This window comes from Salinisphaera sp. C84B14 (assembly GCF_040361435.1).
Classification (GTDB): domain Bacteria; phylum Pseudomonadota; class Gammaproteobacteria; order Nevskiales; family Salinisphaeraceae; genus Salinisphaera.
In genome coordinates, this window is the sequence record NZ_APNL01000001.1 from 113,274 (window position 1) to 329,987 (window position 216,714).

At 63.3% G+C, this 216,714-nt stretch carries 189 protein-coding genes, 3 tRNA genes, 1 other RNA gene and 3 pseudogenes (1 of these 196 cut by a window edge); 129 read left to right on the forward strand and 67 right to left on the reverse strand.

Annotated features, from left to right (window positions below; all coding sequences use genetic code 11):
• Positions 1-169: the start of an NAD-dependent succinate-semialdehyde dehydrogenase gene (locus C84B14_RS00505; protein ID WP_353221406.1), read on the reverse strand. It extends 1,280 nt beyond the left edge of the window; the window shows 169 of its 1,449 coding nt (coding positions 1-169); the start codon lies at positions 167-169; the stop codon falls past the left edge of the window.
• A 148-nt stretch (positions 170-317) separates the two neighbouring features.
• Positions 318-1,346 carry a D-2-hydroxyacid dehydrogenase gene (locus tag C84B14_RS00510; RefSeq protein ID WP_353221407.1) on the reverse strand — a complete coding sequence of 343 codons (1,029 nt, stop codon included), beginning with the start codon at positions 1,344-1,346 and terminating at the stop codon, positions 318-320.
• Positions 1,347-1,542: 196 nt separating this feature from the next.
• On the opposite strand from C84B14_RS00510, the gene C84B14_RS00515 reads away from it, so the two are divergent.
• The gene (locus C84B14_RS00515) at positions 1,543-2,787 is read left to right on the forward strand and encodes a pyridoxal phosphate-dependent aminotransferase (RefSeq protein WP_353221408.1); all 1,245 of its coding nucleotides are present in this window, start codon (positions 1,543-1,545) and stop codon (positions 2,785-2,787) included.
• Positions 2,788-2,854: 67 nt separating this feature from the next.
• On the opposite strand, the gene C84B14_RS00520 is transcribed toward C84B14_RS00515, so the two are convergent.
• From C84B14_RS00520 to C84B14_RS00545, 6 genes are all read right to left on the reverse strand, one after another.
• Positions 2,855-3,667 carry a hypothetical protein gene (locus C84B14_RS00520; RefSeq protein WP_353221409.1) on the reverse strand — a complete coding sequence of 271 codons (813 nt, stop codon included), beginning with the start codon at positions 3,665-3,667 and terminating at the stop codon, positions 2,855-2,857.
• Positions 3,668-3,675: 8 nt separating this feature from the next.
• Positions 3,676-4,728: an SAM-dependent methyltransferase gene (locus C84B14_RS00525; protein ID WP_353221410.1), complete on the reverse strand. Its 1,053-nt coding sequence runs from the start codon at positions 4,726-4,728 to the stop codon at positions 3,676-3,678.
• A 23-nt stretch (positions 4,729-4,751) separates the two neighbouring features.
• Positions 4,752-5,531 carry a DUF1295 domain-containing protein gene (locus tag C84B14_RS00530; RefSeq protein WP_353221411.1) on the reverse strand — a complete coding sequence of 260 codons (780 nt, stop codon included), beginning with the start codon at positions 5,529-5,531 and terminating at the stop codon, positions 4,752-4,754.
• A gap of 63 nt (positions 5,532-5,594) precedes the next feature.
• Positions 5,595-7,325, reverse strand: coding sequence for a CocE/NonD family hydrolase (locus C84B14_RS00535; RefSeq protein ID WP_353221412.1), 1,731 nt, complete (start codon positions 7,323-7,325; stop codon positions 5,595-5,597).
• 5 nt (positions 7,326-7,330) lie between these two features.
• The gene (locus C84B14_RS00540; RefSeq protein WP_353221413.1) at positions 7,331-7,780 is read right to left on the reverse strand and encodes an acyl-CoA thioesterase; all 450 of its coding nucleotides are present in this window, start codon (positions 7,778-7,780) and stop codon (positions 7,331-7,333) included.
• An 84-nt stretch (positions 7,781-7,864) separates the two neighbouring features.
• On the reverse strand, positions 7,865-8,320 hold the full coding sequence (locus C84B14_RS00545) for an RT0821/Lpp0805 family surface protein (RefSeq protein WP_348765717.1): 456 nt from the start codon (positions 8,318-8,320) through the stop codon (positions 7,865-7,867).
• Positions 8,321-8,505: 185 nt separating this feature from the next.
• Between C84B14_RS00545 and C84B14_RS00550 the strand changes: the two genes are divergently transcribed.
• The 6 genes from C84B14_RS00550 to eda all read left to right on the forward strand — a co-directional run bounded on the left by C84B14_RS00550 (position 8,506) and on the right by eda (position 14,958).
• On the forward strand, positions 8,506-8,928 hold the full coding sequence (locus tag C84B14_RS00550; protein ID WP_353221414.1) for a DMT family transporter: 423 nt from the start codon (positions 8,506-8,508) through the stop codon (positions 8,926-8,928).
• A 111-nt stretch (positions 8,929-9,039) separates the two neighbouring features.
• Complete coding sequence (locus tag C84B14_RS00555) at positions 9,040-10,041, forward strand: NAD(P)H-quinone oxidoreductase (protein ID WP_353221415.1); 1,002 nt, start codon at positions 9,040-9,042, stop codon at positions 10,039-10,041.
• Between the two features lie 202 nt (positions 10,042-10,243).
• Complete coding sequence (gene zwf, locus C84B14_RS00560) at positions 10,244-11,725, forward strand: glucose-6-phosphate dehydrogenase (protein WP_353221416.1); 1,482 nt, start codon at positions 10,244-10,246, stop codon at positions 11,723-11,725.
• Positions 11,726-11,727: 2 nt separating this feature from the next.
• Positions 11,728-12,417, forward strand: a complete 690-nt coding sequence (gene pgl, locus C84B14_RS00565) for a 6-phosphogluconolactonase (RefSeq protein ID WP_353221417.1) — start codon at positions 11,728-11,730, stop codon at positions 12,415-12,417.
• 31 nt (positions 12,418-12,448) lie between these two features.
• The gene (edd, locus tag C84B14_RS00570; protein WP_353221418.1) at positions 12,449-14,326 is read left to right on the forward strand and encodes a phosphogluconate dehydratase; all 1,878 of its coding nucleotides are present in this window, start codon (positions 12,449-12,451) and stop codon (positions 14,324-14,326) included.
• Complete coding sequence (eda, locus tag C84B14_RS00575; RefSeq protein ID WP_353221419.1) at positions 14,323-14,958, forward strand: bifunctional 4-hydroxy-2-oxoglutarate aldolase/2-dehydro-3-deoxy-phosphogluconate aldolase; 636 nt, start codon at positions 14,323-14,325, stop codon at positions 14,956-14,958. The genes edd and eda overlap by 4 nt, the downstream gene beginning before the upstream one ends.
• 694 nt (positions 14,959-15,652) lie before the next feature.
• Here eda and C84B14_RS00580 read toward each other — a convergent pair.
• Positions 15,653-16,303, reverse strand: coding sequence for a DNA-3-methyladenine glycosylase family protein (locus C84B14_RS00580; protein WP_353221420.1), 651 nt, complete (start codon positions 16,301-16,303; stop codon positions 15,653-15,655).
• Positions 16,300-16,947: an SDR family oxidoreductase gene (locus C84B14_RS00585; RefSeq protein WP_353221421.1), complete on the reverse strand. Its 648-nt coding sequence runs from the start codon at positions 16,945-16,947 to the stop codon at positions 16,300-16,302. The genes C84B14_RS00580 and C84B14_RS00585 overlap by 4 nt, the downstream gene beginning before the upstream one ends.
• Before the next feature lie 125 nt (positions 16,948-17,072).
• On the opposite strand from C84B14_RS00585, the gene C84B14_RS00590 reads away from it, so the two are divergent.
• From C84B14_RS00590 to C84B14_RS00600, 3 genes are all read left to right on the forward strand, one after another.
• A complete protein-coding gene (locus C84B14_RS00590; protein ID WP_353221422.1) occupies positions 17,073-17,768 on the forward strand; it encodes a glutathione binding-like protein in 696 nt (231 codons plus the stop codon).
• 283 nt (positions 17,769-18,051) lie between these two features.
• On the forward strand, positions 18,052-18,810 hold the full coding sequence (map, locus tag C84B14_RS00595; protein ID WP_353221423.1) for a type I methionyl aminopeptidase: 759 nt from the start codon (positions 18,052-18,054) through the stop codon (positions 18,808-18,810).
• 134 nt (positions 18,811-18,944) lie between these two features.
• The gene (locus tag C84B14_RS00600) at positions 18,945-19,688 is read left to right on the forward strand and encodes a hypothetical protein (RefSeq protein WP_353221424.1); all 744 of its coding nucleotides are present in this window, start codon (positions 18,945-18,947) and stop codon (positions 19,686-19,688) included.
• A 91-nt stretch (positions 19,689-19,779) separates the two neighbouring features.
• Here C84B14_RS00600 and C84B14_RS00605 read toward each other — a convergent pair whose 3' ends face one another.
• A complete protein-coding gene (locus tag C84B14_RS00605) occupies positions 19,780-21,288 on the reverse strand; it encodes a hypothetical protein (protein ID WP_353221425.1) in 1,509 nt (502 codons plus the stop codon).
• Positions 21,289-21,524: 236 nt separating this feature from the next.
• Complete coding sequence (locus C84B14_RS00610) at positions 21,525-22,898, reverse strand: GntP family permease (RefSeq protein WP_353221426.1); 1,374 nt, start codon at positions 22,896-22,898, stop codon at positions 21,525-21,527.
• A 421-nt stretch (positions 22,899-23,319) separates the two neighbouring features.
• Between C84B14_RS00610 and arcD the strand changes: the two genes are divergently transcribed.
• The 5 genes from arcD to C84B14_RS00635 all read left to right on the forward strand — a co-directional run bounded on the left by arcD (position 23,320) and on the right by C84B14_RS00635 (position 28,553).
• Positions 23,320-24,747 (forward strand): arginine-ornithine antiporter, encoded by a 1,428-nt coding sequence (arcD, locus tag C84B14_RS00615; RefSeq protein ID WP_353221427.1) that lies wholly within the window; start codon positions 23,320-23,322, stop codon positions 24,745-24,747.
• Between the two features lie 33 nt (positions 24,748-24,780).
• Complete coding sequence (gene arcA, locus C84B14_RS00620) at positions 24,781-26,028, forward strand: arginine deiminase (protein ID WP_353221428.1); 1,248 nt, start codon at positions 24,781-24,783, stop codon at positions 26,026-26,028.
• 47 nt (positions 26,029-26,075) lie between these two features.
• On the forward strand, positions 26,076-27,086 hold the full coding sequence (locus tag C84B14_RS00625; RefSeq protein WP_353221429.1) for an ornithine carbamoyltransferase: 1,011 nt from the start codon (positions 26,076-26,078) through the stop codon (positions 27,084-27,086).
• A 95-nt stretch (positions 27,087-27,181) separates the two neighbouring features.
• Positions 27,182-28,111: a carbamate kinase gene (arcC, locus tag C84B14_RS00630; RefSeq protein WP_353221430.1), complete on the forward strand. Its 930-nt coding sequence runs from the start codon at positions 27,182-27,184 to the stop codon at positions 28,109-28,111.
• Between the two features lie 4 nt (positions 28,112-28,115).
• The gene (locus tag C84B14_RS00635) at positions 28,116-28,553 is read left to right on the forward strand and encodes a F0F1 ATP synthase subunit epsilon (protein WP_353221431.1); all 438 of its coding nucleotides are present in this window, start codon (positions 28,116-28,118) and stop codon (positions 28,551-28,553) included.
• A gap of 149 nt (positions 28,554-28,702) precedes the next feature.
• Here the strand turns inward: C84B14_RS00635 and C84B14_RS00640 are convergent, their stop codons facing one another.
• Complete coding sequence (locus tag C84B14_RS00640; protein WP_353221432.1) at positions 28,703-29,416, reverse strand: TVP38/TMEM64 family protein; 714 nt, start codon at positions 29,414-29,416, stop codon at positions 28,703-28,705.
• Between the two features lie 276 nt (positions 29,417-29,692).
• On the opposite strand from C84B14_RS00640, the gene C84B14_RS00645 reads away from it, so the two are divergent.
• Together C84B14_RS00645 and C84B14_RS00650 are read left to right on the forward strand one after the other, a co-directional pair.
• Positions 29,693-31,297: a methyl-accepting chemotaxis protein gene (locus tag C84B14_RS00645; protein WP_353221433.1), complete on the forward strand. Its 1,605-nt coding sequence runs from the start codon at positions 29,693-29,695 to the stop codon at positions 31,295-31,297.
• 197 nt (positions 31,298-31,494) lie between these two features.
• Positions 31,495-31,932, forward strand: a complete 438-nt coding sequence (locus C84B14_RS00650; protein ID WP_353221434.1) for a hypothetical protein — start codon at positions 31,495-31,497, stop codon at positions 31,930-31,932.
• 171 nt (positions 31,933-32,103) lie between these two features.
• Here C84B14_RS00650 and ilvB read toward each other — a convergent pair whose 3' ends face one another.
• Positions 32,104-33,948, reverse strand: coding sequence for a biosynthetic-type acetolactate synthase large subunit (gene ilvB, locus C84B14_RS00655; protein ID WP_353221435.1), 1,845 nt, complete (start codon positions 33,946-33,948; stop codon positions 32,104-32,106).
• A 170-nt stretch (positions 33,949-34,118) separates the two neighbouring features.
• On the opposite strand from ilvB, the gene ilvN reads away from it, so the two are divergent.
• The 9 genes from ilvN to C84B14_RS00700 all read left to right on the forward strand — a co-directional run bounded on the left by ilvN (position 34,119) and on the right by C84B14_RS00700 (position 41,714).
• Positions 34,119-34,643 carry an acetolactate synthase small subunit gene (gene ilvN / locus C84B14_RS00660; RefSeq protein ID WP_348765745.1) on the forward strand — a complete coding sequence of 175 codons (525 nt, stop codon included), beginning with the start codon at positions 34,119-34,121 and terminating at the stop codon, positions 34,641-34,643.
• 67 nt (positions 34,644-34,710) lie between these two features.
• Complete coding sequence (gene ilvC / locus C84B14_RS00665; protein ID WP_348765755.1) at positions 34,711-35,727, forward strand: ketol-acid reductoisomerase; 1,017 nt, start codon at positions 34,711-34,713, stop codon at positions 35,725-35,727.
• Between the two features lie 46 nt (positions 35,728-35,773).
• A complete protein-coding gene (locus C84B14_RS00670) occupies positions 35,774-36,430 on the forward strand; it encodes a phosphatidylserine decarboxylase (protein ID WP_353221436.1) in 657 nt (218 codons plus the stop codon).
• A 92-nt stretch (positions 36,431-36,522) separates the two neighbouring features.
• Positions 36,523-37,290 carry a CDP-alcohol phosphatidyltransferase family protein gene (locus C84B14_RS00675; protein WP_348765747.1) on the forward strand — a complete coding sequence of 256 codons (768 nt, stop codon included), beginning with the start codon at positions 36,523-36,525 and terminating at the stop codon, positions 37,288-37,290.
• A 62-nt stretch (positions 37,291-37,352) separates the two neighbouring features.
• Positions 37,353-38,240, forward strand: a complete 888-nt coding sequence (locus C84B14_RS00680) for a uracil-DNA glycosylase (protein WP_353221437.1) — start codon at positions 37,353-37,355, stop codon at positions 38,238-38,240.
• Entirely contained in the window at positions 38,237-38,704 is a 468-nt protein-coding gene (rimI, locus tag C84B14_RS00685) for a ribosomal protein S18-alanine N-acetyltransferase (RefSeq protein ID WP_348765749.1), read from the forward strand. Before C84B14_RS00680 ends, rimI begins: the two co-directional genes overlap by 4 nt.
• A 21-nt stretch (positions 38,705-38,725) precedes the next feature.
• Positions 38,726-39,991 carry an MFS transporter gene (locus tag C84B14_RS00690; protein WP_353221438.1) on the forward strand — a complete coding sequence of 422 codons (1,266 nt, stop codon included), beginning with the start codon at positions 38,726-38,728 and terminating at the stop codon, positions 39,989-39,991.
• Positions 39,992-40,111: 120 nt separating this feature from the next.
• Positions 40,112-41,059 (forward strand): tetratricopeptide repeat protein, encoded by a 948-nt coding sequence (locus tag C84B14_RS00695; RefSeq protein ID WP_353221439.1) that lies wholly within the window; start codon positions 40,112-40,114, stop codon positions 41,057-41,059.
• A gap of 262 nt (positions 41,060-41,321) precedes the next feature.
• The gene (locus tag C84B14_RS00700) at positions 41,322-41,714 is read left to right on the forward strand and encodes a RidA family protein (protein ID WP_353221440.1); all 393 of its coding nucleotides are present in this window, start codon (positions 41,322-41,324) and stop codon (positions 41,712-41,714) included.
• 54 nt (positions 41,715-41,768) lie between these two features.
• On the opposite strand, the gene C84B14_RS00705 is transcribed toward C84B14_RS00700, so the two are convergent.
• The 8 genes from C84B14_RS00705 to C84B14_RS00740 all read right to left on the reverse strand — a co-directional run bounded on the left by C84B14_RS00705 (position 41,769) and on the right by C84B14_RS00740 (position 52,492).
• On the reverse strand, positions 41,769-42,329 hold the full coding sequence (locus tag C84B14_RS00705; RefSeq protein WP_353221441.1) for an NUDIX domain-containing protein: 561 nt from the start codon (positions 42,327-42,329) through the stop codon (positions 41,769-41,771).
• Positions 42,326-44,356 carry a transglutaminase TgpA family protein gene (locus C84B14_RS00710; RefSeq protein ID WP_353221442.1) on the reverse strand — a complete coding sequence of 677 codons (2,031 nt, stop codon included), beginning with the start codon at positions 44,354-44,356 and terminating at the stop codon, positions 42,326-42,328. Before C84B14_RS00710 ends, C84B14_RS00705 begins: the two co-directional genes overlap by 4 nt.
• Positions 44,353-45,309, reverse strand: a complete 957-nt coding sequence (locus C84B14_RS00715; RefSeq protein WP_353221443.1) for a DUF58 domain-containing protein — start codon at positions 45,307-45,309, stop codon at positions 44,353-44,355. The genes C84B14_RS00710 and C84B14_RS00715 overlap by 4 nt, the downstream gene beginning before the upstream one ends.
• A gap of 56 nt (positions 45,310-45,365) precedes the next feature.
• Positions 45,366-46,265, reverse strand: a complete 900-nt coding sequence (locus C84B14_RS00720) for an AAA family ATPase (RefSeq protein WP_353221549.1) — start codon at positions 46,263-46,265, stop codon at positions 45,366-45,368.
• A 576-nt stretch (positions 46,266-46,841) separates the two neighbouring features.
• Positions 46,842-47,348, reverse strand: coding sequence for an FxsA family protein (locus C84B14_RS00725; RefSeq protein WP_353221444.1), 507 nt, complete (start codon positions 47,346-47,348; stop codon positions 46,842-46,844).
• 20 nt (positions 47,349-47,368) lie between these two features.
• Positions 47,369-50,320: a valine--tRNA ligase gene (locus C84B14_RS00730; RefSeq protein WP_353221445.1), complete on the reverse strand. Its 2,952-nt coding sequence runs from the start codon at positions 50,318-50,320 to the stop codon at positions 47,369-47,371.
• A gap of 55 nt (positions 50,321-50,375) precedes the next feature.
• A complete protein-coding gene (locus tag C84B14_RS00735) occupies positions 50,376-50,810 on the reverse strand; it encodes a DNA polymerase III subunit chi (protein WP_348766952.1) in 435 nt (144 codons plus the stop codon).
• Between the two features lie 170 nt (positions 50,811-50,980).
• Entirely contained in the window at positions 50,981-52,492 is a 1,512-nt protein-coding gene (locus C84B14_RS00740; protein WP_353221446.1) for a leucyl aminopeptidase, read from the reverse strand.
• A gap of 204 nt (positions 52,493-52,696) precedes the next feature.
• Between C84B14_RS00740 and lptF the strand changes: the two genes are divergently transcribed.
• Complete coding sequence (lptF, locus tag C84B14_RS00745) at positions 52,697-53,803, forward strand: LPS export ABC transporter permease LptF (RefSeq protein WP_353221447.1); 1,107 nt, start codon at positions 52,697-52,699, stop codon at positions 53,801-53,803.
• Positions 53,800-54,864, forward strand: a complete 1,065-nt coding sequence (gene lptG / locus C84B14_RS00750; RefSeq protein WP_353221448.1) for an LPS export ABC transporter permease LptG — start codon at positions 53,800-53,802, stop codon at positions 54,862-54,864. The genes lptF and lptG overlap by 4 nt, the downstream gene beginning before the upstream one ends.
• 235 nt (positions 54,865-55,099) lie before the next feature.
• On the opposite strand, the gene C84B14_RS00755 is transcribed toward lptG, so the two are convergent.
• Positions 55,100-55,525: an RDD family protein gene (locus tag C84B14_RS00755; RefSeq protein ID WP_353221449.1), complete on the reverse strand. Its 426-nt coding sequence runs from the start codon at positions 55,523-55,525 to the stop codon at positions 55,100-55,102.
• Positions 55,525-57,018, reverse strand: a complete 1,494-nt coding sequence (locus tag C84B14_RS00760) for an amidase (RefSeq protein WP_353221450.1) — start codon at positions 57,016-57,018, stop codon at positions 55,525-55,527. The genes C84B14_RS00755 and C84B14_RS00760 overlap by 1 nt, the downstream gene beginning before the upstream one ends.
• A 188-nt stretch (positions 57,019-57,206) precedes the next feature.
• Between C84B14_RS00760 and pcnB the strand changes: the two genes are divergently transcribed.
• The 12 genes from pcnB (at position 57,207) to C84B14_RS00820 (ending at position 69,453) form a co-directional block, all read left to right on the forward strand.
• Entirely contained in the window at positions 57,207-58,487 is a 1,281-nt protein-coding gene (gene pcnB / locus C84B14_RS00765) for a polynucleotide adenylyltransferase PcnB (RefSeq protein ID WP_353221550.1), read from the forward strand.
• A gap of 37 nt (positions 58,488-58,524) precedes the next feature.
• Entirely contained in the window at positions 58,525-59,022 is a 498-nt protein-coding gene (folK, locus tag C84B14_RS00770; RefSeq protein ID WP_353221451.1) for a 2-amino-4-hydroxy-6-hydroxymethyldihydropteridine diphosphokinase, read from the forward strand.
• Positions 59,019-59,660 (forward strand): deoxynucleoside kinase, encoded by a 642-nt coding sequence (locus C84B14_RS00775; protein ID WP_353221452.1) that lies wholly within the window; start codon positions 59,019-59,021, stop codon positions 59,658-59,660. The genes folK and C84B14_RS00775 overlap by 4 nt, the downstream gene beginning before the upstream one ends.
• Positions 59,661-59,711: 51 nt before the next feature.
• Positions 59,712-60,545: a 3-methyl-2-oxobutanoate hydroxymethyltransferase gene (gene panB / locus C84B14_RS00780; protein ID WP_293627084.1), complete on the forward strand. Its 834-nt coding sequence runs from the start codon at positions 59,712-59,714 to the stop codon at positions 60,543-60,545.
• Between the two features lie 12 nt (positions 60,546-60,557).
• Positions 60,558-61,406, forward strand: a complete 849-nt coding sequence (gene panC / locus C84B14_RS00785; protein ID WP_353221453.1) for a pantoate--beta-alanine ligase — start codon at positions 60,558-60,560, stop codon at positions 61,404-61,406.
• Between the two features lie 66 nt (positions 61,407-61,472).
• On the forward strand, positions 61,473-61,853 hold the full coding sequence (panD, locus tag C84B14_RS00790) for an aspartate 1-decarboxylase (protein ID WP_293627088.1): 381 nt from the start codon (positions 61,473-61,475) through the stop codon (positions 61,851-61,853).
• 32 nt (positions 61,854-61,885) lie between these two features.
• On the forward strand, positions 61,886-63,508 hold the full coding sequence (gene pgi, locus C84B14_RS00795) for a glucose-6-phosphate isomerase (protein ID WP_353221454.1): 1,623 nt from the start codon (positions 61,886-61,888) through the stop codon (positions 63,506-63,508).
• A 56-nt stretch (positions 63,509-63,564) separates the two neighbouring features.
• A complete protein-coding gene (locus C84B14_RS00800; RefSeq protein ID WP_353221455.1) occupies positions 63,565-65,070 on the forward strand; it encodes an NAD(P)H-hydrate dehydratase in 1,506 nt (501 codons plus the stop codon).
• Positions 65,067-65,531 (forward strand): tRNA (adenosine(37)-N6)-threonylcarbamoyltransferase complex ATPase subunit type 1 TsaE, encoded by a 465-nt coding sequence (gene tsaE, locus C84B14_RS00805; RefSeq protein ID WP_353221456.1) that lies wholly within the window; start codon positions 65,067-65,069, stop codon positions 65,529-65,531. Before C84B14_RS00800 ends, tsaE begins: the two co-directional genes overlap by 4 nt.
• 139 nt (positions 65,532-65,670) lie before the next feature.
• On the forward strand, positions 65,671-67,116 hold the full coding sequence (locus C84B14_RS00810; RefSeq protein ID WP_353221457.1) for an N-acetylmuramoyl-L-alanine amidase: 1,446 nt from the start codon (positions 65,671-65,673) through the stop codon (positions 67,114-67,116).
• A gap of 409 nt (positions 67,117-67,525) precedes the next feature.
• On the forward strand, positions 67,526-68,350 hold the full coding sequence (locus C84B14_RS00815) for a TSUP family transporter (protein WP_353221458.1): 825 nt from the start codon (positions 67,526-67,528) through the stop codon (positions 68,348-68,350).
• Complete coding sequence (locus C84B14_RS00820; protein ID WP_353221459.1) at positions 68,347-69,453, forward strand: NAD(P)/FAD-dependent oxidoreductase; 1,107 nt, start codon at positions 68,347-68,349, stop codon at positions 69,451-69,453. The genes C84B14_RS00815 and C84B14_RS00820 overlap by 4 nt, the downstream gene beginning before the upstream one ends.
• A 102-nt stretch (positions 69,454-69,555) precedes the next feature.
• Here the strand turns inward: C84B14_RS00820 and C84B14_RS00825 are convergent, their stop codons facing one another.
• Together C84B14_RS00825 and C84B14_RS00830 are read right to left on the reverse strand one after the other, a co-directional pair.
• Positions 69,556-71,022 carry a catalase gene (locus tag C84B14_RS00825; protein ID WP_348766731.1) on the reverse strand — a complete coding sequence of 489 codons (1,467 nt, stop codon included), beginning with the start codon at positions 71,020-71,022 and terminating at the stop codon, positions 69,556-69,558.
• A gap of 48 nt (positions 71,023-71,070) precedes the next feature.
• Entirely contained in the window at positions 71,071-71,532 is a 462-nt protein-coding gene (locus C84B14_RS00830) for a Fur family transcriptional regulator (RefSeq protein WP_353221460.1), read from the reverse strand.
• A gap of 191 nt (positions 71,533-71,723) precedes the next feature.
• On the opposite strand from C84B14_RS00830, the gene mutL reads away from it, so the two are divergent.
• The 9 genes from mutL (at position 71,724) to C84B14_RS00875 (ending at position 81,487) form a co-directional block, all read left to right on the forward strand.
• Positions 71,724-73,550 carry a DNA mismatch repair endonuclease MutL gene (gene mutL, locus C84B14_RS00835; protein WP_353221461.1) on the forward strand — a complete coding sequence of 609 codons (1,827 nt, stop codon included), beginning with the start codon at positions 71,724-71,726 and terminating at the stop codon, positions 73,548-73,550.
• Between the two features lie 2 nt (positions 73,551-73,552).
• A complete protein-coding gene (gene miaA, locus C84B14_RS00840) occupies positions 73,553-74,521 on the forward strand; it encodes a tRNA (adenosine(37)-N6)-dimethylallyltransferase MiaA (protein ID WP_353221462.1) in 969 nt (322 codons plus the stop codon).
• 49 nt (positions 74,522-74,570) lie between these two features.
• Positions 74,571-74,834 carry an RNA chaperone Hfq gene (gene hfq / locus C84B14_RS00845; RefSeq protein ID WP_348766727.1) on the forward strand — a complete coding sequence of 88 codons (264 nt, stop codon included), beginning with the start codon at positions 74,571-74,573 and terminating at the stop codon, positions 74,832-74,834.
• 23 nt (positions 74,835-74,857) lie between these two features.
• Entirely contained in the window at positions 74,858-76,210 is a 1,353-nt protein-coding gene (hflX, locus tag C84B14_RS00850; protein WP_353221463.1) for a ribosome rescue GTPase HflX, read from the forward strand.
• A gap of 326 nt (positions 76,211-76,536) precedes the next feature.
• The gene (gene hflK, locus C84B14_RS00855) at positions 76,537-77,892 is read left to right on the forward strand and encodes a protease modulator HflK (RefSeq protein ID WP_353221464.1); all 1,356 of its coding nucleotides are present in this window, start codon (positions 76,537-76,539) and stop codon (positions 77,890-77,892) included.
• The gene (gene hflC / locus C84B14_RS00860) at positions 77,889-78,770 is read left to right on the forward strand and encodes a protease modulator HflC (RefSeq protein WP_348766724.1); all 882 of its coding nucleotides are present in this window, start codon (positions 77,889-77,891) and stop codon (positions 78,768-78,770) included. Before hflK ends, hflC begins: the two co-directional genes overlap by 4 nt.
• A 7-nt stretch (positions 78,771-78,777) precedes the next feature.
• On the forward strand, positions 78,778-78,963 hold the full coding sequence (locus C84B14_RS00865) for a DUF2065 domain-containing protein (RefSeq protein WP_348766723.1): 186 nt from the start codon (positions 78,778-78,780) through the stop codon (positions 78,961-78,963).
• Between the two features lie 20 nt (positions 78,964-78,983).
• Entirely contained in the window at positions 78,984-80,189 is a 1,206-nt protein-coding gene (locus tag C84B14_RS00870; protein WP_353221465.1) for an ATP phosphoribosyltransferase regulatory subunit, read from the forward strand.
• A gap of 2 nt (positions 80,190-80,191) precedes the next feature.
• Entirely contained in the window at positions 80,192-81,487 is a 1,296-nt protein-coding gene (locus C84B14_RS00875; protein ID WP_353221466.1) for an adenylosuccinate synthase, read from the forward strand.
• 182 nt (positions 81,488-81,669) lie between these two features.
• On the opposite strand, the gene C84B14_RS00880 is transcribed toward C84B14_RS00875, so the two are convergent.
• Positions 81,670-81,756: transfer RNA gene (locus C84B14_RS00880), tRNA-Leu, on the reverse strand.
• Positions 81,757-81,867: 111 nt separating this feature from the next.
• Here C84B14_RS00880 and rnr point away from each other — a divergent pair.
• The 8 genes and pseudogenes from rnr to alr all read left to right on the forward strand — a co-directional run bounded on the left by rnr (position 81,868) and on the right by alr (position 89,701).
• Entirely contained in the window at positions 81,868-84,159 is a 2,292-nt protein-coding gene (gene rnr, locus C84B14_RS00885; RefSeq protein WP_348766720.1) for a ribonuclease R, read from the forward strand.
• Positions 84,159-84,878, forward strand: coding sequence for a YiaD family glycine zipper/OmpA-like lipoprotein (locus C84B14_RS00890; RefSeq protein ID WP_348766719.1), 720 nt, complete (start codon positions 84,159-84,161; stop codon positions 84,876-84,878). The genes rnr and C84B14_RS00890 overlap by 1 nt, the downstream gene beginning before the upstream one ends.
• 102 nt (positions 84,879-84,980) lie before the next feature.
• Complete coding sequence (rlmB, locus tag C84B14_RS00895) at positions 84,981-85,739, forward strand: 23S rRNA (guanosine(2251)-2'-O)-methyltransferase RlmB (RefSeq protein ID WP_353221467.1); 759 nt, start codon at positions 84,981-84,983, stop codon at positions 85,737-85,739.
• Positions 85,740-85,876: 137 nt separating this feature from the next.
• Positions 85,877-86,236 (forward strand): 30S ribosomal protein S6, encoded by a 360-nt coding sequence (gene rpsF / locus C84B14_RS00900; RefSeq protein ID WP_348766717.1) that lies wholly within the window; start codon positions 85,877-85,879, stop codon positions 86,234-86,236.
• A 12-nt stretch (positions 86,237-86,248) separates the two neighbouring features.
• Positions 86,249-86,479, forward strand: coding sequence for a 30S ribosomal protein S18 (rpsR, locus tag C84B14_RS00905; RefSeq protein ID WP_006914321.1), 231 nt, complete (start codon positions 86,249-86,251; stop codon positions 86,477-86,479).
• Positions 86,480-86,488: 9 nt separating this feature from the next.
• Positions 86,489-86,923 (forward strand): annotated as a pseudogene (gene rplI, locus C84B14_RS00910) (50S ribosomal protein L9); the annotation flags it as partial.
• A gap of 323 nt (positions 86,924-87,246) precedes the next feature.
• Positions 87,247-88,602, forward strand: a complete 1,356-nt coding sequence (gene dnaB / locus C84B14_RS00915; RefSeq protein ID WP_348766716.1) for a replicative DNA helicase — start codon at positions 87,247-87,249, stop codon at positions 88,600-88,602.
• 31 nt (positions 88,603-88,633) lie between these two features.
• Positions 88,634-89,701, forward strand: coding sequence for an alanine racemase (alr, locus tag C84B14_RS00920; RefSeq protein WP_348766715.1), 1,068 nt, complete (start codon positions 88,634-88,636; stop codon positions 89,699-89,701).
• A 261-nt stretch (positions 89,702-89,962) separates the two neighbouring features.
• Here the strand turns inward: alr and C84B14_RS00925 are convergent, their stop codons facing one another.
• Entirely contained in the window at positions 89,963-90,952 is a 990-nt protein-coding gene (locus C84B14_RS00925; RefSeq protein ID WP_353221468.1) for an alpha/beta hydrolase, read from the reverse strand.
• Positions 90,953-91,172: 220 nt separating this feature from the next.
• On the opposite strand from C84B14_RS00925, the gene radA reads away from it, so the two are divergent.
• The gene (gene radA / locus C84B14_RS00930; protein WP_353221469.1) at positions 91,173-92,540 is read left to right on the forward strand and encodes a DNA repair protein RadA; all 1,368 of its coding nucleotides are present in this window, start codon (positions 91,173-91,175) and stop codon (positions 92,538-92,540) included.
• Between the two features lie 297 nt (positions 92,541-92,837).
• On the opposite strand, the gene C84B14_RS00935 is transcribed toward radA, so the two are convergent.
• Positions 92,838-94,175 carry an HlyC/CorC family transporter gene (locus C84B14_RS00935; RefSeq protein WP_353221470.1) on the reverse strand — a complete coding sequence of 446 codons (1,338 nt, stop codon included), beginning with the start codon at positions 94,173-94,175 and terminating at the stop codon, positions 92,838-92,840.
• 68 nt (positions 94,176-94,243) lie between these two features.
• A complete protein-coding gene (locus tag C84B14_RS00940; RefSeq protein WP_348767059.1) occupies positions 94,244-95,047 on the reverse strand; it encodes a cytochrome C assembly family protein in 804 nt (267 codons plus the stop codon).
• 158 nt (positions 95,048-95,205) lie between these two features.
• Between C84B14_RS00940 and ffh the strand changes: the two genes are divergently transcribed.
• The 5 genes and pseudogenes from ffh to rplS all read left to right on the forward strand — a co-directional run bounded on the left by ffh (position 95,206) and on the right by rplS (position 98,957).
• Positions 95,206-96,612, forward strand: coding sequence for a signal recognition particle protein (gene ffh / locus C84B14_RS00945; protein ID WP_353221471.1), 1,407 nt, complete (start codon positions 95,206-95,208; stop codon positions 96,610-96,612).
• Positions 96,613-96,773: 161 nt separating this feature from the next.
• A pseudogene (gene rpsP / locus C84B14_RS00950) lies at positions 96,774-97,010 on the forward strand (30S ribosomal protein S16); the annotation flags it as partial.
• A gap of 174 nt (positions 97,011-97,184) precedes the next feature.
• Complete coding sequence (rimM, locus tag C84B14_RS00955; protein WP_353221472.1) at positions 97,185-97,703, forward strand: ribosome maturation factor RimM; 519 nt, start codon at positions 97,185-97,187, stop codon at positions 97,701-97,703.
• 25 nt (positions 97,704-97,728) lie between these two features.
• Positions 97,729-98,499, forward strand: coding sequence for a tRNA (guanosine(37)-N1)-methyltransferase TrmD (trmD, locus tag C84B14_RS00960; protein WP_353221473.1), 771 nt, complete (start codon positions 97,729-97,731; stop codon positions 98,497-98,499).
• Between the two features lie 110 nt (positions 98,500-98,609).
• A complete protein-coding gene (gene rplS, locus C84B14_RS00965) occupies positions 98,610-98,957 on the forward strand; it encodes a 50S ribosomal protein L19 (protein ID WP_348767055.1) in 348 nt (115 codons plus the stop codon).
• A gap of 662 nt (positions 98,958-99,619) precedes the next feature.
• Here the strand turns inward: rplS and C84B14_RS00970 are convergent.
• A complete protein-coding gene (locus C84B14_RS00970) occupies positions 99,620-100,138 on the reverse strand; it encodes a C40 family peptidase (protein WP_353221474.1) in 519 nt (172 codons plus the stop codon).
• A gap of 63 nt (positions 100,139-100,201) precedes the next feature.
• A complete protein-coding gene (gene trxB, locus C84B14_RS00975; RefSeq protein ID WP_353221475.1) occupies positions 100,202-101,227 on the reverse strand; it encodes a thioredoxin-disulfide reductase in 1,026 nt (341 codons plus the stop codon).
• Positions 101,228-101,411: 184 nt separating this feature from the next.
• Here trxB and sppA point away from each other — a divergent pair, with 184 nt between their 5' ends.
• Both sppA and C84B14_RS00985 read left to right on the forward strand, forming a co-directional pair.
• Positions 101,412-103,289, forward strand: a complete 1,878-nt coding sequence (gene sppA / locus C84B14_RS00980; RefSeq protein WP_353221476.1) for a signal peptide peptidase SppA — start codon at positions 101,412-101,414, stop codon at positions 103,287-103,289.
• Between the two features lie 3 nt (positions 103,290-103,292).
• On the forward strand, positions 103,293-104,267 hold the full coding sequence (locus C84B14_RS00985) for a glutathione S-transferase family protein (protein WP_353221477.1): 975 nt from the start codon (positions 103,293-103,295) through the stop codon (positions 104,265-104,267).
• 18 nt (positions 104,268-104,285) lie between these two features.
• Here C84B14_RS00985 and C84B14_RS00990 read toward each other — a convergent pair whose 3' ends face one another.
• The gene (locus tag C84B14_RS00990) at positions 104,286-105,080 is read right to left on the reverse strand and encodes a glycerophosphodiester phosphodiesterase (RefSeq protein ID WP_353221478.1); all 795 of its coding nucleotides are present in this window, start codon (positions 105,078-105,080) and stop codon (positions 104,286-104,288) included.
• A 95-nt stretch (positions 105,081-105,175) separates the two neighbouring features.
• Between C84B14_RS00990 and metC the strand changes: the two genes are divergently transcribed.
• Together metC and C84B14_RS01000 are read left to right on the forward strand one after the other, a co-directional pair.
• Positions 105,176-106,339 carry a cystathionine beta-lyase gene (metC, locus tag C84B14_RS00995; RefSeq protein WP_353221479.1) on the forward strand — a complete coding sequence of 388 codons (1,164 nt, stop codon included), beginning with the start codon at positions 105,176-105,178 and terminating at the stop codon, positions 106,337-106,339.
• 57 nt (positions 106,340-106,396) lie between these two features.
• On the forward strand, positions 106,397-107,065 hold the full coding sequence (locus C84B14_RS01000; RefSeq protein ID WP_353221480.1) for a hypothetical protein: 669 nt from the start codon (positions 106,397-106,399) through the stop codon (positions 107,063-107,065).
• Between the two features lie 91 nt (positions 107,066-107,156).
• Here the strand turns inward: C84B14_RS01000 and nadC are convergent, their stop codons facing one another.
• The 3 genes from nadC to C84B14_RS01015 all read right to left on the reverse strand — a co-directional run bounded on the left by nadC (position 107,157) and on the right by C84B14_RS01015 (position 110,159).
• Positions 107,157-108,026 carry a carboxylating nicotinate-nucleotide diphosphorylase gene (gene nadC, locus C84B14_RS01005; protein WP_348767047.1) on the reverse strand — a complete coding sequence of 290 codons (870 nt, stop codon included), beginning with the start codon at positions 108,024-108,026 and terminating at the stop codon, positions 107,157-107,159.
• A 238-nt stretch (positions 108,027-108,264) separates the two neighbouring features.
• Positions 108,265-109,395 (reverse strand): SUMF1/EgtB/PvdO family nonheme iron enzyme, encoded by a 1,131-nt coding sequence (locus tag C84B14_RS01010; protein ID WP_353221481.1) that lies wholly within the window; start codon positions 109,393-109,395, stop codon positions 108,265-108,267.
• Positions 109,392-110,159 carry a class II glutamine amidotransferase gene (locus C84B14_RS01015; RefSeq protein ID WP_353221482.1) on the reverse strand — a complete coding sequence of 256 codons (768 nt, stop codon included), beginning with the start codon at positions 110,157-110,159 and terminating at the stop codon, positions 109,392-109,394. Before C84B14_RS01015 ends, C84B14_RS01010 begins: the two co-directional genes overlap by 4 nt.
• Before the next feature lie 90 nt (positions 110,160-110,249).
• Between C84B14_RS01015 and egtD the strand changes: the two genes are divergently transcribed.
• Positions 110,250-111,242: an L-histidine N(alpha)-methyltransferase gene (gene egtD / locus C84B14_RS01020; protein WP_353221483.1), complete on the forward strand. Its 993-nt coding sequence runs from the start codon at positions 110,250-110,252 to the stop codon at positions 111,240-111,242.
• Between the two features lie 27 nt (positions 111,243-111,269).
• On the opposite strand, the gene argF is transcribed toward egtD, so the two are convergent.
• The 3 genes from argF to C84B14_RS01035 form a co-directional block, all read right to left on the reverse strand.
• The gene (gene argF / locus C84B14_RS01025) at positions 111,270-112,169 is read right to left on the reverse strand and encodes an ornithine carbamoyltransferase (protein ID WP_348767043.1); all 900 of its coding nucleotides are present in this window, start codon (positions 112,167-112,169) and stop codon (positions 111,270-111,272) included.
• A 2-nt stretch (positions 112,170-112,171) separates the two neighbouring features.
• Positions 112,172-113,377 carry an acetylornithine transaminase gene (locus tag C84B14_RS01030; RefSeq protein ID WP_353221484.1) on the reverse strand — a complete coding sequence of 402 codons (1,206 nt, stop codon included), beginning with the start codon at positions 113,375-113,377 and terminating at the stop codon, positions 112,172-112,174.
• Positions 113,378-113,501: 124 nt separating this feature from the next.
• The gene (locus C84B14_RS01035; protein ID WP_353221485.1) at positions 113,502-114,110 is read right to left on the reverse strand and encodes a superoxide dismutase; all 609 of its coding nucleotides are present in this window, start codon (positions 114,108-114,110) and stop codon (positions 113,502-113,504) included.
• Between the two features lie 333 nt (positions 114,111-114,443).
• Here C84B14_RS01035 and C84B14_RS01040 point away from each other — a divergent pair, with 333 nt between their 5' ends.
• From C84B14_RS01040 to C84B14_RS01060, 5 genes are all read left to right on the forward strand, one after another.
• Entirely contained in the window at positions 114,444-116,018 is a 1,575-nt protein-coding gene (locus tag C84B14_RS01040; RefSeq protein ID WP_353221486.1) for a hydantoinase B/oxoprolinase family protein, read from the forward strand.
• Positions 116,019-116,083: 65 nt separating this feature from the next.
• Positions 116,084-116,413 carry a Grx4 family monothiol glutaredoxin gene (gene grxD / locus C84B14_RS01045; RefSeq protein ID WP_293627168.1) on the forward strand — a complete coding sequence of 110 codons (330 nt, stop codon included), beginning with the start codon at positions 116,084-116,086 and terminating at the stop codon, positions 116,411-116,413.
• A 72-nt stretch (positions 116,414-116,485) separates the two neighbouring features.
• Positions 116,486-118,255, forward strand: coding sequence for an isocitrate dehydrogenase (NADP(+)) (icd, locus tag C84B14_RS01050; RefSeq protein WP_353221487.1), 1,770 nt, complete (start codon positions 116,486-116,488; stop codon positions 118,253-118,255).
• A 136-nt stretch (positions 118,256-118,391) separates the two neighbouring features.
• Positions 118,392-119,117 carry a competence/damage-inducible protein A gene (locus C84B14_RS01055; protein WP_353221488.1) on the forward strand — a complete coding sequence of 242 codons (726 nt, stop codon included), beginning with the start codon at positions 118,392-118,394 and terminating at the stop codon, positions 119,115-119,117.
• A gap of 156 nt (positions 119,118-119,273) precedes the next feature.
• On the forward strand, positions 119,274-120,893 hold the full coding sequence (locus C84B14_RS01060) for a putative bifunctional diguanylate cyclase/phosphodiesterase (RefSeq protein ID WP_353221489.1): 1,620 nt from the start codon (positions 119,274-119,276) through the stop codon (positions 120,891-120,893).
• 198 nt (positions 120,894-121,091) lie between these two features.
• Here C84B14_RS01060 and C84B14_RS01065 read toward each other — a convergent pair whose 3' ends face one another.
• The 4 genes from C84B14_RS01065 to ppsA form a co-directional block, all read right to left on the reverse strand.
• Positions 121,092-122,009 carry an MBL fold metallo-hydrolase gene (locus C84B14_RS01065; protein ID WP_353221490.1) on the reverse strand — a complete coding sequence of 306 codons (918 nt, stop codon included), beginning with the start codon at positions 122,007-122,009 and terminating at the stop codon, positions 121,092-121,094.
• 126 nt (positions 122,010-122,135) lie between these two features.
• Complete coding sequence (locus C84B14_RS01070; protein ID WP_353221491.1) at positions 122,136-123,005, reverse strand: DMT family transporter; 870 nt, start codon at positions 123,003-123,005, stop codon at positions 122,136-122,138.
• Between the two features lie 130 nt (positions 123,006-123,135).
• Positions 123,136-123,960 (reverse strand): sulfurtransferase, encoded by an 825-nt coding sequence (locus C84B14_RS01075; RefSeq protein ID WP_353221492.1) that lies wholly within the window; start codon positions 123,958-123,960, stop codon positions 123,136-123,138.
• 31 nt (positions 123,961-123,991) lie between these two features.
• Positions 123,992-126,364 carry a phosphoenolpyruvate synthase gene (gene ppsA / locus C84B14_RS01080; RefSeq protein WP_353221493.1) on the reverse strand — a complete coding sequence of 791 codons (2,373 nt, stop codon included), beginning with the start codon at positions 126,362-126,364 and terminating at the stop codon, positions 123,992-123,994.
• Positions 126,365-126,510: 146 nt separating this feature from the next.
• On the opposite strand from ppsA, the gene ppsR reads away from it, so the two are divergent.
• Together ppsR and C84B14_RS01090 are read left to right on the forward strand one after the other, a co-directional pair.
• Positions 126,511-127,347 carry a posphoenolpyruvate synthetase regulatory kinase/phosphorylase PpsR gene (gene ppsR / locus C84B14_RS01085; protein WP_353221494.1) on the forward strand — a complete coding sequence of 279 codons (837 nt, stop codon included), beginning with the start codon at positions 126,511-126,513 and terminating at the stop codon, positions 127,345-127,347.
• Positions 127,348-127,437: 90 nt separating this feature from the next.
• Positions 127,438-127,914 carry a DUF1249 domain-containing protein gene (locus C84B14_RS01090; RefSeq protein ID WP_353221495.1) on the forward strand — a complete coding sequence of 159 codons (477 nt, stop codon included), beginning with the start codon at positions 127,438-127,440 and terminating at the stop codon, positions 127,912-127,914.
• 237 nt (positions 127,915-128,151) lie between these two features.
• Here the strand turns inward: C84B14_RS01090 and C84B14_RS01095 are convergent, their stop codons facing one another.
• The 3 genes from C84B14_RS01095 to smpB all read right to left on the reverse strand — a co-directional run bounded on the left by C84B14_RS01095 (position 128,152) and on the right by smpB (position 131,114).
• Entirely contained in the window at positions 128,152-129,933 is a 1,782-nt protein-coding gene (locus C84B14_RS01095) for a potassium/proton antiporter (RefSeq protein ID WP_353221496.1), read from the reverse strand.
• 274 nt (positions 129,934-130,207) lie between these two features.
• Positions 130,208-130,570: a transfer-messenger RNA gene (gene ssrA, locus C84B14_RS01100) on the reverse strand.
• Positions 130,571-130,640: 70 nt separating this feature from the next.
• Entirely contained in the window at positions 130,641-131,114 is a 474-nt protein-coding gene (gene smpB, locus C84B14_RS01105) for an SsrA-binding protein SmpB (RefSeq protein WP_006913421.1), read from the reverse strand.
• A gap of 167 nt (positions 131,115-131,281) precedes the next feature.
• Between smpB and C84B14_RS01110 the strand changes: the two genes are divergently transcribed.
• Both C84B14_RS01110 and C84B14_RS01115 read left to right on the forward strand, forming a co-directional pair.
• Positions 131,282-132,697, forward strand: coding sequence for a sodium-dependent transporter (locus C84B14_RS01110; RefSeq protein WP_353221497.1), 1,416 nt, complete (start codon positions 131,282-131,284; stop codon positions 132,695-132,697).
• A gap of 20 nt (positions 132,698-132,717) precedes the next feature.
• Positions 132,718-132,951, forward strand: a pseudogene (locus C84B14_RS01115) (RnfH family protein); the annotation flags it as partial.
• Between the two features lie 54 nt (positions 132,952-133,005).
• Here C84B14_RS01115 and C84B14_RS01120 read toward each other — a convergent pair.
• The 3 genes from C84B14_RS01120 to C84B14_RS01130 all read right to left on the reverse strand — a co-directional run bounded on the left by C84B14_RS01120 (position 133,006) and on the right by C84B14_RS01130 (position 136,127).
• Positions 133,006-133,446: an outer membrane protein assembly factor BamE gene (locus C84B14_RS01120; protein ID WP_348766891.1), complete on the reverse strand. Its 441-nt coding sequence runs from the start codon at positions 133,444-133,446 to the stop codon at positions 133,006-133,008.
• 114 nt (positions 133,447-133,560) lie between these two features.
• Positions 133,561-135,234, reverse strand: coding sequence for a DNA repair protein RecN (gene recN / locus C84B14_RS01125; RefSeq protein WP_353221498.1), 1,674 nt, complete (start codon positions 135,232-135,234; stop codon positions 133,561-133,563).
• Positions 135,234-136,127 (reverse strand): NAD(+) kinase, encoded by an 894-nt coding sequence (locus C84B14_RS01130; RefSeq protein ID WP_353221499.1) that lies wholly within the window; start codon positions 136,125-136,127, stop codon positions 135,234-135,236. The genes recN and C84B14_RS01130 overlap by 1 nt, the downstream gene beginning before the upstream one ends.
• A gap of 184 nt (positions 136,128-136,311) precedes the next feature.
• Here C84B14_RS01130 and grpE point away from each other — a divergent pair, with 184 nt between their 5' ends.
• The 9 genes from grpE (at position 136,312) to C84B14_RS01175 (ending at position 148,164) form a co-directional block, all read left to right on the forward strand.
• Positions 136,312-136,941, forward strand: a complete 630-nt coding sequence (gene grpE / locus C84B14_RS01135) for a nucleotide exchange factor GrpE (protein ID WP_348767749.1) — start codon at positions 136,312-136,314, stop codon at positions 136,939-136,941.
• A gap of 123 nt (positions 136,942-137,064) precedes the next feature.
• Entirely contained in the window at positions 137,065-139,011 is a 1,947-nt protein-coding gene (gene dnaK, locus C84B14_RS01140; RefSeq protein WP_353221500.1) for a molecular chaperone DnaK, read from the forward strand.
• A gap of 79 nt (positions 139,012-139,090) precedes the next feature.
• Entirely contained in the window at positions 139,091-140,230 is a 1,140-nt protein-coding gene (dnaJ, locus tag C84B14_RS01145; RefSeq protein ID WP_353221501.1) for a molecular chaperone DnaJ, read from the forward strand.
• A 26-nt stretch (positions 140,231-140,256) separates the two neighbouring features.
• A complete protein-coding gene (gene dapB, locus C84B14_RS01150; RefSeq protein WP_353221502.1) occupies positions 140,257-141,069 on the forward strand; it encodes a 4-hydroxy-tetrahydrodipicolinate reductase in 813 nt (270 codons plus the stop codon).
• A gap of 110 nt (positions 141,070-141,179) precedes the next feature.
• Positions 141,180-142,310: a glutamine-hydrolyzing carbamoyl-phosphate synthase small subunit gene (gene carA / locus C84B14_RS01155; RefSeq protein ID WP_353221503.1), complete on the forward strand. Its 1,131-nt coding sequence runs from the start codon at positions 141,180-141,182 to the stop codon at positions 142,308-142,310.
• A gap of 102 nt (positions 142,311-142,412) precedes the next feature.
• Positions 142,413-145,637, forward strand: a complete 3,225-nt coding sequence (gene carB, locus C84B14_RS01160) for a carbamoyl-phosphate synthase large subunit (RefSeq protein ID WP_353221504.1) — start codon at positions 142,413-142,415, stop codon at positions 145,635-145,637.
• Positions 145,638-145,806: 169 nt separating this feature from the next.
• Positions 145,807-146,349 (forward strand): diaminobutyrate acetyltransferase, encoded by a 543-nt coding sequence (gene ectA, locus C84B14_RS01165; protein ID WP_348767207.1) that lies wholly within the window; start codon positions 145,807-145,809, stop codon positions 146,347-146,349.
• A gap of 67 nt (positions 146,350-146,416) precedes the next feature.
• A complete protein-coding gene (gene ectB / locus C84B14_RS01170) occupies positions 146,417-147,694 on the forward strand; it encodes a diaminobutyrate--2-oxoglutarate transaminase (RefSeq protein WP_353221505.1) in 1,278 nt (425 codons plus the stop codon).
• Between the two features lie 80 nt (positions 147,695-147,774).
• Positions 147,775-148,164: an ectoine synthase gene (locus tag C84B14_RS01175; RefSeq protein ID WP_293627212.1), complete on the forward strand. Its 390-nt coding sequence runs from the start codon at positions 147,775-147,777 to the stop codon at positions 148,162-148,164.
• A gap of 373 nt (positions 148,165-148,537) precedes the next feature.
• On the opposite strand, the gene C84B14_RS01180 is transcribed toward C84B14_RS01175, so the two are convergent.
• Entirely contained in the window at positions 148,538-148,849 is a 312-nt protein-coding gene (locus tag C84B14_RS01180; RefSeq protein WP_348767203.1) for a hypothetical protein, read from the reverse strand.
• Positions 148,850-148,932: 83 nt separating this feature from the next.
• On the opposite strand from C84B14_RS01180, the gene C84B14_RS01185 reads away from it, so the two are divergent.
• Both C84B14_RS01185 and C84B14_RS01190 read left to right on the forward strand, forming a co-directional pair.
• Positions 148,933-149,661 carry an epoxyqueuosine reductase QueH gene (locus tag C84B14_RS01185; protein ID WP_353221506.1) on the forward strand — a complete coding sequence of 243 codons (729 nt, stop codon included), beginning with the start codon at positions 148,933-148,935 and terminating at the stop codon, positions 149,659-149,661.
• A gap of 65 nt (positions 149,662-149,726) precedes the next feature.
• Entirely contained in the window at positions 149,727-150,920 is a 1,194-nt protein-coding gene (locus C84B14_RS01190) for a cation diffusion facilitator family transporter (protein ID WP_353221507.1), read from the forward strand.
• 387 nt (positions 150,921-151,307) lie between these two features.
• Here the strand turns inward: C84B14_RS01190 and C84B14_RS01195 are convergent, their stop codons facing one another.
• Positions 151,308-152,672 (reverse strand): glutamate--cysteine ligase, encoded by a 1,365-nt coding sequence (locus tag C84B14_RS01195; RefSeq protein ID WP_353221508.1) that lies wholly within the window; start codon positions 152,670-152,672, stop codon positions 151,308-151,310.
• Positions 152,673-152,875: 203 nt separating this feature from the next.
• Between C84B14_RS01195 and ubiA the strand changes: the two genes are divergently transcribed.
• From ubiA to greA, 3 genes are all read left to right on the forward strand, one after another.
• Entirely contained in the window at positions 152,876-153,751 is an 876-nt protein-coding gene (gene ubiA, locus C84B14_RS01200) for a 4-hydroxybenzoate octaprenyltransferase (RefSeq protein WP_353221509.1), read from the forward strand.
• 86 nt (positions 153,752-153,837) lie between these two features.
• Positions 153,838-155,196 (forward strand): adenosylmethionine--8-amino-7-oxononanoate transaminase, encoded by a 1,359-nt coding sequence (locus C84B14_RS01205; protein WP_353221510.1) that lies wholly within the window; start codon positions 153,838-153,840, stop codon positions 155,194-155,196.
• Positions 155,197-155,335: 139 nt separating this feature from the next.
• Positions 155,336-155,818, forward strand: coding sequence for a transcription elongation factor GreA (gene greA, locus C84B14_RS01210; RefSeq protein ID WP_293627226.1), 483 nt, complete (start codon positions 155,336-155,338; stop codon positions 155,816-155,818).
• A 44-nt stretch (positions 155,819-155,862) separates the two neighbouring features.
• Here the strand turns inward: greA and yhbY are convergent, their stop codons facing one another.
• Positions 155,863-156,198, reverse strand: a complete 336-nt coding sequence (yhbY, locus tag C84B14_RS01215) for a ribosome assembly RNA-binding protein YhbY (RefSeq protein ID WP_353221511.1) — start codon at positions 156,196-156,198, stop codon at positions 155,863-155,865.
• Between yhbY and C84B14_RS01220 the strand changes: the two genes are divergently transcribed.
• The 25 genes from C84B14_RS01220 to tssA all read left to right on the forward strand — a co-directional run bounded on the left by C84B14_RS01220 (position 156,197) and on the right by tssA (position 181,424).
• The gene (locus C84B14_RS01220; protein ID WP_353221512.1) at positions 156,197-156,814 is read left to right on the forward strand and encodes an RlmE family RNA methyltransferase; all 618 of its coding nucleotides are present in this window, start codon (positions 156,197-156,199) and stop codon (positions 156,812-156,814) included. The genes yhbY and C84B14_RS01220 overlap by 2 nt on opposite strands.
• A 106-nt stretch (positions 156,815-156,920) precedes the next feature.
• Positions 156,921-158,882 (forward strand): ATP-dependent zinc metalloprotease FtsH, encoded by a 1,962-nt coding sequence (ftsH, locus tag C84B14_RS01225; RefSeq protein ID WP_353221513.1) that lies wholly within the window; start codon positions 156,921-156,923, stop codon positions 158,880-158,882.
• A 153-nt stretch (positions 158,883-159,035) separates the two neighbouring features.
• Positions 159,036-159,815, forward strand: a complete 780-nt coding sequence (gene folP / locus C84B14_RS01230) for a dihydropteroate synthase (protein WP_348767206.1) — start codon at positions 159,036-159,038, stop codon at positions 159,813-159,815.
• Positions 159,816-159,844: 29 nt separating this feature from the next.
• A complete protein-coding gene (glmM, locus tag C84B14_RS01235; protein WP_348767194.1) occupies positions 159,845-161,227 on the forward strand; it encodes a phosphoglucosamine mutase in 1,383 nt (460 codons plus the stop codon).
• 34 nt (positions 161,228-161,261) lie between these two features.
• Positions 161,262-162,017 carry a triose-phosphate isomerase gene (gene tpiA / locus C84B14_RS01240; protein ID WP_353221514.1) on the forward strand — a complete coding sequence of 252 codons (756 nt, stop codon included), beginning with the start codon at positions 161,262-161,264 and terminating at the stop codon, positions 162,015-162,017.
• 26 nt (positions 162,018-162,043) lie between these two features.
• Positions 162,044-162,526 (forward strand): preprotein translocase subunit SecG, encoded by a 483-nt coding sequence (secG, locus tag C84B14_RS17990; protein WP_502949878.1) that lies wholly within the window; start codon positions 162,044-162,046, stop codon positions 162,524-162,526.
• Positions 162,527-162,549: 23 nt separating this feature from the next.
• Positions 162,550-162,634: transfer RNA gene (locus C84B14_RS01250), tRNA-Leu, on the forward strand.
• 40 nt (positions 162,635-162,674) lie between these two features.
• On the forward strand, positions 162,675-164,033 hold the full coding sequence (locus C84B14_RS01255) for a Na(+)-translocating NADH-quinone reductase subunit A (RefSeq protein ID WP_353221515.1): 1,359 nt from the start codon (positions 162,675-162,677) through the stop codon (positions 164,031-164,033).
• A 4-nt stretch (positions 164,034-164,037) separates the two neighbouring features.
• Positions 164,038-165,297, forward strand: a complete 1,260-nt coding sequence (locus C84B14_RS01260; RefSeq protein ID WP_353221516.1) for an NADH:ubiquinone reductase (Na(+)-transporting) subunit B — start codon at positions 164,038-164,040, stop codon at positions 165,295-165,297.
• A 3-nt stretch (positions 165,298-165,300) separates the two neighbouring features.
• A complete protein-coding gene (locus C84B14_RS01265; protein ID WP_353221517.1) occupies positions 165,301-166,110 on the forward strand; it encodes a Na(+)-translocating NADH-quinone reductase subunit C in 810 nt (269 codons plus the stop codon).
• A 2-nt stretch (positions 166,111-166,112) separates the two neighbouring features.
• Complete coding sequence (locus C84B14_RS01270; RefSeq protein WP_293627246.1) at positions 166,113-166,778, forward strand: NADH:ubiquinone reductase (Na(+)-transporting) subunit D; 666 nt, start codon at positions 166,113-166,115, stop codon at positions 166,776-166,778.
• Positions 166,779-166,802: 24 nt separating this feature from the next.
• On the forward strand, positions 166,803-167,411 hold the full coding sequence (gene nqrE / locus C84B14_RS01275; RefSeq protein ID WP_293627248.1) for an NADH:ubiquinone reductase (Na(+)-transporting) subunit E: 609 nt from the start codon (positions 166,803-166,805) through the stop codon (positions 167,409-167,411).
• 29 nt (positions 167,412-167,440) lie between these two features.
• Positions 167,441-168,670: an NADH:ubiquinone reductase (Na(+)-transporting) subunit F gene (gene nqrF, locus C84B14_RS01280; protein ID WP_348766582.1), complete on the forward strand. Its 1,230-nt coding sequence runs from the start codon at positions 167,441-167,443 to the stop codon at positions 168,668-168,670.
• A 131-nt stretch (positions 168,671-168,801) separates the two neighbouring features.
• Positions 168,802-169,887, forward strand: coding sequence for an FAD:protein FMN transferase (locus C84B14_RS01285; protein ID WP_353221518.1), 1,086 nt, complete (start codon positions 168,802-168,804; stop codon positions 169,885-169,887).
• Complete coding sequence (locus C84B14_RS01290; RefSeq protein WP_348766580.1) at positions 169,884-170,072, forward strand: DUF539 domain-containing protein; 189 nt, start codon at positions 169,884-169,886, stop codon at positions 170,070-170,072. The genes C84B14_RS01285 and C84B14_RS01290 overlap by 4 nt, the downstream gene beginning before the upstream one ends.
• Positions 170,072-170,470 carry a CBS domain-containing protein gene (locus tag C84B14_RS01295; protein WP_348766579.1) on the forward strand — a complete coding sequence of 133 codons (399 nt, stop codon included), beginning with the start codon at positions 170,072-170,074 and terminating at the stop codon, positions 170,468-170,470. Before C84B14_RS01290 ends, C84B14_RS01295 begins: the two co-directional genes overlap by 1 nt.
• Before the next feature lie 110 nt (positions 170,471-170,580).
• A tRNA-Met gene (locus C84B14_RS01300) sits at positions 170,581-170,657 on the forward strand.
• Positions 170,658-170,710: 53 nt separating this feature from the next.
• Positions 170,711-171,163, forward strand: coding sequence for a ribosome maturation factor RimP (rimP, locus tag C84B14_RS01305; RefSeq protein ID WP_353221519.1), 453 nt, complete (start codon positions 170,711-170,713; stop codon positions 171,161-171,163).
• Between the two features lie 60 nt (positions 171,164-171,223).
• A complete protein-coding gene (gene nusA / locus C84B14_RS01310; RefSeq protein ID WP_353221520.1) occupies positions 171,224-172,747 on the forward strand; it encodes a transcription termination factor NusA in 1,524 nt (507 codons plus the stop codon).
• 69 nt (positions 172,748-172,816) lie between these two features.
• Positions 172,817-175,456, forward strand: a complete 2,640-nt coding sequence (gene infB, locus C84B14_RS01315) for a translation initiation factor IF-2 (RefSeq protein ID WP_348766576.1) — start codon at positions 172,817-172,819, stop codon at positions 175,454-175,456.
• A gap of 23 nt (positions 175,457-175,479) precedes the next feature.
• A complete protein-coding gene (gene rbfA / locus C84B14_RS01320) occupies positions 175,480-175,911 on the forward strand; it encodes a 30S ribosome-binding factor RbfA (protein ID WP_353221521.1) in 432 nt (143 codons plus the stop codon).
• Positions 175,898-176,821 carry a tRNA pseudouridine(55) synthase TruB gene (gene truB, locus C84B14_RS01325; RefSeq protein WP_353221522.1) on the forward strand — a complete coding sequence of 308 codons (924 nt, stop codon included), beginning with the start codon at positions 175,898-175,900 and terminating at the stop codon, positions 176,819-176,821. Before rbfA ends, truB begins: the two co-directional genes overlap by 14 nt.
• A gap of 264 nt (positions 176,822-177,085) precedes the next feature.
• The gene (gene rpsO / locus C84B14_RS01330) at positions 177,086-177,355 is read left to right on the forward strand and encodes a 30S ribosomal protein S15 (protein WP_293627266.1); all 270 of its coding nucleotides are present in this window, start codon (positions 177,086-177,088) and stop codon (positions 177,353-177,355) included.
• An 88-nt stretch (positions 177,356-177,443) separates the two neighbouring features.
• Positions 177,444-179,576 carry a polyribonucleotide nucleotidyltransferase gene (pnp, locus tag C84B14_RS01335; RefSeq protein ID WP_348766573.1) on the forward strand — a complete coding sequence of 711 codons (2,133 nt, stop codon included), beginning with the start codon at positions 177,444-177,446 and terminating at the stop codon, positions 179,574-179,576.
• A 729-nt stretch (positions 179,577-180,305) separates the two neighbouring features.
• Positions 180,306-181,424 (forward strand): type VI secretion system protein TssA, encoded by a 1,119-nt coding sequence (gene tssA, locus C84B14_RS01340; protein WP_353221523.1) that lies wholly within the window; start codon positions 180,306-180,308, stop codon positions 181,422-181,424.
• Positions 181,425-181,579: 155 nt separating this feature from the next.
• Here the strand turns inward: tssA and C84B14_RS01345 are convergent, their stop codons facing one another.
• The 5 genes from C84B14_RS01345 to C84B14_RS01365 form a co-directional block, all read right to left on the reverse strand.
• Positions 181,580-182,428 carry an OmpA family protein gene (locus C84B14_RS01345; protein ID WP_353221524.1) on the reverse strand — a complete coding sequence of 283 codons (849 nt, stop codon included), beginning with the start codon at positions 182,426-182,428 and terminating at the stop codon, positions 181,580-181,582.
• Positions 182,429-182,431: 3 nt separating this feature from the next.
• A complete protein-coding gene (tagF, locus tag C84B14_RS01350) occupies positions 182,432-183,415 on the reverse strand; it encodes a type VI secretion system-associated protein TagF (RefSeq protein WP_353221525.1) in 984 nt (327 codons plus the stop codon).
• Positions 183,412-187,326, reverse strand: a complete 3,915-nt coding sequence (gene tssM / locus C84B14_RS01355) for a type VI secretion system membrane subunit TssM (RefSeq protein WP_353221526.1) — start codon at positions 187,324-187,326, stop codon at positions 183,412-183,414. Before tssM ends, tagF begins: the two co-directional genes overlap by 4 nt.
• Before the next feature lie 30 nt (positions 187,327-187,356).
• Entirely contained in the window at positions 187,357-188,856 is a 1,500-nt protein-coding gene (locus C84B14_RS01360) for a hypothetical protein (protein WP_353221527.1), read from the reverse strand.
• A 251-nt stretch (positions 188,857-189,107) separates the two neighbouring features.
• Positions 189,108-189,854, reverse strand: coding sequence for a hypothetical protein (locus C84B14_RS01365; RefSeq protein ID WP_353221528.1), 747 nt, complete (start codon positions 189,852-189,854; stop codon positions 189,108-189,110).
• A 316-nt stretch (positions 189,855-190,170) separates the two neighbouring features.
• Here C84B14_RS01365 and C84B14_RS01370 point away from each other — a divergent pair, with 316 nt between their 5' ends.
• Entirely contained in the window at positions 190,171-190,839 is a 669-nt protein-coding gene (locus C84B14_RS01370) for a M15 family metallopeptidase (protein WP_353221529.1), read from the forward strand.
• 37 nt (positions 190,840-190,876) lie between these two features.
• Positions 190,877-191,158, forward strand: a complete 282-nt coding sequence (locus C84B14_RS01375) for a PAAR domain-containing protein (protein ID WP_353221530.1) — start codon at positions 190,877-190,879, stop codon at positions 191,156-191,158.
• 388 nt (positions 191,159-191,546) lie between these two features.
• Here C84B14_RS01375 and C84B14_RS01380 read toward each other — a convergent pair whose 3' ends face one another.
• From C84B14_RS01380 to tssJ, 10 genes are all read right to left on the reverse strand, one after another.
• Complete coding sequence (locus C84B14_RS01380) at positions 191,547-192,200, reverse strand: hypothetical protein (protein WP_353221531.1); 654 nt, start codon at positions 192,198-192,200, stop codon at positions 191,547-191,549.
• A 261-nt stretch (positions 192,201-192,461) separates the two neighbouring features.
• On the reverse strand, positions 192,462-193,061 hold the full coding sequence (locus C84B14_RS01385; RefSeq protein ID WP_353221532.1) for an IS3 family transposase: 600 nt from the start codon (positions 193,059-193,061) through the stop codon (positions 192,462-192,464).
• Positions 193,062-193,165: 104 nt separating this feature from the next.
• Positions 193,166-193,468: a transposase gene (locus C84B14_RS01390; protein WP_353221533.1), complete on the reverse strand. Its 303-nt coding sequence runs from the start codon at positions 193,466-193,468 to the stop codon at positions 193,166-193,168.
• A gap of 619 nt (positions 193,469-194,087) precedes the next feature.
• Positions 194,088-195,239: a DUF2345 domain-containing protein gene (locus tag C84B14_RS01395; RefSeq protein WP_353221551.1), complete on the reverse strand. Its 1,152-nt coding sequence runs from the start codon at positions 195,237-195,239 to the stop codon at positions 194,088-194,090.
• Between the two features lie 52 nt (positions 195,240-195,291).
• Positions 195,292-195,792 carry a hypothetical protein gene (locus C84B14_RS01400; protein WP_353221534.1) on the reverse strand — a complete coding sequence of 167 codons (501 nt, stop codon included), beginning with the start codon at positions 195,790-195,792 and terminating at the stop codon, positions 195,292-195,294.
• Between the two features lie 341 nt (positions 195,793-196,133).
• A protein-coding gene (locus C84B14_RS01405; protein WP_502949879.1) for an IS3 family transposase occupies positions 196,134-197,263 on the reverse strand; the annotation gives its coding sequence in 2 pieces (ribosomal slippage) (positions 196,134-197,002 and positions 197,002-197,263; 1,131 coding nt in all).
• 729 nt (positions 197,264-197,992) lie between these two features.
• Positions 197,993-201,124 carry a type VI secretion system tip protein TssI/VgrG gene (gene tssI / locus C84B14_RS01410; RefSeq protein WP_353221536.1) on the reverse strand — a complete coding sequence of 1,044 codons (3,132 nt, stop codon included), beginning with the start codon at positions 201,122-201,124 and terminating at the stop codon, positions 197,993-197,995.
• A gap of 18 nt (positions 201,125-201,142) precedes the next feature.
• Entirely contained in the window at positions 201,143-201,937 is a 795-nt protein-coding gene (gene icmH, locus C84B14_RS01415; RefSeq protein ID WP_348766510.1) for a type IVB secretion system protein IcmH/DotU, read from the reverse strand.
• Positions 201,934-203,274, reverse strand: coding sequence for a type VI secretion system baseplate subunit TssK (gene tssK, locus C84B14_RS01420; RefSeq protein WP_353221537.1), 1,341 nt, complete (start codon positions 203,272-203,274; stop codon positions 201,934-201,936). The genes icmH and tssK overlap by 4 nt, the downstream gene beginning before the upstream one ends.
• Positions 203,275-203,425: 151 nt before the next feature.
• Positions 203,426-204,130 carry a type VI secretion system lipoprotein TssJ gene (gene tssJ, locus C84B14_RS01425; RefSeq protein WP_353221538.1) on the reverse strand — a complete coding sequence of 235 codons (705 nt, stop codon included), beginning with the start codon at positions 204,128-204,130 and terminating at the stop codon, positions 203,426-203,428.
• Positions 204,131-204,166: 36 nt separating this feature from the next.
• Between tssJ and C84B14_RS01430 the strand changes: the two genes are divergently transcribed.
• The 11 genes from C84B14_RS01430 to C84B14_RS01480 all read left to right on the forward strand — a co-directional run.
• Positions 204,167-204,874, forward strand: coding sequence for a hypothetical protein (locus tag C84B14_RS01430; protein WP_353221539.1), 708 nt, complete (start codon positions 204,167-204,169; stop codon positions 204,872-204,874).
• Between the two features lie 10 nt (positions 204,875-204,884).
• A complete protein-coding gene (gene tssB / locus C84B14_RS01435; protein ID WP_348766506.1) occupies positions 204,885-205,421 on the forward strand; it encodes a type VI secretion system contractile sheath small subunit in 537 nt (178 codons plus the stop codon).
• Between the two features lie 2 nt (positions 205,422-205,423).
• A complete protein-coding gene (gene tssC / locus C84B14_RS01440; protein WP_353221540.1) occupies positions 205,424-206,917 on the forward strand; it encodes a type VI secretion system contractile sheath large subunit in 1,494 nt (497 codons plus the stop codon).
• A 57-nt stretch (positions 206,918-206,974) separates the two neighbouring features.
• The gene (locus C84B14_RS01445) at positions 206,975-207,478 is read left to right on the forward strand and encodes an Hcp family type VI secretion system effector (protein WP_293627297.1); all 504 of its coding nucleotides are present in this window, start codon (positions 206,975-206,977) and stop codon (positions 207,476-207,478) included.
• A gap of 204 nt (positions 207,479-207,682) precedes the next feature.
• A complete protein-coding gene (gene tssE / locus C84B14_RS01450) occupies positions 207,683-208,165 on the forward strand; it encodes a type VI secretion system baseplate subunit TssE (protein ID WP_348766504.1) in 483 nt (160 codons plus the stop codon).
• A 77-nt stretch (positions 208,166-208,242) separates the two neighbouring features.
• Complete coding sequence (tssF, locus tag C84B14_RS01455) at positions 208,243-210,087, forward strand: type VI secretion system baseplate subunit TssF (protein ID WP_353221541.1); 1,845 nt, start codon at positions 208,243-208,245, stop codon at positions 210,085-210,087.
• Entirely contained in the window at positions 210,051-211,130 is a 1,080-nt protein-coding gene (gene tssG / locus C84B14_RS01460) for a type VI secretion system baseplate subunit TssG (protein ID WP_353221542.1), read from the forward strand. Before tssF ends, tssG begins: the two co-directional genes overlap by 37 nt.
• Positions 211,131-211,209: 79 nt before the next feature.
• Positions 211,210-213,960 (forward strand): type VI secretion system ATPase TssH, encoded by a 2,751-nt coding sequence (tssH, locus tag C84B14_RS01465; RefSeq protein WP_353221543.1) that lies wholly within the window; start codon positions 211,210-211,212, stop codon positions 213,958-213,960.
• A 460-nt stretch (positions 213,961-214,420) separates the two neighbouring features.
• A complete protein-coding gene (locus C84B14_RS01470; RefSeq protein ID WP_353221544.1) occupies positions 214,421-214,882 on the forward strand; it encodes a hypothetical protein in 462 nt (153 codons plus the stop codon).
• Between the two features lie 18 nt (positions 214,883-214,900).
• Positions 214,901-215,305, forward strand: coding sequence for a hypothetical protein (locus C84B14_RS01475; RefSeq protein WP_353221545.1), 405 nt, complete (start codon positions 214,901-214,903; stop codon positions 215,303-215,305).
• 106 nt (positions 215,306-215,411) lie between these two features.
• Positions 215,412-216,714: type VI secretion system Vgr family protein (locus C84B14_RS01480; protein WP_353221546.1), on the forward strand; the 1,303-nt coding region annotated here is incomplete at its 3' end.

The window sequence follows — 216,714 nt, forward strand, 5'->3', positions numbered from 1 at the left end:
TGGCGGCTTCGATGGCGCGCCGGGTTTCGGCCTGGCCCATCTTGGGCATCTCGGCCAATACCTTGCCGTTGGCAGGATTGAGGACTTCGACGCTTTCGCCGGAGTCGGCCTCGACCCACTGGCCGTCGATATAACCGGAAATATGTTTCAGCAGATACGATTCGATCATGGGTGTCCTCGGTCCTGTCTTGACGACTTGAAGCTATGAATCGGGTCACGAACCGGCGCTGCGGTTCGATGGGAATGTCTGTTTCGACGCGCTATCAGTGATCGGGGCGTCGGTGCCGCTTTTAAAGCCTGTGCCACGGGTCCTTTATTCACGCGGCGCCTGGCGCATAGCCGTGATGCTTGCTGACCTGGTTGAAAAGCGCATCGCCGCGCTGCCAGCGGGCGAGATTGTCCAGGAACTGGTCGACAAGCGCATCGCGCCAGCCCACGAAATCGCCGGCCATATGGGCGGACATGAGCACATTGTCCAACCCCCAGAGCGGGTGGTCGGCCGGCAGTGGCTCCTGTTCGAATACGTCGAGTGCGGCGCCGGCGATCTGTCGGTTGACCAGGGCATCCACCAGGTCGTCGGTGACCACGATCGGCCCGCGGCCGATGTTGATGAAGCGCGCATGCGCGGCCATCGCCGCGAAACGGCGGGCGTCGAACCAGTGTTCCGTGGCCTCGGTGAGCGGCGCGGCCACCACCACGTAGTCGGCATGCGGCAGGTGCCTATCGATATCGTCGGCCGCATGCACGGCCGAAAATACCTCGTCGGCCTCGCGGGCACGCCGGGCGATGCCGGTGACGTCCATGCCTACGGCCTTGCACAGACGCCCGATTTCGCGGCCGATGGAGCCGGCGCCGGCCACGAGCACACGTTTGCCGTGAATGCTCTCGGTATCGCGATGCACCCAGCGGCGCTGCTGCTGATAGGCAATGTTGGCGCGGGTGTCCTTGGCGAACATGAGAATCGCACCGAGCACGTATTCGGCGATATTGCGATCGAATATGCCCTGCGCGTTGGTGACCGGAATATCGGAATCGACCAGGGCGTCGAACATGAGCTGATCGACGCCGGCGCTTGCCGCATGCACCCAGCGCAGGCTGTCGGCCGCGGGCCAAGCGGCCTCCAGGGCCTCGGTGCGAAAATCGGTGACCAGCAGGATCTCGCTGCCGGGCAGGGCATCGCGCAGGCTGGCTTCGTCGTGGGCGATACGAATATCGCCATGCTCGTGCAGCCGGCCGACCGATGGCGGGCCGTCGGGCGTATCGGTCAGAACGGTAATCCGAGGTCGCGGCTCGTCGGGGTCGACGGCGTGCTCGGCTGACATTTTGACGGCGTTGTCGTGGCTCATGCAGGAGTGCGCGCCTGCGGGTTCATGAAGCGCGGGATTCCATGGATCATGCAGCACGGTACCCAGAGGCCGAGCCGAGCGTCAATAGCTGCTTCGAATCCCCGTGGCGACTTGTCTTGACCGGACTTGCAAGACCTGCCTACGCTCGCGCTGATGGCCCTGTCCGGCCATTGCCATCCTGCGTCACGAGGCACCCATGGTCGCGAACCTGAAAAAGAGCAAAGAGATCCTGTCCGCCGATCCGGATGAGCGTTACGTGCGCGACCGGCTGGTGTGGAATCCGGCCATGCACGCGATCCCGATTTCGGGCATTCGCCGCATGGTCAATCGGGCCGCCGAGCTCGACGACGTCGTTCATCTGTCGATCGGCCAGCCCGACTTCGCCACGCCGCGCCATATCATCGATGCGCATATCCATGCGCTGGAAGCCGGCCAGACCGGTTACACCATGGATGCGGGGTTGCCGGAGCTTCTGACCGCGCTCAAGGAATACTACAACGCGCGCTATCGCAGCACGCTCACCGAAGACAACTTCCTGGTCACCACCGGGGCCACGGAAGGCATCTATCTGCTGATTACGGCCATGGCCGCGCCGGGGCGCGAGTTCATCATCGCCGACCCGACCTTCCTGCTGTATGCGCCGTTGATTCGCATGAACGGGGGCCAGGTGCGCACCGTGCCGACCAAGGCCAGCGAAGGCCATCAGATCGACCCCGAGCGCATCATCAACATGATCGGGCCCAATACGCACGCGATCATTCTGAACTCGCCAAGCAACCCCACCGGGACCGTCTATCCGCGCGAAACCGTGGAATGGCTTTGCCAGGAAGCCGCCTACCGCGGCGTCGAGATCGTCTCCGACGAGGTTTACGACAACCTCATTCTCGACGATATCGACTATCCGAGCGTGCTCTCCTGTGCCACCGACCTGGACGGCGTGGCCGTGGTGTCGAGTTTTTCCAAGACCTATGCCATGCCGGGGCTGCGCGTGGGCTGGATCGTGGCCGATCAGAACACCATCCGCACCCTGCGTCGTTACCACATGTTCACGACCACGGTCGCGAGTACGCCCGCCCAGTGGGCGGGGGTGGCCGCGCTGCTCGGCGATCAGAGCTGCGTGGATGAGATGGTGCGCGAATATTCGCGCCGGCGTGACCGGGTGGTGGATCTGGTGGCCGATACGCCGGGGCTGACCGGCTACTGGCCGCAGGGCGCGTTCTATATCGCACCCTCGCTGCCGCACGGCGTGGACGGCGGCAACCTGTGCATGCGCATGCTCGAGGAAACGGGTGTGTGCGTGATTCCGGGCGATGCCTTCGGTGAGGATTCGAACAGCCTGATGCGCATCAGCTACTCGACCTCGATGGAAAAGATCGAGGAGGCCTTCGAGCGGCTACAGCCCTGGATGGCGCGTCAGCCGGAGCTGCGCGGCTATAGCTGACGGCACCGTATCGGCTCGCACGAAAAGCCCGGGGTTGTTGTTCCAACCCCGGGCTTTTTTGTGGGCGTCAGCCGTCCAGGGCGCCGCACTGTGCCGAAGGCGCACCCGCGTAACGGGCCTCGGACGGCATCTCGCTGGCATAGGTCACGCGTACGGGGTATACCTCGCCAGCGTCGTTGTGCATGTTGCCGATGCCCCGGTATTCGAGCAGCCGCTTACTTTCGGGGTCGTAGGTGAGCTTGAGCGAATCCACGAAGAAATTCACGAGGAACATATCCAGCTCGGCGTCGAAAACGACCGCCTCGCTGCCCTCGAACGTCGTGGTGCCGGTCTGTTTGGCGCGTAGTTTGACCACGGCCTGCCGGCCCGCGGCCGCGAAGTTGAACGCGATGGTCTTGCCAGCCGTCAGCGCGTCGAAGCGCTCGCGCACCAGCGGGTCGAAGCCGGAGTCGGCCGCCATCGGCGGCTCGATCGTGAAGGTCTTGGTCTGTTCCTGCGCATCGCTCGACTCGCGTCGGAACATGGTCCACTGGCCATTGGCGTGGCGAATGCCTTCCTGATAGCCGCTGGCGGGAATCTCGAGGGTATAGGTGGGCACCGTATCGCTGTCGGCAAACTCGAGTTGTTTGGTGGCGATCGTCTGGCCGTTACGGCCGACGTAGGTCACATCCCAATGGTTGATCTTGCCGTCGACAAAGCGTTGTTCGTGGTGCTCGGTGTAACGATAGTCGCCGCCCTCGAGGGTATAGCCGTAGCCGTTGAAACAGCGCATGTCGCCGTCGCTCGTGCTTTGCTGGGCCATGCCCGCGGTCGCGCCGAGGGCGATGCCGGTGCCGGCCAGTACCACCGCGGTGGAGCGCATCAGATGCTGTGTATGCATGGTTTTCCTCAGCTGGAGCGTTGGCGTTGCGGTACGAACAGGTAGTGGGCAATACCCCACTCGTTGCCGGCGTTGTAGCCGAACAATTCGGCAACGGCCATGAAGAACATCCGCCAGCGTTGAAACCAGCGTTCGGCTTCAGCGTCGCCGTAGGTTTCGCGAAATATCGCCATGATCGGTTTCTCGGCGGCATCCATGCGCTCGAGCCAGCTGTTGGCGGTATCGCGATAGTGAGTGCCGGACAGCCACCAGTGCTTGCGCAGGCGCATGTCTTCCTGAAAGTGTGCGAACAGATGCTCGCTGGGCATGATGCCGCCGGTAAAGAAATAACGCGCCATCCAGTCGTAGTCGCCGTCGTTTTCGAACGTGTAGGCGAGCAGCTTATGGGCGAAGACGTGTACGAACAGACGGCCGTCGTCGACCAGCCAGCGGCTGATGCGCGCGAACAATTCGCGGTAGTTGCGCATGTGTTCGAACATCTCGACCGAAACGATGCGGTCAAAGCATCGCTCGCCCGGGTCGAACTCGTTGATGTCGCAGGTTTGAACCTGCAGGTTATGCAGCCCGAGCCGGCTCGCGTTTGCCTCGATCGCCTCGCGCTGGGCATTGGAATTGGACACGGCGACGATATCGGCGCTGGGGAAGCGCTTGGCCGCCCATAGCGCAAACGAACCCCAGCCGCAGCCCAAATCGAGAATACGCTGGCCATCGTGCAGCCGCGCGCGCTCGGCATAGAGCGCGAGCATGGCGTGCTCGGCCTGATCGAGCGTCTTGATGCCGGGCTCGAACAGGCAGCCGCTGTATTTGCGATGCGCACCGAGAACGTATTCGAAGAAGGCGGGCGGCAGCTCGTAGTGCTGGGCGTTAGCGTCCTCGGTGTGCTGGGCGATGGGCCCGGTCGAGGCGCGCTCGAGAAAACGGCGCATATGATTGCTGCGCCATTCCGGATCGCGCGCCTCACGGCTGGTCAGCCGGCTGCCGATGAGCCGACGCATGCCGACGCGGGCAATCGGGTCCGGCACGAGGCCACGTTCACACCAATCTATCGCCAGACTACTCAACAACGTTCTCCTTGATCGTGCGATTATTTTTTTGGTGGCCAGGGAATGAACGCACTTGTACGACGAACGTATTCGTCATGGCCTTCGCGTTTTTCCGACGCCTGCTTGTTTTCGATTGTGGGAATCCCCGAGACCCGCAGCAAAAGCCAGGCCATGATCACCGGGCTGGCCAGTGTCGCCCACCAGTATGGCGCGCCGATGGCAAGCACCACGTAGGTCACCCAGTGCAGCGATTCGAAAAAATAGTTTGGGTGTCGAGAATAGCGCCAAAGCCCCTCGGCGCACACCTTGCCGCGGTTTTCCGGCTTTTGCTTGAAGCGGTGCAGCTGGGCATCTGCCGTGCCTTCCCCCACCACGGAAACGAACCATACCGCGACGGCGGCCAGCGCTACCGTAAGCGACGGCGCCTCGGGCATATAGGCCACGACCAGAAACGGTATCGAAAGAATCGAGGCTGCCACCGCCTGAAACAGAAAGAAGCCGAGCATGTAGAGGTCGGCTTTCTTGCCCCAGGCCTCACGGGCCGCGGCATAGCGCGAATCCTCGGGGGCACCGCGCATGCGTTTGGCCAGATAGCCGGCCAGGCGCAGCGCCCAGGTCAGTGCCAGCGCGGCCAGCAGAATGCGTGCGGATGCCGGCGCATCGCCGAGCAGGGCATATTCGGCAGCGATCAGGCCGACCGCCGCCGACCATACGACATCCACCAGCCCTGCATTGCGGGTGAACAGCTGGATGATCCATACCAGGGTTAGCAGTATCGCGGCCGTTGCCAGCCCTATGCCAAACGCCGCAAGCGCACTCATGCGGACTCCTTTTCGATGGTTAAACGCATGAACGATTCCTTGCGCGATCGTGGGGCGGGCGGGTCAAACTACGTCGACGATCGGCAGTGCGATGCGTCCTTTAACGTCAATTCGGCCCGGAATCGCAGAAAAACTTGCCAGATACTGGGGATGATAGCCGTACACCAGCAGACCCAGTCTATCCCCGGCATGCAGGCGATGGCTTACGCCGTTGAGATCGAGTTCGCGCCGGCCGCCGCCGCGGATCGGACGCACCTGCTTATTGAGCAGCACCGTGGTGGCATGGCCGGCCCGCTTCACTCCGAGTCCGACGAATGCGATCGGATTGCGGTCGCTGCCGCTGATATCGATATCGATCTGCGGGATCCCGGCGATCGCCTGATTTTCGGCATCGACGGTCATCAGCTCGATGAAGCTGCCGCCGCTGGCCAGTTCGTCGAGATGATCGGAGGGCAGCGCGTTGACGAGCCGTGCGACCAGCGCGGTTTCGTCGCCGCTTGCAGGCTTGTCGCGGTCGAACACGCGCTTGATGGCCGTCCAGGCGTTGCCGGCCGTGCCCGTGGTGAGCGACCACAGCCGCGATACGCTCTGGCGGCGCACGATGCCCAGCAGCAGGTCGAGCCCGCCGGTCGTGGCCTGACCGGCGAATTCCACCGTGGGGCCGGCTTCACCGGTGCCCACGGGCAGCGTATCGAAGAACAGGCTCGTTTCGTCGTCGAGCACGATCATGTTGCGGGGCACGTCGCGGGCCGGCGTCTTGCCTTTGAGCTTCCAGTCCAGATAGGCCAGTTCGAGTTCGCTGGTGTCGATATAGTCGTCGTCGATACGCAGGCTGGCATCGGTCTGGTAGGCGATACGATCGATATCCTGCAGAAACGGCAGGCTATGGCCGTACTGCATGGCGATCAGATGCACGTCGTTGCCGGCCGCGCGCAGGGCAGCGGTATTGGCTGCGGCTTCGTTGAGGTTGAACAGGGTGTCGCCCACGCCCTGGACCAGCAGCACGTCGACGTTCGGCGTGCGGCGGGTTTGGCAGGGTTCGCGTTGGCCGTCGCGGGCGATATGCCCGTCATAGAACGAGGCCGGGCTGCTGTTGTAGAGCCGGTCGATCACGGTCTGGGACAGGCCACGGCCGGTCAGCGTCGAGGCCAGACCCTCGGCCAGCGCCCGATAGAGCAGCGGATCCAGGCGTACGCCTGAGGTGGGTATGCCCAGGGCCACCAGGGCCGCGCCCCAGGCGGTCTTGACCACGTTATCCGGTGCCAGGCTGTAGCTCAGGTCGTACCAGGTCGCGGTGGGTACGAGCGCGTCGAAGCGGTCATCGATACAGGCGCCGATGAGCTGGAAACCGCCGCCATAGGACAGGCCCAGGCCACCGATGATCGGAGCGCCGTTGCGATAGGCCAGGCGCTCGCGCTCGGGCATGTCGTTTTCGGCCCAGTCGAGAATGGCGCTGATATCCACGCCCTCGACCTCGGGGTTCATGATTTCCACGCAGCCGCCGGAATCGCCGAAGCCGCGCTGGTCGAAACTGATCACGAAATAGCCGTCGTTCGCGGCGCGCCGTGCGGCCTCGGTCGAGGGCAGGATGCCGCCGGAGAGCACTTCATAGACCGAGCGCTCGTGGCGATTGGTCAGTCGTGCGCCGCCAAAACCGTGGCCGTGCAGGATCAGCGGCGCGGTTGCGCCGGCGGCCAGCGCCGGCTGCATCACCGTGATCGCGATTTCCACGCCGTCATCGGGATTCGTGACGATCGCGCTGTAGTCGCGGGCTTCGAGTGTCGCCGAGCTCATGGCGTTTATCCGGCCGTGTCGCCGGGCAAATGGATAGCCGCCAGCGCGTCGCGCAGGGCCGACGGAATGGCCTCGGCACGATTGGTTTCGCGATTGACGAACACATGCACGAAATCGCCGTGCGCGCTCGCGGTATCGGCACCGGCCTGAAAAATGCCGATGCCGTAGGTCGTGGATCGGCTCCCCAGATGCTTGACCACCAGCCCGGCCTCGAGCTTTTCGGGGAAGGCGACCGGGGCGTGGTACTGGCAGCGCGATTCGACCACGAAACCCACCACCGGGGCGTTGTGTATGTCCAGACCGCCGACTTCGATCAGGTAGCGGTTGGCTGCGGTGTCGAAGTAGGAGTAATAAGTCACGTTGTTGACGTGGCCATACACGTCGTTATCCATCCAGCGGGTGGGCATGTCGCAGAACCAGGGATAGTCCTGTCGAGTGGGGCGATCTTGCGGCATGGGTATCGGGCTCTTGGCTCAAAAACGCCAGCTTACAAAAAAGAAGCCGGGCAGTGCCCGGCTTCGATCCGCTGCGGCCGTGGTTTACGACTGCACTTTCCAGGTGCCGTCGGCCTGACGGCAGGCGGTACCGTTAACCTTTTCCGGCTGGCCGTCGACGTTGGCGTTCATGGTGAACTCGCGACAGGGCTGGTTGCCGCTGTTGTAGGTGCGGGTCGGGGTCACCGAATAGTTGGAGTTGGTATCCGGGTTGTTCCAGCTCGACGTGTTGCCGGTCTGGTTGGTTTCCAGGGCGCTGCCGAACTGCTGACGGTCGCGCTGGCCGAAGTTGTCGCCAATGCGACGGCCAAGTGCTGCGCCCGCGAGGGTGCCCACGACGGTGGCAATGGTGGTGCCACGGCCGCTGCCGATCTGCGAACCGGCTGCGCCGCCGGCAATGCCGCCGAGCACGGTGCCGGTATCGCCGGAGCTCCAATTGGCACAGCCGCTCATGGCCACGGTAAGCGCCAGGGCACTGATAAAACTCAAGGTCTTGGTCATGCTTTCTCTCCCGAGGGGGCCCGCGCTGTACGAGCCGGTCTATCCGAAAATCTCGATATTCAGTGTAACCAAAACAGGCGACGACGGTCGTCGGCGCAGCGCGATCGACGTTGGCGACAGCCTCATGGCCCCGGTACTCTGACGCAGCGTTTACGAATCGCGGCTGAATCCGTGCCGGGTTTTCGATGTTCACCACCACGCGGCAATGCGCGGCGCGGCGTGTCTTTAAGCCACGCGCGTATCGTCGCCGGCGCCCTCGTTATTTCGGTCAAGGACAATCCGATATGAGCCAAGGCGCGCTGCTGCTGGCATTCGCCATTCTGTTCGAGGTGATCGGCACCACCTGCATGAAGCTATCCGAAGGGTTTACGCGGCTGTGGCCGTCGCTTGGCATCGTGGTGTTTTATGTCGCTTCCTTCACTTGTCTGACGCTGGCGCTGCGCCATCTGCAGGTCAGCGTCGCCTATGCGATATGGGCCGGGCTGGGCACGGTGCTGATCACGCTCATCGGCGTGATGTTGTTCCACGAGCCGATGAGCGCATGGCGCGCGGGCTGCATCGCGCTGGTGCTTGTCGGCGTGATTGGCTTGAACCTGTCGCACGGCTAAGCGATACGGGATGGCCGCCCCGGCGTCGGGGTAGACGCGTCGGGTTCATCAACGCGCGGAATTATCTATATCCTGTGGCCGGTAAATAAAACTCGATTTCAGGAGATCCCCATGCGGGCATGGTTGGTACAAGAACCGGGCGCCCCGGAAGCGCTCGAACTCAAGACGATAGACGCCCCCGAGCCGGGGCCGGACGAGATTCTGGTCGACGTGCGCGCGGTCGGCATCAATCAGGCCGACGTACTCCAGCGCAAGGGCGGCTACCCGCCGCCGAACGGTTTCGACGTACGTCGTCCCGGCCTGGAATATGCCGGCGAGGTCATTGCCGTCGGCGATCGCGTGACCGCGCGCAAGGTCGGCGAACGGGTGATGGGTTTGATCGGCGGCGGCTCCTATGCCGAACAGCTGGTGGTGCACGAACGCGAAGCGCTCACCATTCCGCCGCACTACGATTTCGAGCAGGCCGCGGCCATGCCGGAGGCCTTTCTCACCGCCTATCGCGGCCTGTTCCTGGTGGGCGAACTGGCCCCGGGCCAGTGGGCGCTGGTACGCGGCGCAACCTCGGGCGTGGGCCAGGCCGGCCTGCAGCTCATTCAGGCCATGGGCGCGCGCAGCATCGCCACCAGCCGCAAGCAGGCGCGCCTCGATGAAATGGAGCAGCGCTTCAAGTCGCTCGGCTTTGACAGGGCCTACGACCTCGGCCTGGAAGACGGCAGCGACGGTGTGGCCAAGGCCGTACAGGAACAGACCGGCGGCGCCCACGTGGTGCTGGATTTCGTGGGTGGCCCGGCCCTGGCCGATAACCTCGATGCGTTGCGCCCGGAAGGTCGTCAGGTTCAGATTGGCCTGATCGGCGGGCGCAAGAGCGATATCGATATGGGCAAGCTGCTCATGCGTCGCCTGAGTCTCGTGGCCATGACCATGCGTAGCCTGCCGCTGGAGCGCAAGATCATGCTCGCGCAGATGTTCGACGACCGCCTGCTGCCGCTGTTCGAAGCGGGCAAGCTCAAGCCGATCGTCGATCGCGCCTTTGCCTTCGAAGAAGCGGTGGAAGCACATCGGCTGATGGAATCCGGCGAGCACGCCGGCAAGCTGGTGCTCGTGCGCAGCTAGGCACGTCACTGCGAGCGGCGGGGCTGTTCGGCCTCGCCGCCGACCACCGGCGCGGCTGCTCGGCGCGCGCTCGATGCGTTGCCGCCACTCACTCGCGCGCCCACTCGCCGGGCGCAAACAACGATAGCTCAACGATTGGATCAATCGTTGCATACGTTAAATGCCATGATGACCCAGTGCTCATGGCAGGCGGTGTGCTTCGATGGCTGAATTCGTCCCGGTCGATCCCTTCGACCTCGTAATCTTTGGCGGCACCGGCGATCTGGCGCAGCGCAAACTCTTGCCCGCGCTGTTTCATCGCGACGGCGACGGTCAGTTCAGCGACGACAGCCGGATCGTTGCCGTATCGCGCGGTGATATCGATAGCGACGCCTATCGGAACTGGGTGCGCGAAACGCTGGAATCACAGCTGTCCGCCAAGGAACTCAAGGACGAGGTCTGGCAGCGCTTTTCGGCCCGTCTGCATCATGTCGGTCTGGATATGCAGGCCGATACCGGCTGGGACGACCTGGGTGCGGCACTCGATGCCGACAACAAACGCAGCCGCGTGTTCTATCTGGCCACGGCACCCGCGCTGTTCGGCACCGTCGCCCAACAGCTCCAGCATGCCGGTCTGACCGACGCCCGCTCGCGTATCGTGCTGGAAAAACCGGTGGGCCACGATTTCGACTCGGCCCGCGACATCAACGATGCCGTGGGTACGGTATTCGCGGAATCCCAGATCTATCGTATCGACCATTATCTGGGCAAGGAAACCGTCCAGAACGTGCTTGCGCTGCGCTTCGGCAATTCCCTGTTCGAGCCGCTCTGGGCACGCGGCGCGGTCGATCATGTGCAGATCACGGTGGCCGAAAATCTGGGCGTGGGCCAGCGCTTCGACTTCTACAACCGCACCGGCGCGCTGCGCGACATGGTGCAGAACCATATGCTGCAGCTGTTGTGCATGGTGGCCATGGAGCCGCCGGCGAGCATGCACCACGACGATATCCGCAACGAAAAGATCAAGGTGCTGCGGGCACTCAAGCCCATCACCCGCGAGGTGGTCAATCGTGTGACCGTACGCGGGCGCTATACCGCCGGCATCGTTGGCGGCGAGCCGGTGCCGGGCTACCGCGAAGAGGGCGAAAACCCCGACAACAACACCGCCGAGCAGGACACGGAAACGTTTGTTGCCATCAAGGCCGAAATCGATAACTGGCGCTGGAACGGCACCCCGTTCTATCTGCGTACCGGCAAGCGCATGGCCCGCAAGCTTTCCGAGATCGTGTTCCAATTCAAGCCGGTGCCGCATTCCATTTTCGGCGAGCAGCCGCTTACGCCCAATCGGCTCGTACTCAGCCTGCAGCCGGAAGAGGGCGTACAGCTCACGCTGATGACCAAGGAGCCGGGTCCGGGCGGTTTTCGTATGCGCTCGTTGCCGCTGAACCTGAATTTCCCCGATGCGTTTTCCGTCACTTATCCGGACGCCTACGAGCGATTGTTGATGGAAGTGCTGCGCGGCAACCCGGCGCTGTTCATGCGTCGCGACGAAATCGAAACCGCCTGGCGCTGGATCGATCGCATTATCGACAGCTGGCATACGCGCGGTGTGCGCACCCACGAATACATGGCCGGCAGCTGGGGGCCGACCGATTCCTTCGTACTGCTCGATCGCGACGACCGCCGTTGGGCCCAACCGGAATAGCCATGCCTCGCTTCAACACATTTCCCGATCGCGGTGCCTGTGCCCAGGCCCTGGCCGATGCGCTGGCGGCACAGCTGCGCGAGGGTATTGCCAATAACGGCCGGGCCACTCTCGTGCTCAGTGGTGGGTCTTCGCCGATCGATCTGTTCGAACGGCTTGCACTCATCGAACTCGACTGGTCGCGGGTGACCGTACTGCCCAGCGATGAACGCTGGGTCGCGCCCGATCAGCCCGAGAGCAACGAGGCCGCGCTGCGCGAGCATCTGCTCTATGGGCCGGGCAACGCGGCCCGGCTGTTTGGCCTGTATCGCGACAAACCGGCGCCGGCGGCTGCGCAATCCGAACTCGATGCCGAGCTGGCACAGCTGCCGCGCCCGTTCGATGCCGTGGTGCTCGGCATGGGCGAGGATGGGCATACCGCCTCGCTGTTTCCGGACGCCGTGAATATCGAAGCCTGCATGACAAGCGACGCCGAATGCGTGGTGCCCGAACGCGAGGGCGATGGCCCGGCACGCATCAGCCTGAGCCTGAATCGGCTGCTGGCCACGCGCTCGCTGTATCTGCTGTTTTTTGGCGCGGCCAAGCGGCGCGTGTACGACGCGGCCTGCGAGGCAGGCCCGGCGATCGAATACCCCGTTCGCGGCGTGATCCATCAGGGCCACGTACCCGTCGACGTGTACTGGTCCGACTAGATGCGGGCATCGCCCGCTGGAGCGACAAGCCATGAGTCTGCATCCTGTTATCGACGAAGTAACCCGGCGCGTGATCAAACGCAGTGCCGAAACGCGTGCGGCCTATCTGGCCAAGATCGACCATGCCCAGAGCGTGGGCCCGCATCGCGGCAAGCTCTCCTGCGGCAACCTTGCCCACGGTTTTGCAGTAGAGGACAAGCCAGGCAAGGACGCGCTCGCTGGTGCGCAGCGGCCGAACGTGGCGATCGTCTCGGCCTATAACGAAATGCTCTCGGCGCATCAGCCGCTGGGCGATTTTCCACCGATTATCAAAAAGGCCGCCTGGGCTGCCGGCGGCGTGGCCCAGTTCGCGGGCGGCGTACCGGCGATGTGCGATGGTGTGACCCAGGGCCAGCCCGGCATGGAGCTGTCGCTGTTCTCGCGCGATACCATCGCCATGGCCACCGCGATTGCACTCACACACAACATGTTCGACGGCGCGCTCTGTCTGGGCGTATGCGACAAGATCGTGCCGGGCCTGATGATCGGCGCGCTGTCGTTTGGTCACCTGCCGGTGATCTTCGTACCGGGCGGGCCGATGACCTCGGGGCTGTCGAACAAGATCAAGTCGGAAGTGCGCCAGCGCTTTGCAGCCGGTGAAATCGACCGCGACGAGCTGCTCAAGGCCGAGTCCATGTCCTACCACTCGCCGGGCACCTGTACGTTCTATGGCACCGCCAATTCCAATCAGCTGCTCATGGAATTCATGGGTCTGCATCTGCCGGGTGCGTCGTTCATCAACCCGAACACGCCGCTGCGCGAGGCGCTCACCGCGGCGGCCGCGAAGCGCGTAGTGGGCATCACCGAACTCTCCGAAGACTATCGCCCGATCGGGCGCATCGTGGATGAAAGATCGGTGATCAACGGCATCGTCGGGCTGCTCGCCTCGGGCGGCTCGACCAACCACACCATGCATATCGTGGCCATGGCACGGGCTGCGGGCGTCAAGATCGACTGGACCGATTTTGCCGAGATATCGGCGGTGGTTCCGCTGCTGGCCCGGGTGTACCCGAACGGCGTGGCCGACGTGAACCACTTCGCCGCGGCCGGCGGCATTCAGTTCATGATCCGCGAACTGCTGGCTGCCGGTTTGCTGCACGACGATGTCTCGACCGTGGTCGGCGACGGCCTGCATCGCTATACGCAGGAGCCGTTTCTCGACGGCGACGAGCTGGTCTGGCGCGAGGGCGCAGAACAAAGCCACGATACCGACGTGCTGCGCGGTGTGGCCGAGCCGTTCGCGGCCACTGGCGGGCTGCGTGTGCTCACCGGCAATCTCGGGCGCGGCATCATCAAGATATCGGCGGTCGAGAAACAGCACCGCACCATCCATGCACCGGCGCGGGTCTTCCCCAGTCAGGAGCACGTGCTCGAGGCCTACCAGGCCGGCGAGCTCGAACAGGACACGGCCATCGTCGTCATCAATCAGGGCCCGCGCGGCAACGGCATGCCCGAGCTGCACAAGCTCACGCCTTCGCTCGGCGTACTGCAGGACAAGGGCTACCAGGTCGCGCTCATCACCGACGGACGTATGTCCGGCGCCTCCGGCAAGATTCCGGCCGCGATCCAGATCACGCCGGAAGCGCGCCTCGGCGGTCTGATTGGCCGCATTCGCGATGGCGACATGATCGCGCTGGACGCCGAAGCCGGCGAACTGCGTGTGGAAGTGGACGACGCCGAACTCGAGGCGCGCGAGCCCACCACGTTCGATGACAAACCCGAAACCGAATTCGGCTTCGGCCGTGAGCTGTTCGCGGTATTTCGTCGCAACGTCGGCTCCGCCGAGGAGGGCGCCTGTGCGCTGCTCGATGCCCAGCCGGCACAGACCGAAACGCGAACCACGGTCGCCGAGCAGGCGCCGGCCGAATGAAGTACGACCAGACACGCCAGGTGATGGCGATCGCGCCGGTGATTCCGGTCGTGGTGGTGTCCGATGCCGCATCGGCGGTCGAAATCGCACGCGCGCTCGTGGCTGGCGGTATCCGCGTGATCGAGGTCACGCTACGAACCGAAGCAGGCCTGGCCGCGATCGAGGCGATCGCCCAACAGGTCGATGATATTTGTGTCGGCGCCGGCACGGTCTGGACTGCCGCCCAGGCCGAACAGGCCATCGCCGCCGGCGCTGAATTCATGGTTTCGCCCGGCATTGCCGACGACGTGAACGCAGTCGCGCAGGCCCGCGATATCGCCTATCTGCCCGGCGCGCAGACGGTCAGCGAGATCGCCTATCTCAAGCGTCAGGGCGTGACCGCTACGAAGCTGTTTCCCGCGTCGGTCGTCGGCGGGCCGGCCGCGATCAAGGCGTTTGCCAGCGTATTCCCCGAACTGGTGTTCTGCCCGACCGGGGGGATCAAGGAAGACACCGCCGGGGATTATCTGGCGTTGGATTGTGTGCCCTGTGTGGGCGGGAGCTGGCTGGTGTCGGCTGACGCTGTGGCGGCCGGTGATTGGGCGGCTGTTCGGGCTGCGGCCGAGCGGGCTTCTTTATTGTCTGGCGCTTGAGTGTTGAAAGCTGGGTCTTTTGTATCGCTAGTTTTTGGGATCAACTGGGCAGGTAAATTTGGACTTGGGGTTTCGCACTGCTGTGCGAGTTACTTCTCTTGCTTGCCCAAGAGAAGTAACCAAGAGAAGGGCACCCTGTCTTGCGTCGGCGCTGCGCGCCGATGCCCTCCCATCGCGAAGCGCGAGCGGGACGGCCGGAAACTCGCTGGCGCTCAAACATCCGGCCGTCTTTTCCGCTCGCGCTCCGCGCTGCTCGGCGCTACGCCCAAGGGACCCGAATACAGACAAGCGTCGCTACCGCTCGCTCAAAGTAACGATTCTCGTAGGTCGACTTAACGAAGCGTAAGCCGACAAGAACGCAGCTGCCGGCTCTGATTGCCGTTAATAGCCGTATCGACTGACCACTATAGGCGACGTCCCGTATTAATTCCGTTTGCGCAGCGACGTCGACGCTGCGCATCGGAGTGAACCGGCGTTAGCCGGCGCTGTGCCGGGTGTCTTTTGTGTTGGTTACTTAGTATTTGGACAAGCAAATATAAGTGACTCGCACAGCAGTGCGAAACAAAAGGTCCGCAAACTCGTAAGCATCGTAGGCCCGGCTGCTCGAAGCCATCGGTTTCAATGAGCGGCGTAGATAATTCGCAGTTCAGGGCTTCGCTCGAAGCAGGCCCGCAACAGCCCAATCACCCCAAAGCTACAACTCCAGCGCGCGCCACATGAACCAGCTTCCCACCGACCGATACGGCCGCCAGACCTCGCATTCGCGTTCCAGCTGCTTGGGTTTGGGCAGTTCCTCGCGCCCGTAGGTGATCGCGTAGCCCTTGCGTACGCCCAGGTCGTGAATGGGCATCACGTCCGGGCGGCCGAGGTGGAACAGCAACAGCATTTCCACCGTCCAGCGGCCGATGCCGCGAATGGCGGAATAGCGCTCGATCAACTCGGCGTCGTCGTAGTCTTCCAGACGGGACTCATCCGGCAGTTCGCCGGCCAGCTGGGCTGCGGCGAGCGCCTGCAGGCTGAGCATCTTGTTCTGCGACAGGCCCGCACCGCGCAGGGTGGCCTCGTCGGCCGCTGCGATGCGCAGTGCGCCGGGCGCATCGCCGCCGCCCAGCGCGTCGAGCAGGCGGCGGTGGATGGTGCCGGCCGCCTTGCCTGAAAGCTGCTGGTAGACGATCGCCCGCACCAGCGAATGAAAGACATCCGGCGCTGCCGTGGTCGACGGGGCGAACGGTTCGCAGCGGTCCATCAAGGCGCCCAGGGTGGGATCGACCGCGCGCAGATGCGCGACGGCCGTGTCTGCATCGAACATCAGCCGGGTGGGGCGTTCGTTCGACGTCTCGCTCATAGCCCTTGCAGCGATTCGATGGCGTCGGTGATCGGCGTATCGCCGGCCAGCACTTCGAGCGTGCGGTTATAGGAGGCCGGCGCATCCACCAGCGCGAGCAGCAGGGTGGCTACGTCGTCACGGGTAATCTCGCCGGTCCGGCCCAGCGACTCGGCCAGCTCGATCTTGCCCGTGCCGGCGTCGTTGGTCAGCTTGCCCGGCCGGACGATGGTGTAATCCAGGCCGGCCGCACGCAGCCGGTCATCCGCGGCTTTCTTGGCCTCGAAGTAGTGCCGCATCGATTCCGGGCCTTTCTCCGGCGTATCGGCATTCATGGCGGACACCATGATGAAACGCTGCACGCCGTTGGCCACCGCCTGGTCGATCAACGAAATCGCGCCGTGACGATCCACGTCCTCGGTTTTCTCGGGCGGCGTATGACCGCCGGAACCGGCGGTGAAGACCACGGTATCGACGTTCGCCAGCGCCTCGCTGCAATCGTCCTCCAGATCGGCAATGACGGTTTCGTGTGCGCCCAGGCCCGTCATCTCCGGCGCCTGGCCGGCGCTGCGGATCATGGCCACGGAGGTATGGTCGCTCTGGGCGATGGCCTGGATGAGGCGTTGGCCGATCTGCCCGTGCGAACCTGCAACAAGTATCTTCATGCAATGCTCCTGTGCGGTGCGGCGCCACCGATCGGCGGCGCCCGCCTTGAATAATCGCCTATGCCCTGCAACATCAGGCTGTATATAGCGAATACAAGCATACGTCGAAAGACGAAGGACCGTTCATGATCGATCTCTATACCTGGACCACCCCCAACGGGCACAAGATTCATATCGCGCTCGAGGAAATGGGCCTCGAATACACCGCCCACCCGATCAACATCGGCAAGGGCGACCAGTTCGGCGAAGAATTTCTCAAGATCAGCCCGAACAACAAAATCCCGGCGATGGTCGATCAGGACGGCCCCAATGGTAAGCCGTACGCCCTGTTCGAATCCGGCGCCATGTTGATCTATCTGGCCGAGAAAACAGGTCGCCTGTTGCCGACCGACACGGTCAAGCGTAACGACGTCATGCAGTGGCTCATGTTCCAGATGGCCAGCGTCGGCCCCATGCTCGGCCAGGCGCACCACTTCAACAAGTACGCGCCGGAGAAGATCGAATACGCCATCAAGCGCTACAAAAACGAGGCCAACCGTATCTACGGCGTCATGGATCGCCGCCTGGCCGACTTCAAGTTCCTGGCCGGTAACGACTATTCCATTGCCGATATCGCGACCTGGCCGTGGCTACGCAGCGCCGAGACCCAGGGCGTGAATATCGACGACTACCCGAACGTGCGTCGCTGGTTCGAAATGATTGGTGATCGCGAGAACGTCAAGAAAGGGCTGCAGGTCCTGGCCGACCATCACACCGACCTGAGCAAGGACAAGGATGCGATGGAGAATATGTTCGGTAACAAGCAGTACGAGAAGCGTTGATTGAGTACGCCTTCGGACGCCGTGGTTTCTGTCCGGTCGCTTGAGCGGTGACCGATCAGCAATTCTTGAATCGAGCCGGTTGTCGTCGGGCAACCGGCTCTTCGTAATTGTGGGTTCGCGTGTTGGCTCGTGGCCGATGTAGCCAGTCCTGTGCGAGGGCGGTCCGAATTTTCGCGCTTTAGGCTGAGCTCGCACTCTCGGCGGCGCCTCCCATAGGCTACGCACGGCGCCCGGCCGGCACCGGCGGGTATCATGGGCGCTCAATCAGCGCTTCAAGACGCCCATGACCATCGAAAACCAGAAAGATCTCGACGGTATTCTCGCCATCGGCCGTATCGTGGCCGAGATTCGCGACGCCATGCTGGCAGCGGTCCAGCCGGGGATGACAACGCTCGAGCTGGATGCAATCGGCGGGCAGATGTTGGCGCGGCTGGGGGCCACCTCGGCGCCGATTAAGTGCTACGACTTTCCGGGGTTTACCTGCATCAGCGTGAATGAAGAGGCCGCCCACGGGGTGCCGGGCGAACGGGTGATTGCTGCGGGCGATATCGTGAACGTGGATGTTTCGGCCGAGCGCGACGGTTATTTTGCCGATACCGGCGGTACGACGGTGGTCGCGCCGGTGGCGGACGAGCAGGCGACGCTGTGTCGGGCTACCGAGTTGGCGCTGGAGCGCGCGTTGGCGGAGGTGCGCACGGGTGCGCCCATCAACAGGATCGGCAAGGCGATCGAGGCGGTGGCAAAAAAACACCGGCTGAAGATCATCAAGAATCTGGCCGGGCACGGGCTGGGCCGCTCGTTGCACGAAGAGCCGGAAGGAATTCTCGGCTTCTACGACCGCAGTGATCGGCGGCGCTTGGAATACGGCCAGGTGATTGCGGTCGAACCTTTTTTATCCACGCGCAGCACTTTCGTATCGGAAACCGACGATGGCTGGACACTGGTGGGCGATCCGGCCAGCCGCTCGGCGCAGTTCGAGCATACGGTGGTCGTGACCGACGGTGCGCCCATTATCGCCACCCTTTCCCAGCACGCGGCGTAGCGCTCGCCTGTGCCTGCGGTGGAGCGGCGCCCATAGCGAGAGGCGAGCCCTTGTTGCAGTTTTGTTGCTGCGTGCAGGAGTTTGGCGGGGTATAGTCGCTGGCTTTCGTAGATCTGAAGCGAGAGCCCATACGAATGAAGGACTTGCGTGATAGCGATGTGCCGGCCTGGTTCTGGGTCGGCGTGCCGACGGTACTGTATTTCGGCCACTACGTCCTGCGGGCGTTGATGCCGTTCGAGTTTTTCGACCGCTACATACTGCATGAATCAGGTGCCACGGAGCAGGGTACGGTACTGGTGCTGGTACTGGCCTTGGTTACCGGTCTGCTGGTGTTGAGCAAGCTGCGTTCACTGGGCGACAAGCGCTTGCTGCTGTTCTTCGGTCTGTTCTGTCTGGGCTGTATTTATTTCGGCGGCGAAGAAGCCAGCTGGGGGCAGCACTGGATGGGCTGGGATGCGCCGGAGCAGTGGGCCGCACTCAACAACCAGAATGAAACCAATCTCCACAACTCGAACGGGGTGGTCGGCTCGTTGCTGGATCAGTTGCCGCGCAACCTGCTCACGCTGGCGGCGCTGATCGGTGGTGCCATCATCCCGCTGGTACGCCGGGCCCGCGGCAAGACCTATGAAAGCGGCAGTTTCGCTTACTGGATCATGCCGGGCATGGCCTGTGTGCCGGCGGGCCTTATTGCGGCGTTTTCGTCCATCCCGCAGAAAATCAGCGAATCCATCGCGGGCGAGGTGGTCTGGCCGATGGATATCAACGCCGGCGAGGTCAAGGAACTGATGATTGCGACGTTCCTGTTCGTTTATATCGCAACGGTGTGGGTTCGCCTGCGCCATCGCGGCGACGGCTCCGCGCGGCCCGTGACGGAATGATTAGACGGCCCGCAGTGGCGCGTTACGGCCGTCGCGGGCCTGTACATGGCGCCGCATCCGTGGTCGACGCTGCCAAGCGGCGGTGACCGCGTCAGTCTTCGGCCAGGCGATCGACCTGGATCGATTTGTCCTCGTAGGAGCCGCCCTTGTGCCAGAACAGCCGATCGGTGGCGGCGTCGAACCCGAGGACGCCCTGGTAGCCGGGGATCGCCAATCGGTCCCATGAGCGGCCATCGTCGACGCTGTAGAAAACGGCGTTGCCGGAGATATGGGCCTCGTCGCCGGAGAGCCATTCGCCGACGTTGATCCATGTCGGTACCCGGTAGCTGCTGCCGACGTTGACCACCATGCTGTGCTTGCCCACCCAGAAGCCGCGAACATATTCGCTGGAGGTGAGCGGCGCAAAAGCCCCGGGCAGTTTGGCCGCCGTGTTTATTTCGAGGCTGGCCGGATCGATACGGGCGATATGGCTGCCGGTTTCGCCGGCCATGCGCACCACGGCACGCACGCGCCCGTCCGGGCCCTGGCCCATGGCCTGAATTTCCATGTCCTTGTTTTGTTCGACGTCGCCCATACGCCATTCGTCGCCGCTGCGGCTGAGCTTGGCGTAGCGCAGCAGGTGCAAGGCGCCGGCGTTGTAGGGCGACGTATCCGTTGGGTCGCTATAACCGATCTGCTGGGACACCCAAACGGCGGCGCGATCGACGCCCAGGCGCATGACGTGGGGGGTGACCTCGCCCACCACCGCTTCGCCGTTGAGTTTCATACCGGCGGGCTTGAGTGCCTCCAGTTCCTGGCGGCTGGCGACCAGGGGCGAGGTTTGTACGACTTCGGTCGTGCTGCGGCCTTCGTCGGTGGAGTAGTACAGGCCGCTGCCGTCGCCGTCGACAATGGGTTTGCCGTTCGTGACCTGCGTACGCGGCAGGCGCGCCCACGCCCAAACGGTATCGTAGGCATCCCGGTAGGGGCGTACGCCCCAGGCGGTGATCGACGAAGGCACCATGAAACCCTCGCGCTGCCATTGCCAGCTCTCGCCGTGATCGGCCGTGGCGAACACGGCGTCTTGGCGGCTGGCCGGGCCGTCGTTATCGTAAGCGTTATCCGGGCGCTCCATGCCGGACAGAACGTAAACCCGTCGTCCGTCAGGCCCGCCCGCGGCCATGCAGGCCGACGAGTTGAGGCGGGCCACCAGGTCGAATTGCCCGTTGTCGTTCAAGCGCGAGATATAGCCATACTTGGCCCGCGCGCCCGTCGCCGCGCCGAATACGCCATAGGCAGCGCCGCCGTTGTCGCCATCGTGGCCGCGTATCAGTTCGGCCAGATCGGTACTCCCGCCCAGGTCCATACTGGAATCAGGGCTGTCTACCACGCCAACCAGCCAGGTGGCTTTAGCGGTCACGAAAATCCGATCGCACAGGCCATCGTCGCGGCGCTGGAAGTAGGATTGTAAGGTCGCGAATTCACGCGTATCGACATGGCCGCCGGCGAAATCGCCGTGGCCCTTGGCCAGTGTCCATATGAACCAGGACGCCGGCAGGCCGGCGGCCAGGGCCACGATCAGCAGGGGCAGGGCAACGGCACGACGGCGCGATCGGGTCATGGCAGGGGTATCCGCACGGCTGTGGTTCGAGCGCCGGGGCGTGGCGTGCATCGCCCGGCCCTGCGTGGCGCCCGGCTGGGGGGCTGGGCATTGCGCTCGGCAAAGATGAGGCGCGCAGTATATTGAACCGATGAGATATCAGCGAGTTACGTAAGCGTGCGGTTATCTTGCGCGCAAGGTTGTGGTGGCAGCGGGCGGCCGTCACCCGGCGCCAGCCGGTCGCCCGCGCGGGCCGATCAGATCGATGCGCCGAGAATGACCAGCAGAGTCAGCGCGAACGGAATCAGCACGGCCACCACGAAGATATCGGCATAGCTTTGTCGATGGGTGAGGCCGGTGATCGCCAGCAAGGTGATGACCGCGCCGTTGTGCGGCAGGGCATCGAAGCCGCCGGAAGAGAGTGCGACCACGCGGTGCATGATCTCCGGGTCGATGCCGGCGGCCTGGGCCCGGCTCATGAACTCGCTGCCCAGCGTTTCCAGGGCGATCGACATGCCGCCGGAGGCCGAGCCGGTGATGCCGGCCAGTACGTTGGTCGCAATCGCCGAGGACAACAGCGGATTGTTGGAAATGCCCAGTACCGCATCGCGAATGACGAGGAACGCCGGCAGCGAGGCGATCACCGCGCCGTAACCGACTTCCGATGCCGTGTTGAACACCGGCAGTAGCGAGCCAAAAGTGCCGCGGTTGAAGCTCTCCTTGAGATCTTCGAAGCGCGACCAGTTGAGCGCGGTGACCAGCCCGATGGCAATCACCAGCGACGCGATGATTGCCCAGATGCCGCGGACGTCGCCGATCTCGGCGCTGCCATAGTCTTGCTGGCCGAGATAGCCCGTATCCATCCACGGGATCACCAGATAAGTGAACAGCGCGTTGAGGGTGATGACCGCCAGCACCGGCACCATCGCGAGCCACATGGTGGGCCGCTTGGCGTTTTCGTCCTGTGCATCGGCGTCGGTGGCGGCGTGCGAGCCGTAGCCTTCGCCAGCGGCTGCCGCGCGAGCCCGGCGGCGGTTGAGCCACAGCGTACCGAACATGAGCATGCCCAGACCTGCCAGCGTGCCGAATATCGGTGCAGCAAACGGGGTGGTATTGAAGTAGGGCATGGGGATCGCGTTCTGGATCGCCGGCGTGCCGGGAAACGCGGTCATGGTGAAGGTGAACGAGCCCAGCGCGAGTGCGGCCGGCAACAGACGTTTGGGCGTCTCCGAGCGCCGGAACAGTTCGTTGCCGATCGGGTAGACCGCAAACGCCACTACGAACAACGACACACCGCCGTAGGTCAGCACGCCGCAGGCGAACACCACCGCGGCAATGGCATGGCGTGCGCCCATGGTATCGGTGAACCACTCGGCGATCGTACGCGCGGAGCCCGAGTCGGCCATGAGCTTGCCGAAGATCGCGCCCAGCAGAAACAACGGGAAGAACTTGACCAGATAGTCGCCCAGCGCCGGCATGAACACCTGCGTATAGGTGGCCAGTATCGGTAGCCCGCCGGCGAACACGGTCGCCAGCAGGGCCAGCAACGGCGCCAGGATCAACACGTTGATCCCGCGATAAGCCAGATACATGAGTAATGCGAGCGAAACAAAAATGCCGATCAGGCCCATCGTGTCGTTCCTTTCTGGTTAGCAGTGTCGGCCCGTTCCCAGTCGACAGTGCGGTACGCCGGGTGAGCCCTCGTACGGGGCTTGACGCTATTCACGGGGCGACGCTCATGACGCTCGCAGAGCCTGCGGGAAAACAGCTTTGCTGTCTCGCATTTACGACTAGAGTCGAATAGTCGAAGGCCTCGGGCTGCTGCGGCGTCTTTCGTCGGGCTGGGTCGCGAACCTGTGACAGCGGCAGCCGGCCGTTCGAATAGCCGTCTTGGCGATGCGCACTGAGTCGCCATGCCAAGAAGATCCGAAAAAAATATATAAATCAATAAATTATGTCTTTAAATTAGATCGCGCACACTTTGATTTATGTCAACGCCGGCCGTCCGGAAGAGGCCTACGCTACGGCGAACCTCTCCTGGAAACGCAGTTCATGGCCGACGACAAACCGAAGCTTCGATTGGGCGCCCTGGTGTCTCTGGTTGCCGGTTCGATGATCGGCGCCGGCATATTCAGCCTGCCCCAGAACATGGCCGCCAGCGCCAGTGCCGGCGTGGTACTCGTCGGCTGGCTGATTACTGCCGCCGGCATGCTCATGCTGGCGTTCGTGTTTCAGACCCTGTCCAACCGTCGGCCCGATCTGGATGCAGGCATCTATGCCTACGCCAAGGCCGGTTTTGGCGACTATATGGGCTTTTCGTCGGCCTGGGGCTACTGGATCAGCGCTTGGCTGGGCAATGTCAGCTATCTGGTGCTGGTGTTCAGCACCCTGGGTTACTACTTCCCGATGTTCGGCGAGGGCAACACGGTTGCGGCCGTGCTGTGTGCGTCGGTTCTGCTGTGGCTGCTGCATTTTCTGGTGCTGCGCGGCATTCAGCAGGCTGCGTTCATCAATACGGTGGCCACGATCGCCAAGGTCGTGCCCATTGTGTTGTTCATCGTCATCGTGGCGTTCGCGTTCAAGCCATCGGTGTTCTTCGACGATTTCTGGGGCACCGGCAATACGGATCTGGGCAGCTTCATGACCCAGCTGCGCGGCATGATGCTGGTCACCGTCTGGGTGTTCATCGGTATCGAAGGCGCGAGCATCTACTCCGCGCGTGCCCAGAAACGCAGCGATGTCGGCAAGGCCACGGTGATCGGTTTTCTCGGCGTGCTGCTGTTGCTGGTGGCGGTCAGCGTGCTCTCGATGGGCGTACTCAGCCAGTCGGAACTGGCCAACCTGCAGGATCCGTCGATGGCGGGGGTGCTCGAGCATCTGGTGGGCCACTGGGGCTCGCTTGCCATCAGCATCGGTCTGCTGATTTCGCTGGGCGGTGCGCTGCTGGCGTGGACGCTGCTCTGCGGCGAGATTCTGTTCGCCGCGGCCAGCGATCACACCATGCCGGGCTTTCTCAAGCACGAGAACGACAACCATGTGCCCAGCAACGCGCTGTGGCTGTCGAACGGCTTCATCCAGCTGTTTCTGGTCATCACGCTGTTCAGCGAGTCGACCTACCTGAGCCTGCTGTATCTGGCCACGTCGATGATCCTGGTGCCCTACCTGTGGTCGGCCGCCTATGCGCTGCTGATGAGCTGGCGCGGTGAAACCTACGAAGGCGAGCCGGGGCGTCGGCGCAAGGATATGACGATTGCCGCCGTCGCGCTGGCCTACAGCCTGTGGTTGCTCTATGCCGGTGGCATCCAGTACGTGCTGCTGTCGGCGCTGCTCTACGCACCGGGCGCGGCCTTGTTTGCCAAGGCTCGGCACGAGCAATCCAAGCCGGTGTTCCAGCCGTTCGAGTGGGCGATCTTCGCCGTCGTGCTGGCCGGGGCGGTGCTCGCCGGTTACGGCCTGTATGCCGGTTTTCTCTCGCTATAGCCCTTTCATCCTATCTGTCTGACAGGAGCTCTCATGTCGCAACCTCTCGGCGTTTATTCGGAAATCGGCAAGCTGCGCAAGGTGATGGTGTGCGCACCGGGCCTGGCGCACCAGCGCCTGACGCCATCGAACTGCGACGATCTGCTGTTCGATGACGTGATCTGGGTGAACGAAGCCAAGCGCGATCACTTCGATTTCGTCAACAAGCTCGAAGAACGCGGCGTGGACGTGCTGGAAATGCGCGATCTGCTCACCGACGTGCTCGATAACACCGAGGCCCGCGCCTGGATTCTGGATCACAAGATCACGGCCGATCAGGTGGGTATCAGCCTCATGGGCGAGATTCGCGCCTGGCTCGAAGAGCAGCCGTCACGCCAGCTTGCCGAGTATCTGCTGGGTGGCGTTTCGGCGCGCGATGTGCCGGAAAGCCTGGGCAGTTCGCTGGTGCGCATGTTCGGCGAATATCTCGGCTATGCGAGCTTCATCGTGCCGCCGTTGCCGAATGCATTGTTCACCCGTGACACCACCTGCTGGATCTACAACGGCGTCACCCTCAACCCCATGTACTGGGAAGTGCGTCGCCAGGAAACACTGCTGACCGCCGCCGTCTACAAATTCCACCCGACCTTCGCCAACGCCGATTTCAATATCTGGTACGGCGATCCGACCGTCGGCCATGGCATGGCCACGCTCGAGGGCGGCGACGTCATGCCGGTTGGCAACGGCGTCGTTCTCATCGGCATGGGCGAGCGCAGTTCGCACCAGGCCATCGGTCAGCTGGCGCGGTCGCTGTTCGACCACGGCGCCGCCGAGCAAGTGATCGTCGCCGGTTTGCCGAAGGCCCGTTCGGCCATGCATCTGGACACGGTGTTCAGTTTCTGCAACCACGATCTGGTCACGATCTATCCGGAAGCGGTGAATGCGATCACCCCGTTCAGTATCCGGCCCGACGATTCGAAACCGGCCGGTCTGGACGTACGCCGCGAAGACAAGTCCTTCGTGGATACGGTCGCCGATGCCTTGAACCTCAATCAGCTGCGCACGATTGCGACCGGCGGCGACAGCTACGAAGCGGAACGCGAACAGTGGGACGACGGCAACAACGTGGTGGCCGTCGAGCCGGGCGTGGTCATCGGCTACGACCGTAATACCCACACCAACACGCTGCTGCGCAAGGCCGGCGTGGAAGTCATCACCATCGATGCCAGCGAGCTCGGTCGCGGTCGCGGCGGTGGTCATTGCATGACCTGCCCGATCGCGCGCGACGCGGTCGATTACTAATCGGCCGTCTGGCCTGTCTCGAACCCTTTCAATCGGGAGTGCCGCTCATGGCCTTCAACATGCATAACCGCCACCTGCTCAGCCTGATGCATCACAGCACCCGCGAGCTGATCTATCTGCTCGACCTGTCGCGTGATCTCAAGCGCGCACGCTATACCGGCAGCGAGCAGAAGCACCTGCGCGACAAGAACATCGCGCTCATCTTCGAAAAGACCTCCACGCGCACACGCTGTGCGTTCGAGGTGGCAGCCTATCAGCAGGGCGCCAACGTCACCTATATCGACCCGAGCTCGTCGCAGATCGGGCACAAGGAAACGATCAAGGACACCGCGCGTGTACTCGGGCGCATGTACGACGCCATCGAATACCGCGGCGCGGATCAGCACACCGTCGAGCAGCTTGCCGAATTTGCCGGCGTGCCGATTTTCAACGGTCTGACCGCCGAATATCCCCCCACCCAGATGCTGGCCGACGTGCTCACCATGCGCGAGCACAGCGACAAGCCGTTGCACGACATCAGCTATGCCTACCTCGGCGATGCCCGCTACAACATGGGCAAGTCGTTGCTGATGATCGGCGCGAAGCTCGGCATGGACGTGCGTATCGCAGCGCCCAAGGCGCTCTGGCCGGAGCAGGCGCATATCGATGCCTGCGAGCAGTTCGCGGCCGAGTCCGGGGCACGGCTCACGCTCACCGAAGACCCGGCCGAAGCGGTCGCGGACGTCGACTTCATCCATACCGACGTCTGGGTGTCGATGGGCGAACCGATCGAGGCCTGGGCCGAGCGTATCGACATGCTCATGCCGTATCAGGTCAACCGGGCGCTGATGGACAAGGCCAACAACCCACGGGTGAAGTTCATGCATTGCCTGCCGGCGTTTCATAACGCCGAGACCAAGGTCGGCAAGCAGACGATCGAGCAGTATCCGCAGCTCAAGGACGGTATCGAAGTCACCGAGGAGGTGTTCGAATCGCCGGCCTGTATCGCCTTCGATCAGGCCGAGAACCGCATGCACACCATCAAGGCCGTGCTCGTGGCCACTCTCGGCGATATCTAGCCCACCGACGCCCCATTGCCTTTCCGCGCAGGGGCGGGCTTACCGCCCCGGGCACCACTCGCGATCGGCACGGGCCGATCCTACGGAGTATCTGTATGCGTATCGTCACCGCTCTGGGCGGCAACGCGCTACTACGCCGCGGCCAGCCGTTGACCGCCGAAAATCAACGCGCCAATGTGCGGGTAGCCTGTGAACAGCTCGCCCGCATCATGCCCGAACATGAAGTCGTGATCGCGCACGGCAACGGCCCGCAGGTGGGTCTGCTGGCATTGCAGGGCGCGGCCTACGAAGAAGTCGAGCCCTATCCGCTGGATGTGCTCGGCGCCCAGACCGAGGGCATGATCGGCTATGTAATCGAACAGGAGCTGGGCAATCTGTTGCCGGCCGAAGCATCTTTCGCCACCGTGCTAACGCAAGTCGAAGTCGACGCCGACGATCCGGCCTTCAAGCATCCAAGCAAGCCGATCGGCCCGGTCTATACGCGCGAACAGGCCGACCGCATGGCCACCGACAAGGGCTGGGCGATCGCGGCCGATGGCGACATGTTTCGACGCGTGGTCGCCAGTCCGCGTCCGCAGCGCGTGTTCGAGATCCGCCCCATCAAGTGGCTGCTGGAAAAAGGCTGCGTGGTGATCTGTGCAGGCGGCGGCGGGATTCCCACGGTGTATGACGACAACGGTCAGCTGCGTGGCGTGGAAGCGGTCATCGACAAGGATTATTGTGCCGCGCTGCTCGCCGAGCAGGTCGAGGCCGACCTGCTGCTTATCGCGACCGATGTGGACGGCGTTTATGTAAACTGGGGCAAGCCCGATCAACAGGTTATCGCCGAAGCAGCCCCCGATGCGCTGGACGCCTCCCAGTTTGCGGCCGGCTCGATGGGGCCGAAGGTGGGGGCGGCGTGCCGCTATGCCATGCGCACGGGCGGCACCGCCGTCATCGGTTCGCTGGCCGATATAGAAGCCATTGTGGCCGGGGATGCCGGCACTCGTGTGAGTACGCAATATGCCGGCGTGAGGTATCGCTGACACCATGGCGACAGAAGAGTACAGAAAGCAGATGCCGGTGGAGATCGTGTGCCCGGTTCAGGGGCCGATCTTTTCCGGCAGGGCCGATATGATCGTGGTGCCGGCCGCGTACGGCGACGTCGGTATTACGCCGGGCCATGCCCGGATGCTGACCCGCATCGAGCCGGGCGTGGTGCGCCTGGTCAATGCTGGCGAGGAATCGACCAATTATTTCGTGTCCGGTGGTTTTCTCGAAGTGCTGCCGCATCTTGCGACGATCCTCGCCGATACCATCGAGCGCGCAGCCGATATCGACGAAGCCGCGGCGGAAAAAGCACGCGAAAAGGCACGGACGACCCTGCGCCAGGCACATGATCGGATCGATCGCGAACGTGCCGAGTACGAGCTGGCGCTGGCCGCCGCACGCATCAAGGCGCTCGAAAAAGGACGAAAAGGCTACTGACGTAACGTAACCCGTCCGCAATCGCTAGACACAGGGCTATCGGCCGCGGTTATCGCTGCTGGCCTGGGCCATTGATGGCTCGTCGATATGTCGTTGCGCGTTGACCGAACAGCGTCGGCGACAACCAACGATAGCGGCGTAGTCGTGGCTTAGTCGTCGCGCTGTTGCTCGGCCTCGCGCAGCACGCGCCGGCTGGTGCGTGCCACGGTCCAGCCGATAAGCACGACAACGACAAGGGTCGCCACGAGGCCGCCGCCGTAAAGCAGCCATTCGTTGGTGCCCCATTCGGTGGGATTGGTCGCGCCAAGCAGTTTCTGGCCGCTCGCGCCCAGCCAGATCAGAAACAGTTTGATCGGCAGCATGCCGAGCACGGTCGCCACTAGAAACGTGGTCCAGCGAATCGTGCTGGCACCCAGCACATAACTGGTGAGATTGAACGGTACCGCGGGCGACAGGCGAATCAGCACCGTGATCCCGAAGCCGCGTTGCTCCACGGCGGCTTCGATCTGCTGGGCGAGGCGGTTGCTGTTCACCTTGCTCGATACCCAGTCCCGTGCCAGCCAGCGCCCGCATACAAAGCCCACGTTGGCCGCGATGAGGGCGCCGGCCATAACCGCAGCGCTGCCGGTCCAGAACCCGAATATGGCGCCCGCGATCAACTCCACCAGGCCAGTAGGCGCGGCGAGGGCGCCAAGCGCGCCGTAGATCAGCGCGAAGATCACCGGGCCTGCCCAGCCAAGCGACTCGAACTGGCTGCGCGTATCGCGAAACAGTTGTCCGAGGTCGAATACGGTCGAGCCGAGTACGAAGACGAGCACGGTGAGCGCGAGCAGGGCTACACGCAGGATGGTTTTATTCGACAAGGCGAGACCCTGCGGCATTTGAATGGGGTGACGCGGTGCCAGACGGCAGTGTCCACACGGCGGCGTATGCGGGTGAAACCCGTCGGGCCCGGGTTCCGACGCCATTGTGGCATCAATGCCGGATCGTTGGCTGAGGCCGCGGATCGCTTTTATACGACTAAAGGTTTAGTACGGGCGGCCGATACTCACTGTGCAACTTGTATTGCGCGCAACTTAAATGCGCAAAAGGTAATCATGAAAACTGTCGCATCCGATCCGAGTTTTGCGCCTGCGCTTATGACTGAAGACTCTCCGACCGAGACGGTCGGCTCGAGCGCGCCGACAAAGAAGCCCAAACGCTATACGCCGCTCAAGCACAAGATTGGCTGGGTTGCGGCTGCGCTGGTGCTCGGCCTCGCGGCGGTTGTGGCGGACGTGGCCTGGGAGTCGCGGGGTCAGCTGTACGACTCCCGCCAACAGGGCCTGCGCGACACCGTGGATATGGCAGTGCATATCGTGGAGCGGTTCAAGACCGCCGCGGATAGCGGCGCAATAAGCGTGGACGAGGCCAAGAGCCGCGCCGCGGCCGCGTTGTCGAGTATGCACTTCGGTAAAGATGGCACGAACTACGTCTTTGCCTTCGACTCCAACCTGCAGGCCGTTGCTCATCCGCGTTTGGATGCCGGCGAGGACCTATCGAACGTCAAGGATCAGGACGGCATATTCGTGTATCGCCGCATGAACGAAGTCGCGAACACCGATGGTGCGGGCTTTGTCTACTATTCGACCCAGCGCGTCGCCGGCGGGCCCGAGCTGCCGAAGATGAGTCTTGTCGAGCGTTTCGAAGCCTGGAACTGGACCATCGCGGCAGGCGTCTATATCGACGACATCTCTGCGACGTTCCGCCACCAGCTGCTCAAGTATGCGCTGGTGCTGGGTGCGTTCGGCCTGTTGATGATCCTCATGCTGGTCTACCTTGCTCGCTCGATCTATCGTGATCTGGGCGGCGAAACCTATGAAGCGCGCGCCCAGCTCGAGAACGTGGCCCGCGGCGATCTGGCGACCTCGTTCGACCTGGACGCATCGCGTGAGAACAGCCTGCTGGGCAGCGTCGAGAAGATGCGCCGGGATCTTGCCCAGCTGATCGCAGGCATCGGTGATGGCAGTGCCTCCATCGAAGGTGCAGCACGCGAGATTGCGCAGGCAAACTCGGATCTGTCCTCGCGCACCCAACAGCAGGCGGCGGCGCTGGAGCAGAGCGCAGCCAGTCTGGAAGAATTGACGGCGACCGTCGCCAACAACGCCGAAACGACGCGTCATGCCAGCTCCATCGCCACCGAAAGCGGCACGGCGCTGCATAACAGCCGGCAGCTGGTCGGCGACGTGGTCGATTCGATGGATCATATTCGTAGCAATGCCGACGAGATCGCCCAGATCACCACCGTGATCGACGGCATCGCCTTTCAGACCAACCTGTTGGCCCTCAACGCCTCGGTAGAAGCCGCGCGCGCGGGCGAGCACGGACGTGGCTTCGCCGTGGTGGCCGAGGAAGTTCGCAAGCTCGCGGCCCGTTCGGCCGAGGCGGCAAAGAACATCACCAGTCTCACGGAGCGCTCGGTCAAACAGGCACGCGATGGTTCGGAGCGGGTAGAGCAGGCACGCAGCTCCATGGCAACGCTGGGCGAACACGTCGAGCAGACCCAGGGCCTGATGACCGATATCTCGAATGCCACGAGCGAACAGTCCGACGGCATCGGCCAGGTGAACCAGGCCGTCGCCCAGATGGACGAAATGACCCAGCAGAACGCGGCCATGGTGGAACAGGCCGCTGCGGCCTCGCAGTCGCTACGCGAGCAGGCCGAAGCGCTGCGCCGCAGCATTCTGCGCTTTCGGATCGACTAGCCGTCCGATCGGCCCGGCAGGCACACAGTTTTCATGCCGGGCCGAACGTAGCGGTCGGCGCGGCGGCGACCCGGTAACGATCGGGCCGCCGCCTTTTTCGTGTTCCGAGCGGCATACGCCTTGCCTGTGTACCCTGCCTGTCGACAGCCGTCCATACGGGCGGCACAACTCGATACGACAAGGAACAGGCGGTCGCCATGTACAATCTTTCCAAAGCCGCCGCAGTGGTCGGCGGGCTAGTTATCCTGGTCGCCCTCGGGCTGATCGGCTATGTCGTCGCCCCTTATTTCGTGGACGACTCGGCCGCGGATCGCACGGCATTTCTCGACAAGGTGTCCGAGCAGATCAACGTCGATTTGCCGAGTCAGGTGGATGAAAGCACGCGGCTGGAAAGCACCACGGTTAACGGCGACATGCTGCAGTTCAACTACACCTTGATGCCGCCGCTGTCGGACACCCTCGATGCCGATAATTTCATGGCGCGCTATGGCGACGGTATTCAGCAGATCATCTGTGAGAAAGGTCGGTTGCGGCGCATGCTGCAGAACGATTTCCGCGTGGCCTACCAATACCGGCTGGCCGACGGGTCGGAGCTGGGTACGATCAAGGTCGAACGCGCCGACTGTGGTGTTTGACCTGCAAGCGAGTCCGGCCCCGGCGCCTGGCGCGCAACGCAGCGCTAGGCCGGGGGCGCAATCGAAGCATCGGCGAGGGTACTGGCCGCTGCCGCTTTTCCACCACGCACGCACAAGAAGGCGGGGCCTATACGGCCCCGCCCGGATCGTCGCTTGGGCGTGCGCTAAGCTTTAGAACATCTCCGAAGCGCCGATTTCGCGCTCGCCGCCCGACGGATCGTAGCGGTTGTTGATGTGGTCGCCGGTGATCATTTCCTTATAGCCCTTGCCGGGGCCGACCATCGGGTAGACGCCGGCATCGGGGTCGACCACGACCTCCAGGAAGGCTGGGCCCTGGAATTCCAGGAACTCCTTGACCACGCGTTCCATGTCGGCCGGGTCGCTCAGGCGTACGGCATATTCGAAACCGTCCGCTTCGGCAGCCTTGATGAAGTCCTTTTTGTGCAGCGATTTGTCCGAGGCGGACAGGCGGCCCTTGAAGAACAGCTTCTGCCACTGCTTGACCATGCCGTCGCCGTTGTTGTTGAGCACAACGACTTTCACCGGCAGGTTGTAGGTGGTCACCGTCTCCATTTCGCCGATGTTCATGCGAATGGAGGCATCGCCGTCGATATCGATGACGAGCTTGTCGCGGCGCGCGAAGGCAGCGCCGATCGCGGCCGGCAGGCCGAAGCCCATCGTGCCCATCGAACCCGAGGTCAGCCAGAGGCGTGGTTCGCGAAAATCGAAATACTGGGCGGCCCACATCTGATGCTGGCCCACGCCGGTGGCGATGACCGCCCGGCCGCCGGTATTGCGATTGATTTCTTCGATAACCGCATAGGGCTGAATGAGGGCGGTGTCGCGGTCGTAGTTCATGGCGAAATCGCGCTTGAGTGCGGCCACTTCTTCGTGCCAGGTGGAATAGTCGGCCGAAAAGCCGTGCTCGCGGCCATAGGCCAGAACGCGCGACAGGCTGGGCGCGAACAGGCCGACATGATGCCAGTCCACGGCCTTGACCTTGTTGATCTCGGAGGCGTCGGCATCGAAATGCACCAGCGACTTGGCGTTGGGCGCGAACTTGTCCGGCACGCCGGCCACGCGGTCGTCGAAGCGTGCGCCCACGGCGATGAGCATGTCGCAGTCTTCGACCGCATAGTTGGCAAACGCCGTGCCGTGCATGCCGAGCATGTGCAGCGACAGCGCGTCGGTGGTGTCGAAGGCGCCGATACCCATCAGCGTGGTGACCACCGGAATACCGAATGCCTGGGCGAAGGCGGACAGCTCGCTGGCGGCATCGGCATTGATGACGCCGCCGCCGGCATAGATGAGCGGGCGCTCGGCCTGGGCGAGCAGCTCGAAGAGCTTGGCGCATTTGTCGTCGGTGAGCTGGCTTTCGCGCAGCGCGCGCATGCGCTGCCGATAGCCGGGCACCGCCAGCACGCCGCTTCCGCGATAGGCGCCTTCCCAGTTCTGTACGTCCTTGGGCACGTCGATCACCACCGGGCCGGGGCGGCCCGAGCGCGCGATCTCGAAGGCGGTACGCACGGTGGCTTCCAGCTTGTCCGGGTCGGTGACCATGAACACGTGCTTGGCCGCGCTGGAAAAGATGTTGGAGACCGGGGCTTCCTGGAAGGCATCGGTGCCGACCGCCGCGCGGGCGACCTGGCCACAGATCAGCACGATCGGCACCGAATCGGCCATGCAGTCGCGTACCGGGGTGACGCAGTTGGTCGCGCCCGGCCCGGAGGTGACCATGGCCACGCCCACCTTGCCGGAAGCGCGCGCATAGCCGGCAGCCATGAAGCCCGCGCCCTGTTCGTTGGCGGGCACGATCAGCGGCATCTGGTCGTGGTTGTCGGCGTTGTAGCGAAAGATCGCGTCGTAGGTCGGCAGGATCGCGCCGCCGGAATAGCCGAAGATCGTATCCACGCCTTCGTCGGCCAGTACCTGTACGATCATCTCCGCACCGGAGAGCTGGGCCCCCGACAGCGGATGAGAATCGGACGGCGTGGCGGCAGACTGGGCGTTGCGCATGGGTGCACCCTATGACGGCGTGGAAAACAGGCGATTATAGCGCACAACAGGCACGCATCGGCGCCTGGTTTACGCAAACCCGGGCGACTCGGTTGCTTCGCCGGGGTATTGGGCGTATTTTGCGCCGTTTGCACGCGCGCGAAGCCGCCTGAAATCAAGGCTGGGATGGGATGAGACACGTCATATCGGTTCTGATGGCCAACGAAGCCGGCGCGCTCGTGCGCGTGGCGGGCATGTTCTCGCAGCGCGGCTTCAATATCGAAAGCCTCAACGTCGCGCCCACCGAAGACAGCACCGTATCGCGCCTGACCCTGGCCACGACCGGCACCGAAGACGTGGTCGAACAGATCAACCGCCAGCTGCTCAAGCTCGTGGACGTCATCGACGTGCTGGATATGACCGGCGACGCCCATCTCGAACTCGAACTCGCTTTGATCAAGGTCCGCGTCAAAGACAGCGGCACGTCGATCGAGGCGCTGGCCGATCCCTACGACGTGGCCGAGATCAGCCGCCACGGCGATCTTGCGACGCTGCGCTATCTCGGCGACGGCGCGGGCCTGAACACGTTCGTGGCCACGCTCGAAGAGGCCGACGTGCTCGTCGAGCTGGCGCGTAGCGGCGCAGTTACCATGACCCCGGGCGCCGAAGGGCTGCATTATCAGGAGCCGACGGACGATTCCGTCGAGTATTTCTAACTCATTCAAGACATTGCGGCATTCAATTCGCCGTATTCCTTAAGAAAGCAGGAGAAAGACCTTGAGCATGAACGCGTATTACGACAAGGACGGCGACCTGTCCCTGATTCAGAGCAAGAAGGTAGCCATCATCGGCTATGGCTCGCAGGGCCACGCCCACGCCAACAATCTCAAGGACTCCGGCGTCGATGTCGTGGTCGGCCTGCGCGAAGGCTCGTCTTCGGCCAAGAAGGCCGAAAACGCCGGCCTGAAGGTCGCCAGCATCGAAGACGCGACCGCCAGCGCCGACGTGGTCATGATCCTGACCCCGGACGAGCATCAGGTCGCGCTCTATAACGAGCAGATCGAGCCCAACATCAAGCAGGGTGCAGCTCTTGGCTTCGCGCACGGCTTCAACGTGCACTTCGAGCTCATCGAGCCGCGTGCCGATCTGGACGTAATCATGATCGCGCCCAAGGGCCCGGGTCATCTCGTGCGTGCCACCTACGAAAAGGGCGGCGGCGTGCCGAGCCTGATCGCCGTGGCCCAGGACGCCTCCGGCCAGGCCAAGGACGTGGCCCTGGCCTATGCCGTGGCCAACGGCGGCGGTCGTGCCGGCATCATCGAAACCAGCTTCCGTGCCGAAACCGAAACCGATCTGTTCGGCGAGCAGGCCGTGCTGTGTGGCGGCACCATCGCCCTGATCCAGGCCGGTTTCGAAACGCTGGTGGAAGCCGGCTACGAGCCGGAAATGGCCTATTTCGAGTGCCTGCACGAAGTCAAGCTCATCGTGGATCTGATCTACGAAGGCGGCATCGCCAACATGCGCTACTCGATCTCGAACACGGCCGAATACGGTGACATCACCCGTGGCCCGCGTCTGATCACCGAAGAAACCAAGGCCGAGATGCGCAAGATCCTGTCGGAAATCCAGACCGGCAAGTTCGCGCGCGAGTTCATCGGCGAGCATCAGGCCGGCAACCCGACGCTCAAGGCGAGCCGTCGTCTGGCCTCCGAGCACGAAATCGAACGTGTGGGCGACAAGCTGCGCGGCATGATGCCGTGGATCGCCAAGGACAAGATCGTCGACAAGTCGCGTAACTGATTCCGGCGATTTTCTGACTCGGCCACACTGAAACGGATTCCGCCGCATGCGGCGCAAGACGCTTTTTCATCTCGTGCCGGAAGGCTGGGCCGTCCTCGTGGGACTGGCTGTGGCGTTCTTTATTTTGAACGCCGCAGCCGGCTTCTGGGCGGCCTCGCCTGTTCTTGTGTTGATGCTCGTGGCCGTTCTTTACTTTCGGGATTCGCCGCGCAACGTGCCGGCCGAGCCGCTCGCGATCATCGCGCCGGTCGACGGCAAGGTGATACACCGGCGTGAATGCTATGACCCGTTTCTCGACCGCGAAGCCATCAAGCTGTCGCTGCGGGTCGGCCTGCTTGCCAACTATCTGATCCGCTCGCCGGTCGAGGGCACGGTAGTCGAGCTTTCCGGCGAGGCGGTAGAGAATCTCGACGGCTGTGCGTCGTATATCCGTACCGACGAAGGCGATCACGTCGTCATGGTCATTCGCGAGGGGCGGCTGTTCGGCCTGCGCCCCTGTCGCGGCGGTTACGGCGAGCGCGTGGGCCAGGGCCGCTGCTGCGGGATGCGCCGGCTCGCGCGGCGGGTCGATCTGTACCTGCCGGTCAATTCCCGCGTTGAAGTCGAGCTCGGCGATTCCGTCCGCGGCGGCGCCCGCGTGCTGGCCAAGCTGGTACACAAGCCCAACGCGCGCCGCGATCCCGAAGAAAATGGGCCCTCCTAGTAACCGTGGATGGGGCGATCGCAGTCCAAACGCTGCTATTGCCGACGCCATCGACTATAGGTCTGCACGCCCCGGTGCTTTAGACTTGCGTCATGAGTGATATCGAATCCGAGCGGGACAGCCGCCGCAAGCGGGGCATCTATCTACTGCCCAATCTGTTTACCACTGGCACTTTGTTTGCCGGCTTCTATTCGATCATTGCGGCGACCCAGGGCCGCTTCGTCGTCGCGGGGGTGGCGATCTTCGTGGCCATGCTCACCGACATGCTGGACGGGCGTGTCGCGCGTATGACCCATACCGAAAGCGATTTCGGTATCCAGTACGACAGCCTCGCCGATCTGGTGTCGTTCGGGCTGGCCTCGGGTTTTCTGGCCTACGTATACAGCCTGGAAAGCCTGGCCTACTACAGCAACGTCGCGGGCAAGCTCGGCTGGCTGGCGGCGTTCTTCTATACCGCGGCTGCCGCGCTGCGCCTGGCGCGCTTCAATATCACCCGCGGCGGCGCCACGGAGAAGAAGATTTTCCTCGGCCTGCCGAGCCCGGCCGCGGCCGGCTTGCTGGTGGGCTTCATCTGGGCGAGCGCGGATTTCGGTATCGACGGCAGCAGCCTGGTGATACCGGTGCTGGCTCTGACCATCGCCGCCGGGGCGTTGATGGTGTCGAACGTGCGCTATGCCAGCTTCAAGGATCTGGATTTCGGCGAGCGGGTGCCGTTTCGCTACATTCTGATCATGCTGGTCGTGTTCGTGGCCATTGTGATCGATCCGGCGCGTATTCTCTTTCTCGGGTTTCTGATCTATGCGCTGTCCGGGCCGGTACAGGCGCTGCGCCGTCACCGGCGGCGCAAGAAGCCGGCCTGAACGCGGCGGCGACGATGAGCGGTCGAGTCGAATAATCACTGGGTTGAAGCCAGGAGCGCGCCATGACGCCCGGCGATCGTAAACGCATGCTGGATGCTCTGGGGCTGGTCGATTGGCAGCCCCGCGCGGACCGGATGGCCGCCGGCACCGGTGCAACGCAGGCCGCAGTTGCAGACCGCCAGGAGCCTGCGCCCGACCGGGCGCCGGGCACGGTCCAGCCCGACCTGGCTACACCGGGCCCGGCAGAAGAAGCCGCGGTCGAACAGTCGACGGCGAGCACGCCAGCCGAGGCTGCGGCGGCCCCAGACATGGCGCGCCACGACGGTCACGACGAGCGCGCCAGTACGGTGGATGCGTCGCCTGTCGATACCGAGACGACGAGCGCCGCTGGCGAGGTGGCCCGGCTGGACTGGGACGAACTCGAGGCCTGGCTGGCCGGGCGCGATCACCGCGGTGCAACGCGCCCGGTGTTCGGTATCGGCGCCCGCGATGCGGATGTTCTGATCGTGGGTGAGGCCCCGGGCGCGAACGAAGACGCGCAGGGCGTGCCTTTCGTGGGCCGTGCCGGCAAGCTGCTGGACCGCATGCTCGCCGCGATCGGCTGCTCGCGGGACACCAACGTCTATATCACCAATATCTGCAAGTTTCGTCCGCCCAATAATCGCGACCCGAACGCCGACGAAGTGGCCGCGGACTGGCCGGTGCTCGAACGCCAGATCGAACTGATGGATCCCAAACTGGTGGTGGCGGTCGGGCGCGTGGCCGCACAGACGTTGCTCGACAGCAAGCAAAGCCTCGGCAAACTGCGCGGCACGCTGCATCGGTATCCGCGCCGGGAACTGGACGTGCTGGTGACCTATCACCCGGCATTTCTATTGCGCAGCCCGGGGCAGAAAGCCAAGGCCTGGGTCGATCTCAAGCAGATCGCCAGACGGATCGCCGCGCAATGAGCGTCGAACCGCGCCAGCTCGTCGAGGTGCGCGCCATGCGCGCGCGCGACGTGCCCGCAGTGCTGGAAATCGAGCAGTTGTCGTATGGCTATCCCTGGAGCGAACGTATCTTCCACGACTGCCTGCGGGTGGGCTATCGCGGCTGGGTGGCCACCGACCTGAACGCGCGGGTGCTGGGCTATACCCTGCTGTCGGTCGCGGTGGATGAAGCCCACGTGCTCAATCTCTGCGTGGCCCCCGATGCACGCGGCCACGGCGTGGCCGACCGGCTGCTGGACGCGTTGATCGCCCAGGCGGCACGCGAGAACGCCGAGCGCGTTCTGCTGGAAGTCAGGCCCTCCAACAAGGCCGCACGGCGACTGTATAAACGCCGCGGTTTTCAACGCATTGCCACCCGACCGGGCTACTATCCCTCGCCGGAGGGGCGTGAAGACGCCTTGTTGCTCGAACTGGCACTCGTCTAACCGCAACCGGACTTTCAAGTAATGATCGACTCGCGCGAGCGCCGGGCCCAGCTCGGCTGGGCCTTCTACGACTGGGCCAATTCCGCGTTCGCGACCACCGTCGTGGCCGGTTTCTTTCCTATCTTCTTCAAAAGCTACTGGAGCTCGGGGCACCCGGCGGAAACCAGCACGCTGCAGCTGGGCGTGGGCAGTGCCCTGGCCAGCCTGGTCGTGTTGTTCCTGGCGCCGTTGCTCGGCGCGGTGGCCGATCGCAGCCGGCGCAAGAAACCCTGGCTCGCCTTGGCTACGGCCATCGCAGTTGCCGCGACCGCGGGCCTGTTCTTCGTCGGCGAGGGGCAGTGGCTGTTTGCGCTCACGCTGTTCGTGATCGCCTCGGCCGCCTTCTTTCTGGCCATGGTGTTCTACGACAGTCTGATCGTCGATGTCGCCAGTCCCGCAGACTACGACCGCGTGTCGGCGCTGGGCTACGGCCTGGGGTATCTCGGCGGCGGGCTGTTGCTGGCGGTGAACGTGGCAATGACGCTTTGGCCGGAGATGTTCGGTCTCGCCGACCGGGCCGCAGCGGTGCGCTGGGCGTTTCTGAGCGTGGCCGTATGGTGGGCGCTATTTTCCCTGCCGGTGTTCCTGTGGGTGGCCGAGACGCGCGAGCACGATACCCCCGGCGCCGGCCAGGCCATGCGCGAAGGCCTGGCCGAGCTGCGTCGTACCGCGCGGCGGATCTTTTCAGAAAAGCCGGTGTTCACCTTCCTGATCGCCTACTGGCTGTATATCGACGGCGTGCACACCATCATCCGTATGGCGGTGGATTTCGGCCTCAACCTCGGCTTCGGCGAAACGAGCCTGATCACCGCGCTGCTGCTCGTGCAGTTCATCGGCTTCCCGGCGGCGGTCGCGTTCGGGTGGCTGGCCTCGCGCTGGGATACCAAGAAGGCGATCTATCTCGGCTTGGCCGTGTATGCGGCAGTCACCGCATGGGGCTATTTCCTTGCCCACGAATGGCAGTTTTATGTCATGGCCATGGTGATCGGCCTGGTGCAGGGTGGGGTGCAGTCGCTCTCGCGCTCGTATTTCGCGCGCCTGATTCCCGAAGGCAGGGCGGGCGAGTACTTCGGCATCTACAACATGATGGGCAAGTTCGCCGCCGTGATCGGCCCGCTGCTGGTCGGGGTGACGGCCGCGGCGACCGGCAGTGCGCGCCTGTCGATTCTGTCGGTATTGGTACTGTTCGTCGCCGGCGGTTGGTTGCTCACCCGAGTGGATGCGCGCGAGGCACCGAGCGCGGGTTGATATGGACGTCCAGCCCGCGCCCGACTGGGCCCACAGCGATAGCGTTGCAGGCCACGTCTGAATCGATAACTGCGCTATGCTCGGCTTGGGGGAGTGCAGGGCAATTCAGGGGAGAGGTCGATGTCGTGCCGCCGGCTGATAGCCAGTGTCTTTTTATGGGGCGGGCTGTGTCTCGTTGCGTTGTCGAGCCCGGCTCAACCGCAACAGATACGCTTTGATGCGCTGCGTGCGCGTATCGACCACTGTCATTTCCGCCATATCGACGACGCACTGGATTACCAGAGCCAGGTGTTGATGATCTCGTTGGAGCTGCAGGACATGACGGCCATGAACGACCGTCGGCGTCTGGCGAATCTCACGCACGACTTGATGGTCGCCTACCAGCGTCTGGACATGTATGTGCTCGCGTTGCCCATGTCCGAGCTGCTGACGGTCATGGCGCCCGACAACAGTCATTATTGGCAAGACCATGCTTTTGGACTGGCAGAGGTCGGCAGGATCGATGAATCGTTCGAAGCCCTGCGGCGTTCGCTCGCGCTCGCCCCCGATGATCGTTTTTCGCTGATGATGTTGGGCGATCTCAAACTGCGCATCGGCGAGGACGAACTCGCGTTACCCGCCTACCAGCGCGCCTACGAAAAAAGTGCGACCGACGCCGATCGACTGTATGCGCTGCTTTCACTCTACCCGCTCTGGCGCAGCACGGAGCCAGCGAGCGCCGACGACAAGCTCGCCGCTGCACTCGACGAGATCGACTCCGACGTATGGCCGCGTTCATTGGTCGAGGTGCTGGGTGGGCAACGCGCCAGCGCGGGCCTGGCCGAGGAGCTGTTCGATGACGAATTGCTGGAGAGCTGTCGTTTCAGCCGAAACAGGCTGTTCGAAACCTTTTATCACGCGGCCAATCTTGCCTTGTCCAACGACGATCCCGCGACCGCTGTCACCCTGTATGGTCAGGCAGCCGAGCTGATTCCGGTCGGCGCCAATCGTGAATTGTTGCTCTTGGACAAACGCCTGTTCGACCTGGGCGCCGGCCCGCCCCCTGTGGCTATCGACGAAACCGAGTAACCCTCGTCAAGTCGGGTGCGGTCAACGATGCCGCCACCACCGTGGCGTCGTTCGGAGCGTAGATGCTTCCCGAGTTGTGGTGGTGGCACGGCGAACTCGGCCGCAGCACATTGGGTAAAAGTCTGCGCGCACGACGGTGTCGTACGGGGTTGACGTGGGCGATCCGTGCGCGCCTTTACAGCGACTGACGGCCGGGCTTGACCTCAAGTGAGGTTGAGCCGTTAATTTTCGCGCTCTTAAAGCCACGAGCGAGATTCAGTTGATGGACAAACAATACAGCCCCTGGAACCGTGACCTGTTCGCCGATTGCGCCGTCTGCAACATCGGCGCCGCCGACATGATCTTCGTGTCCGGCATGGGGTCGGAAGATGTCGACACCGGGGAAACCCTTTACCCCGGCGATATCGAGGCCCAGGCACGCTATGCCTACGATCGGATCGTGACCATTCTGGAAAACAATGATTCCGGGCTTGGCGAAGTGGCGCGGGTGGTGGCCTACCTCACCGACATGCGCCACAAGGACGTCTACGAACACGTGCAGGGTGAATACTTCGCGGGCCTGAAGATGCCGGTGCATTCGCTGGTTCAAGTCAGCGCGCTGGCCTGGCCCGAGATGCTCGTCGAGGTGGAAGTCACCGCCGTGCATCCGCACTGAGCGGCCCATGCCGTATTGCCCGCGCCGAACATCGCATCGGCGCGGCGCAGCACGTCAGGGCTGATCGGGTGGTCTGTTCATCCAGGCTTTCACCGCCGCGGGTAACTCGCGCGGCTGGGGATCGTAGCCCTGCGACCGCAGCCAGTCGCGTACCGCCAGGCCCGTGCCGCCCGGCCAGAACTCGGCCTCGGCTTTTTCTACATGGAAATAGTCGACCAGTTCCGGATCGAGGGTGATTTCGCCCTCGCCGATCAGGTGGTAGGCCAGCAGCAGCTGGTTCTTGCGGGCAAAGCCGTAGGCGCCGACGAAGCTCGTAATCCGTGTCTGAATGCCGAGTTCTTCGGCCACTTCGCGCACGATGCCTTCTGCCGGCGTTTCGCGCGGTTCCAGAAAACCCGTGACCAGTCCATACATGCCCTCAGGCCAGAGGGCGTTGCGGGCAAAGACGAGCTTGCCTTCGTGCTCGACGATGCCGGCGACAACGGGTACGGGGTTATCCCAGAACACATAGCCGCAGCGATCGTCGGAACAGACCAGACGCTCGAAATCGTTGACTTCGCGGCATACGAGCGGGCTTGCACAGACAGGGCAGAAGCGGCGGGGATCGGTCATCATGGATTCCTTGCAAGACGGCTTTGTCGCCCCGGTTTACCCGGCCGGAATGACCGCGCGGCAGCGATGAAGGCCGCACGATCGGCCGGCTGGCTCGCATGTTCCGGCGCATAGCGCAGCCGCGTGTACTGAGCCGCGAGCGATTGCAGATCATCGGCCAGGTCGGTGCGTAACGCGGCGATGCGATCGGCATAGGCCCGCGCGCCTTCATCGCCGCGACGCGGGTAGCCGATACGCGTGAGCCGGGCACAGACATCGCGCCAGGCCGCAACCACCGCATCCGTATCTGTAACACGCCGCCCGCGCCAGGCGATACCGACCGACACCAGCGCCAGCAGTGCGACCACGCCGGCAGTCAACGCCAGCAGCGGTTTGCCCCAGCCGCCGCCCAGGCCGAGCAGATCCAGCATGCGCTGCTGCAGCTGGGGGCCATAGGCCAGAAACCAGCGGTTCCAGCCGGCATTGATGCCGTCCCATAGCATCTGTACGCGATACCAGGCATCGCCGCTGGCGCGGGCCATATAGGGCAGCGACGCGCGATCGTCGATGGAAGCCGCCACGCCTGCTTCGATACGCCCCGGTGCGACCGCGGCGGTGGGGTCGACCCGAACCCAGCCGCGCCCGGCCAGCCAGACTTCGGCCCAGGCATGCGCATCGGAATTGCGTACCAGCCAGTAATCGCCGACCGTCGCTCTTTCGGCGCCCTGATAGCCGGTAACCACCCGGGCCGGCACGCCGGCGGCGCGCATCAGAAACGTAAACGCGCCGGCGTAGTGTTCGCAGAAGCCGGCCAGGGTGTCGAACAGGAAATCGTCCACGCTGGCGTTATCGCGGGTCGCCGGCGGTCTGAGCGTATAGCGATAGGGCTGCTGACGAAAACGTCGCAGCGCGGCATCGACAATCGCGGCCGGCTCGCGATACTCGGCATGCCAGCGGGTGGCAAGCGCCCGAGCCTGCGGGTTGCCTTCGACCGGCAGCAGCAGCGCGCGGCGGCGCGTGCGCGCATCCAGGTCGGGATCGAGCACGCCACCGACGATGGAGGTCGTGCGATAGCGCATACGCTCGTTGACGTCGTCCTTCGCGGTAAGCGTTGCCCCGGCGTCGAGCCGGCTTGCCGTGTCGGCTGCCAGCGGTACATCGAGGGCGATCAGCCAGTCGTGGCGGGTCGGTTCCAGGGTTATATCCACGGCCTGGCGGCTGCCGCTGCCGGGCGCTAGCCGGGCCGGGGGCAGGCGCCGGTCGGCATCGTTACGCGACCAGGTACGCCCGTCGAAGTCCCAGAGCACCGGCCCGCGCCAGTAGCGCTGTGCAGGCGGCACGGGCCCGTCGACAAACCGAACGCGCAGCGCCACCCCGCCATCCAGCGCAAGGTTGGTGAGGCTGCCCGGCGGCATGCTTTCGGACAGGCCGGTACGGGCCTGGGCGCCGGCATCCGAGGGCAGCCCCCAGATAGGCCCCGGAATACGCGGAAACAACACGAACAGAAGCACCGCGACGGGCAGCGCCTGGGCCAGCAGCTTTGCGCTTTCGCCCAGGGTCGAACGCGGCGTGCCGGCACTGGCCACGTCGACGAAAGCGGCGATCAGCACCCAGCTGCCCACCACCAGATACAGAGCCATCGCCAGGCTCTGGGAAAACAGAAACTGGGTCGCCAGCAGAAAACAGGTCAACGACAGAAACACCATCGCATCGCGATGGGTTCGGATCTCGCAAAGCTTGAGGGCGAGTAGCAGTACCAGCAGCGACACGCCGGCTTCCTGGCCGTTCACCCGTCCGAAGCCGGCGAACACGGCACCGAAGGCGGCCGCGGCAAGCACGAACCGCAGCCAGCGGCCGGGCAGCGGCCATTCGCGCAGAGCGCCCACGAACTGCCAGGCCATGATCGGCACGGCCAGCGCGAGTACCCAGATCGGCAGATGCAGGGCGTGTGGAATCGCCACCAGGCTCAAGCAGACCACCAGCCGCAGCCGCTGGCCGGCATCCGGTGCGTTGGAAAATTCGCCCGCAGCGGTCTGGGTCGATGCGTTCATGCCAGGGCCAATGCACGCAGGCAGGCCAGGCGATGGGCCGGGCCTTGATCGGGGCCGAGCCGTTGTGCGTTCACCTGCAGGCCATAGGCAATGCCGCTGCGCTCGGCGACCACCACCCAGCGGGCAAGCTGGGATAGCCGCGCCTCGCGATCGTTCGTGCCGAGGCGGTCTTCATCGAGCCAAACGGCTTCACTCTGGCGGTCGGCGTATTCCCGCATGCGTAGATCGTCGCTGCGTGCGCTGGCCTTCCAGTCGATATGACGCGGTGAATCGCCGGGCACGTAGTCGCGATGGCCCAGGAACTCGTCCGTGCCCCTGCGGGCCAACTGTCGAGTCGAGCGGGTGTCGCCCGCGCCGCGCGGCAGCCGGTCGTGGCCGGCGCAGCGCGGATAGACCAGCACCTGGGTATTCGGCTGCAGCCAGGTCCAGGCGCGAAAAAGCCCGACCGGATAGATGCTTTCGATACGCAGGCGCGGACAGGGGCAGCGCCCGCGTGCGTCGGTGACCTGTTCGATCGTCACCATCCGGCTTTCGCCGGGGCCGATATCGATCTGGCCGGTCGCGCCGCGACCGTCGGCGCTGACCCGCAACGCCCGGCGGCGGCGCCCGCCGGTGGCTTCAAGGCTGAGCTCGAATGCCAGCGTATCGCCGGCGAACACCGGTGAGGCATGGATAGCCTGCAGACGCAGGCCCACCAGATTGGCATGGGCATGGTGCATCGACACCAGGGCCACGGCGGCCAGCCAGAACGTCAGCGCAAAGGCGAGGCTGTTGCTGTAGTTGGTCGCGCCCAGCAGCATGACCAGCAGCAGCACGGCGAACACCACGCCGTTGCGCGTGGGCAGGATATACACCCGCCGTCGCGACACCCGCAGCGGCAGGCTGCGCGGTGGATTGCGTCGCTCTATGAAGCGCGTGCGTAGCGTGCGCGCATGACGGCGAAGCGCGGCCATGTTCAGTTCTTGCCGCGCCAGGTCCAAGCCGAAAAGTCTGCGACGCCCGTCACGCGCTAGATGACCCCGACCTGTTCGCGCATCAGCGTGGAGGCACGCCCTTCGCCGGCATCGCGGCGGGTCAGGCGATGATCGACCACCGCGGGCAATACCGCCTGAATATCTTCCGGTATGACGTAATCGCGGGCGTCCTGCAGCGCCCAGGCCTGGGCGGCACGCCGCAGTGCGAGCCCCGCGCGCGGCGACAGGCCCTGTTCGAACACCCCGCGGCGGCGGCTGAACTCGATCAGCTCGAGCAGATAGTCGAGAACCGCGTCGCGAGTATGCACCGCACGGACCGCGGCCTGCCAGACGCCCAGCTGGGTGGCATCGGCTACGGGCGCGATCGCGGCGGTGCTGTCGCGCTCGCCCGCGAGCAGACGGCGTTCGGCGGTGCGCGGCGGGTAGCCCACTTCGATACGCATCAAAAAGCGGTCGAGCTGGCTGTCCGGCAGGGCGAACGTGCCGCTCTGGTCGAGCGGGTTCTGGGTGGCGATGACGTTGAACGGCTGCGGCAAGGCCCGGGTACGCCCTTCGATGGTGACCTGGCGTTCGGCCATGGCCTCGAGCAGCGCGCTTTGCGTACGCGGACTGGCACGATTGATTTCGTCGGCCAGCACGAGCTGGGCAAAGATCGGCCCGGCGTTGAACGTGAAGGCCGCCTCGCCGCGGTCGTAGACCGAGACACCCAGAATATCGCTGGGCATCAGATCGCTGGTGAACTGGATACGCGCAAAGCGCAGCCCCAGCGCGTCGGCCAGGCCATGAGCGAGGGTGGTCTTGCCTACGCCCGGCACGTCTTCGATGAGCAGATGGCCGTCGGCCAGCAGGCAGGCCAGGGCCAGGCGAATACGATCGTCCTTGCCAAATACCCGGGTGGCGACCGCGCTGCGCACGTCGGCGAGCCGGCGGGCGATATCGGCGCTCTGGAGCGGAGCGGGCGCAGGTTGGGCGGCGTCGGCTGGTGCAGTCGGCGGCATGGGCGAACCGGGCTCGGAAAAAGGCGCGATGGAACCAGATTACCGAATAAGCGTGCATCGCGACACGTTCGGCACGCACCGTGGCGCGCTTCTATCGGTTACGCGGCTGCCCCCTGCCGCGATGCGGGCCATGCCGGCAAACTCGAAATGCCCGGCGTCCGCAAACGAACGCGAACACACGCAAATCGGGCAAGAGGGCGATCGCTCGAAGGCCGGCTAGCCTGCGGTTCAGGTCGCACTCCCAACGCGGTCGGCACGAAATGTATGCGGATTTCGGTCGTTGACCGTCAGATGGCGATGTTTTTCGAGTGCCACCAGGATTTCGCAAACTACATATGAACGAGCGGGGCACATGCGCCCGACGACAGCGAACGATCACGATGATCTGTGTGATCTGCGGACAGTCTTGCCTTGCGAGAGTGAAGCCCGGCGCCCGACCCAGGCGCTCAGCCGGCCGGGTCGCGCTAAACGCAGGGTCACGACGCCTGCGGCTTGCGGTTTCGTAACGCGGTCTTACTCGTGTCGGTCGTTATCGTCGCTGCGGGCATCGGCGTTTTTGCGTTCGTAGTCGCCTTCGATCACCGATTGCGGCGAACGCCCGCTCGACGACGTGCCGCTGCCACGCCCGGCATAGCGCTCGTTCGAGCCTGCGCCGGCCGGGGTCATGATCACCACCCGGGAGACCAGGCGTCGTGCGATCTGCTGGCGCAGGCCGGGCACGAGCAGCACGAAACCCAGCGCATCGGAGATGAATCCGGGCGTGAGCAGCATGAAACCGGCCAGCAACAGGGCAGCGCCGTCGAGCATGGGCAGGGCCGGCATTTCGCCGCGTGCCTGCGATTCGCGAATACGCGCGAGTACGGTCAGGCCCTGGCGACGCACCAGCTGGCTGCCGATCACCGCGGTAAGAATAACCAGCGCGATCGTCGGGAAGAAGCCAATCACGCCGCCGATCTTGATGAGCAGGAACAGCTCGATGATCGGCAGCGCTATAAACAGGATCAGAAGTCGCAAAGCCATGGAATATCTCCGTTAGGCGGCTAGAGCGCCGCGATGCGCGCGCGTTGTTCGGCGAGCTCGCTGGCCTCGCGTTCGATATTGGCCTGTTGTTCCCGTGCCTTGGCCACGACATCGGCCGGTGCCTTGGCCACGAACGATTCGCTGGCCAGGCGGCCACGAATGCCGGCGAGGTCTTTTTCCAGCTTGGCGAGACGCTTGTCCAGACGGGCCAGTTCCGCCTCCTTGTCGATCAGACCGGCGAGCGGCACGCGAAGTTGCATGTCGCCGACCAGCGCGGTGGCGGCATCGGGCGCGTCGTCTACCGCGATTTCGTCGATGGATTCGACCCGGGCCAGGAAATCGATTGCCGCGCGATGGGTGGCCAGACGCTGGCGATCGCTGTCGCTGGCATTGGCGACCATCACCGGCATGGGCTGGCTGGGCGCGATATCCATCTCGCCGCGAATGGTGCGCAGGCCGGCGATCACGTCGCGCAGCCAGTCGATTTCGGCTTCGGCGACGGCGTCGATACGGGCGTCGTCGGCACGCGGGAACGGCTGTACGGAAATGCTCTCGCCGTCGCTCGCGATCGCATGGCCACGGGCCAGCGGAGCCACGCGCTGCCAGATCTCTTCGGTGATGAACGGCATGAGCGGATGCGCCAGACGCAGCGTGGCTTCCAGCGTGCGCAGCAGGGTACGGCGCGTGCCGGCCTTGGCCGCATCGCTGGCATCGCCGGACAGAACCGGCTTGATCAGCTCGAGATACCAGTCACAGAAGTAGTGCCAGATGAAATCGTGGATCGCCTTGGCGGCGAGATCGAAACGATACTGGTCGAACTGGGTCGCGACTTCGCGCTCGACGCGCTGCAGGCGCGATACGATCCAACGGTCGGCCTGGGAGAGTTCCACGGCGTCGTCGGCCGCCGGCGTGTAGTCCTCCGGAATCTGCATCAGCGTGAAGCGCGCGGCGTTCCAGAGCTTGTTGCAGAAGTTGCGATAGCCCTCGACCCGGCCCAGGTCGAAACGGATATCGCGGCCGGGCGAGGCCAGGGCAGCAAAGGTAAAGCGCAGTGCGTCCGTGCCGTGGGCAGCGATGCCGTCGGGAAAGGCCTTGCGGGTGGCTTTTTCGATCGCTCGCGCTTTCTGCGGCTGCATCATGTTCGCGGTGCGCTTGGTCACCAGCGATTCCAGATCGATGCCGTCGATCAGATCGATCGGGTCGAGCACGTTGCCCTTGGACTTGGACATCTTGGCGCCGTCCGAATCGCGCACGAGCCCGTGCACATAGACTTCGCGGAACGGCACGTCGTCCATGAATTCCAGGCCCATCATGATCATCCGGGCGACCCAGAAGAAGATGATGTCGAAGCCGGTGACCAGCACGGAGGTCGGGTAGAACGTCTCCAGTGCCTTCGTCTTCTCGGGCCAGCCGAGGGTGGAAAACGGCCATAGGCCGGAGGAGAACCAGGTGTCGAGCACGTCCTCGTCCTGGGTCAGCGTCACCTCGGAACCCAGACCGTGCTTTTCGCGCACCTCGGCTTCGGATTTGCCGACATAGATATGGCCGTCGGCGTCATACCAGGCCGGGATGCGGTGCCCCCACCAAAGCTGACGCGAGATGCACCAGTCCTGGATATTGCGCATCCATTCGTAGTAGGTCTTGTCCCAGTTGGACGGCACGAACTTGATGCGCCCGGTTTCGACGGCTTCGATCGCTGGCTTGGCCAGCGTCTTGGCGTCCACAAACCACTGGTTGGTGAGCATCGGCTCGATCACGTCGCCGGAGCGATCGCCGTAGGGCTGCATGATGGCCTTGTCCTCGACCGCGATCATCAGGCCTTCGCTGTCGATGGCCTCGACGATCTGGCGGCGCGCTTCATAGCGATCGAGCCCGCGATAGTCGTCCGGCACGAGGTTGATCGCATCCACGTCCACCGCGTTCGGCGTCTCGCCGCGGACCACGATCTCGGCCGCGCGGGCGGCCGCCTGCTCGTAGGCTTCGCCGTCGACGCGCAGCGCCGCCTTGCTGTCCATCAACCGATACATCGGGATGTTGTTGCGCTTGGCGACTTCATAGTCGTTGAAGTCGTGTGCGCCGGTGATCTTGACCGCGCCGGAGCCGAAGTCCGGGTCGGGATATTCGTCGGTGATGATCGGAATCAGACGCCGCTGGGCTTTCGGGCCGACCGGAATCTCGCAGCGCAGGCCGACGATGGGCGCATAGCGCGAATCGTCCGGGTGGACGGCGATTGCGCCGTCGCCGAGCATGGTTTCCGGGCGGGTGGTGGCGATCGAAATATAGTCGCGGGTCTCGCGGAAGGTTTCGTTGCCGTCCTCGTCGGTTTCGATGTATTCGTAGGTGGCGCCGTTTTCGAGCGGATACTTGAAGTGCCACATATGCCCGGCGACTTCGGCGTTCTCCACTTCGAGATCGGACACGGCCGTGTCCAGAACCGGGTCCCAGTTTACCAGCCGCTGGCCGCGATAGATCAGGCCCTTGTCGTAGAGCGCGACAAAGGTATCGCGCACCGCCTCGGACAGCCCGTCGTCCATGGTGAAGCGTTCGCGCGACCAGTCCACCGAGGTGCCCAGCCGGCGCATCTGGCGGGTGATATGCCCGCCGGATTCGGCTTTCCAGTCCCAGATACGGTCGGTAAAGGCCTCGCGGCCCAGCTCGTGGCGCGATTCGCCCTGCGCCTCGACCTTGCGCTCGACGAGCATCTGCGTGGCAATACCGGCATGGTCGGTGCCCGGCTGCCAGAGCGTGGGGTCGCCGAGCATGCGGTGATAGCGGGTCAGCGCATCCATGAGCGTATGCTGGAAAGCATGGCCCATATGCAGGCTGCCGGTGACGTTCGGCGGCGGCAGCATGATGCAGTAGGGATCGCCCGAGGCATCGTAATCGGGCGCGAAATAGCCGCGCTCTTCCCAGACGGGGTACCAGCGTGCCTCGATGGTATGGGGGTCGAAGGTCTTGTCCAGCTCTGCCATCCCAAAAGCCTTTAGCCCGCTATCCGGGCCGGTCGTTCGTTAGTTTAAAAAATCGCTAGCCCGCGGCGATCTTGTGCGTGGTCAGGGCGTAGCCGCGATCCTTGTAGAAACGATACCGCGTGCGCGCGCTATCTACATCGGTCGGCGCCACGATTTCGTTGTGGCGGGCAAAGCGCGAGAAGAAACGGCCGACGTCGCCGCCGAGATTGATCAGCATATCGTCGAAGCCCGGTGGCGGCTCGCCGCAGCCGATGACCACCGGCGTCAGATCGTCGTCGGCTTCCAGCGCGGCCATTTTTGCATGCGGCACGAAGCTGCCTTGACGAAAGACCCAGAGCAGGGCGTCGAGCGTGTCGGCGGCGGCCTCGTCGGCGACATGCAGATACACCCGGTGCCCGTTTTCGTGCGCCTTTTCGGTCAGGCGGCAGGCAAAACGTGCACTGGCATCCTCTGCCTCGTCTTCCAGAATATAGAAGAAGACCTCGGTCACTGAACAACCTCTGCTGGCGTCAACCCGGCCTCGCGCGGCCGGCGCTGCCCCGCAACGCGGGGACAGGCCGGTTTACGGCGGCCCGGGCGCGCATGGCTGCCGTTCGTGTGCGCTCACACGCACCCGTCAGCCGCTTTGCGCCCGGGCTCGTCGTGGGCAAGGCGCCGCGATCAGGCGTTGCCCGCGTTGGCGCGCTCGATGAGATATTGCACGAGCAGGCCCACCGGACGGCCGGTCGCACCTTTCTCCTTGCCCGATTTCCAGGCTACGCCCGCAATGTCGAGATGCGCCCAGCGCAGCTTGCGCGCAAAGCGGTGCAGAAAGCTCGCGGCGGTGATGGAGCCGGCCTGCTTGCCGCCCACGTTGGCCATGTCGGCAAAGTTGGAATCCAGCTGCGACTGGTAGTCCTCCCATAGCGGCATCGGCCAGGCGCGATCGCCGACCAGTTCGCCGGCATCGCGCAGACTGCGCCGCAGCGGGCTGTTGTTGGACCACAGGCCGGCAGCGTGGGCGCCCAGAGCGATCACACAGGCGCCGGTAAGGGTGGCCATATCCACCACGGCGTCCGGCTGGTAGTTGCGCTCGACGTAGGTCAGCGCGTCGGCCAGAGCCAGACGGCCTTCGGCGTCGGTGTTGAGAATCTCGATGGTCTGGCCGGACATGCTGGTGAGGATGTCGCCGGGCTTGTAGGCATTGCCATCGGGCAGGTTTTCAGTGGCCGGAACCACGCCCACCACATTGATCGGCAGGCCCAGTTCGGCCGCGGCCTGAACCGCGCCGAATACGCTCGCCGCGCCGCCCATGTCGTATTTCATCTCGTCCATGGCGGCGCCGGGCTTGAGGCTGATGCCGCCGGCATCGAACGTCACGCCCTTGCCCACCAGCACAATCGGCTTGCTGTTCTTGGGCCCGGCCATGTATTCCATGACGATGAGCTTGGCCGGCTGGCGCGAACCGCGAGATACGCCCAGCAGCGCGCCCATGCCCAGCGATTCCATATCGGATTCTTCGAGCACGTTGGTTTTGATCGTGCTCTGCGCGTCGGCCAGGGCCACGGCCTGTTCGGCCAGATAGGTCGGCGTACAGATATTGCCCGGCATGTTGCCGAGATCCTTGGCGAACTTGACGCCGTTGGCGGTCGCCACGCCTTCGTCGACGCCGCGTTCGGCGGCCGGCAGATCCGAGCGTCGTGGCACCTGGAAGACGATGCGCGCCAGCTTGCGGCTGTGTTTTTCGTAATCCGGGCCGCGGCAGGCTTCAAAGCGATAGAACACGTCTTCGAAGGTGAGCAGGGCCTGTTTGACCTGCCAGCCAAAATCGTCGCGGCCCTTGACGTTGAGTTCGGTCAGATAGATCGCGGCGTCGACGCCGCCCATCGTATCGAGCTCCTTGGCCGCGGCCTCGCAGGCCTGGCGGTAGGCGCGGGCATTGAAGTCGCGTTCCTTGCCGCAGCCGACCAACAGGATACGATCGCAGAACAGATCGTCCAGGCCGTGCAGCAACGTGGTCTGGCCGAGCTTGCCGTCCATGTCGCCACGACGCATCACGGATGCGATCAATCCGCCGCTGGCCTCGTCGAGGGCCTCGGCTTGCGTTGAAGGCTTGCGGCGATCGAAGATACCGACGACCACGCAGCCGACACGCTGCTTTTCCGGGCTGCCACTTTTGACGAGATATTCCATGCACTACTCCTGCAAAGCTGTTGATTCAGGCTGCGCAAAGCGTCTGCGGCGCATGCTCTTTACAGGCATGTGCGACCGCCGCGCTCTATCGCTCGGTAATCGGATGGCCGCGCAGTTTACAGAAAGCGGCGAAAATATCATCCCCACGCGAGTGACGACCTCTAATACTAAACTATTCGGCGTGTCGAGCTGTTCCAGTTTGTCATGATAGGCATTATCTTTCGTTATTTGTTCGCCGAGGTCGGCCGTACTTGGCTGGTGGTGGCCGGCGTGCTGGTATTTCTGACCCTCGGCCTGGGTTTTGCTCGCTTTATCGCCGACGCCGCCGCGGGCGAATTGCCCGTGAACACGGTGCTAGAGCTGGCGGTTTTCAAACTCGTCGAAAATCTCGAAATCGTCTTGCCGGTGTCGATGTTGCTCGGCGTGTTGCTGACCTTCGGGCGGCTTTGTCGGGATAACGAACTGGCCGCGCTGTTCGCGGGCGGGGCAGGTTTGAGCACGGTCTACAAGCCGTTCGTAGCGCTCGCGCTTGCTGTGGCCACTTTCTCGGGCGTGATGTCGGTTATTGCCGCGCCGCATGCCGAGCGCGCGCTGGCGCGGGTAGGGGCCGAAGGGGCGACCACCGTGCTCCAGATGCTCGAGCCGGGGCGTTTTCGAACCTTTCTCGACGGCGACGCGGTGTTCTACGCGGAAAGCCGGGACGCAGACGACAACCTGCGCGACGTATTCATTCGCGTCGTGCGCGAATCCAGCCAGGGCACGTCTACGCAGACCATCGTCACTGCCGATCGCGCGCGTCAGCAGGTCGACGACGACAGCGGCGCGATCACCCTGATCCTGGATAACGGCTGGCGCTACGAAGGCAATCCCGGCGAGGCAAGCTATCGGGTAATCCAGTTCGCCGAACACGGCGTGCAACTGTCGCCGCCGACCGGCGGCGCGAGCGACAAAGTAGCGACTCGATCGACGCTATCGCTGATCGAAAGCGATGACCCGGAAGCGGCTGCGGAATGGCAGAAGCGCCTGTCTGTACCCCTGTCGGTGCTCATTCTCACGCTGATCGCGATGCCGCTGGGCCGGGTACCGCCGCGTGCCGGACGCTATGGCCGTGTGATCGCCGGCGTGCTGGTCTATGTGATTTACATCAATGCCGTGCATCTGGCCGCGGTCGCGATCGAGGACCGCACCATACCCGCGGTGATCGGCGTCTGGTGGGTGCACTTGATCGCGCTGGCGGTAGCCCTGGCCATGCTTGCGCGCGAGCAGGGCGTTTTCGCTCGGCGTCGTGCCGCGAGGGGAGCAAGCGCATGAAGCTGATAGACCGCTATATCAGCCGTACCATCCTGGTTGCGACCGCTGTGGTTGCCATCGTGGTAAGCGCGCTGGTGGCGCTGTCCACGTTCATCGGCGAAGCCGACAATATCGGCGAGGGCGATTTCGGGATCGTTCAGGTTATCGTCTATACGTTGCTCAAGATGCCTGGCCATCTATACCTGGTCATGCCGGTAGTGGCGCTGTTGGGATCGCTGTTGGCACTGGGCGCGCTGGCGGCCGGCAGCGAGCTGATCGTGGTGCGGGCATCGGGCGTATCCATGCGTCGGCTGGCGGTATCGGTATCGATTGCCGGCATCGTGCTCGCCCTGTTGTCGCTGACCATCGGCGAGTACGCCGGGCCGGGCGGGGCGCGGGCAGCCGATGCCCTGCGCGAGCAGGCCCGGCACGGACGTGCCGCTGATACGATCAGCGACGGTCTGTGGCTGCGTCAGGGCAATATCGTGGTGCGTATCGATGCCACCCTGCCGGGCGGCGGCATCGACGGCATCGACGTGTTTCGCATGAGCGGCGACGGACGTCTCGAGCAGGCTCTGTCGGCGCCCAGCGCAACGCTGCGTGATGGCCACCTGGTGCTCGATAAGCCGCGATTTACCAGGCTGCAAGAAGACTCGGCCGAAATCGGCAATCCCGAGACGCTGGATATCGATATCGATATCGACGCCGACGTGCTCGATCTGGCCGTCATCGAGCCCAGCGAGCTGTCCAGTACCGGCCTCTGGCGCTATATCGACTATCTCGATCGCAATCAGATCAATGCCGAAGATTATCGCCTTGCCCTGTGGCGCAATATCGTCAACCCGATCACGGTGTGGGTGCTGGTGGTATTCGCTTTGCCGTTCGCTTTCGGTTCGCTGCGCAGCGCGAGCGCCGGCCAGCGGCTGTTTCTCGGCGGTCTGGTGGGTCTGATCTTCTTTCTGGTCAACGAAATCGTGGCGGCCACTGGTCCCGTCTACGGCGTGGCGCCGTGGCTTGCGGCCAGTCTGCCCACGGCCCTGCTGGCGGTGGGCACGTTCATATGGATGCGAAGGCTGGATTAGGCGGGATTAACCGGGTGCCCAGTCGCGCCCGGCGTGTGCCGTCGCCGCCGAAAACGCTCTGGCGTTTGTCGTCCTGGCGCGGCGTCTGTGAGGCGAATCGGCTTAGCGGGCGGTGTTTCGCGCGCTTGATCGGCGTCAGTGCTCGCGACCGTGCGCCGAGCACGCTGCGCTTTCAATTGCGTGCCAATCCGCGCAAGGCACACGGCGCGACCATCACCGGTTGCGCCACGCTTTTCTAGCGCTCCTTGGGCCGTACGACGAGTTCGGTGCGGCTGACGACGTCCTGCAGGCTTCGTCGCTGCGAATCCACCAGGCACCAGAGCATGCCGACGATGGAGAGCCAGGACACCCACGCGCTCAGATAGCGCAGTATGGCCTGGTGCCACTGTACCGGGCCGCCGTCATGGTTGCGCAGCTGCATGCGCCAGGCCTTCATGCCCAGCGTCTGGCCGCCGTGCATCCAGAACCAGGAAAAGAACAGATAGGGCACGAACAGGAAATACAGCCGTACCCATGGATTGTGGCCGTCCACGGCATGGCCGTGATTGAACGGCAGCAGCGCCAGTCCGGCGAGCAGCAGCAGCCCGACCAGCAGGAACAGATCGTATACGCCGGCCGCGATACGGCGAACGAGACCGGCAGGATAGGCCGACAGTGCCATCAGCGGTTGTCGATGGTGGGCAGACGCTGGAACCACGGCGCGGCTTCTTCGAGCTGGGCACCCAGGCGCAGCAGCAGTGCCTCGCTCGATGGCGCGCCAACGAACTGGCTGCCCATCGGCAGACCGTCCGGGGTCATATGTAGCGGCACCGACATCGCCGGTACGCCGGTGAGGTTGGCCAGCTGGGTAAACGGCACGTGCTTGAGGTTGTCGCGCGCGATCTGGTCGACGATCCCGGAGCGGATCAGCACGCGACCGCTGGGCAGGCTCAGCAGCGGTCGCAGTGCGATCTGCTGCCAGCGCGGCGTGGCCGATTCGCCAATACGCGAAGGCGGGTTCGCTAGCGTGGGCGTGAGCAGCAGATCGTATTCGGCATGAAATTCGGCCAGGGCATGGCGATAACCGCGCCAGCGCTCGAAGGCGGTCACGTATTCGGTGGCCGAGAACGCCCGGCCGACATGCGCCATGGCACGGGTATCGAGTTCGAACTCATCGGCCGCCGCGCCCGTACGCGCGCGCACGGCGTCGACCTGCATGGCCATCTGTACGAACCACATCGACAGAAAATCGCGCCCCAGCTGCAGGCCGTCGATGGCGGGGGCGGCACGCTCCACGCCGTGACCGAGCGATTCGAGCAGTCGGGTCGTCGTATCGAGGGCGGCGTGCGCCTGCTCATGCAGCGGGATACCGAGCGGCGAGGTATCGAGTACGCCGATGCGTAGCTTCGGCGGGGGCGTGTCCAGGCCGGCCAGATAGCCGGACTCGGGCTCGGTCAGGCGTACGATCGCACCTTGTTCATAGCCGGCGACGGCATCCAGCATGGCCGCGCTGTCGCGCACCGAACGGGTGACGACATGATCAACCGCCGCGCCGTGCATGAGGTCGCTGCGAGCGGGGCCGCCGGGCACACGGGCACGCCCGGGCTTGAGTCCGAACAGCCCGCAACAGGCGGCCGGGATACGAATCGAGCCGCCGCCGTCGTTCGCGCCGGCCATGGGAACGACGCCGGCGGCAACTGCAGCCGCCGAGCCGCCCGAAGAGCCGCCCGGGGTATGGCTGGTGTTCCAGGGATTGCGGGTGGCGCCGAACGCCTGCGGCTCGGTCACGCCCTTGCTGCCGAACTCGGGGGTGTTGGTCTTGCCGAAAATATTCACGCCGCTGGCGATGAACCGACGCGTGATCTCGGCGTGGGCCTGTGGCGTGTCGCCTGTGCGTTTGAGCGCGGCGTTGCCGTTGCTGCTGGGCACGCCCGCATAATCCTGGAACAGATCCTTGATCAAGAACGGCACGCCCGCGAATGCGCCGTCGACATGCTCGGCGGCGCGGGCGTCGGCGATCGTGTCCATGCGACGAATGACCGCGTTCAGCGACGGGTTTACCTCGTCGAGTCGCCCGCGCGCAAGCGCGAGAAGTTCCGACGGCTGAATCTGGCGTTCGGCCACCAGACGGGCAAGGCCCAGGGCGTCGTGCCGGACGTATTCGCTGTATTCCATGGCAACCCCGCTGTTGCTTGACAGACCCCGTTCGCAGGCGAGCTTAACAGCCGTGGAGCAGCCGGGCGCTCAACCGTTGTAAACTAGGGGCCGTCGATGTTTCGTCCGCGCGAAAATTCGACCGGCCCTCGGGGCAAAAATCAATTCCAGTCTTTCAATGGGGCGACACCATCAACGAGTTACGCGTTATCGAAGCGCACGAGCACGGCATCGCGCGTGAACAGATCAGTCGGGCCGCGCTCGACACGCTCGAAGGTTTGCATGCTGCGGGGTTTCGTGCCTGCCTGGTTGGCGGCGCGGTACGCGACCTGCTACTGGGCGTACCGCCCAAGGACTTCGACGTCGCCACCGACGCCGAGCCGGAGCAGGTGGTCGAGGTCTTTGGCCGCAAGGCCCGCCTCATCGGGCGTCGTTTTCGTATTGCCCACGTACGATTTGGCCGTGAAATCGTCGAGGTGTCGACGTTTCGTGCCGACCCCGGCACCGCCGAGCCGGACGCCGATACCCGCGAGCTCGACGACGCCGGGCGCGTGCTGCGCGACAACGTGTTTGGCTCGATCGCCGAAGATGCGCGCCGACGCGACTTCGCGATCAACGGCCTGTACTACGATATTGCCGACGACTGCGTACACGACTACGTGGGCGGCATGGACGACGTGGCCGCCTGCCGGCTGCGGCTGATCGGTGACCCTGCCGTGCGCTACCGCGAAGACCCGGTACGCATGATCCGGGCGGTGCGTATCGCCGCCAAGCTGGGCCTGACCATCGACGAGCCGGCACGCCCGCCGCGCGAGCTGGTGGGGCTGCTGGCCGATGTGCCGGCCGCGCGCATGTTCGACGAAGTGCTCAAGCTGCTCATGAACCCGGCCGGGGGGCGCGTATTCCGCATGCTGCGCCAATACGGCCTGTTCGCGCCGATGTTCGCGCAGACGTCGGCGGTGTTGGATTCGCCCTCGGGCGCGGCCAGCGAAGCGCTTATCGAGCAGGCGATCACCAATACGGCGGCGCGAATCGAAGCCGGCAAGCCGGTCACGCCGGCCTTTTTGTTCGCCGCTTTGCTGTGGCCCGCGGTACGCGAGCATGCGGCCATGCTCGAACGCGATGGCATGGCGCCGGCACCCGCGCTTGCCAGCGCCCAGAGCGCGGTAGTGGGCGATCAGATCCAGCGGGTATCTATTCCGAAGCGGTTTTCGATTCCGATGCGCGAGATCTGGCACCTGCAGCCGCGCTTTCATCGGCGCCGCGGCAAGCAGCCCGCGCGGCTGATCGCGCATCCGCGTTTTCGTGCCGCCTACGACTTCTTGCTGCTGCGGGCTGCGGTCGGCGAAGTCGAGCATGAGTTGGCCGACTGGTGGACTCAGGCGCAGGACGATCCGTCCACGCCGGCGCCGGGCTCCGGCGCCGAGGCCCCCGGCAAAACCCGCAAGCGTCGGCGCGGTGGCCGTCGTCGTCGTAGTGAAACCGCCTGAGGCAGGTCGCCAAAGGCAGGTGAATTCCGGTCGGGCCATGGCGTCGGCCCACGTCGCCTGGATCGGCCTCGGCAGCAATCTGGAATCGCCGGCAGCACAGCTCGCCAGCGCGTTGGAGGCGCTGGCGCGCTGCGAAGCTATTCGAGTTCTTGCGGCATCATCCTTTTATCGCACCGTGCCGGTGGGTGGCCCGCCCGGCCAGCCGATGTTCTGCAATGCCTGTGCCGCCGTGGCCACGCCGCTGTCCGCGCGGGCCCTGCTTGCGGTGATGCACGGCATCGAACGCGCCCACGGGCGCATACGCGATGTGCGCTGGGGGCCGCGAACCCTCGATCTCGATCTGCTCGCCGTCGATGCGCTGCGCTGCGACGAGCCGACGTTGCAGCTGCCGCATCCACGCGCCTTCGAGCGCGCGTTCGTGCTGGTGCCGCTGGCCGAGATCGCGCCGGCGCTCGTACTCGCCGGTTACGGGCGAGTCGCGGACCTGGCCGCCGCGATCGACCGCCAGGGCATCGAACGCTGGGACGGGGCATGAAGTCCGGCGCCTATATCGCCATAGAAGGGCCCATCGGCGTAGGCAAGAGCACGCTCGCCACACGGCTGGCCGCGACCCTCGGCGCGCGCGAGCTGCGCGAAGCGCCGGAAGACAACCCGTTTCTGGCGGCGTTCTACGATAACCCCACGGCGAACGCGCTGGCCGCGCAGCTGTCTTTTCTGCTCCAGCGCGCCCGCCAGATCGACACACTGCGCCAGGTCGACCTGTTCGACGGCGGCTGTATTGCCGATTTCATGTTCGACAAGGACCCGCTGTTTGCGCGCCTGACGTTGTCCGGCCCCGAGCTCGCGCTCTATGAAGAGATCTATGCCCGCCTGTCCTGGGCCGCGCCGACGCCGGACTGCGTGATTTATCTCGATGCGCCGGTGGATGTGCTCATGGCCCGTATCGCCCGTCGCGATCGGCTGGCCGAGCGTCCGCTCGGCGCCGACTATCTGGGCAGGGTGGTCGCGGCCTATCGCGACTTCTTTGGCCGCTATGACGACACTCGACTTATTCGCGTCGATGCCTGCGCGCTCGACCTGGTAGCCAACGAGCACGACTATCGCGCGGTCGTCGATGCGCTGGCCGGCCAAGCGCGTCATGTCGTGCTCGATCGGCCGGCCGGGCGTGTCTGAACCAATCCGGGCTCGACCCATGTCAACACGTCTTTGGTATAGTCCCGCGCCATGAAGACCAGCCCCTATCCGCATCTGCAAAAGCGTGACGCCCAGCCGGTCACGGTTTCCGATTTGTCGCGCATGAAGGCCGAAGGCGAGAAGATCGCCTGCCTGACCGCCTACGACGCCAGCTTCGCCGCGCTGGAAGACCGCGCCGGCGTGGACGTGGTGCTGGTGGGCGACTCGTTGGGCATGGTGGTCCAGGGTAATTCCACCACTGTGCCGGTCACCGTCGACGATATGGTTTATCACAGCCGTATCACGGCAGCGGGGCTGTCGCGGGCGTTCTTGATGACCGATCTGCCGTTTTTGTCCTATGGCACCAAGCACGACGCGCTGGAAACCTCGCGCCGGCTGATGGGCGAGGGCATGGCCCAGATGGTCAAGTTCGAAGGCGGCGAGATTCAGGCCGACACCATCGAGCATCTGTCGATGCGCGGCGTGCCGGTGTGCGCGCATATCGGCCTGCAGCCGCAGCTGGTGCACAAGATGGGCGGCTTCAAGGTGCAGGGCCGCGGCGACGCCGCCGAAACCATGATTCGCGACGCCAAGCTGCTCGAGGAATCGGGCGCCGACGTGATCCTGCTGGAATGCGTGCCGTCGTCACTGGGCGCGGAAATCACCGCCAACGCCAAGGTGCCGGTCATCGGTATCGGCGCCGGTCCGGATACCGACGGCCAGATTCTGGTCATCTACGACATCCTGGGCCTGTCGCCGGGGCGCAAGCCGCGGTTCGTGAAGAACTATATGGACAGCGCGGATACGCTGGATGCGGCGGTCACCGACTATGTGGCCGAAGTGAAGAACGGCCGCTATCCGGGCGCCGAACACGCCTTTTCCTGATACGCGGTCGACATGCAACGACTCGACACGGCGCAACAGCTGCGCGCATGGCGCGCCGAGGCCAGCGGGAACGTGGGCCTCGTACCCACCATGGGCAACCTGCACGCAGGTCATCTGGCCCTGGTGGCCGCGGCCCGCGCACGTTGCAAACGCGTGGTGGTGAGTATTTTCGTCAACCCGCTGCAGTTCGGCCCGAACGAGGATCTCGACAGCTATCCGCGTACGCTCGATGCCGACCTGCAGGCGCTAGAGCAGGCCGGTGCAGACGCGGTCTTCGCTCCGGCGGTGGAGCAGATGTACCCGCACGGCGGCACGACAGCGACCACGGTTCGGGTTGAAGGCATTACCGACATGCTCTGTGGCAGCCGCCGGCCCGGGCATTTCGAAGGGGTGGCCACGGTGGTCACCAAACTGTTGAACCTGGTGGACCCGGACGAGGCGTTTTTCGGCGAGAAGGATTTTCAGCAGCTGGCGGTCATTCGTCGGTTGGTGGCGGATCTGTGCATGCAGGTCGATATCGTCGGCGTGCCGACGGTGCGCGAAGCCGATGGGCTGGCGCTGTCGTCGCGCAATCAGTACCTGCAGGCCGACGAGCGCAAGCGCGCACCGGCATTGGCCGCCGCGCTCGCCGATTGCAGGGCGCGTCTGAGCGAAGGCGAGCGGGACTTCGTCGCGCTGGAGGCCCGGGGGCGCGCCATGATCGACGCCGCAGGCCTTAAAACCGATTATTTCGAAATACGTTCGCCTGAACTCACCGCACCGCGTGCCGATATGAAGGCATTCCGCGTGCTGGCTGCGGCCTTTCTTGGCCGTGCCCGCCTGATCGACAACATGGCGGTCGAGCCCGCGCCCGGACAGTAGTCGAGCGCACTTTTTTTCGTTACGCTTTAGTCATATTCTTCCCGTTTCGGATCTCAGGAGACAGTCATGCAAGTGACGCTTCTCAAAGCAAAACTTCATCGTGCCTGCACGACGCACGCCGAGCTTGATTATGAAGGCTCCTGCGCGATCGATTCCGACCTGCTCGATGCAGCCGGGATTTTTCCGTATGAACAGATCGAGATCTACAACGTCACCAATGGTGAGCGTTTCTCGACCTATGCGATCAGCGCGGAATCCGGCTCGCGGGTGATTTCGGTCAACGGTGCGGCCGCGCACAAGGCCTCGCCGGGCGATCGACTGATCATCTGTGCCTATGCACGCATGCCGGAAGGCGAAGCGAGGGCACACAAGCCGCGCCTGATCTATCTCGACGAGAGCAATCAGGTCACGCACACGCGCAACGCGATCCCGGTACAGGCGGCGTAAGCCGGACGGACCCGCCGGGGTCGACAGCGCAGGTGGACGATATTCGCGATCTGCCGGCCTGGCGCGAGCTGGGTCGACTCGCTGCACAGCTGCGGTCTACGCGGGTGGACGCGATGTTCGATCGCGATCCGCGCCGGGCAGAGCGCTTTACGCTGTCTGCGGCCGGCATCGCGCTCGACTTCTCCAAGCAGCGCGTGGATTGCTCGGTTATGGCGGCGCTGGGCCAGCTTGCCCAGAGTCGCGGGTTCTATCCGCTTCGAGACGCCCTGTTCAGCGGCGAGCCGATCAATACCAGCGAAGAGCGGGCCGCCTGGCATATCGCATTGCGTCGCCCGGCCGACGCGCCGCTGTACGACGAGGTGCATGCGGTACGCGAGGACATGGCGGCGTTCGTCGACGATCTGCGCAGCGGTCGTTGGACAGGGCATACGGGCGAGCCGATTCGCGATATCGTCAATATCGGCATTGGCGGGTCCGATCTCGGCCCGCGCATGGTCTACGAGGCATTGGCGGTGCCGGAGCAGCGTATCCGTTGTCATTTCGTCGCCAACGTCGACCCGGCCGATCTGGACGACACGCTTGCCGAACTGCAGGCCGAACGCACGCTGTTCATCGTTACCTCCAAATCCTTTACCACGGCAGAGACACTGGCCAACGCGCGTGTGGCCCGACAATGGCTGCTCGACAAGGGCGCCGGCGAAGCCGATATCGCCCGGCATTTCGTGGCCGTATCCACCAACGCCGAGGCCGTGCAGGCGTTCGGTATCGATCGCATGTTCGGCTTCTGGGACTGGGTCGGCGGTCGGTTTTCGCTGTGGTCGGCGGTCGGGTTATCGATCGCGGCGGGGCTGGGCATGGCGGCATTCGAGGCCTTGCTGGCCGGCGCTCACGCCATGGACGCGCATTTTCGCGAAGCGCCGCTGGACGAGAATCTGCCGGCCGCGCTCGGGATGATCGGGGTCTGGAACAACAACTTTCTGGGTCTGCCGAGCCATATCGTCGTGCCTTATGCGCAGCGACTGGCTGCGTTGCCGGCTTATCTGCAGCAGCTGGAGATGGAAAGTAACGGCAAGTCGGTCACGCGCGCGGGCGAACCGGCCGTTGTGAACACGGTGCCGGCGGTCTGGGGCAGCGTGGGTACCAATGCCCAGCACGCCTTCTTCCAGATGCTGCATCAGGGCGAACTGGCGGCCGACATCGATTTCGTACTGCCGCTGTCGCCGCCCGCCGATGCGCACGACCCACGCGAACGCCAGCGCGTGGCTAACTGCCTGGCCCAGGCCGAAGCACTGATGTGCGGTCGCGACCCGGACGCGTTGGTCGACGAACTCACCCAGCAGGGGCTACAGGGGGGCGCGCTCGAACGGCGTCTGGCCGCCCGTCGCTTCGATGGCAACCGCCCCAGCTCCATGATTGTCATGGATCGGCTCGATGCCCATCACCTGGGCGCGCTGCTGGCCGCCTATGAACACAAGGTGTTCGTGCAAGGGCTCATCTGGGGTATCAACAGCTTCGATCAGTGGGGCGTGGAGCTGGGCAAGACCATGGCCGAGCGGCTTGTCGACGAACTCGACGGCCACGGCGAGGTGGGTCAGCACGACGCCTCGACCCAGGCACTGCTTGCACGCGTGCGCCGCAGCTGGGATCGGGACTGACCCGATCCGGGCGGCCACTGTCGTCGGCAGCACGGTCGTAGCGCTAGAATGCACGCATGACCGAATCCAGCGAATATCTTCCCGAAGTCGTCTATAACGCAGAGCAGGTGGCCGCGCTCGATCGCCGATTCATCGAAACATTCGACGTCGACGGTTTTGAACTCATGCAGCGTGCGGCGCGCGCAGCGTACGCGGAGCTGGCCCACATCTGGGCCATGCCGGGCACCATGGTCGTGTACTGCGGGCCGGGCAACAACGGCGCCGACGGATTGCTTGTGGCCGATCTGGCCCGACAGGGCGGCTGGGCGGTGCATGTCGTAAGCCTCGCCGGTACCGAAAAATACACCGGCGATGCGGCGAAAGCGCTGTCGCGCTATATGGAAAACGGCGGCACCGTCGAAGCCTTCGATAACCGCCCGGTCGAAGCCGACCTGGTAGTGGACGCGCTGCTCGGAACCGGCCTCAATCGCGATGTCGAAGGCGATTTCGCTGCCGCGATCGAGTCCATCAACCAAGCCGGCGACGCCGGTATCGGCGTGTTCGCGGTAGATATCGCTTCCGGTATCGATGCGAGCACGGGCCACGTATGGGCGCATGCAGTACGCGCGGATGCGACCGCCACGTTTATTGGGCTCAAGCTGGGCATGCTCACCGGCGAAGGCCCCGCGCACTGCGGCGATATTGCGTTCAGCGCATTGGATGCGCCGGATGCACTCTATGCCGACCAAACCTATACCGCGCGCCGACTGACCCACCGCCGGCTGCGCAAGGCGCTGCGCCCGCGTTCGCGCAACCAGCACAAGGGCGATAACGGCCATGTGCTCTGCGTGGGCGGCAATCGCGGCATGGGCGGCTCGATTCGCATGACGGCAGAAGCGGCGCTGCGTGCCGGCGCGGGGCTGGTGAGCGTGGTCTGTCATGGCGACCACGCAGGCGCGATGAGCCAGGCGCGCCCGGAGCTGATGTGTCTCGGCGTCGATGCCCAGGCGTCGATCGCCGGCTTGATCGACGCCTGCGATGTCATCGCGGTTGGCCCGGGCCTGGGCAGCGACGACTGGGCCGACAACCTCTGGCGACAGGTCATGGCGGCCGACAAGCCGCGGGTGGTCGATGCCGACGCGCTGAATCGCCTGGCGCGCGAGCCGCAGCAAAGCGACAACTGGATTCTTACCCCGCATCCGGGCGAGGCCGGGCGGCTGCTGGAGTGGCCGACGCCAGACGTGCTCGACCATCGCGTGGATGCGGTCCGGGGGCTGCGCTCGCGCTACGGCGGCGTGGCGGTACTCAAGGGGGCCGGTAGCCTGATTGCCACCCCGGAAGAACTCTGGCTTTGTACCGACGGCAATCCCGGCATGGCGGTTGGCGGCATGGGCGATCTGTTGACCGGCGTGATCGCGTCACTCGCCGGCCAGGGGCTGAATCTCGGTGCCGCGGCGAGCCTGGGCGTGTATGTGCATGCGCGAGCCGGGGATGCCGCCGCCGGTGAAGCCGGCCAGCGCGGTCTTGTGCCCAGCGATTTGTTTGCTGCCATACGCCGCTTCGTCAATCCCGGGCGTCCATGATCCGACTGGCCGATCCGCAGGCCACGGATGCCCTGGGTGCGCAGCTGGCCGAGGCGTTGCGTGGCCTGGAGCAGGGCCTGGTCGTGTCCCTGACCGGCGAGCTGGGTGCCGGCAAGACCGCTTTGACGCGGGCGACGCTACGGGGTCTGGGCCATGCCGGGCGGGTGGTATCGCCCAGCTATACGCTCGTCGAGCCCTATGCGCTGGACACCCGCACCCTGTTCCATATGGATCTCTATCGTCTGGCTGATCCGGAAGAACTGGAATTTCTAGGCATTCGCGAGGTCAACACCGCGCGTGACTGGATATTTGTCGAGTGGGCAGAGCGGGGCGTCGGATTCCTGCCGCCCGTGGATATCGATATCGGCTTGGAATACGACGGCAACGCGCGCTGTGCGCACTTCCAGGCGTATACCGAAACAGGCGCCGGGCTTTTGGCACGGCTTGGCATCGCTAGATAGCCTCGTGCTTTCAAGTGGATAGGAAGGTAAAAGCGCCTATTGGCTGTTTTGATTGATAAAAAATAGTTGCGCGTGAGAAACGCCGGGGCTAGTCTCGCAATCGGGGAATAATATTCACGATGGTCTAGGCAGCGAATCTATGCGCGCGAGCATCCAATGGCTTGTTTTCGGGCTCCTGGTGGGTCTGAGTACATTGGCCGTGGCGAAACCCGCCACGCTGCAGGATGTCCGGTTATGGACATCTTCGGACAAGACGCGGGTAGTCTTTGACCTGGGTGGTCCCACGAACCCCGATCTGTTCATGATCGACAACCCGCTGCGGCTGGTCGTTGACCTGCCCGATGCGCGCGTGCTCAACAGCGTCAGCGGCAATATCGATGGCAGCGGGCTGGTCAAGCGCGTACGCACCGGCGTACGGCACGGCACCGATCTGCGCGTCGTACTCGATCTCGACGGTCAGGTGTCCCCGAAAAGCTTCATGCTCGACCCCGACGGCGATCACGGCTATCGGCTGGTAGTCGATCTCAAGCCCAAGGGCGCCAAGGCATCGTCCATGCTGGTCGCCGACCGCCAACCGGCCGGTGGCGCAGATATGGACAGCAACAGTTCGGCCAAGGCAACGGCCAATGCGCTGGCGCAGGTGTCCGAGCCGCCCAGCCAGCAGCCGGCGCCCAAACGTGTCGCGCGAACCCCGGAACGGCCGTCGCGGGACATCGTGATCGTGATCGACGCCGGTCACGGCGGCAAGGATCCCGGCGCACACGGGCGCGGCGGCACAAACGAAAAGGACGTGGTGCTTCAGATCGCGCGGCGGCTGAAAGCCATGGTCGACGAGCAGCCCAATATGCGCGGCGTACTCACCCGCGACGGAGACTATTACATCGGCCTGCGCGAGCGGATGGTGCGCGCGCGCAAGGCCAAGGCGGATCTGTTCATCTCCATTCATGCCGATGCGGCGCCGCGCGGCGCGCGTGCCACCGGTGCATCGGTTTATGCGTTGTCCCACCACGGCGCCACCAGCGAACATGCACGCTGGCTCGCCCGCCGCGAGAACGCTTCGGATCTGGTGGGCGGCGTCAGCCTCAAGGACAAGGACGATAGTCTGGCCTCGTTCATGCTGGATCTGTCGCAAAGCGCCAGTATCGAAGCCAGCATGGATGCGGGCGGCCGTGTACTCGGCGAGCTCAACGGGCTCGGCCCGCTGCACAAGGCGAAAGTTCAGCAGGCAGGCTTCATGGTACTGAAGTCGCCGGATATCCCCTCATTCCTGGTGGAAACCGCGTTCATCTCGACGCCCGAAGAAGAGCGCAAGCTCAAGACGGCGACTTATCAGCGCCAGCTGGCCGGTGCGATGCTGCGCGGTATCAAAGGCTATTTCGCCAGTTATCGGCCGGCAACGTTCATCGCCAAGGGTCAGGTGCATACCGTGCGCTCGGGCGAAACGCTGTCGGAAATCGCTCAGGACTACGGCGTGAGCCTGGCCAGTTTGCGTAGCGCGAACGACCTGCAAGGCAATACGATTCGCGTAGGCGCCGAATTGCAGATTCCGGCGCCCGGTAGCCAACAGGTCGCGGACCTGCGCTAAGCCTTCGCAGGGCGCGGCGCGCGCGGCCGCGCCCGGCGCGCCCCTATTGTCCGGCACCTCGGACAGCCGCAGGGCAAGCGCTTAGCGCTAGTCGCGGGTATGCGGCAGGCCTTGGCCGTGTTATCAACACGCTCGGAAATAGATCGTCAGCAGCTGATTTTTCCGGGTTGATAACGCGCGTATGCGAACACACCTGCGCCACGGCCGAGGGTCGTGAAACCATGGGAAGAAACGGCCGGCACGTACCGGCGTTTATTTTGCGATAGCGTGAAAACGGCTGACGCCGTCAGCTGTTTTCGTGCCGGATTAATAACGGCGACGTGGGTGACTCCCTGGATTACACTCAAAGGGCGTGGCGCTTGCCGCGCCCGATTCATGCGGCATGCAGTGCCGCAAAGAGAGGCGGCAGGTGGTACTTCTACTGGGTATTGCGGCAGGGCTGGCATACGGTTTGACCGCGTTCGCGGGCGCGTTTCTTGCGGTGCCTTTGCTCGTTCTGTTCGCCGACGTCGATTATCATCGGGCGCTGCCGATCGCGCTCTTCGCGCTGGGTATCTGTGCCGCCATCGCTGCGGGTGACGCGGTACGGGCGCGCCAGTGCGACGTTCAGCTCAGCGCCTGGCTGATGGCCGGCTCTTTACCGACGATGCTGATTCTCGGGGCGTTGGCACAGCGGCTCTCGGAGCCTGTGCTCGGGACGATTTTTCTGATTGCGTCGCTCGTGTTCGGCCCGTTGCTTTTGTTGACGCTGCGTGCCTATGCAAACCGAATGGCGCCGCCCCCGGCTGCGTTGCTGGACGCACCGCGCCGCAGCTTTACCGACGCCACCACGGTGGTCCACCGCAGTACTGCCGACAAGGTCGGCGTGCTGTTCGCCGGCGTCGGCTGCGGCGCGCTGGCCGCCCTGGCGGCGGCACCCGGCGCGCTGCTGGGGTGGCGCATTCTGGAACGCCGCCTGGCGGGCCAGCCGCATCTTTCGGTCGGCACGCTGGCGCTGGCCAGCGCCGTGCTTGCCACCCTGGCCGCCGGCTGGCAGTTCCTGTTCGTTGCCGATGTGCCGGGCTATACCGCCGGTCTTTATGTGCTGGGTACCACCGCCGGCATGGGCATCGCGCGGCGCGCGCATAAATGGCTGCCGCAGGCGCCGACCCATCGCGCGCTGGGTTGCCTGGTTGTGATCGCCGCGCTGGCGCTCTGGGTGGTGGTCGTACGCGGCGCGACGGCTTCGACATGAAGTCGCTGGTGCTCGTGGGCGCCGGCCATGCGCATATGGGCCTGTTGTTGCAGGCCGATCGCTTGCACAAGGCGGGTTTCGAAATCACGCTGATCGACCCGGGCAGCTTCTGGTATGGCGGCGCCACGACCCGAGTTGCGGCCGGCCAGCTGTCACGGGCGGCGCTGAAGTTGCCGCTGCGCGGTTTCTGTCGTGAGCGCGCGGTGCGTTATCGCGCCGATCGTGCCCTGGGTGTGGACACGCGCCACCGTCGGCTGTGGCTTGCCAGCGGCGACATGCTGTCGTTCGACACCTTGTCGCTGGATGTCGGGCTGGAGTGCGCGCTGCCGGTGGCAGCCGGCAGCCATGCGCCGCCAATGCTCTGGTCTGCGGTCGATATGAGCGCCTTGCTCCAGCTGGCGGACACGCTCGCCCAGGAAGGTCGGGGTGGCGTGCGCCGGCGCGTGGCGGTTGTCGGTGACGGGCCACGCGCGCTTGAAGTGATCGCCGGGCTTGGCCGTCATGCAGCGGCATCGTCGCTGTTAATTAGCTGGTATGTACCCGAAACACGTCTGCTGGCCGACGCGCCCCTTGGGCTGGAGCGCCGCCTGCGGCGACGGTTGATCGAAAGCGGCGTCGAAATCGTGGCGCAGACCTCGATCGTGGAAAAAGTCGACGGTGCGATCTGCAGTCATGACGGACGTCGTTTTACCGCCGATCACGTGGTGATGGCCAGCCCCGCGCCCGCGGCCCGTTTCGTGCATGCCGGGCGCCTGCCGGCACAGTCTGAAGGGCTGTACGTGACTCGCCGGCTGCAGTCGCCTGCCGATGCGCGGGTCTATGCCGCCGGCGGCTGTGCCAGCGTGCTCGGAGCCGCGGGGGCTTACATTGAGAGCGACCGTCAGGCTCGGGTTCTGGCGCATAACATCGAAGCAGGGGCGCGCCGCCGGCCGTTCAAGAGCGTAAGTGCGCGGGGCGGGGCGACCACGGTCGATTTGGGCGGTGGTTCGGCCGCCACCTGGCATGGGCGGCTGTGGTGGCAGGGCCGTATGCCGGCGCGAGGACGAGCCCGGGCGCAGGCCCAATGGCTGGCGCTGGTCGAACGCTACGCGCCGGGTCGTTGAACCAGCACGCCTAGCGGGGCCACACCTTAGCGCCCATGAAAAAGGCGGCGCATCGTTGGATGCGCCGCCTTCGTTGTGGCCGTCGCTGTTACGACGGGTCGATCAGGCCGACTTCAGGTTTTCCCGAACCGCTTTTTCGATGCGCTCGCCGATGTTGGCATCGACGTTACGCCAGTACTCGAACGCACGCTCGAGCACGTCTTCGCCCACGCCGTCGGAGAGATGGCCGGCGGCGTTGTGGACCAGGCGTTCACGTTCTTCGTCGTTCATCACCTTGTTGACGAGATCGTTGGCCTGGTTGAAGTCGCCGTCATCCTTGCGCAGCGTGTAGGCCGCGCGAACCATGGCGCCGTCGGCTTCCCAGACGTTGTTCGCCGGGTAGGCGTTCGGGTTGGCATGGGCACCGCCCTTGGTGTTGGGCACGTAGACCGGATCGCTCACGTTGCGCATGCGCATGGCGCCGCCCTTGGTGTAGCTGTTGACCGGCGATTTCGGCTCGTTGACCGGAATCTGCTTGTAGTTCACGCCCAAACGAGCCCGGTGTGCGTCGGCATAGGAGATGGTCCGGGCCAGCAGCATCTTGTCGGGCGAGACACCGGTGCCGGGCACCATGTTGTTGGGCTCGAATGCTGCCTGTTCGATTTCGGTATGGAAATCGGTCGGGTTGCGGTCGAGCTTCATGCGGCCGACCGTATGCAGCGGGTAGTCCTCGTGCGGCCAGACCTTGGTCAGGTCGAACGGGTTGATGCGATAGGTCTTGGCATCTTCATAGGGCATGATCTGAACCTGCAGGGTCCAGGTCGGGTATTCGCCGCGTTCGATCGCCTCGAACAGGTCGCGACGATGATAGTCGGCGTCCGAGCCGGCCATCTGGTCGGCCTGTTCCTGGGTCAGGCATTTGATGCCCTGGTCGGTCTTGAAGTGATACTTCACCCAGAAGCGCTCGCCGGCGTCGTTGACCCACATGTAGGTATGGCTGGAATAGCCGTTCATGTGGCGCCAGGTGGCGGGCACGCCGCGATCACCCATCAGCCAGGTGACCTGATGCGCGGATTCCGGCGACTGGGTCCAGAAGTCCCACTGCATGTCGTGGTCGCGCAGGCCGTTGTCGGCACGGCGCTTCTGCGAGTGGATGAAGTGCTGGAACTTCATCGGGTCGCGCACGAAGAACACGGGGGTGTTGTTGCCCACCATGTCGAAGTTGCCTTCGTCGGTATAGAACTTCAGCGCGAAGCCACGCGGATCACGCCAGGTGTCCGGGCTGCCGGATTCGCCGGCCACCGTCGAAAAGCGGGCAACCATCGGGGTGGTCGCGCCTTTCTGCAGGAACTTGGCCTTGGTGTACTTGGAGACGTCCTCGGTGACTTCGAACTGTCCGAAGGCGCCGCCGCCTTTTGCATGCGGCTGGCGGTCCGGAATCATCTCCCGGTTGAAGGCCGCCATCTGTTCCATCAGGAAATGATCGTGCATGACGATCGGGCCGTCAGCGCCAACCGTCAGCGAATGCTCATCGCTCGGATACGGTTCGCCGCCGGCGGTGGTATGCGTTTTGTTTATTTCGTCCGTCAAGGTTTTACCCTCCTGGTGGTGGTTCAAGCGGCCCTTGGGCCGCAGGTCTTATTGTCTCGAGTGATCATCCTCGGGGGCGTTGGTGGCCGCCGTACGGCATGCGCCACAAATACCCCAGTACATGACTTCGGCTTCGTCGACTTCGAAACCGTGATCGTGATCGGGGTTCAGGCAAGGCCGGGCGCCCACCGCACAGTCCACATCCTCGATACGGCCGCAGCGTCGACAAACCAGATGATGATGGTTGTCGCCGGTGCGCCGCTCGAACCGGGCTGGATGCCCGGCCGGTTTGATCTGCTGGACCAGATCGGCTTCCAGGCAGGCCTTGAGGACGTCGTAGACGGCCTGTTTCGAAATCGAGCCAAGCCGTTGGCGGATACCGTCATGTACGTGCTCGACCGTGGCGTGCGGATTGTCCGCCAGCCATTCGAGCACGGCATGACGCGCCGCGGTGACCCGCATTCCGCGGGCACGCAGCTGGTCGGCTATAGGTGTCACTTCTCGACTCATGGCAAGCGCATGCTCACCGATAAACTTTAACGAGTCAAGTTTACGATGCCATACAGTAAAGGCGTCGCGGCTCGAGCCAGCCGGTGTCGTTTCAGTCGGGTCGTATCGCGTGCTGTAACTGCGAGTTTGGCTTTGCGATCCGCGTGAACTTGGCCGACACTATGTCGCTGCCCAGCCTTTCATGCAGCGCCATGTCGATCCGCCGCCTCGATGACCAGTTGATCAGCCAGATCGCCGCCGGCGAGGTGGTCGAGCGCCCGGCATCGATCGTCAAGGAGCTCATGGAGAACAGCCTCGATGCGGGGGCGGGCTGGATTCATGTGACCATCGAACACGGCGGACTGCGCCGGATCGTGGTGGCCGACGATGGCCTGGGTATCGAATGCGACGACCTGGCGCTGGCCGTCGCGCGTCATGCCACCAGCAAGATCGACAGCCTCGACGCGCTCGAGTCGGTGGCAAGCCTCGGTTTTCGCGGCGAGGCGCTGGCGAGTATTGCATCGGTTTCGCAGCTCACGCTGACATCCCGAGCAGCCGATGCCGACCGTGCCTATGCGATCAGTCCGGCCAGCAGCGATACCCCGCGCCCGGCGGCGCTCGACCGCGGCACGCGTGTAGAAGTACGCGAACTGTTCGCGCGTATCCCGGCACGGCGCAAGTTCCTGCGCGCGCCGGCGACGGAGTTCGCCCATATCCGCAAGGCCTTCAATCAGCTCGCACTGTCGCGTTTCGATATCGGTTTCGTGCTGCATCACGACGGCACCGAGGTCGCTCGTGTCGCGCCGGCCCACGATGCCGATGCCATGCAGCAGCGCGTGGATACTCTGATTGGCGGCGCCTTCGGCGACCATGCCGTAGCCGTCGACGAGCAGGCTGCCGGCATGCGGCTGTGCGGCTGGATCGCCACCCCCGGCTTCTCGCGCGGGCAGGCCGATCGTCAGTACAGCTACGTCAACCATCGCCCGATTCGCGACAAGGTATTCAACCACGGTGTGCGCCTGGCCTATCGCGACCTGCTGCACAACCAGCGCCATCCGGCCTATGTGCTCTACCTCATGGTGGATCCGCGTCAGGTGGACGTGAACGCGCATCCGGCCAAGGCCGAGGTGCGCTTTCGCGAATCACGGCTGGTGCACGATTTCGTATTTCGCAGCGTGGGTCGCGCCCTGGCCGCGGTCGAGGCGAAGCCGCATGCCGCACGCGAGGTAGAGCTGCCGGTCAACGCGGCTGCGCCGGCGGCCGGGCAGACGCCGGCATCCGCGCCGGTGCCGCTTCAGCACAGCTTTGATACGCGCCCGCACATGCAGGGCTCTGCGGGCGTGGCCCAGAGCCGCGCCGCCTATGCGTTCCAGATGCCCACGGCGCCGCCGAAACCGGCATCCACGCCGGCCGAATCGGTGCCGGCGCGCGCCCAGGCGCACAACGAGGCCATACCGCCGCTGGGCTATGCGCTGGCCCAGTTGCACGATATTTATATTCTGGCCCAGAACCGGGAAGGGCTGGTGCTCGTCGATATGCATGCCGCGCACGAACGCGTGCTCTACGAGCAGCTCAAGCAGGAGTACTCGGCCGGGCGAATACAGTCCAAGTCGCTGCTCGTGCCGGAAACGCTGTCGATATCCGAACAGGAAGCGGCCGCGATCGAAACCCATGCCGAAGCGCTGGCGGCGGTGGGCCTGGAAATCACCCGCGCCGGGCCCACCAGCGGACTGCTCCGGGAAGTGCCGGCACTGCTGGCCAATGAAGACTACGTGGCCCTGGCCTACGACATGGTCGGCGAGCTGGGCGAAGGGCTGCGCGGGCCCCAGGGGGTGCGTGATCGCATCGACGATGTGCTGGCGGATATGGGCTGCAAGGCCGCAGTCAAGGCGGGGCGCCGTCTCACGCTCGACGAGATGAACGCGCTGTTGCGGGATATGGAGCACACTGACCGTGCCGGGCACTGCAATCACGGCCGGCCCAGCTGGGTGCAGGTCGATATGGCCGGTCTCGATCGGCTGTTCATGCGCGGCAAGTGACGATGAGCGCGCGCAAACCGGGCGTGGTCTTTCTGCTCGGGCCCACCGCATCCGGCAAGACCGGGCTGGCCGTGGAACTGGTCGAGCGGCTCGATGCCGAGATCGTCTCGGTGGACTCGGCGATGGTCTATTGCGGCATGGATATTGGCACGGCCAAGCCGGACGCCGAGACGCTCGCGCGGGCGCCGCATGCGCTTATCGATATTCGTGATCCGGCGCAGCCGTATTCCGCGGCCGATTTTCGTGCCGATGCGATCGCCGAGATCGAGCGCATTCATGCCGCCGGCCGCCTGCCGCTGCTCACCGGCGGCACCTCGCTATATTTTCGCGCACTGGAAGACGGGCTCAGCGATATGCCGTCTCGGGATGAGGCCCTGCGCGCGCGGCTGACCGCCGAGGCCGAGCGTGATGGCTGGCACGCACTGCACGAACGTCTGCGGGCCATCGACCCGGACAGCGGCCGGCGTATTCATCGCAATGATGCCCAGCGTATCCAGCGCGCACTGGAAATTCACGAGCTTACCGGTCTGGCGCCGAGCGTGCTGCACGCCCGCGACCGAGATCGCCGGAACGCCAGCGCATTACCGTGGTCTATCTGCAAGATCGCGGTCGCGCCGGCCCGACGCCAGACCCTGCACGAACGTATCGCGCAGCGGTTTCGCTCGATGTTGGCACAGGGATTGTATGCCGAGGTTGAAAAGCTGTACGCCCGGCCCGATCTAAGCCTCGAATTGCCGTCCATGCGGGCGGTGGGTTACCGCCAGCTCTGGCAGGTGATGGACGGCGACATGACGCTTGACGAAGGTATCGAGAAAGCCGTGTTTGCATCCCGTCAGCTGGCCAAGCGGCAATTGACCTGGCTGCGCTCGCTGGACGACGTGAATTGGCTGGATAGCGAAGAAAAAAATATTGAAAATCAGGCGCTAACAAAAATCAAGAACGCCCGGCTTCGGACCGGCGCCGTGCTATAGTCAAGCAACAAAAAATTTTATACCCCCGCACTTTTCGGAGTCTGAACCCATGGCAAAAGGCCAAACACTACAAGAACCATTCCTCAATGCCTTGCGCAAGGAGCGCGTGCCGGTGTCCATATATCTGGTCAACGGCATCAAGCTTCAGGGTCAGATCGAGTCGTTCGATCAATTCGTCGTGCTCCTGCGCAACGCGGTCAACCAGATGGTCTATAAACACGCTATTTCCACGATCGTGCCATCGCGCAACGTGCGCTCGGAAATGCACGAGGAAATGGGCCACAGCAGCGACGAGGTCGACGGCAATTCCTGATTCAGACCGCATGAGCAGCCGGCATGTTTGAGCGACCGCCCACCGGCCAGTCGGCGGTAATCGTGCATCTCGCGTTCGGCCTCGATGAATATGACGAGGCCGATCGCGAGTTTCACGAGCTGGTTACCTCTGCCGGTGGCGAGGTGCTTGCCCATGTCGGCGGCAGCCGGCGTACGCCCGATCCGCGCTATTTCGTTGGCGGTGGCAAGGTCGACGAGATTGCCGAACTCGTGGTCGAACACGGCGCCGAACTGGTGGTGTTCAACCACGATCTTTCCCCCAGCCAGGAACGCAACCTCGAAAAACGCCTGAACGCGCGCGTTCTCGATCGCGCCGGGCTGATTCTGGATATCTTCGCCGCACGTGCGCGCTCGCACGAAGGCAAGCTGCAGGTCGAACTGGCGCAGCTACAGCATCTGGCCACACGGCTGGTACGCGGCTGGTCGCATCTCGAGCGCCAGAAAGGCGGCATCGGGCTGCGCGGGCCCGGTGAAACCCAGCTCGAAACCGACCGGCGCCTGCTCAACGAACGCATCAAGATGTTGCGTCAGCGGCTGGAGAAGGTAAGCGCACGACGCGAGCAGGGTCGTTCGGCGCGACGGCGCGCGCGAACGCCGATCGTATCGCTGGTGGGCTATACCAATGCCGGCAAGTCGACGTTGTTCAATCGTCTGACCGGCGAGGATATTTACGCCGCCGATCAGCTGTTCGCCACCCTCGACCCGACGCTGCGCCGCATGGACGTGCCGGTGGGCGAGCCTTTGATCGTGGCCGATACGGTGGGCTTCATTCGCGATCTGCCGCATGAGCTGGTGGCTGCATTCAAGGCCACCCTGGAGGAAACCCGCGAAGCGGACGTGCTGCTGCACGTGATCGACGCGGCCGACGTGGAGCGGCGGGCACATGCGCGCGAAGTCAACAACGTCCTCGCCGAGATCGGCGCGGGCGAAGTCGCTCAGATCGAGGTGCTCAACAAGGTGGATCTCATCGAGGGCGAATCCCCGCGTATCGAAACCGATGCCCACGGGCGCCCGTTGCGGGTATGGCTGTCGGCCGCGAGCGGCGACGGTGTCGACGAACTCAGGGCGGTGCTGTCCGATTTCTGCAACCCGGACATGATCGCTGGCGTGCTGCGCGTGCCGGCTGCGAACGGGCGCCTGCGCTCGGCGCTGTTCGAACTGGGTGTGGTGGATGAAGAAAGCTACGACGACGACGGCGCGAGCCGGCTCAACGTCACCGCCTCGCAGGGTGATCTGGAGCGCATCGTCGCCCAGGCCGGGCTGGCGTTTGACGACGTGCTTGTCGAGCGCCGCGCGGCGCGTATTGCCGGGTCCGGTGTGGCATCTTCGGCAGCGCCATCCACGTACACTCCGTGAATAGCCCCGGTCGGGCGGTATAGCCGTTATCGCTGTATCCGCCAGTCGCGTTCGACAGGGGTACAGGGGGTCGATAGAATCGCGCTTTCGCGCCATGTCGGCGACCAATCCCCGTTCCAGTCGCGTGCCGAGACGCTGCGGTTGTGTGCGTGACGGCAATGTAGAGGAAACAACAGATTTGCTCATGGCAAATGAACGATCGATAGCGGGATCGCCCCGACGGGCGGCCCGGGCAGGCTCTGCGCACGCGCTACGTATGCGGGCTGGATTTGCTAGCGGCCTTTGCAACTGCGTGTATCAAACCACACAAACCGGAGCGTCCTGATATGGCCTGGAACGAGCCCGGCAAGGGCCAGGACCCCTGGGGGGGCGGCAACAAGAACAACGGCAGCGGTCCACCCGATCTGGATCAGCTCTGGCGCAAGTTTCGTGCGCGCATGTCCGGCAACAAGGGCGGCAGCGGCGGCCACGATAGCGGTGGCGGCGCGGGCGGCCCGAGCCCCGCGATTCTGCTGTTCATCGTGCCGATCGCGCTGGTGATCTGGCTGGCCACGGGTCTGTATGTGGTCCAGCCCGGCGAGAAGGGCGTGGTGCTGCGTTTCGGCGACTACACCGAGACCCAGGGGCCGGGTTGGCACTGGCGTATTCCTTATCCGGTCGACCGGGTTTACAAGGTGGATACGCAACAGGTGCGTCGCGCCAACAACCGCTCGGTGATGCTCACCAAGGACGAGAATATCGTCGAGGTCGAGGTGGCCGTTCAGTATCGTATTTCGGACGCCATGAACTATCTGTTCCAGCTGCGTGAGCCCGATGCCACGGTGGAACAGGTGCTGCGGTCGGCGGTACGAGAGATCGTGGGTACCAGCCGGATGAATCAGGTGATTCAGGAAGGCGTGCAGGTCGAGGAGCTCGAGGACCGGGCCCTGGAAAACGTCGACCTCAAGGAAGGCTCGGGCTTGCCGGCCGAAAAGGACGCGCTGCAGGGCGTTGACGACAAGCTGGTCGACGAGATCAAGGCGCAGCAGGAAAGCTACCCCGAGATTACCGACCGTTCGCGTGCAGCGCTGCCCGAGAACGTGCGCAAGATCGTTCAGAGCACGTTGTCGAGCTACGACGCGGGCGTCGACGTCGTCGCGATCAACGTGCAGTATTCCCAGCCGCCGGAGCAGGTGCAGGGTGCCTTCGAGGAGGCGATCAAGGCGCGCGAAGAAGAAGAGCGCAAGAAGAACATCGCGCGTGCCTATGCCCGGGATATCGTAGCCCGGGCCCAGGGTGAGAAAGCACGGATCCTGCTCGATGCGCGCGGCTATCGCGAGCAGAAGACGGCGCGGGCCAAGGGTGAAGCGCAGCGCTTTACCGATCTTCTCGCCCAGTACGAAAAGGCGCCCGAGGTCACCCGCGAGCGTCTGTATCTGGAAACCATGGGCGACGTGCTGGCCAACGCAAACCTGATTCTGGCCGAGCAGGGCGGCAATGGCCCCATGATGTACCTGCCGTTGGAAAAGATGCTCAACGACTCGCGTCGTAACAAACAGACCGAAGCAGCCGCCAACGATGGCATGAACGCCGGTCAGGACAGCGACAACAGCGCCGGTACGTCCGATAGCGGCTCGAACGACACATCGTCGTCGAGCAGCCGTTCGGTCGACAGTCTCCGCAGCCGGGATCGCAACTCATGAGCCCCAAGCATATCTTCGCGATTATCGTCGTCGTCATCATCGGCTATCTCGCGCTCGATTCGGCCTTCATCGTCGATGAACGCGAGCGCGTGGTCGTGGTTCAGCTCGGTGAGATCGTCGGCCAGAACTATGAGCCGGGTCTGCACTTCAAGAAGCCGATCGTTCAGAGCGTGCATTCCTTTGACCGACGCGTCATGACCTTCACCGAGGAAATCGAGCGCGTACTGACGTCGGAGAACAAGAACCTGGCGGTCGATTTCTACGTGAAATGGCGTATCAACGACACGGTCGACTATTACCTTTCGACCCAGGGTCAGGAGCAGCGTACGCGTGACCTGCTGACCGAAATTGTCGAAAACGACCTGCTGGCCGAATTTTCCAAGCGCACGATTCGTCAGGCAGTCGGCGACGATCGCAACGAGATCGTGGCCGCCGTTCAGGTGCAGGCCAATCAGGATGCCAAGCAGCTGGGCGTTGAGATCGAGGACGTGCGCATCATGCGGCTCGACCTGCCCGAAGAGGTCAGCGAGTCGGTCTACGAACGCATGCGCTCCGAGCGTCAGGAAGTCATCCGCACGCTGCGTGCGCAGGGCGACGCGGCCGCTCAGGAAATTCGTTCGGACGCCGAGCGTGAACGCACCATCATCCTGGCCGATGCCTATAGCCAGGGGCAGGTGATTCGCGGTGAGGGCGATGCCCGCGCGGCCGAGCTGTATGCCAATGCCTATCAGGCCAATCCGACGTTCTACAGTTTCTATCGCAGCCTGCAGCTGTATCGCGAATCGCTGGGTAGCGACGACCTGATGCTGCTGCGTCCGGACGGCGAACTGTTCCGCTACTTCAACCCGAGCGCGTCGAACGCCGGATCGAACCCGTAGCGGCCGCATGTGGGCGGATATCCTGCGCGCGCTGGCGCTCGTGCTGGTGATCGAGGGGCTGATGCCCTTCCTTGCACCCGAGCGCTGGCGTGAGATGATGCTGCGGCTGTCGGATGTCGACAGCCGCAGTCTGCGTATTTTCGGGGCCGTGCTCATCGGTGTGGGCGCCGTGCTGCTGCAATTAATTCATTGACTTAAAGACGTCGGAACGCGATGCAATCCAACCGCTGGCTTCTGCCCGAGGGCGTACAGGAAATGGTGCCGCCGGAGTCGTGGCGCCTTGAGTCTGCCCGCCGGCAACTGCTCGATCTTTACTGGCGCTGGGGCTACGACCTCATCCGCCCACCGCTGATCGAGTACCTCGATTCGCTGCTGACCGGCGCCGGTCACGAGCTCGACCTGCAAACGTTCAAGCTCACCGATCAGCTCAACGGCCGCATGATGGGCGTGCGATCGGATATGACCACCCAGGCCACGCGGATCGATGCCCATCGCCTGGCAGCCACCGGGCCGGCCCGCTACTGCTATATCGGTAGCGTGCTGCGCACGCGCCCGGAAGAACCGGGCGGTTCCCGTCAGCCCCTGCAGGTCGGCGCCGAGAAATTTGGCGATGCGCATATCGACAGCGATCTGGAAATCGTGTCCTTGATGCTCGAAACGCTCGACGTTATGGGCATCGACGAGGCCTGCCTCGATCTAGGCCACGTGGCGATCTATCGCCGCCTGGTGGCCCATGCCCAGATGCCCGCCGACCTCGAGCCGCAGCTTTTCGACGTTATCCAGCGCAAATCGCGCCCGGATCTCGATGCGCTGGCGGCATCGGGGCGGCTGGATGCACAGAGCCATGCCCACTTCACGCACTTAATCGAACTCAACGGCGCGCCGAGCGTGCTCGACGACGCGCGCGGCGCGTTGGCCGGTATCGATCCCGGAATCGACAGCGCGCTCGACCGGCTCGAGGAAATGGTTGGCCTGCTGGCGACCCATTACCCACAGGTGCCTCTGTTTCTCGACCTGGCCGAATTGCGCGGTTATCGGTACAAGACCGGCCTGCTGTATGCGGCCTTCGCGCCTGGCCTGGGCCGCGAGCTTGCACGGGGCGGGCGCTACGACAACGTTGGCGCCGCGTTCGGGCGGCCGCGACCGGCGACCGGCTTTTCAGCGGACCTCAACCTGCTGGCCGCGCTCGGTCGTTTCGACGGCGCAGCGCAGGGCGGCGCGATCCATGCGCCGGCCGGTAGCGATCCGGAGCTGCTGGCCTGTGTGCGACGCCTGCGTGCCGCCGGCGAGCGCGTCATCGTGGCCACGCCCGATACGGGTGAGGCGATCGATAGCAGCTGTGATCGGATACTCGAATATATCGACGGCCGCTGGGACGTGCGGCCGCTGGCTTCTACGACCCACTCGAGCAAGGATTAGTCATGGGCAAACGCGTCATCGTCATCGGCAGCCAGTGGGGCGACGAAGGCAAGGGCAAGATCGTCGATCTGCTCACCGACCGCACCCGCCATGTCGTACGCTTTCAGGGCGGCCATAACGCCGGCCACACCCTGGTGATCGGCGGCGAGAAGACGGTGCTGCATCTCATTCCGTCGGGCATTCTGCACGACGGCGTGACCTGCCATATCGGTAACGGCGTGGTGCTCTCGCCCGAAGCGCTGATCGAGGAGATGGCCATGCTCGAAGCACGGGGTGTGCCGGTACGCAGCCGTCTGCGCATCAGCCCGGCCTGTCCGTTGATCCTGCCCAGCCATATTGCCCTCGACAAGGCACGTGAAGCCGCGCGCGGCAAGACCGCGATCGGCACCACCGGCCGCGGTATCGGCCCGGCCTACGAAGACAAGGTCGCACGACGCGCGATTCGCGTGGGCGATCTGTTCCGGCGCGAAATGCTCGCCTCCAAGCTGGGCGAGGCGCTGGATTTCCACAACTTCGTGCTCAAGAATTATTTCAACGTCGCGCCGATCGATTTCCAGTCCACGCTCGACGACTGCCTGCGCTTCGCCGATGAAATGGCGCCGATGGTTGGCGACGTGGCCGAGCTGCTGCGCCAGGCGTATGTGGCCGACGAATCGATCCTGTTCGAAGGCGCACAGGGTGCGCTGCTTGACGTCGACCATGGCACCTATCCCTATGTAACGTCGTCCAACACCACCGCCGGCGGTGCGGCCACCGGCACTGGCGTGGGCCCGCTGTATTTCGACTATGTGATGGGTGTGGTCAAGGCCTACACCACGCGCGTGGGCTCGGGCCCGTTCCCGACCGAGCTCGACGATGCCAACGGTCGCCATCTGGCCTCCAAGGGCGCCGAGTTCGGGGCCACCACCGGGCGCGCGCGCCGCTGTGGCTGGTTCGATGCCGTGGGCCTGCGCCGGGCGGCGTTCAACAACAGCCTGTCCGGGCTGTGCATCACCAAGCTCGACGTACTCGACGGCCTGGATGCCATCCAGCTGTGTACCGGCTATCGCTGCGACGACCAGATCATCACGGTGCCGCCGCTGGGCGCGGATGCGCTCTCGCGCTGCGAGCCCGTCTATGAAGAAATGCCGGGGTGGAAGGAATCCACCGTGGGCGTACGCGAATACGATCAGCTGCCCGAAGCCGCGCGCAACTATCTCGATCGCCTGACCGAAATCGTGGGTACGCCGATCGATGTAGTTTCCACCGGCCCGGATCGTGCCGACACCATCGTGTTGCGCGATCCCTTCGCTGCTTAGAACAGCCTCGATGCTACGGTCGTATTGACGGCCGTGGCGTCGACTTCGTCGCATCGCCGCCCGGCTGTTGGCAGGGGCGGCCGTGCGCAACAAGCGCGCATAAAAAAAGCCGCGCTGATCAGCGCGGCTTTTTCATGGATTCCCGACTGGCTGGCGCCTTTCGGGAATCGTCAATTCGAGCTTGGTGCCCAGGAGAGGACTTGAACCTCCACGACCGTTAGGTCACTAGCACCTGAAGCTAGCGCGTCTACCAATTCCGCCACCTGGGCTCGAAGAGCGCGCAATTTAGCGATTGCCCCGGCGCTTGTCAATCACTGTAAGCAATTGTTGCTTGTGCATGCGTGTAGTTGCGGTATCGTGCGCGGATATGGAGCAAAATCTTGAATAAAAAAACGAGCGGTGGCGCCGACTGGCGCGATCGCGATCCGCAGTTTAAAGACGAAAAAGGCAGCTACGCCGAACCGGTGCCAAGCCGACAGCTGGTGCTGGACGACCTGGCCGAGGCCGGTCGCCCCATGACCTGGGCCGAGCTCACCGAGCTGTATGCGCTGACCGACAAGGCCGCCGAAGCATTTGAGCATCGCCTGCGCGCGATGCTGCGCGACGGGCAGTTGCTGGAAAACCGGCGCGGCGCGCTGGGCCCGCTCGACAAGATGGACCTGGTGCGCGGACGCGTGCAGGGCCATCGCGACGGCTTTGGCTTTCTAATCCCCGACGACGGCGAGCAGGACGACGTCTTCCTCAATCCGCGCCAGATGCGTCTGCTCATGCACGGCGATCGGGCCGTGGTGCGTATCGTTGGACGCGATCATCGCGGTCGTAGGGAAGGGCGCGTCGCCGAAGTGCTCGAACGCGTCAACGAAAGCGTGGTCGGGCGATTTGTCGAAGAACACGGCGTATGCCACGTGGTCCCCGACAACGCCCGTATCGCCCACGATATTCGCGTGCCCGATGCCGATCGCAACGGCGCCGAGCACAACCAGATGGTGACCGTGCGCATCGTCGAGCCGCCGTCCAAGCGGGTGCAGCCGATCGGCGCGGTTGTCGAGGTGCTGGGCGATCGTATGGCGCCGGGCATGGAGATCGATATCGCCATGCGCTCGCACGGCATTCCCTACGAATGGCCTAGCGAAGCGCTCTCGGAAGCCGAGGTATTCGGCGATGCCGTTGCCGAGGCCGACAAGAAAGGGCGTACCGACCTGCGCGACCTGCCGCTGGTGACCATCGACGGCGCCGACGCGCGCGATTTCGACGATGCGGTCTATGCCCGCAAGACCCCGCGCGGCTGGCGCCTGTGGGTAGCCATCGCCGATGTTTCCACCTACGTCAAGCCGGGCTCGGCCCTCGATGAAGAAGCGCAGCGGCGCGCGACCTCGGTGTATTTTCCCGATCACGTCGTGCCGATGCTGCCGGAGGCGTTGTCGAACGGGCTGTGCTCGCTCAACCCCGACGTCGATCGTCTCGCACTGGTTTGCGAGATGCGCCTGGACAAGCAAGGGCGCATGCGCTCGAGCCGCTTCTATTCGGCGGTGATTCGCTCGCATGCGCGCCTGCTCTACGAACAGGTCGCCGACTGGCTGGAAAACCCCGACAACATGCCGGAGCGCTATCGCGATCTGGCCAAGCCGCTGGCCAATCTGAACGGGCTCTACGAAGCGCTGCTGGCCGAACGGCGCGAGCGCGGCGCGATCGAGTTCGAAACCACCGCCACGCGCATCATCTTCAACGAAGACCGCAAGATCCAGCGCATCGTGCCCACCGAACGCAACGTCGCCCACAAGATCATCGAGGAATGCATGATCGCGGCGAACGTGGCTACGGCCACGCATCTGTCGAAAAAGCGCATGCCCTTGCTCTATCGCGTGCACAGCGGCCCGGCCGCCGATGCCCTCGAGGATCTGCGCGCCTTTCTGGCCGAGCGTGGCCTGTCGCTGCCCGGCGGCAGCGATCCGCAGGCTGCCGACTACGCCACGTTGCTGGCCTCCGTCGCCGATCGCAGCGATGCGCATCTGATCCAGACGGTGATGCTGCGCAGTCTCTCGCGTGCGGTCTATAGCCCGCACAACGATGGCCACTTCGGGCTTGCGCTGGAAAACTACGCCCACTTCACGTCGCCGATCCGGCGGTATCCGGATTTGCTCGCCCATCGTGCGATCAAGCATCTGGAAGCGCGTGGCAAGCCCAAGACCTTCGACTATGACGTCGGTGCCATGGAAAGCCTCGGCACCGTCTGTTCAGAAGCGGAAAAGCGCGCCGACGACGCTACCCGCGACGTCGACGACTGGCTCAAGTGCGAGTACATGAGCGATTCGCTCGGCCAGACGTTCGAAGGCACGGTGACCGGGGTGACGGCGTTCGGCCTGTTCGTCGAGCTCGACGGTATTTATGCCACCGGTCTGGTGCACGTATCGAGTCTGTCGAACGACTATTACCACTTCGACGCCCAGTCGCGCTGCCTGCGCGGCGAACGTTCAGGCGTGGTACACCGATTGGCCGATAAGATGAAGGTCAAGGTCGCGCGCGTCGATCTCGACGAGCGCAAGATCGATTTCGAGCTGGTCGAGCCTGATAGCGCCGCCAGCAAACGCGGCAAGCCGACGCCCAAGCCCAAGGCCGACAAGGGCAAGTCGTCGGGCAGGTCGCGCCGTCAAAACAAGCGAGGTAAACGTTGATGAACCGGTCCACGACCCCCAAGAATTCTGCAATCCTGCTGGTGGCACTGCTGTGCACGGCATTGTTCGTGACTGCCTGCGCGGGTGATCCGAACCGCAAGACCAAGATCGGCGCCGGCGTGGGCGCCGTGCTGGGTGGTATCGCCGGATCCCAGTTGGGCGACAAGTCGGGCACCAACGCTGCCATCGGCGCGGCGGTGGGTGCCCTGGCCGGCGGCGCGTCCGGGCGCTATATGGACAACCAGCAGAAAGAACTCAACGAAAAACTTCAGGCCGAGCAGGCACGTGATGTGCTCAACCTCACCCGCCTGAGCGGCGACGCGCTCAAGATCGGCGTGGCCAGCGATGCCTCGTTTGCGGTGGACAGCGCCACGTTGTCGGGTAACGCGCAGAGCACGTTCAACAAGATCGCCGAAACCCTGAAGAACTACGACAAGACCGCTATTCATGTGGTTGGCCACACGGACAGCACCGGCAGTGACGAGTACAACATGAAGCTCTCGCAGCAGCGTGCCCAGGCCGTCGCCCAGTTCCTGACCAGCCGCGGCGTGGACTCGCAGCGCGTGCTGACCTGGGGCCGTGGCGAGACGCAACCGATTGCGACCAACGACACCGAAGCCGGCCGTGCCGAGAACCGTCGTGTGGATATCGTGATCAAGCCCATCGTGGAAGGTCAGGAATCGCAGGCGTTCGCGGAACCGCCGTATCTGGGGTCGTAAGCGCGAGCCATAGGCAGGTCCAAGTCGTCGAGAAAGCCCGGTTCTGCCGGGCTTTCTTGATTGGGCGCTTTCCCTGCGCCCAGGAATGAAACGAGGCGTCGAATGACGGATACGCAGCAACAGAGCCTGATCGGCGGTTTTCATGCGGTGATGAGCGCGTTGGAAAAACAGCGCGCGCTGGAATGCATCTGGCTGGCCAGCGGCCGCCGCGACGGCCGTGCCGAAGCATTGCGCCAGGCCGCCGGCGCCCGCGGCGTGGCGATTGCAAGCGCGGACATGAGCGCGCTGGATGCCATGCTGCCGGAGGTGCGCCATCAGGGCTGTATCGCCCAGCTCGCGCTCGCGCGTGAACAGCGCGAGTCCGATCTGCCGCAGTTGCTGGCCCAAGCCGAGCGACCGTGGGTGCTCGCGCTCGATCAGGTGCAGGACCCGCACAACCTTGGTGCCTGCCTGCGCAGTGCGGCCGCCGCTGGGGTGACGGCCGTGATCGCGCCGCGTAAACGCGCCGCCGGTTTGACCGCGGCCGTGCACAAGGTCGCTGCCGGGGCGGCCGAGCGCGTGGCTTTCGTGCCGGTGACCAATCTCACCCGCGCCATCGCGCGTTTGCAGGAGGAGGGCTTCTGGGCGGTTGGCCTGGACGGCGGCGCCGAGCGCAGCCTGTATGACGAAGCGCTGCCGGAACGCCTCGTGCTGGTCGCGGGCGGCGAGGAGAAAGGCATTCGCGAACTCACCGCGCGCCAGTGCGATGCGCTGGTGTCGATCCCCATGGCCGGCGATGTGGAAAGCCTTAACGTGTCGGTGGCCACCGGGGTGGCGCTGTTCGAGGCGCGCCGTCAGCGCCAGGCCGTCATCACGACATGAACCGGCCTGCCAGGCGCGTTGCGTTGGGCGCGACAAGCCCTTAGACTACCGCGCCTCGCGGCGTTCGCGCCGCAGTCCTTGCTCCACGGCAGATCGAATACGATCGCACCGGGGGCTGCAACCCGAAAGGAAACACAATGCGACACTATGAAATCGTGTTTCTGGTCCATCCGGACCAGAGCGAGCAGGTGCCGGCGATGGTCGAAAAATATCGCGGCATCATCGAAAACGACAGCGGTACGATCCACCGCCACGAAGACTGGGGCCGTCGTCAGCTGGCCTATCCGATCACCAAGATCCACAAGGCGCACTACGTCCTGATGAACGTGGAGTGCTCGCAGGAAGCCCGCGAGGAACTCGAAGACGCGTTCCGCTTCAACGACGCCGTGCTGCGTCATCTGGTGATCGCCCGTCACAAGGCCGATACCGACCCGTCCCCGCTTGCCAAGAACGCCGAAGATCGCGGCGAACGCAAGCCCGCTGCCAACGCCAGCTAAGGAGTTTCGACCATGGCCCGTTTTTTCCGTCGCCGTCGTTTTTGCAAGTTCACCGCCGAAGGCGTCGAGGAGATCGATTACAAGGATATCGAGACCCTCAAGCAGTACGTCACCGAAACCGGCAAGATCGTTCCCAGCCGTATCACCGGCACCGCGGCGCGCTATCAGCGTCAGCTGTCCACCGCGGTCAAGCGTGCGCGTTTTCTCGCGCTGCTGCCGTACACCGACCGGCATTCGTCCTAGGAGGCACCCGTGGAAGTCATTCTGCTACAGAAAGTCCGCAACCTCGGCGACCTGGGCGATACCGTCAAGGTCCGTCCCGGTTACGGCCGCAACTTCTTGATGCCGCGCGGCATCGCGCTGCCGGCCACCAAGGCCAACCTGACCGTGTTCGAAGAGCGTCGCTCCGAGCTGCAGGCGGCCTCGCAGGAGCGTGAAGACCGTGCCAAGGCACGTGCCGACCAGCTGCGTGGCAAGGAATACGTCATCGCCATGCGCGCCAGTGACGAAGGCAAGCTCTTCGGCTCCGTGGGTCCGCAGGAAATCTCCGACGCGATCACCGAAGAAGGCGTCGAGGTCAGCCCCAAGGAAGTCACGCTGACCGAAGGCACCATTCGTCAGGTGGGCGAATACACCGCGACGCTGCATCTGCATGCCGAGGTCGAGGTCGAGGTCACCGTGATCGTCGCCCAGAAGACCGACATGGGCATCAACATGCCGCCGCGGCGTGCGGCCGATGAGGCTGAAGAAGACGCCACCGCCGACGAGCTCGACGGCGAGCGTGTCGAGGACGCCGGCGAACCGGCCGACGAAACCGGCACCGAAGCCGATGCGCCGCTTGGCGAGCGCGAGGACTGATCGCAGATCAGTCGAGGCAATCGTGCCGATTTGAAACGCCGCCTTCGGGCGGCGTTTTTTTTGGTCGGTGGCGGGCGTAAACTCCAGCTTCATTCGCGTTGCCTGTCACAGGCGGCGCGATTTCCCTTGTTAGCGTAGACAGGCGATTCGCCATGGCCGAAGCCAAGCTTCCTCCGCATTCCATCGAGGCCGAGCAATCCGTGGTCGGCGGGCTGCTGCTCTCCGAGCGGGCCTGGGACGACGTCGCGGGCCGTATTTCCGAAGATGACTTCTATCGCGAGGATCATCGCCTGCTATTCCGCGGGCTCGCCGACCTGGCCGATACCGGCAAACCGCGCGACCTGGTCACCCTCACCGAATGGCTGCGCAGCCGCGATCTGCTCGAGCGCGCGGGCGGGGCGAGCTATCTCGGCAATCTGGCCGCGGATATTCCCGGGGCGGCCAATATCAAGGCGTATGCCGATATCGTGCGCGAGCACTCGGTCATGCGTCAGCTCATCCGGGCAGGCGACCTGATCACCACCATGGGCTTCGAAACCGAGGGGCGCAGCGCCTCGGAGCTTCTCGAAACCGCCGAAAAGGAAATCTTTGCGATCGCCGAACGCGGCCGGCGCGGTGGTGAAGGTCCGCAGGGCCTGAATTCGTTGTTGACCCAGGCCGTCAACCGGATCGAGGAGCTGGTATCGAAGGGCGACCAGTTCGCCGGCCTGCCGACCGGGCTCTACAACTTCGACAAGATGACCAACGGCCTGCAGCCGGCCGACCTGATCATCCTCGCCGGGCGTCCGTCGATGGGTAAGACCAGTCTGGCCATGAACATGGTCGAAAACGCTGCCATCAAGGAGAAGGTGCCGGTCGCGGTGTTCTCGCTGGAAATGTCCGCCGAGCAGCTGGTCATCCGTATGATTTCCTCCTGGGGGCGAATCGATCAGTCGCGCCTGCGCTCGGGGCGGCTGACCGAAGACGATTGGCCGAAGATCACCTCGGCGATCGGCATCATGAACGAAAACGCGCGGCTGTTCATCGACGACACGCCCGCGCTGTCGCCCAGCGAAATGCGTGCGCGTGCGCGCCGGCTCAAGCGCGAGCACGACATCGGCCTGGTGATGGTCGACTATCTGCAGCTCATGCAGGTGCCCGGCACCAAGGAAAATCGCACCAACGAAATCTCCGAGATCTCGCGCTCGCTCAAGGCGTTGGCCAAGGAGCTGGATGTGCCGGTGATCGCGCTGTCCCAGCTCAATCGCCAGCTCGAACAGCGCGAGGATCGACGCCCGCGCATGTCGGATTTGCGCGAGTCCGGCGGTATTGAACAGGACGCCGACCTGATCCTTTTCGTCTATCGCGACGAGGTATACAACGAAGACACCCCGGACAAGGGCGTGGCCGAAATCATCATCGGCAAGCATCGTAACGGCCCGACCGGCACCGCCCGTACGGCATTCCTGTCGCATTTCACCCGCTTCGAGAATCTGCAGGAACACTACGACGAGGATTTCATGGAATGATGCCGAGTCCCTGCCGACCTGACGCGACGTCATGATTCGCGCTCAGGCAGTCATCGATCGCGGCGCCCTGGCGCATAACCTGGCTCGGGTACGTGCGCTCGCCCCCGGCAGCCGCGTCTACGCAGCGGTCAAGGCCGATGGCTACGGCCATGGGGCGGTGACGGTCGCCTGCGCGCTGGACCAGGCAGACGGCTTCGCCGTATCGAGTCTGGATGAAGCGCTGCAGCTGCGCTGGGCCGGCATCGACAAACCGATCGCGATGCTGTCGCAGCAGCTCGACGAGTTCGTCTGCAACCAGGCCGGCGAGCATGGCTTTGAGCTGGTGCTGTTCCACCCCAGCCAGCTTGCCGCGCTCGAACACTACGTCGGGCCGGCGCTGAAAGCCTGGGTGAAAATCGATAGCGGCATGCATCGACTGGGCTTTGCCCCCAACGACGTTGACGAGGTCGAGGCACGTCTGGCGAAGCTCGAGCGCCTCGAGGTGGTCGGCTGGCTCACCCATCTGGCCTGTGCCGATGAGCCGTCGCGACCCGAAACCCAGTCGCAACTGGATGTTTTTGCGCGAACCACCGCCGATCGCAGCGGGCTGCGCTCGATCGCGAACTCGGCCGGGGTGCTGGCCTGGCCGGCGGCGCATGCCGACGTGGTACGCCCGGGCATCATGCTCTACGGCAGCTCGCCCATGTGCGACCGCGATGCGGCCAGCTACGATCTTCGTCCGGCCATGCACCTGAGCGCGCCGCTGATCGCCCGCAACCGAATCGCCGCGGGCGAAACGGTGGGCTACGGCGCGACCTGGCGCACGCCCGATGCCATGGATATCGGCGTGATCGGTATCGGCTACGGTGACGGCTACCCCAGGCATGCGCCTTCGGGCACGCCGGTGCTCATCGATGGCGTGCAGGTACCGCTGGTGGGGCGCGTGTCGATGGATATGATCACCGTAGACCTGCGCGGCGCGCCCAATGCGAAAGTCGGCGATCGGGCGACGCTCTGGGGTAATGGCCTCGACGTGGACGAGGTCGCCCGCCATGCCGACACGATTGCCTACGAGCTGTTTTGTCGGCTGACGCCGAGGGTGCGTTTCGAGGTGGTGTGAGAGTCGCTGTTGTGACGCCGTTGGTGGGCTGTGCTCGACAAGGTAGGTTGTCCACCAATGCGCGCGAACACACGAGACTCAGCTGAACGACAGCGCCCTAGAAGGCCGATTGCTTCGCTGTTAACGCCGCATGCTCAACGCTTCGCCCTATCACTTGCTGCCTTTAATTCGCGTTTATTGGCGTGCATTGACGGACCTTTTTCTTTCGGTGTCGATTGCGCCATTGCGCCTGCGGCGGTTCGCTGATGGGAGGGGCGTGCGTCACCGCAGGCTGATCGGGCTGCGCCCGCGTTCTTCGCGTTTCGCGCGACTCTTCTCCCGGCGACGGTTGTCGGTTGCCTCCGGGGTGAGGTGTTCGTGAAAGAATGCGCTCTGGTCGGCGCTGGACTGACGAAAACCGGCGCCGCGATAGATATCGAAATGGCCGATCTTGTAGTGGCGCTCGCGAGCTCGCTCGCCTGCATGCAGCACGGTGGCCTCGGCGGCCCAGGGCGGGGCGACGCTGTCTTCATCGCAGATCTGGATTAGCGCCGGGCAGGGCAGGCGATTGGCACGCCTGCCGGGCCGATAGAACGCCAGGGTCAGCGCGAAGCGCGCGGCGATTTCGTTACGCCAATCGTCGGGGGTGATGGCCATATAGCCGTCGTAGGCGTCGTCGCTACTCATCGCGGCCAGGGTGCCGGGACGGCCGACGATGGGAATCATGTAGGGGTCGGCGCCGGCTAGGTTGTTGATGGCATCGCGGATGCCGGCCCAGGTGAGCTTGAGCAATTGCAGGATGCCGGCATAGGAGGCGAGGTTGGTGACCGCGGCCAGGCCGTCCATCATCGGGCCCTGGGCCGTGACTGCAGCGACATGCCCATCGCGCGCGGCGGCGGCGATGACGTGGCCGCCGGAGAAGGAGCTGCCCCAGAGGGCGATGCGTTCGGCATCGACGTCGGCCTGGCGGCGGGCCACGGCGATCGCGATCTTCCAGTCGTAGAGCTGTGCGCGAACCGATAAAAGCTGGCGCGGCTCGCCGTCGCTGGCGCCGAAATAACGATAGTCGAACAGAAATACCGCCAGCCCGGCGCTGGCAAAGCGTTCGGCATAGGGTTCGAGGCCGGCATCCCGGGTGCCGCCGAGGCCGTGCGCCATGACCACGCACGGTACGCCCTCCGGCGTGCGCAGGGCATCGGTACGCGCGGGATAGAACCAAGCGCGACAGGTGGTTCCGCGGCTGATGAAGTCGATATCCAGGCGTTCGTGCATCGAAACCTCGCAGGTAGTAGGCCAGCGCGCTACAACGATCGGCGCGCTTTGCGTGCATCGCTAAAGTACAGCGCCTAGTATGCCGGTTTGTTTTCAGCTGCCGTAAGGGCATGCCCGGCACGGCGCGGCAGTTTCCCGACCTGCCGTCGGCGCGGTGGCGCCGATGAAATGGGCTGGCGGCCCGATTTGCGATGTCGCCAGACGTGAATTTGAGGTAGCAATGGCACGCAACAAGACCGTTTTCATCTGCGAATCCTGCGGCGCCAGCCATGCGAAATGGGCCGGGCAGTGCAGCGATTGCGGGGCCTGGAATACGCTGGTGGAAAGCGTTGCTGCCGCGCCGGCCAAGCCCGGGGCGGGCGCGCCGGCGAGCTTCGGCAACGCAGCCCCACAGGTGGAACGGCTGAACGCGATTCGCCCGGCCGAAACCGCGCGTACGCCCACGGGGCTGTCGGAGCTCGACCGCGTGCTCGGCGGCGGGCTGGTGCCCGGCTCCGTAATCCTGATCGGCGGCGATCCGGGCATCGGCAAATCGACGCTGCTATTGCAGGTGCTCGCCCAGCTATCCGCAGCGATCCCGGCGCTGTATGTCACCGGCGAGGAATCCTTGGAACAGGTCCACCTGCGCGCCCAGCGCCTGGGCGTGGATCAGGCCGAACTGGCGGTGTTGGCCGAAACCTGCGTGGAACGCGTACTCGCACTGGCCAAGCCACAGGCGCCGAAGCTGGTGGTGATCGATTCGGTACAGACCGTGTTCTCGCAGGCGGTGACGTCGGCGCCGGGCAGCGTGTCGCAGGTGCGCGAATCGGCGTCCATGCTGGTGCGTTTTGCCAAGGCGACCGGCACGGCGCTGATTCTGGTCGGCCATGTCACCAAGGAAGGCACGATTGCCGGGCCGCGTGTACTCGAGCATATGGTCGATACGGTGCTCTACTTCGAAGCCGAGGCCTCCAGCCGGTTTCGCGTGATCCGGGCGGTGAAGAATCGTTTTGGCGCGGTCAACGAGCTGGGGGTGTTCGCCATGTCCGGCAGCGGGCTCAAGCAGGTCACCAACCCGAGCGCGATCTTTCTGTCGCGTCATGAAACCGCGGTGCCCGGCAGCGCCGTCATGGTCACCCGCGAGGGCTCGCGGCCGATGCTGGTCGAGGTGCAGGCGCTGGTGGACGAATCCCAGCTGCACAACCCGCGCCGGGTCGCGCTTGGCCCGGACGGGCAGCGCCTGGCCATGCTGTTGGCGGTGCTGCATCGCCATGGCGGTATTCCGCTCGGCGATCAGGACGTATTCGTAAACGTGGTGGGCGGCATGCGGGTGAGCGAAACCGCGGCCGATCTGGCGGTGGTGCTGGCCGCTCTGTCGAGTTTTCGCGATCGTGCGCTGGGCGAGCGGCTGGTGATCTTCGGCGAGATCGGTCTGGCCGGCGAAATTCGCCCCGTACCGGGCGGCGAGGACCGCCTGGCCGAAGCGGCCAAGCACGGCTTTACCCGGGCGATCGTGCCCAAGGCCAACACGCCGCGCAGCAAGCGGGTCGGCGAGATGGAAGTGGTCGGCGTCGCCCGCCTGAGCGAGGCGATCGACGCGATCAGCTAGCCGACGAAGCCGACGCCAAGCTAGGGAAGCTCTGCATAACCTCTCACGGATCGCGTTCGAGTCCTCACAGACGGTGCGGCAAGGCGTCCAGGCGCAGCGCCTGCCTTATTGGCAGGTCAAGCCTGGCAACGCGGCCGCGGCGTCTGTGAGGCCGAACCCCTTGCGGGCCGGGGCTTTGCGCGCGCTTGATCGGCGTCAGTGTTCGCTACCGTGCAACGAGCACGCTACGCTCTCACTTCCTTGTCAATCACGCGCAAAGCACGCCGGCGCGACCGTGACAGGTTATGCAGAGCTTCCCTAGCGCTGGGCCTTGTCGGTGCCGCGGTCCGCGGCGGCCTCGTCGACGCCCGTATCCTCGCCCGCCGCGCGGCGCAGCCTGCGCTTGGGCGGTTTGACCCGTACCGTCTGCACAAGGTTCGCACGCGTCTGCGCGATTTCCAGCACGTATTTGCCCACCTTGAGCTTGGTGCCGGGCTGCGGAATGGTTTCCAGATGCTCGGTGATAAGCCCGTTCATCGTTTTCGGCCCGTCGACGGGCAGCTTCCAGCCCATGGCGCGGTTGAGCGAACGCAGCGTGACCGTGCCATCCACCAAATAGCTGTCGTCACCGTCCATATAGACGTTCTTGACGCGCGTGGCGGGGTCGGTGGTGAATTCGCCCACGATCTCTTCGAGGATATCCTCGAGCGTGACCAGCCCCTGGATATCGCCATACTCGTCGACCACGAAGCCGATCCGGCGCTGCTGGTTCTGGAAATTGAGCAGCTGCTGATTGAGCGGCGTGCCCTCGGGTACGAAGTAGGGTTCGCGCGCCAGGCCGAGCAGGGCGTCCTTGTCGAGATTGTCTTCGGAGATCAGTGCGAGCACGCGGCGCATGTGCACGATGCCCGCCAGCTCGTCGATGGAGCCGTCGAAAATCGGCAGCCGCGTATGCTGGTTATGCACCAGCTGCTCGAGGATTTCGGCCCAGGACTTGCTGATATCGATGCCCACGATCTCGTTGCGAGGCACCATGATGTCCTCGACCGTGGCATTTTCCATATCGAGAATCGACAACAGCATCTGCTGGTGTCGGCGCGGAATCATCGCGCCGGCTTCGGTGACCACGGTGCGCAGTTCCTCGGAAGACAGCGAATGGGCGGCCGCATCGTCTGCCGATACCCCGAACAGGCGCAGGATGCCGTTGCCGGCCAGGTTGATGACCATCACCACCGGCCAGGCCACGCGCAGCAGCGGCGCATACACATAAGAGGCCGGATAGGCCACGCGCTCCGGGTGCAGGGCCGCCAGCGTTTTCGGCGTGACTTCGGAAAAGATCAGCACGAACACGGTAAGGGTGATCGTGGCCACGAGCACGCCGACGTTGCCGAACAGCCGGATGCCGATGACGGTCGCGACCGCCGAGGCCGCGATGTTGACCAGGTTGTTGCCCAGCAGGATCAGGCCGATGAGGCGGTCCGGACGATCCAGTAGATGGGCCGCGCGCGATGCGCCGCCGTGGCCGGTTTTGGCCAGGTGCTTCATGCGGTAGCGGTTGAGCGTCATCAGCCCGGTTTCCGAGCCCGAGAAAAAGGCCGATAACACGAGCATCAGCAGCAGTATGCCGAACAGTATCGGCAGAGAAATGGCGTCCAAGAAGTCAGCCCTGAATCAAATGAATGCGCGTCTCGCGTGCCCAAGATCGGCACGGGCTACGATGCGCTTTACCAATGTTGGCCCAGAATGAGCTCCAGCACCAACTTGCTGCCGAAATAAGCCAGCACGAGCAGCGCATAGCCGGCCAGAGCGCCGCGTACGGCCAGGCGTCCGCGCCAGCCGTAGCGCCAGCGCCCGTACAACAGCACCGCGAAGAATGCCCAGGCGACCAGCGACAGCACGGTCTTGTGGACCAGATGCTGGGCGAACAGGTCGTCGATGAACAGCGCGCCGGTGGCAATGGCCAGGCTCAACAGGAAAAAACCTGCGCCGATCAACCGGAACAGCAGCATTTCCATGGTCTGCAATGCGGGCAGCCGGGTGAACATGCCCGTGGGCGGTCGGCGTCTGAGCTGACGATGCTGCAATGCGAGCACGATGGCCTGTACCGCACCCAGCGTGAGCAGGCCGTAGGCGAGTATCGACAGCAGAATATGCAGCTGCAGCGGCCAGGCCAGCGCTTCCGTGGCGCTGTGCGAGTCCGGCACGAGCAGCGCGGCAATCGCGCATAGTCCGGCAAAGGGGTAGATCACCAGGCCCAGCGCGCCCACCGATTCACGCAGCGAAAACAGCCATAGCAGCAACGCCGCCTGCCAGGCGAACAGCGACAGCGCGGTACCCAGCCCGATGACCAGCATGCCGGAATGCAGGCTCAGATGAACCAGCGAGCCGATCTGGCCGGCCAGCCCCAGGCCGGCCAGTACGCTGACATGCCAGTAGGGCGCGCCCTGGGCGAGGTGACGCCATACGGCAGCGGCCGCGCCCGCGTAGAGCAGCGCGGCAAGGAGCACTTCCAGTACGACCAGTGCCATTTATGGTGCAGGGGACTCGTAAGCCATGAGGACCATTGTGCCGTATTTCTCGTGTCGGGCGGGCCGCGAACGTTGCGGCTTGATCGTTGTTTGGAATGCAGCCGCGTCCTGCGACGTTATACTGGGCGCCTTCATGGTTCCATCGATCGAGCGCGTGCATGTTCGACAGTCTGAGTGATCGGCTCAATCGCAGTTTTCAGACCATCCGCGGCCGCGGCCGGCTGACCGAAGACAACATCAAGGCCACCCTGCGCGAAGTGCGCATGGCGCTGCTCGAGGCCGATGTGGCGCTGCCCGTGGTCAAGCAGTTCGTCGACGATATTCGTGCCCGCGCGGTGGGCAACGAGGTGATGACCAGCCTCACGCCGGGGCAGGCGCTCATCAAGATCGTCAAGGACGAGCTGACGTCGTTGCTGGGTGAGGCCAACGAAAGCCTCGACCTGCGCGTGAAGCCGCCGGCGGTGGTGCTCATGGCCGGCCTGCAGGGCGCGGGTAAGACCACCTCCACCGGCAAGCTCGCGCGCTATCTCAAGCAGCGCGAGAAGAAGTCCGTGCTGGTGGTCTCCACCGACGTGTATCGCCCGGCGGCCATCGATCAGCTCGCCCGGGTCGCCCACGATGTAGGCGTGGATTTTCATCCGAGCCAGTCGAGCGACAAGCCGCTCAAGATCGCGCAGTCGGCAATGGAGGCCGCGCGCAAGGGCTTCTACGACGTGCTCATCGTCGATACCGCCGGCCGGTTGGGTATCGACGACAAGATGATGGCCGAGATCAGCGCCCTCAACGAGGCGCTGACCCCGGCTGAGACGCTGTTCGTGGTCGATGCCATGACCGGCCAGGACGCGGCCAATACGGCCAAGGCGTTTGGCGACGCGCTGCCGCTGACCGGCGTCGTCCTCACCAAGGTCGACGGCGACGCCCGTGGCGGTGCGGCGCTGTCGGTGCGCCAGATCACCGGCAAGCCGATCAAGTTCCTGGGCGTGGGCGAAAAGCTCGAAGCGCTCGAGCCGTTTCATCCCGATCGCGTGGCTTCGCGCATTCTGGGCATGGGCGACGTGCTGTCGCTGGTCGAAGAGGCCGAACAGAAGGTCGATCGCCAGAAGGCCGAAAAGCTCGCCAAGAAACTGCAGAAGGGCAAGGGTTTCGATCTCAACGATCTGGCCGACCAGCTGCGCCAGATGCAGGAAATGGGCGGCCTGGGCGCGCTCATGGAGAAGCTGCCCGGCGGCGCCCAGATGCCCAAGGGCATGGCCGCGGCCGCCGACGATACCCAGGTCAAGCGCATGCTGGCCATCGTCGATTCCATGACCGCCCAGGAGCGCGCCTTTCCGGACGTGATCAAGGCATCGCGCAAGCGCCGGATCGCCAGTGGTTCAGGCACCCAGGTTCAGGACATCAACCGCCTGCTCAAGCAGCATCTGCAGATGCGCAAAATGATGAAGAAGTTCAAGGGCGGCGGCATGAAGAAGATGATGCGCGCCATGCAGGGCATGGGCGGCGGCGGTGGCGGCATGCCGCCCGGCATGGGCGGTGGCGGTACGCTGCCACCGGGCATGGGCCGATAGCGCTCAAGGGTTTGGCGCCGGTTCGGTCGCGTATTGCTCGATCGGTGCTTTCCTTTTTCTGCTATTGGCGTACAATGCGCGATCTTTGTACGGGCTTGAGCAGCGATTTATATCCTGCTTGCAGCATCGTTCATTCATATCAACGGCATAAATAAACGGCTATGGTCAAAATTCGGCTGCAGCGCGGCGGCGCTAAGAAGCGTCCCTTCTATCACATCGTAGTGACCGACATGCGCAACGGGCGCGACGGTCGTTATATCGAACGCCTGGGTTTCTTCAACCCGGTCGCGATCGGTGGCGAAGTGCCGCTGCGTCTCGATATCGAGCGTATCGAGTACTGGAAGGGCCATGGTGCACAGCTCTCCGAGCGCGTGACCAACCTGGTCAAGAGCTTCAACCGTCACGGTGAAGGCCAGGCCCCGGCCCGTGCCGCGCCGCCGGTGAGCAAGGCCAAGGAAGCGCCGAACCAGACCGTACCGGCCGGTGAGACGGGCGATCAGTCCGCCGAGGCTGCCCCGCAGGCCGACGAAAACCAGGCCGGCGCCGCGGAATAATCCCGCGGGCTCGCACGCATGGCAGATCGACCTGTCGTTCTCGGCCATGTGAGCGGGCTGTTCGGTGTCAAGGGATGGATCAAGGTCTATTCCTACACGCGCCCGGCCGTCAATCTTCTCGAATACGAGGATTGGCTGATAGGCCGCCAGGATGAAACCTGGCGGCCTTTTCGCGTTCTGGATGCACGCGAGCAGGGCAAGACGCTGGTCGCCTGTCTGGCCGCCAACGACATGCCGTTGGCCGACCGCGATGCGGCGGCTGAGCTGATCGATCTGCAGATCGCGGTCGAGCGCGACCAGCTGCCCGAACCCGAAGACGGCGAATACTACTGGTTCGACCTGGTCGGCCTGGACGTGGTCACGCTCGACGGCACGCCGCTGGGGCGCGTCAAGGCGATGATGGAAACCGGCGCGAACGATGTGCTCGTGCTCCAGGGTGATCGCGAGCGGCTGGTGCCGTTCGTGGTGGGTGAAATCATCGACGATGTCGACCTTGAGGCGGGCCGTATCGTCGCCGACTGGGACCCTGACTTCTAAACCCGTTAACCGGCAGTATTCGGCCATGCGTATCGACGTCGTCACGCTGTTCCCGGAATGGGTCGGCCAGCTCGAGCAGTTCGGTGTGGTCGGGCGCGGGCTGCGCGAATCGCGTCTGGAGCTGGCCTGCTGGAACCCGCGCGACGACGCCGATAACGCTAGCGGTCGTGTCGACGACAGGCCGTACGGCGGCGGCCCGGGCATGGTCATGCAGGGCCCGCCGCTGGCCGCGACTTTGGAACGGGTCAAGGCGGCGCGCGGCCATGGCGTGCCGGTGATCATGCCGTCGCCGCAGGGCCAGCCATTCGATCAGCGCCAGGCGCAGGCACTGGCCGAAGGCGAGGGATTCGTGCTGGTATGCGGGCGCTATGAAGGGATCGACCAGCGCTTTGTCGATGCCTACGTCGACAAGGAGCTGTCGGTCGGCGACGTGGTGCTCTCCGGCGGCGAGCTGCCGGCGATGATGATCATCGATGCCGTCGCCCGGCTGTTGTCCGGCGTACTGGGTGACAGTCGATCGGCAGCCCAGGATTCGTTCGTCAACGGCCTGCTCGATCATCCGCATTACACCCGACCGCCTCGATTCGCCGGGCGCGACGTGCCCGACGTGCTGCTCAGCGGAGATCACGCGCGCATCGAGCGCTGGCGGGCGCAGCAGGCGCTGGGCGCGACATGGCGTCGGCGTCCGGATCTGCTTGCGCGTTGCGAGCTCGACGCCGCCCAGAAAGCGCTGCTGGACGGGTATATCGCCGGCGAAACCGACGAATCGGACACCCACGGCGGCTCACGCGAATAGAATTTATTGAAAAACCTCGCCACGGGTGGCGAAAAACGCGTCGAGTTCCGGTATACTGCCGCGTCTTTCAACGCCCCCGTGGCCTCCAAGAACGCTACTAGAGACTGACCATGAGCAACATCATCGACGAACTGGAAGCCGAGCAGCAGAGCGGCAAGAATATTCCGGATTTCTCGGCCGGCGATATGGTGGTCGTGCAGGTGCGCGTGAAGGAAGGCGAGCGTGAGCGTCTGCAGGCCTTCGAAGGCATCGTGATCGCCAAGCGTAACCGCGGCCTGAACTCGGCTTTCACGGTGCGCAAGGTATCGCACGGCGAAGGCGTGGAGCGCGTGTTCCAGACCTTTTCCCCGAACGTGGCTGAGGTCAAGGTACTGCGTCGTGGCGACGTTCGCCGCGCCAAGCTCTACTATCTGCGCGAGCGCAGCGGCAAGTCGGCCCGAATCAAGGAAAAGCTCTAAACGCTTCTTTCCACGCCATGCCTGCATGGCGGCATAGAAAACGGCGCCCTCAAGGCGCCGTTTTTGTATCTGGCTGCGATCAAGCGGTTTCTTGATTCAGCTATACAACGCTCTGGCTGTTCTCAAGCACGCACGTTGTCCGCGCATGAACGCGAAGACACGCGAATTAAGGCCAAAGACGGGTCGCGCGAAGGCCAACTGGCCTGCTGTTCAGGCCGCACGCGCAAGGCGGTCCGCAGATGGGCCTCGAGATGCTGGGATTTCGCTAGTCGACCGTCTGAGGGCTGTGGTCTTCAAGGGTGGCCGCAGATTTCGCACATGAACGAGCGCGGCAGATGCGCCCGACGACAGCGCACGATCACGATCTCGTCTCTTCGATCTGCGTGATCTGCGTCGATCTGCCGACTACTTCTCACCGCTAATGCCACCCAGGCCAAGCCACCCGTGCTGTCGATAGCCCACCAAGGCCAAATAAATCAATCGGCGTAATACGCGCGCAGACGGCTTCGTGATCATGCACGCAGCGCCGCTGGCTGAACTCAAGCAGCCAGGTTGTCCGCTGTTGAGCGCGAAAGACGGATTGTTCGAAGGCCGGCTGGGGTTATGTTCCCGCCGCGTGCTCAACGTTGCCATACCCAGGAGCGGCTTTAAAAGCGCTGTTGTCAGGGCAGCTGGCGCACCACGCCGACCAGGCGCTGGGCCCAGAAGTCGTCGTCGGTATCGAACAGCGCCACGCCGCTGTTGGCACCGCTGACGCCGGGGTTGGCCATTAGCATTTCGCCCGCCTGGGTGTATAGACCGACCAGCAGCCGGTCGTCGCCCTGGCTGTTTTCGATACGGAAGAACAGCAGATCGGCCGGCTCGGCTTCGACCAGTTCGATGGGCTTGCCGGTATCCAGCTGGGCCTGAATATCACGCGGCAGGGCCGCGCCCACGCTCTGATAGGCGGCATATACGAGGCCGCTGTCGTCGTAGGCCTGGGGGCCGGTCGCGCCGGCCTGGTAGGGGCGTCCCAGGGCCTCTATGGCGGCGTCCGCCACGGCGGCGCGTGTATCGGTGGTGGGCGGGATCTCGTTCTTGCTTGGGCTGCTGCTACAGCCAGCCAACATCAGCGCGACGGCGCCGATCAGAATCAGGAGGGTGGCGCTTAGCGCGCGCGCCGGGCGCGTTCGAATTGTCATGGCTCAATCATGCCTCAAGCCCGGCGCATACGGCCAGTTCGCCGCATGCGCCGGGGCCTGGAATCATACCTCGCGATGTGCCGCCTGGCTTTCGACGTGCGCGTCGCGCGCGGTTTCGTCCTCGCTCAGGGCGTCCAGGTATTTTTCTGCGTCGAGGGCGGCCATGCAGCCGGTGCCGGCCGAGGTGATGGCCTGACGATAGACATGGTCCATCACGTCGCCGGCGGCGAACACGCCGGGTTTGCTGGTGGCGGTGGCGTTGCCCTGGGTGCCGCTCTGTACCTTGATATAGCCGCCGGCCATGTCCAGCTGGCCTTCGAAAATATCGGTATTGGGCTTGTGGCCGATGGCAATGAAGATGCCGTCGACGTCGAGCTGTTGGGTTTCGCCGCTTTCCCGGTGTTTGATGCGACCGCCGGTCACGCCCATTTCGTCGCCGAGCACTTCCTCGAGCTCATGGTCCCAGATGATCGACACATTGCCGTTGGCGACCTTGTCGAAGAGCTTGTCGGCCAGGATCTTCTCACCGCGGAACTTGTCGCGCCGATGGACCACGGTCACATGGGCCGCGATATTGGACAGATACAGCGCTTCTTCCAGCGCCGTATTGCCGCCGCCGATAACCGCGACGTTCTTGTTGCGGTAGAAAAAGCCGTCGCAGGTCGCGCAGGCGGAAATGCCCTTGCCCATGAAGGCGGTTTCCGATTCCAGCCCCAGATAGCGGGCGGTCGCACCCGTGGCGATGATCAGCGCATCGCAGGTATAGATGCCGCGATCACCTTCCAGACGATAGGGCGGCTTCGACAGGTCGGTGGTATGGATATGGTCGAACACGATCTCGGTATCGAAGCGCTTGGCGTGTTCTTCCATGCGCTGCATCAGGCCGGGGCCTTGCAGGCCTTCGACATCGCCGGGCCAGTTGTCCACGTCGGTGGTGGTCATCAGCTGCCCGCCCTGTTCCATGCCGGTGAGCAGAACCGGCTTGAGGTTGGCGCGTGCGGCATAAACGGCCGCCGTATAGCCGGCCGGGCCGGAGCCGAGAATGATAAGCCGGTGATGAATCATGGGTTTGCTGTCGTCTTTGCTCATGGTCGATCCTGGCGCAGAATTGGCGATCTAGATTCGTCTTGATGTGGCGCATTGGCGCCCGATTCAAGTCGCGAAGGGCAGTGCGAGCGGCTACACTGCCACGCGTCGCGCGCGTTTGCATCCAGCCTTGTCGTTCAGCGATCGAGCCGCTCATGCATCACCGGCTCGGTCTATGGGAGTTGTTGTGGCCAAGAAACCCTCGCTCATTCGTCGTCTCTTTCGTGGCATTTGGCGCACGATCCTGCTGTTCTATGCGCTGCTGCTGATCGTCACGCTGGTGCTGATTCCGGTGGGGGTTTATTTCGCTTTCTTCAGCGCGCCCAGCGTGAGCGTGGAGCAGGATACGGCGCTGGTCTGGGCGCCCAGCGGCGATCTGGTGGAGCAGCGCAATCACGGTGTCGGCTCGCTGCTCGGGGCGGCGGTGTCCCAGCCGCAGCCGCAGTCGGTGGTTCGTGACCTGATCGACTCGCTGGACCGGGCCGCCGACGATAGCCGTATCAAGCTGGCGTTTCTCAAGCTCGACGAACTGGGCAGTGCCCAGCCCGGCCAGCTGCAGGACCTCGTGGCCGCGATCGATCGCTTCAAGCAGTCCGGCAAGCCGGTCTATGCCTGGGCGCCGTCCTACGATCAGGCCCAGTACGCGCTCGCCTCGCATGCCGATACCATCTACATGGACCCGCTCGGCTATGTGCTGATTCCCGGCTACGGCGTTTATCGCAACTACTACAAGGACGCGATCGACAAGCTCGGCATCGAGGTCAACGTGTTTCGCGTGGGCGAATACAAATCCTATGTGGAGCCCTATACCCGCAACGACATGTCGCCGCAGGCGCGTGCGGCCAACCGGACCTGGATGAACTCGCTGTGGCAGACCTATCGGGACGAGGTCAGCGCCGATCGCGAATTCGCCGCAGCCGATATTGATCGCTATACCGAAACCTATGCCGATGCACTGGTCAGCGCCGGCGGCGATGCCGCGGCCGTTGCCCGGGATGCCGGGCTGGTCGATACGGTGGCACCGCTGTCGGATATTCGCACCGAAGTCAGCAACCTGGTCGGCCGCGACGAAACCCACGGCAGCTTTCGCCAGATTCATTATGTCGACTACCTCAATGCCACCGAAGCGCAGCAGCCGGCGCCGGCCACCGAAAGCCGTATTGCGGTGGTCGTGGTCGAGGGCGGCATTGTCGACGGCGAAAGCGTGCCCGGCTCGGCCGGCGGCGATACCATCGCCCGCATGATTGCCGATGCGCGGCGCGACGACCACGTCGCCGCGCTGCTTCTGCGGGTGAATTCGCCGGGCGGCTCGGTGACCGCCTCCGAGCGTATTCGGCGCGAGGTCGAGCTCACCCGTCAGGCGGGCAAGCCGGTGGTGGTATCGATGGCCGGCGTGGCCGCATCCGGCGGCTACTGGATCTCCATGAACGCCGACCAGATATGGGCCGAGCCGGCCACCATCACCGGCTCGATCGGCATCTTCGGTATCGTGCCCACGTTCGCCAAGCCGCTGAACGATCTGGGCATTCATACCGACGGCATCGGTACTACGCCGCTGTCGGGCGCGCTGCGGCTGGATCAGCCGCTTTCCGAGCCGGTGAAGGCCATGCTGCAGGCGGGCGTCGAGCACGGCTACGACGAATTCGTCGGTCGCGTTGCCAGCGCACGTAACATGCAGGAACAGGCTGTACGCGAGATCGCCCAGGGCCGAGTCTGGAGCGGTATCGATGCCGAGCGCATCGGTCTGGTCGATCACCTGGGTGGCTATCTGGATGCCGAGCAGGCCACGGCCAAGCTCGCCGGCCTGGGTACCGACGACTATACCCTCCAGCCCATGCTGCCGCCGTCGGACTGGCGTGCGGCGATTCGCGAATTCCTGAGTTCGAACGTTCAATCCGCGATCGTGCCGGCCTGGCTTTCGAAAGTCACCGATGCATCGGCCCTTGATTGGCTGCGTAACGGGCTCAATGATCCACGACATCTGTATGCGCATTGCTTCTGTGCGCTCGATAACGACGCGCGCCCCGGCGCGCGCGTTTCGCTACCTCAAACACGCGTGGAGTGAATCATGGGATTGCTTGTCGAAGGGCAGTGGAAAGACCAGTGGTATGACACCGATTCCACGGGCGGCAAGTTCGTGCGCGAATCGGCTGGTTTTCGCGACTGGGTGAGCGCCGATCCCGACTCGCGCTTTACCGCCGAAGCCGGCCGCTATCATCTGTATGTATCGCTGGCCTGCCCCTGGGCCCACCGCACCCTGATTCTGCGCAAGCTCAAGGGGCTGGAGTCGGCCATCGGCGTATCGATTGTGGACCCCTATATGGGAGAGTGGGGCTGGAGCTTCTCCGATGCCCCGGGCACGATCCGTGATCCGCTCTATGGTCTGGATCATCTGTTCGAGCTGTATCAGAAGGCGGCGAGCGGCTACACCGGCCGGGTCACGACGCCCACGCTATGGGACCGCCAGCACGAAACCATCGTCTCGAACGAATCGGCGGATATCGTGCGCATGCTCAACAGCGCCTTCGACGGCGTGGCCGAGCATCCCGAACGCGACTATTACCCGAGCGAGCTGCGCGCCGAAATCGATGCCGTCAACGAACGCGTTTATCACGACGTCAACAACGGCGTGTACAAGGCCGGCTTCGCGACAACGCAGGAGGCCTACGAACAGGCTTTCGAGAAGCTGTTCGCCACCCTCGACTGGCTCGACGCACGCCTGGCCGAACAGCGTTATCTGGCCGGCAGTCGAATCACCGAAGCCGACTGGCGCCTGTTCGTCACCCTGGTGCGCTTCGACGCGGTCTATGTCGGCCATTTCAAATGCAACCTGCGCCGTATTGCCGACTACCCTCATCTGTCGGGCTATCTGCGCGAGCTTTACCAGGTGCCCGGTATTGCCGAAACCACCAATTTCGACCATATCAAGCAGCACTACTACCGCAGCCATCCGACCATCAACCCGACCGGTATCGTGCCGGTCGGCCCGGCGCTGGATCTGTATGCGCCGCACGGGCGGGCCGCGGCCGGCGCGCTGGACTAGGCAGGCGCTCGAACTCTGTCAGCGTCCGGTTGCGCAGGCTCGGTCCAGGCTTGTCTGCAGGCGTACGGCATGGTTGGAAAAAATCCAGTCCACGCCGCGCGCGATTTCGCGCCGGCACATGGCGGGGCTGCAGATGAAGCCGCTGCCAACCAGCGAACGACGTTGATGCAGGCCTCGGATATGATGCGGTCTTAACAAGGCAAAGGGTCCGGCCAGACCGGCGCAGTCGTGGTTGCGCGCCCAGTCGTAGAGGTCGTTGTAGTTGAACTTGGCTACCGGCAGATGGCACCGCGCCGGCAGCTCGGCCACGGCTTCGAACAGGCGCGTATCCAGCGACAGCACGTGGAAATCCTGTTGTGGAACCAGCGGCGACAGCAGATCCAGTAGCCGCCGCTCGGCCTTGGCCGTACCGCGCGTCTTGATCTCGAGCATGAGATGGGCGCGCGTGGCGTAGCGCTCCAGAAAACTGTCCAGATGAGGCAGCTCCGGCACCCGCCGGCGCAGGGTGGGCCAGGGCGTGTCGGCCACCACGTCGTTGAGGCCGAATACGCGCTTCAGGTCGGCATCGTGAACCACCACCGGTTCGTCGTCGCGGGTAAAACGCACGTCGAACTCGATACCGGCCACACCGGCGGCGATGGCCGGGTCGAATGCCGCGAAGGTGTTTTCGCGCACGCGCTGTCCGTCGCGTTCGCCGCGATGCGACACGATACGAGCGTTCGCCAGCGCCTGCCGATCCGGGGCGCGATGCGGCAGCCGTGCCAGAACGGCCTCCGCGGTGTGGGACAATAAGGATTCAAGATGTCGATTCACGGCACGCAGTGATTCCAGCCGAACGATGGGCGCAAGTATAGAGGCCCATCGGCCTGGCAGGGCCGGCCGAGCGAACACAAAGGATCGAAGCAGGCATGAAAACCGCTACCCGACTCGTGCATGCCGGGCGCGACCCGGCCCGGCAACAGGGCATGGTCAATCCGCCCGTCTATCACGCATCCACGGTGTTGTTCGAATCCCTCGATGCGCTCGAACGGGCGGCCGCCAACCCGTTCGAGGGCGTCTACTACGGGCGTAACGGTACGCCCGTGCAGTTCGCGTTCGAATCGGCGGTGGCCGAAATGGAAGGCGCGCACGGCGCGGTCACCACCTGCTCGGGGCTGGCCGCCATCACTGCGGCGCTGATGAGCCATGCCCGGCAGGGCGCCCACTTTCTGGTGACGGATAGCGTCTACGGGCCCACGCGCAAGCTATGCGACGGCCTGCTCCAACAGCTGGGCGTGACCACCGAGTATTTCGACCCGACGATTGCCCCTGAGGCCCTTGAAGCCCGCGTAACCGATGCCACGCGGGTGCTGTTCCTGGAGGCGCCGGGCTCGCTGACCTTCGAAATCAGCGATATCCCGGCTTTGGCCGGTGTGGCGCGTCGCCATGGCGTGACCGTTATGGCCGACAATACCTGGGCGACGCCGCTGTATTTCAACGCCTTCGAGCACGGCGTGGATATTTCGATTCATGCCGCGACCAAGTATCTGGTCGGTCATGCGGATGCCATGCTCGGCGTGATCAACTGCAACGAAACGCACTACATGAACGTGCGCAAGACGGCGGCCGGTATGGGCTACTGCGCCGGCCCGGACGATATCTATCTCGGTTTGCGCGGGCTGCGCACGCTCGGCCAGCGTCTACCCACCCATCAGGCCAACGCGATCGCGCTTGCCGACTGGCTTGCCGATCAGCCCGCGGTGGCGCGGGTCATCCATCCGGCCCGTGCCGATCATCCACAGCATGCGCTGTTCGCCCGCGATTTCAGCGGCGCGAGCGGCCTGTTTTCGATCGTCCTGCAGCCGGTCGAGCGTGCGCGCCTGGCCGCCATGCTCGATCATCTCGAACTGTTCGGGATGGGCTTTTCCTGGGGCGGCTATGAAAGCCTGATTCTCGCGGTGGACCCGAATCGAAGCCGCACGGCCACACGCTGGGCCCACGAAGGCCCCACGCTGCGGATTCATGCCGGTCTTGAGGCCGTGGACGACCTGATCGCCGATCTGGCAGCCGGCTTAAAGAGGTTGGCTGCCTAGCCGATATGCCCGACAGAGCGCGCTGCAGCCGGCAGTGCGTATTGCGAGGGCGATTCAATGAAAAAAATGCAGTGGCTGGGGGCCGTCGGCCTTGCGGCGATGGCCTGCGGTGCGCAGGCGGGTGATTTCGGCGTGGGCGCCGTGGCCGGCACGCTTGGCTTGGGCGGCCAGGTCTCCTATGCATGGACCGAGCGCGTCCAGACCCGTGCCATGGTCGCGGGCTTCAGCACCGACGTGGATTTCCAGGCCGAAGGCGGCAGCGATCTCGATTACAGCGGCAACGTCGACCTGTTGCACGGTGCCTTGTTGCTGGACTACCACCCCTTCGGCGGCGTGTTTCGCCTGACCGGTGGTGTGATGCTCAACGACGACAAGATCGATGGCAGCGCGGTCTGCGAACAGACGGTCTGCGATCTGGGTGATAACGAAGGCGTTCTCGTGCAGGGCGATCGCCTGGACGCGACCGCACGCTACGATTCGGTGTCGCCCTATATCGGCTTCGGCTGGGGCAAGTCGCCGGGTGCCGAGGGCGGGCTGGGCTTTAGCGCCGATATCGGCGTGTTCTATCTGGGCGATCCGGATGTGAACGTCAAGCTCAGCGGCGCATCCACGGTTAACCCGATCGCACGCGATGCAGTGGAGCAGGAAAAGGACGGTATCGAGGACGATCTGGACAAGCTGCCGCTGTACCCGGTGGTGATGCTGGGCCTCGATTATCGGTTCTGAACGACTCCGTTCGCTGGTTTGATGCCAGCCCGGCATAGCCGACGACCGGGGCGCATTGCATGGCGCTCCGGTCGAATCCATGGCTGCGCTGTCAGTCGGTATGCATGCGCATCGAGAAATCGGTGGCACGAATATGCTTGGTCAGCCCGCCGATGGAAATGCGATCCACGCCGGTGTCGGCTACCTCGCGTACGTTGCGCAGGCTGATGTCGCCCGAGGCCTCGATGACGATATCGCGGCGAAAACGGCGGCGATGTGCATCGGCCATGTTCACCGCGCGTGCGAGCACGTGGCTTGCCAGGTTATCGAGCAATACGCCGTCGCAGCCGGCTTCCAGGGCCTGCTCCAGCTCTTCGAGCGTTTCGATCTCCACCTGCACGAACTGGCCGGCCGCGATTTCACGCGCTTTGGCGACGGCGGTTTCGATGGAGCCGGCCGCCATGATGTGATTCTCCTTTATGAGAATGGCGTCGAACAGCCCGAAGCGATGGTTCACGCCACCGCCGCAGCGCACCGCATAGCGTTGCGCGCTGCGCAGGCCGGGCAGGGTCTTGCGGGTATCGATGATCTGGGTATTCGTGCCCTTGACCCGCTCGACGAAATCGAAGGTGCAGCTGGCCACGCCGGACAGCAGCTGCAGGAAATTCAAGGCCGTGCGCTCGCCGCTCAGCAACGCCCGTACCGGGCCGGTGATCTCGCAGACGGGCGTGTTCGAGTGGATGCGCTGGCCGTCGTCGGCAAGCCAGTCGACACGCACCCGCTCGTCGAGCGCGGTGAAGCTGCGTTCGAACCAGGGTGCGCCGGAGAGAATCGCGTTTTCGCGCACGATCACTCGGGCCTTGGCCTGTAGGCCGTCGTCGGCGAGCGCCGCGTTGCGATCGCCGTCGCCAATGTCTTCGGCAAGCGCGCGTTCGACGGTGCTGTCGATATCGTCGGGCAGGGTGAGATCGATCTGCGGCATGGCTTATCTCGCGTGGTATTGATCGGGGAGCAAAACAGCGCAAACGCGTCAGCTGTTTGCAACGCCAGCGAAAGAATGAACGTCGCCACCTGTCAGTCGTTCATTTCTCCGTGGCTTGGCGACCTGCGGCCGCGGCACGTATGCGTAGGCGCGTCGTCTACCCGGCTTTTTCTATGCCGGGCTTCTGACAGCACGGCGCAGTATAAGACATCGCCCCGCGCCCGCGGGTGCCGGCAGCTCAGGCGCGGGCCAGGCGCAAACCGGCGTGTACATGGCGATGGGTGGGCGGGTAGAAGTTGCGAAAGCCGGGCCGACGCACCTCGGGCTCACTGTGCACGCTGGCCCCGCGCGCAACGAAATGTGCGCCGTCGAACCAGGGCATGGAATAGCCGTCGTAGGGAAAGGGACGAAAACCGGGGTAGGGATAGAAGGCGTCGGCGCACCACTCCCAGACCTGCTCGACATCACGCAGCACACCCGCGCGGCGTGCGGCTTCCCATTCCAGTTCGCGCGGCAGGCGAGCCTGCGCATAGCGGGCATAGGCGCGGGCTTCGTACCAGCCGATGCCGTGTACGGGCTGCTGGCCTGTATCGGCCGCTTCGTCGCCGGCAATGGCCCAGCCTTCGGCAAGCGGTTGCCAGTGCTGTGGGTGTTCCACCGCGGCCTGTTCGCGCCAGGCCCAGCCGGGCGCATCCCACCACTCGCGGCGCTGGTAACCGCCGCTTTCGATGAACCCCAGCCACTGGGCGTTGGTCACGCAGTGCGGCGCGATGGCGAAAGGGGCCGGGTAGGCGGTGAATACGGGCTGTTCGTTGTCGTAGGCATCGATGGTGTCGGTGCCGATATTCACGCTATGGGCCGCTATCGTTTCGAAGTGGCTATCGGGCGCGGCCGGTTCCATCGTGAGCGCTACGGGTTCGGGCGCGTCGAGCGCCAGCTGGGCGCGCACCAGGCGCATGGTTTCCAGATGCTGGGCATAGTGCTGGCGTACGAATGCGGCGAGGTAGCCGTCGGCGAGCAGCGGATGATCGACATCGTTCGCGCGCTGCCAGTAGGCATCGTTCTGTTCGGCCAGTGCGCTGGCCCAGGCGCGCAGATCGGCGGCGTCGGGCAGGCGGGCGCTGCGTTCGTCCTTGGCCGAGATTTCCGGCACGTACAGATCGCGCCACGCGTGGGTGACCGAGGTGTCGCCAAACACGCGCTCGGCCAGCCAGTAGGTTTCCATGAACAGTACATGGCCGACGTGCCAGAGCATGGGGCTGAGTTCGGGATGGCTCTGACAGCGTTGCTGGGCGGGGGTGAGCCCGTCGAGCATGGCCACGCTTGCCTGCCGCAGCTGGGCGATACGAGTGGGCGGGTTGGCGGTCATAGCGATTCCCGTCGCGGTGGTTGTCCGGCTTCGGCGATGATCAGTTCGCCCGACGCTACTTCAGTCCAGCCCGGCTGGTCATCAAACGCTTCCGAGCCGATCGCGGTGCCGCCATGCCAGTCGGCATTGAAATACAGCGACGGCGCGTCGCCGTTCACGGCGGCACGCACGGCCACCATCTGCTGGCCGTTGCTGGCAATCATGTTCAGCAATGCCCGGACCTCGGGCGCGTCGGCAAGCCATGTACGAATAAGCCCGATCACCGCGCGCAACCGTTCGCTGAGCGTGCCGGTCTGCTGACGCATCAGCGCGAACAGATACTCCGAATCGGTGTTGCCGTTAATGGTGGTTTCGATTTCGGGCGCTATATCGGCGCGCAGCTGCGAGCGCAGGGTTCGGGCGAAGTTGTCGATGAAGCCGTTGTGGGTGAACAGCCAGTCGTCGCTGTAGAACGGCTGGGTATTGGCATAGTCGGTGCCCAGACCGGCGGTGGCGCTGCGTACATTGGCCAGCCACAGCGGAGATTGCAGGCTGCGCCCCAGCGACGCGAGATTGATATCGGCCCAGATGGGCAGAATTTGTCGATAACCGGCGGGGCGGCCGCCTTCATCCAGCCAGGCCGCCCCCCAGCCGTCGGCATTGACGGTCGCGCTGACCATTTCGCGTGCGGCCCAGGCCTGGTGGCCGAGGCCATGCGGCGGGTCGGTGACCAGCGCGCGCAGCGCCAGCGGGCGCGCGCCGATGAAGCCGGCAATTCGGCACATCCGTACAAATCCGAAATATTAAGGTTACCCACCGATGATAACCTTCCGGAATCAACACGCCCAACGATCCGCAAAGCGGAACAGCACGTTATGACCAATTCCCCGACCGGCGCGCGCCTGACCAGCACGCACGTGGTGCCTGACCGGCCGCTGGCGTCCCTGGCGGACGATGTACGCGCGGGCCTGCTCACGCGCCCGCGCTGGCTGTCGCCGAAATACTTCTACGACGACCATGGCTCGGCCCTGTTCGAGGCGATCTGTGCGACGCCCGAGTACTACCCGTCACGCAGCGAAGCGGCGCTGCTTGCCGCCCACGGCCGAACGATCATCGAAGCGTCCTCGCCCGAACATATTCTCGAGCTGGGCAGCGGCAGCTCGCGAAAGACCCGGCATCTGCTCGACGCCTGCGATGTGCTGAATCGGCCCTGTCGATACTGGCCGTTCGACGTCAGCGCGCAGATGATGCTGGACGCCGGCGCCGAGCTCGTGGCGGACTACGACTGGCTCACCGTCCATGCCCTGATTGGCGACTACACTGGCGGCCTGTCGACCGTGCCCCTGCCCGAAGATGGTCGTCGCCTGATCGTTTTCCTTGGCGGCACGCTGGGCAATTTCGAGCCGGCGGATGCGCTGGCCATGCTCGAACAGATTGCCGCGCTCATGCGCGACGACGATCGCCTTCTACTGGGCATTGATCGGGTCAAGGACACGGCCACGCTCGAGGCCGCCTACGACGATGCACAAGGCGTGACCGCCGACTTCAACCGCAACGTGCTGCGGGTGCTCAATCGCGAACTCGAGGCTGATTTCCCGGTTGAGGCTTATCGCCACCGCGCGCTTTTCGATCGCGATAATGCCCGTATCGAGATGCGCCTGACGGCCGATTATGCCCACCGGGTGAGGCTGGCGGCGTTGGATACGGCTATCGATATCGACGCCGGCGAGGAGATCGTGACCGAGTTCAGCCACAAGTTCACGCCGGACACTCTTCGCGCGCTGCTCAACGCAGCCGGGCTGGCGATGGACCGCCATTTCGAAGCCGATGGCGGTGCCTATTCGCTGGTGCTGGCGCGCCGGGCCTGACGGCCCGGCACACGGGGCGGGCGCGGGTCAGTCCGCGTCGAGCAGATCCAGCAGCAGCGCTTTCTGGGCATGCAAGCGGTTTTCGGCCTCGTCCCAGACCACGCTGTGGGGCCCGTCGATGACTTCGGCGCTGACTTCCTCGCCGCGATGGGCGGGCAGGCAGTGCATGAACAGGGCGTCGTCCTTGGCCCAGCTCATCAACGCCTTGTTGACCTGGAAATTGGCGAAGTCGGCCAGACGGACCTCGCGGTCGTCCTCGTCGCCCATGCTCGCCCAAACGTCGGTGACCACCAGATCGGCGCCGTCGGCGGCCTGGGGGGCATCGTCGCAGATCACGGCACGTTCGCCGCAGGTTTTGAGAATCTGTGGATTCGGGCCGTAGCCCTCGGGCGCAGCGATCCGCAGCTCGAAACCCAGCAGGCGGGCAGCCAGCATGTAGGAATGGCACATGTTGTTGCCGTCGCCGATCCAGGCCACCGTCTTGCCGCCTATATCGCCGCGGTGTTCCTGATAGGTCTGCAGGTCGGCCAGCAGCTGGCAGGGGTGAAAGCGGTCGGTCAGCCCATTGATGACCGGAACGCTGGCGTAGGCCGCAAAGCGTTCGAGCATGTCGTGGGAGTGGTTGCGAATCATTACCACGTCGACCATGCGCGAGAGCACGCGGGCGGTGTCCTCCACCGGCTCGCCGCGCCCGATCTGGGTATCGCCCGGCGACAGGAAAATGGCGTGACCGCCGAGCTGCGTCATGCCGGCCTCGAACGATACGCGGGTGCGCGTAGAGGCTTTTTCGAACAGCATGCCGAGCGTACGCCCGACGAAGGGCTGTTTGCCGCGCGGTTCGCGCTTTAGCGCAATGGCGTTGTCGATCACGCGGCGAATGCCGTCGGCGCCCAGGTCATCCAGGCTCAGAAAGTGGCGCAGGGTCATGGTCAGCTTGCTTGGTTGGAACGAGTGGAATGGCTCGCCGGCGCGGCGACGCTTTCGATGAGATAGCACACGCCGTCCACCAGTCGTTCGACCTCGGCCGGGCCGATGATCAACGGTGGCAACAGTCGAATGACGTTGGCGGCGGTGACGTTGAGCAGAATGCCCTGTTCGCGGGCGGTGTCCACGAGGTGTGCGCAGGGCTCGGCCAGCTCGATGCCAATCATCAGGCCCATGCCGCGGATATCCTTGACGTGGTCAAGGCCGTCGACGCGCGCCTCGATCTGGCTGCGAATGGAATCGCCCATGGCCTGGGCATGGGCCAGCAAGCCCTCGGTTTCGATGGTTTCCAGTACGGCCAGCGCCGCACGACAGGCCAGCGGATTGCCGCCAAAGGTGGAGCCGTGGCTGCCCGGCCCGAACAGGGGCGTGGCCTTGCCGGAGACCAGCGCCGCGCCGATGGGCACGCCGCCGGCCAGCCCCTTGGCCAGGCCCATCACATCCGGGGTGATGCCGGTGGCCTGGTGGGCGAACCAGTGGCCGGTGCGGCCGACGCCGCTTTGTACTTCGTCGACCATCATCAGCCAGTCGCGTTCGTCGCAGAGCCGGCGTATGCCGGGCAGAAAGTCGGCCGGCGGTACGCGCACGCCGCCTTCGCCCTGGATCGGTTCGACCAGCACCGCGGCGATATTGGCGTCGTCGAGCGCGGCGATGGCGTCGAGATCGCCATAGGGTACGCGCAGAAAGCCTTCGGGCAGGGGTCCGAAACCTTTCTGGGCATTGGCGTTGCCGGTCGCAGCCAGGGCGGCGAGGGTGCGCCCATGAAAGGAATTCTCCATGACCACGACCACCGGCTTGTCGATGCCGCGCTTGTGGCCATGCAGCCGGGCCAGCTTGATGGCGGCCTCGTTGGCCTCGCTGCCACTGTTGCCGAAGAATACGGCGTCCATGCCGGCGACTTCGCACAGGCGGTCGGCCAGACGTGTCTGGACGTCGATCTCGTAGAGGTTGGAGGTGTGCAACAGTCGGCCGGCCTGATCGGCAATGGCCTCGACCAGTGCCGGATGGGCATGGCCGAGCGTGTTCACCGCGATGCCGGAAAGGGCATCGAGATAGCGCTCGCCCTGGCTGTCGAACAGCCACGCGCCTTCGCCGCGCTCGAAGGCGATGGGCTGGCGTTTATAAGTCGGAATTAGATGCGAATTGGCCATAAGGCGTCCTGATGGGGTGGTTGCATACGTCGAAACCGGATCGCCGCAATACCGATCCCCCAAACGAAAAACGACCCCGCCGCATCGCGACGGGGCCGTATTCTAGCGCAAACTGCGGATCGTTCTAGCCGACCTGCTCGTCGTAGCGCTTGGCGATGCCGTCCCAGTTGACGACGTTCCACCAGGCATCCACGTATTCCGGCTTGCGGTTCTGGTACTTCAGGTAGAAGGCATGCTCCCAGACGTCCAGGCCCATCACCGGCTTACCGGATTCGGACACGACGTCCATGATCGGGTTGTCCTGGTTCTGGGTGGACACGATCTTGAGCTGGTTGCCCTGCGGGACCAGCCATACGAAGCCCGAACCGAACAGGCCGGTGGCCGCGTTCGTGAACTCTTCCTTGAAGGCATCGAAGGAGCCGAAGCTGGAATCGATCGCGGTACCCAGGCCGCCGGTCGGCTTGCCTCCGCCGGAAGGCGACATGCTGTCCCAGAAAAGGATGTGGTTGAAGTAACCGCCACCCTGGTTGCGAACGCCCGGGCCGTGCTGGCCGGCCTTGGACAGAATCGTTTCCAGATCCTGATCTTCGAGCTCGGTGCCTTCGATGGCTTTCTTGAATTTGGTCAGATAAGCGTTGTGATGCTTCTCGTAGTGAATCTCCATCGTACGACCGTCGATATACGGTTCGAGCGCGTCGTAGTCATAAGGTAGATCGGGCAGTTCAAATGCCATGACGTATCCCTTGTATTGAGATGAGTGAATCAACGCCGACTAGTTATATAGGGTTTGTCCGTCATTTTTCAAAGCGCGGCGGGCATATCCGCGCTGCCACGCGGCTTTGCCGCACGACACGACGGGCGGTTTGCGCGGGCGCTGCGAGGGCCTGTCGCGGGATCGCGCAGCCTGTCCGCAAGGGGCGAGTCGCCGTGTCGAGCGTGCCAAGACCAATACGCGCAACGCCGCGGGCCGCGCCGGCTTATTCTGGTGGGCGATCCAGGCCGTGCCGACGAGCGCCCGCCTGGCGCGGGCTCGTACGAAACGTCGACAGGCCCTAGACTCGACCCCATGAACGATAAAGCGCATTCCAGGCCCGCCGACGCCATCGAACTGGCGATTTTCGCCAGCCGTATCACCGCGGTCTGTGAAGAGATGGGCGCGAGCCTCGCGCAGGCTGCCTTTTCGCCCAATATCCGCGATCGGCTGGATTACTCCTGCGCGGTGTTCGATGCCCAGGGGCGCCTGTGCGCCCAGGCGGCGCATATCCCGGTGCATCTGGGCAGCATGGCGTATGCCATGGCCGATATCGTCGCCGCGCGCGATTGGGCGCCGGGGCAGATGATCGCGCTCAACGATCCGTATCTGGGCGGCACGCATCTGCCGGACGTGACCCTGATCGCGCCGCTGTTCGTGGGCGAGCAGCTGGTCGCCTTCGTGGCCAATCGTGCCCACCACGCCGATATCGGGGCCGACTCGCCCGGGTCCATGCCGCTGTCGAGCAGCCTCGATGAAGAAGGGCTCGTGATCACGCCGGTCGCGCTGGTGGATAACGATCGTATCGACGAATCGGTACTGGGTGGTTGGCTCGAGCATCTGCGCAACCCGCCGATTGCACGCGGGGATTTCAGCGCCCAGATCGCGGCCAATCGGGTCGGCTTGAAACGTTTGTCGGCGCTGATCGGCGAGGGCGAGGCCGCTGATGTGCATGCCTTTCGCGAGCGGCTGCGCGAGTACAACGACTATGCCCGGGAACTGGCCGCCAGCGCGCTGCGCGAATTGCCCAACGGCCGCTATACGTTCACCGATGTGCTCGACGACGACGGCCAGGGCAACCGCGACCTGGCGATCGCCTGTCGGATCGATATCGACGATGGCCGTATCGCCGTCGATTTCGACGGCAGTGCGCAGCAGACGGCAGGCAACGTGAACTGCCCGCTTTCGGTGACCGCCGCGGGCGCGCTCTATGTCTTTCGCTGCCTGATGCCGGAACAGGTACCCGCCTGTGCCGGGGCGTTCGAGGATATCCAAATCAGCGCCCCCGAAGGGTCGCTGCTCAACGCACGCCATCCGCGCGCGGTGGCAGCCGGCAACGTGGAAACCAGCCAGCGCGTCGTGGATGCCGTGCTCGGCGCGCTCGCCCACGCCATCGACGATCGTATTCCGGCAGCCAGCCACGGCAGCATGAACAACGTCGCGCTGGGTTCGCACGGTGCCGATACAGCCTGGGATTATTACGAAACCATGGGCGGCGGCCTGGGCGCCGGGCCGAATCGGGCCGGGGCCAGCGGTGTACAGGCCCATATGACCAACACGCTCAATACACCGGTCGAGGTGCTCGAGCGTCATTTCCCCCTGCGCATGCGTCGATATGCGCTGCGCCGCGACAGCGGCGGCACGGGCGCACACCGCGGCGGGGACGGGCTGATCCGCGAGATCGAGTTCCTTGCCGAGGCCAGCTATACGGTGCTCGCCGAGCGCCGCCGGCATGCGCCCTGGGCGCGCGCGGGCGGGGGCGACGGCGCGCCGGGCGAAAATCGGCTCGATAGCGATACGCTCGCACCGAAATGCACCGGCGTTGCAAACGCCGGGCAACGCCTCATGATCATCTCGGCCGGCGGCGGCGGTTACGGCGTTTCGTCGTAACGTGGCCTCGACAGGCGCGTTATAATCGAGCCAATAACAGTTTTTTCGAATCAGAGGACAACGCCATGAGCGCGAAGGCAATGGAAGTCATCAAGAACGAGGTCGAGAACAATCCGATCGTGCTTTACATGAAGGGCACCCCGGACTTCCCGCAGTGCGGTTTTTCGGCACGCAGCGCCGAGGCGATCAAGGCCTGCGGCGTGCCGTTCAAGGCCGTCAACGTATTTGACGACGAAGAGATCTATCGCCAGGGCGTGAAGGTCTATTCGAACTGGCCGACCATCCCGCAGCTGTTCGTCAACGGCGAGCTGGTGGGCGGTTCGGATATCGTGATCGACATGTTCCAGTCCGGCGAGCTCAAGACGATGCTCGAAAACGCAGCCAACAAGGGCTGATTCGAATTCCAGCGCCGCCGGCACAAGCCGGCGGCCTGCTTTTTACGCGAGATATACAAGGAGTAGCGGCCCATGGCCTACAAGCACGTGCGCTTGCCCGAAGACGGACAGAAGATCACCGTCGAAAACGATCAGATGAATGTGCCGGACAACCCCATCCTCGGCTATGTCGAGGGCGACGGGATCGGCCCCGATATCACCAAGGCCTGTCTGCGCATCTGGGACGCGGCGGTCGAGAAAGCCTATGGCGGCAAGCGCAAGATTCATTGGGCCGAGCTGTTCATGGGCGAAAAGGCTGCCAAGGTCTACGACGGCGACTACTTCCCGGCCGAAACGCTGGAAGCCATCAAGGACCTGTGGGTCGCCATCAAGGGCCCGCTGACCACGCCGGTCGGCGAGGGCTTTCGCTCGCTCAACGTCTCGCTGCGTCAGGAACTCGACCTCTACGCCTGTGTTCGCCCCGTGCGCCACTACGCGGGCGTGCCGTCGCCGCTGAAAGACCCGGGCAAGGTCGACGTGGTGATCTTTCGCGAGAACACCGAAGACGTCTACTGCGGTATCGAATACCAGTCCGGCACCGAAGAGAACAAGAAGCTGGCCAAGTTCCTCAAGGAGGAAATGAAGGCCGACTTCTTCGAGGATGCCGGCCTCGGCATCAAGCCGATCTCGGAGTTCGGCACCAAGCGTCTCGTGCGCAAGGCCATCCAGTACGCGATCGACAACGGCCGCGAATCGGTGACCCTGGTGCACAAGGGCAACATCATGAAGTTCACCGAGGGCGCCTTCCGTGCCTGGGGTTATGAAGTCGCCCGCGAAGAGTTCGGCCACTGCACGATCACCGAGGACCAGCTGTACTCCGAGTACAACGGTCGTCAGCCGGAAGGCAAGATCGTGATCAAGGATCGCATCGCCGACATCATCTTCCAGCTCATGCTGCTGCGCCCGGACGATTTCGACGTGCTGGCCACCATGAACCTCAACGGCGACTACCTCTCGGACGCCGCGGCGGCCGAGGTCGGCGGTATCGGCATCGCCCCGGGTGCCAACATGTCCGATAACATCGCCGTGTTCGAGGCCACCCACGGCACAGCACCCAAGTACGCCGACAAGAACAAGGTCAACCCGGGTTCGCTGCTGTTCTCGGGCGTGAACATGCTCGAATACATCGGCTGGCAGGAAGCCGCTGACCTGATTTCGCTGGCCTATCCGGAAGTGCTCGCGGACAAGATCGTGACCTACGATTTCGCCCGCAACATGGAAGGCGCCACGGAAGTGGGTACCAAGGAATTCGCCGATGCGCTGATCGAGCAGATCAACGGCGGTATCGACCTGGAAACCAAGCGCAAGCAGCGCAGCGAAAAGCTTGCCCGCGAGCGCAAGCAGCGTGAGATCCGTCGTCTGCTTCAGCCCATGGAAGAGATGATCGCCAGCGGGCGCACGCCCACGAGCGTATCGGACGTGATGACGCGTACGCTGATTACCGTCACCGACGAGACCAGCGTGCATGACGCCATGCACGAGATGCGCAAGAACGAAGTCTCGTCGCTGGTGGTCGAGCCCAACGATTCCGGCGAGTGGGGCATCATGACCCGTCGCGATATCGTCACCAAGATCGTGCGCGAGGGTAAATCGCCCACGGATATCACGGTGGGCGAGATCGCCTCGCGCCCGGTGGTCACCGTGGCCCCGGAAACGCATCTGCGCGATGCGGCCAACACCATTGCCGAGAACAACATCAGCCGTTTGCTGGTGGCCGGCAAGGATGGCGAGCCGATGGGCATCACCACCGAAACCGATATCTTCGGTGCCATCGAGCAGTCCGGCTGGCTGCCGGAAGCCTGATACCGGCTTGGCATGAAGTGATACGAGCGGGCCACGTTTCGACGTGGCCCGCTTGTTTGTATCAGATAAAAAACAAGAGGCCTCGCAGCACGTGGATCACAGCCCGTCTTCTGTAGCGCAACGTATCGGCATTGTCTTGATAGGCGACGAACTGCTTTCGGGCAAGCGCCAGGACAAGCACATGCCGCGGGTCATCGAGATCCTCGACGCGCGGGGCATGGAGCTGTCCTGGGCACGCATGGTCGGCGACGATGCCGGGCTGCTGGAAGCCACGCTGCGCGAAACGCTGGCAGGTAACGACATCGTGTTCAGCTTTGGCGGTATCGGTGCCACCCCCGACGACCGAACCCGCCAGTGCGCGGCGGCTGCAGCCGGCGTGGCGCTGGAATTCAATTCCGAAGGCCGAGCGCTGCTGGAAGCGCGGTTCGGTGACGAGGCCTATCCCAAGCGCATCCACATGGTGGAGTGGCCGGTCGGTGCTACGGTCATTCCCAACCCGGTCAATCAGGTGCCCGGTTTCAAGTTCGGCCATCATCATTTCGTGCCCGGTTTCCCCAGCATGGCCTGGCCGATGATCGAATGGGTGCTGGATACCCACTACCCGCATCTGCAGCGCGCAGAACGCAACGTCGAACGGCTGCTGGAAGTGCTCGATACCCCGGAAAGCGCGCTCATCGACCTCATGCAACAGGTCATGGACGCACATCCGGATGTGCGTATCGCCTGTCTGCCGAACGCCAGCGGCAAACGTTCTATCGAATTTGGGGTAAGGGGAACGCCGGTTGCGGCCGATAATGCCTTCACAGCGCTCGTGGCCGCGTTGGAAGCGGCCGACGTGCCGCTCGGTCGCGGCCGGCCATAACCGCCGGTCGATCCAGTTACGGCGTTGTAGTGCTTGGTAATTTAGAAGTTTTTTGAAGATGCCGGTGTCGGAGTGAACGCTCCCCCGGGGGAGGCCTTCTTGCAGCAGTCGAACGCAACGTCTTTATCCCGGATCACGTCGGTCTTTCGTGGCGGTATGTCCCGCTACGCCGTTTATGGCTTCGCGATCGCGGTATTCGCGGTGCTGATGGCCACCGTTGCAGCGGTCATGCTATCGGGCGAGTCGCTGACGCTGGCCAATCTGTACGCGGCCCAGGTGGGCAACCCCATGCTGCTGGCACTGGACCTGATGCCTTTTGTCTTCGCCCTGTGGGGCCAGGGCGTGGCGGTGGTCTTTGCCGACGATTCGGCGCGCGCGCGATCCAAGAACCCGGATGGAGAGCACAACGAAAAGCTCGCGCTCCAGGCCGAAGCACGGCGTCTCGAACAGGAAGACACGCTGACCGGTCTGGCCAACCGCGCTTACTTTTTGCAGCAGCTCGACGCCACGCTGGGCAACGCCGAGCTCAATCGCACGCGGGTCGGCGTCATCGTGCTCGACCTCGACGGCTTTTCGGAAGTCAACGATCAGTTCGGCGCGGCCAACGGGGATCGCGTACTCAAAAGCGTGGCACGCCGGCTCTCCAACGCCACGGAAAATACCGGTTCGATTCTGGCCAGACTGGGCGGCAACAGCTTCGGTCTGGCGGTCGACGGCCTGCAATCCACCCGCGCGCTCGAAGACCTGGCCCAGCGCATGCGCGACGTCCTGATTCCGCCGTGTACGCTGGACAAGCTCTCGTTGAACCTCGCTGCCAGCGTTGGCGGTGCGATCTATCCGGACAACGCCACCGATTCCTTCGGGCTGGTGAATGCCGCCGACGGGGCGATGCAGCATGCCAAGGCCGGCGGCGGCGGCTTCGAACTGGTGCAGACCGCGATGCCGGTCGAAGACGCCGAAATGCACAGCCTCAGCGCGGAACTGCGCACCGCCATCGAACAAGACCAGCTGGTGCTGTATCTGCAGCCGCTCATCGATGTTCAGGCGGACGAAGTACACGGCATGGAAGCGCTGGTGCGCTGGCAGCACCCGCGCCGCGGCTTTTTGCCACCGGGCGAGTTCATACCGCGCGCCGAACGTGCCGGCCTGATGAATGAGCTGTCCAAATGGGTGCTGCGCAGGGCGCTAGAATACAATGCGGCCCTGCGCAAGCAAGGCTGGTCCATTGGCGTATCGGTCAACCTGTCGGCGCGCTCGCTTCTCGACCCGGAGTTTCCGGACTTGCTGGCCGATCTGTTGGCGACCTACGAAGTACCTTCGGAAGTGCTGACTATCGAGATCACCGAAGACACGCTCATGTCCGATCAGCGCCGCACCATGGATGTGGTAACGCGCGTATCGAACATGGGCATCCATATCTCGATCGACGACTTCGGCACCGGCTATTCGCAGCTGACCTATCTCAAGCGCCTGCCGGCCAGCGAAATCAAGATTGACCGCTCGTTCGTCACCGATATGCTCGAGTCCGATACCGACATGGCCATCGTCAAGGCAACGATCGAGCTCGGGCATGCGCTGGGCCTACGGGCGGTGGCAGAAGGCATCGAGTATGAAAACCAGAGCGTCAAGCTGCGCGAACTGGGCTGCGACATCATTCAGGGCTATTACATGGGTCGGCCCATGCCGTTCGACAAACTGTGCGAATGGCTGGCGGAATGGCAGCTGCACCACCAGTCACGCGCCGTTGCGGTCGGCGAATCGGCACGCGGTCGCTAACCGCCACGCCAGCCGCTTAAGGCAAGCGCTGGCGGCGCATGCAGCGGCTGCGCCGCGATTGCGAAGGAACAACGGATTGGTGGTATCGGCGGTCATTTCTTGGCGCCGGCGCAATAAATAACGCGTCGATATCGGCCCGCGCCTTGCCTGACACGCCCGGCACGGGCAATGCGATGGCATATCCCGTGACGACGGGCCCTAACCCCGTCCTGTTGCGTTCGATTCGAAGTGCAGGGACTGCCCGAACGCGGGCACGATGAAGTGCTCGGCGGCGAGCCCGGCGGCCGCCCGCGCGCTCGCCAATGCGGTGGCCGGCGCGTGTTGACCTTCGTCTGTGAGCTTGAAGGTCGCGAAGTGGATACCAACACTCTGGCAGGCGCCGAGTCGTTCATGTGCTTCAACGGCGTCGCTCGGGTTCATGTGTTGCGGGGCCATGAACCAGCGCGGCTCATAGGCGCCAATCGGCAACAGCGCGATACGCGGCGCGCCCAGGTGCTGTCGTATCGCCTGAAAATGCGACCCCATGCCGGTATCGCCAGCAAAATAGATCGGGCCTGCCGGGGCGTCGAACCAGAAACCGGCCCATAGGCTGCGATTACGGTCGAACAGGCCACGCCGGGACCAGTGCCGCGCGGGCGTGAGCGTAACCCGAACCCGCGCGCTCAAATCCAGACCCTGCCACCAGTCTCGACTGACCACGCGCCGGCCACCGAAACGGTGGATACAGGCCTCGAGGCCCAGCGGCACCACGAACAGCGGGTCGAACCGGGCGATCAGTCGCCGGATCGACGCGCGGTCGAGATGGTCGTAGTGGGCATGGCTGATGGCGACGACATGAATGGGCGGCAGGGCGTCGAACGCCACACCGGGCGGGTGATAACGGCGCGGACCCGCCCAGGACAGGGGGCTGGCGCGCTGGGAAAAGATGGGGTCGGTGAGAATGTTCAGGCCGGCGGTCTGAATCAGCACCGTGGCGTGGTTGATCCAGGTGATGCACAGGCCGTCGTCAACGCACTGCGCCGGCGAGGGCGGCGGATCGAAGTGTTCGATCCGTTGCCAGGGCTGGCTGTCGCGGTTGCGCCACCAGCGCAGTAGATCGCCGGGGCGGTGGCGCATCGGAGATGGGTTATGAAAACGCCGGCCGTCGAAATGATCGCTTACCGGGCCGCGATAGCCTGCTTTGTTTGCGGGCAGAATTCGGCGCGTCAATGCGCGCAGCGCGTGTTTCATGGGTGGTTTGCCCTAGCTGCGCCGACGGCGGGTCACGACCACGATCAACGCTGCGCAGATCACCGCTGCCGCGCCGAGCGCGCTCAAAAGGTCGGGCGTTTCCTGCCATCCTGCCCAACCGATCAGGGCCGCGAACAACACCGTGGTATAGATCAGGGCGCCGATATGCGCAGCCGGTGCCAGGCTGTAGGCCCGGGTGAGCAGCAGCTGGCCGGCCGTTGCGATACTGCCGGCGCCAAACAGCGCCAGCCATTGCGCGGGCGTAGGCGTCTGCCAATAGACGATCGCAGGGACGGCGGATACGAGAGTGCCCAGCACGCTGAAATACATCACGATACGTACGGTCGGCTCGGTATCGGACATCCGACGAATGGCCGCCATTGAGGTCGCAGCCAACAGCCCGGCCGCCAGGCCGGCCAACCCTGCGGGGCCCTGCCAGCCGAGGCCGGGCTTGAGAATAAGCAGCACGCCGATGAACCCGATGATCACTGCGGGAAAGATACGCGCGGCTGGCCGCTCGCCCAGCCATAGCCAGGCAATGAAGGGCAGAAACAACGGCTGGCTGTAGTTGAGCAGTACCGCGCTGGCCAGTGGCATCTGCGACAGCGCATAGAAAAAGCAGTACATGGCCCCGAGGCCGGTCGTTGCCCGCAGTAAATGCATGCCCGGCCGAGCGGTACGCATGGATACGGCTGTCGGCCCGCGTCGCGCAAGCCACGGCAGGAGCACCGCCAGCGCGAACAGATTGCGAAAGAATACGACCACCGTATTGGGCAGATCGCTGCCCACAAGCTTTATGCAGGCGCTGACCACGGCAAAGGCCGCGGCGCCGGCCACGGCCATCATCGCGCCGCGGCGTAGGTCCACGGCGCGATCACTCACGCCGACGCCTTCACGCTTGAAACAAGCGCCGCGATGGAACCCTGCATGAATCGGCCCGGCTCAGAACCAGGGGCTGGCCCGTACCGTGGGCGGCGCGCAGGCGCCCTGCGCGTGGCCGGGCCGGGCATCGTCAGCTTGCGTCGAGCGTGTCGCTGATGGGCGTATCCGTGGCGTTGCCCCAGTCCGACCAGGCCCCGGGATAGCCGCGAACCTTGTCGAAGCCCAGATACTTGAGTACGAGATAGCTATACGAGGAGCGCATATGGCTCTGGCAATAGTTGACGATCTCGTGCTCGCTTTCGATATCGTGATCGGAGATGACCTGAAGCAGCTCCGTGCGCGGACGCAGCCGGCCGTCCGGGCCCTTGAGCAGATTCCAGTCAAGGTTGATTGCGCGGGGGATATGGCCGCCACGGGCGCTGCGCACATCGGTGCCGGCATATTCGGGCGCGCTGCGCACGTCCAGAAACGCCACGCCGGGATCGTTCAGATGCGCCTCGATCCACCCGCGATCGGCAATGCCTTCGGCCCGGGGTTCGACGTTAAACGCGCTGGCGCCGGCCTGGGGCGGCCCGCTTTCCAGCGCAAGCCCGGCTTCATGCCAGGCCGACAGCCCGCCGTCGAGCAACGAGATACGCTCATGCCCCATCACGTCGAGCGTATACAGCAGGCGTGCGGCCTGGGAATCGCCGGCCCGGTCGTAGGCCACGATATGGGCATCGTTACGCAGCCCGGCGTCGGAAAAGACGTCGGCAAGCTGCCGGGCATCCGGCAGCAGGCCGGCGACCGGTGCCGCGCTGGCCGTGAAATCGCTTATCGCGATTTGCAGTGCCCCCGGGATATGCGCCCGGTCATAATCGCTGGCGCTGTCGACGGCGATGATCTGAACGTCGGCATCGCCGATCACGGCGTTCAGCTGCTCGGCGTCGACGAACAGGGGCAGCTTGGCGGGCATAGGGTCTCCTGACTTTTCGAAAATACAGGGCCTATACGTTTTCGCCGGCCAGATAGAGCCAGGTGCTGACCACGGTATCGGGGTTGAGCGACATGCTCTCGATATTCTGCTCGAGCAGCCACTTGGCCAGATCGGGGTAGTCCGACGGGCCCTGACCGCAAATGCCTACGTACTTATTGTTGCGCTTGCAGGCCGAGATGGCTTTTTCCAGCATCACCTTCACCGCCGGGTCGCGCTCGTCGAACAGATGCGAGATCAGCCCGGAGTCGCGGTCCAGCCCCAGCGAGAGCTGGGTCATGTCGTTGGAGCCGATGGAGAAGCCGTCGAAGTATTCCAGGAACTCGTCGGCCAGAATCGCGTTCGAGGGCAGCTCGCACATCATGATGATCTTGAGCTCGTCTTCGCCGCGCTTGAGGCCGTGTGCGGCAAGCAGATCGCTCACGCCCTTGGCTTCGCCGAGCGTGCGCACGAACGGGATCATGATCTGAACGTTCTTCAGACCCATGTCATTGCGTACACGCTTGACCGCGGCCAGCTCCAGCTCGAAGCAGGGGGTGAAATCCTTGGCCAGATAGCGCGAGGCGCCGCGCCAGCCGATCATCGGGTTTTCCTCCTCCGGCTCGAAGCGCTCGCCGCCGATGAGGTTGGCGTATTCGTTGGACTTGAAGTCCGACAGGCGCACGATCACCGGCTTGGGCGCAAAGGCGGCCGCAATCGTGGCAATGCCTTCGACCAGGCGATCGATATAGAACTCGACCGGGCTGGAATAGCCGGCGATATGCGCATCGATGGTCTTTTTCAGATCCTCCGGCTGCTCGTCGTATTCCAGCAGGGCGCGTGGGTGTACGCCGATCTGGCGGTTGATGATGAACTCGAGCCGCGCCAGCCCCACGCCGGCATTCGGCGTCATGGAGAAGTCGAAGGCGCGCTCGGGGTTGCCCACGTTCATCATGATCTTGGTGTTGATCTCGGGCATCTTGTCGAGCGAGACCTCGTCGACGTTGAAGTCGATCTCGCCGTCGTAGACATAGCCCGTATCGCCCTCGGCACAGGACACGGTGACCGGCATGCCGTCGGTGAGCTTTTCGGTTGCGTTGCCCGAGCCGACCACGGCCGGAATACCGAGCTCGCGCGCGATGATCGCGGCGTGGCAGGTGCGTCCGCCGCGGTTGGTCACGATCGCCGAGGCGCGCTTCATGACCGGCTCCCAGTCCGGATCGGTCATGTCGGTGACCAGGATATCGCCGGCCTGGACCTTGTTCATTTCCTTGATGGACTTGACGTTGCGTACCTTGCCGGCACCCACGCGCTGGCCGATCGAACGGCCTTCCACCAGAATGTCGCGGCCGGCCGAGTTGAGCTGGTAGCGTTCAAGCGTACCGCCGCTGTTGGATTTCACCGTTTCCGGACGTGCCTGGAGGATATAGAGTTCGCCGGTTTCGCCGTCCTTGCCCCATTCGATATCCATCGGCCGGCCATAGTGGCGCTCGATGATCAGGGCCTGGGCAGCCAGGGCCTCGGCGTCGGCATCGGTGATCGAAAAGCGGCTCTGGTCGGCGGCGTCCACGTCCACGAACTCGGTCGTCTTGCCGTGGCTGCGATCGGCGGTATAGACCATCTTCACGGCCTTGCCGCCGTTCACCCGCCGCAGGATGGCCGGGCGTTTGGCGTCGACGTTGGGCTTGTAGACATAGAATTCGTCGGGGTTCACCGCGCCCTGGACCACGGCCTCGCCCAGGCCCCAGGAGCTGGTGATGAACACCACCTGGTCGAAGCCGGACTCGGTATCGATGGTGAACATGACGCCCGAAGAACCGGTATCCGAACGCACCATGCGCTGGATGCCCGCCGAGAGGGCCACCTGGCTGTGTTCGAAGCCCTTGTGGACGCGATAGGAAATCGCGCGGTCGTTGAACAACGACGCAAACACGTCCTTGATCGCGAGCATGACGTTGTCGAGCCCGCGGACGTTGAGAAAGGTTTCCTGCTGGCCGGCGAAGGAGGCGTCGGGCAGGTCTTCCGCGGTTGCCGACGAGCGCACGGCCACGGAAATATCCGCGTTGTCGCCGGCCAGCGTTTCGAAAGACTCACGGATCGCGTCTTCGAGCTCGGGCGGGAAGGGGTGGTCGATCACCCAGCGGCGGATCTTGTCACCGGTTTCGGCCAGGGCATCGACGTCGTCGACGTCCAGCGCATCGAGCGCGGCGTTGATGCGATCGGCCAGCCCGTCGTGGGCCAGAAACTGGCGATAGGCATCGGCAGTGGTCGCGAAACCGTCCGGCACATTCACGCCCGCATCGGCAAGATGGCTGATCATTTCGCCCAGAGAGGCGTTCTTGCCGCCTACCGTCTCGACGTCGTTCATTCCCAGCTGGCTGAACCAGGCCACGTGCTCGCTTTGCAAGATGTGCGTCCTCGCAGGTAAACGTTCGAAAGCGCGATTTTACACATTCGCGAATGCTGCCGGGTCGAAAAACGCATTGCGTGCGACCGGTATGGCCGCGAATACATGGCTAGTCGAAGCCTCGACGCTCGTGCACGATAGCCGTCATGACAACGAACGATCACCCCAAACGCTCGATATTCTTCCTATCGGATCGCACCGGTATTACCGCGGAAACCCTGGGCGCGACACTGCTTACCCAGTTCGACGAAGGCTCTTTCCGCCAGTCGACGCTGCCGTTCGTCAATACGCCGGAAAAAGCGCGTTCGGCGCTGGAATACATGGAGCACACCGGCGCTGCGAGCGGCCTCAAACCGATCGTGTTCTCGACCACGGTCAGCGAGGAGGTGCGCAAGATCTTGCGCGAAGGCAACGTGGTGTTTCTGGACCTGTTCGACCAGTTCGTGCCGGCGCTGGAAGGCGCGCTCGATACCAAGTCCACGCATCGGGAAGGGCGCGCTCATGGCATAGCCGACGAGGATATCTACGAATCGCGCATCGATGCGATGAACTATGCGTTGACCCACGATGACGGCGTGGGCGAGAACGGCTACCACAAGGCCCAGGTGATCCTCGTCGCGCCCTCGCGCTGCGGCAAGACGCCGGTATGCATCTATCTGGCCATGCAGCACGGCGTGTATGCCGCGAACTACCCGCTCACCGAGGAAGACCTCGAACGACGCACGCTGCCGCCCGCGCTGGCCGAGCACAAGGACAAGCTCTACGGTCTGTGGATCGACGCCGAACGCCTGCACCAGATCCGTAGCGAGCGCCGCAAGGGCAGCCAGTATGCCGCGCTGCCGCAGGTGTCCTACGAGCTGCGCCAGGCGGAAGGCCTGTACAAGCGCCACGGCCTGTCCTACTCGGAAACCACCAACAAGTCGATCGAAGAGATCGCGACCATGATCATGCAGGACAAGAACATCCGTCGACGCTCCTTCTAGGGCCTGTCTCGCGACGACAGGCCCCAAGCCTTCAGCGTGGTATCGGCCGGCCGATTTGAAAAGCGTTCACCCTGCCGTATAGTCCGCTAGATGCCCACACTACAACGCAATCACTGGCTGGCCGCGGCACAGCCCCGGAGCTTTACGGGCCTGATGGGCCTCTACGAGAGCAACTACCGGCGCTTCGAGCGGCTGGTGCCGGAGCTGGATCTGCCCTTCGAGACGGCCGAATCGCGGGGTGCCGACGACACGCTCTATCTGCGCGTGGTCGAACGCTGTCGCTATACCACGACCGTGCATCTGACCTACTGGTTCGGCGAAGGCGAGGCGCGCCACGCCGATCCCGATCTGTTGCTGCGCGTCTACCAGGATGCCCAGCTTGCCGAAGCCATCTCCTGTGACGCGCGCTCGCGCTACGTGGCGCTTGCCGGCGTGCCGGAAATAGACGAAGACGTGCTCGCCACGCAATGGCCGCGCAACCTGTTGCTCAACAAGTGGCTCGCCTACTGTCTCGCCCAGGGACACGGGTTTGGCGGCGCACACCGGCCGCGTCAACCACGGGACTGATCCCGGCGAAAACCGGTGCTTGGCGGCTGTTCTCAACGCTCGGGCGGCATCGGCTCAGGCACCCTATAGCAATACATCCGTTTGCCGGCCGATAACGCACGTGCGCGAACGCATGCGTGCGGTAGCCAAAGGCCGCGAAGCCGTTGAGAAAAGCTGATCCGTTCAGCTGTTCGGATACCCAATGAATAACAGCCGCCGCTTGCGCTACCGCGCCGGTGTGCGCTTTCGTCGGGGCCGTCAGTGGGCGGCAGGTGGCGGCGATCCGCGGCGACGCTTGGTCGATTTGGTTTCGCTCTCGGCCTCACTGTCATCGTGCAGCTGCAGCCCGACGGTCTCGATGATGCCCGCATGCAGTGACCGTACGGTCAGGCGCAGGCCGTCGACATCGACCACGTCGCCTTCGACGGGCCGGCGCTTGAGCCGACGGCGCATATAGTCGGCAATCGACAGCTCCCAGTGGTGTTCGGACAGACTCAGGTCGTATACGCCGGCCAGCTCCGACATCGCGGCATCGCCGCGCAGCGTGAAACTGCCGAAAAACCGCCGTGCCTCCGGTGCATGCTTGGTGTCGCCACGAAAGAGTTTGCCGAGTTCATCGCTGTGCTGGGCCGGCGTGATCAGATACAGCAGGTCGCCCACGGCGTACACGAAGTGGGCCTTGGGAAACAGCAGGCGATGTGCGCGCGTGACCGCGATACAGCGAAGACCCTCGAAGCGCTGCAGGGCCTCTCCCTGCGTGGTGGCCAGGCTGGACGCCGGTTCGATACGAAAGGCCAGCAACACGAAGTTCTGTCGGCGTTGGCCGAGAAAGCCGAAGGTTGCCTGCGGCCCCGGTTCCTGCGGCACCTCGAGCTTGAGCAGGCGCGCGGTCCAGGCCAGGGAGCTGCCCTGCACGATCAGCGATACCAGCACGACCGCGAAGGTGATATCGAATAGAAACTGGGCGCCTTCGAGTTCGGCCATCAGCGGGAACAGCGACAGCACGATAGGCACCGCGCCGCGCAGGCCCACCCAGGCAATGAAACCCTGCTCCCGGGTCGGGAAGTTGAAGGGCAGCAGGCTCAGCCACACCGCCAGCGGGCGGGCCACGAACATCAGGAATGCTGCGATCAGCGCGGCCGCGCCGGCATGCGCCCACAGCTGGTGCGGGTTGACCAGCAGGCCCAGCACCAGAAACATGCCGGCCTGGGCGATCCAGGCCAGTCCGTCCATCACCCGGAAGACGTGTTCTGAGGCATGGTTGCGGCGATTGCCCACCACCAGTCCCACCAGATAGATTCCGAGAAAGCCACTGCCGCCGAGCTGGTTGATAGCGGTGAACGCCATCAGTCCGCCGGAAGCCACCAGCAGGGCATACAGGCCCTCGACGAGGCGCACGCGCGAGGCCAGAAACGACAGGCCGTAACCCAGCAACAGCCCGCCCGCGATCCCGATGCCGAACTGCGAGACGATTTCGCTGGCGATGCTCGAGGCGGTGAAGCCTTCGCTGGCATCGATCGTGGCCAGCAGGAAGGTGACCATGAAGATGGCCATCGGATCGTTGGTGCCGGACTCGATCTCGAGGGTGGCGCTAACGCGCTGGTTCAAGGTGACGCCGGAACTGCGCAGCTGGGAGAACACGGCGGCCGCGTCGGTGCTGGCCACGATCGACCCCAGCAACAGGCCATAACGCCAGTCCAGGTTCAGCCACACCGCGATGAACGCGCCGGCCAGCGACGCCGATACGAGCACGCCCACGGTGGCCAACGATAACGCCGGCCATAGTGCCACCCGGAATGTCTGCAGGTGGGTACGCAGCCCGCCGTCGAGCAGGATGATCGCCAGCGCCAGGTTGGCGATGAAAAACGCCAGTGGCACGTTGTCGAAATCGATCTGGCCCGGGCCGTCCTGGCCGGCCAGCATGCCCACCAGCAGAAAGATCAGCAGTAAGGGCGGGCCGAAGCGCGCCAGCGAACTGGCGACTACGCTCAGAAAAAGCAGCAGGCCGACAAAGAAAAGGATGATGTTGGTGTCGGTCATCGAATCCGAATAGCGGTCATCAAACAAACGGTGGCGGGCTTGGGTGAGACGGCCACCATGGCAAAGGCTTAGCATCAACTATGCCATGTACGGCGTGCAGGCGATTCGTAATGCCCAGCACCGGCGCTTGGACACTGCGATGTGGACGCTGTTCGCGGCAGGCGCGATCGAGGCCGGGTTCGTACGGCGGCCTGGTAACAAACGGCACGGCCGGCGGGCAGATCCGGCGGGCAAGAAAAAGCCCCGTATCGCGCTTTGCGATACGGGGCCGACTTGGTGGAGGCGGCGGGAATCGAACCCGCGTCCGCGGATTCTCGACCCTCGGGTCTACATGCTTATTTCGTCTTTGATTGTCGGCGCGAGGTTACCCGACGAAAAGGGAAAACCTGCGCGTATCTTCGTTTGCTCTTAACGGGTCGGCCCGAAGCGGGGCCTTGCCGCGAGTCTGCAAGAGTCGATACCCGGGTCCGGAAGCACAGACACTTACCGGTCGGGCACTAGCAGGCTTTTTAAGCTGCTAGAGCGTAGTTGTCGTCGTTCGCAACTAGCTTAGGTTGCAAATTGATTAACGAGGTTGATTTGCGACCTCGGCATGCACCTTGGGTTTTGACATCCGCGTCGAAGCCATGTCGCCCCCGAAAAAGGCAATTAGATTGTAGCAGTAAAACAGGGTGTGGGCGGCAGGAATAAAATCAAGCCGGTCGCGATCAGGTGCGCAGGATTTGCGCCTTGCGGCGATTCCAGTCGGCTTCCTTCTTCGTCTGGCGCTTGTCGTAGTTCGCCTTGCCCTTGGCCAGCGCGATCTCGAGCTTGGCCTTGCCACGCTTCCAGTACATCGCCAGCGGTACGACGGTAAAGCCTTTCTGTTCGGTCGCGCCGATCAGGGTGGCCAGCTCGCGCTCGTGCAGCAGCAGCTTGCGCGTACGCGTGGCATCCACCACCACGTGCGTGGACGCCGATTCCAGCGGCTGGATATGACTGCCAAGCAGGAAGGCTTCGCCGTCCTTGATCAGCACATAGGCTTCGGTGATGCGCCCCTTGCCGGCACGCAGCGCCTTGACCTCCCAACCTTCGAGCACGAGACCGGCTTCCAGACGCTCTTCCAGAAAGAAGTCGTGACGCGCACGCTTGTTGAGCGCGATGGTCGAACTGGGCTGTTTGCTGTTTTTTTGCTTTGCCATGGCCTTAGTATAGCGGGCCAGGGCAAGCAGGGAACCGGGGGGATGATTTGCCGGCCTTAATTCACAGCGCGTGGGCGACAAGCGCGTGCCAGCCGCGGGGCGTACGTGCATGATCGATTTCAGACAGGCAGGCCGATGCCCGCTTTAAGCCATGTGGCAACGCGCGCATGCGTCTGCCCATCCAGGCGCCTCAAGCGCTGATGGTGGCCTTCGCACAGCGTCCGGAATGGTCTTCTTCATCGCGCTTCGTAATCGCGATGACGGCGGCGGTCGTGAGCTTGAGCAACCTCTGGCGCCTGCCGTATCTGTTGTCGGATTACGGCGCCGGCGCGTTCTTGCTGGTCTATGTCACGGCGCTGCTGAGCATGGGGTTGCCGTTGTTATCCGGCCAGCTGCTCATGGCGCGGGGCACGCGCGCGGACGTGCCCGGCGTTATCGCAGCCTGGACCCGCAACGCGCCGCATTCGCGCCTGTGGATCTGGAGCGGTTATCTCGCAGTGGTCGGCGCCGGCATGCTGCTGGCTGCCTACAGCGTGGTGGCCGCCTGGAGCCTGGCCTACAGTCTGCGCGGCGTGACCGGCATGCTCGACGGCAGTTCGGTGTCGGCGGCGAGCGCGCAGTTCGTGACGTTCGCGCGCGATTCGGAGCGTGGTTTCGGCTGGCTGCTACTGTTCTTCGGCCTGATCGTCGCAACCGCGGCACACGGGCTGCGGCGCGGCGTCGAGCCGGTCATGCGTACGCTGGCCTTCTGCATGCTCATGGCGTTGACCGCGCTGGTGGTGTCTGCCGCCATGCATGCGCGCGCCGACGATGCGCTTTATGCGATTTTCGCGGTCGACTTTGCCGCGCTGGGCTGGCGCGGCGTGTTCGAAGCGCTGTATCAAGCCTTTTTCACGCTCAGCCTCGGCACCGGGGTGGTGGTGTGTTTCGGTAGTTATCTGCCCAGCAATACACCGGTGGTACGGTTTTCGCTGATTATTCTGGGGGTCGATCTGGCGGTGTCGCTGGCCTGTGCCTTCATGCTGGCCGTGTTCGTGGGCCCCAGCGAAGCCGATCTGGATGTCGGCATTCAGAGTCTGTTCGAAACCCTGCCGGTCGCCATGGCCGGCGATTGGCAGGCGCCGATCATGTTCGTGCTGGTGGCGCTGGTGAGTCTGTCGACCGCGATCGGCCTGTTCGAGCCGGTGGTCCAGCTGGTCCAGCAGCGCAGCGGCTATACGCGCCTGCGTGCCACGCTCTATTCGGGTCTGGTGCTGGCGCTGCTGGGCATGGCGGCACTGCTTTCCTTTGGCGTGCTCGATCGGGTGACCCTGTGCGGCTACAACCTGTTCGGTTGGCTGATGCTGATCACCGCCCAGCTCATCGGGCCGTTGACCGGGCTGCTTCTGTGTATCCTGCTGGGGCGGGTATTGGCCCGGAAGCGGCTGGTCGATGCCTGGCAACATGCCGGCGGATACAGTCGCGCGACCGGTTTTGCGGTCTGGCATGCGCTGTTGCGCTATCCCACGCGCATCGTGCTGGTGCTCGTGCTGGCCTATGCACTGGGCGCATTGCGCCTGATCGAGATGGTGTGGTTTCCGTGAGCGAAGCGATCGAAGTGGACGTGGTGCTGGCGTTGCCGGGCGAATGCCTGCGCCGGCGGGTATGCCTTCAACCGCCGGTGAGTGCGGCGGATGCGTTTCAGGCCAGCGGGCTGGATCGTATCTATCGCGAACGCGTCGGCGCGGATACGCCGCCGCTGGGCGTGTATGGGCGCAAGATCAGGTACGACCAGCCGCTCAACGGGGGTGAGCGCCTGGAGATTTATCGTCCTCTCACCGCCGACCCGCGCCAGCGTCGCCGTGCGCGCGTGGATGCCCGTCGCCGCGACGAACGCGCGGCGGCCGACGGCTCAGGTGCCGGGGAGAGGGCGGCTGAGCTGACGATCGGCGGAGCGGTCGATGTCGTCGCTACCGGGCAGGTCGTTATCCGGGCCGGGGGTCACGCTGGACGGCACCGGTTCGTCATCCATGATTTGCGAAGTGTATTCCTCGTCGCCATCGATCTCGGCAAGCTTGTCGTTGACGAAATAGAGGTTGAGCTCGCTTTTGCGCACGTGTGCGCGCGGATCGCGGTAGTAGAAGACGTAGTCCCAGCGATCGTTTTCAAAGCTGCTGTCGATCAGCGACGTGCCCATGACGTACTCGACCTGACGCTTGGTCATGCCGATTTCGAGCTGGTTGACGTTTTTGGCCGTCACCACGTTGCCCTGCACCACCGGCACGCGGAAAAAGACCGGTAGGCTGCATGCGCTGAGCATGAGCAGCATGACGAGTAGGGCGGCTGTTCTCATAGACTTCTGGACCCGTAGTTGGCGATGGGCATCATACGGCAGCCGTTTTGTAGCTGCCAAACGTGCGCGGCGCGCGACTCGCGAATGCGCTTGTCCGGCGCAATATACGCGCTCTCAATCGCGGGCCCGTTCGATCATGTCGGCGGCATGGGCCCGCGTCTGCGCGGTCAGTTCGACGCCGCCGAGCATGCGCGCTATTTCCTCGACTCGCGTATTGGCATCGAGATAGGTGATCCGCGTCGAGGTGTGGCCGTTGCGTACCTGCTTGGCCACATGCAGATGATGGGCGGCCTGGGCGGCGACCTGCGGCAGGTGGGTCACGCACAGCGATTGTCCGGCCGCGCCGAGCGCGCGCAGCTGTCGGCCCACGATTTCGGCCACGCCGCCGCCGATGCCGGTATCGACCTCGTCGAACACCAGGGTCGGTACGCGGGTTCGGGTGGCCGCGACCACTTCGATCGCGAGGCTGATACGCGACAGCTCGCCGCCGGAGGCCACGCGTTCCAGCGGTCGCGCGCTCTGGCCCGGGTTGGCCGCGATGAGAAATTCGATCTCGTCGGTGCCGCTGGCGTTGATGCGCGTATGCGCGGCCGGGGTGATGCGCACGCTGAATTCGCCTTCCGGCATGCCCAGCGAGCGAATGATGTCGGTAATGGCCGCGCCCAGCTGTTTGGCGGCCACACTGCGTTTTTCGCTGAGCGCGGCCGCGGCTTCGTGATAGGCCTCGGTCTGTCTGGCTTCGTCTTTCTTGAGCGTTTCCAGGCGTGCGCCGGCGCCCTCCAGGGTGTCGAGCTCTTCGGACAGCCGTGCCGCCAGCGCCGGCAGCTCGGCCGGCGCGCAGTGATGCTTGCGGGCCAGGTCCTGAATGCTGCCCAGGCGTTGTTCGACTTCCTTGAAGCGCTGCGGGTCGATATCCAGCGTATCCACGTGATGGCGCAGCGCGTCGACGGCTTCCTGGGCCTGAATACGAGCACTGGCCACCAGTTCGAGGATGGGCGCGAACCCGTCGTCGATTTCGGCCAGATCGCCCACTAGGCGCTCGGCGCTGCCGAGCTGATCCATGGCCGCGCCTTCCTCGGCTTCGTAGAGCAGGGTGAGCGCGCGCTGGCCGTCGCCGATCAGCCGCTCGGCGCTGGCCAGGCGGCGATGCTCGGCTTCCAGCTCGTCGAGTTCGTCGACGCCCAGATCCAGCGCTTCCAGCTCGCTGACCTGATAGCGCAACAGATCGATACGCATGGCGCCGGCATCGTCGACTTGCTCGATCGCCGCGATTGCAGCGCGGGTTTCACGCAGCGTCTCGGCAGCCCCGGCCACCGCAGCGAGAACGTCGCCATGTTCGCCGTATTCGTCGAGCAGGTCGCGCTGGGCGCTGCGACGCAGCAGCGACTGATGCGCATGCTGGCCGTGGATATCAACCAGCCGTTCGCCGAGTTCGCGCAATTCGCGCGCGGGCATGGGCGTGCCGTTGATCCAGCAGCGGCTACGCCCTTCGCTGGCGACCACGCGCCGGATCAGGCATTCGTTGTCGTCGTCGAGCTCGTGTTCGGCCAGCCAGTCGCGTGCGGTGGGGGCGTCGTCGAGCACGAAGCGCGCGCTCACCTCGGCGCGTTCGGCGCCTTCGCGCACGGCCTGAGCATCGGCCCGGTCGCCGAGAATGAGGTTGAGCGCGTCCACCAGGATCGACTTGCCGGCGCCGGTCTCGCCCGATAGCACCGTCATGCCGGCTTCGAACTCCACGTCCAGCCGATCGATGATGGCGAAGTTGCGAATGGTGATTTCGGCGAGCATCAGGAGTGCGCCAACGTCTGACCGCGGCCCCACTGCAGCTTGTTGCGCAGAATATTGAAGTAGTCGTAGCCGGGCGGGTGGATGAGCTTGAGGTCGTGGGCGCCGCGCCGGATATGCACGCAGTCGCCCGCGCCGAGCGGCTGGCTGACCTGGCCATCGCTGGTGAAAAGCGCCGCGCCGTCGAGCGTTTCGGCCACGCGGATCTCGATTTCATGGTCGGCGTCGACGATCAGCGGCCGGTCGGAGAGCGTATGCGGGCAGATTGGCACCAGTGCCAGCGCGTTGAGCGCCGGGTGTAGCACCGGCCCGCCGCCGGACAGGGCATAGGCGGTGGAACCGGTGGGCGTGGCCACCACCATGCCATCGGCGCGGTGGTGGCTGATGAAGGCGCCGTTCATGTAGGTATCGAAATCCAGCACCCGGGCGAAGTCCTGGTTGCGAATCACGCATTCGTTGATCGCCGAGAACTGCTCGGGCTGCATACGGCCATCGGCACGTTCGATCTGGGCGCGCAGCATCAGCCGCGATTCGGCAATGTAGTCGCCGGCGAAGATATCGTCGAGCGTGGCGCTCATGTCCGCGGGCAGCACGTCGACCATGAATCCGAGCCGCCCGAGGTTCACCCCGAGCAATGGCGTGCCCGACGCCGCGACGGCGCGCCCGGCATCCAGCAGGGTGCCGTCGCCGCCCACCACCACAACCAGGTCGCAGCGCTCGCCCAGGTCGGCACGCGTGCAGGTCTGCACGTCATCGTGTGCGCTGGCGTGCCCTTCGTCGAGCAACACCTGCTTGCCGCGCGTGTGCAGATCGGCGATGAGGTTTTTGAGGGTTTCGCGTACCCCCTCGTCGTGTTTCTTGGCCAGGATGCCGACGGTTTCGAACTGTTGCGCCATGCGCGTGCCTGCGGCCTGCCGGGAAGTCGATCGCGTAAGCATTCACGCCTTGCCCGACAATTTCAACGAAAACCGGACATGCGCCACGCTTGAAATGGCCACAGCCAGCCCAATGGTGAAGGCAGTCACGCCGGCGTAGGGCACTTCCAGCCGGCACCGTCCAACAAGCGGGGATTTGCAACAGATGAGCCAGGACGAAAAACACAACACACCGCACGGCGAAACGGATTCCGCGGCCCGGAACACGCCGCAGCCGGACGTGGAGGATATCCAGACCGGCACCGAAGACTATGTCGACGCCGGAGAAGCGACCGCCGACAGCATCGCCGAAACCGACGAGCTGCAGGCCGAGCTTGATCAGGCACGGGCAGAGGCCGAGCAGTATCGCGATCAGGCCGTACGTGCGCATGCGGAAATGGAAAACGTGCGCAAGCGCGCCCAGCGAGACGTGGAATCGGCGCGCAAGTTCGCGATCGAGAAGTTTGCCTCCGAGTTGCTGGGGGTGCGCGACAGCCTGGAGCTGGGCCTGAAAGCCGCGGAAGAACACAGCGGCGACTACGACAAGCTCAAGGAAGGCATGGATATGACAGTGCGCATGCTGGTGTCGAGCATGGAAAAGGTCGGCATCGAAGCGATCGACCCGAAAGGCGAAGCGTTCAACCCGGAGTTTCATGAAGCGGTTTCGACCCAGCCGAGCGATGAGCTCGCGCCGAATACCGTCGCCGACGTGATGCAGAAGGGCTATACGCTCAACGGGCGTGTGCTGCGTGCGGCCATGGTGGTCGTGGCCAAGCCCGCAGACGGCAACGGCTAAGCGGCCGCAAATACGGCGCGACATGGGTGGAGCGCTTGAAAACACTCACCGCGCGCCCCAAATCGATTGTCAAGTCAAGTTTAAAGACGCTGCCAATGCAGCGCGAAGTAGAGGGAATTAAACATGGGTAAGATTATCGGTATCGACCTCGGCACCACGAACTCGTGCGTGGCCGTGCTCGAAGGCGACCAGCCTAAAGTGATCGAGAACGCGGAAGGCGAGCGCACCACGCCGTCGGTCGTCGCGTTCACCGACGACGACCAGACGCTGGTCGGTCGCCCGGCCAAGCGCCAGGCGGTCACCAACCCCAACGACACGCTATACGCGATCAAGCGCCTGATCGGTCGCACCTTCGACGATCCGACCACGAAGAAGGACATCGACACGGTGCCCTACAAGATCGTCAAGGCCGACAACGGCGATGCGTGGGTCGAAGCCCGTGGCCAGAAGATGGCGCCGCCGGAAGTTTCGGCCAAGGTGCTGCAGAAGATGAAGGCCACCGCCGAAGACTATCTCGGCGAAAAGGTCACCGAAGCCGTAATCACCGTTCCGGCCTACTTCAACGACGCCCAGCGTCAGGCCACCAAGGACGCCGGCCGTATCGCCGGTCTCGACGTCAAGCGCATCATCAACGAGCCGACCGCGGCCGCGCTGGCCTATGGCATGGACAAGAAGGGCGGCGACAAGAAGATCGCGGTCTATGACCTGGGTGGCGGCACCTTCGACATCTCCATCATCGAAGTGGCCGAAGTCGACGGCGAACACCAGTTCGAAGTGCATGCCACCAACGGCGACACTTTCCTGGGTGGTGAAGACTTCGACAACGCCATCATCGAGCACATCGCGGCCGAGTTCGAGAAGGAACAGGGCGTGGATCTGCGCAAGGACAAGCTGGCCCTGCAGCGCCTGAAAGAGGCTGCCGAGAAAGCCAAGATCGAGCTGTCCTCCACGCAGCAGACCGAAATCAACCTGCCGTACGTGACCGCCGATCAGTCGGGTCCGAAGCATCTGAACATGAAGATGACCCGGGCCAAGCTGGAAAGCCTGGTCGAGGATCTGGTCGCGCGTACGATCGACCCGTGCCGCACCGCGCTCAAGGATGCGGGCATGAAGGCCTCGGATATCGACGACGTAATCCTCGTCGGTGGCCAGACCCGCATGCCGGCCGTACAGGAGGCGGTGAAGAGCTTCTTCGGCAAGGAAGCACGCAAGGACGTGAACCCGGACGAAGCCGTGGCCGTGGGTGCCGCCATCCAGGGTTCGGTGCTCTCGGGCGATACCAAGGACGTGCTGCTGCTGGACGTGACCCCGCTGTCGCTGGGTATCGAAACGCTGGGCGGCAAGATGACCAAGCTCATCGAGAAGAACACCACCATCCCGACGCGCAAGTCGGAAGTGTTCTCCACCGCCGAAGACAACCAGCCGGCCGTGACCGTGCATGTGCTCCAGGGTGAGCGCGAGCAGGCCAGCGCCAACAAGTCGCTGGGCCGCTTCGACCTGTCGGACATCCCGCCGGCCCCGCGCGGCACGCCGCAGATCGAAGTCACCTTCGATATCGACGCCAACGGCATCCTGAACGTGTCGGCCAAGGACAAGGCCACCGGCAAGGAACAGTCGATCGTCATCAAGGCGTCCTCGGGTCTGTCGGACGAGGAAATCGACAAGATGGTCGCCGATGCCGAAGCGCACGCCGAGGAAGACGCCAAGTTCAACGAACTGATCACGGCGCGCAACCAGGCCGATGGCCTGATCCATGGCATCGAGAAAGCCATGCGCGATCTCGGCGACAAGGTCAGCGAAGACGAGAAGAAGCCGATCGACGACGCCATCGCCGAACTGCGCACCGCACTCGAAGGCGACGACAAGGACGAAATCGACGCCAAGACGCAGAAGCTCTCCGAAGCCTCTGCGCCGGTCATGGAGAAGGCCTACAGCGACGGTCAGGGCGATGAAGCCGCGGCCGCTGGCGAAGGCCAGGCCCAGGATCAGGGCGGCTCGAACGACGATGTCGTCGATGCAGACTTCGAGGAAGTCAAGGACGACGACAAGAAGTCGGGCACCAACTCCTGATCTGACGATCGGGTAGTCCTTAAGCCGGGGCAGCGCCAGCCGTTGTCCCGGCGTTTTTGGTTGTAAAGGTCAAGGATTCATGGCGAACCGCGATTACTACGAAGTGCTTGGCGTGTCGAAAGGCGCGTCGAAGGACGAAATCAAGAAAGCCTATCGCCGGCTGGCGATGAAAAACCATCCGGACCGCAATCCGGACGACGCCGATGCCGAGGCGCGTTTCAAGGAGGCTTCCGAAGCCTACGAGGTGCTTTCGGATGACCAGAAGCGCCAGGCCTACGACCAGTTCGGCCATGCCGGGCTCGGCGGCGCGGCCGGAGGCGGCGGCTTCGGCGGTGCCGGTGCTGGCGGATTCGGCGATATCTTTGGCGATATCTTCTCCGACATCTTCGGCGGCGGCATGGGCGGTGGCGGCCGTCAGCGCGCCTCGCGCGGCGCCGACCTGCGCTACGATCTGGATCTGGATCTGGAAACGGCGATCGGCGGCGATACCGTCGAAATCCGTATCCCCACGCTCGACCAGTGCGATGCCTGTGACGGCAGCGGTGCAGAGAAGGATTCGCCGGTCGATACCTGCCCCACCTGTCAGGGCGTGGGCCAGGTGCGTATCCAGCAGGGTTTCTTGTCGATCCAGCAAAGCTGCCCGGATTGCCACGGCAGCGGCAAGAAGATCCGCAATCCCTGTCGCAAATGCGGCGGTGAAGGCCGCGTACAGTCGTCGAAGACGCTGTCGGTCAAGGTGCCGCCGGGCGTCGACAACGGCGACCGCATACGCCTGTCCGGCGAAGGCGAAGCCGGCGAAATGGGCGGCCCCTCGGGCGATCTGTATGTGCAGATCAACGTCAAGCCGCATGAGTTCTTCGAGCGCGACGGCAATAATCTGCGTGCCAATGTGCCGGTCGACATGATCACCGCCGCACTTGGTGGCGAGATCGACGTGCCCACGCTCAATGGCAAGGTGAGCCTGCGTATTCCGGCCGAAACCCAGTCGGGCAAGACGTTCCGTCTGCGCGGCAAGGGCGTACAGTCTGTGCGCACCTCGGCACCGGGGGATCTGCTGTGCAAGGTGTCGGTGGAAACGCCGGTCAACCTCAACGCCAAGCAGAAGAAGCTGCTCGAAGAGTTTCGCGACAGCCTGGAGAACAGCGGCCGTAGCCACAGCCCGGCCACCAGTTCCTGGCTGGACAAGGCGAAACGCTTCTTCAACGAACACCTCGGCTAGTCGATAACAGCGCACAAGGACAGGCCATGACCACACGCGTAGCAATCAACGGCGCCGCCGGGCGCATGGGGCGGGAGTTGATCATCGCCTGTCAGCGCAACGAGGCGCTTACCCTGGCCGCTGCCTTCGAGGCGCCGGACAGCCCGGCGCTTGGCCAGGATGCCGGGCGTATGGCCACCGGCGAGGATCTCGGCGTGGCGATTGCCAGTGCCGCCGATCGCGATGCATCGGCTTTCGATGTGCTGGTGGATTTCACCCGGCCCGAGCCCTGTCTGGCCGCGCTCGACGACTGCGTGGCATCCGGTGCGGCCATGGTGATCGGCACCACCGGCTTTGATGAAGACCAGCTGGCCCGGCTTGATGCAGCGGCCGAAAAGATCGCCCTGGTATTTGCGCCGAACTTCAGCGCGGGCGTGAACTTGACGCTAAAACTTCTTGAAACGGCAGCAAAAGCCCTGGGCGATGACTTCGATATCGAAGTCGTTGAAGCCCATCATCGCCATAAGGTGGATGCGCCGTCCGGCACCGCGCTGCGCATGGGCGAGGTACTGGCCGATGCCACCGGACGCAGTCTCGAGGACTGTGCGGTCTATGCCCGCCAGGGGCATACCGGCGAACGCGAGCGCAATACGATCGGCTTTCAGACCATTCGTGGCGGCGATATCGTCGGCGAACATACGGTGCTTTTTGCCGGCGAGGGCGAGCGCGTCGAGATTACGCACAAGGCCTCGTCGCGCCAGACGTTTGCCGGCGGCGCGATGCGCGCTGCGGCGTGGGTCGCCTCCCAGGCCGCCGGGCGCTACGACATGAACGACGTGCTGGGCCTGGGCAGCGATTGAGTAAACTGGCCGCGCGGGGTTCGAGCCGCTATAATTCTGCGCCGCCCGCGCCCGGTTTCGTTTGCTGAACGCCGGAGCGTCAACCCAACCCACGGATCCTGGAGGCATTGTTGCGCCCTAAAGCTGTGCTCGCGCTCGAAGACGGTAGCCTGTTTCACGGTCGTGCAATCGGTGCCCTTGGCACGACGGTGGGCGAGGTCGTGTTCAACACGGCCATGACCGGCTATCAGGAAATTCTCACCGATCCCTCGTATCGCCAGCAGATGGTCACCCTGACCTATCCGCATATCGGCAATACCGGGGCCAACCCCGAGGACGTCGAATCCGACCGGGTTCAGGCGGCCGGCCTGATCATTCGCGAAGTCCCGCGTGCCCAGAGCAACTGGCGTGCGTCCAGCGGGCTGATCGAATATCTCAAGGACAACGGGATCGTGGGCATCGGTGATATCGATACCCGACGGTTGACCCGCGTGCTGCGCGAAAAGGGCGCGCAGAACGGCTGTATCGTTGCCGGCGATGCCATCGACACCGACGAGGCGCTCGCCCAGGCGCGCGCCTTCCCGGGCCTGAAAGGCGCAGATCTGGCCGCTGATGCAGGTACGCGCGAGATCTACACCTGGTCCGAGCCGACCTGGGTCGGGCCCAACGATGCGCATTCGGCTGCCGCGCCGACCTATCACGTCGCCGTCTACGACTACGGCGTGAAGTACAACATCCTGCGTCGCCTGGTCGATTGTGGCGCCAAGGTCACGGTCGTGCCGCCGCGCACGCCGGTCGCCGAGGTGCTGGACATGGGCGTCGATGGCGTGCTGCTGGCCAACGGGCCGGGCGATCCGGAACCCTGCGACTATGCGATCGCCACCTGCCGTGAGCTCATCGAACGGGCTTTCCCGACCCTGGGTATCTGTCTGGGCCACCAGGTTCTGGGCCTGGCTGCCGGCGGCAAGAGCCTGAAGATGAAGTTCGGCCATCACGGCGCGAACCATCCGGTGCAGGACGTGGATACGGGTGAAGTGATGATCAGCAGCCAGAACCACGGCTTCGCCATCGACGAAGCCAGCCTGCCCGACAGCGCCCGTGTCACCCACAGGTCGTTGTTCGACGGCTCCCTGCAGGGCATCGAAATCGTCGGCAAGCCGGTGTTTTCGTTCCAGGGCCATCCGGAAGCCAGCCCGGGCCCGCACGACGTGGCGCCGATCTTCGAACGCTTCATGCGAGCGATGGACGCCGCCAAGGCCTGATACGAACTTGAGGCTTCGCCTCATTTTGCGCCTGTAAGTTATTGATATTGGCGCGTTCGTGTCCTGAATACGAGCGCGCACGCCAATCAAAGAGCAACCGCCATGCCCAAGCGCACAGACCTGAAAAGCATCCTAGTTATCGGTGCCGGCCCGATCGTGATCGGCCAAGCCTGCGAGTTCGACTACTCGGGCATGCAGGCCTGCAAGGCACTCAAGGACGAAGGCTTCCGCGTCATTCTCGTGAACTCGAATCCGGCCACGATCATGACCGATCCGGAAACGGCGGACGCGGTCTATATCGAGCCGATCACCTGCGCGACCGTCGAGCGCATCATCGAGGTCGAGAAACCCGATGCGCTACTGCCCACCATGGGCGGCCAGACCGCGCTCAACTGCGCGCTCGATCTGTACAACTCGGGGGTGCTTGCCAAGCACGGCATCGAGATGATCGGGGCGACGCAGGAGGCCATCGACATGGCCGAGGATCGCAGCGCCTTTCGCGTGGCCATGACCGAGATCGGGTTGGCCACCCCCGAGTCGGCGGTGGTGCACACGATGGACGAAGGCATCGAGGTGCAGGCACGCATCGGCTTTCCGATCATCATGCGACCGTCTTTCACCCTGGGTGGCACCGGCGGCGGCATCGCATACAACCGCGAGGAATTCGAGGATCTGCTTTCGCGCGGTCTGGAGCTGTCGCCGACCAACGAAGTGCTGCTCGAACAGAGCGTGCTGGGCTGGAAGGAATACGAGATGGAGGTGGTGCGCGACCACGCGGACAACTGCATCATCATCTGTGCGATCGAAAACGTCGACGCCATGGGCGTACACACCGGCGACTCGATCACCGTTGCGCCTGCCCAGACGTTGACCGACAAGGAATATCAGGTCATGCGCGACGCCTCGCTGGCGTGCCTGCGCAAGATCGGCGTGGATACCGGCGGCTCGAACGTGCAGTTCGCCATCAATCCGGCCGACGGCAAGATGATCATCATCGAGATGAACCCGCGCGTATCGCGTTCGTCGGCGCTGGCGTCCAAGGCGACCGGCTTTCCCATCGCCAAGGTCGCGGCCAAGCTGGCGGTGGGCTATACGCTCGACGAGCTCGATAACGAAATTACCGGCGGTGCCACGCCGGCCTCGTTCGAGCCGTCGCTCGACTACGTCGTCACCAAGATGCCGCGCTTCACCTTCGAGAAGTTCCCGGCCGCCGACAGTCGCCTGACCACGCAGATGAAATCGGTGGGCGAGGCGATGGCCATCGGGCGCAGCTTCCAGGAGTCGCTGCAAAAAGCCATGCGCAGCCTCGAAATCGGCTCGGACGGCTTCGAGCCCAAGCTCGACGACCTGACCAGCGACGCGGCCAAGGACACCCTGCGTGCCGAACTGTCCACGCCGCGCGCCGAACGCATGTGGTACATCGGCGATGCGTTCCGGGCCGGGTTCACGCTCGAGGAAGTGCATCGCCTGAGCCATATCGACCCCTGGTTTCTCGACCAGATCGAAGAGCTCATCACCATGGAAGGCGCATTGTCGCAGTCCACGCTGGGCGATATCGATGCGGATACGCTGCGTGCCTACAAACGCAAGGGCTTTTCCGATCTGCGCCTGGCCACGCTGCTGGGCTGCGACGAGTTCGCGGTGCGCCGTGCACGCCTGAAGAACGGCATCGTACCGGTGTACAAGCGGGTGGATTCCTGCGCGGCCGAATTCCCCACCGCGACCGCCTACCAGTATTCGTCCTACGACGAGGAATGCGAGGCGAACCCCTCGGATCGCGACAAGATCATGGTGCTCGGCGGCGGTCCCAACCGGATCGGCCAGGGTATCGAGTTCGACTATTGCTGCGTACACGCCGCGCTCGCGATGCGCGAAGACGGGTACGAGACCATCATGGTCAACTGCAACCCGGAAACCGTATCCACCGACTACGACACCTCGGACCGGCTCTACTTCGAGCCGTTGACCTTCGAGGACGTGATGTCGATCATCGACGTCGAGAAGCCCAAGGGCGTGATCGTGCAGTACGGCGGCCAGACGCCGTTGAAGCTTGCGCGTCGTCTGGAAGCCGCCGGCGCGCCGATCATCGGCACCACGCCGGACTCGATCGACCTGGCCGAGGATCGCGATCGCTTCCTCAATCTGGTCAACAAGCTCGGGCTCAAGCAGCCGGCCAACCGCAGCGCGCGCTCTGAAGCCGAGGCCATGCGCCTGGCCGAGGAAGTGGGCTTCCCCATGGTGGTACGTCCGTCCTACGTGCTTGGCGGCCGTGCGATGGAGATCGTCTACGAGCCGGAGGATTTGCAGCGCTACATGACCGCCGCGGTCAAGGTCTCGCCGGATTCGCCGGTATTGCTGGATCGATTCCTGGAAGACGCGATCGAGCTGGACGTGGACGCCATCTGCGACGGTACGGACGTGTTCATCGGCGGCATCATGGAACACATCGAGCAGGCCGGGGTGCATTCGGGCGACTCGGCCTGTTCGCTGCCGCCCTACAGCCTCGGTGCCGAGGTGCTCGACGAGGTGCGTCGCCAAACCGCCGCGCTCGCGCGCGGGCTGTCGGTGGTGGGCCTGATGAACGTCCAGTTCGCCATTCGCGGCGGCGACGTCTATCTGCTGGAAGTCAATCCGCGCGCCTCGCGTACCGTGCCGTTCGTATCCAAGGCCACCGGCGTGCCGCTGGCCAAGATCGCGGCACGCTGCATGGCCGGCCAGACGCTGGCCGAGCAGAATATCGGCGCAGAGCGCAAGATCGAGCATTTCGCGGTCAAGGAAGCGGTGTTTCCGTTCTCCAAGTTCCCGACTGTCGACCCCTTGCTCGGCCCGGAAATGAAGTCCACCGGCGAGGTCATGGGTGTCGGACTTACCTTCGGCGAGGCGTTTGCCAAGTCGCAGCTGGCCGGCGGCGTCGGCCTGCCGGAAGGTGGCACCGCGCTGATTACGGTACGCGACGGCGACAAGCCGCATGCGGTCAAGCTCGCAGGCGAGCTCTGCGAAGCCGGTTTCCGGATCGTGGCCACGCATGGTACGGCCGCGGCGATCAGCGAGGCGGGCGTGGAATGCACGGTGGTCAACAAGGTCAAGGAAGGCCGTCCGCATCTCGTCGACATGATCAAAAACGGCGAAATCCAGCTGGTGGTCAACACCACGGAAGGCAAGCGCGCAATTGAAGAGTCGCGCTCGATCCGAATCACCGCGCTACGCTACAAGGTGGCTTACTTCACCACCATCGCCGGCGCGCAGGCCAGCTGCACGGCGCTGGCCGATGGGCGCACGGCGCAGGTCTACTCGTTGCAATCCATTCAGGCGGCGATCCCGGCCTAGCGGTTGCAGCGAGCCGGGGGTGCGGGCGCGTAGCCCGCACCAGGCCTGGGATAGGCGCCGGCCGATTGCACGCGCAGGCGCGGGCCTGGACGGGCGGCTTACGGCCAACCCCCGAAAAAAGTCTGCGAACTCGTTATAATGCGACCAAACCAAAACTCAGACTGTAGCCATTAGCGACCAACATTCTGCAAACGAAGTCCGGTTTCGCCCGCCCCGCAAAGAGGACGGCGCCGGCATTCTCCGACTCGTGCACGACCTAGGCGTGCTCGACGTCAACTCTGCCTACGCCTACATGCTCATTGGCGAGCATCACGCGGCGACCAGCGTGGTCGCCGAAATCGACGGCGAACTGGTGGGGTTCATCACCGCCTACATTCTCCCGGCGCAGCCCGATATCGTTTTCGTCTGGCAGGTCGGCGTTGCCGAAGCCGGCCGCGGCCGCGGTCTGGCCACGCGCATGCTCTTTGAAATTCTTGAGCGCGAAGCCTGCGAGAATGTCCGCTATCTCGATACCACCATCGGGCCGAGCAACGATCCGTCGATCGCCTTGTTCCGTGGCTTGGCGCGTCGCCTGGAAACCGGCGTCGAGGAAAGCGAACTGTTTTCCAGCGAAATGTTCGGCGATTTCGACGACGAGCCCCACGAGCCGGAAATTCTGTTCCGCATCGGTCCGTTCGACCGCGCGAGCGTGATCGCGCACGACACCGAATAAGATCGCTCGGCCGCTTGCCATGCGGCCGCAGGTCATCGATTATCCGAGCAACAGCTCAGGAGTATTTATGGAAATCATCAATCGTCTTGAATCCGAAGTCCGCGGCTATGTCCGCTCCTTCCCCAAGGTGTTCACCTGGGCCAAGGGCAACCGCATGAAGGCCGAGGACGGCAGCGAATACCTCGACTTCTTCTCCGGCGCCGGCGCGCTCAACTATGGTCATAACGACGAGACCATGAAAGCCGCGCTGATCGAATACATCCAGTCCGACGGCGTGACCCACGGTCTGGACATGGCCACGGCAGAGAAGGTCAAGTTCCTCGAAACCTTCGAGAACGTGATCATGAAGCCGCGCGGCATGGAATATAAGATTCAGTTCCCGGGGCCGACCGGCACCAACGCGGTGGAAGCTGCGCTCAAGATCGCGCGCAAGGTCAAGAAGCGGCCGGGCGTGCTGTTCTTTACCAACGCCTATCACGGCATGACGCTGGGTGCGCTGGCGGTGACCGGCAATGCCTCCAAGCGCGGCGGTGCCGGTGTTGCCATGCCGGGCGCGACGCCGTTGCCGTATTGCGGCTATTTCGGCGAAGGCCGCGACACGGCCGACGATCTGGAAGCCATGCTCAAGAACAGCTCCAGCGGCCTGGAAAAGCCGGCGGCGATCATCGTCGAAACGGTGCAGGGCGAGGGCGGCATCAACGTCGCCAGCTTCGACTGGCTCAAGAAGGTCGAAAAGCTCTGCCACGAGCACGACATGCTCTTCATCGTGGACGATATCCAGGCCGGCGTCGGCCGTACCGGGCCGTTCTTCTCGTTCGAACCGGCCGGCATCAAGCCGGACATCATTACCGTATCGAAGTCGCTGTCGGGCTACGGCCTGCCGCTGGCGATCACCATGATTCGTCCGGATCTCGACATCTGGAGCCCGGGCGAGCACAACGGCACCTTCCGTGGCTTCAATCACGCCTTTGCCACCGCCAACGCGGCGCTCAAGACCTACTGGAGCGACGACAAGCTGGAAAAGGAAACGCTGCGCAAGAGTGAAACCATCAAGCAGCGCTTGAACGAGATGGTCGACGCCCAGCCTTCCTTCGAAGCCGAAATTCGCGGCCGCGGTTTCTTTATCGGCATGGACTGCGCCAACGCAGAGCTGGCCGACGAAATTGCTGCCGAATGCTTCCAGAACGGCCTGATTCTGGAAACGGCGGGCGCCGACGACAACGTCATGAAGGTCATGCCGCCGTTGATCAGCACCGATGAAGACATCGCCGAAGGCCTGGATATCATCGAAAAGGCGCTCGCCACCGTGCTCGAACGGCACGGCCTGCTCAACAGCGCGGCCTGATCGTTCGTTTTGACTGCAATCCTGCACACATGCTGTAGGATGCAGGGGTGTGGATCATCACAAGACGCTAGGAGTCTTATATGAAGATTGTGCGTACCGAAGACCTGCGCGGCACCGATCGCGAAGTCATCAGCCCGGACGGCTGGACCAGCGTGCGCTGGTTGCTCAAGAGCGACGGCATGGGGTTTTCGTTCCACGAAACGACGTTCCCGCCGGGGCTCGAGTTCGACATGTGGTACAAGTACCACCTCGAAGCGGTGTTCTGCTATCAGGGCGAAGGCACGATTGTTAATCGTGACACCGGTGAAGAGCACAAGATCGAGCCGGGCACGGTGTATGCGCTGGACAACCATGACAAGCATACGCTCAAGGCCAAGACGGAAATGAAGCTCGTCTGTGCCTTCAATCCGCCGGTCACGGGCCGCGAGATCCATGATGAAGACGGCGCCTATGTGCCGCCGGAAGACTGATCACGCGACCTGGATCGCGTAATCAGTACGGATCGAAAAAGCCCCGGTCGAAAGACCGGGGCTTTTTTTATGCGTAGCGTCGGCCGGGCGGGGCGTTCCAGGGCCTGCTAACGCCAAGCGCTGCGTTGCCTTCCGGAAATTCGCCTGGCAAGGCGGGAGGCAAGATGTGGGTGAGCCAAATCAACCACGTGCAACGTTGCATGGCGGATTTTTTCCGACGCGACCATCGGGACGCGGGCCCTGCATGATCACGCAAGGCGCGCGATCCGGCATCGCAGCGCGCTCATGTCGCAAAGCGACGCCAACCCCCGCCGCGCGTTGTTCCGCACGAAAATGGTCCGCGGGACGGCGATTTCGTCAGCGTTAACAAGCCCTAGGCGGTCAGCCCACCCACGAGCGCGCCGGCAAGCAGCGGCAGGCTCTGAGCTAAGATCAGCACGAACAGCCCCGCACTGGCGATGATGCCGATCAGCGGCAGGCCCGCCAGTGCAGTACCGAAGCCGACCAGTACGAAGCACAGCACGGCTGCGGGCAGTACGGCGGCGAGCAGCCCGCGCCCCGCGCTACCTGCGGTACGTCCGCCGACAAAGCCTGCGACCAGCGGGCCGAGCAGGGGCAGCCAGAACAGCAGCAGGGAGAGGACGGCCATCCAGATCATGGCCATGACGATACTGCCTTGTTTCATTCGGTCTTTACCTTTCTTGCATGGACGAATGCCGGTCAAAGCCGGACAATGGCGCCGATTATCGCATCCGAGCGCCAATCGCCATGAATCGTCACAGCCTCGACAATTACGAGCGGCCCGAACTCGAGCCGCCGCAAACCGATGCCAAGCTGCTCATGCATTCCTGCTGTGCGCCCTGTGCCGGCGAGGTGCTGGCCGCGGTCAAGGCGGCCGGTATTGATGTCACGGTGTATTTCTACAACCCGAACATCCATCCCGTTCAGGAATACGAGATGCGCAAGGCGGAAGACATCCGTTATTGCGAACAGCTCGGCATCCCGCATATCGACGGCGATTACGATACCGACAACTGGTTCGACCGTATTCGCGGCCTGGAAAACGAACCCGAGCGCGGGCGTCGTTGCACCGTGTGTTTCGATATGCGTTTCGAGCGTACCGCTTTGTATGCCGCCGAGCACGGCTATGGTCTGGTTTCCAGCACGCTGGGCATCTCGCGCTGGAAGAACATGGCCCAGATCAACGAAGCGGGCGTACGCGCGGCCAATCGCTATGACGATGTCACCTACTGGACGCTGAACTGGCGCAAGCAGGGCGGGGCGGCCCGCATGATCGAAATCGCCAAGCGCGAGGCGTTCTACCAGCAGGAGTATTGCGGCTGCGTGTACAGCCTGCGCGATACCAACCGGCATCGCACCGCGAGCGGCCGACCGCGAATTCAGAAGGGCATCAAGTTCTATGGCCGCGAGGCGATTCGCAGCGCGAACGTACCGGGCCGCGGCGAATACCCGACGCTCGACCGGAGCTCGGACTGAATCGCCGCGTGTCGGCGCGCCCCTGCTAACGCCCTTCTTACAACCCCGCTCGCTATAATGTCGCCATGACGCGTCCCCACGTGCATTCTGCTGCCGCGCACCGCCAGGCGCGTTCGGACTTCAGCGCCAAGCGCCGGGCGACGATTGTCGGTGCGCTGGTGAATCTGCCGCTGGCCCTGATCAAAGTGCTGGTGGGCGTGATCGGGCATTCGCAGGCGCTTATCGCCGACGGTGTGCATTCCGCGGCCGATCTGCTCAGCGATGCGGTGGTGCTCGGCGCCGTACAAATGGGCATGCAGCAGGCCGATCATGACCACCCCTACGGCCACGCACGCATGGAAACCGCGGCGACGTCGCTGGTGTCGCTGTTTTTGCTGATCACGGCGGGTGCGCTGGCCTATGACGGTATTCACCATCTGGCCACCGACGCGCCGAGCACGCCGCCGACGTGGCTCGCGCTCGCCGTCGCGCTTGTGTCGCTGGGCCTCAAGGAAGGGCTGTTCTGGTACACCCTGCGGGTCGCGCGCCAGGCAAAATCACAGCTCATCGAGGCCAACGCCTGGCACCATCGAAGCGATGCGCTCTCCTCGATCGCGGCACTTGTGGCTATCGGTGGGGCCATGCTTGGCTATCCGGCGCTCGACGCGCTCGGCGCCATTCTGATCGGTCTTATGCTCGCGTTCATCGGCCTGCGCTATGGCTGGCAGAGCTTTCGCGAACTGGTGGATACGGGACTGAAAGCCGACCGAATTCAGGTGGTGCGCGAACAGATCGCCACCGTCCCCGGCGTGCGGCATATGCGCCGTCTGCGTACCCGCACGATGGGCGGTCACGACGCGTTTGCCGATGTGGGCGTGTTCGTCGATCCGTACGTGAGTCTTACCGAAGCGCATCGTATCAGCGAGGCGATCACGTCGCGCCTGGTACGTCACGTCGACGAAATCGCCGATATCTGCGTGCATATCGAGCCGGACGGCCATGCCGATTCCGACGCGGCCCATGCGCTACCGCTGCGCGAACAGATTCTGCCTGAGCTGGAACGCGCCTGGCAGAGCCTGCCGGCCGCCGGCTCGATCCAGCGGGTTACGCTGCACTATCTCGATGACGTCATCGAAGTCGAGATCCAGCTACCGCTGGCGCGGGTGCCGTTCCACGAGCGCGATCAGGCTGCCTTCGACGCCATCGCCCGCGAGATCAGCCCGATTGCCGAAATCCGGCTGCTCTACGGCGCACCCCAACGTACGCGGCGCCACGAGTAATCGCCGCTGAAACCCGCCGCCCCTTGCGGTGCGACGCGTTCGATGAACAGTATGAAAGCCGCAGATCACGACGGCGGCGCGGCTTGAAACGCGACCGAGCGGCCGGCGTCGTCCAAGCAGCCGTCGCGTGCGCTCTTCTACAGGGGAGCCGCAGATTTCGCCGATGATACGCATGAGCGAGCGCCGTGCATGCGCCAGTCGGCGGCGAACGATCATGATCTCCTGGCTTCGATCTATGTGATCTGCGGACCTTTCCTTATCGCCGGTGCCACCGAAGATCAGACGCCAAGACAGGTGATCGCCCACCACGGCCGAGTCAATACATCGGCTTGATCGGCGTGATCTGCGGCTGCCTTCAACTAACAGCCCTGGCCGCTATCCTGGCCGCTAATAGGCGAACTCGGTGAACACCGGGTCGACCGATTCATTCCAGCGGCCGGCATACAGATCGAGCAGCGTTTCGGCCGGCGTGACCCCGGTGTCCGCGATTTCGGCCAGCTGGTCGAGATACATCCGTTCGTCGCGATCCTGGCTGTCCAGGCGAGCGCGCCGTTCCAGCCCGCCCTGGGCGATGGCGACCACTTCGCGCGCCACGTCCTGCAGGGTGCCGTCGCGAAACGGCGTTTTCAGGCCATGGATCGGGGCCTCGCGACGCAGGCGATTGCGTTCTTCGGCACTGAAATCGCGGCATAGCTGCCAGGCGGCGTCGAGGGCTTCGCTGTCGTAACACAGCCCGGCCCAGAGGGCGGGCAGCGCACATAGACGCCGCCAGGGGCCGCCGTCGGCGCCGCGCATTTCCATGAAGCGCTTCAGGCGCACCTCGGGAAACAGCGTGGTCAGATGATCGTCCCAGTCCGACAGCGTGGGCAGTTCGCCCGGCAGGGCCGGCAGCTTGCCGGCGAGAAAATCCAGGAAAGACTGGCCGGAGGCATCGATATAGCGCCCGTCGCGATAGACGAAGTACATGGGCACGTCGAGCGCGTACTCGATATAGCGCTCGAAGCCCATGTCGTCGTCGAATACCCAGTCGAGCATGCCGGAGCGGTCGTTGTCGGTATCGGTCCAGATCTGGCTGCGATAGGACACGAAGCCGTTCGGCTTGCCCTCGGTGAAGGGCGAGTTCGCGAACAGCGCGGTGGCCACGGGCTGAAGCGCCAGGCCAACCCGGAATTTCTGGATCATGTCGGCTTCGGAGCCGTAGTCGATATTCACCTGCACGGTGGAGGTGCGCAGCATCATGTCCAGCCCGAGCGTGCCGACCTTGGGCATATAGGCCTTCATGATGTCGTAGCGCTGCTTGGGCATCCACGGCACGTCGGCCCGTGCCCATTTGGGCTGAAAGCCCAGCCCCAGCAGGCCGACATTCAGCTCGGCGGCAACTTCCTTGACCTGTTTGAGGTGCACATGGATCTCGTCGCAGGTTTCATGGACCGTATCCAGCGGCGCGCCGGCAAGTTCGAGCTGGCCGCCGGGTTCGAGCGTGATATGACAACGGCCGAGTTCGAGCGCGACGAGGTTGCCGTTCTCGGTCATCGGCTGCCAGCCGAAGCGCTGCAGTTTTTCCAGGAAAGTTCGGATGCCGCGCTCGCCCTCGTAGGGCAGCGCCCTGAGGGTGTCGCGATCGAACACGAACTTCTCGTGTTCGGTACCCAGGCGCCAACGGCTCGGCGGCTTGCAGGCGTTTTCGAAGTATTCGATGAGCTGGCGGCGATCCGTGATCGTCGCGCCGCCGGATTGTGAAGGCGCCGACATGGATTCTCCAATCGGTCATGATCGCGGGCCGCGGGCCGCGCGCATCATGCTGCAGTCTGAATTTGGCGCATGGTAACGTTAAAAAGCATCGACCGGGATAGTTGGCGAATGCATTCAATACACGGCGCAGGTCCACGAGCGGCCGCGCGCGCAATCCGCGCTCGAGCGCCGGCGCGGCCGCGCGCGTTTGTCTGGAGTTCATCATGAGTACGGCCACCTCCAAATCGGCCCATATCGAGGCGCTGTTCCGGCTCACGCGATTGCATAAGCCGATCGGCATCTTCCTTGTGCTTTGGCCCATGCTCTGGGCGCTGTGGCTGGCGGCCGATGGCATGCCCGATCCCTGGGTGCTCTGTGTTTTCGTGCTCGGGGCGATCCTCATGCGCTCGGCCGGCTGTGTGATCAACGATTTCGCCGATCGCAAGATCGATGGCCACGTGCGACGTACCAAGGCGCGCCCGCTGGCCACGGGCGAAGTCAGTGCGCGCGAAGCGCTGGTTCTGTTTGTCGTGCTGTGTCTGGCCGCCTTTGTGCTGGTGCTTACGCTCAACGGCCTGACCATCGCCATGTCGGTGGTGGGCGCGGGGCTGGCGGTGCTTTACCCGTTCACCAAGCGAATGACGCATTGGCCGCAGATGTTTCTGGGCGCCGCTTTTGGCTGGGCCGTGCCCATGGCGTTCGCGGCACAGGCCGGCTTCGTACCATGGGGCGGCTGGCTGCTGTTCGTGGCCACGCTCATCTGGGCACTGGTCTACGACACCTTCTATGCCATGGTCGATCGCGACGACGATCTCAAGATCGGGGTCAAATCCACGGCTATTCTGTGGGGGCGCTACGATCGGGCCGTAATCGGTGTATTCCAGCTGCTGTTCTTCGCCTTGCTGATCGCGGTCGGCGGCGCGTTCGAGCTGGGCTGGCTGTATTACCTCGGACTGGCCGGCGGTGCGGCCATGGCGGTCAATCATCAGTGGCTTGCACGTCATCGCGAGCGCGATGCCTGTTTTCGTGCGTTCATGCAGCACAACATCCTGGGCGGGGTCATCTTTGCCGGCGTTGTCGCCGATCTCGCCATTCGCTAGGGTGCGTTCGCGCGCTCATCGCCCGCCTTCGATCAAAGGCCGGCCCCAAGCGCTGGCTTGTCTGTTCATGCATACGGTAATCGTCTATGAGTAACGCCGACCTGATCGCGCGCGATCTGAAAGTCGTCTGGCATCCCTGTACCCAGATGAAGGACACCGAGGCCATGCCGCCGGTGCCGATCAAGCGCGGCGAGGGCGTATGGCTGGAGGACTTCGACGGCAATCGCTATATCGATGCGGTGAGTTCCTGGTGGGTGAATATCTTCGGCCACGCCAACCCGGCCATCAACGACCGCATCAAGAGTCAGCTGGATACCCTCGAACACGTCATGCTGGCCGGTTTTTCACACGAGCCCGCGGTCGAGCTGGCCGAGCGGCTGGTGGATCTCACGCCGGCCGGGCTCACCCGCGCGTTCTATGCCGACAACGGATCGGCCGCGGTCGAAGTCGCGCTCAAGATGAGCTTTCACTACTGGCGCAACACCGGCCACGGCGAAAAGACCCGCTTCATCAACCTGGGCAACAGCTATCACGGCGAAACGCTCGGTGCGCTCGCGGTCGGCGATGTCGATCTTTACAAAAAGACGTACGAGCCGCTGTTGCTCAAGCCGCTGACCGCGCGCTCGCCCGACTGTTATCACCGCGAGCCGGGCGTGAGCTGGGAAGAGCACAGCCGGGCGGTTTTTGCGCACATGGAGGCGCTGCTGGCCGAGCATGCGCACGAAACCTGTGCCGTGATCGTGGAGCCGCTGCTGCAATGCGCCGGCCATATGCGTATGTATCACCCGGTTTATCTGGAGCTGCTGCGCGAGGCCTGCGATCGCTACGGCGTACATCTCATTGCCGACGAAATCGCGGTGGGGTTTGGCCGTACCGGCACCCTGTTTGCCTGCGAGCAGGCAGGCGAAAAGGGTATTTCGCCGGATTTCATGTGTCTGTCCAAGGGGTTGACGGCAGGCTATCTGCCGCTGTCGATCACCATGACCACGGACGACATCTATGCGGCGTTCTACGACGACTACGCCAACCTCAACGCGTTCCTGCATTCGCATTCCTACACCGGCAACCCGCTGGCCTGTGCGGCTGCGTTGGCCACGCTAGACGAGTTCGAGCGCCGCGACCAGATCGCGGTCAATCGCCAGCTGGCGCAGCACATGGCCGACGCAGTCGCACCGCTGGCCGCGCATCCGAACGTGGGCGAAGTGCGCCAGACCGGCATGGTCGTAGCCATCGAAATGGTCGCCGACAAGGCCACGAAGACCCCGTTCGACTGGCGCGAGCGCCGCGGGATTCGCGTTTATCAGCATGCCTTGAGTCAGGGCGCACTGCTGCGCCCACTGGGCGACGTGATCTATTTCATGCCGCCTTACGTCATTACGCCCGAACAGATCGCGCATCTGGGCAGGGTGGCTGCACAAGGCATAGAACGCGCCGTCTCGACTTGAGGCGAAAGCGCTGCTAGCCTGAGCCTATCCGGCTTGCGCCGGCCCAGACACAACCGATTCTTGCATCCGCAAACGAGAAACGGTCGCCGTAACGGCGGCCGTTTTGTTTTCGGGTGCGTTGTTTTTCCGAGGTGGAGCGATGGACAAGACACCGCTGACGCAGACCGGCGCCGACGCGCTACGTGATGAGCTCAAGCGACTCAAGAAGACCGAGCGCCCGCGCATCGTGGCGGCGATCGAGGAGGCTCGCGCCCATGGCGATCTCAAGGAGAATGCGGAGTACCACGCAGCCAAGGAAGAGCAGGGCTTCAACGAGGGTCGTATCAACGAGATCGAGTCGAAGCTTGCCACCGCGCAGATTATCGATGTCGCCCGCGTGGGTGCCCAGGCAAACGGTCGCGTGGTGTTCGGCGCCACGCTGGACCTGGCCGACGAGGACAGCGGCGAGGAGTTCACCTACCAGATCGTTGGCGAAGATGAAGCCGACATCAAGAAAGGACTTCTGTCGTTCGCCTCGCCGATTGCCCGTGCGCTGATCGGCAAGACCGAAGGCGATGTGGTCGATATCGAGGTGCCGGGCGGGCGCCGCACGCTCGAAATCGTCGAGGTGCGCTATATCTGATCGCGCTAGCGCTGCCGTGACCGGGCGTCGCGGCAGCGTCGCGACTACGTTTTTTCGGGGTTGGGACGATACAGCGTTGCGGTACGCCCGATCTGCTGTACGCAGGCCGCCTCGAGGCGTTCGCAAATCTGTTCGACCTCGGCACGTCGATCCTGTTTTTCTTCGGTGGCAAGTTTGACCTTCACCAGCTCATGATCGAACAGGGCGCGATCGATTTCAGCCAGTACAGGTTCGCTCAATCCGGCTGCGCCGGTTTGCACCACAGGCTTGAGGTGGTGAGCCTGTTTCTTGAGTGCGCGGCGGGATGCGGCATCGAGGTCTAGGGGCATTGGCGGTTTCACGACAGCTGGCTGAAAACAGCGCAACAGTATACGACCCATGAGCAAGCGCAGCGATACACGCCGTTGGCTGGACAAGCATCGTAACGATCCCTACGTGCGGGCAGCGCAGAAGGATAACTACCGCTCGCGCGCGGTCTACAAGCTGGCCGAGGTCGATGAGCGCGACCAGCTGCTCAAATCCAAGCAGTGCATCGTCGACCTTGGGGCGGCGCCCGGCGGCTGGAGCCAGTACTGTAGACGCCAGCGTCCACAGGCGCGCGTGGTGGCATTGGACCGCCTGGATATGAAGCCGATCGAGGGGGTGGATTTTCTCAACGTCGATTTCGCCGAACAGGCCGGGGTGGATAGCCTGATGCAGGCGCTGGGCAGCGACCGCGTCGATCTTGTACTTTCCGACATGGCCCCCAATTTGACAGGGATCATGGTGGCCGATCAGGCCGGCGTGATGCAGTTGGCAGAACTCGCGCTGGATCTGTGCGCTTCGGTGCTGGACGCTGAAGGCGATCTGTTCATCAAGGTGTTTCAGGGCGAGGGTTTCGACGAAATGCTGGTCGATATGCGCAAACGCTTTCGACGCGTGGCGGTGCGCAAGCCCAAGGCCTCGCGCGATGCGAGCCGCGAAATGTATCTGTTGGGCCAGGGCTGGCGTACATGAAGCTGTGGGATAAAGCAGCAGGCCGACAGGCCGATTGTTTATACTGTCCGCTACCAGGTCGGACACCAATCATACGACCGCAGGATCGCGGTCGAGGATGTAGATCTTGAACGAACTAGCTAAGAATCTGCTGTTGTGGGTCGTGATCGCGCTCGTGCTGATGAGCGTGTTCTCGAGCTTCGCGCCGTCGACGTCGAACGCCAACGAGGTGCCGTACTCGCAGTTCCTCGACCAGGTCGAAAACGGCAGCGTGGCGCAGGTCAATATCGAGGATCAGCGGATTCGCGGCCAGCTCAAGTCCGGCCAGAAATTCGCGACGTTCAGCCCCGAGTCCGACAACAAGGCCATGATCGGCACGCTGCGCCAGCACGACGTCGAGATCGTGGGCGAGCCGCCGGATCAGGGCTCGTTTCTCAAGCAGATTCTTATCTCCTGGTTCCCGTTCCTGCTGCTGATCGGCGTGTGGATCTATTTCATGCGCCAGATGCAGGGCGGCGGCGGTGGCCGCGGCGCGATGTCCTTCGGCAAGTCCAAGGCGCGCATGATGCAGGCCGACCAGGTCAAGATCACCTTCGCCGACGTGGCCGGTGTGGAAGAAGCCAAGTCCGAGGTACAGGAGCTGGTCGAATTCCTGTCCGAGCCGGGCAAGTTCCAGCGCGTGGGCGGCAAGATTCCGCGCGGCGTGCTCATGGTCGGTTCGCCGGGTACCGGCAAGACGCTGCTGGCCAAGGCCATCGCCGGCGAGGCCGGGGTGCCGTTCTTCTCCATCTCGGGCTCCGACTTCGTCGAGATGTTCGTCGGCGTGGGCGCATCGCGTGTGCGCGACATGTTCGAACAGGCCAAGAAGCAGTCGCCTTGCATCATCTTCATCGACGAAATCGATGCGGTCGGCCGCCAGCGTGGTGCCGGCCTGGGCGGCGGGCATGACGAGCGCGAGCAGACCCTCAACCAGCTGCTGGTCGAAATGGACGGTTTCGAAGGCAGCGAGGGCGTGATCGTGATCGCGGCCACCAACCGGCCCGACGTGCTCGATCCGGCGCTGCTGCGCCCCGGTCGTTTCGACCGCCAGGTGGTGGTGCCGCTGCCGGACGTGCGCGGTCGCGAGCAGATTCTGAAAGTGCACATGAAGAATGTGCCGATTCACGACAACGTGAAGGCCTCGATCATCGCCCGTGGCTGCCCGGGTTTTTCGGGTGCGGATCTGGCCAACCTGGTCAACGAGGCAGCGCTGTTCGCCGCGCGCGCCAACAAGAAGCTCGTGGTTCAGGAAGACTTCGAGCGCGCCAAGGACAAGATCATGATGGGCGCGGAGCGCAAGTCCATGGTCATGACCGAGGACGAGAAGCGCCTGACCGCCTATCACGAAGCCGGCCATGCGATCATCGGCCTGACCGTGCCCCAGCACGATCCGGTGCACAAGGTCACCATCGTGCCGCGCGGCCGTGCCCTGGGCGTGACCATGTTCCTGCCCGAAGAGGATCGCTACAGCTATTCCAAGCAGCGGCTGATCAGCCAGATCTGCACGCTCTACGGCGGGCGTCTGGCCGAGGAGATCATCTTCGGCAAGGAAGCGGTGACCACCGGTGCCTCGAACGATATCGAGCGCGTAACCGAAATCGCCCGCAACATGGTTACCAAGTGGGGCCTGTCCGACCGCCTTGGCCCCATCGCCTACGATACGGAAGACAATCAGCCCTTCCTGGGCAAGGCGGCCAGCCAGTCGAGCGGTATTTCCGACGAGACGGCGCATGCGATCGACAAGGAAATCCGTTCCATCATCGACGGCTGCTACGAGCGCGCCAAGCAGATTCTCGAGGATCATATGGACAAGCTGCATATGATGTCGGATGCGCTGATGAAGTATGAAACCATCGATCGCAAGCAGATCGACGAAATCATGCAGGGGCGCGAGCCCGGCCCGCCCGAAAGCTGGGACGACTCGGATACGCCGAGCTCGGGCGGCGGCAATGCGCCGACCGCGAGCGCGCCGGATTCCGATACCTCGTCCGACAAGCAGGACAAGGACGACAAGGGTGTGCCGAGCCCTGCGCACCATCGCGAATCCTGATCCTATCCGGGTTTGAGAAAGCCGGCAGGCAGCGTCTGCCGGCTTTTTCGTTCCAATGACAAGAAGTGATTTGGAGCGGTTCGTTGCCGTGTGGAGCGACGCGTGTATTTGAGTAGTCGTAACAGGCGTCTGGCGCTGTCCACGCCCGTGGTCATGGGTATTCTCAACGTCACCCCGGACTCCTTTTCCGACGGCGGCGCCTATGTGGAGACGACACGGGCGGTCGATCACGCGCTGGCGATGGTCGAGCAGGGCGCAGCGATCATCGATGTGGGCGGCGAGTCCACTCGGCCGGGCGCGGATCCGGTCGACGAAGGCGAAGAGCTGGCGCGCGTGCTGCCGGTGATCGAAGCCCTGCGCGCGCAGAGCGATGTGTTCATTTCGATCGATACGGTCAAGCCGTCGGTGATGCGCGCCGCCTGTGCGGCCGGGGCCGACATGATTAATGACGTCATGGCGTTGCGCGCCCCCGGGGCGCTCGAAGCGGCGCGCGATAGCGAGGCTTCGGTTTGTCTGATGCATATGCAGGGCGAGCCGCGCACCATGCAGTCGGCCCCGGCTTATCGCGATGTCGTCGCGGATGTGCGCGCGTTCCTGGCCGAGCGTGTAGCGGCCTGTCGCGAAGCGGGTATCGACGACAGCCGTCTTTGCGTGGACCCTGGCTTCGGCTTTGGCAAGACGCTCGCGCACAACCTGGCGCTTATGCGTCGGCTGCGCAGTTTTGTCGACGACGGCCTGCCCGTGCTGGTCGGCGTATCGCGTAAATCCATGTTCGCGAAGTTACATGGCCACGACGATATGGACAGTCGTATTCATGCCAGCGTGACGGCTGCCTTCTGGGCGGCGACCCAGGGCGCAGGTATCATCCGCAGCCACGATGTGGCCCCGACCGCCGAGGCGCTCACGCTCGCCGCGGCGCTGGTCGATAACTGATTCACCGGTTCAACAAGGAAGACACGACCGTGGCGCAGCGATATTTTGGAACGGACGGCATTCGTGGCGAAGTAGGCGAAGCGCCGCTGACGCCTGATTTTGCGCTCAAGCTTGGCTGGGCGGCCGGCCGTGTGCTGGTTCGCCGTCTGGGTGAGCGCGGCGTGCCGGAAAGCGCCGGCGAGCGCGCCCAGGTGCTCATCGGTAAGGACACGCGTTTGTCGGGCTATATGTTCGAGTCGGCCTTGGAAGCCGGTTTCGCGGCCGCCGGCGTGGACGTGCTGCTGGTCGGTCCGCTGCCGACACCGGCGATCGCCTATCTGGCGCGCACGTTCCGGGCCGGCGCGGGCGTGGTCATCAGCGCGTCGCACAACCCGTTTTCCGACAACGGCTTCAAGTTCTTTTCGCACTACGGGCAGAAGCTGGCCGACGAGGTCGAGGCGGAAATCGAGGCCGAGCTGGACCAGCCGCTGGTGTGCGTGGATTCCGATCGTCTCGGGCGCGCGCGCCGCGTGGAAAGCGCGCCCGGGCGCTATATCGAGTTCTGCAAATCCACCGCGCGCTTCGAAAACGGCGGCCTGTCGGGCATGAAGATCGTGCTCGACTGTGCCCACGGTGCGACCTATCACGTCGCACCCGATGTATTTCGCGAACTCGGCGCGCAGGTGGCGGTGATCGGGGCGTCGCCGGACGGGCTCAACATCAACCGCGATGTGGGGTCTACCCATCCAAAGGGTTTGTCCGACGCGGTGCGCGCACACGGCGCCGATGTGGGCATCGCGCTCGACGGTGACGGCGATCGCTGCATCATGGTCGATCACGAAGGCAATATCGTCGACGGCGATCAGCTGCTCTACGTCATCGCCAACGCCCGTCGTCAGGCCGGCGAGTTGCAGGGGCCGGTCGTGGGTACGCTGATGAGCAATCTGGGGCTCGCGCTGGCCTTCAAGCGCGACGGCGTCGAGTTCGAGCGTGCCAAGGTGGGCGACCGCTACGTCTTCGAACGCCTGCGCGCGCTGGGCGCGAACGTGGGCGGCGAGTCCTCGGGCCATATCCTTTGCCTGGATCGAGCCACCACCGGCGACGGTATCGTGTCGGCCCTGCAGGTGCTGGCGGCGATGGTGAGCACGGGTTCAAGCCTGCGCACGCTGGTCACCCCGGTCGACAAGTGTCCGCAGACTCTGATCAACGTGCGCATCACCCGCGGCAGTGCAGATAGCCTGATGCAGAACACGCAGGTCGTGGACGCGGTGCGCGACGTGGAAAATACGCTGGGCGACGAAGGTCGCGTATTATTGCGCCCCTCGGGCACCGAGCCGCTTCTGCGCGTGATGGTCGAAGGCACCGACGCGGGTGCCGTCGAAGACTGCGCCAACCGGCTTGCAGAAAGCGTGCGACAAGCCGCAGCCGCCTGAACAAAATCAACAAGACGACCATAGAGGGTATTCGATGAGCCGCAGGATGCTGATCGCAGGCAACTGGAAAATGAACGGCGATGCCGCCCAGGTGGACGCCTTCGCGCGGGCGCTGAGCGCGGACGCCGGCGCCATCTCGGCTGACATGCTGGTTTGCGTGCCGTTCGTCTATGTCGAGCGTCTGGCCGCCGGTCTGGCGGATGCGCCGGTCGCACTTGGCGCTCAGAACCTTGCCGCGGAAGTCGACCCGGGTGCGTTTACCGGCGAAGTCAACGGCGCGATGCTGGCGGATGTCGGCTGTCGTTACGTAATCGTGGGGCATTCCGAACGACGCGCGCTGTACGGCGAAACCGACGCCGTCGTCGCGGCCAAGGCCAGCGCAGCCGTGGCCGCCGGTCTCACGCCGATTGTCTGCGTTGGCGAAACGCTGGAGCAGCGCGAGGCCGATCAGACGGAAGCGGTCCTGGCCGCGCAGCTTGCGGCCCTGTTCGAGCAGTGTGATCGCGCGACGCTGGCCGCGGCCGTGATCGCATACGAGCCGATCTGGGCGATTGGTACCGGCCACTCGGCCTCGCCCGAGCAGGCCCAGGACGTCCACGCATTTTTGCGCGGACAAATCGCCGACAGGGATGCTACAATTGCCGAATCGGTTCTGCTGCTTTACGGCGGCAGCGTAAAGCCGGACAATGCCGCGGCGTTATTCGCCGGGGCGGACGTCGACGGCGCGCTGATTGGCGGCGCTTCGCTCAAGGCCGATTCATTCTTGGACATCGCGCGCGCGACCGGTTAGGCTCGCGCTCGTTCACAGGCTCTGGCATGGTTTATACAATACTGGTCGTCATCCAGGTCGTTGTTGCATTAGCTCTTATCGGGCTGATCCTCGTGCAGCATGGCAAGGGTGCAGACGCGGGTGCTGCCTTTGGCAGTGGCGCATCGGGTACGGTTTTCGGGGCCAAGGGTTCTGCGAACTTCATGACCCGTGCGACCGCCTCGCTGGCGACGGTATTCTTTGCCATCAGCCTGACGCTGGCCTACCTGATCAACGGTGCGAGCACGCCCACGGGCAGTGTGACCGATCAGGTGCAGCAGCAGGCGCCGGGTTCGTCGCTGTTGTCGGACGGTAACAACAACGGCGTTGCCGGCGACGAAGTGGTCACCGGCGACGGTTCGGCGTCCAACGCCGATAACGAAGACCAGAGTGCGCCTGCCGACACGGGTTCGGCGGCGCCGCAAGAAGTTCCGGCCGATAACGGCGACAACGCCGATACGGACGAACCCAGTGCACAGGTGCCCGAATAGGGCGTGCACGGGTCCACGATCATGCCGACGTGGTGGAATTGGTAGACACGCTGTCTTGAGGGGGCAGTAGCGAGAGCTGTGCCGGTTCGAGTCCGGCCGTCGGCACCATACAATTTGTCAGCGACGTGAGAGGCACGCCAGCGGCGATATGCGAGTCACGATCAGAAAGGGCTTGGACCTGCCAATCGGCGGCGCTCCGAGACAGGTCATTCAGGATGCGTCGCCGGTCAGTCGCGTCGCGGTCGTCGGCACCGACTACCACGGCATGAAGCCGACGATGGCGGTCAGCGAGGGCGATCGCGTCAAGCTCGGCCAGCCGCTTTTCGAAGACAAGAAAACGCCCGGGGTCATCTACACCGCGCCGGGTGCAGGCGAAGTGGTCGCAATCAATCGCGGCGCCAAGCGCGTGCTTCAGTCCGTGGTCATCCGGCTCGACACCGATGCCGGCGCCGATGACGAAATTACCTTCGAATCGCATAGCCCCGAGAAACTGGGCGAGCTCGACGCTGGGCGTGTAGAAACGACGCTGATCGAGTCCGGTCTCTGGACTGCGCTGCGCACGCGCCCGTTTAGCAAAGTCCCCGCCCCGGGCACGCGCCCGCGCTCCATTTTTGTGACCGCGATCGATACCAATCCGCTCGCGGCTGATCCGGCAGTGATCGTCAATCAACGACGCTCCGATTTCGTCAATGGTTTGCGCGCGCTGTCGCGGCTGACCGAAGGGTCGGTCTATATCTGCAAGTCGCCGGGGGCGGATATCCCGCAGCCGGGCGGCAGTCAGTTCGTGACCGCCGAGTTCGAAGGCAAGCATCCGGCCGGGCTGGTCGGTACCCACGTGCATTTTCTCGACCCGGTCGGCGTCGATAGCTGTGTGTGGCATCTGGGCTATCAGGACGTCATGGCCATCGGCGCGTTGTTCACCAACGGGCGTATCAACGTCGAGCGCGTGGTCGCGCTCTGCGGGCCGGCCGCATCGAATCCGCGCCTGCTGCGCACGCGTATGGGTGCAAGTACGGATGAGTTGCTGCACGGCGAGCTCGAAGGCGACGAGGTTCGCGCGATCTCCGGCTCGGTTCTGTCCGGGCGTCGCGCCGCCGAGTGGGGTTCCTTCATCGGCCGCTACGACACCCAGCTGACGCTGTTGCCGGAAAGCCGGGAGCGGCCGTTCATGGGCTGGTTGGCGCCGGGCCGTGATCGCTTCTCCAAGATCAACGTCTTTCTGTCGAGCCTGCTCAAGCCGTCGAGTTACAAATTCAATACGTCGCAGAACGGCAGTGCCCGAGCGATGGTGCCGATCGGCAACTACGAAGAAGTCATGCCGCTCGATATTCTGCCCACGCAGCTGCTGCGCGCACTGCTGGTGCAGGATACGGACAGCGCCCAGGCGCTGGGTGCCACCGAGCTCGACGAAGAGGATTTGGCACTGCTGACGTTCGTCGACGTGGCCAAATACGATTTCGGGCCGCACCTGCGTGCGAATCTCGACATCATCGAACGCGAGGGTTGATTCCATGGCGGGTTTGAGAGAAGGGCTGGATCGCTTGCACCCGCTGTTCGCCAAGGGCGGACGGTTCGAGCGTTTCTATGCGCTCTATGAAATGGTGGATACGTTCTTTTATTCACCGGCGGACACGACCCGAAACGCGCCCCACGTCCGCGACGGGATCGACCTCAAGCGCGTAATGATCTACGTGTGGCTGGCGACCTTCCCCTGTATTTTCATGGCCTGCTGGAATACCGGCTTTCAGGCCAATATGGCCATGTCGCAGATGGGCCTCGACAGCGTCGATAACTGGCGCCAGATACCCCTGGCCTGGTTCGGTGTCGGCCACAGCCCCGATAGTTTCTGGGACAACTTCGTCTTCGGGTTCTGGTATTTCGCGCCGGTCTATTTCGTGACGTTCGTGGTGGGCGGCATCTGGGAGGCGCTGTTTGCCGCAGTTCGCAATCACGAAATCAACGAAGGCTTCTTTGCCACGTCCATTCTCTACACGCTGACGCTGCCGCCGGCGATCCCGCTCTGGCAGGCCGCGCTGGGTATTACCTTCGGCATTGTCGTGGGTAAGGAAGTGTTTGGCGGTACCGGCAAGAACTTCCTCAATCCGGCGCTCACCGGCCGTGCGTTCCTGTTCTTCGCCTTTCCTGCCTATATGTCCGGCGATAGCGTCTGGACCGCCGTCGACGGCTGGTCGGCGGCCACGCCGCTGGGCCTGGGTGCGAGTGATGGCATGAACGCGATCACCAGTCAGATTACCTGGTGGGATGCATTCGCCGGCGATATCCAGGGCTCGCTGGGGTCGACCTCCACGCTGGCGATTCTTCTGGGCGCAGCATTTTTGCTCTACACCCGGGTGGCGTCCTGGCGGATCATGGCCGGCTGCGTGGGCGGCCTGGTCGGTATCACTTTGCTGTTCAACCTCATCGGCAGCGATACCAACCAGATGTTCGCCATGCCGTGGTACTGGCATCTGGTGATTGGCGGTTTTGCCTTCGGTGCCGTGTTCATGGCAACGGATCCGGTCAGCGCCTCGATGACCAACACCGGACGCCTGATCTACGGCGCGCTAATCGGCGTGATGACCGGTCTGGTGCGGGTGGTCAATCCGGCCTTCCCGGAAGGCATCATGCTGGCGATTCTGTTTGCGAACATCTTTGCACCGCTAATCGACTATTTTGTGGTGCAGGCCAACGTGCGGCGGCGCCAGAAGCGTCTGGCCAGCGCCAACGGCAGCCGGCGCGGCAAGTCGGTCGATACGGTGGCCGCGGAGTAGATCATGGTTGGTATTGTCGGATTTTCTCGTGACGGCGTCGGCTACGTGGTGGTGGTCGCGCTTGCCGTGTGCCTGGTTTGCTCGGTGCTGGTGGCGTCGGCGGCGACCTTCCTCAAGCCCATGCAGACGGTCAACGCCAAGGCTGACCGCCGCAGTAACATCCTCGAGGTCGCGGGGCTGCCCAGCGGTGCCGATGTCGACGTGAACGAAGTCTTTCGCGACCGCATCGAAGCCCGCGTAGTCGACTTGTCCACCGGCGAATACGTGCCGGACATGGAGTCGGGCAACTTCGACCAGCGGCGCGCGGCATCGGACCCTGACACCAGCATCAAGATCCCGCGCTCGCAGGATATCGCCGATATCAAGCAGCGCTCGAAGTATGCCGAGGTGTATCTGGTCAAGGATGACCAGGGCAAGCTCAAGACCATCGTGCTGCCGATTCATGGCTATGGCCTGTGGTCGACGATGTACGGCTTTCTGGCGCTCGCGCCCGACGCGAACACGGTCCAGGGCATCAAGTACTACGAGCAGGGCGAAACGCCCGGTCTCGGTGCCGAAGTGGAAAATCCGCGCTGGCGTGCCAAATGGGACGGCAAGAAGGTCTACGATGACAGCGGCGACGTGGAGTTGAGCGTAATCAAGGGCAGTGTCGGCCAGGGTACGCCGAACGCGCAGTACAAGGTTGACGGCCTGTCCGGCGCGACGCTGACCAGCCGCGGCGTGTCGAATACGATTCACTACTGGTTGGGCGAGAACGGGTTCGAGCCCTTTCTCGACAAGATTCGCAGCGGCAAGCTGTCGGCGGAGGGATAGACATGGCACAGAGTCAGGCTATGAAGGTGTTGACCGAACCGCTGGTCAACAACAATCCGATCGCCCTGCAGATTCTGGGTATTTGTAGCGCGCTTGCCGTGACCAACCAGGTCGCGACCGCGTTGCTGATGTGCGCCGCGCTGACTGCGGTTACCGCCTGTTCGAATTTTTCGATCAGCCTGATCCGCAACCATATCCCGTCGAGCATTCGCATCATCGTGCAGATGACCATCATCGCTTCGCTGGTGATCGTGGTGGATCAGCTGCTCAAGGCCTTCGCCTACGATCTGGCCAAGTCGATGTCGGTGTTCGTGGGTCTGATCATCACCAACTGCATCGTCATGGGGCGCGCTGAAGCCTTTGCCATGAAGGAGCCGCCGGGTCTGGCGTTTCTCGACGGTCTGGGCAACGGGCTCGGCTACAGCCTGATCCTGCTCCTGGTAGGCGTGATCCGCGAGCTGTTCGGCGCCGGCTCCCTGCTGGGCTATCAGATTCTTCCGCTGGCCAGCGCGGGCGGCTGGTATGTGCCGTTGGGCATCATGCTGCTGCCGCCGAGCGCGTTCTTCATTATCGGGTTTCTGATCTGGGGGCTGCGCAGCTGGAAGCCCGAGCAGAACGAAGAAGCGGACTATCAGATCCACCAGGTGCATCGCACCGAAGTCGTCTAGCGGCAGACCGACGAGGCATTCGACGTGGAAAACTATCTCAGCATTCTGATCAAATCGGTCTTTATCGAGAACCTGGCGCTCGCCTTCTTTCTCGGTATGTGTACCTTTCTGGCCCTGTCGAAGAAGATTTCGACGGCAATCGGGCTCGGCGTTGCGGTCATCGTGGTGCAGGGTCTGACCGTGCCGGTCAACAACCTGATCTATCAGCATCTGCTCAAAGAGGGCGCACTGGCCTGGGCCGGGCTGCCGAACACCGACCTGAGCTTTCTGGGTCTGATCAGCTATATCGGCGTGATAGCGGCCATGGTCCAGATTCTCGAGATGTTTCTCGACCGGTTCGTGCCGGCGCTCTACGCTGCGCTGGGCATCTTTCTGCCGCTGATCACGGTGAACTGCGCGATCATGGGCGGTTCGCTGTTCATGGTCGAGCGCGACTACGGTTTTGGCGAGAGTCTGACCTATGGCCTGGGCAGCGGCATTGGCTGGGCGCTGGCCATCGCCGCGCTGGCCGGCGTGCGCGAAAAGCTCAAGTACTCGGACGTCCCGGACGGGCTCCAGGGGCTTGGCATTACTTTCATTACGGTGGGCTTGATGTCGCTGGGCTTCATGGCCTTTTCCGGTATTCAGCTCTAGACACGCGACTTCGGAGAACGTGAGAACTCATGGGTGAAGTAGCGCAAATCAGTCTTGGCGTCGGGGTGTTTACCGGCGTCGTGTTGTTCCTGGTGGCGGTGATCCTGCTGGCCAAGTCGCGGCTGGTCGCCAGCGGCAACGTCAATATCGAGATCAACGGCGAGAAGACCATCAAGGCCGCCGTGGGCACGAAGCTGCTGGGCGCGCTGGCCGACTCCAAGCTTTACGTATCGTCTGCCTGCGGCGGCGGCGGTACCTGTGCGCAGTGCCGGGTGAAGGTGCTCGAAGGCGGCGGCGCAATCCTGCCCACCGAGGAAAGCCATATCAACAAGCGCGAAGCGCGCGAGGGTGATCGGCTGTCCTGTCAGGTGACCGTTAAGCAGGACATGAAGATCAAGGTTCCGGAGGAAGTCTTCGGCGTCAAGCAGTGGAAGTGCAAGGTCCGCTCGAACGATAACGTCGCCACCTTCATCAAGGAACTCGTGCTCGAACTACCCAAGGGCGAGCACGTCAATTTTAGAGCCGGCGGCTATATCCAGATTACCTGTCCGCCGCACGAAGTGGCGTACAAGGACTTCGTGATCGACGAGCGCTTTCATGAGGACTGGGATACCCATAACCTCTGGCGTTATGTATCGAAGGTCGACGAGACCGTGACGCGTGCCTATTCGATGGCAAACTATCCGGAAGAAGAGGGCATCATCATGCTCAACGTCCGGATCGCCACGCCGCCGCCGCGCAACCCGGACGTCAAGCCGGGGGAAATGAGTTCCTACATCTTCGGCCTCAAGCCGGGGGACGAAGTGCTCATTTCCGGGCCGTTCGGCGAATTTTTCGCCAAAGATACCGACGCGGAAATGGTGTTCGTGGGCGGTGGCGCCGGAATGGCGCCGATGCGTTCCCACATCTTCGACCAGCTTGGGCGTCTCAAGACCAACCGCAAGATGTCGTTCTGGTACGGCGCGCGTTCAAAACGCGAAATGTTCTATGTGAACGACTTCGACACGCTGGCCGAAGAAAACGACAACTTCACCTGGACCGTCGCCTTGTCCGACGCCAAGGACGAAGACGAATGGACCGGGGAGACCGGGTTCATTCATAACGTTCTCTACGAGCGCTATCTCAAGGATCATCCCGCGCCGGAAGACTGTGAGTATTATCTGTGCGGCCCGCCCATCATGAATGCGTCGGTGATCAGCATGCTCGAGGATCTGGGCGTCGAGCCGGAAAACATCATGCTGGACGACTTCGGGGGCTAACGCTTCGCGACCGTCGCCCGTCAACGACCCCGCGTATGGCCTGGCCGCGCGGGGTTTTTGTTGGCTGAATGTAGAGTTGTCCCGCGAGCTGCTCCGCGTATCCAGATGAACGCGGGCGTGAAGGAAAAGATATGCAAGCCAACATCGTTCATTCCGAAACAGGCGCGCCGGTACGGCGCGGGCGATCGCGCCCGTGGGCGCTGGCGCTGACGCTAACTTTCGCGCTGACTCTTCTTGCAGCTTGCAGCGGCGAAGAGCGCGAACCGATTGCCGTGAGTGGTCCCGCCCAGGGGACAACCTACAGCGTTACGATCATGCAGCCGCCCGCCGAGCTCGATAGGGCCCGCGTTAAGGCGGCCATGGACGAGTTGATCGAAAAGATCGACGCGCAGATGTCGACTTGGCGCGACGACTCCGAAATCGCGCGCTTCAACGCCGCGCCCCAGGGCGAATGGGTGCCGGTATCGCCGGAGTTCGCGCAACTGACCCGGCGCGCGCTTGCGCTTGGACGCGACACCAATGGTGCCTTCGATGTCACCCTGGCGCCTATCCTGAAGGTATGGGGTTTTGGTGCGGGCGCGACCGAGCCCACCCGCCTGCCGACCGCCGACGAACTGGCAGCCGCTCGTGAGCACACCGGGCTCGGGCTTGTCGAAGTACGGGACGAGCCGCCCGCGCTGAGAAAGCGCGGCGCCGGTGTGACCCTCGACCTTGCCGGGCTGGCGCAGGGCTATACGGTCGACCTCATGGCCAAACGTCTCGATGAGCTGGGCGCGAAGCGCTATCTCGCCGAGCTGGGCGGGGAGCTGTATGCGAAAGGCAACAAGACCGGGCGCTCGCCCTGGCGTATCGGCGTGGAGAAGCCCAAGGCCGGTGCGCGGGAAATCGAGCGCGTGGTTGGTCTGGCCGATGCAGGCATGACCACCTCGGGCGATTACCGCGACTATTTCGAAATCGACGGTCGACGGTTTTCGCATACGATTGACCCGCGCACGGGGCGCCCGGTTGCCCACGATGTGCGTGCCGTCACCGTAATCGCGAAAGATGCCACGCGCGCCGACGCGATGGCGACCGCCTTGCTGGTGATGGGCAAAGAGGCCGGGCTTCGGTATGCGAATGAACACGATCTGGCCGCGTTATTCGTGAGCGGCGACGCACCGGCGTATACTGAAACCTATTCTAAGGCGTTCGAACCCTATATCGAGGAGTCGAAATGACACAGTTGCTGATACTCACCCTCGTGGCCTTCGCTGTAATGGCGCTGGTCGTCGCCGGCATGGCGGTCGGGGTCATGGTGACCGGTCGCGAAATCAAGGGCAGCTGCGGCGGCGTCGGTGGCGGTGATTGTGCCTGCAGCAAGGGCGGCAACTGCCCGACGACCGACAAGGCGCAGTCGCACTGATGTCTGCGCCATCGCTAGTCGTCAAGGACTACATGCGCGAGGTCCTGGTGACCTTCCGTCCCGACACCGACGCACTGCGCGCGGTGCATCTGCTGCTTGAAAAAGGCGTCTCGGGCGCGCCGGTCACCGACCGGCTTGGCAACATCGTGGGGTTGCTGTCGGAAAAGGATTTGCTCGGTATCGCGCTCGAGGCGGGCTACCATGGCGACGCTGCGGGGACTATCGAAGCACTGATGTCGAAAAAAGTCGTGACAATCGACGCAGAAGATAGTATTGTTAGCGCCGCTCGGATACTCCGGGATGCGTCGACGGAGACGCTGCCGGTGATGCTCGAAGGGCGTCTCGCCGGTATGATTACCCGTCAGGACGTACTTCGTGCATTCGAGAGCCAGCGCTAGTTTGGGCGTATTGAATTACGCATTCGCTAGTGAATTTTTTTTGAAGCTATAGTGACAAATCAGGGCCTTGCATTATGAAGGCCAATTCATTATAGTTTCGCGCCATCGGGTGCGGGGTGGAGCAGTCTGGCAGCTCGTCGGGCTCATAACCCGAAGGTCGCAGGTTCGAATCCTGCCCCCGCTACCACATCTTGGTTGGATTAAAAGCCCCCGATGCGGGGCTTTTTTTATTGGCGCTTTATGTCGCAACGTCTTCACGAACTGCTCGAACCGATCATCAACGATCTGGGCTACGAGCTCTGGCATCTCGAATCGGTCGGCGCGGGCCGCAACCGCGTGCTGCGTATGTATATCGATTCGCCCGAGGGCATCGCACTGGAAGACTGCGAGGCAGTCAGCCATGAGGTGAGCGCGGCGCTGGATGTCGAAGACGAGGGCAGTGACCAGTATCAGCTGGAAGTATCGTCGCCGGGCCTGGATCGGCCGCTCGTTACCGGCGAGCATTTTCGCCGCTTCCTTGGCGAGCGCGCACGCGTCAACATGTTCGCGCCGGTCGCCGGCAAGCGAAAGCTGCGCGGTACGATTCTGGCGGTCAACGGCGACACGGTTGATTTGGGCTGTGACGACCAGACATACAGCCTCGCGACAGGTGATATGGCGAAAGCCCGGCTGGAGCCCGTCTTTGAAGAATAGGGGCTTTGTCGAAGCGATTTTGCCGGTCAAACGCAACACGAACGATTTCGGGTGGCAGCGATGAACAAGAATGTCCTATTGGTCGCCGAGGCGGTTTCAAACGAGAAAGGCGTCGATCGAGAGATCATCTTCGAGGCGATCGAAGCCGCGCTCTCTTCGGCAACCCGCAAGAAGCACGGCGGCGAAATCGCGGTGCGGGTCGCCGTCGACCGCAAGACGGGTCACTACGAAACGTTCCGGCGCTGGCAGGTGATCGAGCCGGGCGCCGAGGGCGAAGACGGCGAGCCGGTATTCATCGAAGCGCCGGATCGCGAGATCTCGCTCGAAACCGCCCGCGAGAACTATCCCGATATCCAGTCCGGCGAGTTCATCGAAGAACCGATGGAGTCGGTCGAGTTCGGGCGTATCGCAGCCCAGGCCGCAAAACAGGTCATCGTACAGAAAGTGCGCGAGGCCGAGCGGGCCCAGATTGTCGATCAATACAAGCATCGCGTGGGCGAGCTGATCACCGGGCTGGTCAAGCGCATGGAGCGCGGCGCCGTGATCCTGGACCTAGGTGGTAACGCCGAGGCGATTATCCCGCGCGATCAGATGATCCCGCGCGAGCCGATGCGCCCCGGTGATCGCGTGCGCGGCTATCTTTACGACGTGCGCCCCGAGCAGCGCGGCCCCCAGCTTTTCGTCTCTCGCACCAAGCCCGAATTCCTGCTCGAGCTGTTCAAGCTGGAAGTGCCGGAAATCGGCCAGGGCCTGATTGAACTGCGCGGCGGCGCGCGCGATCCGGGCCTGCGCGCCAAGATCTCGGTCCAGGCCAAGGATCGCCGTATCGACCCGGTCGGTGCCTGCGTCGGCATGCGGGGTTCGCGCGTACAAAGCGTGTCGAACGAGCTTGCCGGCGAGCGTATCGATATCATCATGTGGAACGAGAATCCGGCACAGTTCGTCATCAACGCGATGGCGCCGGCGGAAGTCGAATCCATCGTGCTCGACGAAGACTCGGGCAGTATGGATCTGGCGGTCGCCGAAGACGTGCTGGCCAAGGCGATCGGTCGCGGTGGTCAGAACATTAGGCTTGCCTCGGAGCTGACCGGCTGGAAGCTCAACGTCATGACCGTGGAAGACGCGGATGCGAAGAGCGAGGCCGAAGGCGAAGCGTTGCAGACGATGTTTCGCGAGCAGCTCGACGTCGACGACGAGGTCGCCGTCATCCTGGTCCAGGAAGGCTTTACGACCACCGAGGAAATCGCCTACGTGCCCCTCGAAGAGCTGGCCGAGATCGAGGAGTTCGACGAGGATATCGGCGAGGAGCTGCGTAACCGCGCTCGCGATTACCTGCTGTCCAAGGCGATTTCCAGCGTGGAAGGCGGGGCCGAGGTCGACGACGACCTTTACGAAGTCGACGGCGTAGACGAGGAACTTGCCGCCCGCCTGGGCGAAAACGGTATCCTCTCGCGCGACGACCTCGCCGAACTCGGCGCGGACGAACTCGTCGAGATGGTCGAAATGGATGAGGCAACGGCCGGCAAGCTGATCATGGCTGCGCGGGCGCACTGGTTTGCTGACGAGCAGGCCGACGCCGAATAGAATTGTCCTGAACAAACGGACGCCCGGCGCGGCAACGCACCAGCGCGGGCCCCATGGAGTAAGCAGAATATGGCGCAAACGACAGTCAAACAGCTGGCATCGGAAGTCGGTATTCCGGTGGAGCGACTGATCACGCGCTTGGCCGAAGCCGGTGTCTCCGCTTCTACGGAGAGCGACGGCATCAGCGACGACGACAAGCTCAAGTTGCTGCGGCATCTTCGTGAAAGCGGCGGCGCGTCTCGGTCGGGTGGAAAACTCGGTACTCGCAAGAGCGGTGTCTCGTCGCGTCGGCGGTCGACCTCGGAGTTGAAGGTCAACACCGGCCGTGGCGCGACCTCGGGTCGTACGGTCAGCGTGGAAGTACGCAAGCGCCGGACCTATCGGCAAGAACAGCAGCCTGAAGCGGCGCCGGAACAGACGCCAGCTCAGGACGCCGAACAGCAGGCGCGCGTAGAAGCCGAAAAGGCAGAACAGGATCGCGTCGCACAGGAAGCCGCGGAACAGGCGCGCCGCGAAGAAGCGGAGCGCGCCGAGGCCGAGGCCAAGGCCCAGCGCGAGCAGGAAGAGGCGCTGCGTCAGCAGGCCGAGGAGCGCGCCAAGCGCGAAGCCGAGATCAATGCCCAGCGGGAGGCCAAGGAAAAGGCCGATCGCGAAGCGCTCGACAAGGAACGCGCCAAGCGTACCGTCAAGGTCGACGACGCGCGCTCGCGTGCCCAGGAAAATCTGCGCCGCGCCGCGGAAAGCCATGGTCGCACCCAGGAAGACGTCGACCGCGAGAAGAATCGCGGCAAGCGCAAGGAATTGCACGTCGCCGAAGGCAAGGAAGGGCGGCGCAAGAGCAAGAAGAAGCGGGTTACCCGTAGTGCCAGCAAGGTTAACGTTGCCACCGAACACGGCTTCGAGCGTCCGACCGCCCCGGTAGTTCGGGACGTCGAAATTCCCGAGCTCATCACCGTGTCCGAGCTGGCCCAGCGCATGGCCGTCAAGGGCGGTGATCTGCTCAAGCGCATGATGAAGCTGGGCGTGATGGCCACCATCAACCAGACCGTCGACCAGGATACGGCGTATCTGCTGGTCGAGGAGATGGGCCACAATCCGAAGCCGGTCAAGTCCGAGACGGCGGAAGAAACGCTGATCGACGAAGTGCGTGCCGAGGAGAACGAAGTCGAAGGCGTCACCCGCGCGCCGGTCGTGACCATCATGGGTCACGTCGACCACGGCAAGACCTCGCTGCTCGACTATATCCGTCGTACCAAGGTGCAGGCCGGTGAAGCCGGCGGCATTACCCAGCACATCGGCGCCTATCACGTGAAGCACGACAAGGGCGCGATCACCTTTATCGATACCCCGGGCCACGCGGCGTTTACCCGCATGCGTGCTCGCGGTGCCGAGATTACCGATATCGCGATTCTGATCGTGGCCGCCGACGACGGCGTGATGCCGCAGACCAAGGAATCGATCCAGCATGCGCGTGCGGCCGGCGTGCCGATCGTGGTCGCGGTCACCAAAATGGACGTACAGGCGGCCGATATCGATAAGGTCAAGAGTGGCCTGTCGGCTGAAGACATCATCCCGGAGGACTGGGGCGGCGATACCATGGTGGTACCGGTGTCCTCGCATACCGGTGAAGGCATCGACGATCTGCTCGACGCCATCCTGCTGCAGGCCGAGGTGGCCGAATTCAAGGCGCCGATCGACGTGCCGGCCCGTGGCACGGTCATCGAGTCCAGCCTCGAGAAGGGTCGTGGCCCGGTCGCCACCATTCTGGTGAAGGCCGGCACCCTCAAGCGTGGTGACGCCATCCTGGCCGGCCCGCATTTCGGTCGTGTTCGTGCCATGTTCAACGAGCTGGGCGAGCAGGTGAAATCCGCCGGCCCGTCTATTCCGGTCGAGGTGCTGGGGCTGTCCGGCACGCCGGAAGCCGGCGACGATGCGTTCGTGGTGGCCAACGAGAAGCGGGCCAAGGAAATTGCCTCGCAGCGCGACGAGCGCGAACGCGAGAACAAGCTGGCCCAGCAACAGGCGGCGCGTCTGGAAGAAGTGTTCTCCGCCATTGGCGAGAACGGGCCGTCGGAAACCAAGGATCTCAACCTGCTCATCAAGGGCGACGTGCAGGGCAGTGTGGAAGCACTGGTCGAGTCGCTGGGCAAGATCCCCTCGGAAGAGGTCAAGATCCGCATCATTTCGAGCGGCGTGGGCGGTATCAGCGAATCCGATGTGGAACTGGCTCTGGCGTCGAAGGCGATCATCATCGGCTTCAACGTGCGTGCCGATGCCAAGGCGCGCAAGGTGATCCAGGAGTCGGGCGTGGACGTGCGCTATTACAGCGTCATCTACGAAGCGATCCAGGATGTCACCGACGCGGTCAGCGGCCTGCTGGGCACGGAAGTGCGCGAAGAGATCATCGGCCTGGCGGAAGTGCGGGATGTGTTCCGTTCCTCCAAGCTGGGCGCGATCGCGGGCTGCCTGGTTGCCGACGGCAACGTGGTGCGTGGCCAGCCGATTCGCGTGCTGCGCGACAACGTGGTGGTCTACGAAGGCGAGCTCGAATCGCTGCGCCGCCACAAGGACGACGTCAACCGCGTGCCGGCCGGTACCGAGTGCGGTATTGGTGTCAAGAACTACAACGACATCAAGCCCGGTGACCAGATCGAGGTCTACGAGCGCACGGAAGTCCAGCGCGCGGTGCAGACGGCAGAGCCGGCCTAGGCCGGCCGCGCAGAGGCGCCGACATGGCACGCGAATTTTCTCGCAAGCATCGGGTGGCCGAGGAGCTTAAACGCGAGCTCGGCATCCTGATCACCACCGAGGTCAAGGATCCGCGCGTGCGGCTGGTGGCGATCACCTCGGTCGAAGTCTCGCCGGATCTGGCGTATGCCAAGGTGTTCGTCGGCAGCTTCGACGTCACGGCGCCGCCGGAAGAGTCGAGCAAGGCGATCGAAGGGCTCAACGCGGCGCGCGGTTTTCTCAAGCGGTCGCTCGGCAAGCGGCTGCGTCTGCGCCTGATGCCCGAACTGCGATTTATCGAAGACACCACCGAACGCGATGCCCAGCATATGCGCGAAGTCATCAATTCGGCGGTGGCCGAAGATCGTCGCCACGGCGACCCGTTGGCCGACGACGACAGCGCCGCCGACGATAGCGAGGCGCATGGGGCGTCGTAAGCGCGGGCAGGATATCGACGGCGTCGTGCTGCTCGACAAGCCTGTCGGTTGTTCTTCCAACGCAGCCCTGCAACGCGTGCGTCGTGCCTTCGATGCTCGCAAGGCCGGTCATACCGGCAGCCTCGACCCGTTGGCGAGTGGCCTTCTGCCCGTATGCCTGGGCGAGGCGACCAAGGTGTCTTCCTATCTTCTGGCGGCCGACAAAACCTATCGCGTGACCGCATTGCACGGGGCCCAGACGGCTACCGGCGATCGCGAGGGCGACATCGTGGCGCGCAGCGACGTCGCCATGCCGGATCGCGATGCGCTGGAATCGATTCTGGCGGGCTTTATCGGCCCGCAGCAGCAGATTCCGCCCATGTACTCCGCTCTCAAGAAGGACGGAAAACGGCTCTACGAGCACGCACGGGCCGGCGAGACGGTCGAGCGTGAACCGCGCGATATAACCGTCCACGTAATCGAACTCATCGATTGCGATGCGCACAGCTTTACCTTGGAGACGCGTGTCTCCAGCGGCACGTATATCCGAACGCTGGTCGAGGACATCGCGGCGGCCTGGCAGGGCGTGGCCCATGTCGGCAGCCTGCATCGCACGGCGATCGGCCGCTTGGGCACGGAACTGGGCATGACGGCGCTCGCCGATATCGAAGATCACGCCGCGGCGGGCGAATCGCTCGACCAATGGCTGCTGCCGCTGTCGGTAGCGGTCGCGGATTGGCCGCAGGTGGTGCTCGATCAGGCCGGTGCGGCGGCCATGAACCATGGGCGTGCGGTGGAATGTCCCGCTGCTGTCGACGCGTCGCAGACTCTGTGTATCTGTGATGATCAGGGCCAGATCCTCGGCCTGGGCTATATCGATGAACGCGGCATGCTCGCCCCCAAGCGGTTGTTTGCTCGGCCGCAGCGATAGCGCCCAGCCCAGACCTTCGCGCTGCGCCGGCCCACGCCGCACGGGATCGCGCGAAACCGGTTGTACAGCGTGGCGCCAAGCCGATAGAATATGCGCCTCGCGGCACATGCGGCTGCCGCCCGGTGACCGGAGCGCACGGGCTTTTTCCAAACCGTTTCGTTGGGATGAGAGGTTACGATCTCTTCCCGGCTTGCTGTTTGGAAAAGGCCGGGTTGCTCCAGCCAGGCGGGGCTGCGGTGTTTGTATTGTTATTCAGGAGTAAACATGGCCCTGTCGACCGAAGAAAAAGCCGAAGTCATCAACAAGTACAGCCGTGGCACCGGCGATACCGGTTCCCCGGAAGTACAGGTTGCGTTGCTGACCACCCGCATCACCCAGCTGGGTGATCATTTCAACGCGCACAAGGGCGACCATCATTCCCGTCGCGGGCTGCTGAAAATGGTCAACCAGCGCCGCAAGCTGCTTGATTACATCAAGCGTCGCGATGCGTCGCGTTACAAGGCTCTGATCAGCGAGCTGGGTCTGCGTCGCTAAGCGCGATCATCAGATCCCAGTCAATGAAAGCGCCCCTCGGTAACCCGAGCCGGGCGCTTTTTTGTTTGAAAGACACAGGATATATCTAGTGAGCAACGTCACCGTTACCAGTAAACAGACCTTCCAGTTCGGCGAACATGCGGTCACCCTCGAAACGGGTGAGATCGCGCGTCAGGCCGACGGCGCCGTGAAGGTGAGCATGGGCGACACCGTGGTGCTCGTCACCGCTGTCGGCAAGAAGGAAGCCGCGCCCAACGCCGCGTTCTTCCCGCTGACCGTCAACTATCAGGAACGCACCTATGCCGGCGGCAAGATTCCCGGCGGCTTCTTCAAGCGCGAAGGCCGTCCCGGCGAAAAGGAAACGCTCACCTGCCGCCTGATCGACCGTCCGATCCGTCCGCTGTTTCCGAAAGGCTTCTATAACGAAGTTCAGATCGTGGCGACGGTCATGTCGGTCGATCCCGAGATCGATGCCGATATCCCGGCCATGATCGGCGCCTCTGCCGCCCTCAGCCTGGCCGGTCTGCCGTTCGCCGGCCCGATCGGCGGCGCGCGCGTCGGCTATGCCGACGGCGAATACGTGCTCAACCCGAGCGCGACCCAGCTCAAGACCAGTGATCTGAACCTGGTGGTCGCCGGCACCTCGGACGCCGTGCTCATGGTGGAATCGGAAGCCAAGGAGCTGTCCGAAGAAATCATGCTGGGCGCGGTGCTGTTCGGTCACGAGCAGATCCAGGCCGCCATTCAGGCCATCGAAGCGATGGTCGCCGAGGCCGGCAAGCCGAAATGGGACTGGCAGGCCCCGGCCAAGGATGAATCCCTGGCCGAAGCCGTCGAGCGCGTTGCCAAGAACGACGTTGTCGAGGCCTATCAGATCGCCGACAAACAGGATCGCGGTGCGCGCCTGGGCGAGATCAAGGAAGCCGTCGTGGCCGAGCTGGCCGTCGAGGAAGGCGAAGAAGGCTGGAGCCGCGACGACGTGAAGGGGGCGCTGGGTGCCCTCGAGAAGACCACCGTGCGTTCGCGCATTCTCGAAGGTCAGCCGCGTATCGACGGTCGCGACACGCGCACCGTGCGCGCGCTGGATATCAAGACCGGCGTACTGCCGCGTACCCACGGCTCGGCGCTGTTCACCCGTGGCGAAACCCAGGCACTGGTCGTCACCACGCTGGGCACCGGCCGCGATGCGCAGATGATCGACGCGGTCGAAGGCAAGTACGACGACCCGTTCATGCTGCACTACAACTTCCCGCCCTACAGCGTGGGCGAGACCGGCTTCATGGGCAGCCCCAAGCGTCGTGAAATCGGCCACGGCAAGCTGGCCAAGCGCGCCATCATGGGCGTGCTGCCGGATCTGGAAAAGGAATTCCCCTACGTCATGCGTGTGGTGTCGGAAGTCACCGAATCCAACGGCTCCTCCTCGATGGCCTCGGTCTGCGGCACCAGCCTCGCGCTGATGGACGCCGGCGTGCCGATCAAGGCGCCGGTGGCCGGCGTGGCCATGGGCCTGATCAAGGAAGGCGACAAGTTCGCGGTGCTTACCGACATCCTGGGCGACGAAGATCACCTCGGCGACATGGACTTCAAGGTGGCCGGCTCCAACGACGGCATCACCGCCCTGCAGATGGACATCAAGATCGCCGGTATCACCCGCGAGATCATGGAAGCCGCGCTTGAGCAGGCCAAGGAAGGCCGTCTGCACATTCTTGGCGTCATGAGCCAGGCGATCGACAAGCCGCGCCAGGAAGTCTCCGAGTGGGCGCCGCGCATCTTCACCATCAAGATCGATTCCGACAAGATTCGCGACGTGATCGGCAAGGGCGGCGCGACCATCCGTTCGATCACCGAGGAAACGGGTGCTTCGATCGATATCGAGGATGACGGCACGATCCATGTCGCCGCGGTCGACAAGTCGGCGGCCGACATGGCGATCAAGCGTATCGAGGACATCACCCGCGATATCGAAGCCGGCCAGGTCTATGAAGGCAAGGTCGTACGTATCGTCGACTTCGGTGCGTTCGTGAATCTGGTGCCGGGCCGCGACGGCCTCGTGCATATCTCCCAGATTGCCGACCACCGCGTCGAAAAGGTCAGCGACGAGCTTTCCGAAGGCCAGACCGTCAAGGTCAAGGTGCTGGAAGTCGACCGCCAGGGCCGCGTGCGTCTGTCGATGAAGGAACTGGCCGAAAAGGCGTCGGAAGAGACGTCCGACGAAGGCTGATAGCCGACATTACGCTGTTGGTACCGACAGCTGTGTCGAAAAGGGCGTCCCACGGGGCGCCCTTTTTTTGTGTCAGAGCAGGGCACAGCGACCGTCGGCTTGCGAGCGCGAGGGCTGGGAGGGCGACGGCGTGCATTCATCAGCGCGCGGGATACCGCGTCCCGGTGGCTCGGAGATTGCGCAAGAGCAGTCGTCGGCGGGTGGCCGCTTTGCCCGCGTAGTTCGTCGCTGAACTCGATCGATCGGAAAGGCGGCGTTGGCGACAAGCACCCTGATCGGGTCCGAATGCACCGATGCGAGCGCTGTCGAACGGCCCGGGGTCGAACATCGGATGCGCTCGCGCGGCTTGGCTCACTCGGCGATACGTTCGACGCTTGGCCGCAGATCTCGCGCGGCGCTTCGGGGCGAGCGCCTCTGGAGATGGGCGCGAAGGGCAGAGGGGTGTTTTCTCGGCAGGGCCGCAGAAAACAGCCGGCGTGGCCAGGTGCTCCAGTTGGTTTCGCGGCCTGCGGTCGTCGCGCGTCGGCGTTCGCATACCGGCTATATCAACCCGGACACCGTTGTGTTTCATGCAGGGTCGATCGCCACCGACCGGCTTAAGTATCCCGCCGTGTCGGCTAAATTTCGAGTCGCGCGCGGCTTGTCGGGCCCGGATCGATTTAGAAGCATTGATTAATAAGCCCCGGCCTTGGAGTATATGGGTGTTACCAGCATTCAGGGGAAGTTTGCATGCCCAATCTTGCAGCGCTGACGGCGCCTATTACCGAAGAAGATCCCTGCGGCGAGGACATGTCCCTGTCGCCCGAGTTCGACGCAATTGTCGAGGCGCGCCGGGCCGACGATCCGAGCCTGGAGCAGGGCGACTGGATCAAGGATCTCAAGGCTGCCGACTGGCCGCGTGTCGATACCCTGTGCACGCAGCTGCTCGCGGACAAGACCAAGGACATCCGTGTCTGTGTCTGGTTGACCGAGGCCTGGGCGCATCTGAACGGCTTCTCGGGCATTGCCAGCGGTTATCGCGTGCTTTCGCAGCTGTGCGCGACTGATTGGGACAGCCTGCATCCGCTACCTGATGAAGAAGACGGTGACCAGGAGGCTCGTATCAACAATCTTGCCCGGTTGTTGCAATTGTCGGTGCCTCTGATGAAACAGCAGCCGGTAACGTCGTCCGATATCGGTCGATTCAGCCTGGCCGACCTCGAAGGCGCACGACGGGCGGTACAACAGACGCGCGGCAACGAGGACGACGCCGAAGAGAATGCCGAGGCTGCGAACCGCCTCGCACAGTTCGAATCCGCACGTCGCGATACCTCGGGCTCGTTCTATGCGGATCTGATCGAGGACTTGGAAGAGTGCCGCTCTGCCGTGCAGGAACTCGAGAGCACGCTCGATGACAAGCTCGACGGTGATGCCCCCGGTTTTGCCCGCGTTCATGAAACGCTCGGCGAAGTCTATTCACTGGTGGAAGGGTTTGCCGACGCAGCGGGCGCCACCCGTCAGCCGGCGAAAAAAGCCGCGCCCGCCGCGTCGCAAACCGATGCCGCGCCGGCACAAGCAACGGCTGCGGGCGAGGCGCCCGCGGCGCCGGCGCGAAGCGCTACGCCGACACAGATACAAACACGCGCTCAGGCCCTGTCGCAGCTGCGGCTCGTGGCCGATTTTTTCCGCCGTACGGAGCCACACAGCCCGGTCGCCTATCTGGCCGACACCGCGGCGAACTGGGGCGAGATGCCGCTGCATTCGTGGCTGCGCAACGTCATTCGCGACGAGGGAGAGCTGGCCCACGTCGAGGAATTGCTGGGCCTGTCGCGCATGCGTCGCGGCGAAGATAGCGACTCGTTCGAATAGCCGGGCATACGCGGCGGCGAGCTCATATAGGCAGCCGCCGCGCGTTGGCCCGCTGTATTGCGACACCATCGGGCCCGGCGTCCGTGTCGGGCGATCGCTTGATTGACGCCCCAGCGCTGGCCGGCGGTGGGCCGGCGTTATTCGAGTATCCGTGACTATTCGGCGTCGTTCTTATTATCGGCGTTACGGATACGGAACTCGATACGACGATTGCGGGCCCGCCCGGCGGCCGTATCGTTGCTGGCGATCGGCCGCTGCGAGCCCGCACCCAGCGTGATCAGCGATCTTGCCGGTATGCCCTTGTCGACCAGGGCGGCCTTGACCGCTTCAGCCCGATTGGCGCTAAGTGCGAGGTTGGCCAGGCGCGAGCCGCTGTTGTCGGTATGGCCGATGATCTCGACGCGCTTGTTTTTGAGTTTGCGGATGGGGCCCGCCATTTCGTCGACGATCTGGAGCCCCTGCGGCGTCAGTGTGGCACTGCCGCTTTCAAATTCGATGGTGCGATTGGCCAGCGCGTCGTCGAGAATTTTCTGCTCCGATGCACCAATCGCCAGGTTGTTCTCGATCGAATAACTGGGGTTGAGCTGGGTCGCCATCTTGCTGACGATATCCTGGCGCTGGGCCTCGTTGACGACGTCGCCGCTGATCTGGGCGTCATTGCCCTTGATAACGAGCTTGCCGCGCGACACGTTGCTCAGGTCCGACACCAGCATGCGATCGAGATAGGTTTCCCAGTTGGGTGGGGCGACGACATCGCCGATGGTGACTTCGTCGATGACCCGGTCGTCGCCGTAGATGGCGCGCAGGCGCTTGAGTACCACCGCCTTGGTGTTTTCGTTGGGGACGACCCCGGTGACCACCACCTGATTGGTTGGCGCGGTACCCGATACGCGAGCGCGCGGCGCGTTCGTCTGCGCGTTGTCCGCGTCTTCACCCTGCGTCTGTGCCTGCGCGCCAGCCGCGGCGCTCAGCAGGGCGAGTACCACACATAGTTGCTTGATCATGGCCTAATCCCCGAGAAAGACGTCGCGATAGATGGAGCGCGCGCTGCGCATTGTCACATCCGGCTGGGCGAGATAGTTGGCCAGCTTCTGCAGGCCGTAATCCGAGCGGGTTTGCGCTTCCACCCAGTCCGGATCGTCGAGGGTGATGTTCTGTTGGGCGCCGGTTTCCGGGTCCAGCGCGGAATGCAGCGTAATTTCAGGCGCGCCGTTGAAGCCGAGCAGCATCCGCGCCTTCGTCTCGACGGCGTGGATGAATACCGAGAGTTCGAACTCCGCACGCGCGAGAAACGGGGTGATCAGGTCGAGCCAGAGCGCGGCGACCGGGTAGCGATAGACCGGGTCGTCGGGCAGCGGCAGCGCCAGCCCCTTGTCCAGCCGCGAGGCGCCACTGGCCATGACCGGCTGTAATAGCAGGCCGAGCGCCGGCAGCAGGTTCCTGAGATCCACCGGATGCCCCGAATCGCGCAAGGCGCCTTCCAGGCCACCCAGCGTCTGGATCTCGAGAAAGTCCTTCATGTGGGCGTCGTAGGCGCGGGCGTCGGTTTCGACTTCGACCTCGATATCGCCATAGGTGCCCAGCAGTGCGCTGCAGTCGGTGCTGCTGACGAGCTCGTTCGTCAGACTTTGCATGCGTGCCCAAAGCCGGCTCAGTGCCAGCGGGCTGCGCGCGGCAAAGGCAAGCGGCTGCTCGACCTGCAGGGTGCTCGCGGTCAGAAACGGGAACCGCCGACCGGACTGGTCCCGGCTGTTGACGACATGGCCGGCCACGGCCAGGCGACGACGCGACCCCAGAAACGCGAAATGCAGCGGTGCGGCGGCATCGTAGGTGGTTTTCCAGTGCGGATCGCTCGACACACGTTCCATCGTGCCGTCCAGCCAGCCGTCGAGGGTCGACAACAGGCGATGGTTTTCACCGGATTTGATGAAGTCGCCGCGCGAGGGCACTTTGCCGAAGTAGGCGACACGGGTGGCTGTAATCTTGCTCATGGGCTGTCCTGCACCGCAGCAGACGTGGTCGCCGGGGCGGTTTCGCTAGGAGTGGCATCCGCTTCGGCCGAGTTGGCAGCCGGCGTTGTTTCTTCGCTGTCGTCGTCGGCGGCCGGCATGGCGGTGGACTCGCTGTCCGCGCCCACGATGGTATCCGGCAGGCGTAATGCAGCAATGCCCTTGTTCTGCCGGCCGCTTTGCGGATTGCTGATGATGCGGAGGTTGACCGCAACCACGAGGTTGCCCTTCGACCAGGACAACCTGAATATGTTGTCGCCTTTGCGTTCCCGCGCGGCCGACTTGATCATCTTCTGCAGGCCGAATCGACCCGGGAAGTTGATCAACTCCACGCTCTGGCCGTCGAAGGTCGTGGCTTCAACGCGCACGCCCGGCGTTCCCTCCGGATTGGGCCAGACAAAGTTCGCCCACTGGGGCGGCGTATTGCGGTATTTCAAACGCTGCCCGTCGAGCACGATCGAATATTCGCGTACGCCGGGCGCCGGCAATGGTTGAATCTGGAACACCGTCTGCTGCACGGCGCTACCGCCGTCCGCGGGCTGCGGCATACCCTGAGCGCCGAGTGGCGAAACCCACTGCGAAAAATTCTGGGTGAACGCCGGCGTCAGGCTCAGCCCGATATCGGCCCAGGTGCGTGGCGTCAGCGTGTTGCCACGGCGAATCACCAGCGTCTTGAGGTTTTCATCGGCAAACTTCGCGATGGCGCCGTCCGGCCCGAATACCTGGGCGATTTCGCCGCCGGAGGCTTCGACCGTGGCATCGGACGTGAACGGATACTTCGGCGCCAGTGTTTCGCGGTACGTATCGTAAACGCGGGCCTGCCACTGGCGGTTGACTTCGTCCTGAGCCGGGTCCACGACGGCGGCATAGGCCTGCACAAGCGGACGTACCAGCAGCGGGCGTATGGTGGCGCGTTGTTGCTCGGGAATCGCCGGCAGCATCTGATTCTCGACGTACTGCAGGGCAGATGCCAGTTCCGAGCCTTCACCCTTGAGGGTCTGCACCATGAGCTCGGTGCTGCCCGGACCCATATCGCCTTCGTTTGCGATCTGGTTGAAGCGCGTGCGTACCTTCGACAGGGCATCGATATAACTGCTGAGCAGGGATTCGTTGGAATCGCGCTTTTTCACCAGCTGTGCGATACCGGAAAACTCGGCGCCGACCGCGCCGAGCTTGGGCCCGGCGCCCGTCGAACCGCTGTCGTCGGATTCGATATTTCCCAGATCCGCGCTGTCGACGTAGTAGGCCGCGCGGTTGGCCTGATGCGGCGTGCGCCGCAGTATCACGCGTTTGAACCAGTCGACGATACCGCCTTGCACGGCTTCGGCCTGTTCGTCGTCGACCACGGGGCTCTTGTTGTCCCAGGCGGTCTGTAGATAGATCGCGCCGAGCATGCGACGCAACGGCGAGGCCGAGGGGTCGCCCAGTCGATTGAGCTTCTCCGCAGCCTGCTCGAAGCTGTCGAAGCTGTTGACGGTCAGCCCCTGAATGAACTTGCGCCATTCCTCGACGTATTCCGCCTTGTATTTGTCGATCAGGCTTTTTTCGATCTCCTGCGGGCTGCCTTGCAGAGTCAGGTCGTTGCTCTGGCTGGTGCGCAACACCCAGTCTTCACTCTGGAGCTCCTGGGTTGCCGCGTTCTCGAACGCGCCCTTGATGAACTGCTCCCATGCCTGGCGCGAGAACGTACCCGATACCGCATAGCTGCCTTCGATGATCGAGCCCGAATCGGTCTCTGCCTGTTCCGCATCGCCACTGCTCTGGTCGCCGAGAATGCCCGCGACCGTCACCGGCGGGAACCGTGTCGATGCCCGCGCCTTGATGTCCGCATACACGCGTTCGCGCGCGGGCAGGCCGGCCATCACGCTACGCAGTTCCTCGCGCGTGTCGGCGGCAAGGCTCAAGCGGTTTTCGATCATGGGCCAGTCGGGGGCGCTGACATGGCCGAGGTAGAACGAGATCACCTCTTCGGCATCGCGAATCATCTGTTCGCGGGGCATGCCGCCTCGATTGGCTTCCAGCCAGCCGCGCCAGAAGCGGGTGAGCTGGTCGTAGAGGTGCTTGGTGTCGACGCGCGATTTGTCGCCGAGCATGAGGTAGGTCTTGAGCGCGTTGTACGCGTCCTTGACATCGGTCGGATCGGCGCGCTCGTAGGTGCCGCTGCTTGCACCGGTTGCATCGGCCGCGGCCCGCGGGCTGCTCTCATCAAGCTGATCGGCGTTCTGGTTGACCTGGACCAGGAACGCTTCCAGCTTTTCCTTGACCGGGTCGAGCAAGAGCGCGCGTGTACCCTTGAAGTACTCGCTGCGCAGTTTGTCGAGCATGGCGTCGCCGTGATACAGGCCCAGCCCGAGCGACCACGGACGATCGTTCTGGTAGCTCTCGAGCTGATCGATGCGCTGCTCGAGGATATTGAGTGCCTCGAAACGCGAGGCCAGATCCAGCTGGCCGTTCTGTACGGCCACCGCCTGCTGCAGATCGTTGTTGACCTCGGCCAGCAGCTGTTGATTGCCGAAGTACGACCATGTCCAGCCGGCGAAACACAGGCCTAGAATCGCCACCGCGCTGAAGAACACCGCATAGCGGAAACGGTTCTTGGCCGGGCTGGTGTACTGACGCACCAGCCGGCTGTCGGCGAAGATCACGCGTCGAAACAGATCCGACAGGAAGAACCCGCTGGCCGCCTTGCCGACCGCTGGTTTCTGCTCGGCGGCCTGCAGACCGAAGCGCTGCGCCACGCGTTCGCTCGAGTGCTCGACGGGCTGTCCTTCCTGAAGGGCACTCGTGAAGTAGAAGCCGCGAAACACGGGGTTGAACTGGTACGGATTCTCTTCGAAAAGCGTGTTGATGAAGGCACCGATCGCGGGCTTGATCGAGGCGAACTCCAACGGAAACGTGAATACTCCCGGGGCCATCGGCTGGCCACGGTTCATCGACATCTGGGCGAGGCTCATCTCCTTGAGGCCGCGATAGAGTTCGTCGAAACGCTCGTCGAACAGCGCCACGGCGTTGCGGTTGCTCTCGATATCGTAGGGCAGGGTCACGCCCCACACCCGCTCACGTTCGCCGGTGTCGGCCTCGGCGAAGAAGTCGTTGAAGCCCGCGATCAGGTCGGCCTTGGTAAACAGCACATAGACCGGCGCGAAGATCTCCAAGCGTTCGGTGAGTTCCTGAACGCGCTGGCGCAGCTGCTTGGCAAGGTTGATCGCGAACTCGGGGCCGCGCTCGGTCAGGTCCAGGACGTTAACCGCGATGATGATGCCGTTGAGCGGTGCCTTGGGACGGTAGCGCTTGAGCAGGTCGACGAAGCCCAGCCATTCGCTGCGATCCTCTTCATGAACCGAAAAGCGCCCGGCGGTATCGAGCAGGATGCCCTCGGTGGTGAAGAACCAGTCGCAGTTGCGGGTCCCGCCGACACCGTGGATGACCTTGCCCGATTCCTCTTCGAGCGGGAATTGCAGCCCGGAGTTGATGATCGCGGTGCTCTTGCCGGCGGCCGGATTGCCGATCACCATGTACCAGGGCAGCTCATAGAGAGCGGCACGGCCGGATGTATGGCCGATCTTGGAGGACTTGATGGTCTTGATCGCCGACTGCAGGCGATCACGCAGCGCGGCAATCTCTTCGCGTTTTTTGCCGCTGGAATTGCTGACCGCCTTGTCGGCGTCCTTTTCCAGCATGTCGCCGAATTCGTTCGCGGCCTTTTTCGACTTGTGACGACGCCACAACCAGATCGTGCCCCAGACCAGCAGCCCTATGATGATCAGGGACTCGATCAGAAGAGCCGCGGTACGCCAGGAATCGGCCACGAGCAGCACGAATATGGCCAGGGCAGCAATGCCGATCCCGATCAGGGTGCGCGGGTCTGTAAAGAATCGTTTAACGCGTGCCATGGGCTGTGCTCGAAAACGTTAGAAAGAAGGTCATGCCGCGGTCGCGGCGGGTTCGGAGTCGTCGCGGTCGGATTCCGGCCCGGCGGGCGGCTGTAGTACCGCGGCGGCGCGCTGTAGGGGGTGCGATAAACTGATGGCCAGCACCGGCCGGCCCGTGTTTCGTACCGCACTATGGCTTAGCGCGAGGGCCGCTAGCGTGCCGACGAAGCCGAGATCGCCGCAGGCCGTGCCGATATTCGGGCACTCGGCGGTCGGGTCGAGGTGGTCGAGTTTGTCGCCGATCAACTGTGCGCGTTCTCGGCCCTGTGTGGCGTCGATACCGGCGTCACTGATAACAAAGCCGATATCCTCGGCCGCGCAGCGTGCGTTGGCGAGCGCTTTGGTGCCCAACCGACCCAGCAATGTCTGATCCTCGCTGCGGCGGGATTTATCGCCCGCACGCGTCTTCCGGTCGCCCATGGCGGCACGATGCACCCGGGCATAGTCGGCAGACGCCATATCGGCAAGCATCGGGTGAGTCACAACCACCACGCCTGCGGCGCCTTCGGCCGGCACCATACCGCCCGGATTGGACTGGCTGAACAGCCGGCCTTCACCGTCAAGCCGGGCGATCTCGGTGTCGCCGATGAGCGAGTCGCAGGCCAGAATCACGCAGAGGCTATTCCGATCTTCGTTATGGGCCGCAAGGGCGAGATCGTTGAGGTCGCCAAAGCCCGGCGCGCCAGCGCGCTGGATCGCGTGTTTGGCGACCACGGTCAGCTCGGGATGCAACAGCTGTGCTTCGGCGTGTTCACGAAACCAGGTGCTGGCCAATTCGCGATGCGCGACAGACCAGTGTGCGGGCAGCAGCAGGCGCATATGCAGTGGGGGCGGGTTCGCGGCCTCGCGGTCCGGCGAGTCGTGGGGCGGCTCGCCGTCGGCATGCGCCTGCAGTTCGGCAAAAAGCTGTGCCAGCTGGCCTGCCAGCAGATCGTCGAGCACGTCACGTCCCATGGCCAGGGCCCGCATTTGTTCGGGCGACCAGCGCAGAGGCGTGTCGTTGTGCTGGTCGGGCAAGGCGAGCGCTTGTTCGAGTCCCTCGTCGGTGATGTCTTCTACACGCGTCGCAAACACCGGGAAGCCTTGGTCATCCACGAGGGCATCATCCAGGCCCGGGCGTGTCTTGCCCTCGGCCAGCACGGCCAGCGCATCTTCGCCGCTACTGCCCACGGGCAGTCGCAACGCGCTGTCGAGCAAGCAGAGATACAGTTCATCTTCGGGACGGGAAGCTTCGGCCGGCGTGTCGCCGCCGCCGTTGGCATCCGTGCTGGCGACCTCGGCGTCCGTATCGTTGTTTCTAACGCGCTTCAACAACGCTTTCCCACCGAAGAAAACGGCGATCACCGCGATCGGCATCCCGACCAGGTACAGCGCGAGTTCGGCGCCGGTCGGGTCCGTGCCGGTGACGCGCCAGTAGCCAATCACCAACAGCCAGATCGCCAGGAAGACCAGCGCGAGTAACAACAGCCCCTTTAAAACCTTGCGTAACATCGTTGCGCGCTTTTCCCCCGGAATATCGCGTATCGGGCGACGTGCCTCGAACAGCCCGTCGCCGGGTTCAACCGCCCCTGGTTTTCAATAACAATAGCTTATGGGCCCCTTAAAACCTATCTGACAGAGCGGCAAAGCCGTGGTCAGGCGTTATCGTGTCTTGTTGTGATGACGATCATTATGGTCACTGAAGCCGGGCCGTCGGCCGTGCCGTAGACGGCTCAGGCCGGATACCGCGCTGGCGACCGTGCTCACTCCTTCTTGTCGATGCGTTGTAGCAGCAGCTGCAGAATCGCAACGTCCGGATCATCGTTGGAGACGTTCGAGGGCCTGCGACTGCTACTGCTCGGCAGCGCAGGCTCGGACAGCTGGAGCGAGTCCGCGAGCAAAGCGGTGGGGTAATCGTCGCCGATGCTGCCGTGAATGTCGTTCTTCGTATCGGATTCCGAGGCCGCCGATAGCGTAGCGGCCTCCGATGCATGCGCTTCGGTGGCTGCCTCGCCGTTCGGCGACAACATGTTCATCGAGTCGGCAAACCCCGGGCTCGCGGCACGTCCTTGAGTAATCACGGCCGTTTTAGTCGGCTGGCTGCCTGCTTTTTCTTTCGCCGCCGGGCGCTGGCTGGGCGCGGAGCTGCCAGTCTTTGCGACTGCTGCGCCGCTCGCGCCTGTGGAACCGGCGGCAGAGGTCACAGGTTGACGACTGGCCATGTCGTCCCCGGGCGCATCCGAGACGAACATGAGCTGATACACCGTCAGCAGGGTGCAACCGATCAATATCCCAAGCCCAAGCCAACGCAGATGCGTCAACGCCGACGGCTTGCCGGTGGCTGGCTCCATGCGCGCCAGGAAGCCGCCGTATCGCGCGTGATCCGGATCATCGGCATTATGGTCGCCGAGCAGGCTGTATGGCATCTGTACAGGCACGTATCGTCCTTGCGTAAGATGGCGATAGCTGCATAGTGCCAAATAATCGAGAAATTTGTCACCCAAGCTCATGGCGTGCTCGCCTAGGTGCCGGCCGCACTGTATGCACTTTTGCTATCGACGGCGGTAAGGCTGGCGAGCGGTAATAAGCGGTTCCACGAGTAAAAGTCGGCCAGTTGAGTGTGTCCAAGACGGAAACGGTACGAAATCTGACGTGACGATTATTTGGATTACGCTTTATTTCGTCGCGGCGCTTTTGGTGCTCTTCTTGATCATCTTTCCGGATGGCCGGCGTTCGGTTTGGGACGGGTTGCGCTCTGCGGTAAGCCGGTTTGCGTCGAGTAGGCGGTCCGCCGCGCGTGGCGCCAGTGCCGGTACGGCCAGGGTGATGCGCAACGGCGGGCGGGTAGCGCGCTGGTTCTCTAGGCATCGCTGGATCGCACTCGCGGTCCTGCTGTTATTGACCTTTCCCGTGCTGGTTGTGGTTCAGATGCAAGGTCTACTGGACTTCAACAATTATCGCGAAGCCGAGCGCGAGTCGAACCCCCTGGTTGCCAGTCTGCTCCGCGGCGAGCGGCTGGCGCCGCCGCAACCGCTACCGCCCGAGGTGTTCACCACACGCGAGGTTGAGTCCGTACGGCCCGATCTACGCCGCGCGAACCGTAAATGGGACCGTCTCAAGCCCGAATTCGCGCAGCTACTGTTACAGGTCTACAAGGACATGCGCGACAAATACGGCTATCAGATGGTGCTTATCGAAGGCTATCGAAGCCCCGAACGCCAGCGCCGGCTCAAGTCCAAGAGTGGTTACGTCACCAACGCCGGGCCATATCAGAGTTATCACCAGTTCGGGCTTGCAGCCGACTCTGCTTTTTTGCGCAACGGCAAGCTTGTTATTGCAATCGAAGACGAGTGGACACAGCGCGGTTATGACCTCTATGGCAAGCTTGCACAGCAGTACGGTCTGACCTGGGGCGGCAACTGGTCTTTTCAGGATTTTGGCCACGTGGAGCTTCACGGCACGCGGTACGACGACCCGACCAAGCACCGTCGCTGATTCACACACGGCAAATCGAACGAACATGGAGGACAGCATGTCTCGACCATTCATCGTTGTAGGCGACAAGACCGATCACGGCGGCACGGTCATAAGCGGCGCGCCCACCTCGATAACCGGCGGTAAACCGGTTGCCCGTGTTGGCGACGAAGTCACATGCCCCAGAAGCGAATGCGTGGCGCGAGGCATGGGCACGAACCGTATTGTCAGCGGCGACCCAACAGTAATGGTCGATGGCCAGCCGGTGGCCCGCCACGGTGACAAGACCGAGTGTGGCGCTACGCTCATAGCGGGCCAGATGGCGACGTCTACCGACTAGGCTCGCTCCAAACCAGCTGACTAGTGACATCGGCCTTTAACAAACCGAGGGCGCCGCCAAAGTAATCTCCTGCCGTATTCGATCCCAGCAGTCTTTTGCTGCCAACGTCTGCAACGAATTCCCGACTTTCAGCGCAGGCGTAGTGGGGGGGGATCCGGGGGCGTCAATTGCTCGGCGGTTGGCGGGATATCCGCGATCAAGTTGAAATCGATTCGATCGGTACGGGGCTAGAGACGGTTACGTGGCGCGAAAAGTTTCGTATATTCAACCACGCGTTTTCTTTGAAACTCAAGCGCAGGTAGAACGCGAAACTTTGCCGGTCACAAAGACGTGGAGTCGCATCGCGAGCGCTGTACCGATTCGCGAGCTCTGACCTATCGTTGGCGAGTTATCGATGGTTTATTAAGGCCAAGTCGTCTGCGTCGATCCAAGCTCTAGTAGTTTGCGATTTGCCGCGATAGAGAAAAAGGTAGCGCAATTTCGGCCCGTGGTCGTCAAAGTCCAAGAGCTTTATCACATCGTTCCTGATCAGGTACGCGCCCGTCTTGTTAAACCCGCTCTCGGTCTTTTCTAACGCGAATGCCTTCTTTGAAGATACCTTCGCTCTGAGCGGTTCCCGGGAGCCACGAGCTACTAGCCCTAAACTGCTGCACTCACCGGATTCCTTGCATTCTTTTGCCTTTTCTATCCTGTCGGTAAGTAGTTCCGCTTTTTCGCATACGTACGGGGTTTCTATCGCTTCGCCGTAGCATAGCGTTTCGGTATATGTCCTAGCTGCGTCTCTGTAGCTGTTTACAACTTGGCTGTTGAGAAAGTCCGGGTTCGTGAGTTCTACCGAGCCGGTGAATGATATGGCATCACGCTGTGCGCTTGCGTCGTAAAGGGCGTAGGACTCGTTTGCGCCGGCGTCCGCGTTTTCAACGGCTATAAAGCAATGATCATTTTTCCAAAAATCTCCGACGATCGCATCTACGTGGTTAGAATCGTGACTTGTTTCAACCTCAGTTTTTTTGTTGCCAGCTGTTATGGTGAGATAGCCCACGTCGAGCGTAATAGAAACGTTAACTTCGCTACAAAGTGTGTCAGTCGAAAAATTTTGGCCACTCAATAGTGTGACGTAGTGGTAAAATTGACTGCCTGAACTCGCCGAGGCATTAGTTAACTGGGCGATGATTGAAAAAAAACACATAAAAAATAGATTATCTTCATTTCATCGATTTCCGCGCTTTCTGGAATAGTTGTTGGCGAGAGCTCAAGCCGCGTGATTTTTCGAACGACTCCTTCATCCCAGGCTCCGTGCCGCTTACCATCTTCCGTTGTTAGCCGTGTCCCGATCGGAAGTTGTAGGGTTAAAATAACGGCTTCTGCCGCAACGCGCGCGGCATAAATCGCCATCCGCGGGGAGGGGGCTTGTATGTCTCCATCCGAATGGTAAGGGCCTTTCAGGAGGGTCCTTCGTCAGACACGTTGACAATCTGAATAAAGCCTCCTCTAATAAGGTGATATGATTCGTTTTCGTCCAACGAGGGCGATAGATAAAAACACGCTCGGTTTGCAACAACTCTTCTTCGTTTGGGTTTGCTTGCTTTTCTAGTTGTAGTGTCTTATGAAATGGGCCGTACAAAAAGCCGCGCGCCATGGGTGGATACGTGATATCGCTTGCCCAGACCTGGTTGGGCTGATCGATCCTCAGGCCCCGCAGGCGATACGGATAAATCCGATGCCCCGGGGCCGGTCGTGACAAGCGCGGTTTTGGATACAGGGCGGTGATACCCATGACCCGCATCAAACGCCGTATGCGCTTGCGATTGACCGTCAGGCCGTTTTCGTCGGCCAGTGCATCGGCGATGCGTCGGCTGCCGAGAAACGGGCGCTCGAGATGCAGCGCATCGATACGCTGCATCAGTCTGTGATCGGTATCCGATACCGGCTGACGCCGCTAGTAGACCGTCGATCGAGCGACACCGAGCGCCGCACACTGGCGGGTTATCGGCAGGCCGTGATCGATCATGGCCCGCCGCGCTTCGGGTCGGAGCGCGCGAGCCCGCGCTCCAAAAAATCGTTCTCCATCGACAGCTCGCCGATGTTGGCATGCAGCGAGTCGATCTGGGCTTGGTTATCCGACGTCGATGGTCCCTTGTCGAACGTCTCGGTCGCGCCTTCGACCAGCTGGCGTTTCCATTGCGTGATCTGGTTCGCATGCACGTCGAACTGCTGGGCCAGTTCGGCGAGCGTTCGATCGCCTTGTACGGTGGCGAGTGCCACCTTGGCCTTGAAGGCCCGTGAATGATTACGGCGTTTGCGTCGCATCGTTGCCCCTGGACCGGGTCCGGCCATTGTGGAGCAGATCGTCACTTAGTGCTCTGTCCGAATTCTGGGGTCTAGTTCACCATTAGCGTCGTTCGAATCACGAATAATAATGCTGCCGTCGTTATGCTGTGCGAAATAGAACCAGTCCTTATACTTTCTGTTCTTCTTTTCGCCTTTGATTATGATGTCGGAATTCACTGATACTTCGTATAGGTGGTTTTCGACGAGGGCTTTAGGGTCTTGGTAGACGTTTGCTTTGTATGGTGAGGAGCCATAAGTAAGGCATCGATCAACAGTCACCATAAACGGTGATTCGAGTACGCTCGCGTCCCACATTATTTCGCGACTAGAGGCATCCGTAACTTGGATGGAAACGAATTGTGTCGGGTTGCGCGAAGCCGCTTTTGTATCCGGAACTGTGAAACACGGCTTCTCCTCAGAGCCAAAGATTTTCAACTCGTGCATTTCTGGCCCTGGCCACGGCCATACACAGCCGCTTGCGAGCAAAGCTCCGAAAGTCAAAACGACATAAAGAAGCCCAGTTGATCTACGGTAAGTTCTTGGCATTTTTAGGATCTGTCAGGAAATTCTGCAATACCACTTCCATTAAAGGTATTGACTAATTATTTCGGTATTGAGCCTGTGCTACGACATCTGGCCGTGTTAATACCTTAAGAGCGAAGTAATCTGCCAGGATATTGCCTTGCGCTTCCATATTGTAGTTGCTTAGCCGCTTGTTCTCCGAGAGAGAATATTCGTACGACAGGCCGAGACGGAGCGCGCCTCGCCACTTAACCGGATAACTCAGCTGATATTGCCAAATGTGAGTCATCTCGTGCATAAACCACCATTTGTTTCCCGGTGTGTCAGTCGAGTAGTCTTCCAGAAAATTCTTCGGGTTGAAATATAGCTCTCGGTTCGGAGTCATAGCAGTGTCGTCGGACTGTAGTCCCAGCCACAAATACTCGTCGTTGTGAACGCGTATCTTACTGTAATCAATAGAATCGCCGAATATTTTCCTGGCTAGCGCAATTTCACCGTTGGCTAACGGGCGACTTTTGCCTTCAGGCGTTTTTACTTCTTTGATGGAGGAACCAATGTTTTGCTGGTTCGTTTCTACATTGTTAAGTATCAGCTCCACCCGACGTCGCTGATCCCCAGCCTGGGCCTGATGCTGTGGGCGTCCCACCTTGTCTGTTCCGCAGAGCTCTGGCTTAATTAGCTTCTCCGCGCGACTTGTACGTACACGCTTAGTTTTGCTATAGGCATCGGTCGTTCCGTTAACCACCTCTCCATTAGAGAGATGGAGGGTGTAATCGACTCCGGAAGTGGCGTATCCATCGCTCCGCACAAGTCGAATAGCCTCATCGAATCTGTCATTGTTGAATGGTTCTATTCGTGGCTCTACTTGTCCGGTCGATAATGGTGTTGGTTGGCTAGTATCTTGTGCCAACCCCACGAACCCATGCGCCCCACCTTTGACGGTAGACGTACCCGGACAGGAGAAGGTGATATTGCCGCCTTCAAGGGTCACGGTGGACTGACCCGAGGTGGGCGCGATCTTGGTTTGGGCGAAGACGTTGACGGTGTCGCTGCTGCTGGCCACCGTCACGCTGTCGTCGGCGAGGATCTCCAGCGTGTCGTCGTGGTCTTGTAGAGACAGTGGGCCGTTGGTGGCCACGGCCTGGGCGCCGCCGTCTTGGATTTTCCGGCTGGTTTGCGGCTTGGCCGCACCACTGTGATTCGCGCGTGCAGCGTGCTTATCATCGATTTCGGGACTAAAAAGGAACTTGGTCTAAAATAAAATATTCATGAATATAGCGCTAATAACTCGCATATTCCCCATCAACGAAACGATATCGCCTATTTTTTGAAGTGCCCGCCGTCCCTTGGATTAGCTCTATGTTGGAGAGTCCGTTGGTAGCTGTGGGCAGCACTTTGATCGAATAGCCGGCGTTGTGAAAAATCTGCTTATATTTACGACTATTTTTCAGTACCAACCATATAGGCCCTAACGCCGCACCCCAGCCACATCGATCGGAAGTAGTCAGGAAAAGAATTTCGGTAGTTTGGCGCTCTGCATCCTCAAGAGCGACCTTTTTCTGCATCAGGCTGCATTTTTCGTCTAAGAAAGGTGCAAAGCTTTTCGCGGACTCCATTTGTTCCGACAGTTGTTTCGATGCGGGCGAGAAGTCTCCGTCTTCAATCGAATAAGAGTTCGCGAAGGAACACGACGCAAAAAATACCGCAGCTAAAAGAGCAGAACTCTCACTGTTGCATAAACTCTTTACACATCGCGTCTTAAATTTCCTGAAGTCCGGCATGACCTTGGTCTACGCTATCTTTTCGCCGCCGTAACTTAGCGATAGGCCGTCGTGGTGATTAGCATAAATCATATTGTATAGATCAGAGCCACTATAGTTTTTCTGCATCAGGCGCTTGCTGTTGGCATACGAATCGACTAAAGCTGCCGATCCTTTTTAATATCGAAGCGGTCAGCATTTGAACTCCGCCCATACTGCTTTCTGGTGGCATCAATAAACTGTCCGATACCATCCGCAGGCGTTGTGCCTGCAGCAGCGTCTGGGTTAAATCCGAACTCGGTCTGAGCTGGACCCCACCCGTTGGACAGTCCGCGGCGTTTTCTAAGTGATGACCTGCCGGGTTAAGCCGCCCGCGGTAGCGGCTGGTCGTTGAAGTAGACCCGATCGGGCGTAGCCCGATCAAGGCCCTGATGATGGCGCTTGGCATTGTAGAACGCGAAGTAATCGGCCAAGCCCGCCTTGGCGTCGCGCCCGCTGTCATAAGCCTTCACATAGACCTCCTCATATTTCACGCTGCGCCAGAGTCGTTCGATGAAGACGTTATCCATCCAGCGCCCGCGGCCATCCATACTGATCGTGATCGCGTGCGCTTCGAGTACGCCGGTGAACGCGCGACCCGTGAATTGGCTACCCTGATCCGTGTTGAAGATCTCGGGTCGCCCATAGCGTGCGATCGCACGCTGCAGGGCATCGACGCAGAACGTGTCATCGAGCGTGTTCGACACCTGCCAGGCCAGTACCTTGAGCGAGTACCAGTTCATAACGGCGACGAGGTATAAAAAGCCGCGCGCCATGGGTGGATACGTGATATCGCTTGCCCAGACCTGGTTGGGCTGATCGATCCTCAGGCCCCGCAGGCGATACGGATAAATCCGATGCCCCGGGGCCGGTCGTGACAAGCGCGGTTTTGGATACAGGGCGGTGATACCCATAACCCGCATCAAACGCTGTATGCGCTTGCGATTGACCGTCAGGCCGTTTTCGTCGGCCAGGGCATCGGCGATGCGTCGGCTGCCGAGAAACGGTCGCTCGAGATGCAGCGCATCGATACGCTGCATGAGCTTTTGATCCGCGTTCGATACCGGCTTGTGCCGATAGTAGGCCGTCGATCGGGCCACACCAAGGACACGGCACTGGCGCGTGATCGGCAACGTGTGGTCGCGACCAATCATGGCCCGACGCGCTTCGGGTCGAAGCGCGCGAGCCCGCGCTCCAAAAAATCGTTCTCCATCGACAGCTCGCCGATCTTGGCATGCAGCGAGTCGATCTGGGCTTGGTTATCCGAGGCCGATGATCCCTTGTCGAACGTCTCGGTCGCGCCTTCGACCAGCTGGCGTTTCCACTGCGTGATCTGGTTTGCATGCACGTCGAACTGCTGGGCCAGTTCGGCGGGCGTTCGATCGCCTTGTACGGCGGCCAGCGCCACCTTGGCCTTGAAGGCCGGTGAGTGATTACGGCGTTTTCGTCGCATACTTGCTCCTTGGCCGGGTGCGGCCATTGTGGAGCAGATCGTCACTTAGTGCTCTGTCCGGTTTTCGGGGTCCAGCTCAGTCTTCGCCATGAACTGTTCGATCGAGGGGTCTAGGCCGGTTAGCGCAATCGAAAAAAGAGAACGCCGCTATTGCGAACGCTCACTTTCGGTGTGCGCTATACACGCAGGCATTAGTTCCTACTACATTCTCGCTACGCAAGGCGAGGGCCCGGCGTGACGCGCACGCCACTGATCTAGGGGGGGGCGGTCTCAAGTCGTCATGTCGAACGGGTCTGGCTGCGCCGCAACCGTGGCGCGGACGAGTTTATCGTGAGTCAGCTCGAATCTCGTGCAAACGTCAGGTTGTTCGGTATGTAGGAGAGGTCGTTTGCACCTTGCGTTCGCCAAATGAGCTCATTTTCATTTACGCACAGGGACACTGTGGTTGCTAGCGAGGATTCATAATAGCTATGAATTTCCGTTGTATAACACCCGGAATCGCTGGTTTTGGTTAGCTTGAACCGTTCAACCGAGTCGTTGCTCGCGCAATTTATTCTGTTACCGTTGTCGAAAATAAAACAATACGACAAGTAATTATGGCCGTGCTCTTCGCTTACTTTTACCGTGAGCGTTGTGCGCGCAGTTTCTTTAGCCCATTTGCCTTCGATGCCGGAATCATCCGCATGGCACGAGCTGAAGAAAAGAGTAATAGCTAAAATTAAAAATGGTCTAGTAATAGTCGAAATCTTTAGCACGGTTTTTCCACCCTTTCAAAAACTTGCTATAACGCTCCGGATTGCTGTGGGCAAGGTTTTCGTAATAACTGATGCGCGCGCTTCTAAGGGATCGATAGAGCTCTGGCGAGTTGGCGGAGTTTACTGCTGATAATGTTTTCGGGCCGAACTTGCCGTCGACCGTCAAATCATTCTCCCCAGAGCTTTTTAACGTTTCTTGAAGCGTAGTTATCGCGTTTGATCCCGCGTTGATTTTGAAATCCGTTATCTGGTAGGCCAGTTCGCTATCATTAATTTGATCGCCGTGGACGCTATCCCAGTATTTTTCTTTGTATATTTTGCAAGCTTCACCGTCGGTAATCGACTTTAAATTTTCGAGTGTGGCCTCTTTGCCTAGTAGGCTCTCGCTATAGCGCTGATAGGTCTTTAGAGTTATTCCTTTATTTGTTGCTCCACCTGGGTCATCGGGATCGTCAACAAAACCGCCCTCGTGCGCCAGTACTTTGGGGCAATAGTAGCTGAAAGGCCGTTTTGGCGCGGCGGAGCTAAGATCCGCTTTATTAGCCGCGTTTGTCATTCGAACAGCTCCTGACGGCAATGGTGGGAGTTGCGCCGGCTGACTCACCGGCCCCACAAACCCATGCGCCCCGCCTTTGACGGTAAACGTACCCGGACAGGCGAAGGTGATATTGCCGCCTTCGAGCGTCACGGTGGATTGGCCCGAGGTGAGCACGATCTTGGTCTGGGCGAAGACGTTGACGGTGTCGCTGCTGCTGCTCACCGTCACGCTGTCGTCGGCGAGGATCTCCAGCGTGTCGTCGTGGGCTTGTAGAGACAGTGGGCCGTTGGCGGCCACGGCCTGGGCGCCGCCGTCGTGGGTGTAGAGGCTGGTGGTCGCACCGGCCACGCTGCTGTAGGTCGCGCCGGCCGTGTGCTGGGTTTCGCCCTGGGTGGTGACATGGGTGTTCTGGCCGGCATAGTGCAGCTGCGATGCGGGCGTGGTGAAGGCGACGGTACTCGGGCTGTCGACGAACACGAAGGGTTTGGCAAAGCGTTCGGCCGGGTCGCCGCCGTCGCGTTGTCCGGATGCGGGCTTGCGATGATCCTGGCCGCCGACCGGGCCGGTATAGACGCCGTCGGCGTCTGGATCGATCGCCTGGGTGAAATCAGCTTGGGCGCGGTTGGCGTTCAGGCCCGTGGCGCTTTGTGCGCTGGCCGCATCCGACAGGCTCGTCGCACGCTCTTGGGCGGCCTTGAGCTGGCCGACGGCTTCGGTGACGTCCTGGGCGGTGGATGTGGCACGTGAACGCGCGCTGCTGGAGACGAGCAGCCCTTCGGGCGCGCGCAGCGCGGCCCAGCCGGCGGTTTTGAGCTCGGCGCCCTGGCCGCGATAGGCGCCGCGGTGGGCGCCTTGTTGATCGATCAGATACCCCAGATTGAGGGCGCTGTCGGCCTGGGTGGTGGCCAGCCGGGTTCTGAGCTGTCCCGGGGCATCGTCATGCACCCATTGGTTATGGCCGCTGCCATCCAGGGCCTGATTATGGGTGCCGGATAGGGTGCCGGGATGATTCGCGGCGCTGTTCGCGCCGGCGGCGAAGGGCGGCGCGTCGCTGCCGTTATAGAACTGGCCAGTAATGATCGGCTGGTCGAAATCGCCGTCGAGAAAATCTACCAGCACTTCGCTGCCGATACGCGGGGTGAAGTGATCCCCCCAGTTGGGCCCGGCCAGGCCTTCGGCCACCCGCACCCAGGTGCCGGCACGTTCGTCGCCGGGGGCATTGCCTTCGGGATGGGCAGAGCTGTGGGTTTCGCGCAGGCCACCCGGTGTGGGTTGCTCGCCGCGTTGCCAGGGGAACTGGATCTTGACGCTGTGATCGCGGCTGCTGGTGAGCGTTTCATCGGCCACGCCGACAACGAGTGCGCTCTCCGGGCCGGCGGCTTCGGGGGCGGCGATGAAGGTGGGCACCACGGCCGTGGTGTCCGGCACGCATACGAAGGCATTGCGATAGCTGCCGAATTCGATATCGGTGGTGCTCAGCAGATGGGCGAGATGGGCGCCGAGATTGTTGGCGGCGCGATGCTCGACCGCGCAGAGCACATAGCGGCCGTTGTCACTGGCATGGTCGGTGAGCGTGAAGGCACAGCCGGCGGCGAGTTGGCGGGCACTGGCCGTACCGGAGGCGCTGATGGACTTCAGGCGCGCGGCGGCGAGGGCGTTGTCGACGCTCTGGCTGATGCCGGCGTCGTCTTGATGACGCCAGCTGCTGCGGCTGCCGTCATATATTTCCAGCGCCGGCAGGTCGGGGCCGGCCTGTTCGGCCTGGGCGGCATGGGCCTTGAGCTTGAAGGCGTCCCAGGCCGAGAGCGTGGCGGTATTGGGCGCCAGGGCCCGCCGGGCACTGAACGTGGTGATGGCGTCTTCGGTTTCGGCTGCGGAAATACGATGAAAACGGATCGCGGCCGGCTCGACGTCGGGCGCATCGGCCTGGCGATCGAAGATACGCAGCTGTGGCCCGTGACTCGCGCCGTGTTCGGTATCGGCCGCCGAGGCGTTCGGGTCGTGGCGAAAATGAAAGCTCAGGCCTTCTTCGGCCAGCAGACGCTCGACGAAGGCGAGATCGGTTTCGCGATACTGGGTACAGCGGGGGCGCTTGGCCAAAGACTGGCTGACATCGACGCTGTAATCGGCCTGGGGATAGTCGGCAAAGATACGTTCGATGATTTCGAGGGCGTCGAGATCCTGAAAGACAAGGCAGTTACGCCGACGCGAGAGAAACGAAAGCCAGGGCTGCAGATGCAGCCGGTAGCGGGCCAGCCCGCCATCGGCGCCGAGAAAGCCGGCCTGGGTGATATAACCGTGCCAGGCCCGCGCGGGCCCACTGGCCTGGGCCAGACGCAGGGTCATGGGCTGGCCGATCAGGGACTTGAGTTCGAAATGGGCCGACGGGGCGGTACAGTCGATGACGAACTCGAAGCATTCGCTGATGGCTTCGCGCCCGTGCATGCGTTCGACTACGAACGCGTCTTCGCCCAGCGGTGTTTCGACCGCCAGCAGGCGGCCGTGCTGGCTGTAGACGGCCTGGAAGGCCTGGCGGATTTTGCTGATGGCTAGATCGGACTGTGCCATATGATCACCTGCCGGTGTCTAGGGCAGCGTTATAGTCAAGTGGGCGGCCGAAGGCGGCAGCTGTACGACATCGTTGTATTGGGCAAGCCGGTGCTCACTGCTGTTCGACAAGCTCGCGTTGAGGCCCACCAGCGCCACCGCGCCCACGAGCGCGCAGACGCTGGCAACCACCCAGGCCGGCACTTCGCGCTTGAGCGTATGAGCGACCGAGTCCGGCGGTTCCCAGTGTGGCGCGAAACCCGCGCGCCGGCCCTTCATGTTGGCAATTTCGTCGCCGAGCCGGGCGGTGAGATAGCCCAGCTTTTCCGATCCCTCAAGCGCGAACTTGCCCTTGAAGCCGAGCAGTAGGCACATATAGAACACTTCCAGTGCCTCAATGCGGGAGCGGCCCTGGGCGCGTAATTCCTCGAGGCGGTCGAAGAAATGTTCGCCGGCCAGCTGGTCGCCGAAAAGCTCGAGCTGCAGCGGGCGTCGGCCCCATTCGTCGCGAATATCCGCGGCTTCGGCAAGAACGGTTTCATCGACCGCGGCACAGAAGGCGTATTTCGCCGCGTAGATATCCTCGGTGGATTTGCCCAGCTTCTTGGCGGAGCGTTCGAACTCGTCAAGATAGCGTTCGACCGCATTTGCAAACGCGGCGGCGTCCTGCGGCAACTGGCCATTGCGCAGCGCGAAAAGCAGATAGAAACCGTTATATAAAAGATCGACCAGCGTTTTGTTGCCGTCGTGCTCCACCCCGGGATAGGCCGTATCCGGGCTGGAGCTCTCGCTGTTGAACATGCTGGGTCGGTTGCTGTTGGCTGATGTATTCATGGCGTGACCGCGATTAGCTCGAGCTTGAGGTCGGACACCCCGTTGGGCACATAGATCATCACGGAACCGGCCTTGAGCATGCGCTCATACAGCGGGCCCTGGGCCTGAAGCGCGAAGTAGTATTGGCCGCTGCGCACTGGCACGGCTGCGGGCGCCTGCGGGGTATGCACGAGTTTGACACCGGGCAACGCCGAGAGCACGCATTTTTCGACGTCGTCCGGCGCGCCGACCTTGAAGCGTACGGGCACCACGTCGATGAGTTCGGTGGCCGGCATGTCGGCGCCCACCGATAGATACAGTTCCGTACGTTCGTCGATTCGATCGGAAGCGAGCTGGCCCAGATAGTACGAAGGCCGCTGCTCGGTGAGCGCTATCTTGAAATAGCGCTCGGAAATAACCGCTTCCAGAAGCTCCCGATTGATACGCATGAGTGCGTCGAAACACGGCCCGGGATCATCGTGGCTATACGCCGGCAGATCATTCAGCGTATAGACCTTCGAAAAAGTCATCAGCGAGCCGGCAAGCTCGAGCATCTGCTGGTAGAGACGCTCCGGGTAGAGCCCCGGATGGTGCAGAAAATGCGAAAGCCGCGCGAATGAAGTGCTTGCCGTGTGCAACAGCCAGAAGGAGGCGATGTCGCCGGATCTGAACTCGATCACATGTTTGCTGGGCTCGCGGTGATGGCCATACAGCGCTTCGACCTTGGCCTGTAACGCGTCGAGCAGGCTGCGCAACTGCTGTTGCAGCAGCGGCGACGCCTCGATGTTAAGACAGGGTGGCATGAAGCTCTTGTCGAGTTCGAAACCGCCGGTCGAGGCACGTTCGACCCGTGCGATCGGCAGACAGATGAACTCGTCGCGGGGTTTGTCGTCGGTGAGCAGGCGCACCGACTTACCCAGAAACGCGATCTCCGCCTCGCTCGCGTCGGTGAACAGATCGGCGGTCTGCGCAGTTGTCTTCACGTAGCGTGACAGCCCATTGCCGTCGGCGCCGAGATTGCCGCCGTGATTCTTGAAGCGGGGAATGGCCGCATGGATGACCACGCTCGACGTATTATCGGGCAGGGCGTCGAGGCCGATGGCCTCCGGCAGGGGATCGCTGTCGGGTGCGTTCACCGTTTCCCCGTCGGGAAAGATCGCCGACAACGATTCCAGCCGGAATACGCCGTTGCGAAGCGCGCCAACGTCGACACGGCTGGCGCGGATCCCCCAGGCGTAAGGGTGCAGATCCGCCATGACCTCGCGCATGCGCCCGTCATGGAATGCATCCTGACGCTGGAAGTGCTGCGGCCTCAGGAAAAGGCCTTCGCCCCACAAAACACGTCTGTTTCCGTTCATCAATCACTCATTCCGTTGATCGTGGCACACGGCCCATGCAGCAGGGCGCGGCAACCGGCCGGCGACACGCCGGTCCGTGTCGCGCTTGCGTCCTGGCAGACTAATTCATTCATGCGTCATTCTTTTTAAACAGGGCGCGGGGCGCTGGCGCCTAGTCGTCGCAGTGCACGTTCGAAAGGCGCCGCAGCGAATATTCCGGCGCGTTTACAACGCTGCCGCTCGTAATGGTCATCGCGCAGGCATGCAAGCCGGCGACGACCGGTTCAGCCTTTTCGGGCGTCAGATCGAAGGCGAAGCGCCAACGTTCCGGCGCAGGATTGCGAAACAGCGCAACCACGCCTAGATAGGTGCCTGCCGGTAGCTGCGGGACCTGCGTTTCGTAAGTCTGCGACGGTACCAGCAGGGTTTCGCGCGTTTCTATGAGGTCGTCTCCCAGCAGCTCGCGGGTCCGATCGTCGTCGAGAAACGTGTCGTAATCTGCCTGTTCGAACGCGTTGGTGTCTTTGAGCACATAGAGCTTGACCAGCAAGGCAAGCGGGTCGCCGTACTCACTCAGGTTCATGTTACCGCCCGCGAACAGTTTCAGGCTTATTCTAGGCTGGTTGCCCTCACTGCTGAATTTGCCGATCGGTTCCGGCGCCTTCTTCGTATTATCACCGCCGGAAAGCAGGCTGCATCCGGATACCGATAGCAATAAGATTGCAAACAATGAAGTGAGTACGCAGTAAAACAGCGTTTCGTTATTCCCGTGTTTTGCCATTAAATTCTGTTTTCGTTGAAAATCGTTGAAATGATAATAACAGTGTCGTGCACTGGTGAAAAAAAGTGTTATTGTTATACACAGACGTTTTACCATGTGTCGAGAATACTCGCCACGAGAGGCACTTAAGGTTTGCAGCTGCAAATGAATGGATATATGGGGATCGGTCCGGGGGTGCGGTTGGTTTCGATTGCCGGGATGCTGGTCGCGGCATCGGTGCTTTCGGGTTGCGCAACCTCCGGGAAGGGCGATATCGATGCCGCGCCCAAGTCCGAGCAGGCGCTGCTCGCCGAGGCGGGCGAGGCGCGGGACAGCGGCAGGGACGACGCCGCGGTTGAGCTGCTGCGCCAAGCTGCGGAGCGCAATCCGGTGTCGGTTACGCCTTGGTTGAACATCGCGCAGATCCGCTTCGATGCCAACAGCTACGACACCGCGATTGTGGCCGCAGAAGAAGCCGTGAATCGCGAGCCGTCCAATCTGGAAGCGAACAGCATCATTATCGTCAGCAGTCTTCGGCTGGCAGAGCGCGCGATCAAGGCGCTGCGCGCGGGCAGCAAGCTCGAAGGCTCGGTTCGCAGCGAGGCCCAGGCGCTGGCACAACAGCTGCGCGAAACGCTCGGCGAAGATGTGCTTGTAGGCGATAGCACGCCGCGGCGACGTAGCGCCCCGCGGCGCACTCGCAGGGCGCCGGCGACGTCTTCTTCCAGCGCTTCTTCATCGAACAGTAAAAAATCGTCTTCATCATCTGGCGGGGCCTCCACGCCCGCCGGTCCGGATAATCAGGGCTCGAGCGGCGGCTCGCTCGATCCGTTCGAGTCGCTCCAGACGTTACCGCAATAGGGGTCTCGCCATGGCTAAAAATGAAAGTGTGCAGAAACGACTGCAGAAGGTCCGTCCGCCGCGCGTCCAGCTGACGTACGACGTCGAAAAGGGCGATGCGATCGAAGAAAAGGAGCTGCCTTTTGTGGTTGGCGCGGTCGGTGATTTCCGTGGCCAGTCGGAAGTGGAGCAGCCCAAGCTTCGTGATCGCAAGTTCATTTCCGTCGATCGCGACAACCTCGACGAGGTTATGAGTGGGCTGGCGCCGCGCGCGGCTTATCGCGTGCGCAATCGCCTTTCCGATGAGGGCGGCGAGTTCGGCGTCGATATGACCTTCAAGAGCATGGATGACTTCTCGCCCGAGTCGGTAGTCGAGCAGGTCGAGCCGCTCAAGCAGTTGGTGGATGCGCGCCGCAAGCTTGCGGATCTTCGCAACAAGCTCGCCGGCAACGAGAAGCTCGAAGACATGCTCGCCGAGGTGCTGAGCAATACCGAGCAGCTCGAAGCTCTGAAAAAATCGGCAGCGTCGGCTGACGACAAAGCCGACGATGACCGAGGAGAAAGTTAAGAATGGCCAACGCCCAAAGTAACGAATCCAAGGCCGACGCGACCCAGACCGAAGAGGTCAATCTTCTCGACAAGATCGTCGATGAAAGCCGCGTCGCCAAGTCGGACTCCGAGCATGCGCGAGCGCGCGACATCATTTCGGAGCTGGTGGATAACGTCATGAATGGCACCGTGGTTGTGTCCGACAACCTCGGGGCCACGCTCGACGCCCGTATTGCCGAACTTGACGCGCTGATTTCGGATCAGCTCAGCGAAGTCATGCATGCGCCCGAGTTCAAAAAGCTCGAAAGCAGCTGGCGCGGCCTCGATTATATGGTGTCTCAAACCACCACCGGCTCGATGATCAAGATCCGCATGATGTCCGCGACCAAGCGCGAGCTGGTCAAGGACTTCAAGGCTGCTATCGAGTTCGACCAGAGCGCGATGTTCAAGAAGGTCTACGAAGAAGAATTCGGCACCTTCGGCGGTTCCGCGTTCGGCGCCATCATCGGCGATTTCGAGATCAGTCGTCAGCCCGAGGATATGCATTTCCTCGAGCAGATGTCGCATGTCGCGGCGGCCGCGCATGCACCGTTCATCTCGGCAGCTGCGCCGGAGCTTTTCGGCTTCGATTCGTATACCGAGATGAGCAAGCCGCGGGATCTGGCCAAAATCTTCGACACGGTGGAATACACCAAGTGGAAGTCGTTCCGGGAGTCGGAAGACTCGCGCTACGTGGGGCTTACCCTGCCGCGTTTTCTGGGGCGCCTGCCCTACAACCCCAAGGACGGCACCACGGTCGACGGTTTCAACTTCGTCGAAGACGTCGACGGCAAGGATCACGACAAGTATCTGTGGTGCAACACGGCCTATGCTTTCGGTGCCCGGCTGACGGCGGCGTTCGAAGACTTTGGCTGGTGCGCGGCCATTCGCGGCGTCGAAGGTGGCGGTCTGGTGGAAGACCTGCCCACGCATACCTTCAAGACCGACGATGGCGAGATCGCGCTCAAGTGTCCGACGGAAATATCCATTACCGATCGGCGCGAGAAGGAACTGAGCGATCTGGGCCTTATTCCGCTGGTGCATTGCAAGAATACCGATTACGCGGCCTTCTTCGGCGCGCAGTCGGTACAAAAGCCCAAGAAATACAACACCGACGCAGCCAACGCCAACGCAGTGCTTTCGGCACAGCTGCAGTACATCTTCGCCGTTTCGCGGGTTTCTCATTACCTCAAGGCGATGATGCGAGACAAGGTGGGTAGTTTTGCCTCGGCGGGGAACGTCGAGGACTTCCTGAACAACTGGATCACCCAGTACGTATTGCTAGACGATAATGCGACGCAGGAGGCCAAGGCCCAGTTCCCGCTGCGGGAAGCGTCGATCAAAGTGTCCGAGATCCCGGGGCGCCCGGGCTCTTATAGGGCGGTGGCCTTTCTCAGGCCACATTTCCAACTAGACGAACTGTCGGTATCACTTCGGTTGGTAGCTGAATTGCCCGAATCGGCGCGCGCGTCGTAAGTTCCTGTTGGTTATTTGAAACTTAAGACGACATCCTGAAAATTTGGAGGGACCGCAGTGAAGGATATTTATATCAAGTTCGATCGCCCCGGCATCAAGGGCGAATCGCAGGACAAGGATCACAAGGACTGGGTCGAAGCCCATACCTGGCATCACCGGATTCTGCAGCCGAAGTCGGCGACGGCGTCCAGCGCGGGTGGCCATACCGCCGAGCGTTGCGAACACGAAGACATGATCTTCACGAAAGACATGGACGTCGTGAGCCCGCAGCTTTATCAGGCCTGTTCCGGCGGCACGACCTTCTCCAAGGTCACCATCGAATTCTATCGTGCGGATGGCGAAGGCCAGCGCATCAAGTACATGGAAATCCAGCTCAAGGATGCCATCGTCTCCGATATGGCGCCCTCGGTTGAGGCGGAAGGCATTCCGACCGAAACCATGGCCCTCAAGTACGCTGCCGTACAGTGGAAGTACACGCAGCAGAAGATCGGCGGTGGTGCCGGCGGTAGCTCGCAGGGCGCCTGGAGCCTGACCAAGAACGACAAGACGTTCGCTTCCTGAGCGCAGTCTTGTCGGCGGCCTCGACGTTGCCTCGAACCGGCAGCGTTGAGGCCCGCTTTCGCAACGGCTGCGCGCATCGCGCAGCCGTTGTGTTCCATCCAGGGGAACGTTTAGCCGTGGACGGGCATGCGCATGTCGGCGCGTGTCGGGGCGCCTGCGGCTTGGGTGCGGCGTACTGCACCATCGGTTATAGCGGGGAGTGACGTGACTGGATTCGAGCCAAGCCTGTTCGAAAAACTGCTTGACGACGACCCCCGTGCGCCTTCGGCGGGCACGGTTGAGCTGCTCAATATCGAACAGGTCAAGGAGTCGGTGGCCCGTGATCTGGAGGCATTGCTCAATAGCCGCCTCGTGTATTCGCAAGAGCTCCTCAGCGGGTATCCGGAGTGCCAGCGCTCGGTGCTGAATTACGGCCTGAACGATTTCTCCGGCCTCAGCTTGGCCAGTTCCTACGACCGCGGCTACGTGTGTCGTTCCCTGGAAGAGGCCATCAGCAAGCACGAACCGCGGTTGCAGAACGTGCGTGCGTCGCTCGAACTCGACCACGAACTGTCCAGCAAATTGCACTTCGCCATATCTGCTCTGCTAGTGATGTATCCGGCCCAGGAGCCGGTCAGCTTCGATGCAATGCTGCAGCCATCGACGCTTCAGTACACCGTCTCCAAAAGCCGTCGCGCACTGGTATGAGAGTGGCTTCGCTGACTTTCGCTGTAGCCCACGCAAACGCGGCCAAGCGTCCGCCGCAGCGGTGTGACGGATAAGCCATGGAAGAGTTACTGCCGTTCTACGAGCGTGAGCTCGCCTTCCTGCGCAAGTACGCCAAAGAATTCTCAAGCCGTTATCCGAAGGTGGCGGGCCGGCTGTTGCTGTCTGGCGACGTCAGCCAGGATCCGCACGTTGAACGCCTGATCGAATCCTTCGCGCTGCTCAACGCGCGCGTTGCCAAGAAGATCGAGGACGACTACCCGGAATTTACCGACGCGCTGCTGGAGGTGCTCTATCCGCACTACCTGCGGCCGTTCCCGGCCTGTTCCATCGCCCGGCTGGATATCGGCAGTGCCGCCGGCCAGCTGAGCAAGGCCACGACCATACCCCGCGGCACCGAGCTTCGTTCCGCGCCAGTCAAGAATGTGCCCTGTCGTTTTCGTACCGCCTACGACGTCACGCTCGGGCCGCTCGAGCTGCAGCGCGCGGCGTTCGAGCCGGTGGCACAGCCGCCCCGTGCGGTGCGCACCCCGGCGGACGCCACCGGCCAGATATCGCTGACGTTTCATATCACCTCCGAGCAGGCCAGGGCGGCGACGCTCGGCATCGACGACCTGCGGCTGTTCATCGATGGCGAGCCGTCATTTTCTGCCGCGCTGCGCGATGCCCTGTCCATGTACGCCCTCAAGGGCTATGCCGAGGCTGACCGGCACGGTGAATGGGTTGCGCTGGACGAAATACCGATCAAGCCGGTGGGCTTCGACGAAAGCGAAGGGCTCATCGACTACCCGCATCGTTCGCATCCCGCTTTTCGGTTGTTGACGGAATTCTTCGCCTTCCCGGACAAGTTCAATTTTGTCGATATCGATTTCGCGGCGCTCATGCGGGCGCTGCCATCGGATACCCGTATCTTTACGCTGCATCTATTGCTCACCGGCGTGCGGTCGGATTCGGGTATTGCTCGTACGCTCGAAGGCCTGAGTGCGGAGAGCCTTCTCACTGGCTGCACGCCGGTGGTGAATCTGTTTCCGCAACGCGGCGAGCCGATACGCGTGAGCGAGACTGCGTCGTCCTACCCCGTGGTTGCGGACGCACGCCGAGCGTATGCCTATGAAGTGGTATCGGTAGAGTCGGTCAAGCGCGTTCGCCAGACCCCGCAAGGCGAGTCGGTGACGGTGTTTCGGCCGTTCTATTCGCTCCAGCACGGCGCGGATCCGGAAAGCGCCGGCCATTACTGGGTGATGAGCCGCGACGAGATGGTCGCGCGAACCAGCCCGGGCTACGAATACGAGCTCACGCTGGTCGATCTGAATTTCGAGCCGGTCAAGCCCCATACCGACACGCTCAGCGTGGCTTTGACCTGTACCAATCGCGATCTGCCCGAGCGCCTGGCCTACGGCCGGCCGGGCGGCGATCTTACGCTGGAAGGCGGCTCGGTGGTGCAGCGTATCCAGATGCTGCGCAAGCCCTCGCCGGGCAGGCGCTTTGCGCGTGGCCGCCAGGCGCACTGGCGGCTGATTTCGCATCTGGCGCTCGATCATCTATCGCTGGTGCAGGGTGGGCTGGAAACATTCAAGGAAGTGCTGCGCATCTACGATCTGTCGCGATCGGCCATCTCTTCACGCCAGATCGAAGGGATTCTGGCGCTGGACTATCAGCCGACCACGACTTGGCTGTCCCGAGGCAATCACGCTGCCGTGGTACGGGGTCTCGAGGTGACGCTGACCGTGGACGAGGAGAGCTTTGTCGGTATCGGCGTCAACGTATTCGCCCAGGTTATCGATCGGTTTCTGGGGTTCTATGTCCACGCAAACAGCTTTACCCAGCTGGTGATCGTGTCCGGCCACACCGAGGAGGTCTTGCTGCGATGCCATCCGCGCGGCGGCGACTCAGTGCTGGCATAACGCAATCGCTGCTGGAAGAGCCGTATCGCTACGGCTATTTCCAGGCGGTGCGTCTGCTCGAGCTTTATTTCGCGCGTCGCGATGGGCGCCGCGTGGATTTTGTATCCGAGCGGCTGCGTTTTCGTAACACGCTGTCTCTCGACTTCCCGGCGAGCGAGCTGAAGGAGGCGCTGGCGCTGGCTTTCGACGGCTCGGCGATCGAGGACGAACAACAGCGCAACCACGCCATCGAGGAAGGCGACTTGGCCCAGGTGGCCATCACGCCCGCGTTTTTCGGCCTGCTGGGCACGAACGGGGCCTTGCCGCTGCAATACACCGAGCGCTTGATCGGCCGCGAGATCTACCAGCGCGATCGGGCTGCGCGCGCCTTTCTCGACATTTTCTCCAACCGTAGCGCGGCGCTGTTCTATGCCGCCTGGAAAAAGTACCGCTTGCCGCTGCACTACGAGCTGGACCGGCGCGATCGCGCACTGCCGGTCATGCTGTCGTTCGCCGGCATGGATTTCGATCCGCTCAAGAAGCGGCTTCGCGAAGAGCCCGGCTGTATTCATCAGGAAGCGATCGCGAATTACGCCAGCGCGTTCTGGCGCAAGCCTGCCTCGGCGGCCATGGTGGAACGCGTCGTGGCCGATTATTTCGGCGTCGAGGTGCGGCTGGAACAGTTCGTGGCGCGCTGGTACGACGTGCCCCCCGCCCAGCGCACCTATCTCGGGCAGGCCAACGCCACGCTCGGTGGTGGCGCGCTCTCCGGCGAACGGGTCATGCAGTGCGATATCTGCGTGCGGCTGTGGATCGGGCCGCTAAAGCGTGCGCAGTTCACCGGTCTGCTGCCCGGCGGCGACAGCGCCGAGGCATTGAAGAAACTCCTCCAGGCACTTACCGGCGTACGCCTGGAATACGAAGTCGTACTCATTCTGGCCCCCGAAGAAGTCCGTGGTGCGGCCCTCGACGCCGAGCGCGAAGACGGCCGACTGGGCTGGGATGCCTTTCTTTGCAGTCGCCAGCCTGATGCACCCCGTGCCGATGCCGGCTATCGAATATGACGTGCGGCCCCGCTCATCTACGACCGTGACAGGTTGTGCAGAGCTTCCCTAGTTACTGGCTTGAACTACGAATAAGAACATGGCAACGAATCTCAAGACGCTGATCAGCAAGCTCAACCCGACCTGCCGCCGTGCGGCCGAGCGGGCGGCGGCCATTACGCAGGCGCGCGGCAACTTCGAGGTCGACCTGGAGCATCTGTTCCTGGCCCTGCTCGAGCAGCCGAACAGCGACCTGGTACGCGCGGCGCGAAATAGCCGTATCGACCCGGCCGTGCTCGGCCGCGACCTGGAAGCCGAGGTCGCCCGCTTCAAGACCGGCAATACGCGCACGCCGGTGTTTTCGCGCCATATTCCCACCCTGTTCGAGCACGCCTGGCTGATCGCTTCGCTGGATTCGCAGACGGCGAGCATTCGCAGTGGGCACCTGCTGTTGGCGTTGCTTACCGAATCCGAGCTGTCGCAGTTCGCCTCTCGCGGTTCGGCCGAGTTCGCCCGCTTCAAGGTCGATGAACTCAAGCACGATTTCGACGCGCTAACCGAAGGCTCGCAAGAGGCGGCCGAAAGCCTGCGCCAGACCGGGAGCGAATCGCCCGATACGGCGGGGCATGATCCGGAAACGCTCGCCGGCGAAAAGAAAGGTTCGCGCACGCCCGCGCTCGATCAATACACCAACAACCTCACCGCGGCCGCCCGCGAAGGCCGGATCGATCCGGTGATCGGCCGCGAGTTCGAAATTCGCCAGGTCACCGACATCCTGCTGCGGCGTCGCCAGAACAACCCGATTCTCACCGGCGAGGCGGGCGTGGGCAAAACCGCCGTCGTGGAAGGTCTGGCACTCAAGATCGTCGAGGGCGACGTACCGCCGCCGCTCAAGGACGTGGCCCTGCACGTGCTCGATCTCGGGCTGCTGCAGGCCGGGGCCAGCGTGAAGGGCGAATTCGAGAACCGCCTCAAGGGCGTGATCGACGAGGTCAAGAAAAGCCCTGTGCCGATCATTCTGTTCATCGACGAGGCACACACCATCATCGGCGCGGGCGGCCAGGCCGGGCAGAGCGATGCCGCCAACCTGCTCAAGCCGGCGCTGGCACGCGGCGAACTGCGCACCATCGCCGCGACCACCTGGAGCGAGTACAAGAAGTACTTCGAAAAGGACGCCGCGTTGGCGCGCCGTTTTCAGGTGGTCAAGGTCGACGAGCCCGATGCCGAGCTGGCCGCGGCCATGTTGCGCGGTATCGCCCCGCTCATGGAAGCCCACTTCAACGTGCGTATTCTCGACGAAGCCATCACCGAGGCCGCGCGCCTGTCGCACCGCTATATCACCGGTCGCCAGCTGCCGGACAAGGCCGTGAGCGTGCTGGACACCGCCTGTGCCCGCGTTGCGCTCGGCCAGAGCGCGACGCCCGCGCGTATCGAAGACGACAGCAAGCGCCTGGATCGACTGGTGGCTGAAATCGACGCGCTGGAACGCGAAGCGGCGGCCGATGATGGCCATGACGAGCGCCTGGCCGAGCTGTACGAACTGCGCCAGTCCATCGAAGCCAGTCTGGAAGCCGACCGCGAGCGCTGGACCCAGGAACAGGCCCTGGTGCGACAGATTCAGGACCTGCGCGCCAAGCTCGAAGGCGGCCGCAATAGCGCGCGCGGCGCCGCCGCGGGACACGCCGAGCCCACTGATCCGGCTGCGAGCCAAGCTGATAACGCGCCGCCAGCCGACGCCGCCGACCAAAGCGCCGAAGACCGCCAGACGCTCAAGAATCTGGTGGGCGAACTCGCGGCCCTGCAAGGCGAATCCCCGCTGGTTACCAACCAGGTGGATGCCCACGCGGTGGCCGAGATCGTATCGTCGTGGACGGGTATTCCACTCGGCAAGATGATCAAGGACGAAATCAACACCGTGCTCGACCTGCAGCGGCTGCTCGAAGCGCGGGTGATCGGCCAGTCGCATGCGCTGGCCGCGGTGGCCCAGCGGGTACGCACGGCCCGCGCCGGTCTGGAAGACCCGGGCAAGCCCAAGGGCGTGTTTCTGTTCGTCGGCCCCTCCGGCGTGGGCAAGACGGAAACCGCCCTGGCACTGGCCGATATTCTGTATGGCGGCGAGCGCAAGCTGGTCACCATCAATATGAGCGAATATCAGGAGGCCCACACCGTCTCCGGCCTGAAAGGCTCGCCGCCCGGTTATGTGGGCTACGGCGAGGGCGGGGTGCTGACCGAAGCCGTGCGCCGCAACCCCTATTCCGTGGTGCTGCTCGACGAAGTGGAAAAAGCCCACCCGGACGTCATGGAGCTGTTCTATCAGGTATTCGACAAGGGCACGATCGACGATGCCGAAGGCCGGCCGATCGATTTCAAGAACACCATCATCATCCTGACCAGCAACGTCGGCTCGGCCACGACCACCAAGGCGTGTTTGAACAAGGCGGCCGATGAAATGCCGGATATCGACAGCCTCGATGCGGCGCTGCGTCCCGAGCTGTACCAGACCTTCAAGCCGGCTCTGCTAGGCCGCCTGAAAGTCGTGCCGTACTACTCGATATCCGACGATGCGCTGGTCGAGATCATCCGGCTCAAGCTGGAGCGGATCGTGGCGCGCGTGGCCGAGAACCACCACGCCAAACTCAAATACAGCAACGCGCTCGTCGAAGCCGTACTCACCCGCTGCACCGAGGTGGACTCCGGCGCGCGCAACGTCGACAACATTCTCACCGGCACGCTGCTGCCCGAGATCGCCGGTGCGGTGCTGTCGCATATGGCAGACGGACAGGCGATTGCCGAGATTCGTGTCGGCGCGAAGAAAAACGGGGAATTTACATACAAGGTGGTGTCGGCCTGAGCTGCATAGTTATTAGTGCGGCGGCTTGATCGATGCCTCGAGAATGGCCTCAATGAATGGCAGGCTCGTGAAAACAAGCGGTTAGAGTGGATAACTACCTATTGTTGGCACTAGCAGCAAACGAAAATTGGGTTTGGTATGATTTTAGCTCGTACTTTGAATTGTTTGCGTTTGTGGCGACTTGGATAAGCGACCGGCTGCTCTCGGGCCGAAAAGTGCAGGGCTGGAGCGGGATAAGCCCGGATGTATGAGCAACAGCCGATAAAAGACAGGTTCGATACGGCATGAGGATTCGGGCCGATCTTTATGAGATATCAGGATTTATCGAGTGTTTAGGAGCTTTTGCGCGGTGCCGAAAAGATAAGGACATATCGAGTAGGCACTCTGTACGTTTCGGTGCGGCGGCTGCAGAAGACGACGCAGGCGATGGGCATGGGTTTGATTGAGCGGGGCTGAGTTCATGGCGGGTTACACGACGTTGGCTGGGGTTCGATTGTCTGCGGCGGCGCGGCGCTTTGTCGCGGCGGTAAGTCGGGACGTGTCCAAACCGGTGGTCGTGACCAGCGGGGCCCGTACCCCGGACAGCCAGGCCCAGGCCATGTACGACAGATTCAGGCGCGGTGGTTCGTACCAGGTCTATCGCCAGCGCCGGGCTGCGATGGCCATTCACGAGGCCTTTGTCGCCGGCCGCAAGCAACGCCAGAGCGAGCGCGACATCGTGCGCGCCATGGCCGACGTGATCGAAAAGCAGATGCGCGCGCGCACCTATATTTCAAGGCAGCTGCATCCCACCGCCCTGGAGCTTCGCACGCGTGATTGCAGCCCGAGCGAGCGCGAGGCGTTAGCAAAGGCGTGCCGTGCGCACCGCGCCCGGGGGGTCATTCAGGAACGCCATCCGCCGCATCTGCATGTGCAGGTTTGAGCGCGGGAGGTTGCGATGATGTATCGACGTCAATGGGTTGTCGGCCTGCTATTCGCCGCGTTGCTCGGCTGTGCGCACGCACAGCCCGCGCCGGCGAGCTGTAAAAGCGACGACGGCGTGGTCAGCGTGCGCCTGAGCGGCGACGGCCCCAATCCGTGCTATCTCGCCCTGGATACGCCCACTGGTTGGCGCTATCTCAATTATCCGCCGGCCGGCGCGCAACTCACGCCGTATACCGCCGATACTCATACACTCACGCTCGAACCGGCCACACAAAAAGCCGTGCGCTACGACGATGGCCGGCGCGAAACCGTAAAGGCATTCGCCCAGCCGGGCGACTCCCCGCTGGTGTTCGCCGCTAACACGGAAACCGAGCCCGAGAACACGCAGGGATTCGCCTGTGCGGTGAGGGTGGAGGCATGAGTCCATACATCATGCGCGCGCTGTTGGGCCTGCCGCGGGTCGTAGAACCCGGTTGCCTGCAGGGCGCGCCACATCATTCCAGAACAGGCCAGTAGACCCGCCAGCCATGAACCCACTCGTCGACATGCTTGCCAACGTGCTGCCCGGCGTCGCCCAGACCGACCGCCTGCTGCGCTTGCACACCCCGCGCAGCGGGGCGGAGCTGCTGCCCGAGCGCGTCGACGGGCTCGAGGCGATCAGCGACGGCGCCGGTTATCGCTTCGAGCTTACGGCGCTGTCGACCGACCCGTTCATTGCTCTGGACGAACTCATCGGCCAGCCCGTCCTACTGGAACTGATGACCGCCGAATCCCGCACCGAGCTGCGCCCCTGGCATGGCCACGTCACCGCCTTCGAGCGCATCGGCTCGAACCAGGGCGCGGCCCGCTACCGACTGGTCATCGAACCCTGGCTGGCATTTCTCGGCTATCGCACCGACAGCTATGTATTCCAGAACGCCAGCCTGATCGATATCGTCGAATCGGTGTTCTCCGACTACGTCGGCCAGGGCGCGCTGGCGCCGGCCTGGCGCTGGGATCTGGCCGATCGCGGTATCTACCCCGAGCGTAGCCTTACCACCCAGTATCGCGAAACCGATCTCGCCTTCGTGGAGCGTCTGCTCGCCAGCCAGGGCCTGTACTACTGGTTCGAGCACATCGGCGATCGATCCGCCGACACGCTCGGCACGCATACGCTGGTCATCGCCGACCACAACAGCGCCTTCCAGCCCGAAGAGGGCCGGCCGATTCGTTTTCACCGCGCCGACGCCACCGAAACCCAGGACGCCATTCAGCACTGGCGCGCACGCGAACAGCGCCATAGCCCCCAGCTGCGCCTGACCAGCTGGGACTATCGAACCCGCGACATGCGCGCTGTGTCCGCTGCCGGCCCGCAAGGCCCGATCGCGATCGACGCCGAGGACACCCCCGGCCAGTACGCCTATCCCACCCGCGAATACGGCCAGCGCCTCGCCGACATCCAGCGCGAAGCCTGGATCGCATCGCAAAGCGTGATCGACGGCGAAGGCGTCGAACGCCAGCTCGCCCCCGGTACGCGCTTCGTGCTCATCGACCACGCCCGCGGCGACGCACCCAGCCTGTGTACCCGGGTGCACCACCGCATCAAGAACAACCTCGGCGCCGATATCTTCGCCGAAGCCGAGCGCCAGCTCGGCGATGCCGAAGCCGCACCGCCGGCCTGGCACGTTCGGGCCGCGCGCGCCGACGGTGGCGTCAACGAACATCCCGAGGTGCAGGCATCACCGGCCGGCGAAAGGGCGGATGAAGACGACGATTTCTACCACAACGCCTTCACCGCGATCCCGGCGGATACCGTCTATCGTCCCGCGCTCACCGACGGCCACGGCCTGC

What these genes read in the sequence shown, in the direction of transcription:
- C84B14_RS00510 (WP_353221407.1), bottom strand. Translation starts at nt 1,346, where the DNA reads ATGAGCCACGACAACGCCGTCAAAATGTCAGCCGAGCACGCCGTCGAC.
- C84B14_RS00515 (WP_353221408.1), top strand. Translation starts at nt 1,543, where the DNA reads ATGGTCGCGAACCTGAAAAAGAGCAAAGAGATCCTGTCCGCCGATCCG.
- C84B14_RS00520 (WP_353221409.1), bottom strand. Translation starts at nt 3,667, where the DNA reads ATGCATACACAGCATCTGATGCGCTCCACCGCGGTGGTACTGGCCGGC.
- C84B14_RS00530 (WP_353221411.1), bottom strand. Translation starts at nt 5,531, where the DNA reads ATGAGTGCGCTTGCGGCGTTTGGCATAGGGCTGGCAACGGCCGCGATA.
- C84B14_RS00535 (WP_353221412.1), bottom strand. Translation starts at nt 7,325, where the DNA reads ATGAGCTCGGCGACACTCGAAGCCCGCGACTACAGCGCGATCGTCACG.
- C84B14_RS00540 (WP_353221413.1), bottom strand. Translation starts at nt 7,780, where the DNA reads ATGCCGCAAGATCGCCCCACTCGACAGGACTATCCCTGGTTCTGCGAC.
- C84B14_RS00545 (WP_348765717.1), bottom strand. Translation starts at nt 8,320, where the DNA reads ATGACCAAGACCTTGAGTTTTATCAGTGCCCTGGCGCTTACCGTGGCC.
- C84B14_RS00550 (WP_353221414.1), top strand. Translation starts at nt 8,506, where the DNA reads ATGTTCACCACCACGCGGCAATGCGCGGCGCGGCGTGTCTTTAAGCCA.
- C84B14_RS00555 (WP_353221415.1), top strand. Translation starts at nt 9,040, where the DNA reads ATGCGGGCATGGTTGGTACAAGAACCGGGCGCCCCGGAAGCGCTCGAA.
- zwf (WP_353221416.1), top strand. Translation starts at nt 10,244, where the DNA reads ATGGCTGAATTCGTCCCGGTCGATCCCTTCGACCTCGTAATCTTTGGC.
- pgl (WP_353221417.1), top strand. Translation starts at nt 11,728, where the DNA reads ATGCCTCGCTTCAACACATTTCCCGATCGCGGTGCCTGTGCCCAGGCC.
- edd (WP_353221418.1), top strand. Translation starts at nt 12,449, where the DNA reads ATGAGTCTGCATCCTGTTATCGACGAAGTAACCCGGCGCGTGATCAAA.
- eda (WP_353221419.1), top strand. Translation starts at nt 14,323, where the DNA reads ATGAAGTACGACCAGACACGCCAGGTGATGGCGATCGCGCCGGTGATT.
- C84B14_RS00580 (WP_353221420.1), bottom strand. Translation starts at nt 16,303, where the DNA reads ATGAGCGAGACGTCGAACGAACGCCCCACCCGGCTGATGTTCGATGCA.
- C84B14_RS00585 (WP_353221421.1), bottom strand. Translation starts at nt 16,947, where the DNA reads ATGAAGATACTTGTTGCAGGTTCGCACGGGCAGATCGGCCAACGCCTC.
- C84B14_RS00590 (WP_353221422.1), top strand. Translation starts at nt 17,073, where the DNA reads ATGATCGATCTCTATACCTGGACCACCCCCAACGGGCACAAGATTCAT.
- map (WP_353221423.1), top strand. Translation starts at nt 18,052, where the DNA reads ATGACCATCGAAAACCAGAAAGATCTCGACGGTATTCTCGCCATCGGC.
- C84B14_RS00600 (WP_353221424.1), top strand. Translation starts at nt 18,945, where the DNA reads ATGAAGGACTTGCGTGATAGCGATGTGCCGGCCTGGTTCTGGGTCGGC.
- C84B14_RS00605 (WP_353221425.1), bottom strand. Translation starts at nt 21,288, where the DNA reads ATGACCCGATCGCGCCGTCGTGCCGTTGCCCTGCCCCTGCTGATCGTG.
- C84B14_RS00610 (WP_353221426.1), bottom strand. Translation starts at nt 22,898, where the DNA reads ATGGGCCTGATCGGCATTTTTGTTTCGCTCGCATTACTCATGTATCTG.
- arcD (WP_353221427.1), top strand. Translation starts at nt 23,320, where the DNA reads ATGGCCGACGACAAACCGAAGCTTCGATTGGGCGCCCTGGTGTCTCTG.
- arcA (WP_353221428.1), top strand. Translation starts at nt 24,781, where the DNA reads ATGTCGCAACCTCTCGGCGTTTATTCGGAAATCGGCAAGCTGCGCAAG.
- C84B14_RS00625 (WP_353221429.1), top strand. Translation starts at nt 26,076, where the DNA reads ATGGCCTTCAACATGCATAACCGCCACCTGCTCAGCCTGATGCATCAC.
- arcC (WP_353221430.1), top strand. Translation starts at nt 27,182, where the DNA reads ATGCGTATCGTCACCGCTCTGGGCGGCAACGCGCTACTACGCCGCGGC.
- C84B14_RS00635 (WP_353221431.1), top strand. Translation starts at nt 28,116, where the DNA reads ATGGCGACAGAAGAGTACAGAAAGCAGATGCCGGTGGAGATCGTGTGC.
- C84B14_RS00645 (WP_353221433.1), top strand. Translation starts at nt 29,693, where the DNA reads ATGACTGAAGACTCTCCGACCGAGACGGTCGGCTCGAGCGCGCCGACA.
- C84B14_RS00650 (WP_353221434.1), top strand. Translation starts at nt 31,495, where the DNA reads ATGTACAATCTTTCCAAAGCCGCCGCAGTGGTCGGCGGGCTAGTTATC.
- ilvB (WP_353221435.1), bottom strand. Translation starts at nt 33,948, where the DNA reads ATGCGCAACGCCCAGTCTGCCGCCACGCCGTCCGATTCTCATCCGCTG.
- ilvN (WP_348765745.1), top strand. Translation starts at nt 34,119, where the DNA reads ATGAGACACGTCATATCGGTTCTGATGGCCAACGAAGCCGGCGCGCTC.
- ilvC (WP_348765755.1), top strand. Translation starts at nt 34,711, where the DNA reads ATGAACGCGTATTACGACAAGGACGGCGACCTGTCCCTGATTCAGAGC.
- C84B14_RS00670 (WP_353221436.1), top strand. Translation starts at nt 35,774, where the DNA reads ATGCGGCGCAAGACGCTTTTTCATCTCGTGCCGGAAGGCTGGGCCGTC.
- C84B14_RS00675 (WP_348765747.1), top strand. Translation starts at nt 36,523, where the DNA reads ATGAGTGATATCGAATCCGAGCGGGACAGCCGCCGCAAGCGGGGCATC.
- C84B14_RS00680 (WP_353221437.1), top strand. Translation starts at nt 37,353, where the DNA reads ATGACGCCCGGCGATCGTAAACGCATGCTGGATGCTCTGGGGCTGGTC.
- rimI (WP_348765749.1), top strand. Translation starts at nt 38,237, where the DNA reads ATGAGCGTCGAACCGCGCCAGCTCGTCGAGGTGCGCGCCATGCGCGCG.
- C84B14_RS00690 (WP_353221438.1), top strand. Translation starts at nt 38,726, where the DNA reads ATGATCGACTCGCGCGAGCGCCGGGCCCAGCTCGGCTGGGCCTTCTAC.
- C84B14_RS00695 (WP_353221439.1), top strand. Translation starts at nt 40,112, where the DNA reads ATGTCGTGCCGCCGGCTGATAGCCAGTGTCTTTTTATGGGGCGGGCTG.
- C84B14_RS00700 (WP_353221440.1), top strand. Translation starts at nt 41,322, where the DNA reads ATGGACAAACAATACAGCCCCTGGAACCGTGACCTGTTCGCCGATTGC.
- C84B14_RS00705 (WP_353221441.1), bottom strand. Translation starts at nt 42,329, where the DNA reads ATGATGACCGATCCCCGCCGCTTCTGCCCTGTCTGTGCAAGCCCGCTC.
- C84B14_RS00710 (WP_353221442.1), bottom strand. Translation starts at nt 44,356, where the DNA reads ATGAACGCATCGACCCAGACCGCTGCGGGCGAATTTTCCAACGCACCG.
- C84B14_RS00715 (WP_353221443.1), bottom strand. Translation starts at nt 45,309, where the DNA reads ATGGCCGCGCTTCGCCGTCATGCGCGCACGCTACGCACGCGCTTCATA.
- C84B14_RS00725 (WP_353221444.1), bottom strand. Translation starts at nt 47,348, where the DNA reads ATGGCTTTGCGACTTCTGATCCTGTTTATAGCGCTGCCGATCATCGAG.
- C84B14_RS00730 (WP_353221445.1), bottom strand. Translation starts at nt 50,320, where the DNA reads ATGGCAGAGCTGGACAAGACCTTCGACCCCCATACCATCGAGGCACGC.
- C84B14_RS00740 (WP_353221446.1), bottom strand. Translation starts at nt 52,492, where the DNA reads ATGGAATATCTCGTCAAAAGTGGCAGCCCGGAAAAGCAGCGTGTCGGC.
- lptF (WP_353221447.1), top strand. Translation starts at nt 52,697, where the DNA reads ATGATAGGCATTATCTTTCGTTATTTGTTCGCCGAGGTCGGCCGTACT.
- lptG (WP_353221448.1), top strand. Translation starts at nt 53,800, where the DNA reads ATGAAGCTGATAGACCGCTATATCAGCCGTACCATCCTGGTTGCGACC.
- C84B14_RS00755 (WP_353221449.1), bottom strand. Translation starts at nt 55,525, where the DNA reads ATGGCACTGTCGGCCTATCCTGCCGGTCTCGTTCGCCGTATCGCGGCC.
- C84B14_RS00760 (WP_353221450.1), bottom strand. Translation starts at nt 57,018, where the DNA reads ATGGAATACAGCGAATACGTCCGGCACGACGCCCTGGGCCTTGCCCGT.
- folK (WP_353221451.1), top strand. Translation starts at nt 58,525, where the DNA reads ATGGCGTCGGCCCACGTCGCCTGGATCGGCCTCGGCAGCAATCTGGAA.
- C84B14_RS00775 (WP_353221452.1), top strand. Translation starts at nt 59,019, where the DNA reads ATGAAGTCCGGCGCCTATATCGCCATAGAAGGGCCCATCGGCGTAGGC.
- panB (WP_293627084.1), top strand. Translation starts at nt 59,712, where the DNA reads ATGAAGACCAGCCCCTATCCGCATCTGCAAAAGCGTGACGCCCAGCCG.
- panC (WP_353221453.1), top strand. Translation starts at nt 60,558, where the DNA reads ATGCAACGACTCGACACGGCGCAACAGCTGCGCGCATGGCGCGCCGAG.
- panD (WP_293627088.1), top strand. Translation starts at nt 61,473, where the DNA reads ATGCAAGTGACGCTTCTCAAAGCAAAACTTCATCGTGCCTGCACGACG.
- C84B14_RS00800 (WP_353221455.1), top strand. Translation starts at nt 63,565, where the DNA reads ATGACCGAATCCAGCGAATATCTTCCCGAAGTCGTCTATAACGCAGAG.
- tsaE (WP_353221456.1), top strand. Translation starts at nt 65,067, where the DNA reads ATGATCCGACTGGCCGATCCGCAGGCCACGGATGCCCTGGGTGCGCAG.
- C84B14_RS00810 (WP_353221457.1), top strand. Translation starts at nt 65,671, where the DNA reads ATGCGCGCGAGCATCCAATGGCTTGTTTTCGGGCTCCTGGTGGGTCTG.
- C84B14_RS00820 (WP_353221459.1), top strand. Translation starts at nt 68,347, where the DNA reads ATGAAGTCGCTGGTGCTCGTGGGCGCCGGCCATGCGCATATGGGCCTG.
- C84B14_RS00830 (WP_353221460.1), bottom strand. Translation starts at nt 71,532, where the DNA reads ATGAGTCGAGAAGTGACACCTATAGCCGACCAGCTGCGTGCCCGCGGA.
- mutL (WP_353221461.1), top strand. Translation starts at nt 71,724, where the DNA reads ATGTCGATCCGCCGCCTCGATGACCAGTTGATCAGCCAGATCGCCGCC.
- miaA (WP_353221462.1), top strand. Translation starts at nt 73,553, where the DNA reads ATGAGCGCGCGCAAACCGGGCGTGGTCTTTCTGCTCGGGCCCACCGCA.
- hfq (WP_348766727.1), top strand. Translation starts at nt 74,571, where the DNA reads ATGGCAAAAGGCCAAACACTACAAGAACCATTCCTCAATGCCTTGCGC.
- hflX (WP_353221463.1), top strand. Translation starts at nt 74,858, where the DNA reads ATGTTTGAGCGACCGCCCACCGGCCAGTCGGCGGTAATCGTGCATCTC.
- hflK (WP_353221464.1), top strand. Translation starts at nt 76,537, where the DNA reads ATGGCCTGGAACGAGCCCGGCAAGGGCCAGGACCCCTGGGGGGGCGGC.
- hflC (WP_348766724.1), top strand. Translation starts at nt 77,889, where the DNA reads ATGAGCCCCAAGCATATCTTCGCGATTATCGTCGTCGTCATCATCGGC.
- C84B14_RS00865 (WP_348766723.1), top strand. Translation starts at nt 78,778, where the DNA reads ATGTGGGCGGATATCCTGCGCGCGCTGGCGCTCGTGCTGGTGATCGAG.
- C84B14_RS00870 (WP_353221465.1), top strand. Translation starts at nt 78,984, where the DNA reads ATGCAATCCAACCGCTGGCTTCTGCCCGAGGGCGTACAGGAAATGGTG.
- C84B14_RS00875 (WP_353221466.1), top strand. Translation starts at nt 80,192, where the DNA reads ATGGGCAAACGCGTCATCGTCATCGGCAGCCAGTGGGGCGACGAAGGC.
- C84B14_RS00890 (WP_348766719.1), top strand. Translation starts at nt 84,159, where the DNA reads ATGAACCGGTCCACGACCCCCAAGAATTCTGCAATCCTGCTGGTGGCA.
- rlmB (WP_353221467.1), top strand. Translation starts at nt 84,981, where the DNA reads ATGACGGATACGCAGCAACAGAGCCTGATCGGCGGTTTTCATGCGGTG.
- rpsF (WP_348766717.1), top strand. Translation starts at nt 85,877, where the DNA reads ATGCGACACTATGAAATCGTGTTTCTGGTCCATCCGGACCAGAGCGAG.
- rpsR (WP_006914321.1), top strand. Translation starts at nt 86,249, where the DNA reads ATGGCCCGTTTTTTCCGTCGCCGTCGTTTTTGCAAGTTCACCGCCGAA.
- dnaB (WP_348766716.1), top strand. Translation starts at nt 87,247, where the DNA reads ATGGCCGAAGCCAAGCTTCCTCCGCATTCCATCGAGGCCGAGCAATCC.
- alr (WP_348766715.1), top strand. Translation starts at nt 88,634, where the DNA reads ATGATTCGCGCTCAGGCAGTCATCGATCGCGGCGCCCTGGCGCATAAC.
- C84B14_RS00925 (WP_353221468.1), bottom strand. Translation starts at nt 90,952, where the DNA reads ATGCACGAACGCCTGGATATCGACTTCATCAGCCGCGGAACCACCTGT.
- radA (WP_353221469.1), top strand. Translation starts at nt 91,173, where the DNA reads ATGGCACGCAACAAGACCGTTTTCATCTGCGAATCCTGCGGCGCCAGC.
- C84B14_RS00940 (WP_348767059.1), bottom strand. Translation starts at nt 95,047, where the DNA reads ATGGCACTGGTCGTACTGGAAGTGCTCCTTGCCGCGCTGCTCTACGCG.
- ffh (WP_353221471.1), top strand. Translation starts at nt 95,206, where the DNA reads ATGTTCGACAGTCTGAGTGATCGGCTCAATCGCAGTTTTCAGACCATC.
- rimM (WP_353221472.1), top strand. Translation starts at nt 97,185, where the DNA reads ATGGCAGATCGACCTGTCGTTCTCGGCCATGTGAGCGGGCTGTTCGGT.
- trmD (WP_353221473.1), top strand. Translation starts at nt 97,729, where the DNA reads ATGCGTATCGACGTCGTCACGCTGTTCCCGGAATGGGTCGGCCAGCTC.
- rplS (WP_348767055.1), top strand. Translation starts at nt 98,610, where the DNA reads ATGAGCAACATCATCGACGAACTGGAAGCCGAGCAGCAGAGCGGCAAG.
- C84B14_RS00970 (WP_353221474.1), bottom strand. Translation starts at nt 100,138, where the DNA reads ATGACAATTCGAACGCGCCCGGCGCGCGCGCTAAGCGCCACCCTCCTG.
- trxB (WP_353221475.1), bottom strand. Translation starts at nt 101,227, where the DNA reads ATGAGCAAAGACGACAGCAAACCCATGATTCATCACCGGCTTATCATT.
- C84B14_RS00985 (WP_353221477.1), top strand. Translation starts at nt 103,293, where the DNA reads ATGGGATTGCTTGTCGAAGGGCAGTGGAAAGACCAGTGGTATGACACC.
- metC (WP_353221479.1), top strand. Translation starts at nt 105,176, where the DNA reads ATGAAAACCGCTACCCGACTCGTGCATGCCGGGCGCGACCCGGCCCGG.
- C84B14_RS01000 (WP_353221480.1), top strand. Translation starts at nt 106,397, where the DNA reads ATGAAAAAAATGCAGTGGCTGGGGGCCGTCGGCCTTGCGGCGATGGCC.
- nadC (WP_348767047.1), bottom strand. Translation starts at nt 108,026, where the DNA reads ATGCCGCAGATCGATCTCACCCTGCCCGACGATATCGACAGCACCGTC.
- C84B14_RS01010 (WP_353221481.1), bottom strand. Translation starts at nt 109,395, where the DNA reads ATGACCGCCAACCCGCCCACTCGTATCGCCCAGCTGCGGCAGGCAAGC.
- C84B14_RS01015 (WP_353221482.1), bottom strand. Translation starts at nt 110,159, where the DNA reads ATGTGCCGAATTGCCGGCTTCATCGGCGCGCGCCCGCTGGCGCTGCGC.
- egtD (WP_353221483.1), top strand. Translation starts at nt 110,250, where the DNA reads ATGACCAATTCCCCGACCGGCGCGCGCCTGACCAGCACGCACGTGGTG.
- argF (WP_348767043.1), bottom strand. Translation starts at nt 112,169, where the DNA reads ATGACCCTGCGCCACTTTCTGAGCCTGGATGACCTGGGCGCCGACGGC.
- C84B14_RS01030 (WP_353221484.1), bottom strand. Translation starts at nt 113,377, where the DNA reads ATGGCCAATTCGCATCTAATTCCGACTTATAAACGCCAGCCCATCGCC.
- C84B14_RS01035 (WP_353221485.1), bottom strand. Translation starts at nt 114,110, where the DNA reads ATGGCATTTGAACTGCCCGATCTACCTTATGACTACGACGCGCTCGAA.
- C84B14_RS01040 (WP_353221486.1), top strand. Translation starts at nt 114,444, where the DNA reads ATGAACGATAAAGCGCATTCCAGGCCCGCCGACGCCATCGAACTGGCG.
- grxD (WP_293627168.1), top strand. Translation starts at nt 116,084, where the DNA reads ATGAGCGCGAAGGCAATGGAAGTCATCAAGAACGAGGTCGAGAACAAT.
- icd (WP_353221487.1), top strand. Translation starts at nt 116,486, where the DNA reads ATGGCCTACAAGCACGTGCGCTTGCCCGAAGACGGACAGAAGATCACC.
- C84B14_RS01060 (WP_353221489.1), top strand. Translation starts at nt 119,274, where the DNA reads ATGTCCCGCTACGCCGTTTATGGCTTCGCGATCGCGGTATTCGCGGTG.
- C84B14_RS01065 (WP_353221490.1), bottom strand. Translation starts at nt 122,009, where the DNA reads ATGCGCCACCGCCCCGGCGATCTACTGCGCTGGTGGCGCAACCGCGAC.
- C84B14_RS01075 (WP_353221492.1), bottom strand. Translation starts at nt 123,960, where the DNA reads ATGCCCGCCAAGCTGCCCCTGTTCGTCGACGCCGAGCAGCTGAACGCC.
- ppsR (WP_353221494.1), top strand. Translation starts at nt 126,511, where the DNA reads ATGACAACGAACGATCACCCCAAACGCTCGATATTCTTCCTATCGGAT.
- C84B14_RS01090 (WP_353221495.1), top strand. Translation starts at nt 127,438, where the DNA reads ATGCCCACACTACAACGCAATCACTGGCTGGCCGCGGCACAGCCCCGG.
- C84B14_RS01095 (WP_353221496.1), bottom strand. Translation starts at nt 129,933, where the DNA reads ATGACCGACACCAACATCATCCTTTTCTTTGTCGGCCTGCTGCTTTTT.
- smpB (WP_006913421.1), bottom strand. Translation starts at nt 131,114, where the DNA reads ATGGCAAAGCAAAAAAACAGCAAACAGCCCAGTTCGACCATCGCGCTC.
- C84B14_RS01110 (WP_353221497.1), top strand. Translation starts at nt 131,282, where the DNA reads ATGCGTCTGCCCATCCAGGCGCCTCAAGCGCTGATGGTGGCCTTCGCA.
- C84B14_RS01120 (WP_348766891.1), bottom strand. Translation starts at nt 133,446, where the DNA reads ATGAGAACAGCCGCCCTACTCGTCATGCTGCTCATGCTCAGCGCATGC.
- recN (WP_353221498.1), bottom strand. Translation starts at nt 135,234, where the DNA reads ATGCTCGCCGAAATCACCATTCGCAACTTCGCCATCATCGATCGGCTG.
- C84B14_RS01130 (WP_353221499.1), bottom strand. Translation starts at nt 136,127, where the DNA reads ATGGCGCAACAGTTCGAAACCGTCGGCATCCTGGCCAAGAAACACGAC.
- grpE (WP_348767749.1), top strand. Translation starts at nt 136,312, where the DNA reads ATGAGCCAGGACGAAAAACACAACACACCGCACGGCGAAACGGATTCC.
- dnaK (WP_353221500.1), top strand. Translation starts at nt 137,065, where the DNA reads ATGGGTAAGATTATCGGTATCGACCTCGGCACCACGAACTCGTGCGTG.
- dnaJ (WP_353221501.1), top strand. Translation starts at nt 139,091, where the DNA reads ATGGCGAACCGCGATTACTACGAAGTGCTTGGCGTGTCGAAAGGCGCG.
- dapB (WP_353221502.1), top strand. Translation starts at nt 140,257, where the DNA reads ATGACCACACGCGTAGCAATCAACGGCGCCGCCGGGCGCATGGGGCGG.
- carB (WP_353221504.1), top strand. Translation starts at nt 142,413, where the DNA reads ATGCCCAAGCGCACAGACCTGAAAAGCATCCTAGTTATCGGTGCCGGC.
- ectB (WP_353221505.1), top strand. Translation starts at nt 146,417, where the DNA reads ATGGAAATCATCAATCGTCTTGAATCCGAAGTCCGCGGCTATGTCCGC.
- C84B14_RS01175 (WP_293627212.1), top strand. Translation starts at nt 147,775, where the DNA reads ATGAAGATTGTGCGTACCGAAGACCTGCGCGGCACCGATCGCGAAGTC.
- C84B14_RS01180 (WP_348767203.1), bottom strand. Translation starts at nt 148,849, where the DNA reads ATGAAACAAGGCAGTATCGTCATGGCCATGATCTGGATGGCCGTCCTC.
- C84B14_RS01185 (WP_353221506.1), top strand. Translation starts at nt 148,933, where the DNA reads ATGAATCGTCACAGCCTCGACAATTACGAGCGGCCCGAACTCGAGCCG.
- C84B14_RS01190 (WP_353221507.1), top strand. Translation starts at nt 149,727, where the DNA reads ATGACGCGTCCCCACGTGCATTCTGCTGCCGCGCACCGCCAGGCGCGT.
- C84B14_RS01195 (WP_353221508.1), bottom strand. Translation starts at nt 152,672, where the DNA reads ATGTCGGCGCCTTCACAATCCGGCGGCGCGACGATCACGGATCGCCGC.
- ubiA (WP_353221509.1), top strand. Translation starts at nt 152,876, where the DNA reads ATGAGTACGGCCACCTCCAAATCGGCCCATATCGAGGCGCTGTTCCGG.
- C84B14_RS01205 (WP_353221510.1), top strand. Translation starts at nt 153,838, where the DNA reads ATGAGTAACGCCGACCTGATCGCGCGCGATCTGAAAGTCGTCTGGCAT.
- greA (WP_293627226.1), top strand. Translation starts at nt 155,336, where the DNA reads ATGGACAAGACACCGCTGACGCAGACCGGCGCCGACGCGCTACGTGAT.
- C84B14_RS01220 (WP_353221512.1), top strand. Translation starts at nt 156,197, where the DNA reads ATGAGCAAGCGCAGCGATACACGCCGTTGGCTGGACAAGCATCGTAAC.
- yhbY (WP_353221511.1), bottom strand. Translation starts at nt 156,198, where the DNA reads ATGGGTCGTATACTGTTGCGCTGTTTTCAGCCAGCTGTCGTGAAACCG.
- folP (WP_348767206.1), top strand. Translation starts at nt 159,036, where the DNA reads ATGGGTATTCTCAACGTCACCCCGGACTCCTTTTCCGACGGCGGCGCC.
- tpiA (WP_353221514.1), top strand. Translation starts at nt 161,262, where the DNA reads ATGAGCCGCAGGATGCTGATCGCAGGCAACTGGAAAATGAACGGCGAT.
- secG (WP_502949878.1), top strand. Translation starts at nt 162,044, where the DNA reads ATGGTTTATACAATACTGGTCGTCATCCAGGTCGTTGTTGCATTAGCT.
- C84B14_RS01255 (WP_353221515.1), top strand. Translation starts at nt 162,675, where the DNA reads ATGCGAGTCACGATCAGAAAGGGCTTGGACCTGCCAATCGGCGGCGCT.
- C84B14_RS01260 (WP_353221516.1), top strand. Translation starts at nt 164,038, where the DNA reads ATGGCGGGTTTGAGAGAAGGGCTGGATCGCTTGCACCCGCTGTTCGCC.
- C84B14_RS01265 (WP_353221517.1), top strand. Translation starts at nt 165,301, where the DNA reads ATGGTTGGTATTGTCGGATTTTCTCGTGACGGCGTCGGCTACGTGGTG.
- C84B14_RS01270 (WP_293627246.1), top strand. Translation starts at nt 166,113, where the DNA reads ATGGCACAGAGTCAGGCTATGAAGGTGTTGACCGAACCGCTGGTCAAC.
- nqrF (WP_348766582.1), top strand. Translation starts at nt 167,441, where the DNA reads ATGGGTGAAGTAGCGCAAATCAGTCTTGGCGTCGGGGTGTTTACCGGC.
- C84B14_RS01285 (WP_353221518.1), top strand. Translation starts at nt 168,802, where the DNA reads ATGCAAGCCAACATCGTTCATTCCGAAACAGGCGCGCCGGTACGGCGC.
- C84B14_RS01290 (WP_348766580.1), top strand. Translation starts at nt 169,884, where the DNA reads ATGACACAGTTGCTGATACTCACCCTCGTGGCCTTCGCTGTAATGGCG.
- C84B14_RS01295 (WP_348766579.1), top strand. Translation starts at nt 170,072, where the DNA reads ATGTCTGCGCCATCGCTAGTCGTCAAGGACTACATGCGCGAGGTCCTG.
- rimP (WP_353221519.1), top strand. Translation starts at nt 170,711, where the DNA reads ATGTCGCAACGTCTTCACGAACTGCTCGAACCGATCATCAACGATCTG.
- nusA (WP_353221520.1), top strand. Translation starts at nt 171,224, where the DNA reads ATGAACAAGAATGTCCTATTGGTCGCCGAGGCGGTTTCAAACGAGAAA.
- infB (WP_348766576.1), top strand. Translation starts at nt 172,817, where the DNA reads ATGGCGCAAACGACAGTCAAACAGCTGGCATCGGAAGTCGGTATTCCG.
- rbfA (WP_353221521.1), top strand. Translation starts at nt 175,480, where the DNA reads ATGGCACGCGAATTTTCTCGCAAGCATCGGGTGGCCGAGGAGCTTAAA.
- truB (WP_353221522.1), top strand. Translation starts at nt 175,898, where the DNA reads ATGGGGCGTCGTAAGCGCGGGCAGGATATCGACGGCGTCGTGCTGCTC.
- rpsO (WP_293627266.1), top strand. Translation starts at nt 177,086, where the DNA reads ATGGCCCTGTCGACCGAAGAAAAAGCCGAAGTCATCAACAAGTACAGC.
- tssA (WP_353221523.1), top strand. Translation starts at nt 180,306, where the DNA reads ATGCCCAATCTTGCAGCGCTGACGGCGCCTATTACCGAAGAAGATCCC.
- C84B14_RS01345 (WP_353221524.1), bottom strand. Translation starts at nt 182,428, where the DNA reads ATGATCAAGCAACTATGTGTGGTACTCGCCCTGCTGAGCGCCGCGGCT.
- tagF (WP_353221525.1), bottom strand. Translation starts at nt 183,415, where the DNA reads ATGAGCAAGATTACAGCCACCCGTGTCGCCTACTTCGGCAAAGTGCCC.
- tssM (WP_353221526.1), bottom strand. Translation starts at nt 187,326, where the DNA reads ATGGCACGCGTTAAACGATTCTTTACAGACCCGCGCACCCTGATCGGG.
- C84B14_RS01360 (WP_353221527.1), bottom strand. Translation starts at nt 188,856, where the DNA reads ATGTTACGCAAGGTTTTAAAGGGGCTGTTGTTACTCGCGCTGGTCTTC.
- C84B14_RS01365 (WP_353221528.1), bottom strand. Translation starts at nt 189,854, where the DNA reads ATGAGCTTGGGTGACAAATTTCTCGATTATTTGGCACTATGCAGCTAT.
- C84B14_RS01370 (WP_353221529.1), top strand. Translation starts at nt 190,171, where the DNA reads ATGCGCAACGGCGGGCGGGTAGCGCGCTGGTTCTCTAGGCATCGCTGG.
- C84B14_RS01375 (WP_353221530.1), top strand. Translation starts at nt 190,877, where the DNA reads ATGTCTCGACCATTCATCGTTGTAGGCGACAAGACCGATCACGGCGGC.
- C84B14_RS01385 (WP_353221532.1), bottom strand. Translation starts at nt 193,061, where the DNA reads ATGCAGCGTATCGATGCGCTGCATCTCGAGCGCCCGTTTCTCGGCAGC.
- C84B14_RS01390 (WP_353221533.1), bottom strand. Translation starts at nt 193,468, where the DNA reads ATGCGACGCAAACGCCGTAATCATTCACGGGCCTTCAAGGCCAAGGTG.
- C84B14_RS01400 (WP_353221534.1), bottom strand. Translation starts at nt 195,792, where the DNA reads ATGCCGGACTTCAGGAAATTTAAGACGCGATGTGTAAAGAGTTTATGC.
- tssI (WP_353221536.1), bottom strand. Translation starts at nt 201,124, where the DNA reads ATGGCACAGTCCGATCTAGCCATCAGCAAAATCCGCCAGGCCTTCCAG.
- icmH (WP_348766510.1), bottom strand. Translation starts at nt 201,937, where the DNA reads ATGAATACATCAGCCAACAGCAACCGACCCAGCATGTTCAACAGCGAG.
- tssK (WP_353221537.1), bottom strand. Translation starts at nt 203,274, where the DNA reads ATGAACGGAAACAGACGTGTTTTGTGGGGCGAAGGCCTTTTCCTGAGG.
- tssJ (WP_353221538.1), bottom strand. Translation starts at nt 204,130, where the DNA reads ATGGTAAAACGTCTGTGTATAACAATAACACTTTTTTTCACCAGTGCA.
- tssB (WP_348766506.1), top strand. Translation starts at nt 204,885, where the DNA reads ATGGCTAAAAATGAAAGTGTGCAGAAACGACTGCAGAAGGTCCGTCCG.
- tssC (WP_353221540.1), top strand. Translation starts at nt 205,424, where the DNA reads ATGGCCAACGCCCAAAGTAACGAATCCAAGGCCGACGCGACCCAGACC.
- tssF (WP_353221541.1), top strand. Translation starts at nt 208,243, where the DNA reads ATGGAAGAGTTACTGCCGTTCTACGAGCGTGAGCTCGCCTTCCTGCGC.
- tssG (WP_353221542.1), top strand. Translation starts at nt 210,051, where the DNA reads ATGCCATCCGCGCGGCGGCGACTCAGTGCTGGCATAACGCAATCGCTG.
- tssH (WP_353221543.1), top strand. Translation starts at nt 211,210, where the DNA reads ATGGCAACGAATCTCAAGACGCTGATCAGCAAGCTCAACCCGACCTGC.
- C84B14_RS01470 (WP_353221544.1), top strand. Translation starts at nt 214,421, where the DNA reads ATGGCGGGTTACACGACGTTGGCTGGGGTTCGATTGTCTGCGGCGGCG.
- C84B14_RS01475 (WP_353221545.1), top strand. Translation starts at nt 214,901, where the DNA reads ATGTATCGACGTCAATGGGTTGTCGGCCTGCTATTCGCCGCGTTGCTC.